Raw genomic sequence first — 208,808 nt, 5'->3', positions numbered from 1 at the left:
TTGCATAGCCCTTCGGGGTTTTTGTTTCCACCAGCACATAGCTTCCTACTGGTAAATATTCCAAACGGGTGGTTCCCTTCTCCGTATAGTAATACCTGCCCTGGTACGTGTTCGGAATGTCCTTAATATCATAATCATACTTCATGATGGGGGTGTCCCCTCCGGCATCCGTTTCCATCCGTCCAGTTGCCGCTACCTCCTGGCCGTCTTTATAGGTTGCGGCGCGGAAGGAGAATATTTTCCCTGATTCATCATATTGGGGGACTCCGTCCACCAGAGTCGGGGAGCCGGTTTGATCCAGTTTGGCATGATACAGCGTTAAGTAAGCCTCACTGTCATTACAAAGGGGTTCCTTGGTGTTTGCGTCATACTTCCATATATCCAGGGCAGTAAAATCATCCTCCATGGTAAAGCTTTGCACGTCTCCGGTTTCCTTTACCTTAACATTGACATCCGGGGAGGTTACATATCCTTTTTCAAAGGGAACCTTGGTTTCCTCCAGCACATAATAACCAACTGGTATATGGTCAATCCAATGGGGTTTTACAGTGGGAATGGCCGTTCCATCACCATCCAGCTTTAAGTTTCCGTTATCATCGTATTGATAGCCGCTGATCCAGGATGTATAAACATCCCCCTTAAGGTATGCTCCTTTATCATCGGCAAGGGGGAGCCCCTTTCCATCCAGTTTTGCTTTATAGAGCGTCAGCGTTGCTCCCTCAATCTCCTTCTGGGTTCTCACATCTACCTTTGCGATTTCAGTCTTGGTAAACTCATTTTGAAGGAAATATTTCTGCACCTCCTCTGTATCCTTCAATACCAGGCCCAGATACTCAGCCTGTATGTAACCCTGGTCATAAGGAACCGTTTCTTCCTGAAGGATATAGGCCCCAATAGGAAGCCTTGTGATGGCGTGGACGCCTCCAGAGGTTTCCGGTTTCCCATAGGAATCCGTACTGCTGTTTGTAATCCAGGTTTCCTCTTTTGTGACCACATTTCCTCCAGTATAGTAAATTGGCAGGCCGTTTTCATCGTCAACGGTTGTTTTGTTCTCGTAGATGGCAGCTGCCGTCCCATCCTCCAACACCTGGATCGAGCGCGCCAGCTCCTTCTTCCCTGTCTCATCCACCGTATAGGCCAGCATACGCTTGTAATCGTCATACACGTAAGCCATGCCGGTTTTAGAATCCGCATAGCAAAGCTTGTTTCCACGCCCGTCCAGCACAAACAGTTCGCCGGTGTCTGGATCTTTTTGGGTGTCCACCGTCTCCAAATCATAGAAGAACAGGTTTACAGGGGCATTGTCTGTCTCCTGGACATCCCATATATCCAGCCCGCCTGGAGCAGAATCCTTGCCAGTCTTTACGATTTCCTTGTGGGTTCCTGTATGAGTGTCAGTGATGCTTGTTACCTTTCCATTCTCCCAATAGGCCGTCACCCCTTTGTACTGGTTCTCCCCTGTCTTTTCAAGCTCAATGGCTTTATACAGAGACAGCCGGGCATTGGACACTGATACGGTAAAATCAATCCCCTTGCCGGTAAAGGTTCCGTCCCGCTTATAAAGGAGTTTCACATTTGGCATAGCTTTTAAGGCTTTTTCTGTCCCTTCTACAATCCGTTCCGAGTATTCTTCCAAACGCTTTGTTGTATAGCCGTACCAGTCTTTTGTCTTAGGGTTGTAGGCAATGCCTCTCACATCTCCCCGTGCCTCCAGCCTTTCTTTCCGTCCGTGTACCTTATAGGTCAGTAAATCTCCCGTATCATTCACAAGGATCGTTCCATCAAAGCCGCCGCTTAACTCAACCTCTCCCTGGGTATCCACCTTCTTAAGACCGTTGCGGTTGCCCACCAGGGAATCCCCGTCCTCCACCTTATGGATCTCGATCCGGGAAGGGTAATCCTGCACCTTGATCTGGCTGACTGTCTCTGTTTGGAACTTATTCGTCTCTCCGCTTACAGGGACTGCGTACTGGTATCTGGCCGCTGTTACTGGCTTCCATCCGGCTGTAGTCCCGTCTGTTCCCCTCTTGTCCTCATAGTAGGTGACAGCATCGGAATAGACCTCAAAAGCCACAGGCCGGCTCTTTGTATACCCTTCGGGGGCTTTCACCTCTACCAGGACATAGGCCCCGGCTCCCAGAGGCTTATAGGTTTCAATGTAGCCCACCATCTCCTGCTTTACCTGGCCGTCTTTAACCACCTCCCGGACGGTGGAATAGGCTTTGAATATGCCCGTCTCGTTCCCTTCCCTGTCCTCCTGGATGATCCGCTGGCTTTCGTCATACAAGGGGAGCCCGTCCTTATCCAGCCGGATCGGAAGGTCGGATCGGCCTGCGTTGTCCTGGCCCACCCTCGGATACAGCACAGGGGTTCCATTGGCGTCCGCCACCGGATTGCCGGCTTCATCCACCGCCTCCCCAAACAGAACCGCCCCGCTTCCGGCCGCGCTTCCTGTCCCGTTCTTTTGTACATCCCGTTTGGCTGCGTATAGCTTGAAGATTGCCCCATCCTGAAGGATGGTTTCCCCTGTTTCCGCATCCAGTTTTTCAATCCTAAGCTTCGAGCTGTAATACTTGTTTTCAAAATCCGCCTGTGCGAAGGCGCGGAAATTAAAATCCGCTCCGGCCCCCTTGGGGGTAAGGCCCCCTTCCGGCTCCCGGACGCTCCACGGCACCAGCATAGGGGCAAATTTCCCTTCAACGGCTGTCCGTACGCCTGCCATGGCAGGGACGTTGTCCCTCACCTCGATCTGGCCGCTGTCCGTCTCATAGCCTTCATACAGCACGCCGTCCCGGCTCTCCCCTCCTTCACTCTGGGAGGCGTAGCCTGGGTAATACCCCTTCACTCCTTCCTTTGCCCCATCCATGTAGGCTTCCTTATAGGGCTGCGCTGTGGTCAGGCTCCGCCCCGGACGCTCCTTTTTTGCCAGGCCGAATTTATACACCTCGAAATCCCCATCCTCATTGTGCGCCTTGATGACATGGGTTTCCTCATTGAAGCGGATATGGTACTTGCGCATTATCTCGTCCGGCGTATCCGTACTGTCATACCGGTAATAGGCGCTTCCCATCCCGTCATGAACCTCTTTTGCCCCCGTATTCCCGCCGGTATGGATCTCCGGCACAAAGGGGAGGGTGATCTCTTTGGGATAATCGGAGCGGTAATGGCGATTCGCCAGCTCCTTTGCGTTGTTCCCTGGGAACTGCTCCACGATCACATAGGTTCCATAGGGGAGTGGGATCGAATGGTTAAAATAATCATCCTGTCCCTGCCGGGTGTTGCACTGCAACGTTGTGGCGTCTTTGTCCGCCCCGCCATCCACGTCCCGATCCCAGCGGATCGCCAGCAGCTCGTCTAAACCTTTAAAAGGCCTTAAATAACTGGCTGCCTCCCCTGTGGCTCTCTCAACCGCTGTTTCATAGGCAAGATCCGGATTTAGATCCGGGTCGGCCCTTAACAGCTCTTCCTTGTACGCCTTTATATCATAATAGTCCAGGGCGAACTGGCGGGCCGCCGGATTCTCCCCAGCCTGGCCCGCATTGCTGTCCGGGGCAGCTGCCGCGTACATGGCCGCGAAGAACGTTTCGTAATCATAAGTCCCATCCGGCTTTGTCTCCAGCAGCCGCCTCGCCCCTTCCGGTTCGGAGGGAAGGTAAATGGGCCTGGCTTCCCCAAAAGCCCCTTTCTCATCCGCCCTCGGGGAAACGATGGCCCCCGTATCGTCCACGTAGATATTTTCAAGGTTGGCTTTCAGGTACAGCTTAAACTTAAACTGGTTTAACAGCTTCGTCCCCTGGGTCTGGCTCCCTCCGGTAAACAGCTTTAACAAAGCCGTTGCCGGATCGTTATGCAGGGCTCCATAGGTGTTCACTCCATCATAGGACGCCTGGGATATGTCCTTTGTGATCCTGATTGACTGCTTGATGGCCCGCTGCAGCACCGTGATCGGCCGCTCCTTTGTTCCCCCGTCCTGTGACGCCTCCCGTTGCCCTGGGTACAAAAGGACTGCCTCCTTGATGTAGCTTCCCGCCTCTCGCTTCGGGTGGGCTGCATAAGCGCTCACTCCGGCCCCTTGGATCTCGGTCAGGTACTGGTTATAGGGCATTTCCTGCCCCTCATGGGTTATGGCTTTCTCCTGGGTCACGGCCCGGTATGTCCTTTGCTTGGGCTCTGTGGCCGCTGTCCAGTCCGTGCCGTCCTCCTCATGGAAGATATACAGCCCCCTTTCCTCATCATAGGACGCCGTAATGGGAACCAGCCGTTCTTCCTCTGCTTCCTCCTCCCGCTGCGCGTATTTGTAGACGCGCTCCAGCTCCGGGATCGGCTTTCCCTGGTTGTCTAACAGGATTTCCCCTGGCGCGTAGGTTTCATACACCGGCTGGTATCGGGTTTGAATCATTGGCTCTATGGCCTTTGGGAATGGGATTGGACCGTCAATCTCTTTCTTTTCTTTGATGGCCGCGGTTCTGGCGTCCAGGCGATACCCGCCCTTCTCATAGCGGATCCAATAGCCTGCCTCATCCGATGGCCCGTTCGTTACCCTGACGGTTTTCCTCACGTATAAGGCTCCGCTGGCCGGATCGTACACCGCCGGATAGTCCGCCTGTGCCGCCGAATAGTCATACCGTATCCGGGCTGCGCAGCCCCCGTCTTTGGGGTAAACGGCCTCCACAACGGCGCAGTCAAAGAATGGGCGCTCCGTCAGCCAGTCCAGGATTTCCTGGGCCGCTTCCCCGTTGACGGCTTTCGTCAGCCTTACCTCCTTCCATGGGGAGGAAGGGGATATTTCCCGGTAGCCCAGCTGCTTTAGCATACCGTTTGCCTGGGCTTTCAGGTAATCCGGGGCAATCGCTTCCCCCCATTTGCTCATATCCTCTGGGGCTGCGGTTCCTCCGGGGAAGCCAGCTGCCCGGAACCGGTACGGCAGGGTTTCCCCATAAGGCACCGTCCCCGCGCCTGCCGCCACCATGGGATTCCCCTGGGCGTCCTTTTTATATTCCCCGCCCTTTGCCTTCTGGTAGACAGGCTGGCCCTTCTCATCCCTTTTAGGCTTTAGGCTGCTTCCCGTCACCTCCCGGACAGTCCTCTTTTTCGTTGTAAGCTCCACCCGGTAAAACCTTGTCCCCTTGGGATAGCCTGTCACCGTCACATCATAGCCCCGCTCCGTGCCAAAGTATTCCACCATAAAATCATTCCAGGAGCCGTCTGCATTCATGTTGTTGTAATCGGAAAGCCCTCCCGCTGCCTGGGCCCATCCGGCCCCCGGCATGGCAAAGGCCCCGCCCCCTTCCGTCCGGTTGCTGCCGGCCAGGTTGATCCCCTTCACTGACAGCTCGTAGCCCTCGGAACGGCTGATTTCCATTATGTAGTAGCTTCCCAGCAAAAGGGGGCGGCCAATCCATGGGCTCCCATTCTCACCTGCCAAATCCGGATAAGCAATGGTTCCAAAGCCCAGCGGGGCTGATTCTATGGTCCCCCCCTGGTAAAGGCTGGCCGGGAAGGCATCCCCTTGCGGATCTTTTATGGTTCCATCAGGGTTAAGCCGGGTTCCCGGCGCTTCGGTAAAGGTTAAAAAGGATGCGTCCCCCCGTTTATCCGTGGTGGCAATGGCTGCCAAATCGTCCTTGCGGTAAACCACACCGGTTTTCCCGTCCGGGTGCTGGATATCCTGGGCCGCAAACAGGCCGTATACCGCCCCTTCCAGCGTCGCGTCCCCCTGGGTTAATCCGTAGCTTTGATCCGGATCCTCCTGGTAACGCTCCAAATCCCTCTTATTGATGTGGAGCCTCCCCTCTGTCCGGTGGTTCCACACCTTAAACGTGTAAAGGAGCCGGCCGGCGTCCCCATAATCGTCCGTGGATATGGGCTCCTCGGAATCGTCCATAAAATCAGGAAGGGAAATGGCAATGCGATCCCCGTCCCCCTCGTCAGCGGAACGGGGCCGGCGGGATCGGGGCTTGCCCGCGGCTCCAGCCGGTTCCTCCCCCGCCTCCGCCTCCAAGGCTTCCGGCATCATTGTAATGGGCTCAAGCTCCGCCTCCAGGGCCGCTTTCCCCGCGCTCCTGACCGAATACTCATAGGAACTATAAGCCTCTATGGGCTGCTCCTGAGCCAAATCCTCTATCCGGCTCCCTTTGGGCGAGCCATTGGAAGGGGTCGCGTTGGAAGAAACCGTTTTAAATGCTTTCCTGGCTTCCGAAGCGGTAGAAAGGAATGCTTCCCCGGCTTCACTTTCCGTGGCGTTTGGAAGGCTCCGCCTCCTGCGCAGGGTGCGCCCGGTATCCTCCGTCACCGCCACTACGCTTCTTCGTTCCTCCAGCTCTGTATCCTCCTCATTGGGAAGCGCGTAGGTATAGGCTGCCCTGGCCGCCGCCCTCAACGGCTCCGCGAAGGCTGCCTCGTATGACAGCCTTCCGCCCTCCCTTACAATCGGATTTGAAGCCCTGGCCGTCCCTCCGGCTTGTGCCGCTACCACTAACACGGATTCTATGCCCGCGTCTTTCTTGTGGCCCCCATGGACAACATAGCCGGTTCTGGCCGTTTTTTCCTCCAGCTGGTAGCTATACTCCAGAGCGATAAAGGCCTCGTAGGTTTCATCCCGATCCCGAAGCATAGCTTCTAAGGCTTCCATGCTTTCGCTCTGGTTCCTTTCATCCTCATTCCCTATATGGAAATCGCAGGTGGCGGCGCAAAGCTCCTGCTCCGCGATCCACTGGCGGCGCAGGCGTTCATTCTCCGCCTCAACCGCCTGGATTTCATCCGCATTCGTCTGCTCCCCGGACTGCTCGTTATAAGCCGGTTCAGGGACTTCCAGAAAATCGGGAGCCGGATGCCCCATACAGTAGGTTTTGCTGTAATGGTACAGCCGTTCCGTGCGGTAAGCTCCACGCCCCGCCTGATCCGTTGTAATCTCCCCCGCGATATGGCTTGCCTGGGGCTTTGGGGACATACGGTTTACATAGACCTGCCCCGTCTTACCGTCCGGGCTCCCTTCCTCATAGTCATTGTGGTTGACCTGACCGGCGTCAAAGTCCTCCCATACATAGAACACGGTTCCCTCCAAAGGCTGGTTGGTTTCCGCGTCGTACTTTTCCATCTCTAGGTTGTAATGGCTGCGGAAGGTTTCACTGTGGCGGTAAAGCTTCGGTTGAAATTCATGAGGAATACGAGTAATCCCATTGACAATGACAGAAAAGGATACCGATGCCGGTTCATGGGAGGCGTCCGGCCTCCCCATCTGTTCCTGATATCCCCCTCCGGGGGTGAAAATATAGGCATAAAACCGCTGCTCCACTCCAGACAGCTCCCCGGAAGTCACGGTTCCGCTTGGCTTAGACGCGCCATTGTATTTAAACAGGATCTTGCTTCCATCCGGGGACAGCTGGTAAGACCAGTTCCCATCTGGAAAGCTCCAGGCTGTTTCCTTCAGCTGCGGGTACTGGCTGATATCCAGGGTTAAGGTATAGCTCCCCTCATTGGCTTCCATGATGAGCTGCTTCCCGTTCCATTCAGGAAGGCCGCTGTTTGCCCCGCTGTAATATTCCTCCATCCCCTTCAGGATGTATTCCTTCATTTCCTGGTAGTAAGCCATTGCCTGTCTTGTTTCAGGAACCCCTGCCAGCTTTTTCATGGCCGCCTCCTGGGCCGCCCAGTCCGTTTCATGGCCAGCCACGCAGCCCCAGTAATACACCTGGACAACCGCATACCGGACTTTATCGTTATAATCCCCCTCGCGGATCATCCACTCATAGGCAATGGTCATAGGCAGATACCGCTCAAAGGAGCCGATCACCGGAACGGTTTCTCCGGGTTTCGCCTCATATTTTTTATACCTGGTGGCCGTTCCTCCCGGAAGCTTCTTTCCGGGCGCGATACAGAAGGTTGGGGCGGCCTCGCTTCCAGGCCCCGCCTTGTAAAAGTTCATTGAGTTATGGTTTTTTCCGAATACATACAGGCTGCGCCCACTGAATACAACCCTAAATTTATCAAAGTTCGTTTCCCCTTCCTCTATGGGTTGGTTTGCCGCAGTGGAAAATGGCATAGACGACAGCAGCAGCACCAACGCCATAAACAAAGAAAGCGGCCTTTTTATTTTTTGCAAAATATTCAAGATATTACTCCTTTCCCAACAAACAAAAGAGCTATGACATTATTCCTGATTTCAGGTAATGCCATAGCTCCTTTAATTACACTTATTTGATTTAATTTTGAATAAATAACTGACACCCAACAAGAGAATTGCCAGATTTATAAACCCCAACTCCTATCTCATCACCTCTTGAAGTAAATATGTTGTGCCTGTGTCCGGCAGAATTTAACCATGCATCCATAAATAGCTGTGCTAGTTCCTCCTCTGTTTCCCCCATAAGAATCGGTACTGAAGCAAGATTCTCAGCTACTCCTCTGTTCTCTACTGTCACTGCTGTTTCTATATTGCTGCCGTCCGGTCGTCTATGAGCATAAAGCTCATCCCCTTCTTCCGCCCGAACCGCCGCATTTTCCATTAACTCATCATTGATGACTAATTCGTAATAACCTTTTGAAACTCGTTCCTCATTTACCATTTCGGCAATACGATAAGCCACCTTATCCACATCAATCGATTCAATCCAGGCAGCTTCTTCGGCCTTCTTCCGCTCCTTCTCGGCTTCCTTTTGTTCCTTTTCGGCTTCCTTTTGCTCCTTTTCGGCCTGAATCTTTGCATTTAGCTCATGGACAGATTCATCTGGGGTGAATACTAAATGAAATATTTTTCCATCATCTCCTGCCATACCGGGCAAGTAATCAGAACCGCCAGGAATCACATCCGTAGCGACTACTCCATTATGGAGCAAGGCACCGTTTTCATTTACAGTTACGCCTTGATCGGCTACATCATATGTTATATAGCCAGTTTTATAATCAAAACTATAACTTTCAGCTATCCCGTCATGGTTCCCGTCAATCCAGACCCAACAATGCCCCTTAAGATAACTCCCATCATCAAGCTGCCACCGCCAGCCAACACCATCCTGCACCCACTGCCCGGCATAGGCAGGGGTTGACACTGCTATCGTTACTGCCGCTGCTGCCGCTGCTAATCTTTTAAGCATACACTCTCCTCCTATTTATTTTCAAATATGTATTAACCCTTTTCCCATCCAGATCTCCATCCTCTACTTTTTTTAACACCCCCCTCTGTTATATCATAGCATATTTCTGTACTTTTGCATCCAAAATGTTAAAAATCACAGCCTTTTATTAAAAACTTTATCCCCACTGTCATTTTAAACACATTTTCTTCACTATGGCATTGTACTATTCGATTTTCAAGGTGCAAAGCTTTTTTTAATCTTTTGACTTTCTTCGAACTGAAATCTGATCAACAGACCTATCATGAAAAACCTGAAATACTAGACATTTATCATTAAAAACTCATCAACACGCTCCCAAAAGCAATATTCTTTATTCTCCAAACAACAAACAAACTGGATAAGCGGCTGATTCAGTCAATTCAATGCTGCCGAACAAGCAAATTGTAAAAATCTGCACTTCGATCTCTGTGCGATAACGAAAGCATATCATACCTATTACCAAGAAGTCAATAATTTTTTTATACTTTTTAAAACCTTTTAAATAACAAAAACAAAATAAAACGCTATTTCCGCTGCAAGAAAAAACCGGTCTCCCATGCTTTCCATAGCATTCGAAAACCGGCTTTCCCTATCCATATGATCCTAAAAATTATAAATCCCTCTTACCTATTTCCCCTTAAAAATTGATCGATGCCTCTGGCTCCCGCACGTCCTGCTTCCATAGCAAGTATAACAGTGGCTGCCCCTGTCACGGCATCTCCGCCTGCATACACACCTTCCTTCGTTGTCTTTCCATCGCTTTCATCCGCAACAATACATTTCCACTTATTCGTCTCCAGGCCTTCTGTAGTAGAGGAAATCAACGGATTGGGAGAAGTTCCCAAAGACATGATGACCGTATCCACATCAATGGTGTAGTCGGAACCGGGAACCTCCACTGGTCTTCTTCTTCCGGAGGCATCAGGCTCTCCCAGCTCCATCTTGCGGACTACCATACCTGTTACCCAATCCTTATCATCCGTAAGAATTTCCACTGGATTGGTCAGCAAATCGAAGATGATGCCCTCTTCCTTGGCGTGATGAATCTCCTCCGCACGGGCGGGAAGTTCTGCCTCGCTTCTTCTGTATACGATATGCACCTCGGCGCCCAGACGCAACGCAGTTCTTGCTGCATCCATAGCAACATTTCCTCCGCCTATTACCGCAACCTTTTTGCCAAGAAATATAGGCGTGTCATAGTCATCCCGGAAGGCTTTCATAAGGTTGCTTCTTGTAAGATATTCATTGGCAGAAAATACGCCGTTAGCATTTTCCCCCGGAATGCCCATAAACTTAGGAAGCCCTGCGCCGGAACCAATAAATACAGCCTTAAAGCCTTCCTCATCCATAAGCTCGTCAATGGTAATCGATTTTCCAACAATCACATTTGTCTCAATTATAACCCCCAGCTTCCTCACGTTCTCAATCTCAGGACGCACAACGCCATCCTTTGGGAGCCGGAACTCTGGAATGCCGTAAGTAAGAACGCCGCCCGGCTCATGGAGGGCCTCAAAAATAGTCACCACATAGCCCATTTTAGCCAAATCCCCTGCACAGGTAAGTCCCGCCGGGCCGGAGCCAATCACTGCCACCTTAATTCCGTTGGTATTTTCAGGCTTTGCAGGCACAATCCCGTTCTCACGGGACCAATCTGCTACGAAGCGCTCCAGCTTACCGATAGAAATAGGCTCTCCCTTAATACCCCGGATACACTTCCCCTCGCACTGGTTCTCCTGAGGGCATACACGGCCGCAGACTGCCGGAAGTGCGCTGGATTCCGCAATGGTACCTGCTGCCGCCTCAAATTCACCATTTTTTACTTCCTCGATAAACTTGGGGATATTGATGGATACCGGACATCCCTGGATACACTTCGCATTTTTACAGTTAATGCAGCGAGCGGCTTCCGCCTGAGCTTCCTCCTGACTGTACCCCAGGCAAACCTCCTTAAAGTTAGTTGCTCTCACCTTCGGCTCCTGCTCTTTTACTGGAATCTTCTTTAATACGTCCATTATTCCTCACCTCCGCAATTTCCGCATCCTCCGTGGTGGGTATTACCTTCCTTAAGCTTCAAAAAAGCACGGCCTTCTTCTGTCTTATACATCAGCTGACGCTTCATAGCCTGGTCAAAATCTACCTGATGGCCGTCAAACTCAGGCCCATCCACGCATGCGAACTTTATCTGGCCTCCCACGCTTACACGGCAGGCGCCGCACATACCGGTGCCATCCACCATAATCGGATTTAAGCTGACAATCGTAGGCAGCCCCAGCTCCTTTGTAAGCTTGCAGACAAATTTCATCATAATCATAGGGCCGATGGCTACACAGACATCATACTTCTTCCCCTCATTTACAACCAGATCCTTAATAACCTCTGTTACCATGCCTTTACGGCCATAGGAGCCATCATCAGTGGTCACATACAGATTTTGGGCAGCAGCCTTTAATTCCTCTTCCAGAATCAGCAGATCCTTCGTCTTAGAGCCTTCAATCACATCCACCTCCACACCGTGGGCTTTCATCCATTTAACCTGTGGATATACTGGAGCAGATCCAACGCCGCCTGCTACAAAGAGGTAACGGCGCTTTTTTACTTCTTCCAAATCATCCTCTACAAACTCGGAGGGCTTCCCCAGAGGACCCACAAAATCCTGGAAATAATCTCCCTCCTTTAGTCCTGCCATACGCTCGGTAGAAGCGCCTACGATCTGAAATACGATAGTAACCAGCCCCTTTTCCCTGTCATAATCGCAGATGGTCAGGGGAATCCGCTCTCCCGCCTCATCCATTTTTACAATTACAAATTCTCCTGGCTGGCAGGCCCTGGCAACCCTGGGCGCTTCCACATCCATCAGGTAAATCTTGTCTGCCAGACATTCCGCCTTAACAATCTTATACATGGCTCTCCTCCTCGTTATAAGCGCTCAGAAATCGTGCGCCGGTTTCTTACGTACGATACATATCACTGTAGCTTCGCAAGCTCCTCACAAATCCAGCGCAATCGCTGCTTGTAAAAAATAATACGTTATCCCACATGTATGGTATAGCTCTTATCCCATGACTTCCAAGGTCCCAGAGCAACCACCCCGGGTCTGTCTTTCAGCTCTCCTATATAGCCCTCAGGCGCGCAAAGGCCGGACCATGGCTCCAAACAGACAAAGGGATGGGTTGCCTCCTCAGACCACATTCCCAGATAGGGGAACTCCTCACATCCTACAGTTACATAAGGCTTCCCGTCCAGCAACAGGCTGACGCTGCTCACCTGGAACCCATCAAACATATAGGTGAGAACTGTGTCAAAAAACCCCTTAGTCAAAGGCGCCCGGCCTTCTGTCAGCTTCAGGGTTCCCTGAAGCTCTCTCGCCTCATAGCCTTTATCATTAGGCGCAAGATAATGGAGTCCATCCTGGTACTGCCCCTTCTTTCCGCCCTCTCTGTTGAACTCAAAGGTATAGTCATAGATGCTTCTGCCTTCCGGCACTACAAAGGCAGGATGCCCCCCCATCATAAACAGCAGCTCTTGGGAGTCAGGATTCGTAACCTTCCACATAACGGTAATGGTACGTCCCTCCAGCCTGTGTCCAATCTCTACCTCAAAGTGAAAGGGATAATTCTTAAAAGTCTCGTCTGTATCCTTTAGGCTGAACCAGCACTCATCTATATCACAGAGAACCGGCTGAAATTCCATATCCCTTGCAAACCCATGTATGGGCATTTCATATTCTGTTTCATTATGTAAATATTTTCCTTCATAACATTTCCCAATAAAAGGAAACAGAACAGGCGAATGGCGGTTCCACACAGCAGGATTCGCATCCCACAGCACGTCTCTTCCTGCCTTCTTATCATAAATTCTGGTCAGCTCTGCACCATGACGAGCAACGGTAACTAGCAGCTCATCATTTTCCAGCGTAAACAACGTTCCATCTTGCTTCATAGGCTGTTCCCCCAATCTCTCCGTACGATTATAGTATTGGCTTTGGAGCGCTTGCGGCCACGCTCTGTTTTTACAAACTATCTACCGCATAAACTTTATATTATCATTTTCTCTACTATGTTACAACTGGTTTATTACATTGTTCTGAAAGTTTTTAATTTTTATGCCTTACATATTTTATGGCTTTATCCGCACATACTTACGAAAGACATAGCAAAGATTAAAATAGGTCTGCTCCTCCCCCTCGTCAGCCAGAGCCCATGCCTCATCCTTGTCCAGATTTGGGAAAAATGTGTCTGCATCGTAGGTATAATCAATTACAGTCACACGGGCTGTTCTGCAGTAGGGCAGAAACTGCTCATAAATGCTCTGTCCACCGATAATATATACATCCTCAGGATCATATTCCCGAAGCATTTCCAAAGCCTCCTCCATGGAATGGCAGCTTGCAGCTCCCCTTTTTTTATAACTCCTGTCCCTTGTCAGAACCAGATTTACGCGGTTTCCCAGGGGCTGCCCCCCAGGAAGGCTCTCCAGGGTTTTCCGGCCCATTACCACAACCTTCCCGGTCGTTTCTCTCAGAAACATCTGCTGATCCGCAGGTATTGTCACAAGAAGCCTTCCATCCTTCCCAATGGCCCATCGCTTATCCACTGCCGCGATCAGATTCATGCCTCTTCCCTGCTTTCCTCTGCCGCTATAATCAGTTCCTTTCCATAAGGAAGGGCAGAAATCCAATCACAGAAGGTATGCCATTCTGCAAGCTTGTGGTTTCTTCTGGCATAATAAATATGGATTAGCGTTTCATAATTTAAGGTACAGGTCCGCATCTGATTATAGCTGGATGGAAGAAGCTGAATCAAATTATACCAGTCCTCCTTCTTCTTGCCCTGCTCCACATAGCGCAAACGAATTTCCTCTAATTTATTTACGATTGTTTCCATAAACGCATACCCGTCCTCCGTCAGATGATCATGGCTGAAATCATCCATGGAAAACGGTCTGCTGTGAATCTTATGCATAGTACTAGTAGAATTTGCCACAGTCGCCACTTTATAGGTATCATATTCCTTCCACCAGTACAGAGGCGCGGTAATATCCACTGAGACAAATATCTGGCGAATAAATTTTCTGTGGTCACTTCCCGCTTTTCTTAGCCGTTTTGCCAGATCCAAATCATTGGGGCCAAGAATGTATTCATGGTTCTCGTTATAGCCGCTGTCCATGCGTCCCCAGCTATTCATAGGGTTTCTGGCTCCTCTTACGGCATTTTCCAGGTTCATAACACTGGTTCTTTCTAATATAATCATCCTAACTCCTTTATTGCTGTTTAAAAATTCCGCTTACCATTATAGATGGCATTCCGAAAAAATGCAACACTGCAAAATACAAAAGCTTTGATCCTCTTTGCCACAAAGTCAAGTGATGAATTCAAAAAAAGCAAGCAACATTGAGAAATCTATCTTTGTACATTGCTTGCCTATTCTATTTAATTGTTTCTGAGATGCATTACATTAATCACCGCTTTGATTGTTCCAAACCGATTCATATCAATGCCTATGTAATTTTTGGACAATTTGTGTCAGTCTATATGAGTGTGTAGAAAAGCTAAAAAACACTTATCTCGTTTAAGACAACCTAAATTTTTGTAAAAATACAAGATAGTAATTATTAACAAAAAACATCTTGATAACGCTCCGCTTTTTAAATATAATTTTATTAAAATTAGAGCAAAAGCAGATGGGTAAGAGATAGAGAATCTGTAGCTTGAATTGTCGGAATGGTTTTGATGACAACACAGAAGGAGGTTATGAACAATATGATAGAAGAAAAAACAAAAATCATGGTGGTAGATGACGATCAGGAAATCAGGGAAGTTATCTCAATTTTATTATCAAATGAAGAGTTTAATGTTATTGAAGCGGAATCTGAAGAGGATGCACTGAAATTACTGACTGCAAATATGGATTTGATTATTTTGGATGTTATGATGCCAGGGCTGTCCGGCTATCAGACAAGCAGAATAATTCGTGAACGCTCGAATGTGCCAATTTTATTTTTAACCGCAAGAACTCAAAATTCTGACCTTTTACTGGGATATTCTTCTGGCGGAGATGACTATTTAGCAAAACCCTTTTCTTATCCAGAATTGGTTGCAAGAGTTAAGGGACTGTTACGGAGATATACTGTTTACCAAGGGAAACAAATCCCAAAACGAAAATCAGAATATATTGAATGGAATGGTTTACGTGTCGATTGCTGTCGTAACATGGTATGGAAATGTGGCAAGGAGTTAGAACTTACCTCAACAGAATATCGCATACTGCGATTATTATTGGCTCATCCAGGACAGATATTTTCAATTCAGAATATCTATGAAAGTGTCTGGGAAGAACCATTTTTTTCTACTGATAGCAATACTGTCATGGTATTTATCCGTAAATTAAGAGATAAAATTGAGGATAATCCCCAACATCCTATCAACCTTGTAACCGTATGGGGAAAGGGGTATCGTATTGAATAGGAAATTCAAACAATTTTCCCAGAAGTTAGGGGTAAAATTATTCGTTGTAGCAGTTTTTGCCCTTGCCTGTGCTTGGTTAGGGCATTATTTACTATCTGATGTAGTTGCAGAATGGTTTTTCTATGATCCAAGATTTGATACATATTGGGAATCTAAAAGTGATGATGCGGTACAGTCTTTTCAGATGTATGTAACAGATCATAACCTTTCTACACAAGATGCATTGACAGATACAGTATGGAACAAACAAAACTCAAACATTATTCTATTCACAGAACCAGCATTCCTGTATGAAGAAAAAAAGGCATCCTCAGATTTTAATGATGTGGACAAATACGAAGCAATATATTGTCCAGATGGTTTTATCTACGCCACATCCTATTTGCCAGGAAATACTTACTTCTTTTGGTGGGATGTTGTTGGTCTGCTGTTTGGGATTCTGTTGTTTCTAGGGATTACTATACCTTTTAATGCTTACACCGTACACCGTATCAATAAGCTCTATCAGCAAGTAGTACTTTCTTCCCAGTCTGGTAGGAGCAGCAGTATTGAAATTGGTGGCAGAGATGAGATTGCAAAACTAGGAAACGAGATTGAGTCTATGAGAATATCGTTACTGTCCTTATTGAAAAACGAGAAGAAAATAAGAATTGAAAGTGAACGAATGGTTGCATCACTCTCTCACGATCTTCGGACTCCTCTTACTAAACTTACCGGATATTTGGAAATATTAATTCATAAAAAGGACTTGACAGAAATTGAATATGAAATCTATCTTGCCAGAGCCGCTGAGAAGGCTAATCAGATGAAAGTTTTGACAGACACATTGTTTCAAAAATTTGTGATAGAGACAGAAAACACATCTGAATATCCACAAGAATTTATTGATGGTGGAGAATTCCTGAACCAGATACTGTACGAAGAGTGTAGCGAACTGGAGGACGATGGTTTTCTGGTAAAACAGCTCCCTATGTTTCATTCTGGATATTCTTGTCGCTTACATATTGGGGATATTCGCAGAGTATTTGACAATATTTTTTCTAATTTGCGGAAATATGCAGATCTAGAATTTCCGATTGTTATTACAGAAAATGAACAACATAATCAACTTTGTGTCATAATTAAAAACCATAAAAGTAAATATCCTTCTAAAAACGTAAGTCATAAAATCGGGTTAATGACTGTTCAAACATTAGTAGAACAGAATGGAGGTTTGGTGAACATAGAGCAGAACTCCACAATATTTTCCATTGAAATTTTTCTTCCAGTTTTGACATCATTCGAGCATGAAAATGATATTTAATATCAATTACCTTCTGTTCTGGATTCAAAAATAAGAATTGTTAAGAATTTTATATAGGGGAAAATAAGAAATAAGATTTATACTGTCCTCATATCAAATTATACTTTCGGCCGAAATAAAATTAGAAAATCTGATACCACAACATTATCCTGAATATCAGTATGTGAAAGGGGACAATTATGAAAAAATTAATTTCTAAAGGAGTATGCTATGCACTGGTACTTTCATTAGTATCTAGTATGACCGTTCCTGCTTTTGCCGCAGAACACAAAGATAACAGCAATTCGGGAATTATAGTTAATGATGTTTACTACACAGATGCCGAGTTCCAAGAATTGCTGACATATATTGAACCTTTAGAAGATGGCACGCCAACGGTAACTCCTCGTGTTGCTCCGGCAGTAGCTATTCCTGCATGGGCCATCGGAAAATGGGTTATACCTGCTATTGGCACAATAATAATTACTCCTGTTGCAATTTCAGTCGGTGGGAAAGTTATTGATAGTGCATCTCAAACTTTTTCAAATATCCTTAATGCCGTTAAAAAGGTAGTGAAATCAAAGGACAAAGGTAATGATGGATATAAGAAACCAAAATCCGGGAGCGGCAAAGATAAGGCAACAGATGTACCAAGTTGGGCCAAGGGAAAGCGTCCGAAGAAAAACGAAGATGGGAAAAAGTTTGCAAAAAGGCTTTGTGATGAGCGATATGGTCCTGGAAATTATGATAAAGGCCCTGGTTCTGAATACAATAAAATCAAAAAATGGGGAGAGCGTGGATTTGAGTAATTAAAACAATTACTCAATAAAATAATGTTAATCAAAGTATCTATTATCAACGGATCTATGTTTATTTATTATCCCTGTCTTTGAAAAGGCAGGGATAATAACAGTTGATTTTTTCAATATATTTATAAACTAAAAGGAGGTCATATATTATGTCGCATCTGCAACAAGTTGATACTCAATTTGATTGTCTTGAAGTCATATGTTTTATAATTGATGAATCTGAGTTTTATTGTATATGGTTTAGCGATGATAAAACGGATGGATTTTTACTTGATGGCTCAATATTAAAGGTATTTCAATCTAAAGATGCTGCTCTAACTTTTTTGAAATCTTTTTCTTCGTACAAAAAAATAATCAAAACTACAACATACAATGCAAATAAGATAGTCCAAATCGTTATGCGGACAATTCCTTTTGATTCGCACATTGTACTTGATTTCTGGAATATAGTAGGTGATTTATCAAATAGCATAGGTATCCCCTATGAGGGTAATAAAAAGGACAATCTAACAAACAGCATTTATGACAAATTGTTCTATGGTAATAATCTTCCCACAATTAATACATCTACTCGTATTTACACCCCACAATTCACTGGCGAAGAACAAGTTAGGCTTACTACGATTTTAAAAGACGGAATCTCTCTTGTGAGAAAAATGAATCTGTAAACAACCTATTCAAGAGAAAACTTTATGTACACCGCAGAATCGCACTTAATTGAGGAATTTTGAATACATTTCCAAAAATCATAATCAAGACCACCCGTCAAACGGGTGGTTTGCTCGCCCCTATAAGGTGGCAGTTACCGGCCAGTGCCTAAAGACGCTGGCTTTCACTCTGTTCAAGCCACTATGCCCTTGACTCGTCGCCGCCCTTTAAAGGGCGTTTGTAATACCGGCTACCCCTTAAAGGGGTCCTCATATTCCTTTACACTCAGTTTATCCATTGCTATATCATACTTCTCCTGTTCCTGAATGTACTTCCTGACTGTTGCCTCATTTAGACCTGCTGTACTGACATAATAACCTTCTGCCCAGAAGTGACGATTTCCGTATTTATACTTTAGATTTGCGTGCTTATCAAATATCATCAGCGCACGTTTTCCCTTTAAGTATCCCATAAAGCTGGATATACTGTATTTCGGTGAAATACTTACCAGCATATGAATAGGATCTGGCATTAAGTGACCCTCCATGATTTCCACTCCCTTATATCCGCATAACGTTTTAATATATCTCGTATGCTTTCTTTATATTGATTATAAATCATTTTTCGTCTATACTTAGGAGTGAACACAATGTGGTATTTGCACATCCACTTTGTATGTGCCATATCATGTTTCTTGTGTGCCATTAAAATCACCTTTCCTTTCTTAGATAGTAGCTTGAACAATTCTATTCTAACGGAAAGGTGATTTTTGTGCTATAAGCACTTGCTACACCACCCGCAAAGCAGGTGGTTTTCTGTTTCGCACGTCACCGTTCCTGGCCTCAGGAACGGTGACGCACTCAACTGGCTAAAGCCAGAATAAAAGAACCACCCGATAAGAGTGGTTCAAAACAGATATATGGTTTTTGCATTGCAGACATCTTACTGCTTCCTATATGGCAGATAGATTTCCAGCACAGAATCGCTAACCCCGTTTCGGTAAACTTTGCGAATATCTGTAATGGTTTCTGATGATGCCTGCTTTAGATAAATAAGAAGTTCTTTGCGACCATCAACAAAAAGACAATGCTGACCATCTAAGCGTTCAATACAGTATCTCATGGCAACTCCTTTCCGTACACCAGTTCCGAGAGAATGATTTCCTCCGCCCGGTAGCGTATGCTGTTCATAGACTGTACCCAACAGAGCCAGTTCCGGCACTTCAAGTCCTCGGTAATTCTTTCGGCTTCCTGCATCTGGCTAACAATGGTATCAAATCGCAACTGCGCCTGTTCGTCCAGATCAGCAAGATATGTCCACAGCTTGCCAGACAGGAGCAGGTCATTATACTGACCGGGACAATGCTCTTGCAGATATTCCCTGTGCATCCGTCCCCACCGCCCGATTGGGCAGCTTTCCTCTGGTAGATGTAAGTCTGGTATGTAGTAGTCCCCGACCAAAACATAGTCCAGACCGTTGCTGTCATCGTGGATATATTTTTTCAATTTCTCCATAGCGACCTCCTGTATTCGATTTTCTCCGAATCCAGTTGATCGTGACCCTGTTCATCGGTTATTCAAGGCAACTGAACTCGTCACCATGAATTATGGCATATCTCTTCCTGCCGCTGTACAGTTAAGCATAAGCGCAAACGCCTCTTAAAGCAGAGCCCTTACACTTCTATGCTCTGCTGCAATGCCATAGAGTAGATAATCCGTTCCTTTACCTTCTTCCCTGTAAGCTGGGTCAAAGCACGGGCATAGTAATCCAGCTGAATCCGATACCGGTCTGCCAGCAGCTTAGCTCCCCTAGGTAGGCCAGCAGGAACATGATCCGTTTTGTAATCAATCAGTACAAGGCCCTCCGGCTCCTCCAGGTAAGCGTCTATGATGCCCTGAATCAGTACCAGCTCCTCCGAATCTCCCTTTCCCACCTCCCTGGCCGGAACACCCATAATAAACTGCTGCTCCCTGCGGCATCTTCCTTCCGCCTGAGCCTTTGCCATCCTCCTTCCCAGAGGCCCCGATAAAAAGGTCCAGATATCAGATGGATTTATAAGCTCATAAGCCTTCTGATCCAGAAACCCTGCTTCCAAAAGCTGCCTAATAGCCTGTATCGTATCCTCCTGGCTGTGAATATCCGGGAAAAAAAGCCTCTCCAAGGCTGCGTGATAGGCTGTGCCTCTTAGCGCACCGCGGCTTGGTTCCTGACTTTCAGACGTTTTAGCATCCGCGTCTTTGTACCCCTCACGGCCCAGCTTCCAAAGCGCCTCCGGCCCAGCTCCTTCAAAGCGTTCTGCCTCGGTTCCAAGGGCTTCCTCCTCCAGCCCAATCTGGCTCTGCTTCTTAAGCTCCGAAACAGATACCATGGCATAAAGCCCCGTTTCCCACTGATAACGGTAGACATACTGGAAAGCCTTTTCTAAATCGCTGTGAAATTTCTGATCATATACCCTTTTCACATCCAGCTTCAGCAAATCCTCCTTTGTCATCTGCCTGAGCATCTGACGAGAAACCTCCTGCCCAATCAGATCCCTGACCTGAATCTGGCACAGCTTTATGTGGTCTTTAGGAATAGCCGAAGCTGCCATCAAAAGCCAATCCAGACAGGAGCCTGCCGAATTGAGAATCGTACAGGGAATCTGGCCATCAACCAGGGGAACTGTACCCCACTTCTCCAGCTTCTTCTCCAGAGATTTATCTGTTGCCGTCATAATCAGCTTCTCCTTAGCACGGGTCATAGCCACATAAAGAACTCTCAGCTCCTCCCCCAGCGTCTCTACCTCCAGACGCCGCTTCAGAGCCTGTTTTTTAAGAGTGGCCACTTTTACCCGTAGCTGTGAATCCAGATAATCTGCCGCCACTCCCAGTTCCCCATCCATAAGAATTTGCCCATAAGCATCCTGCTTATTCATGCGCTTTCCAAGTCCTGCCAGAAATACCACTGGAAACTCCAGACCCTTGCTCTTATGAATACTCATAATCCGCACCGTATTCTCCTGATCTCCTGCCACACTGGCCTCTCCAAAGTCCGTATCAAACTTCTTCAGCTTTTCAATATACCTTACAAAATGGAATAATCCCTTATAGCTGGTGGCCTCATAGGCCACCGCTTTTTCTACCAGCATATCCAGGTTACCCCGCCGCGTCTCACCAGCCGGCATCGCCGCCGCGAAGTCATAAAATCCCGTCTCTCTGTATATAAGATACAAAAGCTCATGGATAGGCAGACGCCGGGCCTCCATGCGAAGGGCTGTCCAGAGCCTATCCCACTTCTTAAGCTTCTCTATGATGGAAGCCGCTATCTCAGCCGGGATTTCAGACTTGCCAGGCAATTCCTGACCTGCCTCTTTCCACAGCATCCAGGCCCCGTACACACCTCTGTCCTGCCTCTTTCTTCCGCTGCGCTTAAAGACTGCCATCATCCAGGCCATTTCCTCGTCATTCATTCCCACAATGGGCGAATGTAAGACTGCAGTCAGGGGGATATCCTGCATAGGATTGTCAAGCACAGATAAAAGGCTTAAGATTGTCTCTACCTCAACTGTATTAAAGTACCCGGTTCTCGTCTGTGCTCTTGCAGAAATTCCTTCATTCATCAGCACATTTACAAAGACCTCAGACCATCCTGACATGCTGCGCAGGAGGATTACCATATCCCCTAGCCGCGCTCTCCGGTACTTGCCCAGTCCCTTGTCCCACACCAGCAGTCCCTTGTCCTCACTGACCAGCTCCCGGATACGCCCTGCTATCATTTTAGCCTCCAGCTCTCTGGCTGTATAATCCAGCGCTTCCTCATCCAGCTGCCTTAAGGCCTCCCCTCCTGTGTCAGCCACAAGCAGCTCCATAGGAGAGCCTGCCTCCAGTGAAATTCCTTCCCTCTTAAGGTCGATTCCACAAACAGTCTCTCCAGTTACCTCCTTAAAGCATGCGCCTGGATACAGGGCTGTCTCCTCTGTATAGCGAATGCCGCCCAGACCCTTAGTCATAATTTGGTAAAACACATCATTGATCCCTGAAAGCACTGTATCCCTGCTGCGGAAGTTCTGCTGAAGCTCTATCATCTGATAAAGGCTATCCTTCCTTGAGTAATTCTCATACTTTTCCATAAATAACTCAGGCCTTGCCTGACGGAACCGGTAGATGCTCTGCTTTACATCCCCCACCATAAACACATTAGGGCTCCCTGCCCTCTCCCTGGAAATGCTGGTAATCAAGGCTTCCTGAACATAGTTGCTGTCCTGATACTCATCCACCAGAATTTCCTCATACTGACGGCTAAGCTCATCAGCTACTGCTGAAGGCCTCCTTCTGGAAAGCCCTCCTTCCGGTTCTTTCTCTTCTTCCAGCAGCACCTCCAAAGCCAAATGCTCCAAATCATTGAAATCCAGTACATTCCTCTCTCTCTTTGCTGCCCCATATGCTTCATGAAACCGCTCCGCCAAGTCCAGCAGCGTCCCGATTACCTCTCTGGCTCCCTTAAGGCTCTTAGCCGCCGTCTCCGGGCTCTGGAGCCCGTACAGATCTCTGCATTTTCCCACTGTCTTTTTCACCCGGTCTCTGCAGCTGCTCACATAGGCCTTCTTCTCCCCTTCCACTTCCTTACTGCGGATCGCCGCCAGCCTATCAAAGGCCAGCCCCTGAAAACTGTCATACAAAGCACGAAAGCAGCCCGATCTGGCCCCACTCCTTATGGCTTCAAGCATTCCCTTATCACTCAGCAGCATAGGCTCGTAGGCCAGAGGACCATTCTCCTCACGGCACACCTCCAAGGCTTCCTCCACCTGCCTCGTCAGCTCCTCCATCTGAGCCTCTACATCCTTCAAAAGGAATTTCATCCAGGGGGTTCCATCCAGTTCTCCCAGTTCTTCCCTATCCAGCTCTCTGCGGCATTCCATAAGCCACTCCCCAGGCCATGGATGGCTCTGGGAAAATTCCCATAGCTGAACGATCACATCCTCAATTCCCTGATCCGATTTTCCTCTGCCAAATTGTTCCACAAATCGGATAAACTCCGGCTTATTTGACTCATAACAGGCCTCCAGCATCGTTGCCATCACATCATTGCGCAGGAGAGACAGCTCACCTTCATCGCCGATACGAAAAGCCGGATCAATATCCAAGCCGTTATAATGGCTCCGTATAAGATTGAGGCAAAAGCTGTCAATGGTGGTAATCTGAGCCTGGGGAATCAGGGCTGTCTGAAGCCACAGATGCTCATCCTCCGGGTGCTCCTTAAGCTTTTCTTCCACCGCCTCCCCAATTCGCTCACGCATCTCCGCAGCAGCCGCATTGGTGAAGGTCATTATCAACAACTGGTCAATATCCAGGGGATGATCTCCCTCGCTTATCATTCGAATGATACGTTCCACCAGTACGGCCGTCTTTCCGCTGCCAGCTGCTGCCGATACCAAAAGATTTCTGTTTCTGCTCTCAATCACCTTAAGCTGCCGCTCAGTCCATGTCACTGCCATCTGTCTCATCTTCCCTTTCCTGATCGATCTCCGCCCAGATTTCCTCCGGCTTCATCCCCTTTAATCTGCGATAGCCATAGCCGGCTGTTCTGGAATCAAAGCCGCATACTGCATGGTAAGGACAGAAATCGCAGGCTGTCTGGTTTCCCTGCTTATAAGGCTTAGTCCCCATCGTCCCCTTTAGAATCTCCTGTCCTGCGCTGCGCAGCTTCCTTTTCACAAATTTCCGCAGAGCCTCAAACTGCCTGGTGCTTGCTACAGAAGATCGGCTTTCCTGCACATATCCATCCTTTACAGCCACAGGAATCACATCCGATTCCCTCTCAATCTCCCGATCCAAATGGTGGATAATATCCAACCCACTGTTTACCAATCCATTCATCCTGAGCCGTTTTAATATCTGCTTCTCAATGTCCTCAGGGGTGATGCCTTCCTGACCCTCTGCCACCGGGTCCTGAATATGATAATAGAATATTCCCGCAGGCACCACTTCCTTTTCAGGATGCTTCTTTGCTTCTATCTCCATAGCCGCATCCATATACACTACCAGCTGAAGCTGAAGCCCATAGTAGAGAGCCCCTATATCAAAGGTGGTGGTTCCTGATTTATAGTCAATAATCTTCACATACACATGGCCTTCATCCTCGAAGAGATCCAGACGATCAATACGTCCCTTAAGCCACAAAGCCTCATCCTCCGACAGCCGGATACCCATGGCCTTCAGGTTATCAATGGCAGAAAAGGATAGTTCAAATTCCGCAGGTACAAAGTCCCCCTTCTTCACCTGCTCTGAAAGGGCCCATATGGTTCTGTCCGTAATACGCTCTACACGGCCTGACAGATAGCTGTTCCTGGCAGAGCTTCCCATAATAGTGTTGCCATATTCTTCTGTTACCTGAGTAACGCAGTCCCTCACCAACTTTCTTCTGGTTTCCTGACTCAGCTCTCTCCAATCCCGGCCCTCCTCCTTCATCACAGCGAAGCACCTGTCAATGGACTGGTGAAACAAATTTCCCATGTCCACCGCCTCCAGCTCGTATTCCTGCCGCTCCAAAAGCTCCAGCCCGTATTTCAGAAAATGTGCATAAGCGCAGGAGGCAAACTGCTCCAGACGAGTCACGCTGCCCTGAAGGTTCTGCCCGTAGAGGGCCCTGGCAGCAGCCCGGCCAATTCCCCTCTCTTCATAGGAATAAAACGCCCCCTCCACCAACATTCTCCCCTTCTCCTTACAGGACTCATGGCTTAAGAAGTAACGACACAGCTCTAAAAAGGCCGGCTCGGAAAGAGCTGCCTTAGGTCGGGCTTTATCTGTCTTTTCTCTGCTCTCCCTCATATGGTGAAGCTCTCTTATTAGCAGCTCCACTCCGTCTCTAAGCGTTCTCACTGGCCGCTCCACCTTTGTCTCATCCAAGGTTTCCATCTGGGGGAACAGCTTATGGATCTCTCCCAGAAGACTGGAAGGCCTCTGGCTCTTTCCGTCACAGGTCATGGCTGCATAGGTAAGAATCAAACGATGAGAGGGCTTTGCCATCATAAGATACAGATAGAACTTTTGAATGCAGCCGTCCTCTTTGGCCGTAGGAGCCAGTTCCAGATTCATGGACTTGAAAACAGCCCGATCCCTGTCTGTGAGCAAGCTGCCTTTACTCTTTCTCTGAGGCACCATTCCCTCGTTAACGCCAACAAAAAACAGCACCTTGACTGCCTCCAGCCGGCTCCTTGTAATATCTCCTACCATGACTTGGTCGATAGTAGCCGGGATCACTCCCACCTTAATTTCCTCAAAGCCTGCGTCCAGAATCTGAGCATAGTTCTTCATATCCGTCTTTTCATCACCCAAAAGCCCCTCCAAACGTTCAAAAAGTTCCATCACCCGATCATACACCTGACCGTACTCCTTTGCCAGATTTTCGTCCCCCGGCTCTTTACGTTGGAGAAAATATTCCTTATAATCTTCCATCTTTTCCTTAAGAGACAGCTCCTCCAGGTACGTTCTGAGCGCCTTTGTCACGGAAGCCACCGTTGCTCCCTCGGCCTTAAATGCCATTCTCAATGTTCTTAAAGGCTCCATGACCCACTGACGGTATCCATTGAGCTCCTTCAGATTCAGCCTCTCACTTCCCCTGCACCGCCGCTCCCAGGTGCAGTCCCAGTTTTTCCACCCTCGTATGCCCAAGGCTCTGATATAATTCTCCATCCGATTAGTCATCTGCTCCACCTGCTCCCTGGAGCCGTCAAAAACAGGCTCCTTGTGCGCTGACGCTCCCAAAACATCAGAATCACCAAAGCCCTCTGTGTTTGCCCTGATATTATCCCATTGATCTGTCCTGTCTTTCCGGTCATAAACCAAACCGGTTTTCAGATACCGGAATACGCCTTCATAAGACATATCCCTCACTGCCTCCAAGGCCGCTCTAATAAGCTCCACCAAAGGATTTTCCAAAATACTTTTTTTATCATCCAGAAAATAAGGAATCTCTGCCTGATCAAAGGCATGGGCCAGCTCCCGTCCATAAACCAAAAGGTCTCCGGTAATGACAGCCGCGTCTCGATAACGCAGGCCTTCCTCCCGCACCATTTTCTGAATCTGGCTGCATACATAGTCAGCCTCTTCAGAGGGCCTCCTTCCCTTGTAAACCTGCACACTGGCTGACGGTTTTTCCCACACAGCCCTTCCATACCGGTACAGATTCTGCTCTAAAAAGTCCAGCTCCGGGCTTTCCCTGAATCTCCAGGCAGGCCGGCTGTCGCAGACCACATCCTCTTTTTTCTCAACACCTTGGCGTCTTCCCAGCTCTGACAGTCTGCAGACTGTATGCTTGCTCATGTAAAAAAGGTGCTGGATTCCGCTTTCCCTATAGGGATTTACCCTGGTATCCACTGTCACCGAGCACAGCACATCCCTGGCATATATCATAAACAGCTCTACCAGTCTGTACTGTACCGGAGTAAACCCCGTAAACCCATCCAAAAGAATCACGCTGTCCTTTAATTTCTCCCACCTTGGCAGCTCCCTGCAGAGAATATCCAAAAGCTCCTCTGCCGTCACGTAGCGCTCCTGAATGTATTCCCCAAAGCTCCTGTAGATCACCTCCAAATCCAGAAGCTTTTGACTTAACAAAGGCTCCTTTACCTCCCGTGTCACATTCCCCAGCATATCTGGTGTAATACCGTACTGGTACAGCTCTGATATCTGGGATTTCAGCTGGCTAATAAATCCAGCCTGCTCCAGATGCCTCTTAAACATCCCCAGCTGCCCCTTCTTCATTCCGGCTACCTTCCGCAAAACCATGGATTTGCCCATATCATCAAGTATAACGGGAAGCCTGACTCCCACATCCTCAAAGACGCGATAGGCTAGCCTCTTAAAGCTGAGAATATCAATATTCATCACCCCATGCCTTGGATGAAGACGTATGATCTCCTTCTGGGTCTGCATAGTAAATTGCTCCGGCGCTATCACCAGATAGGACAGCTCCGGATGAGCCATAGACTCCTTTATCACCTGATCATAAAGATATCTCGTTTTCCCGGAGCCTGCTCCTCCAAGTATGAACTGTAATGCCACCTTTATCTCTCCTTTTATACCGCCCGATCTGCAGGACAGATGAAAACCTCTCATATTTACATCGCTTCTCACATAAGCTTTAACAAACTACCTTAGAGGTCCTGACAATGAGCTCTAAAACCAAAATTGTGGTCTTGCGGATGAAAGAAATTATCTACACCGCGATCTTCCTGGGTCTTGCCGTCCTGCTAATCATTCTATGCTTTATCATGTTTCGTCCTAAGAAAGATGCTGCTGCCGCCTCCGGAAAGCCTGCCGGCTATGTACCGGGCGTATACAGCGCGGCCCTGACTCTGGGCAATGAAAATGTCAACGTGGAGGTAACGGTGGACGCAAACCGGATCAGATCCATTGAACTAGTACCCTTAAGCGAAGCCGTCACCACGATGTATCCGCTGATGCAGCCCACACTGGATGATCTAGCCAGCCAGATTATAAGCGCTCAATCAACGGAAAACCTTACATATCCCAGTGCGTCCCGCTACACCTCCAGTGCGCTTCTTAAAGCCATCAACACAGCTCTAGATAAAGCAGACGTGAATTAGCCTGATTTGCTGGGTTCCCAGAAGTGGACGCAATAGGGAGCCGCAGCAGCAACGTCCTTTTTAAAAATCAGAAAAAGCTGCCGCCCCAAAAACTTCTGGGGCAGCAGCCCTCTTTTACTGTCACTGGTTCTTACGGAATTTTCTACTTTTAAATACATATCCATGGACAAAGAGAGTAGCCCCGATCAGCGCCAGCAATATCCATTTCGTTCTGGCAGTCAAGAATCCGCTTCCTATGCCAAGGCAGCAGACAGCGTCTACTATAAAAAGACACCGTTCAACCGAGTACACCTTCTCTAAATCATAATTATCCTTTTTAATATTACCTGTAAATATGAGGAAATCGCGGCCTGCAAACAGCGCCGCCGCCTCAGCCAGGCAAATACCGCCCATCAGCAAATATAACACATCCATGCCCTAGTCCCTATCCCTTTATCTGTTCTGCTCTCCCCTGCTCCACAAACCTGCGGATATTGGAAGCATTGGAGAATTTCTGAACTATGCCGTCCCTGACAATGACCAGAGTAGGCGCCTGCAAAATGCCGAACCGTTCAGCCAGCTCCGGCTGTTCCTCTGCATCAATCACCTGATAATTCAACCCTTTTAGAACTTCCTTGGCCGAATTGCAGTTAGGGCAGGTTCTGGTGGTAAAGAGATACAGCAGAGGAGAGGAAGTCGTTTTCTGCACCTCTCTCTGGCTGTTTTGGCCTTCCAAAGCCTTGCTCTCCACCCAGGTATCATGTTTGCAGCAGCCCTGAGCCTTAATTTCAGAGGTTCCATGCTTTAACACAGAATGCCCGACATCATAATTCGTGCGGTTCTTATACTCCTGTGTCTTGCCCTCGTTCCAGTTCTGCACCGGACGGTAGTAGCCCGTAATCCGGCTGTAAACCTCAGCCGCCTCACCGCACACCGGACAGGTAAAATGCTCGCCCGTCAGGTATCCATGGCTTCTGCAGATAGAATAGGTAGGAGACAGTGTATAGTAGGGAAGCTTGTAATTCTCAGCAATGGTTCTCACCAAATGGGCGGCAGACCTCCAGTCAGGCAGCTTTTCCCCCAAAAACGCATGAAAGACTGTACCTGAGGTGTATAAAGTCTGAAGGGGGTCCTGAATATCCAGGGCGTCAAAGACGTCCTCTGTGTAATCCACCGGCAGATGGGAGCTGTTTGTATAATAAGGAGTATCCCCCTGGGCACCGGCAGTAATAATATCCGGGTAGGCCTTCTTGTCATGCTTTGCCAGACGGTAGGTGGTGGACTCAGCAGGAGTAGCCTCCAGATTATACAAATCCCCATACGCTTCCTGATAGTCTGACAACCGTTCCCGCATGTGGTTTAACACATCCCTTGTGAAATTCTGGCACTCCTTATGGGTCATATCCTTTCTCACCCATCTCGCATTCAATCCTGCCTCATTCATGCCGATCAGCCCTATAGTGGAGAAATGGTTCTCAAAGGTTCCAAGGTATCTCTTTGTGTAAGGATATAGGCCTTGCTCCAAAAGCTTTGTGATAACCTCCCGCTTAGTCTTTAAGGAACGGGCGGAAATGTCCATCATCCGATCCAGCCTCTCATAAAAATCCGTCTCATTCTTAGACAGATACGCGATCCTGGGCATATTGATGGTGACAACACCTACCGAACCGGTGCTCTCCCCTGAACCGAAAAAGCCTCCGGTCTTTTTTCTCAGCTCACGCAGATCCAGGCGGAGACGGCAGCACATGCTCCGCACATCACTGGGCTGCATATCGCTGTTAATAAAATTAGAAAAATAAGGTGTGCCATATTTGGCAGTCATCTCAAATAGCAATTTATTATTCTCTGTCTCAGACCAGTCAAACTCCCTTGTAATCGAATAGGTAGGTATCGGATACTGAAAGCCTCTTCCATTGGCATCACCCTCGATCATCGTCTCGATAAAGGCTTTGTTGATCATATCCATTTCCGTCTTGCAATCCTTATACTTAAAATCCATCTCTTTTCCGCCTACGATGGCATTCAGCTCCGCCATATCATCAGGAACCGTCCAGTCCAGAGTAATATTAGAAAATGGCGCCTGGGTACCCCAGCGGCTGGGAGTATTCACTCCGTATATAAAAGATTCAATGCACTTTTTAACCTCAGGATAGGATAACTGATCCGCCTTCACAAAGGGGGCAAGATAGGTGTCAAAAGATGAAAATGCTTGAGCTCCCGCCCACTCATTTTGCATAATTCCTAAAAAGTTCACCATCTGGTTGCAGAGCACGGACAGATGCTTTGCTGGAGAGGAGGTGATTTTTCCAGGGATACCCCCCAGCCCTTCAAGCAAAAGCTGCTTTAAAGACCAGCCTGCACAATATCCGGTGAGCATGGAAAGATCATGAATATGTATGTCCGCATTGCGGTGGGCGTCTGCAATCTCCTGGTCGTAAATCTCGCTGAGCCAGTAATTGGCAGTAACCGCGCCGGAATTACTTAGAATAAGCCCCCCTACTGAATAGGTAACGGTCGAATTCTCCTTAACACGCCAGTCCTCCACCTTAACGTAGCTGTTCACCACATCTTTATAATCCAGGATAGTGTTTTTCATATTGCGGATTTTCTCTCTCTGTTTTCTATATAAAATATAAGCCTTAGCCACATCTGTATAGCCAGTCTGCTCTAATACGTGCTCTACGCTGTCCTGAATTTCCTCTACGGAAATACAGCCATCCTTCATCTTTCCCTGAAAATCCGCAGTTACTCTCAGGGACAGAAGCTCCAGAATCTCATTATTGTAATCCTTCTTTGTAGCCTTGAATGCTTTCTTAATCGCCTCTGTAATTTTGTTAAGGTTAAATTCCGCATTCTCCCCGTCCCTTTTTACTACCTGAATCATACCGCTTGCTCCTTTCAACCCATTTCACGCTAAATTATCATAGCTTCCTGCACGGCAGAGCTCTAAGAACCTGCCTGGCTCCCTCTTACCTCACCCATAGCTTTCACCGGGGAATATAAAAAGGAGCTACCTCATTATTATAGCAGGATGAAAAAGAAAACACAATATCTATGCATCATATTATATGATAAACTAGATATTGTGCTTTATCCTCTCTGCTACTACAAGTTCTATCAATACCGTCAATCCTTGTACAGACTGGCAAACAGCTCTGCCGGCACATAGGCCTCCACAGCCACCCCATCCTCCCGGTACTCTTCCTTAAGAAGCTGCCCGTACCTTCGTATCGTCTGGATGCGTCCAGACTGAGTATAAGGGAAAATCTTTTTCAGGTAAACTCTCCGGTTCCGAATAATGGTTTGAAGAATCCTCTCAAGCGCTCCAATTCCCTCTCCGGTCTTTGCAGATATCCGCACTTGATAATCTGCCCCAAAATCTCTTGGCAGTTGAATCAGATGCTCCTCTCCTGCCCTGTCCGGATCCTCCATGCGATCTACCTTATTAAATACGGTAATCATGGTTTTATCCACAATCCCCAGATCCTTTAAGGTCTCCTTCACCACATGCATCTGCATATCCATTTGCGGATTCGAGCAGTCTGCCACATGAAGTATAATATCACTGTACCTGGCTTCCTCCAGCGTACTTTTAAAGGCCTCAATCAGATGATGGGGCAGCTTCCTGATAAATCCTACGGTATCCGTCAGAAGAATCTGCTGTCCATCCTCCATGATATAGCTTCTGGTGGTTGGATCTAGGGTAGCAAACAGCTTATCCTCTGCCAGTATCCCAGCATCTGTAAGACGGTTTAAAAGGGTGGACTTTCCTGCATTAGTATAGCCCACAATCGCCCCTGAAAGGGCAAAATCCTTCCCCCTCTGCTGTCTGGTAAGCTCCCTGTGGCGTTTTACATCCTCCAGTTCACCCTTTAACTGTGAAATTCTCTGATGGATCAGACGACGATCCATCTCCAGCTTTTTTTCGCCTGGCCCTCTGGTTCCAATCCCACCGCCCAGCCGAGAAAGAGAATTTCCTATGCCCGCCAGCCGGACAGCCCTGTATCTAAGCTGTGCCAGCTCCACCTGAATCTTCCCCTCTCTGGTGCTGGCTCTGGAGGCAAAAATATCCAGAATAACCATGGTGCGATCCATCACCTTGGTTTCCAGAGCATCCTCCAGATTTCTCAGCTGAGCCGGCGAAAGCTCATCATCGCAGATAACCCCTGTTGCATCCAGCTCCCATATCAAATTCCTAACCTCTTCCAACTTTCCCTTACCCAGATAAGTGCCGGGATGAACCTTTTCTCTGCTCTGTATCACCCGGCCCACTGTCACAGCCCCCGCTGTGGAAGCCAGCTGGGAAAGCTCGTCCAGAGAAGCCAAGGTATCGTCTCCATCTCTGGTGCTTACCGCAATTAAAATAACCCGTTCTTCTAATTCCCTTAAATCGATCAAATCAGCCATCCTATTCTGCCTCTTTCCCCTACAGCAAAAGGGTGTCCTCCTTTTACCTGGAACGCAAAAAGCCTATCTCATGCTGCGCGTCCTCATCCTTTCCAAAGACGCTTACATATTCCTCAAGCAGCGCCAGGGCCTTATCGTACTGATGTAAGTATTCGTAGGCTACGGCCCGGTTATACGTCAGCTCCTTTAAAAGGCTGTAATCCGCGTCAGACTCCTCCTTCAAAGCCTGGGCTGCCTGGCTGGGCAGGACTCCGGAGCCCAGGTTATAATCTGTAACTAAGATCTCGTACCCCTGGTTAAACGAATCAAGAGCACCTTCGTAATCTGCTTCAGCCACCTGGCAAAGGCCCATCTGGTTATAAATCTGCCCATCTCCCATACCATCCTTTATTGCTTCACTATAAAATTTCATCGCTTTATCATATTCTTGGTTGTCCACACAGGCGCCTCCTGCTGCCATCAGCGCCTGCTCCTTCCCTGGGGCAAGTTCTCCCTTCGCTTCCAGCAACACGCCCTTTTGGTAGGCATCTATGGCCTGATCCGTTTTTCCCATTTGGGAATAGCACAGACTTTGAAGATACCTGTACTCCGGCGCTCTTGGTTCCATCTCCAAAAGCAGCTCATAGGAATAAACAGCGGCATCATAATCCTGAAGCCTGTATTCAGCCTCTGCCCGGTAGCTTAGCACGTCCACCTTAAACCCCGTCCGTTTTCCTGCCTTTTCCAAAGCCAAATCAAGGTCTTCAATGGCTTCGCTGTAATTTCCCCTCTCCAGCTTCTCCAGACCGCTGGCCCGGTACTGGCGTATCTTAGACGTAGTAAGATAACCAGCCAGATGGAAGGTCACTGCCGCTACAACCACCAACGCCACTACACACACAGCCCAGGCGATTACAGCCTTTATCACCCTCTTTTTTCTGCGCCTTCTGCGCCCGGCGCTGCTTCTCTTTCCACCTGCTCCTCTGTACGCTCCGCCGCTTCCCGGCCTCCCCCCATAAAATCTGCGTCCTCCATCGTATCCTCTCTGTCCACTGCCAGTCATTGCTTACCTCGCATCTGTGCTGCCAAATCCACCGTTGCGTGAATTGGTGCACTCATCGTCTGTTGTAATGCCAAAGGGGACGAAAATTCCCTGAGCAAAGCCGGTACCTGCCGCCAGTTCCACTACCTTGCCTTCCCTAGTGTCATTGATTACCTTGATAAACATATGACCTTCATTATCAGAGTAGAAATAATCACTGTCAATGATACCTACCGTATTATTCATCTGCAGACGGAACTTAAAGCCCAGACTGCTTCTGGGAAATATCTGAAGCACCCAGCCCTCCGCCATCTCCGCCCGGATTCCCGTAGGCATCTTAATCGATTCACCTGGCTTTAACACAAATGAAACCGGAGTGAAAAAGTCATAGCCTGCAGAGCCTGCCGTAGCCCTTGCAGGAATTTTAATGCTCTCATAAATTTCTTCTGCCTCAGATCGGCTGCTGTCAGGAAATGTATCCATCCAGTCCTTTGTAAACTGGTTTAACGTCACTTTATAGAATTTTGCGATTTTCTGCATAGTTTTCTCCCGCTTATTGCCATACTATTATTATCTCATCAGTCTGTCTCCTTTTGAAAAACAGCTTTATAGATCCTAATCAGTCTATCACAATCCCATGGATTTTTCCACTTTATTTTTCGTTCTTTCATTATTAGAAACCTTAGAACCCCTTGCTTTCATTACAATTAATGCAGCTTCATTTTTAGAAATATAATAAGACCATCAGAGGTGAATTTATGAAAATCTCATACAACTCAGAACCAAGAAAAAACCTTATCGGTCAGGATATATACCGGCTGCGCAAGAAGCAGCAGCTCTCTCAGAGGGCAATGGCCGCCAAGCTTCAAATTCTGGGATACGACTTCAGCGAGCTTACAATTCTGCGGATAGAAAAAGGAATCCGTCTGGTCACAGACATCGAATTAAAAATTCTCTGCGAATTCTTTCATGTTACGCCAAATCAGCTGTTAGGCTTTGATAATTGAGCCAAATGTCAGCTCCACCTCATATAGGTTAGCTATTGTGTATATGGATATTCATCTTTTAGTGCATACTTGCAACATTGTTTTTCAGCCTAATGTTTTTTCTGCCTCTGGGATACAATAATACAGAAGGTATCGAAAACTCGGATAGGTGGTGAAACTATGAGCTATGAGTTGGAACGCATTGAAGAGCTATGCAGGGAACGGGGCTGGAGCCACTACCGCCTTGCCAGGGAGATGGACACTTCCCCAAACAACATAGGCAATCTGTTCCGGCGCACGACCGTCCCCAGTATCCCTACCATACGGCGCATTTGTGAGGTTATGGGGATTACAATGGCTCAGTTTTACAGCACCGACGGCGAGCAGATAACGCTGAATCCCCAACAGCGCCGCATGCTGGAGCTATATGACCATCTGGATCAGACCAGCAAGCTTAGGGCTGAGGCTTATATGGAAGGACTATCGGCCAAAGGCCCGGCGGATCAAACATAATATAACAGACTGAGCAAAGCCGCTGGGGAGCATCTCCCCAACGGCTTTTTATGTTCCTTCACCAGTTTCCATTCACAGCCTTCATCAAAGCCAGAGCCATCAGCAGCGCACCGCTGATCCAAGACAAATCACAGCTCAACCTGTCTGCTGCCTTTCGCCCTATCCATAAGCCTGCATACATCATGCAAACACCCACAGCAAAGGACAGTATAAGGGTAGCTGCGAATGGGATTTCCAGAAATGCAGCCATCGTTCCCGCTGCCAGACTGTCGATGGACATAGCCAGAGCCAGAAATATCGTCTCCCTCCACCCCAATGACTGGGAACCGTCCGCATCAGCAGCCATAGGGTCTGCGTAAATACTGATAATCACCTTCAGACCGGAAAGAGAAAAGCTGAGATTTCTTCGCAGCCTGCAGTGACGGTTAATATATGCTTTCATACCATAATCCAGAAGTTTTACAAACCCCAGAAGAAATAAACTCACAAAACATACGATCCTGGTCAGCTCCGCAGGCGCCAGAGCCCGTATTATGCTTCCCACTCCTAATGTCAAAGCCAGACATCCGCTGCAAATACCGTTTAACAGCAGCACCTTTCCCCAGGTCACAAAAACCCGGTTGGCGCCGTAAGCCAGGCTTGCTACAAAAGCGTCCGTACACAGGGCTAATACTAAAACTAAGCTTCCAAGCATGGTTCTATCTTATTCTTTTTATTTTAGTATATTCCCCTTAGCCATGTTTGGGAATCAATCTGTCTGGAGAGAAGCTGCCGCTTCTGCATCGGCCAGATCCAGCTCTGTCCCTCCCTTATCAGGGTTTGGAGCCCCACTCTCTCCCTTTCCTTCTGCCTGCAGCTCCTCCAGCTTCAACTGTAGTTCTTTCTCCACCTGAGATTTAATCTCCTCTTCCTGCTCCGGTTTTATATCCGGCAGTTCTCCTACAGAGCCTACTCCGAACCTGCGCAAAAATTCTTCTGTAGTTGCAAAAAGGGCCGGCCGGCCAGGCGCGTCCAGACGGCCCACCTCATACACCAGATTATATTCCACCAGACGGTTTACTGCGTGATCCGATTTCACGCCGCGGATTTTCTCTATCTCCAGCTTAGTCACAGGCTGCTTATAGGCGATAATGGATAGTGTCTCCAGCGCCACTTCCGTAAGCATCTGCTTTTTAGGCGTAGCTGCCACCCGGATTAAATTTTCATAATACTCAGCCCTGGTGCACATCTGGTAACATTCCTCAAGCTGGGTAATCTCCATACCTCCCCCATATGTCCTGTACCGTTTCATAAGACGCTCCACTGCCTTTTTCGCTACCTCTTGGCTTTGGCCTATGGAAACAGCCAGCTGCCGCAGCTCAACGGAATGGCCCATAGTAAAGAGAACCGCCTCGATAATGGCCTCCTGCTCCCTCTCATCCTCCGTAGGAGGAAAGGTAAGCTCAATCTGCAGGGCTGTCTCCTGTTTCCTTCCGCCGTTTTCCCTATCCTTTACCGCTGCCAATGCTTTGCTGTCTGTACCTTCCTCCAGCTCTTTTACTTGTTCCTTCACACTCATATCCTGTTATCACTACCCTTCAAAATCCTCCAGCCCTTCCAGATCCAGGGCTTCCTCCTGTCCCTCCGGCTCCAGAGTCTCTATATCCATATCCCCAAAGATTTCCTCCTGGCTAAGGCGGATTTTACCTATCTTCATAAGCTCCAGCACGGCCAAAAACGTAACCACTACTTCCAGCCTGTCGGCCTGCCCCTCCAGAAGCTGGCGAAAGCTGAATTTCCGCCTTTGTCTGGCATAGAGCATGACGGTTCCAATTCTCTGCTCCAAACTTACAGGCTCCCGCTTAATGGTTCCAAAATTGCTCCGGATCGGGTCAATTTTATCTTCCTTACGCTTCATCACCTGCTCAAAAATCCGCTGAAGCTTAGCCAAAGTCAGACCGTCCAACAGGCTGTCCAAATCCACCGGAGGCACATAGCCTGCCACCTCCGGAGGCAGTGTGGACGGCTTATAGAGATGCTTGATGGCTCCGTCCTCACGTTCTGCCAGCTCCTCTCCCATCAGCTTGAACTTCTTATATTCCAGAAGCCGCCTCACCAGCTCCGCTCTTGGGTCAATCTCCTCCCCTTCCTCATCCACTTCCCTAGGAAGGAGCATTTTGGCCTTAATATCCAGAAGCGTGGCAGCCATAACCAGAAATTCACTGACCAGATTCAAGTCCTCCCGTTCCATATTCCGAACATACTCCAGATATTGAGCTGTGATTTCCACGATTGGGATGTCATATATATTTATTTTGTTTTTGTCAATCAGATGGAGCAGAAGATCCAAGGGTCCTTCAAAATGCTCCAGCTTGTAAGAAATCCGTTCCATAGTTCCACCGATCATAGCATGCCTGGAGTACTTTATATTCCATCCCAGGCTAGGCCTCTGCCTTTACTTCTGCAAGAGGCAATCTGCATTGCCTTTCATCTTATCACAGTTTTCTGCCTATTTCTACTTCTTTTTAAGCTGTATTACCACAAGCTGAGGCTTATTGTTGAACCGTATGTTAATGGAATGGGTTCCCAGTCCTCTGCTGACAATCATCCGGCTGCCCTTCATTTGAAAGTCCCCGGCACACCAGGGCAGAAAAAACTGGTATTGAGGAGTCATAACTCCTCCCAGCACAGGAAGCCGAACCGTCCCTCCGTGAAAATGTCCGGACAACGTCAGATCGGCACCCCAAGCAGCATAATTCTTAAAATACAGGGGAGAATGTGCCAGAAGAATATGAAACTTTCTCCTGTCTGTTCTTCCCAGCTTCTTGTACAGATAATCCTCCTCCATAGCCGGCGCTTTCTGAAAAAAAGCCTTTCTGTAGAAACGGGGCTCTAAATCTACGCCAGTTATCAGGATATCCTCTCCCAAAGCCGCTGTTTCATTCTCTAGGCATACAATACCCATAGCCTCCAGGGCAGCTTTAAACTCCTCATACTGGGTTCCATATACATGGCGCTGCCAGACCATACGATTCTCATGATTTCCATTTCCATAAAAAACGGGAATCCGGGAGGAAAGCGCTTTCATAAGGGACAGGGCAACTCTTGTATCTCCCTGTCCCTTTCCCTTTGTCACAATCATGTCCCCGCCTACCAGAACCGCATCTGGCTTAAGCCGGAAGATTGTCTCCACCAGCTTACCATTTTCAGACCCAAATTCATTATTATGTAAATCCGACAAAAAAACCAGGCATCTGTCCTGAATCAGCTTCCCAGAAGCCATCTGAACCGACTCCACTGAGAAATGCTTTCTCTCATATTCAGAGCGGGCCAAACAGGCGCATCCTGCCGCTGCCGTTAATATAACCGCTTCCTTCCACATATGTTTTATATTCCTCATCTGCTTTCCTGCGCAAATTCCAGGCTTCCGCCCTCAAACAGCTGGATTACATCCAAAAGGCTTTTGCAGCTGGCTGTGAGAAGCTCCTGAATCTCCTGGGTAGGCTCATCCTGATCAGGGATCATAACAGGAATAAATCCTCCCTTATAGGCTGCCCGGATTCCATTAAAGCTGTCCTCCAGCACCATACAGGCCCTTGGCTCCGTATCCAGCATACCAGCGGCCAGACAAAAGATAGCCGGGTTTGGCTTTGCCTCCTCCACCATATCTCCATATGCATAGGCGTCAAAATACCCATCAACTCCGGCTCCCTTTACATTTCCCTGCGTCCACTGGCGGCTGCTGGCAGTTGCGACTGCCAGCTTGCAGCCATGGGCCTTCAGGTAAACCAAAAGCTCCTTAAGCCCCGGCTTTACAGGCACCCCGTTTCTGGAAATCCAGTCATAGGAATACTGCCTTTTCTTCTCAAAAAAGCCCGGAAACTGATCCACAGGCCCAAAGCGCTCCTCAAACGCGGCTCTCACCCTGTCTGCCTTCTTACCTCTAAGCTCCCTTAAAAATGCCGCATCTGGCCTTATTCCGTATGGCTCTCCCGCTGCTTTCCAGCCCTCCAGGGCCAAACGCTCCGTATCAAACATCAGACCATCCTGGTCAAAGATAACTGCCTTCACTTTTTTACCCACGCCATCTGTCTCCTTCGCATCCTGCCGGCCATACCGTATCCTCTGTCCACGGCATCCGTTCGGAGGACGCACATGGTCTATCTCCTGCCTAAACATTGTACCATGTGCCTGAGCTTTTGTAAATCAGTCCGGCGCTTCCAGTTCTTTAGGCATACGGTCCTGTATAAACCCTAATGCCCTTACTGCGCTTTCAAGTGCCAGGGAGCCAGCTCAGAACTTGCAAAATTTCCCTGGTCATGATGGCATACAGGACAAAACTGAGGAGCAGACTTCCCTTCATATATATAACCGCAGTTTGTGCAAATCCAGACCGTTTTCTGCTCACGGGCATAAAGCTTTCCGTCCCCCAGCAAATCTGCCAGATGCTTAAAGCGGTTTCCATGGGTCTTTTCAATCTCTGCGATCATACGAAAAGCCGCCGCTATTTTAGGGAAGCCTTCCTTCTCTGCTACATCCCCGAAGGATTGATACACCACATCAGCCTCCTCATACTCGTTGTGGGCAGCAGCCCTTAACTGCGCCAGCGTATTTTCCTCCAAGTCCACCGGATAACCTCCGTCTATGAATATGGTTTCCTTATCCAGGGATTTTAAAAAATCATAGAATATCTCAGCATGCTCCTTCTCCTGATCAGCCGTATACTTGAAAATCTGCTCCAGGGCAGGCATTTTCTGCTTGTGTGCCAGCCCTGCCGCAAAGGTATAGCGGTTCCTTGCCTGGCTTTCTCCCGCAAAGGCACGCATCAAATTTTTTGCTGTCTCGCTTGTCTTAAAATCTATCATAGCAGCTCCTCCTTGAGATTTCAATTCATATTCTATTTTACTATTCCCTGGAATGGTTTCTTTTATTCCCATTGTTCCCATTCTTTCTTGTATTTCCAAGCCTCTCATGCTATAATCCAGTTATTGATAATGAGGACACTTATAACAAAGGAGGAAACCGCTCATGATCCGCTACGACCGCCTATGGGCTACGATGGCAGCCAAGGGCCTGACCCAATACCGTTTAATTAAGAAATACAACTTCAGCGCCGGCCAGATTGGACGTCTGAAAAAGAACATGCATGTCTCTACCCACACCCTGGACACTCTGTGCTCCATTCTGGGATGCGGCATCAGTGACATCCTCGAATACATCCCTGAGGGCCTTACCGAGGCAGAGGAGCTTCCCGGCAAAAAGCTCTCTAAGGGATCAGACGAGGCTCCTTCCAAGCAGAAAAAAAATGTCTCCTCCAAAGACAGCAAGTCCAAGAAAGCCTCCAAATCCAAGAAAAATAATAAAAAAGCTGCCAAGGAAAGCAAAAAAGGAAAGGACGGCAAGAAACATAAATAAATATCTGCATTTTGGAAGCACAGACAGTACGCAGCATAGGCGCCAGACCTAAGATTAATATCCATGACCTTTTCCTGTGCTGTGATAAGCTAAGAATACATTCACGGGAGATGGGGCAAGGTTATATCAAAAATAGCGGCTTTGTTCCTGCTGATTGTTAGAAATTCCTTCAGATTCTTTGTGAGCTAATTCTGTTTTCCCCAAGCGATCTGCGCTCAATTTTGCATACATAAAAGCCTATCCAATCAGTCCTTTGCCGAAGCTTCCAGCTACCAGAGCCTCCTCGGAAATATTAAGAAAATAGTATGGTATTTACACGGTATTTCGGGTATAATAAAGCCAGGGCCAGGAACGCATAAAGCCGGTTTGAGGAACGCATCTTCCAGACAAGCGCCTGTTCTGTGTGCCCCAGCTATAGCTGGATACTTAAGAACTACCGGGCATAAAGGAGGATTACCGATGAATAGGCCAATCATAAATGACACTGCAGCAGCTCCTCCCTTGGATGAGACAACGGCCCGTCTGCCCCGACTGAACGAACTATCCATATCCATGGGTATCCTGCATATGATTCTTGATGAAGCCTGCCAGGCACTATTTCTCAACGATTACCTTATTTCTGAATTGGGGTATGAGAGCTGGCATGATTTAACCTGCTCTACAGGAGGCTCATTCCTTTCCTGTATTCACCCGGAAGATGTAAATTTTTTCCAGAGCTATCTCACATCCTTAAGAAAGCTCCGCCATAAAAACAGCTGCACATGCCGGCTGCGCAGCAAAAGCGGTGAATTTCTATGGTTTGAAATCGTCGCCTCTCTTTCTGTCGATTATAATAAAGAATTTGCAACCTGCTTTTGTATCAACATTTCCCAATCTGTTAAGCAGCAGCAAGACGAAGAAAAAGCATTTGCCGTCTTACGTGAAGAACTGGAGACCATTATGAGCAGTATGCTGGGAGGCCTCCAGGCTTCCCGGAATACGAAAGAAAATCCTTTAGACTGCATGTCTGTATTAAAAGAAGCGGTTCAACTGTTTCAAATTGTTGTTGGGAGTACCAATAAGATCATTGCAAAGTACGATTTTAAAGAAGATCGGTTTATACCGGTTGGAAGCTCTTCCAAAGAATTTTTTTCAAAATTACCTGGCCCGCTGACTCTAAATAGACTTATGGAATCGAACATGATCTCCTCAGAAAGCATGAAAAAAATGCATGTCCTGTTAGACCAGATGAGCCGTGGAATTCCCAAAGGGGAAATGAATATTAGAGTGCTGAGCGCCCAGGGCCTGTGGCAATGGTATCACTGCGCCTATACAACCGTCTTTGATATTAACTATCTGCCTGTGTACTCTATAATTTTTTGCGAAAATATCACAACTATACACGAAAACGAACTTGCATCCCGGCGCTTCTTTGATTATATGAAGGTCGGAACCCGAAAAATTGTTATTAATCTGGAATATAATTTAACATTGGATACCTTCGAACGAAGCCATGGAGCAATTCCCAGCTGTTATGCAGACGCATTTACCAAATCCTACACAGAGGCCTTTGAACGGATGAGCCAGGACGTCCTTCCTAAATACAGAAACCGGTTCCGAAGCTGTTTTCTTCTTGACAATCTCCTGGAACGGTTTGAGAAAGGAATCAATTATGAAGTAAACGAATTTATGATAACCTTTGGAGGAGAACCCGTCTGGATACGTGTACTTTATCAGATTTTAAAAGACCCGCTTACTTCTTTTATGAACATCTGGATTTCCTGCCGGGACATTCAGGCAGAAAAGCAGACAGAGCTCAAGCTGGTAGAAATGGCAAGAATTGATGAAGTTACCGGAATTTCCAACCGCGCGGCCCTGATGGAACGAGTGATGAACCGGCCTGAGGCTTCTATCAGAGAAATGAGCTGGGCAATCGTGATGCTGGATGTAGATGGCTTTGGCCGGGTAAATGATATTCTTGGCCATGCTTACGGAGACAGTGTTCTAAAAGATATTGCCCAGACACTCAAGCTGGTCATTGCTCCTGAAGATCTTGTTGCCCGCATCGGGGGAGATGAATTTGTTATCTATGTCAATGATTTTTCCGATCTCGACGCCGCTAAAGAGCGGCTGAGAATCATCCTTGCCGCCGTATACAGAGAACTGAAAACAGGAATTAAGGTTTCTATCAGCGCTGGTGTCGCATTCTGTCCTTGTGACGGAAACAATTTTGAAACTCTGTATGAAAAAGCGGATATTGCTCTGTACCATGCAAAGCTGACTGGACGCAACAAATATGTAATATACAACAACAGTATGCAAAAGATAGACGGCAGCACAATGATTACCCCGATTGATGAAGCTATTTCACCAAATACAGGGGTATACATTCGCACCTTCGGCTATTTTGAGGTTTTCCTCAACGGAGAGGCGATACCTATTCAAAATGTAAAGGCCAAAGAGCTGCTCGCTCTGTTGGTGGATCGGCGCGGCGGCTTTGTGTCTCCTGGAGACATCATCTCCTGCCTGTGGGAAAATGAACCAGTGAATAAGGTTACGCTGGCTCGGTGCCGTAAAGTCATTATGCTTTTACGAAATGCCCTTAGCGAGTATAACCTTGAGGATTTAATCGAGTCCAAAAAGGGGTTGAGACGGCTCAATACCGGCATGGCGCATTGTGATTTGTATAATTATCTGTCCGGGAAGCCAGAGTATGCCCATTTATTTAATGGAGTGTATATGCTCAATTATAGTTGGGGAGAATTAATGCTTTCTGAATTAAAAACATGTCAATAAGTCTGCCGCAAAACAAGGGAGTGCTGCATAGTAATGCAGCACTCCTTTCTCCATATATAAATTTTTCTACCTCCTATCCGAAAAATTCCTTATGGAACGATTAAGGAACGTTGTGGAGAGGCAAATGGAACGCTGTTTATTTTATAATCAAAGTAAGTATTTGTAACTTCAAAATAGGCGTTTATACAGTTATATAATGGAGGGAGAAATCGCGTTGAAAACGCATACCATCGCCGGAATAGAGGCAGTGATCGATGACATAGCAACAAGAGATTTATACAGCTCCTATGTGGCAAAAGAAAGTGAGGAAGCGGGGCTTCTTAATTTTAGAAAAAACCTCCTGAGGCAGCACGCTCTTTTTGAAGAGTATTTTAAGCCCTTAGGGATTGATCCGAAAAAAGTCCAGAATATATCCGTGATTGAAATAGACCCTTTTGCGCAGCGAATTATGTATTACGGCGAATATCCTGTAATTGGCACAATTAGTGTGGAAAGTGAACGAATATTAAATGATCCGGATCTTTGCCAGTCAGAAAAAACCTCATTTGGATGCGAATTGAATTATACCATGGATACTCAAAAAAATGAGGAATGTCTTGCAATCAGCTTTTGTGTCTATTTTCCGTGGCTTTTTGATGATAAACCGATCCAGATACCAAAGTACATCAATCAGGTAGTTTTACCGGACATAAAGAACTCTAAAAATATTCAGGGAGGCAAAGAACCATGAAAAAAAGCAAAGCTGACAGAATTCTTAAAAAAATTGCAGCTCAAAACGGTGTCACCGTATCTGAAGTACGCCGCGAAATCGAGCTGGCGCTGAAGGCCGGAATGGATAATCCGGACCCTGCAGTGCGGGAAAAATGGAATTCTATCAGCACTGACGGGCAGCTTCCTTCTCCAGAAGAAGCCCTGAGCTACTTAGAAGATCAACTCCCTCTGTCCAGGCAGCATCTGCCATAAGCAAATGTACAGCAAAGAGCTGCCCAAACCTCAAAGCCAAGGGGCTTGCCGCAAGGCTTATTTATAATTTACTGGCATACCCCGTTCTCATCCACTCTATAACCGTCAGGCGTAGTTGTATTCACAAGCATGGCTCCGTCCGCTCCCAGGTAAAACCATTTTCCAGTCTGCTCCACCTGCTCCCACTGGTTTCTTGCCATGGCTCCATTGGAGCGCAGAAAATACCATATTCCGTCTATTTGACGCCAGCCTTTCGCCATGTAGGCATTGGAGTCAAACCAGTAACTGATGCCGTCTATGGTCTGCCACTCATTCGCTGCTTTCTCTCCGTTTTCCTTTATGTAATACCATCCATAGCTGTCCTGTACCCAGCCCTGATGGGCAGCTGCTCCTGGCCCTATATTGCCTAAAGCACCTAAGGAAGCGGAACCAAGGGAGCCTTCTGCCTTGATCGCTCCTGCCCTTACCAGCTCATATCCATAATCCAACAGCGCTTTTGTGTCTGTGTAGTGGGTGGATTTGCTCTTCATCACCACTGCTATCAACCTCACTCCGTCCCTCTCCGCCACAGTCACCAATGTATTTCCTGCCTTGGAGGTATATCCGGTTTTACCGCCTATGGCTCCCTCGTAATACCTGGAATCCTTAGGATTGAGCATTTTGTGGCTCATAGTTACCGTAAGTCCAGATGGATTTTTGATGGTTTTAGGTAAGGTGTAGCTCTGGGTGGAGGCTATGGTTCTTACAATATCATTATTAAAAGCCGCCCTGGCAATTAACGCCATATCCCGTGGGGTTGTATAATGGTTGGCATCGTTAAGGCCGTGAGGATTTGTGAAATGGGTATTGGTGCATCCCAAAGAGGCCGCCTTCTCATTCATCAGCTGGGCAAAGGCCTGGTTGCTTCCTGCCACAGCCTCTGCCAAAGCGTTTCCTACCTCATTGGCAGATTTCAGCAGCAGCGCATAAAGGCATTGGCGCACAGTCAGCTCATCTCCCGCTGTCATATTAATAGAGACTGCTCCTGCCTCCAGGTTCGTAGTAGCCTCAGCGGAAAAGGTCACGCTGGAATCCAGATTTAAACGTTCTGCCACCAGAAGGGCTGTCATCAGCTTAGTAATGCTGGCAGGGTAAAACTGCTTGTCCCCGTTTTTTGAAAAAAGGACAGTCCCTGTGGAAGCCTCCATGAGAACAGCCCCCTCCGACATAACAACAGGCTTTTGAACAGATACACCTGCGTCCAGATTGACAGATACACCTCTTTCAGCTGTATTGGTATATCGACTGACTGTACTTCCCTGATCCTTCTGGTACATCCCGTCTCCAGAAGGCGTCTGTGAAACCTTTGAACCGGGGACTGTATTTTTAGAGCTTCCGGGGCCTTGGGAGCGCTCTGCTTCAGTAAAATTAGAGCTTCCCGGCTGAAAGGATGCTACTTTGCTCTCATCCAGGGGAGTAATCGTGATTGGTTGACCATAAGCAATGGTATTTAACGCAAGAACGCTGCTGGTACATATACAAAGAAATGATTTCCATATTCTCAATCTCATACTATAATTTCTCCTGCCCTTATTCTTATGTTCTCATATATATATCCTCATAAGCTGCAGCACAATTCAACCGGCTGCATAAGCAGTATAAGTATAACACATAACCCCTCAGCAAACATCTTACAATTTTTATAAATTCTCTCTTTCTTTTCTCCTAAATCCCCCTTCCCTTTTCTTGCAAATAGCCTTTCACCAGCTCCAGCTCATCTACATACAGACAGTTAGGCAGAGTCCCCTCCTCTACTGCATCCATGCAGTCCTCAAGCCCCATCCATCTGACAGCCTCCACCTCCTCCGTCTGTAGTAAAAGCTTCTGAATATCCACCGGCTTACGGTATACATAAACCCTGCTGTACTCACTGTTCTTAAACATTCTGCCGTTAAATGCTTCTTCCATATAGCCTTTGTGTACTCCTACATACTCCAGCTCCTTCTCTGAAGCAATGATTCCAAGCTCCTCCTCCAGCTCTCTTAAGGCTGTAGGCAGAAAATCCTCTCCTGCCTGGACATGTCCTGCTGCGGATATATCATAGCAGCCCGGATACGCATCCTTACAGGATGCCCGTTTTTGAAGGAGAAGATCATAGGTTCCATCTTCCCTCTCCCGTACAATCCAGATGTGAGCTGTTCCATGGGTATCTCCATCCATATGAACCATCCCCCGTTCTCTCACCCTTCCGGTAATTTCCCCCGTTTCATCTCGGATATCCAAAAGCTCCATAGTCCTTCCCTCCAGAACCGCCTCTAACAGTCTGTCGCCCTGATAGGACAGCTTCAATGAGAAAAAAGGAACCTCCTCATTCATCAGCCGGAAAAAAATCTTGTCCCCCTCCCAGAGATTCAATTTCAGCACATCCTCCTTCTTCACCCATTCCAGCACGCCCTCATTGCAGGGAATCAGCTCTCCTTCATATTGGTCCGCAGTATACAGACACATATACTCTGTATTCCAGCCCTGGCACATAAAGGTAATCAATCCCCGGAACCTCCAGGAGGTCAGTGTAAGCCCCGTCTCCTCCTTTACCTCCCGTAGAAGACAATCCTCAGGGCTTTCATTTTCCTCAAAATGCCCTCCTATTCCGATCCATTTGTCCTTATTCACATCCATCTCCTTGCTGATCCGATGGAGCATCAGATAAGCTCCCTCCTTCTCTATGTAGCAGAGGGTAGTCATACAATGCTTCTTTTCCATATTTCCCGCTTCCTTTCTCCCATACCGCTGTCCCTCCTTTGGATTTACAGCGTCTGTCCTAAACCTATCTGCACAACCTGGCAAACGCTTTTTAAAACCTATTTGTCCTTGCCGTAATCATCTAAAAATACCCGCTAAACCTATCGTTCTGCGGGTACTATTATAAATCATTTGCTCTTATTCTTCAATTGAATAGTTGGGGGCCTCCTTTGTAATATGAATATCATGGGGATGGCTCTCCTTCAAAGATGCAGCCGAAATCTTTACAAACCGCCCGGTTTCCTGAAGAGTGGGTATATCCTTAGCTCCGCAGTATCCCATACCGGAACGGAGTCCCCCCAGGAACTGAAATACGGTATCCTCCACCATGCCCTTGTAAGCTACCCGGCCCTCTACGCCTTCCGGAACCAGCTTCTTCGCATCCGTCTGGAAATAGCGATCCTTGCTTCCGTTCTCCATAGCTGAGATGGAACCCATGCCGCGGTAGACCTTATACTTCCGTCCCTGGTACAGCTCAAATGTACCTGGGCTCTCGTCGCATCCCGCAAAAATGCTTCCCATCATACACACGCTTCCGCCTGCCGCGATAGCCTTGGTCACATCACCGGAATACTTAATGCCGCCATCCGCTATAATCGGCACTCCATACTCCTTTGCCACCTTATAGCAGTCCATAACTGCGGATATCTGGGGAACACCGATACCAGCAACCACACGGGTAGTGCAGATGGAACCAGGTCCGATACCAACCTTGACCGAATCAGCGCCAGCCTCAATCAAAGCCCTGGTAGCTTCGGCAGTAGCTACATTTCCCGCTACCACCTGCACCTCCGGAAATGCTTCCTTAATCATTCTTACGCAGCGGATCACATTCTCAGAATGACCATGGGCGGAATCCAGGACAATCACATCCACCTTGGCCTTTACCAGAGCCGCCACACGCTCCAGCACATTGGCTGTGATACCCACGGCCGCGCCGCAGAGCAGTCTTCCCTGTCCGTCCTTTGCGGACAGCGGGTACTTAATCTGCTTCTCAATATCCTTGATGGTAATGAGTCCTTTCAGGTTAAAATCGTTATCTACTATAGGCAGCTTCTCAACCCTGGCCTTTGCCAGAATCGCCTTCGCCTCCTTAAGGGTAACCCCCTCCTTGGCAGTAACCAGATTCCTGGTGGTCATACACTCTTTAATTGGCCTGTCAAAATCCTCCTCAAACTTCAAATCGCGGTTTGTGATGATGCCAACCAGCCTCTTACCTTCTGTAATAGGTACACCGGAGATACGGAACTTTGACATCAGCTCATTCGCATCCTTAAGGGTGTGCTCCGGTGAAAGGAAAAAGGGGTCTGTAATCACACCGTTCTCAGAGCGCTTTACCCTGTCCACCTCCTCTGCCTGGGCTTCAATGGACATATTCTTATGGATAATGCCAATCCCCCCCTGCCTTGCCATAGCGATAGCCATGCGATGCTCAGTAACCGTATCCATACCTGCGCTCATCAGCGGAATATTAAGCTTAATTTTCTTGGTAAGGTTCGTGGTAAGATCCACCTGATTCGGAATCACTTCCGAATAAGCTGGCACCAAAAGCACATCATCAAAGGTAATTCCTTCGCCGATAATTGTACCCATCAATATTTCCTCTCTTTCTGCGTGTCTGCCTGTGATTGGTTCGATAAACATATACTATAAAATACGAATATATAAGACAGGAATCAGACTTTCTGATTCTTATTAGTATCTTATACTAGCAAATTTTAACTTGCTTGTCAAATCAATTTAAACGGAAATATTCATTGTATTTACTTATGGCGTTTATCAGCTCTCCTAATAGTGAGGGTACTTTCTTTACTGGCTCAAAACCTTCCGGGGAAGGCTCCGTTTCATAGCCCCAAGCATCTTCTCGTTGGGCTCCAATATTACCTTAGTAGTATCCGGACCTTTTTGAAAAATAAGGGCGTATGGCCTGCTTCCCGGCCGGCAGGAGGAGCAATTTACTACCTTCATGCCAGCTTTTTCATAATCCTTAAGGCTATAGGAATCAGCAGGAGCTACCACCATTACCTCCTCCCTTTCACATTCCAGCACCTTTTTCCTTCTGGCCTTCCCCAAAATGCGATCCACAGACAATCCTCCGTCTGCAAAGAGGTACTCGTACTCCACATTCAGATTCAAAAACAAATAATAAGTAGCTCCAAATACCAGAATCACAATTATAATCCCAAACATTCCTAAAAAACCGGTAAATGCCGCCACAACTGATAGCATGCTTAAACAAAGCATGCCTATCTTAACAAAAAAACCATAGGCCGGTTCCTTCCGCTTAACAAGCCATTCTACATAATTACTTTCACCCATTGCTTTTCTCCTGTTCCCATCATCCTTAATTATACCAATCTATACCTTTATAACTATAACACAATTCCCTTTATTTTTCTACATCATTAATTTATACAGGCCTGCCTGGCACCTTTCACCGGCTGTCGCAATACAATATCAATAAGAACAAAAGATTCCTGTAACAGGAATTGCAGTAAGGAGCAGGCTTTATGAATGAAATCCGCTGTCTATGCGATATAGAACCGGGGCAGAAAGCCCGGATAAAAAAGCTCACCTCCAACGGCAGCATGCGCCGCCGCCTGCTGGACATTGGTCTGGTAGAAAACACGGAGGTGGTATGCCTTGGAAAAAGCCCTATGGGAGATCCCAAGGCTTATCTGATCCGGGGAGCCGTTATCGCCATACGTTCCGAGGATTGCCAGGGCATCCTGGTATATGAATAATCCCTCGGAAGGAAGCAATGCAGGAAAATCATCTGAAAAAGGAGCAGTATATGGGCCTGACAAAACAATCAGTAGGAATGGGCGCTGTCGATTCCGGGCTGGAAATAAAAAAATTAACACCTCAGGATAAAGTGATTGCTATCGCAGGAAATCCCAATGTAGGAAAAAGCACCCTGTTCAACAACCTGACAGGCATGAATCAGCACACAGGAAACTGGCCTGGAAAAACCGTGACCAACGCTCAGGGATATTGTAAAACGAAACAGCATAGTTACGTGCTGGTAGATATTCCAGGCACCTACTCCCTGATGGCCCACTCTGCGGAAGAGGAGGTTGCCCGCAACTTTATCTGCTTCGGTAAAAGCGACGGAGTGGTGGTAGTCTGCGACGCCACCTGCCTGGAGCGAAATTTAAATCTGGTTCTTCAAACTATGGAAATCTCCAGCCGCGTTCTGGTATGTATAAACCTTCTGGACGAGGCCGGCCGGAAGAACATTACCATCAATCTAAAGCAGTTGTCGGAAAGGCTGGGGGTTCCTGTTGTAGGAACAGTTGCCCGGAGCAGGAAAAGCCTGACCCATTTCCTAGATGAGTTAGATACGCTCACAGACACCCCTGTCCCTTCCGTCTCCTATCAGGTAAAATATCCCCCTCTCATCGAGTCTGCCATCGCTATGGCAGAGCCTGCCATCGCTCATAAGGTGGAGGATCGTATCAGCTCTAGATGGCTTACCTTAAAGCTTTTGGAAGGAGATCCCTCTCTCATAAAAGAACTGGTAGAATACCTGGGTGAGGACATCCTGGAAGCTCCTGATGTAGCCCGCTCACTAGATGATGCCAAAGCCTATCTGGAGGAGCAGGGGCTGCCAGAAGAGCAGCTTAAGGATCAGGTAGTTGCCGCATTAGTCTCTTCTGCCGAAACGCTGTGCAGGGATACGGTACATTTCTCCAAAGCCGGGTACAATGAAGGAGACAGAAAGCTGGATCGGTTCCTGACCAGCCGTTTTACCGGATATCCGGTGATGGTTGGCATGCTGGCCCTGGTGTTCTGGATTACCATTACAGGAGCCAACTATCCCTCCCAGATCCTCTCCCAACTTCTGTTTCAGTTCCAGGATATACTGACAGCTGCATTCACAGCAGCAGGAGCGCCTCCGTGGCTGCACGGCATGGTGGTTCTGGGCGTCTACCGGGTTTTGGCCTGGGTGGTATCCGTTATGCTGCCGCCAATGGCTATTTTCTTCCCCTTGTTTACCCTGTTGGAGGACTCCGGCTACCTGCCCCGAATTGCTTACAATCTGGATAAACCCTTTAAATGCTGCCACGCCTGCGGTAAGCAGGCCTTAACTATGTGTATGGGATTTGGATGCAATGCGGCCGGCATCGTAGGCTGCCGCATCATTGACTCACCCAGAGAACAGCTGATTGCAATGATAACCAATAATTTTGTACCATGTAATGGACGTTTTCCCACTCTAATTGCCATCATTTCCATGTTCTTTGTAGGAGCGGCCAAAGGCCCCCTTCATTCCATCATGTCATCTCTCCTATTGACTGCTTTTATTGTCCTTGGAGTGTGTATGACTTTCTTGGTATCGAGACTTTTGTCTCTGACTGTATTAAAGGGCATGCCCTCCTCCTTTACGCTGGAGCTTCCTCCCTACCGCCGTCCCCAGATCGGAAAGGTAATCCTACGTTCCATCTTTGACCGCACTCTGTTTGTGCTGGGAAGAGCCGTTGTGGTAGCCGCTCCTGCCGGACTTCTAATCTGGTCTATGGCAAATATCCAAGTGGAAGGGATTACGCTGCTTGCCCATTGCTCTAGCTTTTTAAATCCATTGGGAAAGCTTCTGGGCATGGACGGCGTTATTCTTATGGCCTTCATCCTCGGCCTCCCTGCCAATGAGATTGTAATCCCTATCGTTATTATGGCTTATATGGCACAGGGAAGCCTTGTAGAGCTTGAAAGCCTTCCCCAGCTAAAGGAACTGCTTATAAACAACGGGTGGACCTGGATAACCGCTGTCAGCACCATGCTCTTTTCCCTGATGCACTGGCCCTGTACAACCACGCTTCTAACCATCAGGAAAGAGTCAGGCAGTTTAAAGTGGACGGTTATATCCTTTTTAGTTCCTACTATCTGCGGAATTATCATCTGCTTTGCCTTTACCTGTGCAGCGCGTTTGATAATATGAAGTACCTTTTTACAGCTATCCTTTTGCAGTTCTTATATCTCCCATTTCCTAATGCTGCTTTTGCAAATTATCACAGGGACATTCGTTCTATCCCCGGGAATATCCACAGTCTATCTGAAAAAGGGCGGCCCCTGCCGGGAAACCGCCCTTTTCTATCATTCTTACATACAGTTATATTGGGGGGAATTAGTACATACCGCCCATATCAGGTGTTGCAGGCATAGCCGGAGCAGGCTCCTTAATGCTGGCAACTACAGACTCAGTTGTCAGAAGGGTGGACGCAACGCTGGTTGCGTTTTGCAAAGCGCTTCTGGTAACTTTAACTGGGTCGAGGATTCCCGCCTCAATCATGTCTACATATTCTTCCTTATAGGCATCATAGCCAACTCCAACGCTGGATTCCTTTACCTTGTTAACAATTACAGAACCCTCCAGACCTGCATTTGCAACGATATGGAACAGAGGAGCCTCCAATGCCTTCAAGATAATCTTAGCTCCAGTCTTTTCATCACCTTCCAGGCTGTCAACAACTGACTGTACCTTGCTGGCAGCGTGTACATAGGCGGAACCACCCCCTGCAATGATACCTTCCTCAACAGCTGCTCTGGTAGCATTCAAGGCATCCTCCATGCGAAGCTTTGCCTCTTTCATCTCAGTCTCAGTAGCAGCGCCTACACGGATAACGGCTACTCCGCCTGCCAGCTTAGCCAGACGCTCCTGCAATTTCTCTCTGTCGAAGTCAGATGTAGTTTCCTCGATCTGCTTGCGGATCTGAGCAACTCTTGCCGCAATGGTATCCTTATCTCCCATACCATCAACAATAATGGTATTTTCCTTCTGAACCTTTACAGATTTGGCGCGTCCTAACTGCTCAAGTGTCGCATCCTTCAGATCAAGTCCAACCTCCTCGGAGATGACGGTTCCGCCTGTAAGAATAGCAATATCCTGAAGCATTTCTTTTCTTCTGTCGCCGTAGCCCGGAGCCTTGACAGCTACTACATTGAAGGTTCCTCTCAGCTTGTTTACAATCAAAGTGGTAAGAGCCTCTCCCTCTACGTCCTCAGCAATAATGAGCAGTCTGGCGCCCATCTTGACAACCTGCTCTAAGAGAGGAAGGAGATCCTGAATATTGGAAATCTTCTTATCTGTGATGAGCACATACGGATCATCCAGATTAGCCTCCATTTTATCCATATCTGTACACATATAAGCGGACAGATAGCCTCTGTCAAACTGCATACCTTCTACCAAATCAAGCTCGGTAAGCATAGTCTTGGATTCCTCTATCGTGATAACGCCGTCCTTGGAAACCTTCTCCATAGCGTCTGCTACCATTGTTCCAACTTCGTCATCGGAAGCAGAAATTGCGGCTACTCTTGCAATCTGGGATTTACCGTTAATAGGCTTTGACATAGCTTTAATTGCGTCCACAGCAATATCTGTAGCCTTCTTCATACCCTTTCTCAAAACGATTGGGTTAGCCCCAGCAGCCAGGTTTTTCATTCCTTCATTTACCATAGCCTGTGCTAAAACGGTTGCGGTTGTGGTACCGTCGCCGGCTACATCGTTGGTTTTTGAGGCAACCTCCTTAATTAACTGAGCTCCCATGTTCTCATATGGATCCTGAAGCTCGATCTCCTTTGCGATGGTAACGCCATCATTGGTAATTAAAGGCGCTCCAAAGGATTTATCCAGAACTACGTTGCGACCCTTAGGTCCTAATGTTACACGTACAGTATCCGCCAACTGGTTTACACCTGCTTCCAATGCCTTGCGGGCATCCACGCCATATTTAATCTGCTTTGCCATGATAATCAACCTCCAAGTTTATATTCTATAATTTTTTTAATTACAACTTTATTTTACAACTGCTAAAATATCACTCTGCTTAACAATCACATACTTCTCGTCTTCAATCTCCACCTCTGTGCCAGAGTACTTGGAGTAGATAACGTTGTCGCCTTCTTTCACCTGCATGATGATTTCCTTGCCGTCCACCACGCCGCCGGGGCCTACGGCAATAACCTCTGCCTGCTGAGGCTTTTCCTTTGCCGCGCCTGGAAGAACGATACCAGACTTTGTAGTTTCCTCTGCTACTAACTGCTTCAATACTACCTTGTCAAATAATGGTGCTAACTTCATATTAATTCCTCCTTACAACCTGTTCTGTTTTTTCTTTCTTGAATTTTTTACTGGTTCTTTCGTTTGCTCACATACTATGTTATATCACCAGTTATTAGCACTGTCAATAGTTGAGTGCTAGCTTATTTTAATTTTATAATTTTTTTACAATTTGCTGTTTCTTTTTTTTACCATTCGTATTACAATAGTAGCAATAAGGCATACTGTTGGTAACAGGTATTGTGCCTGAAGAACTGTAAAGGAAAGGGGTTTTTAACATGGCTAAGAAGCATTGGGGCAGATTGGCAGTATTTGCTGCTGTAACAGGCGCCGTGGCCGCCGGCATTTCTTATGTACTTCAGTACAAGACATATCATAACGAGCTTGAAAAGGATTTCCGGGAGTTTGAAGATGGAGAGGACGATTCCGAGACTCCCCAGGATCACACCATCGATCCCCGTTCCTCAAACCGCAATTATATTGCCCTGTCTTCCAGCAAGGATGAATTTAAAGTAGCTGCCAAGGACATTGCTCACGCCACGAAGCATGTTTTAAAGGATGCCGGCAGCATCCTGACCGATACGGCTCATGAAGCAGTATCCGCTGCTGTGGATACCGCCCACATGGCCCTCCATAGTATGAAAGCGAAAAAAGCAGACTTCATGGAAGGCCGGGCCAGAGACGAGGAAAAAGATGAGGATATCTTCGAGGACGAGGGCTTTCTGGACGACGATTATGTGGACGAGGATGAGCTCTATGATTACAGCCCCATCAACACGTCCCATGATTCCCGGTTCCAAGAGGACTACGATGAACATGAGCCGGATAACCCCTCGGAAACGACCGGACATACGCCTAAAAAGGCGGATTCCGAAGCCTTAACAGCCGTTATCGAAGAAGATACCTTAGAATAGAAACGCAGCCTTTCTGCTGGCGAAATCAGAATCCTCAGGGCTGCCAAAGTATCAGAGCCAGAAATCTAATGCGCCATACGTCTACAAAAAGCCTGAGAAACTGGAGCAGGCAAAGGCTTTTCTCTGAATATCCGGGATAACTAAACTATGATTGACAGAACTGTTACAAACTAAAAATGCAATAGCAAATTAAATAAAAGTCAACTTCCCAAATAAAAAATACGGTTCCAGGCATCTATTTTAGCTGCTGAAACCGTGTTTTTTATGCAGCATTTCCAAAAAGTGCTATTTCGCAACAGCCCTTTTCTATATTTCTGTCTCCTCAAGCTCAAAAAAGTCCGGTGATCCATCATTCATCTACTTTAAAGCTAGGCCTTACACATCCGTTTTATTCTTCCCACTGCAATATATTTGCCCACATGGGCTGCCATGCCTGATCTTCCCCTAATACATAGGCATGGCTGTCATTATCTGTAGCCATAAGCTGATACCCCCTCCGATCCTCCAAATACGTCCAACGATCATCCAAAACCACCCCCCCATCCTTGACGGTTATATTCCAAACAGTAGCTTCCTTTTTATCATTTGTGGTTCTGTAAGTAATCTGCCCCTCCATAAGATTCCCGGAAAACTGTCCTTTCCTGCACACAGCCCTGGCCTCCTCCATAGGACCTCCCTGGTAATAGCAATATCCTGTGCTTCCTTCTCCCTCCATCACTCCATTCTGCCACAGGCCATCGGCATAATCATACCTGGGAGCCTCCAGATCCACCACCTGGAGGGCCAGGCACAGTCCATGAGGCCTTCCTCCCTGAAAGGAGCCATAGAATACAGTTCCGGCCTTAGTAAGCACCATCCCCTCTCCGTCGATCTCCTCCTTCAAGTTCTGGCCGTCAAAGAGGTAGCGCCGGCCATCCATTTTTTCGTAGAACAGTTCCACAAAAAGTTCCTCCTCCCTGTTCATTACTATGGCAGCCTCCTTTAGCTTTCTATTCTCCAAAGCAGAGAATAGCTCCCTTAATACAGCCGCCTCCTTCTCATTTAAAACAGGCAGTTTACTCTGCTGTATCAAATCCCTTTCCTCAGCCTGAGCCTTTGCCTGAAGATCCGCGGCTTTTTCTTTTGCTGTAGCCGCCCGCTCATGCGCTCCCCACCAGCTGCTAAGCGCCAGTACCAGAGCAAAGACTGCCGCTGCTGTCCAATCGATCCTTTTATCCTTCATGCCCCTTCTCTCCTTCCTTGTTTTATTTCCATTGTCAGGCCCGCAGTAGCTTCTTTTAGCATTTACCGCCAGGCTTCATTTAAGAGCCTGGCTCCCTGTTCAATACCTTTTTCATTCAGATTGGCATAGCCCAGCATCACAGTGGAGGGAAATATATGTTGGCTGGGATGGATAAATGCATCAGATATACCATACACTTTCACCCCGGCCCTTGCCGCCTGCTCCACCAAAAGCACCTCCTTGGCCCCCTTTTTGTGAGTCAGGAGCACATGAAGCCCGGCATACTCCCCTCTTATATCAAATCGATCCTCCAAAGCCCTAAGCCCAGTCAGAAGCACGTCATGCTTGCTCTTATAAATACCTCTCATCCGGTTCAGATGACGTTCATAAAAGCCCTGGTTTATAAACTGGCAAAGAATATTCTGATCGATTCTGGATACAGTGGAGGCGTAAAACCCGGCCTTTTCCCTGTAAATTCCCAAAAGCTGCTCCGGGAGCACCATAAACCCCACACGGATGGCCGGCGCAATGGACTTAGAAAAGGTTCCCATGTAAATCACTCGTCCACCCTGATCCATACCCTGAAGGGCTGGAATGGGCTTGCCTTTATAGCGGAATTCACTATCGTAATCATCTTCAATCAGATACCGGCGGGGCTGCCTGTAGGCCCAGGACAAAAGCTCCTGACGCCGCTTCACCGGCATCACAATCCCTGTAGGATACTGATGGGAAGGCATTACATAAGCCACATCTGCCTGGATACCTGAAAGCTGCTTCACATCCATGCCGTATCCATCCATTTCCACAGGGAGAATTTGGTGTCCTCCCCCCCTCAGTACCAGATAAGCCTGCTTGTAGGTAGGATTTTCCATGGCAAGCTTCGTATCATTTCCTAGAATCTGAGACAAGAGCATCAGCAAATACTCGCTTCCTGCTCCGATGATAATCTGCTCCGGGCTACAGTTCACTCCTCTGGCAGAATGAAGATAATCTCCAATGGCCCGCCGCAGCCCCTCCTCTCCCTGGGGATGACCTCCTGCAAACATTTCCTTATTGTCATTTACCAGAGTATTTCGGCTCAGCTTCCTCCAGGTATTAAAGGGAAAACGTTCCAGGTCAATGCCTCTGGGTGAAAAATCCACTTTATAGTCCCTGTCCACTTCCTGCCGCTCCTTTGCCGCAGTCTCCGGAAGCACCCGGCGCAGCTTTATCAGCGCCGCAGTCTCGCACACATAGTAGCCCTTACAGGGAAGGGCCTCAATATAGCCTTCCGACTGAAGCTGGTCGTAAGCCATCTGCGTCGTGCTGCGGCTCACCTTTAGATTCTGAGCCAACACTCGGGTAGAAGGCAGCCTGCTTCCGGCTGCCAGCCCTCCCTCCTGTACCTCCTCTTTTATATGCTGGTAGATCTGCTCATAAAGAGGACTGGGAGACTGGCTGTCAAGAGGTACTAAAAGTTCCATAAGTCATCCTTTCCACCTGTAACTGGCATTGTTTTATTGTGTGTAAATATCAGTTTTAATCATACCAATTTACTCCGGCACTGTCAACTGCCTGCTTTATGGAAAAAGCATAGAACGACAAAAAAGCGCCTGACTCAAAAACCGGTCTTTAGGAAAATACTGCACATAAAAAACACGGTTCCACATTGCCATTGAAGCCACTGGGTACCGTGTTTTCCCTTCTGAAAAGCCTAATTTTATTCAAGCTGCTATCGCATTTCTTTAATGGAAGAAGGATCGCCCTGCACAATGTTCAATCCGCTCTCTCTTTTCCAGACTATTTAAGCAGCCGGAAGGAGCTCTTAAGAGACACAATCCTGTTAAAGACCGGCTTCTCAGGAGTGCTGTCCTTGCAGTCAACACAGAAGAATCCGTTTCGTACAAACTGATAGCTGTCATAGGCATGTCCCTCTGCCAATGCCGGCTCCACATAGCAATCCTTGAGGATTGTCAGAGAATTGGGATTCAAATTCAGGCTGCCATCCTCCTTCAGCTTCCCCTTCTCCTCGTCCACAATATTTTCGTACAGCCGGCACTCCACCTTTTTTGCAGTCGGAACAGACACCCAATGGATGGTTCCCTTTACCTTACGTCCATCAAAGCCGGAACCGCTTTTCGTTTCCGGGTCATAAACACCGTGCACCACAGTCACATTGCCGCCGGCATCCTTCTCACAGCCAGTACAGGTTACAAAATAGGCTCCCATGAGACGTACTTCATTGCCAGGGAACATACGGAAATATTTCCTGGGAGGCTCCTCCATAAAATCCCCTCTCTCAATGTAAAGCTCTCTTCCAAAAGGCACCTTTCTTTCTCCCAGCTCTGGATTTTCCAGATTATTCGGCACATCAAGAAGCTCTGTCTTGCCCTCGGGATAATTATCAATCACCAGCTTAACCGGCTCCAGAACAGCCATCATGCGGGACTTCTTAAGCTTTAAGTCCTCCCGGATGCAGTATTCCAGCATAGCGTAGTCCACTGAACTGTTGGCCTTTGACACCCCCACCAGCTCTACGAACATCCGTATGGATTCAGGAGTATAGCCCCGCCTTCTTAGGGCTGCAATGGATACCAGGCGAGGATCATCCCAGCCGTCCACAATACCGTCCTCCACCAGCTTCTTAATATAGCGCTTGCCAGTGATGACATTGGTCAGGTAAAGCTTTGCAAACTCAATTTGACGGGGCGGATTCTGAAACTCGCACTCCTGAACCACCCAGTCATACAGAGGCCTGTGATCCTCAAACTCCAGGGTACAAATAGAATGAGTAATATGTTCAATGGCATCCTCAATAGGATGGGCAAAATCATACATAGGATAAATACACCATTTGTCGCCTGTATTGTGATGGGACATGCGGGCAACCCGGTAGATTACCGGATCTCTCATATTGATATTGGGGGAAGCCATATCGATCTTGGCTCTGAGCACCTTCTCGCCGTCCTGATACTTGCCTTCCTTCATTTCCTCAAAAAGCTTTAAATTCTCCTCAACCGTTCGATTCCGGTAGGGACTTACCCTCCCAGGAGTGGTAAAGTCTCCTCTGTATTCCCGAATCTCCTCTGCCGATAAATCACAGACGAAGGCTTTTCCCTTTTTTATCAGGAATATAGCGCACTCATACATTTTCTCAAAATAATTGGAAGCAAAAAAAAGCCTGTCCTCATAATCTGCCCCAAGCCATTTTACATCTTCTATTATAGACTCTACAAATTCAGTCCTTTCTTTAGTAGGGTTTGTATCGTCAAAGCGCAGGTTGAACTTGCCGCCATACTTCTGTGCAAGTCCATAGTTCAGCAAAATGGACTTGGCATGTCCAATGTGCAAATAACCGTTTGGCTCAGGTGGAAAACGGGTCTGGACATGCTTGTACACGCCTTCTGCCAGATCCCTGTCAATCTCCTGTTCAATAAAGTTCCGGGAGACTGACTCCTTTTCCTCAGTTTCCATTACGGTATCCTTCTCTGCCATAATTGTTCCTCCGTGATTGTTACTTTTCTGACTTATAAGTAATATAGCACATATCTTTCATCTGCGAAAGGGGAAACGGGAATAATTTTCTCCCGTAGAATTGCCAAATCTAGAATTTGGGGTAAAAGTTTGCTATACTTATACGAACTAGGCACAAAGCCCTGCGCAAATTACCGCAGCACCGCAGCGAAAAGGAGGCTTAAAAATGAAAAAAGCGGCTGAATATGCATTTATCAAAACCATTCCCATTTTACTGGGATATCTATTCCTGGGAGTTGCCTTTGGGCTTCTTTTGCAGAAGTCCGGACTGGGAGCCCTCTGGGCATTTCTCATCAGTTCTCTTGTCTATGCCGGTTCCATGCAGTTTGCGCTGGTGGGAATACTGACCGGAGGGCTGAGCTTTGTAACGACTGGGGTGATGACTTTATTCATTAACAGCAGGCATGCGTTTTACGGCCTAACCTTTATCAGGCGATTCAAGGAAATGAAGCTATTTTATCCCTATATGGTAGCTTCCCTTACAGATGAAACCTTCTCCCTGCTATGCTCTATGGCGAAACCCAAGGAGTTTTCAGAAAAAGAATGGAAGCTTACAACCTTTTTTGTAGCCTTCTTTGATCAATGCTATTGGGTCATAGGTTCTGTGCTGGGAGCGCTGATAGGCCAGCTGATCCCATTCAGCGCCGAGGGCATTGATTTTGCCATGACAGCTCTGTTTATAGTTATCTGTACAGACCAGTGGAAAGCTTCCAAAACTCATATTCCAGCTGTAATAGGATTTGTATGCGCCATTGTATTTCTGGCCCTTATCCGTTCCTCTGGCTTTATTCTGCCTGCTCTGGCAGCCACAACCGCTGTCCTTTTATTTTTGCGCAGTCCCATCGAAGCATATATGGAGGAGAGCTAACCCATGGAACAGAATACATATAGACTAATCACAATTTTAATCTGCGTGCTTTGCACCCAGGTTACCCGATGGCTTCCCTTTCTCTTATTTGGAAGAAAAAAGGAGGTTCCCAGACTCATCCGGTATCTTGGCTCTGTCCTGCCCACCGCTATTATGGCTGTTCTGGTCGTCTACTGTCTGAAGGGAATCACACTTTTTGCTTATCCTCACGGCCTACCTGAGCTGCTATCTGTAGCTATTGTGGCAGGCCTCCATCTTTGGAGGGGCAATATCCTGTTCAGCATTGCTTTTGGAACTTTATTTTATATGCTTTTGGTACAGGCCGTTTTCTGATCAGGTATAAAGCCGGCATTACCAGGCAGCTCATTTTCCCTTTCATGTAAATAAAAAACGCCGCCCTGCAAGGCATTTTAATCTTCCTCTTCGATTCTTCGGACAATCTTCTCCAGTTCATCGGGCGGCGGCGGCTGAACCACCTCATCTCTTACCGTTTTCTGTGCTAACTCATATTCTTTTAGTAACCTGATTTGACTAAATATGTCTTGTAAATATTTTTTTTTCATCTGTACCACCTTCTTATTTAGGTTCTAAAAATAGAACCTTTGGTTACACTAATTCTACCCCTATAATGTAATCATTACAAGCAGAAGGTGAAAAAATGTTCAATTATAATAAGCTATGGGAAACCATGGAAAAGAAGGGCATTACAAAGTACCGGTTGACTGTGGATCACAATATCAGCAAATCCCTGCTTCACCGGATGAGGAAGAACGAAAGCGTCAGCATGAATACGCTTGATAACCTCTGTAATATTCTGGATTGTGAAATTGAAGATGTCGTTACACACTATAAGGACAGTAGAGACTAATCCCTATCCTACCTGTTTCGGAAAAGAGATCCATAAAACTTTCGTAAATAATGATTGACAAACCCATATGCCTGTGATAATATATACAAGGTTCGCGCAAGTGGACACAACAGATAGGCTGCTGTGGCTCAGTCGGTAGAGCGTCGCATTGGTAGTGCGGAGGTCACGGGTCCGATTCCCGTCAGCAGCTGGATTTTAAAAACCTTGTAGATACGCATAACCGCAGCGTGTTTGCAAGGTTTTTTGCTTACCCCGCAAAGTGATTATCGGGCTTTGCAGGCATCCATGCAATCACATCCCTGATCCATGCATAGGCTTATCCTGCCATTCACAGATCCTGTTTGATTGGCATATGCTATTATAACGATAACTCTTACACCCAGAAGGCCCCTTTGCCGCTTCGGATGTTTTACCCAGCCCCCTGAAAGCAGTCAGCTAAGCAACTTCGAGGGCACTTCTTCCAAACGGCCGGCCCTTTGCAGGTGCGCTATCCGGCAAACTCCTGCTGGTACTGTACGGCACCTTCACCCCAAGCGTCCCACCCCAAACCACCTTAAATCACCTTCTGTCAGGGGCTCACACCTAACGCTTCGACCGTTTAACTTTCATTTTATTTATATCTCACAGTGCTATAATATAAAGAATTAACGTAAAAGAAACAGCGCGATTAACCAAGCTGCCTGTTCAGTTGATAACACGATTTACAGATAATGACGCAATCATAAATTGCAGCAGTATAAAAGTAAACATCTAAGCAAGCGTGTCATCCATAAGGCTATTTCTTTTGCGGTTAATCGTGCGGGAAAGGATTGCATTATGAGAGAACTAAAAACAGTCAGTCAAGTTCTGGATAGCCGTGAAGTAGCTAACATAGTAGAAAAACCGCACAGTGCATTATTGGAGGATATCCGAAGATACATCCAGCAGTTCAAAGAGAGCAATCTTTCACCTGACGGCTTTTTTCTGGAAAGCTCCTACCAAGACAGCAGAGGAGCAGCCTGTCCATGTTATCAAATCACTAAGAAAGGCTGTGAATTTATAGCTCATAAGCTCAACGGAATAAAGGGCTCTATTTTTACCTTCAGGTATATTGACTATTGCCACCAGGTACAGGATTGTCTTTTATACCAAAATCAAGAGCCTGCTTTGCCATGGTTCATTCGCCGGTTCCAAGGCAGCTATATTCTTTTGGAGCGTGATTTTATCGCGATAACAGGCGTTAATATTAAGAAACACAAATTATTTTACCATAGAGATTATTTTAAAAGAGGTTTCGATTATAACGGCTGGGGCTGGAAATGTGACAATGAAGCCTTCAGAAAACGCTATGGCTTTGATTATGGCTCTGACCCCTGCATGATATATTTCTATCCCAGAGGAGTCAGGGCAGCCCTTGCAATTCTGACTAAAGGAAACAAGACAATAATGACTTCCGGCGCGTATCATCTGCTTATGGACGGTCTTAACAGGATTCCGCCACAGGAAGAATTGTCACGATACGATTAAATTATTACCGTTTGGTAAGCTTCTGCATGAAACAATCCAAATTATTATTATGTGAGGTAAACCCTATGCAATCCTGTGAATTAGCCATTTCCATATCTACACTGGCATGCTGTATCGCTGACGGAAAAAGTTCTGAGGAAATTGCTCTTGTAAGCTCCATCTTTATGCAATTAGGCGATACTTTGGCTACAATTTCCGCCCATCAAGCTCTTTGCGCATCTAAGGATACTGAAAGCAAATGATTCAGTATCCTCCTAATTATAGTACAGCCATAGAGTGAATCTGTTGGGGGTGCCATTCATCTTATTATACTGCTTTACCCCCTTCTCAACGGTTTCTTTAATATTCCATGGTTTATAAGCGATAATTTACATCTTTGTTTCTCTGAAATCCGCGCAATCGCATAAAAATATCTTACATACTTTGTATTCTGAAACGAGAGCATAGCAGCCTGCTGAAATAAAGACCGCAAATAGAATGATCAGCGTAATAAACTCGTTTAATGCCCTTATGGTTTTCCTTCTTATATATAAAATGGCCAAGGCTATGATAATCCCCGCCCTTTTGTCAAAATATTTTTTGATTTATGAAAAAGCCACTGAAGCTATTACGAAAATTTTAAACATGCAGTCCAGGCCCAAAACAAGACTCTAGGTTAGGATTTTCATAATTACCCAAAAGCAATTCATCCCGTCCCGGTACTCCACTCCAATCCTAGCCTTGTGGCTGCGGGCGGCTTCAGCGGCAATGGCCAATCCCAGTCCGTAGCCGCTGCTGCGGCTTCTGGCGCTGTCATCCCGATAGAACCGGCGGAAGATCATACGGCGTTTATCCTCAGGAATGGGCTCTCCCTGGCTGTTTATCCACAATCTGGCTCTGCGCCGTCCTATCAGCTCCAGCTTTACCTCTGTTCTGCCTCTGGGCACAGAATATTTCACTGCATTGTCAATCAGTGCCTTCAGCATCTGTCCCATCTGATCGGGGTTTCCCATTATTTCCACACCCTCCTCGATCCTGTATTCCAGCCCCTTTTCTTCCTGATAAAAAACCGGTTCAAAGATCAGGAGCCTCTCCATAACCAGATCGCTGAAGCTGAAACGCCTGAAATCCTTCTTTTTTGAGATACCAGCATCGTTCTTCGCCAGCAGAAGAAGACTTTCCACCAGAGTACGCATCTCTCTGCACTCCTGGTTCACATGCTCCAGCCATTTATCTGCCTCCGAGGATATACCGGCGTACTGCTCCTGCAGCAGCTCTGCATTGGCTGTGATGATGGTAAGAGGTGTTTTCAGCTCATGAGAGGCATCTGCTACAAACTGCTTCTGCATGCGTATGGACTCCTCCACCGGCTTTACAGCCCACCCGGAGAAAACATAGGACAGGGCAAAGAAGCCCAGCCAGATAACTGCGCAGGCCAAACCGCCGCAGGTTATTACCCCGCTGCTAAGAGCATCCTCATAAGAGGTGTCGGCAAAGGCAATTATATGCCCTCCAGGCTGTGTGATCCGCAGATACCGCAAATGATAGCCGTCCAGAATTCCCATAGCCTCTTCCCTGGCCATACCCAGAGCAGCCATTCGCTCCAGAAACTCTTGTCCCAGATAGGAGGCGTACTCCACCTCCTTAGCCGTAACCATTCCGTCCTTACCTACTATAATAGAAAAATAGGGAAGCTGCGACGGAGTCAGCGTTCCAAATATCATCGGACGTTCCTTCCCGGCAGCTACCTGAGACAGAGCAAGACTGCTCTGTCTGCTGATTTTGTGCTTTACCACAAATGTTACGACACAAAAGGTAAGAGCAATGACTGCCGTCACCACCAGCATGTTGTACAGTATAAATTTAAGTCTAAGCCTGCTTATTTCCCGCATCCCCGCTCACCTCCTCCATTCCCTTCCACCATGCGGTATCCCAGCTTGCGTATGGTGAGAATCGATACATCCACTTTGAGAAACTCCAGTTTTTTTCTCAGAAAGGAAATGTAAATTTCCACATTATTCTCCACTGCCTCCCCATCATTTCCCCAGACCTTTGACAAAAGAGTTTCCTTAGATACCACCATATCCCGGTTAATCATAAGAATCCGCATAATATCATATTCCTTCTTCCCAAGCTGGATGCTCTTTTCCGGCCCTCTAAGGGTATAATCCCCTTGATTCAGGGACAGATTTCCAAACTCCAGACAGTCAGGAAGAATCGCTCCTCTGCGCCTGATAATGGTCTTCATCACTGCCAGCAGCTCCTGCATGTCAAATGGCTTTGTAAGATAATAGTCAGCACCGCTCTCCAGCCCCAAAACACGATCCTCGATCTCGCTCTTTGCCGTCAGAATCACTACCGGAACGGAACAACCCTTTCTTCGTACTGCCTTCAAAAGGGTGATCCCATCCATTCCCGGCAGCATCAAATCCAGAACCGCTGCATCGTAGCTGCCCTCTGCCAGCAGGCAGCAGCCGGTATCTCCATCCCCGCAGATATCGCAATCATACCGGTGCTTCAATATATCACGAATGGATTCTGCCAGCCGTCTGTTGTCTTCCACGATCAAAACCCGCATGTTCCCCTTCTCCCCTCTGTCATTGCCTGCAAACAAATAATCCACCTGTATTCTCTCTCAATTCCCCAGGAAACGCAAGAGAAGTCAGGTGGATTTAACACTTAATTCACAAAAGGATTCACTCCCCCTTACGGCTGCATTGTCTCTCCCTTTATTTGCTCCGTATCTCTCGTCTCATAAAGCTGATATAAGAAACCGCAAACACCACAGCCGTCAGAGCCAAAAGCCCTGTAAGGTGGGGCCAGACCAGCAGCAAGCTCTGCCCCAGAGACAGATATCCGTTTACAGCCCCGGAAAGCTGTTGGGGCAATACGATATTCGTGGAACGCACAGAGGGATTCATGATGGTTGACACTGCCTCGCTGTACAGATAATAAGGCGAGAGCCTGTTTAAGCTCAGCTGGCAGTTATAATTGTCCATGAGCTCCTTGGCTGTAGACATCCGGCCCACAGGGCAGACCGTATTTGCCACAATACTGACAACCAGCGTCATAAACAGAGAAAAGAAAATCCACAAAGCAATTCCAAGCATAGCTGAGGTGGCTGCATGGCGGCACAGAACAGAAAACAAAATGGAAAGCGCCAGCCAGAAGCATATATACACAGAGGTAAAGAGCAAAAATACAAAGATCCGTCCTACCTCCTGGCTCTCTGGGGGTATCCCCGCCGCCAAAAGTCCTGCGGCCCCGGCCATAAGACCCATAGCAAATACCATAATGAAGATGATAGAAGCGCCTGCAAGGAATTTGCCGTTGATGACCGTATCTCTGTAAATAGGCTGGGCTACCAGCCGGTTAAGGGTTCCTTCTAAACGTTCACTGTTAATTGCGTCAAACCCCAGTGTAAGGCCCACAAAGGGTCCAAGCAGGGCAATAAAGGTGGTAAAGGAAGGGATAGAACTGCCTCCCAGAGTAAAAAGCTTCAGGAACACATAGCCCGGATCGGAAGCCACTGAGTCTGAAAGGCTGGATAAGGCCCCATAAATACTGGCGCAGCTTGTCAAAAGGATAAGCCCCAGCACAATCAAAAACCGCTTGCTGTGAATCTGATCTGACATTTCCTTCCGGTATAACGCCTCCAAGCCTCCCATTCCCTGCCAAGTGCAGCTTCCTGCCTGTTCCTTATCCCCTTTTGAAGGAAAGAAAGCCTTTATTTTTTCTATCTGTAAGGCTGCCATCTCCCTGCTCCCCTTTCTCAAAATATCTGCGGTAGATTTCATCCAGATCATTTTCCTTCTGCCTTAAGTGACAGAGTGTATATCCCCTGTCCAGGGCCTTCCGATTCAGCTCCCTGCACAGATCTGAACGAGAATATACCACATAATGCTCACCCTTGCGCTCCACCCTGTCTACATTTCCAAGGCTTCTTAACAGGGCTTCAAAGCCGCCATCATCAGGCGCCGCCCCGGCCTCCAGCACATAATGCCCTTCCTGGCGAAGCTGAGCTGCCAGCTCCTCGATCCTTCCGCAGGCCATAAGCCTTCCTTCCACGAACAGTCCTACACGATCGCATACCTGCTGAATCTGGTATAGCTGATGGGAGGAAATAAGGATGGTTCTTTTATCCTTCTCTGCCAGGCTGCGAATCAGAACCATCAGCTCTCTCATCCCTTCCGGATCGATTCCCAGCGTCGGCTCATCCATAATCACCACCTTGGGTTCCTTCATCAGCACATCAGCAACCCCCAATCTCTGCCGCATTCCTCTGGAGTAAGTGCCTGTCTTTTGATCTCCTGCACCTGACAATCCTACCTTTTCCAGAAGCGCTTCTATCCGGGACTCGATTATATCGCCGGGAAGGCCATTGAGCTGTCCTGTAAAGCGCAGATTCTCCCTTCCTGTCATATCAGAGTAGAAGCCCACGTTATCCGGCAGATAACCTACTATCCGCTTTACCTCTATGGCATTTCTCGTACAGTCTTTCCCGTTGATCCAAGCCTTGCCGCTGTCCGGCTCCGTCAAGCCCAAAAGCATCAGGGTGGTGGTCGTTTTCCCGGCTCCATTGGGGCCCAGAAGGCCAAAGACCTCGCCGCAGCCTATGGATAAAGTCAAATCGGAAACCGCCCGTTTTTTGCCGTAGCTTTTTGTCAGATTTTCTATCTTTATTATCACATCATCATCCATTTTCTGCTCCATGGCAATTCCCCCTTTCCGGCATCATATGATATAGCTACCTTCTGCCATATTTGCGGAACACATAACCCAGTCCTCCCGCAGTGCACAGAATAATCACCACTGCCACGATACCCCAGACAGTCTTTGTCTTTACAGAAACCCGGAAATCTGCACTGCCCTGGGTCTGATCACACTGGGCTGTAAATGAATTCACATAGTCTCCAGTAATGGACTCTGAACCAGGCTTCACATGGGCAACCACATCTACGCTTCCTCCGGCAGGAATAGAAGGAATCAGATTATTCTCCATATTGTAGCTTACAGTCCATCCGGCAGGCAAAGAAGAATTTAAGGTAATGTTTTCCAAATCCACATTTCCCGTGTTCTTCACAGTTAGGGTCACATCAGAGGTACGGCCTGCATAAGCGTCAAAGCTGAGACGATCGTCAGGGGTTCCCACTGTAAGCCCGTAGCTGCCTGTAATCACTACCTTAAGATCGGTGCTCAGAGTTTCCTCAGCCGAAACAGCGCTGCAGGAAATATTGTATTCCCCTGCGGGTACGCCCTCCGGCGGTGTCACCGACACAGTCATGCCTTTACTGACTCCCGATTCCACCTCTATGGCCGCTACCTTTGTACTTTCACCGGTTGGCGTAAAGCTCACACTCCAGCCTGCAGGGGCATTGGACGAAAGGCTATAAGAGGCTTGTTTAAGCCCATTGTTAATCAATGTGGCACTAAAGCTGAAATTAGTACCTGCCGTTCCCTCCTGCTGGGGATATTCTGAGGTAAAGCTTCCCTTTCCTGCATTGGCTTCATTCACCATAAAGGTAATGGGCAGGGTATCTGCAATCCCTTCACCTGCAAAGGCGCTCACCTCCACAGTATAGCTTCCCTCTGTCAGTTCCTTGGGGACTGTAACATGAAGGGTCATCTCTCCCCCCTCGTTGCCGTTCTTCACATGAATACGGCTTATCTGATAGCTTCCTCCCTGGAGATACCCTTCCCAGCCTTCAGGCATGGAGGAGACCTTCACATCAGCATTCAGACTGCTTCCTGTACCGTTCTCCAGCATCACAGGAATGTTCAGATTATCCCCCGGCTTAACCGATATTCCCGGATAATCCGTATTCAGAGCCAAGCCTCCGGCCCCGTAGGCTGTATGTGCCTTCATAAGCATCAGAAAAGCCGCTGCGCCAAGGGCTATTAGAGCCCCCAGTCTTTTCACTGTACGGTTTCCCCTAATCGCTACTACATCCTCCATAATTTCCTCCTTTTTCCATAGCTATAGCATTTTTATTGAAGATGCACCAAATGCTTCCATCTCCTTTATAAAATAATCATATAAGAGAAACCTTTAATCAACCTTTAATTTTTTTGAACATACTGTGAATCCTGGGAAACCCATCCACTGGAGCAAGGCTTCATCCATACAAAAAACCGCCCCGGAAACATCCCTTTCCGAAGCGGTTCCTTCCCCGTTCCATCTGTTTCATCCTCGCGCCCACGGCTTAGCGCCTGTGATCCCCTTAGAAAATCCCTTCAAAGCTCTCCCTTAGAGTATCACAGGATTTTCCCAGCTTTTCCAGTTCTTCCTCTGTCAGTGACAAAGGTAAAACTCTCTGAATCCCATTCTGGTTGATAATACAGGGAACACCTACAAACACATCTCTCTGCCCATAATCACCCCGAAGCATTGCCGACACAGTCAGTACGCTGTGCTCATCCCCCAAAATCGCCTTGGTTATTCTGGTAAGAGCCATACCAATCCCATAGTAGGTGGCATTCTTCGCCTCAATAATCTTATAGGCAGCTGTTCTTACCTCTTCCTCAATCTCCTGGAACCGTTCACGGCACTGGGTGTCTAAGGACTCGCCGCAAAGCTCCAGAATTGGCTTGGTAGCCAGCAGGGCCTGACTCCAGGGTACAAATTCGCTGTCCCCGTGCTCCCCCATCACGTAGGCATGAACATTTCTCGGATCTGCCTTTAAATATTCTCCCAGCAGATAGCGGAGCCTGGCTGTATCCAGAGCCGTTCCGCTTCCCAGCACCCTCCTTGGGTTAAAGCCTGAAAGGGTGCAGGTAATCCGTGTCATAATATCTACCGGGTTAGTCGCTACCAGGAAAATCCCGTTAAAGCCAGAGGATGTTACAGGCTCTATAATAGAGCGGAATACCTCCGCATTGCGCTTAAGCAAATCCAGCCTGGTTTCTCCCGGCTTCTGCGCCACACCTGCGCAGATAACCACAATATCAGCATCTGTGCAGTCCCCGTACTCCCCTCCATAGATGGTCATACTAGAATTAGCAAAGGCCAGCCCGTGGTTTAAATCCATGGCCTCCCCTTCTGCCCGCTTCTTATTCACATCAATCAGAACCAGCTCATCACACACCGACTGATTCAGCAGGCTGTAGGCGTAGCTCATTCCCACCATTCCTGTTCCCACAATGACAACCTTGCGCTTATCTATCTTCATAAAGCCTGCTCCTTTCCTGAACATGTTATGTCCGGCGTCAAAATGCCTGACCTTAGTATATCAGAAATCCCATCTCCCTATTCCTTCAAAGCAAAACCGGTGTCTGGATACCATCCCCAGTTCCATAGCCTGCTTATCCCTCCATTCTCTGCCGCACAATTTCATAAGCCAGAACACCGGCCGCTACTGACGCATTCAAAGAGCCAATTTCTCCCTTCATGGGAATAGATGCAATCATATCGCAATGCTCCCGAACAAGCTTACTGACTCCCTCTCCCTCGTTGCCGATTACAAGCCCGATGGAGCCCTTTAAATTTACCTTATACATTACCTCTGCACCCATATCCCCGCAGACAAACCACATTCCCTGTTTCTTTAAGCTTTCTATAGCCGCCACCAGATTGGTCACCTTGGCTACAGGCGTGTAATTTAAGGCTCCCGCAGAGGTTCTTGCCACAGCAGCTGTCAGGCCAGCCGCTCTGCGCTTAGGGATAATAACTCCATGAGCCCCTGCCAGGTTAGCTGTACGGATAATAGCGCCCAGATTGTATGGATCCTCAATACCATCCAGCAGAATCAGAAACGGTGCCTCCCCCTTCTCCCTGGCGGCGGCCAGCATATCCTCCACCTCTGCATACTCGTAAGCAGCCCCATAGGCAATCACTCCCTGATGCTTACCGGTGATAGACAGCTGATCCAGACGCTCCCTGGTTACATAGCTTATAATGGTATCGTATTTTCTGGCCTCCCTGATAATGGTTCGCACCGGACCGTCCTGACAGCCGTCCAGCACGAACAGCTTGTCTATAGTCCTGCCGGAACGAAATGCTTCCAGAACCGCGTTACGGCCTTCAATGGTCAGTTCTTCATATCTCATGGCTGTTCTCCTGCTTTTTCCAATCATTCATCATAACTGCCGGGTTCCCCTGCTGTGCGGCTTCGGATCGGCTCTCAGGCAGGCCAGAATCATTGCCCAGCTTCTCCGCCTCCTGAAATACCCCCATCCTCTCCAGACCCTGACTTACCAGATCCACCAGCCTGCCATACTCCTCCCGGAGAAACAGCCAGCCCACCAGGGCCTCCAGACCGGTGGCCCTGCGGTAATCTATCATAGACGCATTTTTTGCTGAGGTGCCGGATTTGGCGTTGCGGCCCCGTTTATAAACCGCATGCTCCTCCTGCGTAAGCATCCCCTCAATCAGCCTTATAAGCCTGGCCTGGGAACCTGCCCTTACCAGCTCTGAGCTGCGCCTGTGAAGCTTGCTGACCTGGAGAGATCCATGGTTAATCATCCTGGTACGTATGATGATCTCATAAACCGCATCCCCAACATAAGCCAGCACTAAGGGAGAGTAAATCCCTGCGTCAACCGGCTTAAGCCTCATGCATTGTCTGTAATATGCAAGAAATTCACTGATCGTTACACTCGTTTCCACTTTACACCCTCTCTGGTATCCTCCAGTACAATTCCCATATCCAGAAGCTTACCTCGAATTTCATCTGCCAGAGCGAAATTCTTATCCTTCCTGGCCCGCTGTCTGGCTTCAATCATTTCCTCCACATCCTTTTCCAGAGCCTCTGCCTGCTTTTCAGTAATGATGCCCAGTACATCGCAGAGCTCCTCAATGGCCCTTTTTAAGGAAACCACATAGGTTTTTACGCTTGCTCCGTCCGCTGTGGAATTTGCCAGCTTCACCAGCTCAAATACTGCGGCAATGGCATCCGCCGTATTGAAATCATCCTCCATAGCCGCCTCGAACTTACCCCTGAGCTTTTCCGCCTCCTTAAGATTGCGGCAGGCTGCCTCATCTGGAGCCCCCGCGGGAGCCTTAGCCTCCAGATCCTTTAATTTATCCACACAGGTGAGAATACGCTCCAAACCGTTCTTGGAAGCCTCCATCAGATCTGCGCTGAAATTTAAGGGACTGCGGTAATGAGCGCTGAGCATAAAGAACCGCAGTACCTGCAAATCATATACTTCGCTGATTTCCCGAACTGTAAAGAAGTTCCCCAGGGATTTTGACATTTTCCTGTTGTCAATATTTAAAAATCCATTGTGCATCCAGTAGGTAGCAAAATGTTTGCCATTGGCACATTCACTCTGGGCGATCTCGTTTTCATGGTGAGGAAAGATTAAATCCTCGCCGCCTGCATGGATATCAATCTGATCCCCAAGGTAGCGCTTTGACATAACCGAGCACTCAATGTGCCAGCCGGGACGGCCATCGCACCATGGAGACTCCCAGTAAGGCTCCCCCTCCTTCTTAGGCTTCCAAAGAACGAAATCCTCCGGCTCCTCTTTTCCCTCTTCCCCTGTAACCTTAAGCTCCCGGAAACCGGACTGCAGATTCTCCAGGTTTTTATGGGACAGCTTACCATACTCCTTAAAGGAGGAGGTTCTGAAATATACGGTGCCGTCCTTGGCCGCATAAGCGTGGCCGCTGTCGATAAGGGTCTGAATCATTTCCAGCATGCCGCTGATCTCCTGGGTTGCCTGGGGATGTACGGTAGCAGCCTTTACATTCATGGCTTCCATATCCTTTTTACATTCATCAATGTAACGCCGGGAAACCGTATCCGCATCCACGCCCTCCTCAATGGCTTTTTTGATTATCTTGTCATCTACATCTGTGAAGTTGGATACATACTTCACATGAAAACCCTTATACTCAAAATAACGGCGTACCGTATCGAACACAATCATCGGTCTGGCATTGCCGATGTGAATCAGGTTGTATACAGTGGGACCGCAGACATACATTTTAACCTCTCCCGGCGTCAGCGGCACAAATTCCTCTTTTTTCCTGCTCAATGTATTAAATATCTTCATACTCTCATTCTCCTAAATGAAATTAATTTTCTGCGGCTGCCTCATGCTGATTCGAAGCTTTCTTTATCCCCGTCCACAGCCAGAACAGCCCTGACAGCCTCCCCCCATTATTTTATTATCATAGCAGTAATCAGCGGCTTCCGTCAATAAGGTAATTGCCTGGGCGGAAATTCCCTCTCCCCGTCCTGTAAAGCCAAGCCCCTCCTCTGTAGTGGCCTTGACGCTGACTCTGGAGCTGTCCAGTCCCAGGGCTAAGGCTATGTTCCCTGCCATTTGAACCCGATAGGGAGCCAGCCTGGGATGCTGGGCAACGACAGTTGAATCTATATTTTCGATTATATATCCCCTTTCGTCTAAAAGCCCCCCAACCTTCTTTAACAGCTCTATGCTGGAAATTCCTTTATATGCAGGGTCCGCATCCGGAAAATGCTGCCCGATGTCTCCTAAAGCCGCAGCTCCCAAAAGAGCGTCCATCACCGCATGAACCAGCACGTCCGCGTCAGAATGGCCCAGAAGCCCTTTTTCATAAGGGATGGCCACACCCCCCAAAACCAGCGGTCGATTTTCTGCTAATTTATGCACATCATACCCTTGTCCGATTCTCATAGTAACTCCTTATATATTGTAGTTTGTCTTTACGGCACAGTCACACCATCATACGCACCTTTCTGGCAACACAGCCTACCTGAATATCATTCTGAAGGCCACAGCTTTCTCCATCTGTATGGACAGGAAGAGCTGCCTCCGTATGAATGGAGATCTCTCTGCACTCATAGCTGCGGATTCCTCTTGTCCTGCTCCCCCTGCGGCCTGTAAAGGCCGAAAGCAGAATGGGAATCAGCTTGATTCTGGCTCTATGGCTTACTACGCAGATATTCAGCTTCCCGTCACTTCCATCCGCTCTGGGGGCAAAATGGAAACCTCCCCCTTCTGAAGGCTGTATGTGGCAGGAAATGAACAGAATATTGTTAAATTCTACTTTTTTAACTCCGTCCAGCAGGATATATCCCTTGGAGGAGCTTAGTTTGAAAAACTGGCGTATACCCAGCGCCATATAGGAAAGCCTGCCCAATCCCAGACGGCTTAAACGGCTGCGGCACCGGGAGGTAAGGGCCTCCTGACAGACGGCTGCGTCATATCCAATACCGGCGCTGACTAAAAAGCGCCGGTGGCAGGGCTCCTGGGCTCCATAGGAAAGGACTCCATAATCTATCATGGTAAAATGCCCGGGAGTTAGCTGCTTTTTCAGGCATTTGACGGCGCTTTTGGGCAATCCAAGTCCTCTGGCCAGATCGTTGCCGGAGCCAGCCGGGATATAGCCCAGGCTTAAGGGCGCGTGGAACGATACCCCATCCAGGACTTCGTTCATGGTGCCGTCGCCGCCTACCGTAATGATATATCCCGGCTCCCCCACGGCCTCTGTCAGCCTGGCTGCCGCCCGCTTTGCGTCTCCGGGGCCCTCTGTGAGAACCACTTCGTATTCTATGCTGTGACTCACCAGATAGCGAGCTATGGCTTTCCAAATCTTCATGCCTTTTCCGCATCCGGCGTATGGGTTTACGATGAAGCTGTACATGCTAGCGCACTTGATCCTTTCTGTGGATTTATAATTAATTACCTGAAAGCGCATGGCTCGGTTTGGCGCTTTGCCCCTCCTTTGCGTGTTACCCAACCAGCGCAGTATAATATCTGGCGATATTATACCATATTCCTATATAAAACACTAAGAAAATTTCTATAAAAAATTAATATAAAAAGTCTTGACAATTACCACAATTTATCATATACTGTACAGGCAGTCGCGGTAAAGCAGCTTCGGCAGCAGGAAAATGTGGGGTCTTAGCTCAGCTGGGAGAGCATCTGCCTTACAAGCAGAGGGTCACAGGTTCGAGCCCTGTAGGCCCCACTACCTTTCAATATTATACTATGGCGGAATAGCTCAGCTGGCTAGAGCACGCGGTTCATACCCGCGGTGTCGAAGGTTCAAGTCCTTTTTCCGCTACTTTAAAGGTTTTGTATAGGCAAGACCTCAGACAAGCAGGCAGTGTCTGGACTTCAAGTCCAGGTGCTGTTTTGTTTGTATTGATTCTCATACTTAATATTGATGCAATTCAAAAATCCCCCTCTATTCGCTTACGTCGTGGAGTTCAAATTGCAGCGCCTTATTCAATTCCTTTAAAGTAGTTTCTATCTGATACCCAATCTTTCCGGCGCTGAAGAATATCCTATCATGCTGCTCTGCGCTGGAATCAATCACCGTCCTGAGCTGTTTTTTCATGCCAATAGGGGAGCAGCCTCCATGTATATAGCCGGTAAGAGGCAAAAGCTCCCTGGAGGCCACCATATCCACCCTCTTTTCTCCCACGCTTTTGGCTGCCTTCTTCAAATCCAGCTCCTTGCTTACAGGAACCATAAATACATAGTGAGCCGAGGATTTTCCCACTGTAACCAGCGTTTTAAAAACCGTATCTGGATTCTCCTTCAAAACCCTGGCTACTTCCAATCCACTTACAGCTCCCGTATCTCCATAAGTATGGGCCTGATAGCATACTTTCCCCTTATCCAACGCCCGCATAACATTCGTTTTTTCTTCCATCCCTTTTATACCACCTTTATTTTCTCATGCTCCCTACATTATACCATCCATCGCCGGAAACTTCCATTCCCTTGTCAACTATAAATACCACCTTCTCTGTAAAACCCGTTTTTCAGCAGAATTTAAGACACTACGAACATGGAAAGAGCTTTATAAACAGGCATAAGGGTTTCCTTTCATTTACAAATATGTTTCGGAAAGCTGCTCCAGCAATGTCAGCGCCTGAGCCGTATTTGCCCTCTCTGCTTCTTCAAATGCCTCAGACTCTGCATCGATTTGCTTAAGTACATCCGAAGGCAGCATGCGCTTGGCAAAGGTGTACACAGCATTGTTTTCTTTCTCTATATGACGCTGCAGCAGATTTGCCCAGCCGGCAGCATGCGTCAGAATTTCCAGCTTATCCATGGTGCTTCCGGTTGCCTTGTACCGCTCCAGCGCACTTTCCAGCTCAGCAATATGGAATCTTCCCATATCGTGCTCCACCAGCATGCCGTGCTGAATCAGATGTTCGGCCGTCTGCCCCAGCCGGGCCCTCATCTCCCGAAATAATATCTGCTCTTCCTTCCCATGGTGATGGTGATCTGCATAAGTTCGGGCGAAGGTAAGCATCCTTTGAAAATCATCCGCATCTACGGGAAAGCCATCCAGAACCCGACAGCAGGCGCTTCGTATAATGTCCACAAATTTTAAAATATGCTCATGCTCCTGCACCATCAAATCAATACCGCTCATTGCCTTTTCTCCTTCCTCTAATAGAAAACTGCTCTCCGGATCGTTCAAACACAAGTCCGCTGCCCTCCAGCATGCCAGAGATCCACTCATCTCTCAGAACATAATAATTTTTAGCGTCTCCTCCTGCCTGCTCCCAATAGGATTTATGAAGATCCGTTCTTTGCCTCCAAAGGATATGGCTGTCATCCTGCTCCAGCACCTCATTGACGCGGTCGCAGGGCATCCCATCCAGCAGCACATCGTTCAGCTTTTGGTACGCTTCCTGGGGGCTTTTAACATCAGCCAGGGGGGCTCTCTGACCAATCTGCCTGGCCTTCTGCTTCAAAGCCTCCAGCTGGCATAAGCTGTCTCTTTGCAGCTCTGTAACAGCTATAGCAAACCGTGCTTCTGCTACGGCGATTTGGCCCTGCAGCCAGCCATGGATATTACCGGAGTCAATGACCTCCTCCAGAGGGCGGTTCTCCACAGCCCCGCAGGTATCCGCCAGGCGTGCGGTAAGGGCTTTTTCTTTCTCTGACGGCAGCACAGCTATAAGCGCCCCTGTCAGACTCTCCTGAAGCTGGATCTTGTGATAGAGCCAATAATGTATAGGACCTAAACATGCACTCATTGATTATTTCCTTTCTTAATCTTAAGTAAAGTGGGGCCATGGAGCTTTCCCTTTCCCGCTCTATGGCCCCATTCATTTGGTTATCCCTCTAGCTTATGGTTGACAGCCTTCAGCACATCTTCTACCTTTAGTCCATGAACCATGCAGGCGTCTTCCAGAGACTCCATCTGGGAGGAAGGGCAGCCCAGACAGTGCATGCCGCATTCCATCAGGACAGAGGCAGCCTCCGGGTGCTTCCTGAGGATTTCTCCAACAAGCATCTCTCCTGTGACAGCTGGCTTAGTTTTTTCCTCTCCAAAGAACAGCCTCATGTCGTCCTCTACTGTTCCGATTCCGGCAATTCCAAAGCTTTCAACCAACACCTTAGCCACATTCGGGCTGAGGAAAGCAGGAAGCGTAGGACCCAGATGGATATTTTTCACACCTAAATGCAGCAGAGCCAGCAGCACAATAACCGCCTTCTGCTCGTACCAGGCAATATTGTAAACAATGGGCAGGTCGTTTACATCCTCCAGCCCAAATATTTCCTTGAGCTTAAGAGCAATAACCGCAAGGGAGTAGGAGTCGTTGCACTGGCCTGCGTCCAGTACGCGGGGAATCCCCCCAATATCACCCAGCTCCAGCTTATTGTACTTATATTTAGCACAGCCCGCAGTAAGGATAACCGTATCCTTTGGCAGAGCCTTCGCAAATTCCGTATAGTAATCACGGCTCTTTGCCCGTCCGTCACAGCCGGCCATCACCACAAATTTCTTGATTGCCCCGGATTTCACCGCATCTACAACCTTGTCTGCCAAAGCAAATACCTGTTCATGGGCAAAGCCGCCTATAATCGTTCCTGTCTCGATCTCTGCAGGCGCAGCGCAGCGTTTCGCATGCTCGATGATTTCAGAGAAATCCTTCTTCTCCCCAATACCGCCGGGAATATGTCTGCAGCCCGGAAAGCCTGCGGCTCCTGTTGTGTACAGGCGATCCTTGTAGCTGTCCTTGGGAGGCACGATGCAATTCGTAGTCATCAGGATCGGTCCATGGAAGGACTGGAACTCCTCCTTCTGCTTCCACCAGGCGTTGCCATAGTTGCCCACAAAATTAGGATACTTCTTAAAAGCAGGGTAGTAATGGGCAGGAAGCATTTCCGAATGCGTATAAACGTCCACGCCTGTGCCCTGGGTCTGCTCCAGAAGCATTTCCAAATCACGCAGGTCATGGCCGGAAACCAAAATGCCGGGATTCTCCCTTACGCCAATGTTTACCTTGGTCACTTCAGGATTGCCATAGGCTCCGGTATTGGCCTTGTCCAAAAGCGCCATTCCGGCAACTCCGTATTTGCCGGTCTCCAGCGTCAGAGCCACAAGGTCGTCTACAGTCAGACTTTCGTCAAGCGTAGCGGCAAGAGCACGCTGAAGGAAGGCGTCCAGTTCTCCGTCCTCCTGCAGCAAAGCGTTGGCATGCTTAGAGTAAGCAGACAGCCCCTTGAGCCCATAGGTAATGAGTTCCCGCAAAGACCGGATATCCTCGTTTTTCGTTGACAGGACTCCTACCACGGCCGCCTTAGCCTCATAATCCGCTTCCCCGCCGTCCCAGAGAGCCGCTTCCGGCAGAGCTTCAGGCCGCTTTACCTTTGCAGCTAAATTTCTTTTAACATCTAGCGTTGCTTTGATAAGAGCTGCGATGGCGTCTTTATCGAAATTTGCGTTGGTAATGGTTGTAAACAGGTTCAGTATTATCAGGTGATTTACCTCAGCGTCAGCTTCTTCCCCTTCCCCACGAAGCTGAGTAGTCACAGCAGACAACCCCTTGGTCACATAAACCAGGAGATCCTGCATTGCGGCCACATCCGGCTTTTTCCCACATACACCTACCTGAGTGCAGCCGGTACAACCCGCAGTTTCTTGACATTGAAAGCAGAACATTTTATTTTCCATTCGTTTCTCCTCCTCTTTCTGTTCGATATCTTCTGTTCCTTGTAAATCAAATTCCCATTTGCCATACCTGAATTTATTTGTTTCACGAGCCTAGTATACGATAAATACAATAAGAAATATGTTGTTACAACAACAAACTAAAAAAATTAGGGGAAGAAAGCAAAACCCTTACTATAAAATTTTAAAGAAAGACTGTAAAGAAACGGATGCTAAAAAGGACGCCGTTTCGTAGGCGTCCTTTCTAAATGCTGTTGATTCTCAATGACTTTTCAGGGTGACTTGTACCCCGCATTAGGTAAGTCTATTTAACCATAGACGAAGCCTTCTCCGTTTTCTTGAGAAATCCCAATATTACGCAGCCTGCCACTGCTCCGGCAATCACGGCTGCCAGAAACATAAGCGGATTTCCGATGGTAGGCAGTACAAAGATGCCTCCGTGTGGCGCACGGAGCGTGCAGCCAAAAGCCATGGAGAGCCCCCCTGCCAATGCGGAGCCTATGATACAGGAAGGCAGCACACGCAGGGGGTCCTGAGCCGCAAAGGGAATGGCTCCCTCTGTTATAAAGGATAATCCCATAACATAGTTTACAATACCGGACTGGCGCTCCTTCCTCGTAAATTTCTTTTTAAAAAATGTGGTGCACAGCGCGATTGCGATGGGGGGAACCATACCTCCGGCCATCACAGCTGCCATCACCTCAAAGTTACCCTCTGCAAGCTGGGCTGTTCCGAATACATAAGCAGCCTTGTTAAAGGGGCCGCCCATATCAATGGACATCATTCCTCCCAGAACCATCCCCAGCGCCACCCTGCTTATCCCACCCATACCATTTAGAGAATCGGTCAGGCCATCGTTAATCATTCCTATATAGGGGTTAATAAAGGTGGTTGCCGCTGCCGCCAGAAAAATACCTGCAACAGGGTACAAAAGCACCGGTTTAATCCCCTCGAGAGCTTTGGGCAGCCTAGAAAACAGCCTGCGCAGCCCCTCTACAATATAGCCTCCCACAAAACCGGCAAATAAGGCTCCTAAAAATCCTGCGTTTACATCCCCTCCCGCCGGATTCCCGAACGTAGAGCCCATCTTTGCTATCAATCCGGCCACCAGTCCGGCTGCCAGTCCGGGGCGATCCGCTATACTCATGGCAATAAATCCTGCCAGTATGGGAAGCATCATGCCAAAGGCCTGTTCACCAATGGTTTTCAGATAGGCTGCCAGAGGTGTATTCTTACCAAAGTTGGAAGGGTCTATGGTATAATCATCCAAGAGAAATGCCAATGCAATCAGAATACCGCCGCCGATTACAAAGGGCAGCATGTGGGAGACACCGTTCATAAGGTGCCTGTAGATCGTCCGTCCTATGCTGTCGTTTCCCTGGCTGGAGGCGGCTTCCCCACTGCCTCCTGTATGGCGATATACAGGAACCTCTCCGCTGACAGCCAGGTTGACCAACTCCTCTGCCTTGTGGATTCCGTCAGATACAGAAGCCATTATAACCGGCTTCCCGTCGAACCTTGCCATCTCCACATTTTTATCTGCCGCTATGATAATGGCATCTGCCTGCTCAATCTCATCTTTTGTAAGGACATTCTGGGCTCCTGAGGAGCCGTTCGTCTCTGCCTTCAGGGGGATTTCCAGCTTCCTTCCGGTATTTACCAAATTCTCAGCCGCCATGTAAGTATGGGCGATGCCTGTGGGGCAGGCCGTCACTGCCAGTACTCGGTAGCCGGACTGACCGGTCATCTTCCCCCCAGAGCTTACATTCTCTGTACCCTCTGTATCTGCCCCTTCTTCTTTGCTTCCTTCTATAGCAGCTCCAAAACGTGCGGTCTCTGCCTCATCGATTCGTTTCAGAAACTCAGCCTTGGACTGAGCAGCTATAAGAGCCTCCCGAAAGCCTGGATTCATAAGCAGAGCAGACAGGCGGGACAATGTCTCCAAATGAACATCTCCTCCCTCTGAGGGCGCTGCTATCATAAACAGCAGTCTTGCCCGGGAGCCGTCGAAGGCCTCATAGTCTACTCCTTCAGGAGCTACCATAGCCGCCAGTCCAGGCTCTCGTACAGCCTCCGTCTTAGCATGAGGAATTGCAATGCCCTCTCCAATAGCAGTGCTACCCAGGGCTTCTCTTGCGAAAATTTCCTCCTTATACCCTTCTTTGTCCTTTAAACGTCCTCCAGCTGCCATCAGAGAAACAAGCCGGTCGATGGCCTCCTTCTTAGAGGTAACTGCTGCTCCCAGCTCAATGCTTTCTTTTTTTAATAGCTCTGTGATCCGCATCACCTTCACCCCTCCTAATCTCACGCCATCTTTTAAAAGGTTTTAAATAACCTGAGGACTTCTTCTCTAGTTCCAATACCCTCTGAAAATGCCGTAGCGCATCCGCAGGCTGCCCCCAGCTTTAAGGCATATCCATAGTCTCCCTTTTCCAGATAACCAGCCAGAAAGCCGGCTACCATGGAGTCTCCTGATCCTACGGAATTTTTAACAATCCCCTTTGCAGCCTTCTGCTTATAAACCCTGCCGTCCTCTGCTATCAGTATCGCACCGTCCCCTGCCATCGATACCAGAACATTCAAAGCCCCCCTCTTCTGAAGTGTTACGGCATAGGCGACAATTTCCTCCTCTCCATCCAGCTTAACTCCGAACATCTGGCCCAGCTCGTGTTTATTGGGCTTAATTAGGAAGGGATGGTACTGCAGCACGTTTAAAAGCAGCTCCTTCTCAGCATCCACAGCAATCCGTATCTCCTTTTTATCCAGCCTCTCCATGATCCTCTCATAGATATCATTCTGAATCATAGCTGGAATACTGCCGGAAAGCACCAGCACATCGCCCGGCTTCAGCCCTGAAAGCCTATGAAACAGCTTCTCTAAGTCTTTCTCTGTAATCTCCGGTCCTATCCCGTTAATTTCACTCTCCTGGTCGGATTTCAATTTTACATTAATTCGGGATATACCCTTTTCTACCTTAATAAAATCGGAATGAAAGCCCAAGGTTCTTACTCCCCGCTCAATCTCATCTCCCGTAAAGCCTGCCACAAACCCCAGCGCCGTGCTTTCATGCCCTAGGTTGGCCAGCATCGCCGAAACATTGATGCCCTTTCCCCCATAGAAGATGTTTTCCCTGACCGTTCGGTTGACCATCCCCAGTGTGAACTGATTTACAGCTATTACATAGTCCAGCGCTGGATTAAAGGTTACTGTGTAAATCATATATCCTCATTTTTCCTTTCATGAACATTTTCTTTTATTATCTTAGGCATTTTACCGGCCAGGCCAGTTCTCCTACCGTCACATCCATCACTGCCGCCTTGTGCTCCATCCTAAAAGCTTCCCAGTGTACTTTGCTTTAAAATGCGTTAAGATATTAATAAAAAAGTTGTTTTTTATCATATATTATAACGGTTTATGAAACTTTATTAACTTTTCCTTATCCCCCTTGAATTTCCAATTTAACTATGCTATAATCTCAAAACGCTAACAAATTCTTAACATTTTATTTACATTTGGTAATACGTTCATGGAGTCGAGAAAGAGGCTGATACTATGAGGCAAATATTATCGTTTTTCCGTAAATATAAACATATGTGGGTGCTGTCCTATGGCTTTATTTACCTTCCATGGTTCTGTTACCTTGAAAAAACTGTCACCCGTAACTACCACGTTATGCACGTAGCGCTGGACGACTACATTCCCTTCAATGAATATTTTATTATTCCCTATATGCTCTGGTTTTTATACGTAGCAGGGGCGATCTTCTATTTTATGTTTACCTCCAGGGAGGACTATTACAAGCTGTGCATTTTCCTGTTTTCAGGCATGACCATCAGCCTGATTGTATGTACATTTTTCCGCAACGGCACAGATTTCCGCCCTGTCCTCGATCCGGGTAAAAATATATTTACCGGTATGGTAGCGGCTCTCTATAAGACCGACACCCCAACCAACGTGTTTCCCAGCATCCATGTGTACAATTCCATCGGAACCCACATTGCGATTATGAAAAGTGAAGCTTTGAGGAAACATACCGGCGTCCGAATTGGCTCTGCAGTCCTGATGGTTTCCATCTGTCTTGCTACCGTTTTCCTGAAGCAGCACTCCGTCATTGACGTGATTGGCGCTGTCATCATGTCCTATGTAATATACGGTGTTGTGTACGGTTACAACTGGTCCGCCCAGGATAAAAAGGTTACGGAAAAGGCTCTGGGCTAGTACAGGATTCCGAATGGCCGGAGATATTGCAAAACAGAAACGCTATAGCAAATAAGATAGAAACCAACCTCTCTAAAACAAAAAAGCACGGTTCTTAAGTGGCTTTTATAGCTTCTGGAACCGTGTTTTTTCATGCGCATTTTCGTGAAGGCCAGTTATTACATCCCTTTGATTTTTTAATTAAAGCCATAGAACTTCTGAGTTATCTTGTAGCCCAGCAGCAGCAGCTTTCTTCCCCCTTTTCCCGGAAGATTACAGCCCTGGCCCAAAAAGCCCAGCCGGAGCTTCAGGTACAGACGCAGATTCAGCTTTTTTAAATACTGCCACAGCTCTGCCTTCTTCTCCAAGTTTTCCTTAGTTTCCGATTTTATAGCGAGAACAGAGCTGACCGTCATCATAATTTCCAAATACTGGGTCATATAGCTGCGTAGCTTTCTGCTGCTGATTTTGGTCACATCATAATACCCCAGCATCAGCTTTGTCACTCTCAGCTGCTGATCAATACGCCCAATCATCACAGCCTCATTCACCGACTGATCCTCCCTGCCTATGTAATAACGATAGAAATTCACATCCAGATAGTAAATGTTTTTTACATAAGGGAGAGGCTGGAACACGAAAATGTTGTCCACATAAAAGGTATGCTTGGGCAGCTCCAGCCCGCACTGGCGCAGCAGCTCTGTGCGGTAAATCACGGAATGCATCAGAAGATACTGGCCTGTCATAAAAAATTTTACATCATCCCATCCAAACACTCTGTCCTTTGGAAAGGCCGTGTGATATTTCATCACCTTCTTGCGCCTGGCTCCTTCCTTCTCATAAACAAAGTTGCTTACCAGCATATCCAGAGTTTCCTTGCCATAAACAAACCTGCGCAGCGTTTCCAGCACCTTAAGCAAGGCGTCCTCATTCACCCAGTCGTCGCTGTCCACCACTTTAAAAAAAATTCCGGAGGCATTTCTAAGTCCTGTATTCACCGCTTCCCCATGGCCCCCATTTTCCTGATGCACAGCCTTGCAGATCGTTGGATACCGCCTGGCGTACTCATCTGCAATCTCCGGTGTCCTGTCCTTGACAGAACCGTCGTCTACAATGATAATCTCCATCTCCTCCCCGCCGGACAGAAGAGTCTGTATGCAATGCTCCATATATGCCTCTGAATTGTAGCAGGGAATTGCCACTGATAATAGCTTCATTATTTATCCTCCTCGCTGTGAGTACTTAAAGCCCCTTCTTTGCAATCAAAGCGCTCCGCGGAGTCCAGCCGTTCAATCTCAGCAAAGCAGCTCTTATCCAAATATAACCAACACGGCCAGATTTGCCGCTCCATGCATAATAACCGCCATCCGGTACTTACCATACGCGCTGGACTCATAGCCCCAGGCCAGTATAACCCCCAGGAAGAAACCATACACACCCTGAATCCAGTTCCCATGATAAAGTCCGAAGGACAGAGATGACAAAACAGCCGCCCCCCAAAAGCCCAGCCGTTCTCTAAAAAGCCATCCAAACAAAAACAGCCGGAATACCCCTTCCTCCACTGCAGGAGCCAGCAAAAGGGTCATAAACAGATACCGGCCCTCCTCCGCCTGATCCATAGCAGCAGCGCTTTCATAAGAGGTGCGTATCCAATCCGGCCAGGGAACCACTCTCAAAAGAAGATTTCCTGCCAAGGCTGCTCCTGCTATTACCAGCACACGCGGCAGCCACCCCTCTGGAAGCAGCTTCTTACCACTCTTCATATCAACAGCCGCCCTCACTTTTGTGTGTCTCTGAACCTTGAACATATGTTTTGCAGGCCCTTTTATTCTATTGACAGTATAGCATGACAGGAAAGCTTTTACCACTACCTTTTTTCTCTTTCCATTGCAATTTCTTCCAATTTACCCTATAATAAGCTTAATTTAATGGACACGTTCCAGAAGAATTATAAAAACGAGCGAGGTATGGATTATGGCGAAAAAACGCATTGTCATGGCCGTGGGCCATAAGGATATGGGAACCAATCTTCCAGAACAGAAAGCGGCGGTTGTAAAAACTGCCAAGGTAATTTCCGATTTTATCCAGGAGGGCTGGCAGGTAGCCATTGTACACAGTAATGCTCCCCAGGTTGGCATGATTCACACTGCCATGAATGAATTTGGAAAACAGCATGACGGCTACAGTCATGCCCCCATGTCTGTCTGCTCCGCTATGAGCCAAGGCTATATCGGTTACGATTTACAGAACGGCATCCGGGCCGAACTGATTAAACGAGGCATTTACAAACCTGTGAGTACGATTCTTACACAGGTAACTGTAGATCCATATGACGAGGCGTTTTATACCCCTGTGAAGATCATCGGCCGTGTCATGACCAGAGAGGAGGCTGACGAGGAGGAGGCCAGAGGGAATCACGTAAAAGAGGTTGACGGAGGATACCGGAGGATCGTAGCAGCTCCCCATCCAGTAGCCATCGTTGAGATCGATGCCATCAAGGCATTGCTGAACGCAGACCAGATTGTGATTGCCTGCGGGGGGGGAGGTATTCCTGTAATGGAGCAGGGCTATAACCTGCGCGGCGCCAGCGCTATTATTGAAAAAGACTTGGCTACCGGACTTCTAGCCAAGGAGATCGACGCAGATGTAATGATGATTCTCACCAGCGTGGAAAATGTAACTCTCAACTACGGAACGCCTTATGAGCAGCCTATCAAACGCATGACCATCAGCCAGGCCAAAGATTATATTAAACAGGGACAATTTGAGTTCGCCTCCATGCTGCCTAAGATTTCTGCATCCATTGATTTTCTGGAAAACGGCAAGGGACGGCAGGCCATTATCACCACCCTAGACAGGGCCAAAGACAGTTTAAAGGGCAATGGAGGAACCATTATTGAATAAGCGGAGCATAACTGTAAAAGGGAATGCAACAAAGGCCCTCCCTTTTACAGTCCGTTTCCGATGGACGTACTAAGGAAGCGCTCCTGTTAACCCTTTCACTCTGTTCCATTACCCGTTTTATAATATATTCCACTATTTTATCTCTGGGAATACCAAGGGATAAGGCCAGCTATATCAAAAAATTCGCGTTTCCATCATCGGAGATAAGCTGATATTGCACGACATCTAACATTTTCGCTATTTTAAAAAGCTGTTTTTACTGTGACACAAAAACGCCAGAGTCTTAAAGGCATTGGATGACCCAAAAAGCTCAGGCGTTTTCTTTTTTTATGCGTTTTTTACCGTTGCCACATCAATGAGCGTCAGTTCTCTTGCCCGGTTCTCCAGACTGGTCACCAGGGCTTTGGCTGTATCCAGGGAGGTGAGCACATGTACGCCGGTCTCTATGGCATTTCTTCGGATAACAAAGCCATCATGGCTGTGCTCCGCGCCCTGAGCTGGAATATCGATGATCAAGTCGATCTGATGACCAAGGACCAAATCCAGAATGTTGGGAGATTCCTGCTCAAGCTTACGGATTTCGTATGCCTTTACACCGTTATGATTCAGCGTCCTTGCAGTACCTCTTGTTGCGAATATCTGGTATCCTACTGCCGCAAACCTGCGGGCAATATCCACCGCCTCCTCCTGGTCGCTGTGGCGGATGGTCATAATCATCTTCTTATACTTCGGAAGCCGGACACCGGCTCCCTCAAATGCTTTGTAGAGGGCTTCATTAAAGGTTTTCGCAATTCCCAGGCACTCTCCGGTAGACTTCATCTCAGGGCCAAGGCTTATATCTGCTCCAAGGATTTTCTCAAAGGAAAATACCGGCATCTTAACAGCAATGTAGTCAGCCGCAGGCTGTAGCCCCGGCTGATACCCTAGCTCCCGGATAGTGTGGCCGCAGATGATCTGGGTAGCCAGAGGTACAATAGGAATGCCTGTTACCTTGCTGATATAGGGCACCGTACGCGAGGATCTCGGATTCACCTCGATAATATACACGTCATTCCCATCTACAATAAACTGGATATTGAGCATACCCTTTACATGAAGCGCCCTTGCCAGCTTCTCTGTGTATTCCACAATGGTATCAATATTGCTCTGAGTAATATCCTGGGCCGGATATATGGAAATGCTGTCCCCTGAATGGATTCCGGTGCGCTCAATATGCTGCATAATGCCGGGAATCAAAATATCGCTGCCGTCACAGATAGCGTCTACCTCAAGCTCCTTGCCCATAATATATTTATCCACAAGGATCGGATGCTCCTGGGCAATCTGGTTAATGATTCCTATAAATTCATCAATATCCTCGTCGCAGATTGCTATCTGCATTCCCTGTCCCCCTAATACATAGGAAGGTCTTACAAGCACCGGATAACCTAAATTCCTGGCAGCCTCCTTGGCTTCCTCCGCGGTGAATACCGTGAGTCCAGCCGGTCTGGGAATCCTGCACGCCTCCAAAATTGCGTCAAAGCGCTGCCTGTCCTCTGCCGCGTCCACATCCTCTGCTGCTGTTCCCAGAATCGGAACCCCCATCTTCATCAGGGACTCTGTCAGCTTGATGGCTGTCTGTCCACCAAACTGCACCACAGCCCCGTCAGGCTTCTCCACATCCACAATGCTTTCCACATCCTCAGGGGTCAATGGTTCAAAATACAATTTATCTGCTATATCAAAATCCGTACTTACAGTTTCCGGGTTATTATTAACGATGATGGTTTCGTAGCCTTCCCTACGGAATGCCCATGTGCTGTGCACAGAGCAGAAGTCAAACTCAATTCCCTGCCCGATACGGATAGGGCCAGAGCCAAGCACCAGCACCTTTTTTCTCCCACTGGTCTTAACTGCCTCATTGGAGCTTCCAAAGCAGGAGTAGTAGTAGGGAGTCTCCGCTTCAAATTCCGCCGCACAGGTATCCACCATTTTATAGGCTGCCCGGATGTTATGCGCCCAGCGCAGCTTTTTCACCTCTGCCTGTGGTATTCCTGTAAGCCTTGCAATTACATTGTCCGGGAACTCAATTCTCTTAGCCTCAGCCAGGAGCTCCGGAGTCAACGCAGCCTTGCCCTCTCCCACTGCCTTCAGCTCACCCTCCATCTCTACCAGAATTGCCAGCTTGTCGATAAACCAGCGGTCAATAAGGGTAATCTTATGAATAAGCTCATAGGAAATTCCACGGCGAAGGGCCTCTGCGATTCTCCAAATTCTCATATCATCCACTTGTTCCAGCTGCTCCATAAGCTGGCTGTCGGACAGGTATGTAAAATCATAAGACATAAGGCAGTCCACATGCTGCTCCAGGGAACGGATGGCCTTCATCAGACCGCCCTCAAAATTAGTGCAAATGCTCATAACCTCGCCTGTAGCCTTCATCTGAGTTCCAAGAGTTCGCTTAGCACTGATAAATTTATCAAAGGGAAGCCTTGGCATCTTAACCACACAATAATCAAGCATAGGTTCAAAGCTTGCGTATGTTTTCTTTGTTACTGCATTCTTAATTTCATCCAAGGTGTAGCCCAGGGCAATCTTGGCCGCAACCTTGGCGATTGGGTAGCCTGTCGCCTTGGAGGCAAGGGCTGAGGAACGGCTTACACGGGGATTCACCTCTATAACGCAGTACTCAAAGCTCTCCGGGTGCAGGGCATACTGTACATTGCAGCCGCCGGTAATGCCCAGCTCGCTGATGATATTCAGCGCAGAGGTGCGCAGCATCTGATACTCCTTGTCTCCCAGGGTCTGGGAGGGAGCCACTACAATACTGTCTCCTGTGTGAACGCCTACCGGGTCAATGTTTTCCATATTGCATACGGTTATAACATTTCCCGCCCCGTCCCGCATAACCTCATACTCGATTTCTTTCCAGCCCGCGATACACCGTTCTACCAGCACCTGCCCCACACGGGAAAGACGCAGGCCGTTCTCCAGAATCTCAGCACACTCCTGGGGATTTCGGGCAATCCCTCCGCCGGAACCGCCCAATGTGTAGGCAGGCCGGAGAACCACAGGATAGCCAATTTTATCTGCAATCTCAAGACCATGCTCTACAGCCTCCACAATATCGGAGGGAGCCACCGGCTCGCCGATTTTCTCCATGGTTTCCTTAAACAGCTCCCGATCCTCTGCCTTCTTGATGGTCAGAGCGGTTGTACCGATCAGGCGCACTTCGTGCTCCTGCAAAAAGCCTGCGTCCTCCAGCTCCATAGCCAGATTAAGTCCGGCCTGTCCCCCCAGAGTAGGCAGCACGCTGTCCGGCTTTTCTTTTAGAATCAGCTGCTTGACCACCTCTACAGTCAGAGGCTCGATATATACTCTGTCCGCTATATCCTTATCCGTCATAATAGTGGCGGGATTGGAGTTTAGGAGAACCACCTCAACCCCTTCCTCCTTTAAGGAACGACAGGCTTGAGTGCCTGCATAGTCAAACTCGGCAGCTTGTCCAATGACGATTGGGCCGGAGCCAAGCACCAGCACTTTCTTAATATCAGGATATTTTGGCATCAGTCATTCACCTCCATCATTTTCAGAAAACGGTCAAACAGGTATCTGGAATCCTGGGGCCCCGGACAGGACTCAGGGTGGTACTGCACAGTGAAAATGTTCTTTCCTTTATATTTAAGCCCCTCGTTGGTGCCATCATTCACATTGACAAAAGCAGGCTCTGCAATTTCTGGATCTACTTTGGCCATATCTACCACATAGCCATGGTTCTGGGAGGTAATATACACCCTTCCGGTTTCCAGATCCTTCACCGGATGGTTGCCGCCTCTATGTCCATATTTTAACTTGTATGTATCCATGCCGTTAGCCAGAGCCATCAGCTGATGGCCCAGACAGATTGCAAAAATAGGGACATCAGAAGCATAGAGTTTTTTGATTTCTTCTATAATAGCTGTGTTCTCCTTAGGATCTCCGGGTCCGTTGCTGAGCATAATCCCGTCCGGCTTCCCGGCCAGCACCTCCTCTGCCGGGGTGTCAGCTGGATATACAGTAACCTGGCAGCCTCTTTCATTTAAGGAACGGGCAATATTCATTTTTGCTCCGTAATCCATAAGAGCCACTCTTTTGCCTGCTCCTGGCAGTACAAATTTCTTCTTTGTGGTTGTCCTTAATACAACTCCTGCCACAGAGTAGGATTTCATACGGTTCACAGGCTCCCTCAAATCTGTATATTCCCTCGTGGTAATCATACCGTTCATGGTGCCTTTTTCTCTTAAAATTTTAGTCAGGGCTCTTGTATCGATACCACAGATACCGGGAATGTTGTGCTTTTTTAAGAAGTTCTGGATGGTATCCTCGCTGCGGAAGTTGCTGGGGATTCTTGATAATTCTCTGACAATATAGCCGTCGGGCCAGGGCTTTGCAGATTCCATATCCTCATGGCAGATTCCATAGTTGCCGATAAGGGGATATGTCATCACAACTGCCTGTCCCGCATAGGAGGGGTCGGTCAACACTTCCAGATAACCGGTCATTGATGTGTTAAACACGATTTCACTGACTACTTCACGCTCTGAGCCTATGCTTGTCCCGGTGAATACAGTTCCATCTTCCAGTATGAGGTATGCTTTCATGTGGGGGTACCTGTCCTTTCTCATGTATGATCCATGGGGCGTCTTGCTGTCTTAAATCTAACCTACAGATTTCAGCCCAAATTGTAAAGATTATACTTTATTTCACCTTATTATTCAATAGCTTTAGTAACTAAATATTTTTGTTTTATTCTAATTTTTTTTAATATGTCGCTTCTCTTTTTTAATCGGAGCAGCCGTTTCTTTTTACAAGCATTTTTTCACAAGCCACAGGAGTCCTTTAAGCTAAAAAGCTCCCTCCCCCAGCATCATTGGGGAGGGGGGGTGAGCTGTGACATAATTTCAAGCACATACCTCTTCTCTGGAAAAGCATATATGTTTTTTCTGGTTGATCCTGTTATACTAATTCCGCAATCCTGGAAATTCCCACATAAATATGGGAAATTTTATACCATGTAGCAAAATCCACCACTCCGGTCTGAGGCAGGCCAAAAATAGACTGAAATTCTCTTACTGCATCGGCTGTCCGCTGCCCGTAGATTCCATCAGGAGTCACCCTTGGAATCGCAGTATAAACCGTAGCAATCATATCCAGCTGCTCCTGCATCTGCCGGACTTTGTCCCCGGTGCTTCCCACCGTCAGATCGTTGCCAGGCCAGGAAGCGGGAATACCAGATATTTGTTCTGCCGTATTTACATAAATACTGTCCCCATAGAAATTGCGGAGGATTTCAATGGGGCTGTAGCCCTGCTCTCCTAGATTGCAGGAGCCCCACTGAGTCATCCAGTTTGGGCACTGCACCTGCCTGCCATCGCAGTACTGAGTCAGAATCGGCTGGCGGACGCCGGGGCGGGACAAGTAATTATCAAATATCTCATCTACCACCTGTGAAATACTCTCATATATATTTCGCCCATAAATCCACTTATGATCAAAGGCAGTGGATGAGGTAATGGTGAAATCATACCCTTGATTCCTGTACCACTCCGTATAAACCCGGTTCAGAGTAAAAGACATGATCGCCAGCACATTGGCTGTGATAGAGGATCGGGGCCAGGTAGAGTAAATTTCACTGGAGGCCACATTTTTAATGTAATCTCTATAGGGCACATAGTAATCATTGGCAGTCCGGTCGGTAGGTGCGCCGTCGTGAACCACCACGGTTTGAGGCACAACCACACGGCTGAGGACAATCTCACCGCTTTCATTTACCGGCTTAATCTCGGACTCAGCAATCTTTGGCGGATAATTTCCATAAAGCGTGTGATCCGGAATCACCACAGGGTCTTCTACCGGCCGTCCGCCCCCCTCAGGTGTCATGGCTACCGGCTGGATGGCCGTAGAGTCCGCCAGTATCTCTGTTCCCGATATCTCCATAGGCTGAAAGCCCTCTGCCTCAACAGTCAGATTATACTCTGAATACGGCTGAATGACACTTGGTTCCAGGCTGTACTCTACCGGAGGAGCCGGCAAGGTTACCTGTTGCGTCTGCCCTGAGCTGTTCGTCTGTACCTGCTCGATGGGCCTTGTAGGTTCTCCCTTATAGCTAATTGTAATTCTGGCATTTTCAATGGGGAAGTTGTTCTGTATGTTGATTACATTTATCTGCAGCAGTCCACTGGATGTCCGTTCTGGATTAGTTGCCATATGATACCTCATATTTTCTTATCACTAATAATATAATCCCTGTTCCTCCTTTCTATGTCAGTCCAATCAAAAAACTATATGCTCCGTCTATTCATAAAGCTTCCTGGACACCGCCTGCCCTGCGGCCAGAGACGCTTTCACATCAATCACTCTCTGATTGGATGAGCCTCGGAAGGGAAGGCTTATGTCTTTAAGCTCCTCTACGAACTTCCCATCTACCAGCACATCGATCCTAGCCAAAAGCTCATCCGTCACCTGGCATCTGGCTCTGCTTTTCTCCAAAAGACGCTCCAACGTATATCCCGTATAGCACCATATATCCTTTCCGGGATACCGCTCCTTCACCCGTCTTACAAGCTTTACCAATTCCTTCTGATTTTCCGGTTCAAAGGGCTCCCCTCCCAAAAGGGAGAGGCCGCTAATAAAGTCCGGGGCCAAGGCCTGGAGAATTTCCTCCTCCGTCTCCTTTGTAAAAGGCAGTCCATATCCGAAATCCCAGGCCTCCTGATTAAAGCAGTTCCTGCACCTGTGGGTACAGCCTGACACAAACAGGGAGACCCTTATGCCCTCGCCGTTTGCAATATCATATTTCTTAATCGCCCCGTAATTCATTTTATAAATGAAGCACCCTTTCCTTAATCTCCTGGGTTCTGCCCTGATTCCAGAACTGAGTCCCGATGTAGCCGCAGGTCCGGCGGGCCACATTCAGCTTGTTCTCATCCCTGTTGCCGCACTTGGGGCACTCCCATACCAGCTTGCCGCCTTCGCCGGTTACAATCTTAATTTCTCCGTCAAAGCCGCACTCCTGACAGTAGTCGCTTTTTGTATTCAGTTCCGCATACATAATGTTGTCGTAGATATACCGGATAATCTGTAGCACCGCAGGCAGATTTCCCTGCATATTCGGCACCTCCACATAGCTGATGGCGCCGCCTGTGGACAGAGCCTGGAACTGGGACTCAAATTTCAGCTTAGTGAAGGCGTCTATTTCCTCCGATACATTCACATGATAACTGTTTGTAATATAGCTTCTGTCTGTCACGCCCTTGATAATTCCAAACCGCTTCTGAAGGCATTTCGCAAACTTGTAGGTAGTGCTTTCGATGGGTGAACCGTAGATACTAAATCCAATATTTGTCTCCTCCTTCCACCGGTTGCATGCCTTGTTCATATACTCCATCACCTCCAGCGCAAAGGGAGTTGCTTTCGGATCTGTATGGGAGCTGCCCGTCATGTATTTCACGCACTCATAAAGCCCCGCATATCCCAGAGAAATGGTGGAGTATCCTCCATAAAGAAGCTTATCGATGGTTTCTCCCTTCTTAAGCCGTGCCAATGCACCGTTCTGCCAGAGAATCGGCGCAGCGTCGGAGAGCGTTCCCAGAAGGCGGTTATGCCTGCACATCAGAGCTCTGTAGCACAGCTCCAGACGCTCGTCAAATATCTTCCAGAAGGTGTCCTTATCTCCACCGGAGGATAAAGCCACATCCACCAGGTTGATTGTAACCACACCCTGGTTAAACCGGCCATAAAACTTATAGGTTCCGTTCTCATCCTTCCACGGACTCAAAGCGCTGCGGCATCCCATTACAGGAAAGCAATTCCCCTCCTTCAGCTCCTTCATCTTTTTCTCGGAAATATAATCGGGAACCAGACGTTTGGCCGTACACTTAGCAGCCAACTCCGTCAAATAATAATACTCTGTACCCTCATCTATGTTGTCCTCCTCCAGCACATAAATGAGCTTTGGAAATGCCGGTGTAATCCACACTCCCGCTTCATTTTTCACTCCCTGGTAACGCTGCTTTAAGGTTTCCTCCACAATCATGGCCAGATCCCTTTTCTCCTGCTGGTTCTTTGCCTCATTGAGGTACATAAATACTGTGAGGAAGGGAGCCTGTCCATTGGTGGTCATCAGGGTAATCACCTGATACTGAATGGTTTGAACGCCCTTAATAACCTCCTTGCGCAGCCTGTTTTCCACTACCTGGTTGATTATCTCCTGGGAAGGAGTACAGCCAAATGCCTTAATTTCCTCCAGCACCTCACCCCGGATTTTTTTTCTGGACACCTCCACAAAGGGAGCCAGATGAGCCAGGCTGATGCTCTGTCCTCCGTATTGGTTACTGGCCACCTGAGCAATGATCTGGGTGGCAATGTTGCAGGCCGTGGAAAAGCTGTGGGGCTTTTCAATTCTGGTTTCGCTGATAACCGTCCCATTTTGCAGCATATCCTCCAGATTAACCAAATCACAGTTATGCATATGCTGGGCATAGTAATCGGAGTCATGGAAATGAATGATGCCCTCACGATCCGCCTCCACTATATCCTGCGGCAGCAAAAGACGCTTAGTCAAATCCTTGCTCACCTCTCCTGCCATATAGTCGCGCTGCACACTATTCACCGTAGGATTCTTGTTGGAATTCTCCTGCTTTACATCCTCATTGTTGCACTCAATCAGCGAAAGAATACGGTTGTCTGTAGTATTTGCCTTGCGAACCAGAGAACGCTGGTAACGGTAGCGTACATAATCCTTTGCCAGCTCAAAGGCTCCTGTCGCCATAATCTGATTCTCTACCATATCCTGAATTTCCTCCACGGATACAGCCCTCTTTAATTTGTCGCACTTATACTCCACATAATCCGCAATCTCCTGAATCTGCTCTAAGGTCAGCTTATTCTTGTCAGCCGCCTGGTTTGCCTTAGATACGGCAACTATGATTTTCTGGATGTCAAAGGCTTCCTCCGCACCATTTCTCTTAATAATTCTCATTACCCGCATTCTCCTTCTATATATGTTTGTTTATTTAATTAATATACCCGCTTTAAGCATATCATAAAAACAAGAAAATACTGTTGCTTGTGCACTAATATAGGATTTTACCACTAAATGTAGTGGTTTGCAATAAAAAAATACATGATAAAGTATTGTATTGCAAAGTAGTCACAAGCAACAAATACGCCTTAAACGCGCAAGACGCTGGCAGAATATGCATTGATTAAATATTATGAGCGAAAAAAAAGAACACCGTTCCATAACAGGTGTCCCTTTTCGTTTATTTTACTCATAACCCCGTTTAGCCGTCTTCCATTAAGCTTTTTGCTTATTCTGCCAATTTCCTGAGAACGTCCCCTTTATTCCCTAAGCAAAGCCTGTTTCTTTCTTAATAAATAGCCGGCTCCCGGACTAAAACCGTAGGATATCCCAGATTGCGCAGAGTCCGTTCCATCTGAATACCATTATCCATATTTAAAAATGCTCCTACCCGAACTTTATACAGACCGTCGTCATAAACGATAAATGCAGGCAGGCCCTTGGCCTGAAGCTCATTTAACAGCCGATCGGCAGGCATCCTGTTTCGGAAGGCTCCTACCTGTACCTGATAGTACGCCGGACGCTGTGCTTCCTGCTGGCGTATCGTAGTGAGAACTCCCTCCGCGATAGCCTGGGCGATGGCCTGGAAGTTCTGGTCAAAAAAACGGTTGTCTGCCGGATTGTCAATAAACCCTGCCTCTACCAGCACAGCAGGCATCTGAGTTCTCCGCAGGACAATCAGCCCAGGACGTTCCTGTATCCCTAGATCCGCGAATCCCACATTCGCCAGATTTCTCTGTATATTCTCTGCCAGCATGGCCGAAACGCCCGTATTCTCATATACCAGGGTGGTCGCTCCGCTTCCTGTACCTGGTATGGGCATAGCGTTGCGATGAATTGACACAAAATAATCCGCCCCCGACTGGTTAGCTATCTGGGCCTTTTCAACAGGCGTATCAAACACATCGGTGGTTCTTGTGTAAGCTACGTCTACCCCGTTATTTTCCAATATCTGTCCCACTGCAAGGGCCAGACGCAGCGTATCATCTTTCTCCCGGCGTCCATCAAACATAGCCCCAGGTTCGTCACCGCCATGTCCGGCATCTATGATTACTCGTTTAAGGTCTGCCATATCAGACCCTCCTTTACATATGTCTCTACCTTATACCATATGTATAGAAAAGGAGAAAGTTTCCATTTTGTATCCTTAACTTTCGTCCATATCCGCCCTTCTTATCCTCTGCGCTGCCCTGGCTGACACCTTTGAGATTATCCTGCAGACGGCTCCGCCCCTATGGCGCTCTGAGACGTCAATCTGGGACTATTTCTTTCGCTTCAGAGCTTTCATACGCATCACAGCCTTCACCGTGTTCTCATAGGTTCCAAAACCTGTAAGGCGGAAATATCCCTCTCCGCTGGGGCCAAAACCGCTTCCTGGAGTTCCCACCACGCGGGCGTTCTCCAGAAGATAATCGAAAAATTCCCAGCTGTTCATCCCGTCATCTGTTTTCAGCCATACGTAAGGGGAATTCACCCCTCCAAATACGGTGTAGCCAGCCTCCTTCAGCCCGTCATAGATAACCCTTGTATTTTTCTTATAATAGGCTACCTGCTCCATTACCTGCTTGTGACCCTCCTGTGAATATACTGCTTCTGCTGCCCTCTGCTCAATGTAAGGAGCGCCGTTAAACTTGGTACCGTGACGGCGGGCCCACAGTGCATGAAGCATTACATTCCCACATTTCAAATCCTTAGGCACCACGGTAAAGCCCAGGCGTACGCCGGTAAAGCCGGCTTTCTTGGAAAAGGAACGAAATTCAATGGCACAGGTTCTGGCCCCCTCAATCTCGTAAATAGAATGAGGCACATCCTCCTCGGATATATAAGCCTCGTAAGCTCCGTCATAGAGAATGACGGCTCCCACCCGGTTGGCGTAATCCACCCACACTTTAAGCTGCTTTCTGGTCAGAGTAGTTCCAGTGGGATTATTAGGAATGCACAGGTAAATCAAGTCCGGAGTCTCCTTTGGAAGCTCCGGCACAAAGCAGTTATCAGCTGTACAGGGCATGTAAATCACATTGCTCCATATTCCGGCCTCTGTATCGTACTCCCCGGTACGTCCTGCCATAACATTAGAATCCACGTAAACGGGATACACAGGGTCGCACACCGCGATCCGGTTGTCATGACTGAATATCTCCTGTATATTTCCACAGTCGCTCTTAGAGCCGTCAGATACAAATATCTCATCTGCCTCAATCCGGCATCCCCGATCTTTATAATCCCGCTGTGCTATGGTTTCCCGCAAGAAGGCATAGCCCATATCCGGCGCATAGCCGTGAAAGGTTTCTGCACGTCCCATATCATCCGCTGCCTTATGGATGGCCTCTACAATCGCCGGAGCAATGGGGAGGGTCACATCCCCAATTCCCAAGCGTATCATGTCTTCTGCCTTGTCCGGGTTAGCCTCCTGGTATGCGGCTATCTTTTTTGCTATCGTAGAGAAAAGATAGCTTCCGGGCAGCTTCAGGTAGTTCTCATTAATTTTAACCATGTACGATTCCTCCTCTTTTTGCGGCCCTGCCATATGCAAAGCCGCCTTAAACGTAAACGCTCCCAGGGAACCCTGCACATCTTCGTGCTTCCTGCTCCCTGAGAGTGTTTGTTTGCCTTATTTTATTAAGTCTGCTGTAGATTGACGCAGAATTTTTAATGTGTCAATCATAGTATATTTCTTCCGGGATGTCAATAGCTCCACTATAAACCTCTACCCCAGGCCCTGTCATAAAGAGATGGCCTGTGGCCCTATCCAGGCGGATACGAAGGCTTCCGCCTCTGAGAAACACCTTTACCTCATCCTCCACATATCCCATGAGAATGGATGCCATGACACTGGCTGCCGCTCCTGTACCGCAGGCCAGCGTTTCTCCGCTTCCCCTCTCCCAAACCCGCATCCTTAGATGTCGCCTGTCCAGCACCTGGATGAACTCCGTGTTCACACGCTCCGGACAAAACCGTTCATGGAGCTCAAAGCCGGGGCCTATCCGTTCCAGATCCAGGCTGTCAATTTCTTCCATAAAATAGACTGCATGGGGATTTCCCACGCTGATACCAACGAATTGATAATCCTGTCCATTAACCTGTATATCCTCTGGAAGCCCGGAGGTAAGCGCAGCCTCTCCCATGTCCACTGTGACGGACACAACCTTTCCCTCTTGGATTTCCAAATCCAGAGTTTTAATTCCTCCCAACGTTTCCACTGTAACCTGGCGTCTGTCTCCAGGCACCAGTCCATGGTCATAGACATATTTTCCCACACAGCGGACTCCGTTGCCGCACATAATTCCCTGAGAGCCGTCCGCATTGTACATCTCCATCCGGCAGTCAGCCGCATCCGACGGGCAAATCAGTATCAATCCGTCAGAGCCGATACCGAAATGACGGTTGCTAACAAACCGGGCCACCCTTCCAGGCTCCCTTACGGTTTCTTCAAAGCAGTTCACATATACATAATCGTTGCCGATTCCTTGCATTTTCGTAAATTTCATAGACACCTCACACATGTATCAAGCTAATTACCATCTGAGCCGTCTCCACCAGGTTCGTTCCGCTGTCCATACTGCACTTTTGTATATACCGGTGGGCTTCCGGCTCTGTCATATTGTTGCGCTCCATGAGAAGCGCCTTTGCCTGTTCGATTAAATCCTGCTCCTTAAGGCTTCGTTTTCTTGGTCCGCATCGCAGCTTTCTGCGGATACGAATCTGACGCTGAACCATCATCTCCAGGGTGCTTACCAGATCGTTTACCTTCAGGGGCATGGGCAGGCAGATTACATCGCTCATAGCCTGGCCGCCCCACCTGCCGGGAGAGGAAATCAAAAGCATACCGAATACCGACGGCAAATACTGGCGCAGCTCGTTATAAAGCATATCCTCAAACCGGTAGCCGCTGACTACAATACCGCTGCTTAAGCCTTCTGCAGCCGTAATTGTCTGAGCTCCTGACGTGCAGACAGCAGCTACCTGAAAACCATTTCTCACCAGAATCCCCTTTATATTCCTGCCGTCCTCGGGCCTGGAAAACGCAACAATAATATTCGCCACATATCTCACCTCCCAGTAAGCCTCTGTATTGCAGCTCTAGTATTTATACAGATACTCACTTACTTCCCAATCTGTTATCTGAGCCTTGAAAGCCCTCCATTCCTTTTTCTTGGCCTCCAGATACTTGGTGTAAATATGCTCCCCCAACACTTCAACTATAAATTCACTTCCCTCATAAGCCTCAACGGCCTCACCTAAGGTTTCTGGTATACGCTCTATATTCCTTCTCCTTAACTCCTCCAGCTCCATAGCAAACATATTGCCCTCCACGCAGGCAGGCAGCGCCATCCTCTTCTCAATTCCGTCCAGACCTGCATTAAGACAGGCGGCCAGCGCCAAATAGGGATTCATGGCAGAGTCCGGGCAGCGCAGCTCAATTCTTGTATTTTCCCCCCTTGGAGAAGGGATTCGGATCAAGGAGCTGCGGTTGGAGGTAGAGGACCATGCAATGTAGATAGGCGCGTCATAGCCCGGTACCAGGCGTTTATAGGAATTAACCAGAGGATTTGTAAGTATGGTCATGGCCTTCATATGGTGAAGAATACCCGCCATAAACCAGTACGCCTCCTGGCTCAGCTTCAACGGATCACTCTCCTTCGCAAACAAATTTCTGCCCTTTCTGTCTGAGAGAGACATATTGATATGCATGCCTGAGCCGTTAACGCCCTCCTTGGGCTTTGGCATAAATGTAGCATGAAGGCCGTGGCGCTTTGCAATGGTCTTGGCTGCCATCTTAAAGGTCATAATATTATCGGCCGCCTTCAGGGCGTCTGTATAACGGAAATCAATTTCATGCTGAGCAGGGGCCAGTTCATGGTGACTGGCCTCCACCTCAAGGCCCATTTCCTCCAGATTCATCACAATATCCCTGCGTACATTCTCTGCCAGATCAATCGGAGAAACATCAAAATACCCGGCCATCTCATGAGTTCTGGTGGTGGGTCTACCTTCCTCATCTGTATGAAACAGGAAAAATTCGCACTCCGGCCCTACATTGAACACATAGCCTCTGTCAGCAGCTTTTTTTACAGCACGCTTTAAAACATACCTAGGATCACCTAAAAACTGAGTGCCGTCCGGGTTGTGTACGTCACAGATCAGCCTTGCCACCTTTCCCTGCTGGGGTCTCCATGGCAGAATTTCAAAGGTATCCAAATCTGGAAACAGGTACATGTCAGACTCATCAATCCTCACAAAGCCCTCTATGGCAGAGCCATCAAACATACAGCGGTTATCCAGCGCCCTGTCCAGCTGGCTGGAGGTGACAGCCACATTCTTAAGCATGCCGAAGATATCCGTAAACTGGAGGCGTATAAATTCTACATCCTCCTCCTCTGCCATACGCATTATATCATCTTTACTGTATTTTCTCATATGCAGCCTCCTCTCTTGGAAATAGCTTTATTTTACAGGTAAATGCTAAAAAGCGGGGACGTTTCGCGACGCTCCCGCTTCAATTTGAAAATAGCAGGCCCGATAAGACCCCGTTAACTATCGTTCGCACATCCCGCGTCAGAGCCTACGAGACAGGCTCCAAGTGCTTGAAGCTACCCAAAATATAGCACAAACATTTTTCCTTTGTCAATGCGTAAGAATCATTTTATAGATTGAATCACTTCAATGTGCGAAGCTGTTGGGTGAAATGGGTTCCCAGCTTAATGGTTCCCACATAGCCCACATCTCCTGTCATATGAACAACACCGTCCTCGGCAATCTCCACCTCCAAAGCGCCTCCTGGCATCCGAACCTCCATCTTGGGATCTGTCAGTCCCAGACGGTAAGCCGCCGCACCGGCCGCACAGCAGCCGCTGCCGGAGGCCAGGGTATAGCCTGCTCCCCGCTCGTATACCTCAGTCTGGATATGTGTCCTGTCCAGCACCTTGATAATCTGGGTATTGATTTTCTCCGGGAATTGCTTTGCGCTCTCAGAATACTTCCCGATACGGCATACCAGATCCTTTGAAATCTCATCCATGAGGATTACGCAATGAGGATTACCCACAGAAAGACAGGTTACAGGGTAGGGAATCCTGCCGAATACCATAGTTTCGTTGATAATTTCACGGCGGGGCCCCTCCACCGGTACCGCATCACTCCAGAAGGTAGCCTTTCCCATTGAGGCCTTAAGCCTGGTTCCCTCCTCGTTCAGATAGTGAATGGCAGACTCTCCCCCCTGGGAGGTGATAGTAAAATCCTTCTTCTGAACATATCCTGCATCCTTTAAATATTTAGCAAATATACGAACTCCATTACCGCTTTTTTGAGCAATGCTTCCATCTGGATTCCAGACAATCATGGCTATTCGGTCATGTTCCATGACAGGGCCCTCCAGAATACCGTCTGAGCCTATTCCGAAATTGCGATTACACATTAGCTGAACATTGGCCGGATTCAGCTTCATTTTGTTTTTATTCGGATCGTAAACCAGATAGTCATTGCCTAAACCATGATATTTTTCTACCACCAATCTCACAATCTTATACCTCCGTCCCCTTTGGTTATTCTTTATTTATGATTTTATCAGGCATTATTTTAAAATAAAATCAAATTTATGCTATAATTTATTGCAAATAATGCTATTATATTTTATAATATGCTACATATATAAAAGCTTGAGGAAGGAACGAAAAATTATGAAGCAGGAGAGCGTACCTGTTACAGGCAGACCCTCGGCAGAAGGATCTGACCCTGTCTGTAAAAAGCAGGGATACCTAAAGGAAGATTTCCGCCTCTTCCATTTAAAGGACAAGAAGAAACGCATTTACGAACCTCACTATCACGACTTTCTGAAAATAACTCTTCTTCTGGAGGGAAACGTAAGCTATGTAGTGGAGGGCCGCTCCTATCAGCTTTGCCCTTATGACATAGTACTTGTCAATCGGGGGCAGATCCATCGGCCAGAGGTGGAGGATACCCTTCCCTATGAAAGGATATTACTATATTTATCGCCAGCTTTCTTAAACCGATTCAGCCAGGAAGGAGCAGCATTAGACCATTGCTTTAAGGCCGCCTCCTACCGCCATTCCCAGGTGCTGCGCCTAAAGGAGGATGCCAAACACGCTCTCCTGTCCCTTCTTAAAAGACTGGAGCACTCCCAAAACTGGCAGGATCAGGAATTTGCCGGCTCTCTTTACAGCCGTATTCTATGCCTGGAATTTTTGATCCAGCTAAACCGGTTTTCCTCGGATTCCAATGCCCAGTATCTGCCTACCAGCACTCTGGATTACCGGGTCTCAGGACTTATCTCCTATATCAATGAGCATTTGGAGGAAGAGCTGAAAATAGATCGCCTGTCCTCTCTTATTTCCATGAGCCCCTACCATATGATGCGCACCTTTAAGGAAGAAACAGGACGCACCATTGGAAGCTATATCACAGAAAAACGCCTGCTCAAGGCCAGAGAGCTTCTGGAGGGAGGGACTAAAGCCACTGAAGCCTGCTATATCTGCGGTTTTAATAACTATTCCACATTTCTCAGAGCCTACAAGCAGCATTTTGGTTATCTTCCTAAACGCCAGAAATTCATGAAGAAAGAGGAGCTCTCTATCACAGAAGCGGAACCAACCAAAGCCTTTTTTAACGGTTGATTCTTCCCTACTCCCCTTATGGCACGGCTATCGTTATTCTATTAAGAACGACTAATAAGCAGGGCAAAAAAGCCCGGAGTACCCATGCATCGGGGATTCCGGGCTTTTTCATCTCTTGCGGGATGTTCTGTCCTTTCCTTACTAACTGATCTTACTGCTTTCAATCCTGATTACTCTGGCTTTTGCCCGCTTCCTGCTGGGACCAGGAAGGCGCCCCGGCGGCATCTTTTGCAGCCGTCAGCTCCGCCTGTTTCCCCGTCTCAAGGCTCTCAGGCCCTTCCCCGCCCTCTTCCTGTTTGGCCTCGGGCTCAGGCAATCCCTTCACTTGGCGGAAAATCTGCATAAACTCCTTACCTGTGATGGTCTCCTTCTCAATGAGGAAATCTGCGATCTGATCCATAGCGTCACGGTTATCCTTCAAAAGACGGATAGCCTCATCATAGGAATCCTTTAGTATTTTCATTACCTCCTGATCGATCTCAGCCGCAGTCGCATCTCCGCAGTTTAAGACCGACCGGCCGCTCAGATACTGATTCTCCTTGGATTCCAGCCCCATAAGGCCAAACTTCTCAGACATACCGTATTGGGTGACCATGGCTCTGGCCAGGTTGGTAGCCTGCTGTATGTCGTTAGCCGCACCTGTGGTTACAGTATCAAAAACTATCTCCTCAGCCGCACGGCCTCCCATCATCTCTACAAGCCTGGCCTCCAGCTCCTTCTTGGTATTCAGGTACTTCTCCTCCTCAGGAACATTCATCACATAGCCCAAGGCCCCCATGGTTCTTGGCACAATCGTGATCTTCTGCACAGGTTCGGAATGCTTTTGCAGAGCGCTCACCAGCGCATGTCCCACCTCGTGATAGGATACAATGCGGCGCTCCTCCTTGCTCATAATCCGATCCTTTTTCTCCTTGCCCACAAGCACCACTTCCACTGCCTCAAACAGATCCTTCTGGGACACAGCGCCGCGTCCATGCTTTACCGCAGTTATAGCTGCCTCATTCATCATATTGGCAAGATCCGCACCCACTGCACCGGAGGTGGCCAGAGCTATCTCCTTAAAGTCCACTGAATCATCCAGCAGCACATCCTTTGAATGTACCTTCAGAATATTAATACGGCCATTTAGATCGGGCTTATCCACGATTACACGACGGTCAAAACGTCCTGGACGGAGAAGAGCCGGATCTAGAATCTCAGGCCGGTTGGTAGCGCCTAGAACCAGAAGTCCCTTGGTAGAGTCAAAGCCATCCATCTCACTTAAAAGCTGGTTTAAGGTCTGCTCCCGCTCGTCATTCCCCCCCATGCGGCTGTCACGGCTACGGCCGATGGCGTCGATCTCGTCAATGAAAATAATGCAGGGAGCGTTCTCTGTAGCATTTTTGAACAAATCACGTACACGGGACGCGCCTACTCCCACAAACATCTCTACAAAGTCTGAGCCTGACAGAGAATAAAAGGGCACATGGGCCTCTCCCGCCACTGCCTTTGCAAGAAGTGTTTTACCGGTTCCCGGAGGACCTACCAGCAGAGCTCCCTTAGGAAGCTTAGCTCCTATTTTAGTATACTTGCCTGGGTTGTGGAGGAAATCCACAATCTCCGTCAGGGATTCCTTAGCCTCATCCTCTCCTGCTACATCTTTAAAGGTAATGCCCGTCTCCTTCTGGACGTACATCTTGGCATTGCTCTTACCTACACCCATGATTCCGCTGCCGCCCATTCGCTTCATGGTAAAGTTCATAAGGAGCAGAAAGAACAAAAAGGGAAGCGCATAGTTTGCAAGTATCAGCAGTATGGTGCTTGGATCCTTATTTTCCCGGTTGGTAACTACGCCATTCTCCAGGACGCGGTCCACAAACTTGTAATCTCCCTCCAAACGCACTACATAATAATCCAAATCCTGAGAATATTTGGTATTTCCTTTTTTCGGAGTGACCTTGATCTCTGTATTTCCTATACTGATAGCCTCCACCTCACCTGCGTCTATCATCTTCACGAATTCATTGTAGGATAATTCATGGCGCCGTTTGGAATTCAGATAGGAATTCATGCCGCTGACTACGCTGAATGTAAGTATGGCCGCAATCACCAGCATCGCGATGGTTTGCCAATTACTTCTGCTGTTTGGATCTTGCTTGTTATTATTATCCATATTGTACAAATTCTCCCTCTGAATGAGTCATTAATACATTCCAACAAAAACCCATTCTCTACCATTATAGTGTCAGTCTCCCCATAAATCAAGAAAAGAACAGTTAATTTTCTTAAATTTTTGCAAAAAACCTCTGGATTTATTTTTAGTCTGGATGTATAATGTATCAGTTATTTTTCAGACACTCTATACAGTATATCACACACTACAGAAACGGAGGTTATCCCCACCATGCCAGTCAAATACGTTTTTGTAACCGGAGGCGTTGTATCCGGTCTTGGCAAAGGAATTACTGCGGCAAGCCTTGGCCGGCTTTTAAAAGCCAGAGGCTATAAGATAACCATGCAGAAATTTGACCCTTACATCAACATTGACCCCGGAACTATGAACCCGGTGCAGCACGGAGAGGTATTCGTGACCGATGACGGCGCTGAGACGGACCTGGATCTGGGCCACTACGAGCGCTTCATTGATGAAAGTCTTACACGCAATTCCAATGTCACCACCGGCAAGGTCTACTGGAGCGTCCTTCAAAAGGAGCGCCGGGGCGGCTTCGGAGGCGGCACCGTTCAGGTAATTCCCCACATTACCAACGAAATCAAAAGCCGCTTTCACCGCAATTTCTCAGATTCGGAAACAGAAATCGCCATCATCGAAGTAGGAGGCACTGTGGGCGACATTGAAAGCCAGCCCTTCCTGGAGGCTATCCGCCAATTCCAGCACGATGCCGGACCAGGAAACACCTGTATTATCCACGTAACCCTCATTCCCTATCTGAAGGCTTCTCAGGAGCTTAAAACAAAGCCGACCCAAGCCAGCGTAAAGGATCTTCAAGGTATGGGAATCCAGCCTGATATTCTTGTATGCCGCTCCGAAAAGCCGCTGGATGAAAGCATTAAGAACAAAATTGCCCAATTTTGTAATGTCTCTCCCAGCCATGTGCTCCAAAATCTGGATGTAGAAGTGCTCTATGAGGTTCCTCTGGTAATGGAACAGGAGCGTCTGGCTCAGTCCGCCTGCGAATGTCTCAATCTTCCCTGTCCGGAACCAGATCTCACCGGCTGGGCCAGCATGATTGATACCTGGAAGCATCCTAAAAGAGAAGTCACCGTAGCCCTGGTAGGCAAGTATATACAGCTTCACGACGCTTATATCTCTGTAGTAGAAGCTTTAAAGCACGGCGGAGTAGCAAATCACGCCCGAGTACACATCAAGTGGGTAGATTCCGAAACTGTAACTCCTGAAAATGTATCTGAGATTTTCTCAGACGTAACAGGTATTCTGGTTCCCGGCGGCTTCGGAGACCGTGGCATTGGCGGAAAGGTATATGCCATCCAGTATGCCCGGGAAAACAAAATTCCATTCCTGGGCCTCTGCCTGGGCATGCAGCTTTCCATTGTGGAATTCGCCAGAAATGTCATCGGCCTCCATGACGCTCACAGCGTAGAATTAAACCCATCTACTACCCATCCTGTCATACATCTGATGCCTGAGCAGGACGGTATCGAGGATATCGGAGGCACCTTAAGGCTCGGCTCTTATCCCTGCGTGCTGGACAAGTCCTCCAGGGCCTATGAGATCTATGGGCAGGAAACCATCCACGAACGCCACAGGCACCGCTACGAGGTAAATAATGACTATCGCAGCAGCCTGACAGAGCACGGCATGAAGCTATCTGGCATCTCTCCCGACGGTCGTATTATAGAGATGATAGAGCTTCCGGATCACCCCTGGTTTTTAGCTACCCAGGCCCATCCTGAATTGAAATCACGTCCCAACCGTCCCCATCCTCTGTTCCGAGGATTTATTGAGGCGGCAATGAATACGAACTAAGTATAAAAAAATTCACCTTCACACACACTAACTATGACACACAACAGCAAATGGAGGTGAATTTATTATGGAACCAGATCATCACAATGACCCCTTCGATATTGATATCCAATCCTGTTCCGCTACTGACTGCACCGGGCTGATTCCTTCTCTCCCCCAATCAAAGGAAGAGCTGGAAGCCTATGAGGATCTATATCCCTATATTACCAAAGCGAACACAGGCGATAAATGCCAGGGCTGAATCCCGGCGCAAAAAGAGCAGAGAGTGCTAATCTCTGCTCTTTTTCATGAACCGGCAAAGCTTCAGCCGTACAAGCCAATCCCTCCTTCAGCCATTCCCCGCACACCTCATCCATGCATAAATCTGCTGAGGAACTCCTGAGTCTGCCTTTCCCTGGGCGAACCGAAGATAGACTTCGGAGGGCCTTCCTCTACAATGACTCCCCCGGCCATAAAAACTACATGACTGGAAACATCCCTTGCAAATGCCATCTCATGGGTAACGATAATCATAGTCAGCCCTTCCTCAGCCAGCTTTCTCATAACCTCCAAAACCTCGCCGACCATCTGCGGATCCAGAGCTGAGGTAGGCTCGTCAAACAGCAATACCTCAGGCTCCATAGCCAGGGCTCTTGCAATCGCAACTCTCTGCTTCTGACCTCCCGAAAGCTGTCTCGGCTTTGCATTGATATAAGGGGCCATTCCCACCTTTTCCAAATAGTACATGGCATTTTTCTGAGCCGCTCCCTTATTTTTCTTGAGAACACGGATCTGTCCAATCATACAGTTTTCCAAAACTGTCATATTGTTAAACAGGTTAAAGCTCTGAAACACCATGCCCACTCTGGAACGGTACTGGGGAGCATTCACCTTTCTGTCCGCAATGTCTGTGCCATGGTACATAATCTCACCGGTAGTAGGGGTCTCCAAAAGGTTCAGGCATCTAAGAAGGGTAGACTTTCCGGAGCCTGACGCGCCGATAATACAGGTAACATCCTGACTGCTTACTGAAAAATCAATATCCTTAAGCACCAGATTTGTACCAAAGGTTTTGCTCAAATGACGGATTTCTAATATCCTATCTCCCTTCATCTTCCTTCCTCCTTCGCAGACTTATCTGCCTGGTAGCTGTACATGCCGCTGGTATGAGCCAGAGTATCCGTAGTAGCCAAATCAAAATTGTCCGCTCCGTCCATACGATCCTCCCACCAGCGAAGAATCCTCGAGCAGGTAAAGGTCATAATGAAGTACATAATCATAGTAATGGTGTAGGTCTCAAAGTTCATATACAAGGCCCCTGCCGCCGCTTTTGTTTTATAAAGCAGCTCCACCACACCGATTACAGAAAGGACGCAGCTGTCCTTAATATTGATAATCAGGTTGTTGCCGATCTGAGGCATAATATTTCTCAGGGCCTGAGGCAGGATTACATACATCATGGTCTGAACATGGGTCATACCAATGGCCTTGGCTCCCTCAGTCTGACCGGAATCAATGGAAAGTATACCGCCCCGGACTGTTTCCGCCATATATGCCCCGGTATTGATGGACAAAATAAAATAGGCCGCCTGTATGCTGGTCATATTAATCTTCAACAGAGGCAGAAGCCCGTAATAAATAAACATGGCCTGAGCCATCATTGGAGTGCCTCTGAAAAACTCCACATAAGCGTTTAAAACTGCCTTAACGATCCATAGCAGCCCTCTCTTTGCCGGATTATCACCCCGCTGTGCAGGTATCGTCTGAACAATACCTGCTGCAAAACCGATGACGCATCCTGCCAGGGTTCCCACCAGGGCAATCTTAAGGCTGGTGCCTGCGCCCTGCAGCATTGACATACCATACCGGTTAAATACAAGCATTACACGGCTGAAAAAATCTGTTGGCATATCCCTTCTCCTTACTTTTCCATACGTACTTAATTCCCCAGGCAGCCAGCCCGGCGAACAATCCATGTCCTGCTGCCGGCTGCTGCGGTTTTTGTAAATCCTGTTAGTTTGCCATAGGCTGAACAGAAATTGCCTCGTCCATCATGGCGGAGAAATCGTCCTTCGTCATAGTTGTAAGAACGCTGTTGATGGCATCCTTTAATTCAGTATTCCCCTTCTTTAAAGAAATTCCGATATTAACATCCTCATCTGTTACCTGAAAGGCGCCCTCGCCCTCAAACTCAAGCATCTTGAAATTAGGATAGGCAACCAAAGCTCCCTTTCCTGTAGGCTGGTCTGTTACAACCAAATCACACTTTCCTGCATTAAGTGACATCAGCATGTCTGGCGCGCTGGCAGTAGCCGCCAGAATATTGGCCCCCTCTATCTGGGGCAAACAGGTATTGTACCAGATCGTACTCTGCTGAGAAGTGCAGGTAGCTCCTGCAAGATCAGCCACGCTGGCAGCATGTTCATACTTGCTTCCTTCCTTAACCAGGGTGACAATCGTTGCATAGTAATAAGGCTCTGTAAAATCTACTGCTTGAAGGCGCTCAGCAGTAATGGACTGTCCCGCAATCACGCAGTCAACCTGTCCGGTTGTAACAGCAGGAATCAGGGAATCCCAGTCCAGACGCACAATCTCCAGGTCATACCCTAAGGTATCAGCAATCTTCTTTGCCATCATAACATCATATCCATAGGCAAACTCATTGCTGTCCGCAATGGGAACCGCCCCATTGGCGTCATCAGGCTGCGTCCAATTATAAGGCGCATATGCGCACTCCATAGCAACACGCAGGGTCTTCCTCTCCCCGCCGGCCGCAGAGCTGTCTGCTGTGACAGCAGCCGAAGAAGTGTCCCCGCTGCCGCTGCAGGCAGTCAGTGAACCAACTGCAAGTACAGCCGCCAGGCCCAAACCTAAAACTTTTTTCGTGTTCATTTTCATAATAATCTCTCCCTTAAACATACTTATTCCAGCCTGACCATTTAAGAAAAAAGCCACACCTATCACACAGGTATGACTTATTGTCATCTGATGCCTCACTATCTTAAACAGCTGGGCTCTGCCCTCTATCCTGCGGCGCGCTTCATTTTCCTGAAACATGCGCTTAACGTCGTAAGTATAGCATAAGTTATTCTGTTTTCCAATACCTATTTATGTTTTTTTATGCGAAAAAACAGTGTAAATCACTGTAAAAACAGCCACAAATACACCAATATTGTGTTGCCGGATGTATATTGATTCATGCCGCCAGAAACTCGTGAGCGAGAACTAAGGATGCTGCGCATGGTATCCGATCTGACTACTACCAAAGAACCCTATTGTCAATGGATAGAAACTATATCAATTCTTATGACGGGATCAAATCTCTGAGTTTGATTGATCAGCTTCTATCCCAAAACACAGTTCCCTCTGATTCACTGCCTCATGTATCAGGAGCAGTATTTCCAGAAAACTCCGAAAGCTTACCTGAATGCGCTTCTCCCTCCAGCCGATGGTTCCCTGCCAGGTTCCATTGCGCTTAAACAGTACTCGAACTATAAAGGTTTCAAATTCCACGCCTTCTGCTGCCACCTGGAGTGTAATGGGTATCATATGATTCATCTCTCCTTTTAAAAAAGGCATAGCCATGCTCTCTATCACTTCCTTAATCTGATATCCATTTACAAAAACAGGGAGGCCCTCCACTGCCGGACTGGCTGGGTTCCCCTCTATAACATACCTGCCATCGCACAGACCGGACGAAGAGCCCACCTGCCTGCCGCAGCCTGCCCCTCTCTCCCTGTCAATTCCACCCAGCCTTTCGCCCAGATAATCCATTAATTCAATTAAGCTTGCAAAGGAGATGCCAGATCCATCGCTCAGATCTGTAACCTCCCCCTGCCAGCTTGCGTAAAACCGGTATTTCACCTGAAGAAGGAAATTACTCAAGGTTCCTTTTCTGTCCTTACCTGTATTCCTGATCTCGTGGGGTATTTCACCTGGAAAAGCTTCGGTAAGCTTTCTGTTAAAGCTTCTCTGCTGAACACTTTTCATGGGATACTGCAGCTTATCAAACAGGCGCTCCAACGTCACTACCAGCTCTGTAAGGCAGCTAAAAGCTGCTGCTTCCTCCATACTTTCATGAAACATCCTTCCCTTTAGCAACCGATTCTCAAAGCTGTCCACAGCTATAAAAAAATGTTTGTATGAATTTATTAAAGCTCCTCTTGTTGAAATCGCCATCCCTATACCTGCTTTCCCACTGACTTTATAGTTACGTTCTGTTTTCAACCAATTATATCACAGCATTACAATCTGATTACAATTCTTCCAGTCAATCAGGAATCCCTTTTAAAGCATCCTCTTTTTCTGGACAATCTCCCTCTAAATTAGTATACTAATTTGTATCATTACAGTTTGCAAAGGAGGCAAAGCATGGATGCAATGGGAGAAAAGCATGTTATCTACGTGAGAACCTTAGGAGGGTTTACTATCAAGGCCGGGACCAGAGCAATTACAGATAGCAGCAACCAATCTAAAAAGCCCTGGCTCCTTCTGGAATATCTTGTGATTTTCCAGAAGAAACCTATCAGCCCAAGCGAACTGATTCGCATTATATGGGCTGATGACCCAGGAATAAATCCCAACAGCTCTTTAAAAACGCTGATATTCCGTACCAGAAAGCTGCTGGGTCCATTAGGAATTTCTCCTCAGAAGCTGTTAGTTCAGAAGGGGGGCTCTTATGCCTGGACCCAGGAATACACCACTGTCATAGACATCGACGAATTCGAGGATATTTGCAATAAAGTCTTAGGCCAGCCTTTGGAGGACGAGGAGGCCCTTTCCTTGTGTTACCAGGGATTGTCCCTCTATAAGGGCGACTTTCTTCCAAAATCTGAATATGAACCATGGGTTATTCCGATTGCCGCTTATTATCACTCCCAGTATCAGAAGCTGGTACATAAAACCATTGAGCTTTTGGTCAAAAAGCAGGCCTATGCTAAAATCACCTCTATCTGTGAAGGTGCAGTGAGAATCGAGCCTTTTGATGAAACCCTCCGTTACCACCTGGTTCATTCTCTTTTTAAGGATGGGCATACCAGTCAGGCACTGGAAGAGTACAAGCACACCATGAACCTGTTTTACAATGAATTTTCCATCTCCCCATCCAACGATTTTAAAAACCTTTACCGGATCATCTGGAACGAGGCTCAAGGTATCAATATTAATCTGGACTCCATTCAGGACGCCCTTCAGGAGGAAGGCTCAAAGGGTGCATTTTATTGTGAATATTCAGTGTTCCATGACCTGTTCCAGCTGGGGCGCAGAGCGATTGAACGCACCGGGGACTCCATCTATCTATGCCTTCTGACAATAACTGATACGGAAAAAGCCACGCCCAAGCTTCCCTTCCTTACCAAGGCTATGAAGCATTTGAACACGGCTGTCAGCACCTCCCTGCGATGCAGCGACGCTTATACCCGCTACAGTGTATGCCAGTATCTTATTCTTCTTCCCACCATCACATCCGAGCAGGCAGAAACGGTGCTGAACCGGATTTGCGTCAGCTTCCGAAAGCTTTATAACCGGAAGGATCTCATGGTTAACTATTCCCTGCAGCCTGTGCTTCCCAGGAAGCGTTCATCTTAGCAAAATGTCCCCTCACTCCTGTCAAACAGGTAGAGGGGACGTTCCTGTATTTGAAGCTGCTTCTTTTAGTCTGATTGCCCTACACAGGACATAAGGCCTGTTAATCCGTTTACGCTCCATGACAGATAACCGGAATCCCCTTATAAACCATCTCGTAAAGAGCCGGAACCGATGCGGGAGGAAGATTGATGCAGCCGTGGCTTCCGCTTTTCTGATAAATGACTCCGCCGAATTTTCCCCGCCAGCTGGCGTCATGAAGGCCGATGCCTCCGTTAAAAGGCATCCAGTAGGACACAGGGCTTTCATATTCATAGCTGCCGTCCGCCAGCTTTTTTCCTCGCAGAACCCGATCCTTCTCCTTATAGGCAAGGCTGTAGATACCGGCTGGAGTCGTGTAATTCTTGGAAGCATTTCCGGTTACACAGGGAGCTTCCCACACTAGCTTCCCTTCCTTGAACATATAAACATGCTGTCCTGTCAGATCCACCTCCACATAGGTTGTTCCCCAATCAGGGGCTGTTCGGCTTGCAGCAGTGGCTGCATAAACCGGCTCCCGCTCTACAGGCTCTGCAGCCGGGCCAGCCTGAAGCAAAGAGATAAGAGCCGCGGTTTCTCCAGCTACGTCAATTTTCCAGCCATAAGGACCTGTCAGGGCTACTTCAGTACCTGTGGCAGTCAGAAAGTTCCTGACTGTACCTACCGTATCATATCTGGCCGCCAGCCCGCTTACAAAGGCAGCCACTGCGTCTTTATCCACCTCTGTCATCCCATTGACCGTTCCTCTGAGCCAGGAACATATAGTTTCTCCTGTAACCGTCTCTGTCTCCCCGCCGAAGCTGTAGTGAATCTCCATCTGACGGTACTGGTTCATTCTGTCGCATAAGGCTGCCAGGGACGGATCGTTCTCCCACAAACTGACCTGAGTATAGCAGCCTGCCTCATCCACATCCACAGAAGTCTGCCCTGCATGAACTGCTTCAAGGATCAGAGAGGTTGTTTTCTCCACATCTACGCTGTTACCCTGAACAGCGGGAATGATTGTATAAGGCTTCCCTTCCTCATAGGCAGATATGAAGGCGTCCCTGGTTGTAACAATGCCGGAACCGCCGATGAGTGTAAGTCTTCCAATTCTTTCCAGCAATGCTTCCTGGCTGAAGGCTGTCGTCAGAGCCATGGTATGTTCATTATCCTCGTTAGGGCCTGCGTTACGCCCTGCGGCGTTCTGAGCGTCTAAAATGGCCTGCAATCCTTCTGGAGAAATTCCCACACGGTAAGCAATATCCGTTCCTTTAATGGTTTCTACGGCTCCCCCTCGTTCCTTGATTGTAAGTGTATATTCACCTGCGTAAAAGCCTTCAATCCTCTCCCTAGCCTCTGCTACCGTAAGAACTCCGATTCTCACTCCGTTCACCTTTGTGCCAGAAACAAAACGGGAGGCATCTGCTGTCTGAGCCGCAAGTACCGTCATAGCTGAAAGCACGATACAAGCCGCCGCTATTACGGCTAGCTTCGCTATTTTATCCATTGTCCGATCTTTTACACTGCTTTTTAATATCATTAAAATCTCCTTATTCATCTACTACCGTTATGCTTTCGATTACCGGCTGGTTCTCCTTTGCCACCGTGCCGTTTCCGTCCTCTGTCTGGACGGCCTCACAAATCGCGTCCACGACCTCCATCCCATCGGTTACATAGCCAAAGCATGCATAATCTCCATCCAGAAAGGCGCTGTCCTGATGAACAATAAAGAACTGGGAGCTGGCGCTGTCCATTAATGCAGAGCGAGCCATAGAGATGGCTCCTCTTGTATGGGACAGAGGATTGTCCACACCGTTATTGGCAAATTCTCCCTTAATCTCCTCACCTGAGCCTCCCATGCCTGTACCTGTTGGATCTCCTCCCTGAATCATAAAACCGTTTATAATCCGGTGAAAGGTAAGTCCGTCATAGAAGCCTTCTTTTGCAAGCTTTAAAAAATTGGCTACCGTTATGGGCGCTGCATCTCCATCCAGCTCAACCTGTATGGTTCCGTAGTCCTTTATATTGATCGTTACATAGTGCTTTCCGGCTGCCGCCTTTAGAGCCTCTGAATCATCTGCCGCTGTATCCTCTGCTGCTTTCTCCACATTTGTTTTCTCTGCTGCCGCTGTCCCGTCAGCCTGGGTCTTATCCTCTGACTGAATCTTGGTTTCAGCTGCCGGTGTCTTTGTTTCCCCTTTGCTCTGGCAGCCGGCCAGCATAGCCAATGCCAATGCTGACGCACATACGCACATCCATTTTTTCATTGTTATGACTCCTCTTTATATATAAACCTTTTAGACAGAGCTGTTTTTACACAACAGCTTTGCTGACTCATATTGTAACACTGAACGGATGCCTGCGTAAAGTAGTTTATAGAATTATTATATTCTTCTTGCATGTTAGGAATTATTTATTTCCTATTGCATATAACGCTCTTTTGTGATATAAATAATATAAATTAACATTTCTTTTGGCATGTTACTGTTGAGTCAGGCAATACCAAGAAGCTTCTTAGTAATAAGGAGTTTTTTGGTATTTTTTATTTTAGCGGGGTATAATATGAGGGTAGAAAAAATCTGGAATAATAACATAGTATCAGCCCTAAACGAGTTAAACGAAGAATTAATATTGATCGGAAAAGGAATTGGGTGGAACGTTAAGCCTGGCAGCGAGATTGAGCCTGGACATGTGGAGAAGATATTCAGACCCGACAAGTCTGTATCCGCTAAGAAAATGGACCAGATTTTAGCGGAAATACCTATTGATATCATTGAAGTAACCTATGAAATCATTGATATAGCAAAGGAAGCTCTTAATACTGATTTGTGCGCTAGCGTTTATCTGGCCATAGCCGATCATATTCATTTTGCCGTTATACGTTACCGTCAAAATTTGCCTATCCAGAATCCACTATACTGGGAGGTAAAAAGACTTTATAAAAAAGAATATGAAATTGGCTGCAGAGCCCTAAAGCTTATCCAACAAAAGCTAAATCTTTCACTTCCTGAGACAGAAGCGGCCTCAATCGCAATTCATTTAGCCAATGCACAGATGAATACTGATATTGAAGGCATCATTCATATTGCGCAGATCGTCCAAAATTGTCTGAATATTGTAAAGAAGGACTTTTCTATAGAATATGATGAGGATTCATTGGACTATCAAAGGTTTATAAGGCATTTAATGTTTTTTGCGGAAAGGATTCTTTCAAACAAGACCTTAAACGGAGATGATTTTCTATATAAAATAGTAGTCCGCAAATACCAGAGGGAAGCAAAAACAGCCAAAAAAATAGGCAAATATATAAAACAGGATTTTTCATATGTGCTGGGAAATGATGAATTCGCCTTTTTAGTTGTACACATCCATAGGGTACTAGAAGCGAATTCTAAAAAAATATAAAAAGGAGAAGAAAAAATATGTTTAAACAATTACAAAAACTTGGGAAAGCATTTATGCTTCCCATCGCAATCCTGCCTGCGGCAGGCCTGCTACTTGGAATCGGAGGCTCCCTGTCCAATCCAACTACTATCGCTGCTTATCCTATTTTAAATGTAGCATGGCTGCAGGCAATATTTCAGATTATGAGTGCAGCCGGCAACATTATTTTTTCGAATTTGTTTTTACTGTTATGCATCGGCCTTTGCGTCGGTCTGGCAAAAAAGGACAAGGGAACTGCGGCTTTAGCAGGCGTAGTAGGCTATTTAGTCATGAATGCTACAACAGCGGCAATGCTGAGTATTTTTAAGCCTGACGGCAATGCGATCGATACCGGCGCCGTGGGCGCAATCGTAGTTGGATGCATCACCGTCTATTTGCATAATCGCTATCGGAATATCCAGCTTCCCTCTGCCCTGGGCTTCTTTGGAGGATCTAGGTTTGTTCCTATTGTTACCGCATTTGCTTCTATCTTTATAGGCGGCGTCTTTTTCCTTATATGGCCGGCATTTCAGGCATTACTGATTTCCAGCGGTGAATTCATTTCAAAGTCAGGCCCCATAGGCACCTTCTTTTACGGATTTTTAATGCGCCTGTGCGGGGCAGTGGGACTCCACCATATGATCTATCCCATGTTCTGGTACACTGAATTAGGAGGAGTTGAATCAGTGGCAGGGCAGATGGTTTCAGGAGCCCAGAAGATATTCTTCGCGCAGCTGGCCGATCCTTCCCACCAGGGTCTGTTTACAGAAGGAACCCGTTTCTTTGCAGGCAGATTTGCAACTATGATGTTTGGACTTCCTGGAGCGGCCCTTGCTATGTACCATAGTGTGGATAAACGTAAAAGAAAAGCTCTGGGAGGCCTCTTCTTAAGCGCGGCTCTCACTTCTTTTATTACTGGAATTACAGAGCCTTTGGAATTTATGTTTTTATTTGCAGCTCCCTTGCTGTATGTTTTCCATTCGTTTTTAGACGGCGTTTCCTTCTTTTTGGCAGATATTTTAAATATCTCCATAGGAAATACCTTTTCAGGCGGTGTAATTGATTTCCTGCTGTTTGGTATTTTACCAGGAAATGATAAAACACATTGGCTATTCGTTCCTGTAATAGGTATCATTTGGTTTTTCCTATACTACGTTAGCTTCCGGTTCTTTATACAAAAATTCAATATTATGACGCCTGGACGTGGAGAGGAAGCAGAGGGAGCGGCAGAAACAGTTACTACAAAAGAATCATTAAAGAAGGATGCGGTTACAATTATAGAGGCATTAGGAACAGCAGATAACATTGAAGATGTGGATGCTTGTATTACCCGCTTAAGAGTAGCAGTAAAAGACAGTTCCAAGGTAGACAAGCAAACCTTAAAACAGCTTGGCGCCATAGACGTATTAGAGGTAAAAGGCGGAATTCAGGCTATATACGGAGCAAAAGCAATCTTATATAAAAATATTATTAATGATTTATTAAATATAGATGACTAATTGTTCTTTGCCCTTTAGAAAGTGCTAATATACTATTGCAATTTTTATAAACGGCCTGCTGAAGAAGTAAATACCAAATTTCTAAATCAATTCTAAACAAAACAGCAAGATCGTCTGTATTGAAATTCAAACGACCCTGCTGTTTTTGTTTTCCTCACTAAGAGTTCCCACTTTGATGAATATGAATCAGACGTATCTTTAAGTCTTACATCAATGACAGATACAGCTTCTTGATGTCCTCCAGAGACGGCTCCTTTGGATTGCCCGGGCGGCAGGCGTCATCCATTGCAGACTGGGACAGGAAATCCACGTCCTCGGGCTTTACTATTTCTTTTAAATTGGCAGGGATGCCTACATCCGCAGACAGCTGCCTTACTGCCTCAACGGCTGCCCTGCGGTACTCCTCCTGGCTCATGGTCTCCACGCCTTTTACGCCCATTGCAACTGCAATGTCCCTAAACTTGGTTCCTGTGCAGGGCGCATTGTATTCCATCACAGTAGGAAGAATAATTGCGTTGGCCACACCGTGAGGTGTATCATAAAGAGCGCCCAGTCCGTGAGCCATAGAGTGAACTATGCCCAGACCACAATTAGAAAAGCCCATACCGGTCAGATACTGACCCAGGGCCATGCCTTCCCTTCCCTCCGGCTCGTTCTCCACTGCCCCCCGCAGGCTGCGTGCAATCACCTCAATGGCCTTTAGGTTGAACATATCGGTCATTTCCCATGCCCCCTTGGTGGTGTAGCCTTCGATTGCGTGGGTAAGGGCGTCCATACCGGTAGCTGCTGTCAGCCCTTTGGGCATGGTGTCCATCATCTCCGGATCTACCACTGCCACTACCGGAATATCATGGGTATCTACACAGACAAACTTACGTTTTTTCTCTACATCCGTAATTACATAATTAATTGTAACTTCGGCAGCAGTACCTGCTGTGGTGGGAACTGCGATAATAGGCACTGACGGATGCTTGGTAGGAGCCACTCCCTCCAGGCTTCTTACATCTTCAAATTCGGGATTGGTAATAATAATGCCGATGGCTTTGGCTGTATCCATAGAAGAGCCGCCGCCGATGGCAATGATATAGTCTGCGCCTGCCGCCTTAAATGCGGCTACTCCTGTCTGCACATTCTCAATGGTCGGGTTCGGCTTAATGTCGGAATAAATTTCATAAGCCAGCCCTGCCTCATCCAGCACACTTGTGACTTTACTGGTCACGTTAAACTTGATCAAATCAGGGTCGGAGCACACAAAGGCTTTCTTAAAGCCTCTGGCCCTTGCCTCATTCGCAATCTCGGCAATGGCCCCAGCGCCATGATAGGATGTCTCATTTAATACGATTCTGTTTGCCATACGATTCTCTCCTTTTCTTATTTATCTTCCCGGACGGCCGGTACTTTAGGTTTTTTCTTTGTTAATATCATAACAACCATAAGGGTAAAATAAAAGTGACAAACATCTGAGTCTGTCACTTTTTATATTTTTTGTGAATATTCACCATTCCAATTGTTTACTATATACAAAACAATCACAGCAGCCTCAGACCTTCAAAGACCTCTGCCAGCTTCGGCGGCATCGCCTCCACTAGCTTGGCTGACATAGCTGACGGGGAATCTCTCATACCTCCCAGCACCCATTTTACTGTCATGTAAACAGAACCCTGACAGTACATCTCAAGGAGGAACCGGATCTCAGAGCTTAAGGGCTGGCTGGTCTTTCTGGCAATCAAATCTGTGTAAAACTGAAGAATCAGTTCAAAATCATGCTCCTTTAAGGAGTTCTGGGCGTCGCAGCGAAAGGCGCCTGTGAAAAACACCTTTTCATTCACCAGAAATTCAAACTTCTGAGCAAGACTCTCTCCAACCGTATGTCCCATGCCAATCTGTTCAAAGGATTGGAGCACCAGCTTGTCAAAATACCAGTTGATTAAATCATATTTGTCCAGAAAGTTCCTGTAAAAGGTCTGCCTTGTAACGCCGCAGCCCTCCACAATCTGTTTCACCGTAATCTTTTCCACCGGCTCTGTCTTCATACACTCCTTCATAGAATCAGCCAGCCTATATTTTGTTTTCTCCTGCCTGCTTATCTCTGCCATGGAATCCCTTCCTTCCTATGGCTTCCATTATACTAAAAATTCAAGACGGCCGCTACCTGTTTTTAAAAATGCTTACCATTGCCCTCCACAGTTTTACAAGCACATTCCACATACGCCTGAGAGGACTTACCTGGGCTTTGGCAGCCTCTGCGTCCGCTGTCTTGGCCGTATCGTCATCCAGGCTGATCTCATCGGTTCTCAGCACAATCTGGAGTGTCTTGGGCGCCCTATTCTTCTCGGATGTAAAGGAAATCTTTTCCGCAGACGGTTCCATAAAAAGAAAGCGGTTCTCTGTGTCGAATTTATCCAGCTCATTGTCCATGGTATCCTTCATGGTACGGCCTGCATGGCGCATGGAGGCCGTGCTGTCCAGAACATTCAGACTTTTATCCAGCAGCTCCATACTTCCCCTCAGGCTGTCTCTAGCTGCCGCATCAAAATCATTGCTGGTATCCTTTAACGTATTCTGCACAATCGTCAGAGTGCTGACGCTGCTATTTAAAGCGTCCGTGGTGCAAGTGACCAGCTCCTTTGTATCGTCCAAGCAGGCCTGAAAATCCGGATAATATACGTCTAAAGAGTCATTTAAGGCGGTAACATCCTCAATGAGCATATCCAGGTTATCTACCAGCTGGCTGCTGTACTTGGCAGCGTCGGAGGTATCAGCCATAAGGCTGGACATAGCCTCTGCCAGCTTTTTGCTTTGACCTGCAATGACCGCTAAAGACTTCCCTTTACCGGTAAGTCCGCTGATAATATCCGCCGCGCTGCCTGCTCCCAGCAGCACAGTCTCTCTCTTTTCTTTTGAAAGAGAGGCCTTTCCCAGCGTCTGGGACGAAGAGGGGATGCTGGCATTCTCGTTGGAGGTATCTGGCACTACATTGCTTTCAGCGCTATCCGAGCTGCTGATCGAGCTCTCATTCGCCGTCTCATTCTCGCTCTTTGCCGGCTCCTGTGCGTCTTTTTCTTCCTCCCTGCTGTTAACGCTGTCTGCTGCCGGTTCCTCCTGCTTCTTTACAGCTTCGTCAGAGACGCCGCCGGTCTCCCGTTCCGAGGTTTCTTCAGCCCCCTTTGAAGTATCCTGGGCCTTACCCTCGATTCCCAGATAATCATCGCTCCAATATACCTCCTCATCCTCATTTGCATCCTCATCCTCCATCTCATCAGCATAATAGAGGCTGTTTGCGCGGAGGCTGGAATTTCTTGCTGATTTTAGGTTCATCATAAATTGATCTTCATTCTGCCGCAGCTTAAAATCCAGCAGTATCAGCTGTTCCATAGCAGACTGAAGCTCAGGCAGAGTTTTGCTTATATCCTCTGAACTGCTCTTAATATTCATGAGCCTGTTATACAGCTTCTGGAGAGGCTCCTGCATGTCTCCCAGCGTATTTACGATGTTGTTCATACTTTCATGAACGACATCGGCGGCATCCTTGGCTGTCTGGAGGTATGGCACCATAGCGCCCATCTGATTGGACATAGCAGTCAGAGCCGCCAGCGCCTGGTCATTACCTGCCAGAATGCTGTCCTTTCCTGCGCTCCATTTCTGACGGGCACGTTCCGCAGAATCCATCCCTGCCTGCACCTGGTTTACGCCCTCTCTCATTCCTTCCACTGATAATGCCATCTGCTCCATACTGTCATAGAGCTGATCCCCTGCTTCCTTCCAGGTATCCTTCGATTCCTTTAGATCCTTAATATGCTCTAGATCCTCTATGGTGCCAGGAACCATAGACAGGATAACACCGGTGGTCTCAAAGCTGTCAGTTCCAATGCGAACGGTAAAGTCCCCCTCCTCTCCAGGAAGGGCGGAAAATATCACTGTTGTCATTGCTCCCAGATTCTGGGTCTGGGACCCATCTGCTTCCACACTATAGCATTTTGACATATCCACAGGAATGGCTGCCATCAGGAGCATATTATTTTGGTAGTAGGGCTTTGCCTTGTCATTGGGCTTTGCCTTAATATTGATTTCCACCAGACCGGAGGCTCCTGCCAGCTTATCCGCATCTGTGGGAACCCCATTTAACTTGTAGGAAACGTCAAACTTCCAGGGAAGCTCCACCTGATCCATATCCATGGTGCACTGGTAGTAAAAGCGTCCCCTCTGATCCTCTGGCATCGTCCATTTTACCAATCCCTCCTCCAGAACAGGCACTGCGTCATTGGTCATATTTTTTACATCCAGGTAGTTTCCGTAATCGATAAATTCTGTCCTTCCGTTGAAATTGCAGCTTTTTACCACATTTACCTTTGTAGCGGCTCCATAGAAGTCCAGGTTCACATACATAGTTTCATCCACATCCACAGCCGCCTCAGCGCCGTATACAGACAGATCTCCTCCTATTCCTGAACAGAGCATCAGAACTGACAGGCTGCCTGCTATGATACGTTTCCATTTATACCTCAATCTATATTTCATCACTGCTCACCTCCGCTGATTCTTTATGTTCCTTTGCAGTTTTTGTGCCGGACATTTTCCTTGCTATCGTTTCCCTGGCTGTCCGCGTCAGAACACGGCGGCGCTCTCTCCGGCGCTTGACATGCCTTTGCAGGCGCTCCCACTCATTGCTGGTAATCATCCGGTCAAAGAGAACCAGAAGCGCCGGAAGCACAGTCAGCACCAGAAGCACGCTAAGCAGCGCACCTCTCCCAATCAAATGGCCCAGATCTCCGATAGCTGCCGTAGAAGATATAAAATGAATGATATACCCTGCCAGAATGATGATGGCGCCCGATGTAAAGATGGACGGGCAGGACAGCATCAATGCCCGAACGCAGGCCTCCTTTCTGGAAAGGCTCCTGCGGCTTGACACATAATTGTTCGTCAGCAAAATGGAATAATCCACCGTCGCTCCCAGTTGAATGCTGCTGACAATAATGTATCCCATAAACACCATGGTCTCCCCCATCAGATAAGGAATGGCCATATTAAGGAAAATTGCCACCTCAATGGGTATCATAACAATCACAGGTATGATAAGGGAGCGGAAACTGAACATAACTACCAGAAATACGCCTGCCAAAGACAGCATATTCACGCGGGCGTTATCCGCCGTAATGGTCGTCTTAATGTCCTGGGTAGAAGGTGTCTCCCCTACCAGAAAGGACTGATCCGGGTAGTATTTTCTTACAATCCCTTCCAACTCATCTGCGCAGCGGAAAGCCTGATCGCTCTCTGTCTTAGTTCGTATGTAAATCAGCATCCTGCAATATTCCTCTGTGTGAAGCTGGCTGGTAACGGAATAAGGAAGAAAGTCTTCCGGTATCCCCTGGGGAAGGGTATCTGAAAGGGATGTAACGCTTTTGACATAGGGCAGCCCATCAATCTCTTCTGACATTGCTTTTTCTGCAACTGGGGAAGTATTAGGATACAACGCCAGCAGCATGTTGCTGCGGCCGAATTTCTCCGCAATCGCCTCATCATCTTCATAGACCTGGGTGCCCTCGCTTGCTCCTACTGCGCTGTTTCCAAAAAGGAAATCGTTCATTCCCTGAGCTACATAGGCAGGGGGAGCCAGAAGCGCTAGGATAATCAGTGACGCATAGCGCATCCTGTAAACCCATTGACTGAATTTGCGAAAGCTGGGCAGGAAAGGACGGTGCCGGGTTTTGGTGTTCCATTTCTCAAATTTCAAAATCATGGCAGGCATAAAGAACACGACGGTAATCAGACTGAAAACAATTCCCTTGGCCAGCACCAATCCCATATCAAAGCCGATGGTAAAGTTCATAAATACAAGAGCCATAAAGCCCACCACCGTAGTCAGGCTGCTAGCAAAAATGGAGTTTATAGCCGCGTCGATCGCTCCAACCATTGCTTCCTCGTCAGGCAGCCCCTTCTGCTTTTCCCTGGAATATGCATCCAGCAAAAAAATGGAATAGTCCATAGAGGTAGCCAGCTGGAGAACCATAGCCACATTGTTGGTCAGAAAGGACACTGTACCGATAAAAATATTGGTTCCCCTATTTAAAAGGATCGCCACACCCATAACCAAAAGAAATAGGACAGGCTCTGACCAGGCGTTTGTGGTAATGCACAGCACCACAAATATCATAATAACCGCAACCGTGAGAATCAGGTGCATCTCACTTTCCACATTTTCTGTCAGAGACTTGTTCTGTACAGCCATACCCACATAGCTGCCCTTGTCTCCTGTTATTGCTTTCATCTCGTCAATAGCCTGAGATGTTTTCTGCGATGTATCCCCTTCCTCAAAGGTGACATCCATCACTGCGCATCCATCCTTATAATAGTCCTCAATATCCTTTTCATTGATAAAATCCTCGCCAGAGTAGATATTTACTATATTGTCACACCAAAGAACCTGATCCACTCCGTCTACGGCCTCCAGCTTATCCTTATATTGCTTGGCCTCATAAAGAGTTACATCCTTTAACATCACTCTGGCCGTACCCGGATATCCAAACTCCTTTTCCATTAAATCCAGACCAATACAGGATTGAGCCGTCTCCGGCAGATACTCCGTCAGGTCATAGTTGACATTGACAAACAGCATTGCGAACAGTGAAAAAAGGCATCCGGCCGCAAATACACCTTCTATCCAGCCCTTCTTATGTATAATAAATCTTGCCAGGCGGCAGGAGATTTTTTCCTTCCTTACTCCTTCCTGCTCATTTACCCTGTCTTTTCTCCCTTTTAACTTGCTTAAGAGTTTCTGTCCCATATCTCATGCTCCTTATGCGGCTGCTTTTCTTTAAAATTCGCTGTTTTTCCCCATACGCTGTACAGATGCTTTAACGCATGAGAATTACCATAAAATAATGCTTTCCCTCCAGCTCCCTGTGCGCCATTCCCAGCTGCCGGTAATATTCCAATGAATAGGCACGGTTGCTTTTGGAAGCGGACCTGCGTCCAGCTTTATCCATTATCTTGTCAAATGCTTCCGATTCATCCTCACAGGCTCTGACGTAGAGCTCCAGCAACGTCCTATTGCGGTAAATTGAGTTGATTCCGGAAAGATACTCCTTTAAATCTCCCTCTCCCGGTATCAGATTGGCTGTGTATCCTTGCTGGATTGCTCCGTCCAGACGGCAAGCCGCCAGCTTGTTCAGATCCATATTCATAGTAAAGCCTGCATAGCGGTCATAGGGGCGGTGCATATCACCATCATATTCATCCTCATCATCCGGATGTGCGTCGAAATACTGTTCCTTCTTTTCCTCGTTCAAACGATCCAGAAGGCCCTGAGCTGTCTCGTCATAGCAACCTGCGTCATAAGCGCCTCCTCCGGTATTCGGCACCCAGAAGGCAGACGCCAGGGCGCCATCAGACGTGAATTGGTAACATCCTGTATCCAGATTCAGCTCTCCCAGGTTCATAGCCCCGTCCTGATGAAAATAGTACCAATCTCCATCAATCTCTCTCCACCCAGTAACCATTAAACCGTTATCATCCATGTAATAGGTTCTTCCGCCATCTGTAAGCCAGCCATGATGAAGAGAGCCGTCCCTTTCCTGCCAGTACCAGCCACTGCTGCTTTGATGCCAGCCCGGATTACATGAAGCCTGTGTGCCAAAACTTTGAGTACAGCTAGGGAAGTCCCGCTGATCCCTCTGAGGTTTGTTGCTTTCCACCCCACTAGCCCCAGGCTGAAAACCGGCGCTCTGCTCTGCAGCCCACGCAGCCCCAGCTTCCATATTCCCCAGTCCTTCGACGACAGACAGGATAACTGCAGCTACCATTGCTTTCATTTTTTTATTGACCATTCTTTCATCTCCCGACAGTTTATAGTCTATTAGTTATATTTTGTGCATTTATATTGCTCGTATTTATTAATTGACATTTGTTGATTTATTGACTATAATGGATTATACTAAGAGAAAGCCAAAGATACAATGATTAATTTTGCGACAAATGATTATTAATATACATTTTTTATTTTTTTGTTTATTATATAATTATTAAAAAAATGTAAAATCAATAAGATGAACGGGCCAATGGCCCCCTATGTCCTGTCTGAAATTTGCGTTCTCAGAAAGTAAATGATAGATTGCAGGAGGTAATTTTCAGGCATGCCATAGCCTTATATCAAAAACAAAGGAGGCACATCAGATGAGCGCAGAGGCAGTAGACCGCAGAGTACGAAAAACCAGAAAGCAGCTTAGGGAATGTCTTATATCGCTGTTAAAGCAAAAGAAGGTACAGGATATAACCGTCCGTGAGCTGACTGACATGGCAGATTTAAACCGAGGAACCTTTTATCTTCATTATAAGGATGTCTATGACCTGCTGGAAAAGACAGAGACGGAGCTCCAGACAGATTTTTATGAGCTTTTGCAAAAGCACGACGCCAAGGATTTACAGCAGCGTCCGGCTGTCCTCTTTGAAGAAATCTATACCTTAGTTTATAACAATGCCGATCTCATTGAAATACTTTTGGGGGAAAACGGAGATTTAAATTTTGTGAATCGCCTGAAACAGCTGATTCAGGAAAAATGCATCCACGACTGGATGGAGATATTCCGCACAGACAATCCCCTTGTATTTGACGCTTTCTGTTCCTTTATTGTATCCGGCTGCGTAGGTTTGGTTCAACATTGGCTCAAATCAGGCTTAAAAGAAGCTCCTGGGGAAATGGCAGGACTAACCGAGGTATTTATCACAAAAGGAATTAATGTACTGGAAGGTAAGCCTAACCTGTGATAAAATGTCTATGCAGGCAAGGGCAGCATAAGAAGCACTATCCCTGTAAGCACCACATGAAACGCCCGTAAGGAGGGCGCTGGAAAGGCAGAGGTACATAAATGGAATTTCAAACTACTAAGACTCAACTGTCGCAGAGAGCTACGGTTCGCATAAAAAAGGGGATGGGCCGTTCCTTAAAGGCAGGAGGGGCCTGGATATACGATAATGAAATCGATATCATCACCGGGTCTTTTACGAACGGAGATCTGGCACTTATAGAAGATTATGACGGCTTTCCTCTGGGTACAGGCTTTATTAACACCTGCTCAAAGCTCACCGTACGAATGATGTCCAGAAAAAAGGATGCGGTAATAGACGAGGCATTTATCGAAATGCGGGTACGCAATGCCTGGGAATACAGAAAGGCAGTGACGGACACCTCCAGCTGCCGCCTTATCTTCGCAGAAGCTGATTTTCTTCCTGGCATGATCGTTGACAAGTTTTCCGATGTGCTGGTGGTGGAATCTCTGGCGCTGGGCATTGACCGGTTTAAGCAAATGATTGTGGAAAAGCTGAAGAAGGTTCTTGCGGAGGACGGCGTTATCATACGGGGTGTGTATGAACGCAGTGATGCTAAGGTACGGCTTCAGGAGGGGATGGAGCGTTATAAGGGCTTTATCGGAGAGCCCTTCGTAACCAAGGTGGAGATTATGGAAAACGGCGTCCGCTATCTGGTAGATGTGGAGGACGGTCAGAAAACAGGTTTCTTTCTAGATCAGAAGTATAACCGGCTGGCTGTCCAAAATCTCTGCCGGCGCATCCGTCCGGATCGGGTGCTGGACTGCTTTACCCACACCGGCTCCTTTGCGTTAAATGCAGGGCTGGCAGGCTCCAGGGAGGTTCTAGGTATAGATGCCTCCCGTCTGGCTGTAGACCAGGCTGCTGAAAATGCCGCATTAAACGATCTCCAGAACCGGGTACATTTTCAATGCGCCGATGTCTTTGACCTCCTTCCCGGTCTGGAGCAGAAGGGAGAGACATTTGACGTAGTGATATTAGATCCGCCGGCATTTACCAAATCCCGGAATTCCGTCAGAAATGCTATAAAGGGCTACCGTGAGATAAACCGCCGGGGAATGAAGCTTGTAAAGGACGGCGGCTATCTTGCCACCTGCTCCTGCTCCCATTTCCTAACTCCGGATCTATTTTCGAAAACCATTCGGGAAGCCGCCGGCAATGCGCACAAAAGGCTTCGCCAGATCGAATACCGTACTCAGGCCAGTGACCATCCAATCCTTTGGTCTGCGGACGAAAGCTATTATCTGAAGTTCTTCATTTTCCAGGTATGTGAGGAACCATAAACCTTAAATATGCAGGAACAACATGATTTTATGCAGATTGTATACTGACCCGGATCGGTTGGCAACATGCCGCCCAGAAAAATATAACATTAACGGCTTTAACTATTAACAAAAAGCAGGAAATCTTTGATAGGCTTCCTGCTTCATAACGTTATTTGAGAAAATACCACTTAATTTCTTTGGGATAATAAATATCAGATTCAATTATCATTATACTTCACATTTAATCCGATATACAAACCTATACTTATCTAAAATTGTTAAGCCCGTAACGTCCCCTTCCCAAAGCCCTTTCATTAAAGCAGAACATACTTAAGCACAAACAGTACAGCCAGAATATACATCAAAAGGCTTATCTTCTTCTCCTTGGCGCGCCCTGACAGAAGATTAATCACTACATAAGAAATAACTCCCATAGCGATCCCCTCGGAAATACTGTACATAAACGGCATTGCAATAATACAGATATAGGATGGCAAAGCTTCCGTCAGGCCTGAAAAGTCAATCTTCGTAATCGACGTAATCATCAGAAAGCCTACGATGATCAAAGCTGGAGCTGTCGCAAAGGAAGGAATTGCAAGGAAAATAGGCGACAGAAACAGGGACAGACCGAACAAAACGGCTGCTACCACTGCCGTAAGCCCTGTTCTTCCTCCTTCCGCCACGCCGGAAGCGCTCTCTACAAAGGTTGTGGTCGTAGAGGTGCCGAATACAGCTCCCACCGTGGTTCCTATGGCATCAGAGAGCAGGGCGCCTCTAAGCTTCGGAAGCTTTCCGTCCTTATCCAGCATATCTGCCTTGGAGGCAACTCCAATCAGGGTTCCCAGCGTGTCAAACATATCCACAAATAAAAAGGCAAACATAATCATCAAAAAATCCAGGGACAAAAGACCGCTAAAATCCATCTTAAAGAGAGTAGGAGACATGCTTGGAATATGCAGACCCCCTGAGAAGTCAGGCAGTACACTGAACATTCCCAACTCCGCATTGGGCTGATACAGTCCTGTCAGTTCACAAATAATTCCTAAAAGCCAGGTAATAAGGATACCCCACAAAATATTTCCCTTTACCTCCTTCACGACTAAAATGGAAGTAATCAGAACTCCAAGCAAGGCTAATATTACGGTAATTCCTATGGAATTGAAGGTCCCTGCCTCTATTGCGCCCTTAAAGGAAAACATAGATACCAGCGTTGTGCTTCCAACTACGATCTTCGCATTCTGAAGACCGATAAAGGCGATAAAAAGACCGATTCCAGCCGACACTGCATGCTTTAAATTCATGGGGATCGCATTGAAAACCGCTTCACGCACATTGGTCAGCGAAAGCGCGATGAATACGATACCCTCCACAAATACGGCTGCCAAAGCCATCTGCCATGTATAGCCCATCTGAAGAACTACCGTATATGCAAAGTAAGCATTCAATCCCATACCAGGCGCAAGAACAAAGGGATAGTTTGCTAATGCAGCCATCAGCAGGGTTGCAGCTAGGGACGCCAGGGCTGTGGCTGTAAAAACCGCTCCCCTGTCCATTCCAGTTTCACTTAAAATATTGGGATTTACTGCCAGAATATACGCCATAGTCATAAACGTGGTAATACCGGCAATTACTTCCGTTCTCACGTCCGTCCTGTTCTCCGACAGATGAAATATCTTCTCTAAAAATCCCTGATTTGCTTTATTCTCCATACTTCGTGCCTCCTTGGTTTCATACTACGGTTTCTACTTGCATAGAAAGAACCCGGCCCCCCTTACCGCTCTTTCATCATGCTCCCTGCCCAATTTTAAAATACCTTCTTTCCCGCCACATACTTGGCTTCTATATGGCGCTCGTCTGCCAGGTAGATGAACCGCTCCAAACGCTCCTGCAGGCTCAAAGGCTGGGGATGCCTAAGACCGCTGTCATTTAGCACCAGCGCGTCAAACTCATAATCCGCCTCAAAGCTTCCCACCTTTCCGAAGAAGGAGCCGCCTCCTTTCGTACCAAGGTAAAATGCCTCCGTAAAAGTAAGGGGCTTTAAGCTCTCATCCTGCAGCCTCCATCTTAGCTTTGACACCTGAATGGCATCGGCCATGGCACGAAAAACAGAAGCGCTGCTTCCTCCTGCCACATCAGTCCCAAGCCCCACCTTAAGCCCCTGATCCAGATACCGCCTTACGGGAGCAATCCCTGAGGAAAGGTTGGTGTTGGACTGGGGACAATGAGCCACATATACCCCTCTCTCTCTCAGCCGCTCCGTCTCCTCTTCACCGGACCACACACAGTGCGCCATGATGGTTTTTACATCACCGCCGAACAGACCGAAGTGATCGTAGACATCGCCGTAGCATTCCGACCAGGGACAAAGCTCTTTCACCCAGGCGATTTCTCCCATATTCTCTGAAAGATGGGACTGAACCGGAAGTCCGTACTGCTCCTGAATCCCCTTTAGTTTCTCCATCAGCTCATCGGTGCAGGTGGGAATAAATCTGGGTGTAAGGATAGGCCGGGTATTCCTGTATCTGCCCTTTATCTCCTCCAGCCAGAGCCGGGTCTCCTTAATGGATGCCTCAGCACTCTCCTCCACCAGAAAGTCAGGACAATTCCGATCCATATTCACCTTTCCCACCATGGTCTTAAGGCCTGTAGCCTCCATTAAATCCATCAGCTTCACCGTAGCCTCCCTGTGAAGGGTTCCGAAAATACAGGCTCTCGTGGTTCCGCCACGTTTTATGTCATCTGCAAAAATCCTATATGCTTTTCCTGCATACTCCCTGTCGCTATACCTGGCTTCTTCAGGAAAGGTTCGAGTGTTCAGCCAGTCCAGAAGCTCCAGATCCATGCCAAGACCTCTAAAGGGATACTGGGGGGCATGGATATGAAGGTCTGTAAGACCTGGAACAATCATTCTGTCTCCATAATCCATCAATGGAAACCCGGCATATATCTGCGGAAGCTCTTTATATACCCCTGCCGATCTGCCGTCCTCACAAACCAAATATCCCTGCTCCATACACTCCAGCCTATCGGCGTTATGACTGTAACAGATATTGCCCTTCAGCACAAATTTTTCTTCCATATGCTCCTCCTGTCTTTATATTTCCTCGGACAGCGACAAGCCTGAGCTTTTATGCGCAAAATCTTAGCACACAAAAAACCACCGCTGTTCACAAGGCCTCACATGCCTGCCCCCGGAACCCCGAAGCGGCATAAAAAGTGAAAACTTATAGTCAACTATTACGGTAGTTGGTAGAAACGCCCAACCTATTTTGAGCATATACAAGTTTTGTATCCTTATACGTTTATTCAGCTGCTTCATCTTCTGACACATTGAGTCTATCATATTTTACAATTATATGTCAATGAAATTGGTATTTTTTTGTGCATTTTCTATATTTTGTATAGGATATTTAATAAAACATTCGATTTTATCTAGTATGAATGTAAAAAACCGATATTCTTTTTTAAGAATATCGGTTCAGTCTGTAGATAATTTACAGATGTGAGTTTGCAAAAAACCGGGCATTATAGCGTGATGGAAAAAAGGCGGTATTAAAATTATATTTTGCTATCTTCCCAGCGCGTCAGCAAGCCTTTTTATCTTTTCCCTCTCTCCTATCACCACCAGAGTATCTCCCTCATGAAACACATAGTCAGGCGTAATATCCGTAGTCAGCCAGTCCCCGCGGCTGATCGCAATAATATTCACTCCGTACCGGTTTCTGAGCTGAGCTTCCAGAACCGTCTTTCCCGATAGGCTGGCATTCAGCTTCAGCTCTGAAATATCCACAGCTTCATTAAGCTCAAAGAGATTGAACACCCGCTTTGATATCAAGCCTTTGGCCAGCCGCACCGCCATATCCCTCTCCGGATATACGACCTGTGCTCCGATCTTTTCAAGAATTTCTCCCTGCTCCGGGCTGTTGGCCTTAGATACCACTTGAGGCACTCCCAGATTGATGACATTTAAGGTGGTAAGAATACTTACGTCCACCTTATCTCCAATGCACACCACTACTACGTCACAATTCTGAATGCCAGTATCACGCAGCGTCTCCTTTTGTAAATCCCTTACCACATAGGCGTGCTCTGTAAGCTGCCTCATCTTCCTGACCTTTTCCTCATTACAGTCCAGTACCATAATCTCCTTTCCTCCCTCTGCCAGGGTGGAAGCCAGGGCGCTTCCAAAGCGTCCCAGACCAATAATTCCGTATGACATTGCCTCTGTCTGTTTCCGTGTCATGTTCTATTCCTCCTATGCCATTGCAGTTTCTTTGCCTCTTACAGCTCTCATAGCCCGTTTCTCTATCCGATGCTGATGCTTCCTTCTGGAAACGATACTGACGTATCTGGTTTAAAAACCCATAGAGTAGCAATCGTTAAGGGCCCCAGCCTCCCAATGTACATAATCCCAATTTCCAACAGCTTACTCCAAGGCGACAGGCTGGGAGTAATGCCGGTAGATAGGCCCACTGTGCCGAAAGCCGAGGTTATCTCCAGCAAAATATCCTCAAAAGGAAGCTCAGGCTCCAGGATGCACATTAAAAAAATTCCCAGGCACACTGCCAAGCCTGATAAGGCTGTCACAATAGCCGCCTTATAGAAGGCTGCCTGAGGAATCCGGTAATGAAACGCATGGGGTTCCTCATTCATAGCCGCACCCTTTATAGTATGAAACAAGGTAAACAACGTACTAGTTTTAATACCTCCTCCGGTGGAGCCTGGCGACGCGCCGATAAACATCAGTACAGATACCGTTAAAATGCCTGCGGTTGTAAAATCTCCCAGAGGGAAGGTGGAAAATCCTGCCGTTCTGGCGGATACACTGGTAAAAAACGCGCCCAGCCAGGTAATATCCTCTGTAAACCGGATCAAAACCGTACCCAAAGCCAAAAGGATAAGGGATGTTACAATTACAGCCTTGGAGTGCAAGGTCAGCCTCTTAAAGGAACGCTTTCTGGCTATATCCATAATTACAAGAAAGCCCAGACCTCCGAAGATGATAAGGCCTGCCGTTGTCAGATTCAAAAGAACGTCGTCCTGGTAGGGAATCAGATTGCGAAGGCCGCCCAGAATATCAAAGCCGGAGTTGTTAAAAGCTGCCACTGAATGAAACAGGCTGATTCCCAGGGCTTTTAAAGGCGGATAATCACGGCTGAACACCAGGAAGCTTAGGAATGCACCTGCTCCCTCGAATATGAGCGTCGTCTTAAGCACATTCTTTACCAAACATACAATGCCTTTTCCTGAGTCCAGATTCATGGCTTCCTTTATCAGCAGACGCTCTTTCAGGTTCACCCGGCGGCCCAGAGCCAGTATCACTCCTACTCCAACAGAGGTCACCCCCAGACCCCCTATCTGGATCAGAAACGCTACCACTGTCTGCCCCGCCACTGTATATGTATCTGCCGTATCCACTGCGATAAGCCCCGTAACGCAGACTGCGCTGGTAGATGTAAACAGCGCGTCCACATAATGAAGCTCTACCCCGGGCTTCACACAAAAAGGCGCCATCAGCAGGACAGAGCCAGCCAGGATAACTGCCAGAAAGCCAAGAGCTATAATTCTGGCAGGGGATTGTTTTTCTATGGATTTCATACGTTTATTCCTCCTGTATAGAGACAGTTTACCACCAATCATATAAAACAGGTGTAACGGAAACAGCCAAGGTGTAAAGATTATGTAAAGATAAAGAGGATTCTCTGTAGAATTTGGATTAGTTATGGTATACTTTGCTTATAGAACAAGGGAAAAATGTTTTATTACAGGCCATATATCCACTGGAGGTTTCTATCTATGAATAAAGCTGGAATTTTAGTAGTTGAGGATGACAAGGCAATTAAAAATCTCATAGCAACTACTTTGGAATTGCACGGCTACCGCTACATCTGCTGCGATAAGGGGGAGCTGGGTATTCTGACTGCGGCATCTCAAAGGCCGGACATTATTCTTCTGGATCTGGGATTGCCTGATATGGACGGAGTGGAGGTAATAAAAAAAGTCCGCTCATGGTCCAGCGCTCCTATTATCGTAATCAGCGCCAGAAGCGAGGATAATGATAAAATCGAAGCTTTGGATGCAGGTGCGGATGACTATCTTACCAAGCCCTTTTCTGTAGATGAGCTGCTGGCCAGACTGCGCTCTACTCAACGGAGGTTAAGCTATATGCAGACTCAGGCAGAGCGTCAGTCCCCTGTCTTTACCAACGGAGAACTGTCCATTGATTTTGCAGCCGGTTATGCCACTCTGGAGGGCAAGGAGCTTCACCTTACTCCTTATGAATATAAGCTTTTGAGCCTTCTGGCCCAAAATATGGGCAAGGTACTGACTCATTCCTTTATCGTCCGTGAGATATGGGGGACGACCTGGGACGGAGAGGTAGCTTCCCTCCGTGTCTTTATGGCCTCTCTCCGAAAAAAAATCGAAAAAAATCCTTCCCATCCACAGTACATCCAGACCCATGTAGGCGTGGGATACAGGATGCTGCGGAGGGAAGAGTAGGGATGTCTCCTGGCGGAAGCTTCTATCGTATCAATCCTTTTACAGCCCATTCATAGGTTTCCATAGCCTGCTGAAAATTCACATCTGCCTGACCCTTGGCTGCAACTGCTTCCAGATAAGCAGCCCTGGCTTCCAGATATTCCTGATTTGAAAGCATACCCAGCTCCATCTTGCGGGAGTCAGCTTTCCACTTGGCATCAGCCGCAGCCATAGCCGAGACTGCGGCATTCCAGGCTGTACGGCTTGACAGCACAGACTGGTACAATGCTTCTATCTGTGCATACATCGTTTCTTCATTCTGTTCAATTCTTCTCTGTCTGGAGTGCAGCTCTTTGTTCGTTCCCCTAAAGGAGGCTCCCCGTTCAGCTCTCAGCTCGTAGTTATTGCCAAGGGCTCTCCATTTATCCACCTCCAGTTTGATATCATCCGTCCGCGCACTGTCCGGCATAGGCATGGAGGCAAGTTCTATCTCTGCTCCAGTTTCGAATCCAAGAAGCATTGCCAGCTCTCCTTTGACCCGCTCCATCTCATCAAGCAGTGACTGGGAACGGCTGGCTGAAGCTGCTGCTGCCTGTGCTGCCTCCTCTGTCTCCCTCCAAGAAACGCCCCCGGTATCAAACTGCCGCCGGGCCTTTTCATACAGGCTCTGCTTTAGCTCTGCCTGTGCTGCCGCTCCCACCTGCTCCAGCTTAAGGCTGTGGTAGGTTCCCATCAGGCTCTGGGCTGTCCAGATCATGGTATCCTCCATCTGTCTTAAAGCCATGGAGCTGGCGCTGCCTTTTGCAGAACGGATCTGCTTATCCATGTCTTTGGCTGCTTTCTCCAGAGTTTTGGCCTGTGCCCGGTAGCTTTCTGCTCCTTCGTTATCTCCTTCTTTCTCCAAGGAATCGGCCTCTTCTTTCAAACGGCGCCTGGTTTCCATAATATCCTCCCTGGCGCTCTCATACCTGCCCAGACGGCTGTCAAATTGAGCACGTTCCATCTGAACCTGAGGAGAGAACTCCTTAACCAGAGCTTCCAGATCGGCGTACTGAACCAGCTTTGGCCCGGCTGCCTCCTCTGCGCGGGAGTTCAGCATGCCTCCCCCATAAAAGGCAGTAACGGCAGCCAGAGCCAATGTCAGAAGGATTCGTCCAGTACAGTGCAAAACAGCGTTCTTCCTTAAGACTCTCTTTCTGAATCGTTCTCCCTGCCTCATACTATTCCCCCTCCGCCTGTGCCAGACCCTTCACCGCCCAACGGTAATTCTCCATAGCCTGACCGAACTTCAGTGCCGCCACATCCCTGGCTGACTGAGCTCCTGCCAGACTCCCCTGGCTTTTTAGCAGCCCATTCCGGGAAAGGGCTCCCAAGCTATAGCGGAGCTGGGCGGACTGTTGATCCTTCACTGCCAGCTGGTATTGTCCGTCTGCCAGCGCATAGTCTGACTGCGCCTGTTTTAAAAGCTTATATTTTGACTCTACATCAGCGGCGATCTGCTGACGGCCGGTTTCCACCTTTTTCTCCAGAACATCATACTGAGCGCCTTTATTCGTGTGCTTAAGCCGGCGCTCATTGGCATTTTGCGTATAATTTTGCTTAAGAGCCAGCTCTTTATCAGCCTCCAGGTCAATGACATCCGCCTCATCTAAGGAGGGAATCGGTATTTCCCGGATATCCGGCTGGGCATCGTAGCTCCATCCGGTCATGACGCAAAGCTCCCTTTTCAGAGCGTCCATCTCCTTCTGATTAGCCTCCACAGCAGCCTGAGCCGACTCCGTCTTTTCTCTGGCTGCCAGAAGCTCCGCCTGGGTAATCATTCCCCCTTCAGCTTTCACAGCCATAACCTCGTACTCCGTCTTTGCGGAAAGAACAGCCTCATTGAGAGACGGTACATTCTTTTCCTTCTGCCAGTAAGAATTCATCTTGGTCTGAGCCGACTGGATAAGAGCAGCCTCTGCCCGATCATACTCCAGCTTTTTTATATAGCCATCCTCATTCTGGGCATCTGCCAGCTCCTGATTTTGTTCTGCCTGAACTCTTGCAAGGGCTGCGGAGGCCATGGCGCTATCATAGCCTGCCTCTCCCTCCACAGCGGAATCCACCAGCTTATCGCTGGAGGAATAAAGGCTGTCGGCCATATCCTGATATGCGTTTTTCAAGTCATCATGGCTCTTTCCCCTGTATTTATCGTACTCTAGGCGATTGTTGATTACAGTTGCGTTATACTCATGAATCAGATCCGCCAGCTCATGATATTCCATTACATTATCCCGCAGAGTTTCCCACTTCTCCGCGGAATAGGCAAACTCCGGTCCGGCCCATACAGTGCAGGAAAGAGCTGTACTGACAGCCAGGCCTATGGACAGGGCGAACGTAAACCGCCTAAGGCAGTCCGAAGAACCGCATCTTCTTTCCAAATCCCAAAAGGCCTTTTCTCCTGCCCCCTTTTCCTTGTGCTTTATCATTTATGCCTCCTTCCTCTTGACTGTGTCTGAATGTTATCTAAAACTCTCTGCTCCTAATCAGGAGCCTTATCTTCTTCCTGCTTCTTTCTCTCTTACTCATAGCGCAGAGCGTCAATGGGATCTGCCTTAGCTGCCTTGGAGGCTGGGTACAGTCCGAAAAAAATACCCACCACAGCAGAAAAGGTCACCGCCACCAATATTACCCCCGGCTTTATCACCACAGATAAGCCGAAGGCCATGCCTCCCAGAGATACCAGCCCCACACCCAGCAGAATTCCTATGATCCCTCCGCAGGCGGATAAAATAGCCGACTCTGTCAGAAACTGTATGAGGACATCCTTTGTTCTGGCTCCCAGGGCCTTTCGGATGCCAATCTCCCTGGTTCGCTCTGTTACAGACACCAGCATAATGTTCATAATGCCAATCCCTCCAACCAAAAGCGAAATTGCCGCTATGCCTCCTACCGCCATAGAAAGAGCGCCCATAACAGAGTCCACGGAATTCATCTCCTCCATAGCTGTATAGATGCGCATATCCTTTGGCTCCCTGTTGTGAAGCTTCGCCATATATGCTTTAAATTTAGAAAAAAACTCATCCAGATTTATATCATCTGCCGCAAACACACGGACGTTGAAAAAGGAATCATTTGGACGGGTAAGGAGCGTATAGGGAAGAAAAGCAGATCCTTTATCCTGGCTTTTTCCCATCATCAGCTTCTGAAAAGGGCTTATGTCCTTCCTGTACACTCCCACAACCGTGTAATCCTCCGTAGCTCCGGCGATAGTCGTCCGAAATGTCTTTCCCACCGCATTTTCCACTCCAAACAACAGCTTCGCGCTTTCCACGTCCATTACCACATTTCTTTTTCTTCCCAGAATATCCCCTTTATTGATGTAACGTCCGTAAATCACATTTACCGGCTGTACATCCTGATAGTTATAATCAATGCCCTGGTATTCAAAGCTGACCTTAGTCCGCTTATAGGAAGCGTCGCTGCTGGCATATGAATTGCTGTCGATATATGCAATATCATGCCCAAAGGCGGCCTTAGCCTGCTCTATTTCTTCCAGCGTAAAATAATCGCTCTCTCTCACATCCTCCACCCAATAGCCGATGGAGACGTATGCCTGTGTAATTCCCACATCCTTATATAGATCGGCAAACATACTTCTCATGGTATCACCGATGGAAACAATAGCAATAACAGAACCAATCCCAATGATAATACCCAGCATGGTAAGGACTGAACGCATCTTATTGGAACGGATGGCCGAAAAAGCCATATACATATTTTCAATGAGCATCTGCCGTCTCCTTTCCCTGACTGTGGTCGTTTAGGGTATCGCTTAGAAGCTGGCCGTCGCTGAACCGGAGCACGCGGTCTGTAAATGCCGCAATGTCCTCCTCATGAGTTACCACTACCACAGTAGCTCCTTCCTTGTGAAGCTGTGAAAACAGCTCCATAATTTCCACAGAAGAGGCCGTATCCAGATTGCCCGTAGGCTCATCTGCCAGAATCAAAGGCGGTTGGTTAGCCAAGGCCCTGGCTATGGCAACTCTCTGTCTTTGTCCGCCGGAAAGCTCATTGGGCATATGCTCCCTCCTGCCTCCCAGACCCACCCGATCCAAAAGCGCCTTAGCCCGCTCCGTGCGTTTGGATCGGGAAACCCTTGCATAGGTCATGGGCAGCTCTACATTTTTTAAAGCCGAGGTTCTGGATATCAGGTTAAATGACTGAAAAACAAATCCTATCTTGCGGTTTCGGATGTCCGAAAGCTGATCAGGCGTCATATCTGCCGTATCAATACCGTCCAGATAATAGTGGCCCAGCGTTGGCCGATCCAGGCAGCCCAGAATGTTCATAAGAGTGGATTTGCCAGAACCGGAATGGCCCATAATAGCTACAAATTCTCCCCGCTCAATGGTCAGGTTGATTTTCTTAAGACCAAGTACCTTGATGGCTCCTGTATCGTATATTTTTACAAGGTTTTCCAGTTTTATCAATGGCCCATCATAAGGCTCCTGGTAAAGAGGCGTTTTTCTGCGCAGGCGTTCCCTCAAAGATATTCCCAGACCGCCAGCCGTTGACCCGCCCTTTTGTGCAGCGTCCTGCTTCTTAGTCCATTTTTTCATAAAAGCCTCCCACTACTTCGGCATCACCATAACTGCCGCCCCATCTGTAAGCTGGGGACCCGCATTGGTGATCAGCTGCATACCTTCCTCCAAAACCGTACCATCGGTAGGGATAACCTCTGCGTTTATGTCGCTCTCAACGCCCAGCTTCACAGGAATCCGCTTCACCTGCATATCCTGCACAATGGCGATATATGTAGCGTCTCCCTCGTCAAAAAGTGCCGAGGAAGGAACTACAAAGGTATCCTCCGCCTCCTGTATCAGCAGCTCCGCTTTGGCTGTAATACCTGCAATGAGCTTTGTATTGCCTCCCTGCACCCGTATGGTAATAGGGATTACACGCTCTGTGGAACCGCCGCCCTTTTCTTCTCCTGTAGGGGATATCTTAACAACCTCTCCGTTCACAGTCTCCCCATCCAGAATATCGGCGCTGATAACAGCCGTCTGCCCTACCTTCACCTTTCCGATGGAAAACTCACTGACCTTAATCTCCAGCTCCAGCTCCTCCAAATTCTCAATGCTGAACATGGGCTTATCATCCTCCACCTTGTCGGCAAACTGGCCTACCTTGGAATTGACACGGACTACCGTGCCGTCGATGGAGCTCTTTATCTGTGCGTTCTCCAGCTCCTCCTTTTTCTTTTCCAGCTCGAAGGCTGCGTTTTGAATCTGCAGCTCGTAGGATTTGTCTGCAACGCCTCTGCCATTTACCACCGTGTAGCCTTCCATCTGGCGCTTTGCATCATTTAAGGCATTGGCGCTGGCTTCCAGATCCATCTGAGAAATATCTCCGTTTGCAAAAAGAAGGCTGTTTCTGTTATGATCCATGGAGGCCTTCTGGAAATCCTGGACTGCCTTTTCATAACCCAGAGCCGCCTCCTTATCCTTCTCCTTCTTATTATTCACTGCCAGGTCATAGGCGTTCTGGGCAATCTGAACCGCTCTCTCTAAATCGGTTCTATCCAGCACTGCCAGAATCTGGCCCTTTTCAACCTGGTCACCCTCCTTAACATGCATTTCCTTTATTTCCGCATGGAGATTGGATACCACATCTACGCTGTCAGTGCCTGTCACCGGGCCGTTTAAGGAAAGCTTCTCCTGAATACTCTGTTTTGACAGAGGTATCACGGTTACGGGAATTCCCATATCCTTATTCCCTCCAGAAGCCTTCAATCCCAGAAACACCATTACGGCCAAAAAGCATACAGCCGTAAGTATTTTGCGCTTTCTGCTCCAGCCCCTGACGCGCTGTATAAAGGCCGGCTTCTTTCCAGTAGGTTTCTCTTTTTCCCCGGCAGGACTCTTCTTTCTTTTTTTCTTCTTTTTCCTACCCGTTCCTTCCTCAGACGGTTCCACAAGCATAAGAGCTTCCATCTGGCGGTCTATCTCTTCCGACTCCTCATTGCGTCTCCGATCTATCTCGCATGCGTTCGGAGCCGGACTCTGAGCCTCTTCCTCCCTAGCTGCTCCAAGTCTCTCACCCTCTGCCCCGTCCAAGGCGTCCATCTTTTCTGTCATCCTCTCACTACTCATCCTATCCTCCTGAAAGCTATTACTGTACTATTTGAATTAGTACAATCATACCACATATTACCTTGTGATACAACAAAAATAAACAAATTTATGTAATTGTTCATTTCATAAGACTATTATAGATGGTTTGCTTAAATATTTCATCTATATCTTTTCTAACAATTTATAAATGAAAACGAAAGAATTGCTTAAGAGATCATTACATATAGTAGGCCTCTGCTCTAAAAAGCAAATGGCACAGCCTGACGGCCATGCCATTTTTATAAACAATCGGTAATATGCTTTAGATACGGAACGGCTCCCTCTTCCAGGGGCCATATTTTGGAGCTTTTTTCTTATTTCTGTTTTTCGGTGTGGTTTATTGCAGCCTTCAGTCTTTTTATCATCTCATCTACATGGCATTTCTCAATTACCAGAGGAGGTACAAGGCGTATAATATTGGCGCCCGCGCTGATTAGCACCAGCTTCTGATCCAGCAGGGCACTGGTCACAATAGGAGCTACTGGCCTTGTGAATTCCAGTCCCTGCATCAGCCCCATTCCCCGGCAGTCGCAGATAATATCACATTCCGAAACCAGCTTTTCCAGCTCCTGGCCCAGATAAGCTCCTACCTCTTTCACATGATCTGTGATTTTCCGCTGCTCAAGAATATCCAGCACTGCCTTTGCTCCCGCCGTCACCAGTGGATTGCCGCCATAGGTAGTGCCATGGTCGCCGGGAGCCATGGCCGAGGCTGCTTTTCCCCAGGCAAGAAACGCTCCCACAGGCAGACCGTTTCCCAACGCCTTGGCAACCGTCATCACATCCGGCTTTACACCGTAATGCTGCCATGCAAACATTTCTCCGGAACGTCCCAGCCCACACTGGATTTCATCCAGTATCAGCAGCATATCGCCCTCGTCACAAAGGGCTCTCACCCCCTTTATAAACTCAGGATTCGCAGGATAGATACCGCCTTCTCCCTGAATGGTTTCCATAATCACAGCGCAGGTCTTATCATTCATCAACTCCTTAACGCTGTCCAGATTGTTAAATTCCGCAAACCGGATACCGGGAATCAACGGCTGAAAGGGCCTCTGATACTGTGCATTGCCTGTTACAGAGAGGGCCCCCAGGCTTCTTCCATGAAAGGAATGCTTCATGGCGATTATTTCTCCCATCATAGCCGGCTCCTTCTCCTGACAGCCGTCAGCTCCCGCCGCTTCACAGCTCTTGTTATAATAATACCGCCTTGCAATCTTGAGCGCTCCCTCGATCGCCTCGGTTCCGCTATTTGTAAAAAAGACACGTTCCATACCGGACAGCTTAAGCAGCCCTTCTCCCGCTTCAATGGACGGCTGGTTATAAAACAGGTTGGAGCTATGGGTCAGCTTGTGAAGCTGCTTCTCCACCGCCTTTGTATACTCCTCATCCCCATAGCCTAACGCCATCACTGCTATGCCTGCTCCGAAGTCCAGGTATTCATTGCCCTGATTATCATAAAGATTCACTCCCTCGCCATGGTCAAACACCACAGGAAGCCGGTTGTAGGTTTTATAAAAGGCATGTTCAGCCCGGTCTATCCATCCATAATCAGCCATGATAATACCTCTCATCTTCCTTGGAATTATAGATTGCGGTTCCGATTCCCTTATCAGTAAAGATTTCCAGCAGCAGACAGTGAGGAATCCGACCATCCAGAATATGGACTCTGGAAACTCCGCTTTCAATGGCGTTTATACAGTTCTGAATCTTTGGAAGCATGCCTCCCCCCAGCGTCCCGCTGGCAACAAAGGACTGAGCTTCCTCCACATCCATCTCGGAAATAAGGGACTCCTTATCTTCCACGTTCTTGTATACACCCTCCACATCTGTAAGAAAAGCCAGCTTCTCTGCCTGAACCGCTGTTGCAATGGCACAGGCAGCGTCATCCGCATTGATATTGTAGCTTAGGAAATCCTCGTCAAAGCCAATGGGGCAGATAATCGGAAGAAAGTCCTTTTCCAGCAGGTCATAGATTAGCTTTGGATTTACCTCAGACACTTCCCCCACAAAGCCAATATCTTCGCCGCCTGAGTATTTCTTACGGCATTTTAAAATCATACCGTCCTTGCCACTGATGCCTACTGCCTGGATTCCCAGCTCGTTGACCAGCTGAACCAAGCTTTTGTTCACCTTATTAAGAACCATCTCGGCAATTTCCATGGTAGGCTCGTCTGTAACTCTCAGCCCATTTTTAAATCGGGACTCCATACCTGCCTTGTTCGCCCAGCGACTGATATCCTTGCCGCCTCCATGAACAATGATAGGCTTAAATCCAACCAGCTTAAGAAGGGCCACATCCTGAATTACCTTCCGTTTCAGTTCCTCATCCACCATAGCGCTGCCACCGTATTTAACAACTACAATCTTCCGGTTAAAGCGCTGAATATAAGGCAGCGCTTCTATGAGCACAGCCGCTTTTTGCATCGGTTCTAAATTCATTTCACTCGTTTCCTCCCTGCTTTTTATTACCCGCTTTCCGGCCCTTAACCGCCGGATATTGCCATCCACCTTAGGAGCGGTAATCTGCATTAATCTTCACATAATCAAAGGTCAGATCACATCCCCAGGCAGTGGCCTTAGCCTCCCCCATCTTAATGTTTGCCACAGCCGTAACCTCAGGCTGGGAGAGAATCTCCGTAGCCTTTTCCTCACTGTAAGCTACGGCAACGCCATCCTTTATAATCTGCAGCCTGCCAGCCGCGCTTTCAAAGAACAAATCCACCCTCTCCGGATCAAACTGAGCGCCCGAATACCCCATAGCGCAGAGAATTCTGCCCCAGTTGGCGTCGTGACCAAAGATAGCTGCCTTTGTAAGGTTGGATGTAATGACCGACTTAGCCAGAACTCTGGCCTGCTCTTTTGTCTCAGCCCCTACAATTTTCACCTCAAAGAGAGCCGTACAGCCCTCTCCATCTCCCGCCATCTTTTTCGCCAGCGTTTCATTTACGTAATTTAATGCCCTGCAAAATGTTTCGTAATCCTCATTCTTTTCTGTAATCTCAGGATTTCCCGCCAGTCCGTTAGCCAGGAGAAGGACCGTATCATTGGTTGAGGTATCCCCGTCTACAGATATCATATGATAGGTATCCTGGATGTCTGTTTTCAGCGCTTCACAAAGCAGCTCCTTGCTGATAGCTGCATCCGTCGTTACAAAGCTCAACATGGTGCACATATCAGGATGAATCATGCCAGAGCCCTTACACATACCGCCGATTGTGACTGGGACACCTCCCAGGTAAACCTCCACAGCCACCTCCTTATTCTTTGTATCTGTGGTCATAATAGCCCTGGAAGCATTGGCGCCGCTCTCCAGGCTGCTGTTCAAACGAGGAGCCATCGCCCTGACGCCTGCCTCTATCCGCTCCATTGGAAGCTGCATGCCGATCACCCCGGTAGAAGCCACCAAGACGCTGCCTGCCGCCACCCCCAAAGCATTTGCAGCAGCCTCTGCCGTCCGTCTGCAATAGTCCATACCCTCCTGCCCGGTACATGCATTCGCAATTCCCGCATTGATAACCACAGCATGAGCCGGCGCTCCTCCATAGACTTGCTTCTGATCCCATTTAACAGGAGCAGCCTTTACTATGTTGGTAGTAAAAACGCCTGCCTGCCTGCAGGGAGCTTCACTGTAGATTAAGGCCATATCCTGCCGGCCCTTATATTTGATTCCCGCTTCTGCGGCCGCTGCCTGAAAGCCTTTGGCAGCTGTCACTCCCCCTTGAATCTTCTTCAATTCTACCTTTGCTTTAGCCATATTGCCGTTCCTCCCATTTAACTGTATCATCTGACAAACTGCGTAATGTTTTCCTCATTCAACACAAGCTCATAGCTGTTTATATCTTCCCGCTTCGTCCACCCGATTCCCTTCCAGAAAGCGTTTCCTACCTGATTTTCTTTCAACGCAATCAGGCTTATCTTGCTGACGCCCTCCTTTTGCAGCGCCTCCATAGCAGCCCTCGCCATCCGGCAGCCAATCCCGTGCTTCCGGTAGTCCGCAGCTACGCATACATGGTAAAAGCAGCCGGTTCTGCCGTCATGACCGCAAAGAATGTTTCCCAAAATCCGTCCATTCCTAACTGCCACCACGCTGGTAGTAGGATTACGTCTCAAAAAACGCTCCACTCCCTCCCTGGAATCATCCACGCTCCTGATACCGAAGCCCTTAATCTGTGTCCAAAGCCGGTAAACCTGGTCGTAATCCTCTGCCTCCATCTTGCGGATAAGAATATCCGTTGTTTCCTCCATGTTCTATCATCCTTTCCTTCCAAGTTCACGGATACTTCTATTAATAAATACTATATAAGAGCCAGCCCTTTTATGGAAATACAGGAATCTGCTTAAGACCCGTCTGCTCCGGCAGGCCAAACATTATATTCATATTCTGTATAGCCTGCCCTGCGGCTCCCTTAATCATATTATCAATAGCCCCCATCATCACAATCCGCCTGGTTCTGGGATCAATTTTAAAATTCACATCCGCAAAATTACTTCCCTCCACCCATCGGGTCTGGGGCGCCACGTCCTTCTCCAGAACTCTCACGAAATACTCATCCCGATAGCATGCTTCATAGGCAGCCTTTACCTCCCCATATGTCACCTCCCTTGTCAGGGAAGCATACCCAGTCACCAGAATCCCCCGGTTCATAGGTACCAGATGAGGCGTGAAGCTGACGGTCACTGGCTTTCCTGCCACATACCCCAGCTGCTCCTCAATCTCCGGCGTATGCCTGTGCGTGGCTACTCCGTAGGCTTTGATGTTCTCATTTACCTCGCAGTAGAGGCTGTCCGCCTTTACCCCCCTTCCCGCTCCGGAAACTCCCGATTTCGCATCAATAATAAGGGTATCCGTATCAATAAGCCCGGCCTTTACCAAAGGGTAGACAGACAGGAAGGAGCAGGTAGGAAAGCATCCAGGATTGGCAACCATCCTTGCCCGTTTCACCTTTTCCCTGTTGATCTCCGGCATCCCATACACCGCCTCCTCTATCAACTGGGAAGCTCCATGCTTAAGCTTATACCACTGCTCATAGACAGACACATCCTTAATTCTGAAATCAGCGCTGAGGTCAATGATCCTCACTCTGGACAAAATATCCTCATCTACCATAGAGGCGCAAAGTCCTTGGGGGGTAGCGGTAAAGATCACATCTACCTTCTCTGCCAGCTCCTTCATATTATCATCCATACATTTGCCATCCGTCAGCTTATACATATTCGGATATATAGATGAATAGCTCTGATCAATATAGCTTTTAGATCCATACCACAGAATTTCCGTATCCTCTCTCTGAAGAAGCAGCCTCGCCAGCTCTCCTCCTGCATATCCTGTAGAACCAATGATACCCACTTTAATCATAGCCATTTTCTCCTCCCATGTTTTATTTCGCACATATATTCATTTTGACATATACATTTAATACTAAAGATTTTACATCTACAGACGGCCCTTCCCTTGACTAATCCTTATCCCTTTTTGAGAGCCGCTCCAAAACAGAGTCCTCCAGCCTCATCCCTCCTTATTTGCATTTTAATAATTATACATTATTATCGAATAATATGCAATATTTTTTATAAAATTAATTTTTCACTTGCATTTATCTAAATAATGTTGTATATTTATGAAAGTTCAAACAGTTCAATCTCAGGAGGATATGATCATGCAAGAAAAAGTTATTTTAGCTTATTCCGGCGGACTTGATACTACCGCTATCATTCCCTGGCTACAGGAAAATTTTGGTTACGATGTTGTATGCTGCTGTATCGACTGCGGACAGGGCAATGAATTAGACGGACTTGAGGAGAGGGCCAAATTATCCGGCGCTTCCAAGTTATATATTGAAGACTTGGTAGACGACTTCTGCGACAACTACATCATGCCATGTGTAAAGGCTAATGCTGTATATGAAAACAAGTATCTTCTGGGTACCTCCATGGCCCGTCCTGCTATCGCAAAGCGTCTGGTGGAAATCGCAAGGAAGGAAGGGGCTACCGCCATTTGCCACGGAGCAACCGGCAAAGGCAATGACCAGATTCGTTTTGAGCTGGGCATCAAGGCTCTGGCTCCGGACTTGAAAATCATCGCTCCATGGCGCATGACGGATGTGTGGACCATGCAGTCCCGTGAAGATGAAATTGAATACTGCAAGCAGCACGGCATCCATCTCCCCTTTTCTGCTGACAACAGCTACAGCCGTGACAGAAACCTATGGCACATCAGCCACGAAGGACTGGAGCTGGAAGATCCGGCTCAGGAGCCCAACTATGATCACCTTCTGGTACTGGGTGTAAGACCTGAGAAGGCTCCCGACGAGGGCGAATATGTAACGATGACCTTTGAAAAAGGTATTCCTACCAGTGTAAACGGAGAAGCCATGAAGGTCTCCGATGTGATCCGTAAGCTGAACGAGCTGGGCGGCAGGCACGGCATCGGTATCGTAGACATTGTGGAGAACCGGGTGGTTGGCATGAAGTCCCGGGGCGTATATGAAACTCCGGGGGGAACCATTCTAATGGAAGCACACCAGCAGCTGGAGGAGCTGGTATTAGACCGGGCTACCATGGAAGTTAAGAGGGATATGGCAGGCAAGCTTGCCCAGATTGTTTATGAGGGAAAATGGTTCACTCCTCTGCGAGAAGCCATCGGGGCCTTTATCGATTCCACCCAGGAATACGTGACAGGAGAGGTAAAATTCAAGCTCTACAAAGGCAATATCATAAAGGCGGGAACTACCTCCCCTTACTCCCTGTACAGCGAGTCTCTGGCCTCCTTCACAACCGGTGATCTGTACGATCACCACGATGCGGACGGCTTTATCACTCTATTCGGACTGCCCTTAAAGGTTCGGGCTATGAAGATGGCGGAATTAGAAGCCGCTGAAACAGAGAAATAGCCGTTTCATGAGAATATAGCAGAATCAAAAGCGGACACCTTCTTTAGGGGTTCGCTTTTTGCTGCTTCCTGGACATAGGCTTCAAGCGAGCTGGAAAAAACCGCAAAAGCCGGAGCCAGCGCATACCATGCGCCAGTTCCGGCCAAATGTCCTATATTTCTATCCTGATTACAGATAATTACAGCGACTTTACGGCAGCCACTACATTCTCAACTGTAAATCCAAACTTCTTAAACAGCAGACCTGCCGGAGCGCTGGCTCCGAAGCCCTTCATTGTCACGGTCGTCCCATCTAAGCCAACATACTTGCCCCATCCGAACTCACCTAAGGCCTCCACAGCCACTCTCCTGCGCACAGCCTTCGGAAGAACCTTTTCCTTGTATTCTTCTGTCTGCTCCTCAAATACATCCATAGACGGCATGCTTACCACACGCACATCCATTCCTTCCTTTGCCAGCTCTGCCTTTGCCCCAACTGCCAGTTCCACCTCAGAGCCGGTAGCGATAATGATTGCGTCAGGAACCGCCTTTACAGAATCCTCCAGAATATAGGCGCCTTTTAAGGCTTCTTTGCTGGAGCCTGCCAGCTGAGGCAGATTCTGTCTGGTCAGCACCAAAGCCGTAGGCGTATTCTGAGAGCTAACCGCACTGTACCATGCGGCTGCGGTCTCCGTAGCGTCGGCCGGACGGAATACATGAAAGTTGGGCATAGAACGGAGCATAGCCAACTGTTCAATGGGCTCATGGGTTGGCCCGTCCTCTCCTACACCAATGCTGTCATGGGTAAATACAAAGGTCAAAGGCAGCCCCATCAGAGCTGAAAGCCTGGCCATTGGCTTTGTATAATCACTGAACACAAAGAACGTGGACACAAAGGCACGAAGTCCTCCATGGAGAGCCAGGCCATTGCCAATAGCGGCCATTGCCAGCTCACGCACGCCAAAGTGAAGATTACGGCCCCTATAATTCTCTTTTGAAAAGTCACCCATATCTGTCATATATGTCTTGGTGGAAGGAGCCAGGTCAGCCGCACCCCCAATCAGATTCGGAATAAGGTTCTTAAGCTTCTGAAGCTGCTTGCCGGATAAGCTTCTGGTAGCATCCGGCTTCTCATCATAAGCCCAATATTCCTCACTGTCATATACAGACTCAGCCAGTTCCGGATTATAAAACTTGTCCCATAATTCCTTCATATCGGGATACTTCTGACAGTATTCCGCAAACAAGGAATTCCACTTCTCCTCCGCTGCCGCTCCAGCCTCTCCGTATGCTCTGTAATTGGTATACACCTCATCCGGCACATAGAAAGGCTCCATAGAAGGCCAGTTCAGATTTTCCTTCATAGCAGTAACATTCTCCGCTCCCAAGGGCTCGCCGTGAGCGCTGGCCTTACCCTGCTTTGCCGGGCAGCCGTAGCCGATTTGAGTCTTAACCGTAATAAAGGACGGTCGAGAGGTATCTGCCTTGGCCGCCTCAATCGCCTTACCGATAGCGTCCAGATCATTGCCGTCCTCTACCGTAAGAAGCTGAAACCCAAAGGCCTCCATACGCTTTTGCACATTCTCTGTAAAGGCTATATCAGTGCTTCCCTCTATGGAGATCCTGTTAGAGTCATAGAGCACGATAAGCTTGCCAAGCCCCAGTGTTCCTGCCAGTGAAAAGGCCTCAGAGGAAATCCCCTCCATCATACAGCCGTCACCGCCTAACACAAAGGTAAAATGATCCACGACGGGGTAATTCTCCTTATTAAATACAGCAGCCAGGTGAGCTTCCGCCATAGCCATTCCCACAGCCATACCCATGCCTGCTCCTAAGGGGCCTGTAGTTGCCTCTACCCCTACCGTATGGCCGTACTCAGGATGTCCCGGAGTCAGAGAATCTTCCTGCCGGAAATTCATCAGATCCTCCTTGGTAAGTCCATAGCCAAAAAGATGCAGCAACGAGTACAGCAGAGTTGAACCATGGCCTCCTGAAAGGATAAAACGATCCCTGTTCTTCCACTGGGGGTTCTTAGGATTATGGTTCATATGCTTTGCCCAAAGCTCGTAAGCCATAGCAGCCGAGCCTAAGGGAAGGCCCGGATGTCCTGAATTGGCCTTCTGGACAGCATCTGCCGCCAAAACCCGTATTGCATTTACTGACATTGTATCAATCTGATTCATAGTTTCCTCCGTTCTGGTGTCTGGTGAGACACCCTGTACATTTTTCTTCCGTTATTTTGTTCCTAACTGCTTTTCATTATAGCAATTTACAGTTCACAGGGCAATACTTTTTCATATTGGATTTTGTTTGGGCTTCATAGAAGGAGATACGGCAAAATCCGTCCGGTTAGTCGCCAATACCGGCTCCTTTGACAGCCGTCACTATGATGCGACAGCCAAAGCAGCTCCCATAACGGATGCCAGGGAAGCTCCTTTAGGGCCTGCACAGTAGAATCCCAAGGGCTCGGCCCCCGTCCTGTTTCATGTATCGTATCAAAACAGCGCCGGCTCCACAGGAACCGGCCTCTATCACATACTCATATGCTGTTTCATCGCATTATTCCTAAGCGCCCTCTCTCTGGGCCGCGTCATAGCTGTCATGGAGGATAAAATGGTTCTTCTGGAAATCCAAAATCCCCTCCGCCTTCATCTTACTGAGCTCATTAGACATAGCGCTGCGATCCACGCAGAGGTACTCTGCCAGCTCCTGACGGTTGTGAGGTATGTCAAAGTCCCGCCTTCCCTGTGCTAAAGCATGCTTGGACAAATAGGAAAGCAGCTTCTCCCTGGTGCTCTTTTTACAAACATGCTCCAGCTTATTCTCCAGCTTCACATTATGCTCAGACACCAGGCGGAGCATATTATGAATAAAACGGGTATGGAAATCACAGGCCAGAGAACAGAAGGTTATCATTCTCTGGTAATCAAGAAACAATACCTGGCAGGCTCCATCTGTCACCACACTCACCGGAAGTATCGGCGTTCTGGCACAGGAGTAGGACTCCCCGAACATCTCTCCTTCTTTAATCTGGTATATCTGCTCCTGGCGTCCCCAGAAGTTCTCCTGAAGGACCCACGCCCTTCCCCGCAGTAAAATCATAACCTTATTCACCGATTCGCCCATACGAAAGATATACTCCCCATTCTCGTAGGGTACAAGCTCAGCCCCGCAGCATTTTAGCAGGGTATAGAGCTCCTCATCATTTATCCCATAAAACAGGGGAGATTTTTTTATAAGGTGCAGAAATTCTTCCATTCAGCTTCTCTTTCCGTTGTATTTACAACATTTACGCTGTGAATATTATATAATTTAATCGTTTGTCCGTCAAGCCGTAATCACAACAAGCTTTCAGCCTCCAGCTGCTTTCTATAAATCTCAATCACAGACTTCATGGCAGCCTCCCCCGGCCCGCCCACAGTCACTCGCTTCTCCACGCAGGTCTTCATGCTGATAGCCTCGTACACATCCTCCTCAAATACAGGGCTGATTTTCTTATACTCCTCCAGAGAAAGGTCATCCAGCGCAATTCCCTTCTTAATGCACAGAAGCACTAGCTGACCCACAATGCCATGGGCGTCCCGGAAAGCCACACCCTTATTTACCAGATAATCAGCCGCGTCTGTTGCATTGGTAAAGCCCTTCTTTGCACTGGTTTCCATCATATCCTTGCGAAAGCTCATGGAGGAAATCATTCCTGTAAACAGAGCCAGACAGCCCTTCACTGTATCAATTACGTCAAAGGTCAGTTCCTTGTCCTCCTGCATATCCTTATTGTAAGCCAGAGGAATCCCCTTCATAGTCGTCAGCAAAGATACCAGCCCTCCATATACACGTCCGCTCTTTCCCCGAATCAGTTCTGCAATGTCTGGATTCTTCTTCTGAGGCATAATAGAGCTGCCCGTGCTGTAGGAATCATCCAGCTCCACAAACTGATATTCATTGGTGTTCCAAATAATAATTTCCTCACAAAACCGGCTCAGATGCATGGAGATAATAGATAAAGCGCTTAAAAGCTCGATCAGGTAATCCCTGTCTGACACAGCGTCCATGGAGTTCAGGGTAGGCCCTGAAAAGCCCAGAAGCTCTGCCGTGTACGCTCTGTCCAAAGGATACGTAGTTCCTGCCAAAGCACCTGAACCCAGAGGGCAGTAATTCATCCTTCTGCGGATATCAGACAGCCGGGAGCGATCTCTGGAGAACATTTCAAAATAAGCCCCCATATGATGCGCCAGCGTGATTGGCTGAGCCTTCTGCAAATGGGTAAAGCCCGGCATAAAGGTATCCGTATTGGCCTCCATAATAGTCAGCAGCTCCTGCAAAAGATTTTTTACCAGCCCCTCTATCTCATCAATCTCATCCCTGGCATATAGCTTCATATCCAGCGCCACTTGATCGTTGCGGCTGCGGCCGGTATGAAGACGCTTGCCTGCTTCACCGATACGTTCTGTAAGAGTTCCCTCTACAAAGGAGTGGATATCCTCATATCCAGAATCGGATGATATTACCAATTTACCGCTATCAAGCTCCTTTCGAATATCCTCCAGCCCCTTTACAATATCCTCCCTATCTTTATCCGAAAGAATCCCCTGCTTAGCCAGCATTTTCACATGGGCGATGCTGCCCTCTATGTCCTGACGATAAAATTTCTGATCAAAGGTGAGGGATTCATTAAAGTTGTGCACCAGCTGATTTGTCTCCTTCGTAAATCGTCCGCCCCATAATTTCATGGCTTCCACTTCCTCCTTTTTGAGCAACTGTTCGCTTTCTTTTTCTTTTTTCCATAACCTGCAAGACCTATGATTCCCAGAGCAGCTACGGATACTCCCGTTATCCAGGCTCCCGCCCGAAGCCCTTCCGGCTCGTATGACATATCAATCTCATGAACACCAGCAGTCAAATCAATTCCCAGAAAGGTATCAAACAACTTTCTGGGTGACACCTCGCTGCCATCCACCGTGATTCTCCAGCCTTTGTCGTAAGGAATACTGGTATACATCACTCCGTTTTCATCCGCAGTTATGGTACCCTTCAGCCCAGTATCTGTCCAGCTTGTTAATACAATGGGATTTTGGTTCATCTTATTATAAACGGATATCATTGCCTCCGGGTTGAACCTCCACACTTCTGCATTCATAACAGGCGCATCCTCCCCTGTGGCTTCCAGTGAAACCTCCTGCCCTCTGGCCAGATACCCCAGCTCCAGGAAAAACCCTCTGTCTACATTGTCAAAGCTTTCTGTCCTCTGGCCTATAACAGCTGTAACCTCCTTTACCCTTTTGTTTGTCACATACACATAGTAATCGCCGGAAATCTCAGGCGTAAAGGTAAGCTTCGTTCCTTCCCAATGACTTTCATTGGAGGTAAGCACAGGTGCCGTTCCCAGCAAAGCGCAGAGGTCATTCTGAACATAGGCCGGATTACCAGAATCCAGAATCCAGTTATTTTCCACGTCAGAAGGAAGCATAAAGGCCACCGGAAGCGTATATAAATTCTCATAGAGCAGCGTACCTCCTGACCGTCCGCTCAGCTCCATCAGGCTGCTGGCAGGAGGCTCCTGGCTGTAAAGGCCGTATTTTACCGCAAACAAACTATCCACCAGAGGCGTGCTGCCTGTAATGCTGTATGCGTTCGTAGAGCTTTCGCAGCCCAGCTCCGTAAAGAAACGCGAAAGAGCCGCATCGGCTGTGGAAGAAAAGAGGGAAACGGAAGGAAAATTCATCCACGCACCGTCATTTTTAGTCTTTCTGTCCACCTTTTCCACACGATAAAAGGTATTGCTCCGAATCTTGCTGGTCAGCTCCTCTACCTCCTGATTGTCCTGAACATAAGCGGTACGGCTGGTAGTCGGAATACTGGTCACTGCCATATTCACCGCAGATTCGATGGAAACCACAGCCAGAGCTGTTAGGAGAACTGCATCCAAGCTCCATTTTCTCTTTTTATACAGCAAAATAAGCCCTCCGTAGACAGCTAACAGTAAAATCGCCACATAAAATACAGAAAAATGGAACTGCTCCGGATTATCCACCAGCTTCTCTGCCAGAAGGACAAAGCTCACCGCTCCCCAGAAAGCCAAGGTGACATATTTAACCGGTGTTTCCAACAGCTTTATATAAGCCTCATAGCACATATAAAGAATGAGAGCAATATAGATAAAGGACTGGCGGCAGGGCAAGCTGTTTGGAAAATGAAAGCCATGCCATATAAAATTCAGCACATTGGTGGAAAAGCTGGCGTAGAACAGCAGCAGCATGGCGCAGTAAACAATCTTTTCCTTGAGAGCAATCCCTCTGCTTCCAAGGTATAAAAGAAAGAACATAAGAACCGCCACTCCGCAGTATACATTCGGCCAGTGATCCAGCCCGATTTCCGTTCCTACATTTCCAATGTGTCTGGCTATCATATCGAAAATGGAAAAGTAGGAGTTTATATCCTTGGGAAAATCGAAATTTCCTGATGCTGTAGCCTGAAGCGCAAATATCTCCGGCAAAAGCACCACAGCCGACAGCGCCCCTGCCAGAAGGGAATACAAAGCAAATCGGCCGCAGGTCTTTAAAAAGGCTCCGAACCCTTCAGACGGATACAGGAGCATTTGCGCAATCACATAGATCATCATAAAAATGCAAATCATGATGGAAATATAGTAATTAGAAAGAATGGAAATCCCCAGCGCAATACAGTAGAGCATTCCCTTTCCTTCCTTGACCAGCCGCTCCAGGCCCAAAAGTATCACCGGAAAAAGAAGAATACAGTCAAGCCACATGATATTCCAGCTGTAGGCGGCCATATATCCGCTTAAGGCATAAAAGATTCCAAACAATCCAACGCCAAAATCCATGGTTTTAAAATGCCTGCGCAGATACCAGGAAAAGCTTAACCCTGACAGGCCCGTCTTTAAGACAATCAGGATTGTCATAAATTCAATAATATACGGTTTCGGACATAAAATCAGAAGCCAGTTCATAGGGCTGGCCAGATAGTAGGCATAAAGAGCCGAGAAGTTTACGCCCATTCCAATGTCCCAGCTATAGAACAGGCTCCCACCATTCGTCAGCTTATGCTGAAATTCTGAAAAGAAGGGGGCATACTGATGGTACATATCTGTCCTTAGAAAACTTTCCTCCCCGAATGGGAATATGCCTCTCTGAGAAAATATGATAATCAGAACCACCACAGGAATGAAAAACGCTACTGCAAGACCATCGGAAGGCTTTAATAGCTTTAAGCCTCCAGCCTTAGCTTTTCTCCTGAATCTCCGGGCTTTCTCTTCGGCTTCAGGCAGATATTCCTGTTCAGGCCAGCTCCCAGCCTCATCCTTTCCCTCATCATCGCAGCTATATGCGCTGCTTTCCTCATATAAGCCATCCTTTGCCTCCAATTCGTCCTCCCCATCACCAGGCTCCTGACTGGCGGCTGTTTCCTTTACAGCCCCCAACCCCCGGAATGCTTTCTCCTGAGTATCAGTTTCAGCTGAACCTTCCTTCTTCGCCTCATCAGGGCGCCCATCCGCAGAAACGTCCTTTGCGGCAGGCGCCTCTGGAAGGACAAGCTTTAAAATGGCGTCCAGCTCCTGCTCAACCCGCTTTATCTCATCACGTTCCATGACACAGTCACCTTTCTTTACTCAGGCTTTTTCTTAAATATCCACAGCTTACTGAACACATAATTCAGAACCATATTTATAACTGAGACTGTGAATTTACAAAACATCTCATAGATAAACCCTCTGTCTCCGCCCAGCTTCACCATAGCCACCATAAGAATCCAGGTGGCTGCCCCGGAAAGGACTCTGGCTGCCACAAAGGCTCCCGCCTCCTTTGCCAGATACAAGGGGCGCATATTAAAATTGCGGAATACAACCAGCTTATTGACCACATAAGCAAATAGCACCGCTCCCAGCCAGGACATAGCCTGAGCCAGTTCTACGCTAAGCCCCGTTTCCCGCAGCAGTCCATAGATTCCAAAATCCACAGCTGTAGTGAGAAAGCCACATATGAGATAGCTTATGGTTTCATAGTTAATACATTTTTCCCATAGTTTACGCATCACTTTATGCTCCTGACTTCCCTGAAAATTGCAATATCCTTTTTATTATATGACAGCATTACCAAAAAGTAAAGACAAAACACCAGATGCTCCACGACTATTATGTGTCATTTAAATAACCTTTGGATATAGCCCTGGAGAGATGTCAGCAGTCCTAGTTTATTGACCAAATATCGCCAGCTGCGCGTATATATAGCAATTTAATTAATAAGGATACGGGAATATACCAATGCAAAGCAGGACATCTGACAATACAGAAAGCAAAAGACAGTAAAAATCTGAAATCCAAGGGGCATTTATGGAAACCATCACCCATGACAGCCATATAACAGGCACAGTTCTAGGAAACGAAATCGTTTAAAAGCAAACGGACGTAAGCGCTCTGGCTCATACCCCAGGCCTGCCATATAAAAATGACTCCGCTCCCTCTGTAAAATGCAGCTTTCCGTCCTCAGTGATAAAGATCCCATAAGTATTGTCCATAGATTCAATCAGCCTTTTGCCCTTCTCCAATCCAAGAGCAAAGCATGCAGTGCTGAGGCCGTCTCCATCCACCGACTTCTCAGAAATAATGGAAACCTGAGTCAGTCCGTTTGCATACGGATAGCCTGTCCTTGGATCCAATATATGGTGGTAATTTACTCCGTCCTTAATAAAATGCCGCTCATAAACACCGGAGGAAACCACAGACAAATCTCTCACCTTTAGGGAAGCCGCTGTATCAGCATAGGAAGCGTAAGGCTTCTGAATCCCCACCTTAAAGGGTGCTCCTCCCGGCTCGCCGCCTATACACAAAAGATTGCCCCCCAGATTTATGAGTGCGCTTGTAACACCGCGCTCCTCCAAATAGGTTTTCATCTCATCCGCGATAAAGCCTTTGGCTATGGCCCCCAAATCGATAGCTGTCTCATCATTAAGAAATGTAACGGTGTTGCCCTCCAGGATCACATTTTTATAACCAACCTTTTGAATATTCCCATCAATGTCAGCTTGAGAGGGTATCTGAGGCTCCTGGGCTGTAAAATCCCAAAGAGAGCTTAAGGGCTCAATGGTAATGTCAAAAGCACCGTCCGAAAGACGGCAATACTCCAGCCCCTTTGCCAGCACCTGGGCAGTCTTGTCAGACACGGTAAAGGTTCGCTCTCCCTTTGCTCTGTGATTCATCTTATAGATTTCGCTGCTTTCCATAGTTTTGCTGAGAAGCTTTTCATAATCGGCACAAAGCTGGATGCAGCCGTCCAGAGCGGTTTCGTCTGAGTACTCATAAAGAGTGACTGTCACAAAGGTATTCAACAAAAAAGACGACCGCCTGACAGGAGCAACTTCCTTCCTGCTGCATCCTGCCAGCCAAGCCGTACCTATTGCTATTATCACCGCTAATATAATTGTATGGAATCCTTTTCGTTTCATGCCTTTCATTCTATCACTGCGCTGTGCAAAAGTCAATTACCAAACTTTTTAAGTCTCCCATTAATGCATATATCCAGATGCACGAAACCATCCTTCACAGTCACATACACTGCGCTTAGATCAACCGAAAACTTTTAACCCCTTCTTTGACATTATCAGTTTTATCCTGAGCTTCACTTAAAAGCTTTCTAGTTTCAGGCTCTGAATTGGGCAACCGACAGTATGAGCCATTATGACTTTATAGAAAGCTTCTGTTTTGTCTCTATTGAGAACTAGGAATGTTTTTTGCTTGTGAAAAATACTTTTATAAGTTTTCAGGATTTTGTAAAACCTTACCTGCATCCATTGATTATCGTTTCTATAAAATGATTCATAAAGCGTTTCCCCTCAACGGAGCATGCAATCCTTACATTTTTATGTTCGCGTTCCGGATATTTATTGATTTGATATCCAACAAATGCAATCGTCTGACCTCTTGTCAACCTTCCACCCAGCTCAACATCAACATGCAGTTCTTCTGTATATCTGCATAAGCTTTCGTCCAAAGCTATGGCTGCTGTAATCACGTCATCCATGGGAAAACCACCTAATTGAAAATATTCTCTCCACATATCAATATAGATAGGAAATTTATTTACAATATAATCAATCACTTCTCCTTTTCCGCCATACTGCATGTCAGAAAGATGATCTCTTGTCAACATTCCGTCAGCAAATATATTATTTTCACACACATCTAATGGTACAAGTGTAATTTTCATATCTGAATTTAATACCATTTTCGCCGCTTCGGGATCCGCAGATATATTATACTCTGTTACCGGAGAAATATTTCCATAAATTTTAAAGGCTCCACCAAGAACATATGCCTCTTTTATTTTCTTCCCAATGGATGGATCTTTTTGAAGCGCCAGAGCTACATTCGTCAGCGGTCCTGTTGTGATTAGTGTGATTTCGCCCGGCTCTTTATTAAAAGCATGAATCAAATAGTCTACCGCATGCTGCTTTTGAATTAAACCCTTTGGTTTTTTTGCAGGTGTATTGAACATTCTTAGCCGATCCCCGAATTTCCACCTTAATTCTTCATAGAAATTTACAGGATCTCCTGAATTGTCTGGCGCCATGTCAGATATTGGATGATCTGCTCCTGCATATATTGAAATTTCACGTTTGGCCAGTTCCACAGTATTTCTAGCAACCCACGCTGCCTGCTGAATATCTCCTGCCGCCCCTGTTACAGTTGTTATTCCAAGCAGTTCCGCTCTCTCATTCAACGCCATATATAAAACAGCCAGTATATCATCCCCTACGGAATCTATATCCATTATGATCTTCTTTTTCATATGTCACCTCAGCATTCAAATTATCCTCTATCGTCCTGCTATCCAATTACTTTATCCACAATCCTATGAACGAAAGGTCGCACAAACTGGACAGACGGGCCTGTCATAAAGGCAGCTACAACCGTTCCGATTCCTACTGTTCCTCCAAGGAGAAAACCAATTACAACAAAACTTATATCTCCTGCAATTCTCACCAATCTGTACTGAAGCTTTCCTTTCCGGCTGATAATTTCCGAAATTAAATCAATTGCTCCTACGCCAAGATCCGCTCTGATATATGTAGCAATTCCAACCGCCATAATCAAAAGACCAGCTAAAATCATTGCCATTTTAATAATTATATTTAATTCTCCTAGCCTGAGCAAATTTAACAGCAGTTTTACAAAATCCGCCGTATACCCAATACCAAATATAGCAATCATAGAAGATATATTAATATAGGATTTGTCAATTATAAATACAATCACCAGGATTACCACATTAATTAATGCAGAGGAGGTTCCATAACTGATATGAAATACATTCGCAATGCCAAGCTCAAACACACTGGCAGGATCTACTCCAAGCCCGGTATATAAAAACAACGCAACACCTATTCCACAGAAAATTAACCCTATCAGAGAGATTAACGTTCTTTTAACCAAATGATTCTTCATAATAATATGTGCCTCCAGTTTTAATTTAGCTTCTTCATTGCCTCAAGGAAATACTCCACAAATTTTTCTCTGTCTACACCACATAGGAATTTTGTATTGTGATTTACTTCTTTTCCGAATAGTTTTTTCTGATAATCAATTGTATCAACAACCGTCATACCAGTTGTCAGCTCGCCATTTAGCTCAACATCTACATGACACTGCTTACTATCGAATATTTCCGGATGAACCAAAACAGCAACCGCACACGGATCATGAAGCGTACATCCCGGAAAGCCCTCTACTTCATAATGGTATTTACTGAAATAATCAATCAATTCTGCGGCAAATACCGACAGTTCATTTCCCTGTCCTCTAAGCCGTTCATTCTCTTCTCTCGTGACATAAGCCTTTTGCGTCACATCTAATCCAGACATAATGACAGGAAGTCCACAGTTAAACACAACCTTTGCCGCCTCAGGATCTGCAAAAATATTGTACTCGGCTGCCGGTGTCCAGTTTCCAACCGTCCCTCCTCCCATGATCGAAATCTCATTTATTTTAGTCTTTAAATCAGGGCGGGTAATTAAAAGCTCTGCAACATTAGTCAAAGGGCCAATTCCTACAATTGTTACCTTTTCCTGAGATTCTTCCAGTACCTTTACCATTAGTTCAAGTGCTCTCAGCTCTGAAACAGTAAATCCGCATTCGGGCAGCTTAGGTCCTTCCAAGCCAGAATCTCCGTGCACAAGCGCTCCTCCAACTACCAGCTTTCTTACCATCGGTTCTTGCGCACCCCTAGCAACCGGAATATTTAACTTTCTTGCTTTTGTCAAAACACGAATCGCATTGTTTGTAACCTTCTCAATGGTCTGATTTCCTGCTACTGTTGTCACTGCTTTAATTTCCAGCTCCTCTGATGCAAGTGCCCATAAGATGGCCATAGCATCATCATGTCCCGGATCACAATCAATTATAATAGGTGTTTTTTTCATATTCTTTCTCCTCTCATACATTTTGTTTCATAATGTGGATTTGCACATCACAGCTTACTTATCTAGCTTTTCTATAAAGTCTAACTTTATTTACACATTCTTCTTTGCATACACTTCTCTTGCCTTGCTATCCTTGGACTTTCTCTTTACGGAATAAACAATCAGCCCTATTATAGTTACAAGATATGGCAACATCTGTACTAATTCTGGCGGAATTGTAGTTACCTGCAAAGAATACGACAAAGCTTCTGCAATCGCAAACAGCAAGGAAGAAAGCGTTGCTCCCAGAGGAGTGGAATTTCCCATTGCATCAGCAGCTAATGCAATAAATCCTCGTCCTGCAGTCATATTTTTAGAAAACCAGGTTACATATCCCATAGACATAAACGCTCCTGCCATGCCTCCTAAGATGCCGCTAATTCCCAAGGCAATATAACGTGTTTTTATCAAGCTAACTCCCACGGAAGACAGTGCCTTTGGAGATTTTCCTGCCGAGCGGATTCGTAGTCCCAATGGAGTTTTATATAGCAATACATAAACTACAAATATCATCACAAATGCTGCATAAGATATTACGTTATGATTCGAAATAACATCTCCTACGAGGGGAATATTTTGGATGAAGGGGATATGAATACTAGGAAGTTTTCCAGAGGAAAGCGCAAGCGTCGTCCCTTTATCTTTCACTACCGCATACATAAAATACACGGTCCCCCCTAATGCCATCGTATTAAAAGCGATGCAGGTCAGCACGCTGTCCGCTTTTAAGGTCATTGAAACATACCCAATAGCAAGCGAACAAACAACACCTGTCAAAATAGCAATCAATAATCCAAACCACGGACCAAAGCCAAATGCGCTTGCAAATACTCCTGCAAGTGCCGAAATCAGCATGACCCCCTCAATACCGATATTGGTAATTCCTGCATTTGACGTAATAACAGCACCCAGAGAAGCCAAAATTAAAGGAGTCGCTACCCGAATAATGGAGTATAAAAATGATGGAGTCATAACAGAATTTAAGATCGCTGACATTATTTGTTCCCTCCTTCTGTAGAAAGCTTTGTAATCATCTTGTGCTGATATTTAGAAAGAAATGCATTAGCTGCTACCAATACAATTACAAGTGCTTCAATAATTGAAACGATCTCCGCAGCCACATCCGACTGCTTATACATATAATCCGCTCCAACTCTAAGATAGGCAACCGCAAATGCCGCTACTGGCACATACGCAGGATTTCCCTTGGCGAGAATATTCAGCACAACTCCATCGAATCCATATCCTGGAAGGGCTGACCATTGAAAGCGAGTATACATCCCAAGCATTTCCGTCGCTCCACCCACACCGGCAATAAATCCTCCAATAAGCTGAGCCATCATTATCACTCCGGCTGTCCCTATTCCAACGTACTGCCCAAACTTTAAATTACTCCCTACCACTCTAAGCTTATATCCCCATTTTGTTTTGAACATAAAGATATAAGTCAAAAAAACGAACACAAGAACAATAAAAACTCCACCATGAAGCCTCGTTTTTGGAATAATCGTTCCGAGACTGACGCCTTTTTGAAATGGGAGCGAGGCTTTATATGCAGAGCTAGGATCTTTTGCAAACTGATTAAAAATAAAGGTTCCAAAATAAAGCGCCACATAATTAAGCATCAACGATATAACAAGCTCACTGCAGTTCCATCTGACTTTCAAAAAACCTGGAATTGCACAAACGAATGCTCCAATTACACCGGCAGTCAACATTGCTGCTAAAATTACAATTACAGGCGGAGCTGGCATGTAAATTGCAATCATTGCCGCTCCAAGCGCTCCCAAAAAAAAGCCGCCCTCTGCCGCCATATTAAATTGATTTGCCTTAAACATGACACAGATCGAAAGACCTGCAAACGTTAGAGGAATCGCCGTTTCTAAAACTGTACTGAAACGTCTTACTGTTGTTAGGGGACCAATGAACAAGTTTTTTATTGCGCCTAGCGAATTACTTGACGAAAAGCTCATAATAATAAAAGAAATAGTGAATGCGATTAATACCGCAATAGTGAATCGCAGGATAGCAAAATATGTATTAAAAACATCAACGTTTGATTTTTTACCGCCTTTTATCATAGGAGCGCCCTCACTTCCTCTTCACTCTGTTTCTTAACACCGAGCATATAGTAGCCGAGTTCTTCTTCTGTCAGATTTGTCGTATCCTTGAAATACGCATTGATTTTTCCATTATACATAACAATACAGCTATCGCTTAATTCAAGTATTTCATTCAAATCTGCCGAAATCAACAGTACAGCTACGCCTCTGTCCCTAAGCTCAACAAGCTTCGTTCGAATCAGTTCAGATGCTCCTGCATCAATACCTCTAGTGGGCTGTTCTGCAACAACAATCCCTACATTTTCCGTCAGTTCTCTCGCAGCGACCACCTTTTGTATATTGCCACCTGACAGCATATTAACATCCTGCTCTGCCGATGTACACAACACGTTAAAATCCTTAACCCACTCTTTAGCTTTTGCATCCATTCTTTTCCGATCCAAAAAAATATTCCTTATCAGATACCTCTGTATCTTGTCCGCAAACATATTTTCAGAAATTGTCATATCCGCAGCACAGCCGACTGCCATTCTATCCTCTGGAATATATACCACCTGTTTTCTTCGAAATTCTGCTGGTGAATAATCCAACACTTCCATACCAGAAATTTTAACTTGGCCCAGCATCGGCTTTTTCATCCCGGTAAGAACTTCCGCAAGTTCCGACTGCCCATTTCCTTCTACACCCGCAACGCTCAAAATTTCTCCTGCACGGAGCTTTAAGCTAACATTATCAAGCATTTTCTTACCGATAGAATTCACATAAGTGAGGTTCTCTGCTTCAAGGCAAACCGCCCCAACCTCAGCAGGTTTTTTATCAATATGAAGCACAATCTCTCTGCCTACCATTTTGTTTGAAATATCCTGTGGGCTCGTATCCTTTACATACGTTGTTTCAATCGTTGTCCCATGGCGCATAATTGTGACCCTATCACATATTTCCATAATTTCATTTAATTTATGAGAAATAAATATAATCGTATGTCCCTGTTTCTTCAGTGAGTTTAATTCCTCAAATAACAGTTTTGTTTCCTGCGGCGTCAAAACAGCCGTCGGTTCGTCCAGAATTAAAATTTTAGCGCCACGAACCAAGGCTTTTAAAATCTCTGTTTCCTGCTTTATTCCAACACTGGCATTTTCTACCTTTTCGTTTACATTAATTTTAAAATTATACTTGTCCGCACAAGCTTTGGAGATACGAATCATTTCCTTTGTATCCATCAACATTCCATATTTACTAGGTTCTGAACCCAGTACAATATTTTCTGCAATTGTCAGAGAATCCACCAACATAAAGTGCTGATGAACCATACCAATCCCCAGACTAATAGCCTTTTTGGGGCTATCAATTTTCACCTCTTCTCCATTTAAGAAAATGTGTCCGCCTTCTGGCGTTTCCATCCCAAACAGAATTTTCATTAGTGTTGATTTCCCAGCCCCGTTTTCACCAATCAGCGCATGAATCTCACCTTCATATATCTCTAAATTAACATTTTTATTGGCTACCACACCATTGGGGTAAACCTTGAGAATATCCCTAGCCTTTAAAACAATTTTATCCTTTTTCTTTTCCATCAGCTACACCTCCCATCAATAGGAATTGCCTGAAAGAAATCCTCCAGGCAATACAATGATCGTGTATCAATCAAGGCTTAACCGCATTTCTGATGCTATCAAGCGCCTCTGTTGACATACCTATCGCCGAATCAACTTTTATTTCCCCCGCCACTACTTTTTCTTGGATTTCTTCCATTTTCGCTTGCTGTTCCTCTGTAAATGCAGCTTTATAAACATTATTTTTGGCAAGACCTACTCCATTCTCCGCAATTCCAAGGCTTTCCGTCGTTCCCCATTCCAGTTCACCCTTCACGTCTTTTTCTATCGCTCTAAAAATAACATCCCCAACATTTTTAACCATTGAAGTTACAATATGATCCGCTGTTTTAGTATCTCCATTTTCTGCATATGCTGCCGACTGATCCGAGTCCACTCCTATTATTTTTTTATTTTGCTCTGTCGCCGCTTCAATTACACCAAGCCCTGCCGGTCCTGCCGCTGCAAAGATAACCTCCGCGCCTTGATTAAACTGTACGATTCCATGCTCTTTTCCCTTGGCCGGATCATAATAGTCACCTGTATAGGTACTGATTACCTTTATATCAGGGTTCACACTCTGCGCACCTTCAATATAGCCTACCAGAAAATCATTAATCGGAGGGATATCCATTCCTCCTACAAAGCCAATCTTACCTCCCTGCTTAGCCAGAAGGCCCGCTGCAGCCCCTGCAAGAAAAGAACCCTCGTTCTGTTTAAACGTAGCGCAGTAAACATTGCTCAAATCAGCTGCTTCAAAATCAACTGTATTATCAATCAAAAGAAACTTTTTTTCTGGATAATCTGGAGCCAGCTTCTGAATTGGCTCAACCATAGAAGGAGAAACCGCTATGATCCAGTCAGCATCTTCATCTGCCGCATCAGCCAGAGCTGGTTCCCATTTTGCTTCGTCATCGCCAGTCTCGATAACCTGAATACCAACGCCAAGTTCACTTTTTATACGTTCCATTCCCCTGTTTGCAGAATCAAAAAATCCTAAATCCCCCAGATTCCCATTTACAATCAGAATTGCTTTTCCTCCCGCTTTCTCTGCTGTTTCTCCGCCCACTGATGAAGCTTCTGTTATTGCGGCTTCTGTTCCCTTACCCGAATCACCACATGCCACAAGACCAAAACACATTGTCGTTGCCAATACCATTGCAAATCCTTTTTTCAACTTCATTTTATAACCTCCCTTATTGTTTTAATAGCCATCCAAATTTATAGTAACAATCAGCTCCTGTTGGTATAATTAAGTTGTCAAAATCAATATTCCAGAAAGGAGCTGATTGCTATCTACCATCAAGAAATTATTTTTCATATTTCTTCAACTGACAGACAAAACAAATCTTTAACTCAATGAATTTTGCTCATCTCGACTTTTAAAATTTTACAGCTTCGCTACTTTTTGTTCTTCTGGAAATTTTGTACTTCCTGTTTTGTTGGTATACTCTGCGCCGCCCCCCTTCTGCTTACTGCAATCGCACTGGCAGCACTTGCATTTTTAAGGCTTTCCTGAACAGTCAGACCCTCCGCAAGACCTCCCAGAAAATAACCACAGAACGTATCCCCAGCACCGGTTGTATCAACTGCCTTCACTTTGAAAATATCCTGATATATAGTTTCTGACTGATTAAAAAAATAGGAACCCTTCTCTCCCAGTGTTAAAACTATGAAAGCATCTGGAAATTTGATCTTAAGCCCTTCCATAATATCTGATATTTTCTCCGAATTAACCTCTGCCAGTTCTTTACCTTCTACCTCATTTACAATCAAATAGTCAACCTGATTTAAATGATAGCTTTTTAATTCAGCACTCATCGGAGACGGATTCAACGCGACTGTCATTCCCCGTTTTTTCGCCTCTGTGATTACAAAATCGACATTTGAAATCTCATTCTGCAAAAGAACAATGTCGCCTGCCAAAAACCGATCCAGAACTGACACAATATACGCTTTACTGACACTGTCATTAGCTCCCCCACAGATGATAATATTATTCTGCCCATTTTCATCAACCTGAATAACCGCATGCCCACTTACCACATCCATTTCCTGAATATAATCTGTATGAACACCAGCGGTTTTTAAAATATCTGTCAGTATTGTCCCATCCTTTCCAACTGCACCTGCATGATAAACCTCCGCTCCCGCCTTTGCAAGAGCCACTGACTGGTTAAGCCCTTTGCCCCCGCAAAACTCTTCGTACCTGAGCGCTTTTATTGTTTCTTTCGGTTGGACAAACTCCTTTACAGAATATGTCTTATCGATATTAAGTGAACCGATATTCAATACTCTCATAAAACTCCCCTTCCATTTGCAGCATTTATAATAAGAAAATGATTTCCAAAAACTTTTTCTTAATAAGAAAATAACATAATTCCATTTGATTGTCAATATTAAATCGTCATTTTTCATAACTATTTTTCGTTTACTTTTTATGCATTTAGTGTATAATTGTAGAAAGAGGCGGTATTAATCAATAGAACGCTTAAATATTTGTAAAGGATTTATTTACTATGACAATTAAAGAAATTGCTCAGATTGCTGGAGTATCTGTTTCAACAGTCTCTAAAATTATGAATAACAAAGATCAAAGCATCCGTTCCGAAACAAGGGAGCATGTGCTTAAAATCGCAAAGGAATACAATTATAAGCCCTACTCCTCTATCATTACTTCCAGCAGCGGGAAAACCCTGTGTCTCGGAATTATTTTCCGAAACGCTTCAGCTGTTCATAATTCTATTTCCGGCATGATTGCCGCTGCCAGCAGCTGCGGATATTCGATTCTTACCAGGGAAAGCAATAATTCCGTAGAACAAGAGCTAAAAAATATTCTGGCTTTGCTCAACATGCATGTTGACGGCATTATCTGGGAGCCAGTCTCTCCAGACAGCCTTGATTCTGCCAGGCATATCAGACACGCAAATATTCCTTATTTTATTATCAACTCAGATATTGAACATGCGCTAAACATTGATTTTCAGCAAATGGGCTATTTGGCAACCGAAGCTCTCATAAAAGCCAGGCACTCTGAGATCGCCTGTATGTTACGCAACGGCACCCGAACAAAAAGCTTTTTTCAGGGCTATCGTCAGTGCCTGTTTGACCATAATATAGCCTTTGATGAAAGACTTGTCTTTTACGAAACAGACGGACTGCCAATCAGCAAAATCACCAATCATATTTTTAGCGGAATCGTTGTATCGCATTATGCCGCAGCTATCCAGCTGTACAAAGCGATTGATACTCTGCATTACGCGATCCCCCATGACCTTTCCCTGGTTTCCTTAAAGGACAGCCTAAGGATAAAAACTGATTATCCACCGATTTCAACCTTGCCCATTCCATACTATGATTTTGGAACATATGTGGTTGATTATTTGATTCATATAATTGAAAAGAAAGACGGTATACCTAAACTAGCTCTTTCCTTCAAGCTGGAGCATCATTTATCCATTGATATCCCATATAATTCACGTTTGAAAAAAGTTATTTCTCTTGGCAGCATCAACATTGACAACTATATGAATTTCGATCAGCTCCCACATACGGGCAAAACCGTAACCTCACCAGCCGCATCTATTTATCCAGGAGGAAAATGTATAAACGAGGCCATTGGCATCGCAAAGCTGGGACACCAGGTTTCAGCCATCGGACGGGTGGGTGATGACGCTGACGCTGATTTCCTATACGAATATATTAAGGATTATCCTGTTGACACCTTTGGTATAAGGCGAAGCAAAGGTCTAAAAACCGGGCAAGCTTATATCTTTGTCCAGAAGGACGGCGATTCTATGATTTCCATTATGTCAGGAGCCAATAATGCAGTAAGTTCAAAGGATATTATCGAAAACGAACGGCTTTTCGTAAATGCCAGCTATTGTCTAATACAGACAGAAATTCCAATGGAAGCAATTATAAAGGCAAGCCATATGGCAAAGAAATATAATCTGATTACTGTTCTTAAGCCCAGCGCATGTTCATCACTGCCCTTAGAGTTGCTGCAAAATATTGATATTATTTCTCCAAACTTAGATGAACTCGGCGAAATATGTCCAGGAGGCCAAAGCTTAGAAGAAAAAGCCGGACAGCTTCTATCCTATGGGATTAAAACTGTGATTGTCACAATGGGCGCGCAGGGCTGTTACTTACGTGAAAAAAATCTTGAATGTAGAATTCCCTCAGGAAATTTTACTTCAGTAGACAGCTCTGGCGCAGGTGACGCATTTATCAGTGCCCTCGTATCCTATCTTTTATATGGTTATGAAATAGTTACTGCCGCCAAAATCGCTACCTATGCTGCCGGACTCAGCACAACCAGACAGGGCACCACTCCTGCTTTGATTGACAAGGACACTTTAGAGTCCTTTATCCGCCAGAAAGAACCAGAGCTTTTACATGCCTCAAAGCAATAAGGAATAAAGCTATTTTCATTCCAGACGGCATAGAGCCACCGCCAAAGAATGTTATCGCTTCTCCCAAATTGTAGATTTATGTTGACTGTTTCGCTACATTAGAAGATGACTATGGATTAGTTGCAGAAGTAGCAGGAAAAATGCCGGCGCCGTCTAGGTTCGGGTTATGAATGATTACAGGCACATTGGTAATAACACCCCCACCCCTGCAATTTCTCTGTATAAAGACTATCGGGGACACGGGATAAGAACCAGTATGATGAAAGCAATGCTGTCCTTGTTAAAAGCATATTCCTATGAACGTGTTTCGCTTTCCGTTCAAAAGGCTAACTATGCGGTTAAAATGTATCAAAAAATCGGTTTTGAAATGGTAAGTGAAAATAAGGAAGACTGAACAGTTATCTAACTGTCCCGATTGATAAGCGGAGGGAGACATTCCGGCAAGCTCAGCGGTTAGTTCCTGAATTAACCTGCGCCTTTTATCCGCTTGATATGTTCAAGCGGATAGTGTCAGAAAGCATTTGGAAGGAGCCTAATAAGATTTGTATCTTTCAAATTTGTGAAAGCATTCCCCTTGCCATCAAGGAGTTGCAACATTTGTTGTAGTATCCAGAACAGAAGCAAAGCTTGCTATGGTGCGGCTTTTGAATGAATTGTTTTCTTTCCTTCCTCCGGGATGGCGGTATATACATTTTTAATCTCCTTTAGAACAAAATGTGTCCTGGTGGCCGATACCCCGGTCATGCTTTTAATCGTCCTATGTATGCGCTCCAACTCGTCGGAGGAGGAGCAGGTTATTTTCAGCACAAAATCATAGTCCCCGGTGAGATAGTAGCAATCTACAATATTGGGGTGATCGATAATCATCTCTGTAAATGAATCATGAAATCTGGGGTGCTCTAAACTAATTTCCATCAGAGCCGTTACGTCATTTCCAAGGGCTTTTGTATCCACCATGACCGTATAGCCCTTAATGATACCTGATTCCTCCATCTTCTTAATCCGATCCAGCACAGCCGACACAGACAGATGGATCTCCTTGCTGATGTCCGAAGCTTTCTCCCGGCCCTTTTCCTTTAATATGTTCAGTATTTTGTAATCAATTTTGTCCATTTTTCCCCCTGCTGTTTTGCTTTTCAAAATGTCCAACCTGTTATATACTGGTAGATAAGTATCCTAAGTATATCATAAAATGCATCGGAGTTGTACCATGAATCTTTCTTACCTAAAATACGCTGTGGAAGTGGAGAAAACCGGCTCCATCACCAAGGCGGCGCAAAATTTTTATATGAACCAGCCTCATTTGAGCAAAATCATCCGGGAACTGGAACGAGATCTGGGAAGCCCTATCTTCGACAGAACCAGCAGAGGAATGGTTCCCACCAAACGGGGGGAAGAATTTCTGCGCTATGCAAAAGCGATTCTGGTTCAGGAGGAACAGATAGAATCCCTGTGCACAAAGAACAGCAGGCAAATTCTGGAGGTGACTCTAAGCGTTCCCAGGGCCACCTATATTTCCTATGCATTTACATCCTACCTGAAAGCCCTGGGCAATCCTCCCTCTGTGAACCTTCACTATCGAGAAACAAACTCCAAGGACACAATCCGCAGCATTGCTGACAAAACCTTTGACTTAGGCATTATCCGAAGCCAAACCCTTTATGAATCATACTATCTGAAAATGCTCCAGAATGAAAATCTGGAACACAAGGAGCTGTGGGAATTTTCCTGTAATGTCCTCATCTCTCCCAACCATCCCCTGGCATTAAAAGAAAACCTGACTTATCTGGATTTCGCCGGCTATACGGAAATTGTCCAGGGGGATATCCAAACCCCTTCCTTTACCTTTGAAGCCCAGGATGCCTCCGCCACAGCGGGAAATTCCAGGAGAACCATTTCCATCTATGACAGAGGCAGTCAGTTTGAACTTTTGAGGGAGCTCCCCTCCTCTTATATGTGGACTTCACCTGTGCCAGGAGATTGTCTCACCAAACAGGGCCTGCTTCAAAGAGCCTGCAGCTGTCCCGGCAACCGCTATAAAGATTTGCTGGTGTACAGAAACGGATACCGGCTTTCCGAAGATGAGAAAGCCTTTCTCTCCTACTTAATCCAAACCCTGTCCTCTCTGAAAGGGGACTGAGCACAGCCCCCACAGCAGCGGTGCCCCTCCTGCTGCCATCTACTCTACTCCAGACAGAACCTTTGCAAGCTCGCTGTCCTGATTGAGAATAATCGTTTTATTATTCCCCTTCAGGGAAGCCTTTAATGCATCCAGAGAGCGGACAAAATTATAAAAATCCGCTTTTGACGCATCATTATATGCACTGCTGAGAATCTGCATGTACTTCGCTTCACCTTCAGCCCTAATCTTTTCAGCCTCGGCCTCGGCCTTGGCAATGGTTTCCTTCACTGTTTTGTCTGTCTCATTTTTAATCAGAGAGGACTGGTACTCGCCGTCTGCCGTATACTGGGCCGCAATGTTATTACGCTCGGAAATCATACGCTGGTACACCGACTCCTTATTGGAGTCAGGCAAATCCAACTTTTTTGTTTCTACCGAATAGATATGGATACCATAGGAATCCATAGCGCTGCCGATATTCTCCGTTATGGTTTTGGCCAGTTCACCATCCCTTCCAGAAATAATATCTGCCTGGTTTGTAGAAGAAAGCACATTTTTAATGGAATTGTATACAACATTTCCAAGGCGCACCTCTGCCTTTTCCTTGCTGGCATTTAAGGAGGACAGATATTTTACAGGGTCCTTAATATCCCAAATAACAAAGGAATCTACTGTCATAACCTTCTTATCCTTTGTAGTTACATCGCTTGGATACAGATCGGAAATCATCCTGTATTTGGGTATTCTCTGGACAGACTGCAAAAACGGTACTCTTAAGGAGGGCCCTGCCGTATCCTCCACCCGCACAACCTTTCCGAACTGGATAATCAGAGAATATTCGTTGGCTCTTGTAACTACCAGGGGATTACAGATCAAAATCACCAAAAGAACCACGATGACGATTGCTGCATTTTTTATTGATTTAACCATTGATTTCATTGCTGGTCACCTCCCTGTTCCGGGCTGCTGACAAAGGAGTCCAAAGGCAGCACCGTCTGAGTGCCATCGGAACCATTGATAATTACCTTCAGGCCGGGCAGCACCTCCTCCATCGTCTCATAGAACATACGCTTCTTTGTTATCAGAGGATATTTAACATACTCCCCGTACATTTCGTTGAATCTGGACACCTGTCCCTCTGCCTCGCTGATACGCTGCTGACGGTAGGCCTCCGCATCTCTGGCAGCCTTATCCGCCCTGGCGTTAGCTGCCGGGATCTGTTCGGACTGATACTTCTTGGCCTCGTTCAGCTTCGTATCCATACCCTGCTTAGCGTCCTCTACTGCCTTAAACGCATTGTTCACCTCCTCTGTCGGCGGCTCTGCGTCCTGAATGGTAACGTTATAGATACCGATTCCGATATCCTCCTGTTCCAGACGTTCCGACAGCAGCGTTTTTACCTTACTCTGAATCTCAGACTTTCCTGTAGTGATAACCTCATCCACACTGTAGGAGCCTACTGTATCTCTGATATAGGACTGAGCCAGGTTTTTCAGAATATCCGTGGAGGATTCACTGTTTATGTATGCTTTAATCGGATCTACAATCTGATATTCGATATAAAAATCCACGTTCACAAAATTAAAATCCTTTGTTATCATCTCTGATTCCGCGGAAACCGGTACAGGATTATTCTCACTATTGGCGGGATTCTGTGTGTCGTAGGTGCTATCATAGCCAATAGCCATACCCTTTATCTCTTTGGACATCTTATAAACCTTCTGAATAAAGGGGTACTTAAACTTAGGGCCGGAGGTCATAACGCTGGAAGGATGCCCAAAGGTGGTAACTACAGCCATCTCATTCTCAGACAAGGTGTAAAAGGAATCCATAGCTGCTATAGCCAGAACTGCCACTGCAAGGATGATCTTCACAGAAAGAAGCACCCGTTTTACACCCTTTCCTCCATCGTTTCCATGATTGTACAAATTCTGGGTATCCTGACCCTTGACCTCGCTTCCATCGGAGCGCGCAAAGCCTTTTCCCATAAACAGGTTCATACAATTCTCCTTTCTCCTTTTTATAGTAATTAAAATTATATCATATAATATTCATTCTGAACAGAGGAGCTTAATGGCAGAGGGATGTCCTTATAGGAATACCTGTATGCCTAATTGGTATCTACACCCGAAAAACAAGTTATGTTAAAATAAATTTAACAAAAGCGCATTCCAAATGCCATCAGGAATTATTGCTTTTGTAAGTTAACAGCATATTAAGCGGCCTGACACCTCTTAGTTGTACAAGTGCATTGTATATCCCTTATTTGAGGGCCGCTTCTATTATGCGTATTTGTTGTTTAACCCCTTATGTGTTGATACACTCCATATAAACGGTTTGTTTTTACTGCCCGAAAGGAGGCGGAAAGATGATGCTTTCCGTCTCCTTTTCATTTTCACAAAGCTTCAGTAGCTTTCCAGGAATACTGGTATTCCTTTTTAGTATCTACCCTATAGCAGAAAATCATGGTAAAATTTAATATTGAAAAAAATAACATTTCAATTTCTACATATACATAAGGAGGCTTCATCATGAGATTTACATTACCTAGAGATTTGTACCACGGCAAAAACGCACTGGAAGCTTTAAAGACATTGGACGGAAAGAAAGCCATGATCGTAGTAGGCGGAGGCTCGATGAAGCGCTTCGGCTTTCTGGAAAAGGTAGAGACATATTTGAAGGAAGCAGGCCTTGAGGTTCAGCTTTTTGAAGGCGTAGAGCCTGACCCGTCTGTAGAGACAGTTATGAAGGGCGCAAAGGCTATGGAGGAATTCGAGCCTGACTGGATCGTGGCCATCGGGGGAGGCTCTCCCATTGACGCGGCAAAGGCTATGTGGGTATTTTACGAATATCCCCACACCTCCTTTGAAGATCTCATCACACCTTTCAGCTTCCCCACCTTGCGTACAAAAGCCAGATTCTGCGCCATTCCATCGACCTCCGGAACTGCTACAGAGGTTACTGCTTTCTCTGTGATTACAGATTATGGAAAAGGAATCAAATATCCCCTGGCTGACTTTAATATTACCCCGGACATTGCTATTGTAGATCCGGCTCTGGCAGAAACCATGCCTAAAAAGCTGACCGCACATACAGGTATGGACGCTATGACCCATGCCATTGAGGCCTATGTCTCCACTCTCCACTGCGAATACACCGACCCACTGGCCCTCCACGCCATTGAGATGATCCATGAATACCTGATTCCTTCCTATAATGGAGATATGGCCGCACGAGACAAAATGCATGACGCACAGTGTCTGGCAGGAATGGCCTTTTCCAACGCACTGCTGGGAATTGTTCACTCCATGGCCCACAAGACCGGAGCTGCTTACTCAGGCGGTCATATCGTACATGGCTGTGCTAACGCTATGTATCTGCCAAAGGTTATCCGATTTAATGCCAAAGAGCCTGAAGCAGCCGCAAGATACGCAAATATTGCCAGATTTATCCACCTGGAAGGCTCCACTGACGAGGAGCTTGTCAACGCTCTCATCGCACGTATCCGGGAAATGAACCAGGCATTAGATATTCCTTCCTGCATCAGAGAATACGAAGGCGGAATCATTGATGAAAAGGAATTTTTTGAAAAGCTTCCTTCTGTAGCGGAATTGGCTGTAGGCGATGCCTGTACCGGCTCCAATCCAAGAACCATCACTCCGGCCCAGATGGAAAGGCTGCTTACATGCTGCTTTCGGGATGAGGAGGTTGATTTCTAATCAGCTGATCAGAAGCCGCTCCATATACCGCAGATAACCGCAAAGCCCGATGACTGTGAACAGCTCCAGAAGGCTCGTAATAAAACCTGCTCTGATAAAAAGCAAGCAGGCACATGCGGTTAAAATCCACATAATTTCCCAGGCCCTGCGAAAGCGGGGCCTGTTTTTATTGCTGAGAAACCTAAGAAACGCAATCATGCCGGATGTAAAAAGAATGGGCGAGAAAAATGCCAAAAGCACATGAAGCCGGGACTTAAAGGGATATTGCTCCGGCATATAGGGAATGATAACTGCTGTAAAAAGAAAAGCCGCAGCTGTGCATATAATGCTCTTCACAGCCTTATTCCTGTATCTTCCTATATTAAATAAATAGAAGCTGTACATGCAATAATAAGTTCCGGTCGTAAAGCCCCAAAGCGTAAAAAGAGCCTGATTGCCTGCAGTATTTCCGAGAACAGACAGATTTGTATCGGTAAAACTGTCATGGGAAGCCAGCAGCACAGTGATTCCCGGTATGAAATAGATAGTAAAGAAATCATATTTCCCTTTAAATCTCCCAGAACTTCCTGTCACAACCTGCCGCCTCCTTATCAAATAACCACCCCTGCGCTCCTTGGGGCATAGACCCGGCAAGCTGCGATAGGAAGCGGTTTTTTACTCCAAACCGCTCCCTATCATTATCTGATAAAGCTATTTTTTTTACACTTGAATCATTTTCCTTTTAATCCATTTCCTTTAAAAGCTTTTCTACGCTGGTAAGCTTAACGCACAGCGCAAACAGCTCCGTTGCTGTGATTAAATCTCCCAAAGGCGGATAGGTAGGAGCAATACGGATGTTGCTGTCATGGGGGTCCCTTCCATAAGGATAGGTAGCGCCTGCCGGAGTCATAACAACGCCGGATTTTTTACATTTGGCAACGATCTCCTTGGCGCAGCCCTCCAAGGAGTCAAAGGAGATAAAGTAGCCGCCCCTTGGCGTACTCCACTGGCCGATACCAAGACCTGACAGCTCACGGTCCAGAATAGATTCCACCGCCTCAAACTTGGGACGAAGGATATCGGCGTGCTTTCTCATGTGCTCTACCATTCCATGAATGTCCCTGAAAAAACGGGCATGGCGAAGCTGGTTTACCTTGTCGTGCCCAATGGTCTGATTCTTTAACTGGGTCTTGATGTCCTCCAGATTATTGGGCGAGGTTGCCAGGGCCGCAATACCGGAGCCTGGAAAGCTGATCTTGGAGGTGGAGGCAAATTTATAAACCAGGTCAGGACTTCCGGCCCGCTTGCACTCTGCCAAAATTTCAATCAGGTGATCCTGCTCATGGTCATACAGGTGGTGAACTCCATATGCGTTATCCCAGAAGATGCGGAAATCAGAAGCTGCCGGTTCCAGCCTGGCAAAACGGCGGACAGTTTCATCTGAATAAGAATATCCCTGGGGATTGGAGTACTTGGGCACACACCAGATTCCCTTGACGGAAGCGTCGGAAGCTACCAGCTCCTCTACCATATCCATATCCGGGCCCTGGGGAGTCATAGGCACATTCACCATCTCGATACCGAAATATTCCGTAATGGCGAAGTGGCGGTCATAGCCAGGAACAGGACAAAGAAATTTTACCTTTTCCAGCTTTGCCCAGGGAATACCTCCCATAATTCCATGGGTCATGGCTCTGGACACTGTGTCGTACATAACATTCAGACTGGAATTTCCATAAAGAATGACTGTGGACGGGTTCACCTCCATCATATCGGCAATAAGCTCCTTTGCCTCGTCAATACCAGTGAGGACACCATAGTTACGGCAGTCGGTTCCATCCTCGCAGGTCAGGTCGTCATTGCTGCTGAGCACATCCATAAGGCCCATAGAAAGATCCAGCTGCTCCACACAAGGCTTGCCTCTAGACATATCCAGCTTCAGATCTTTTCCCTGAAGCTCCCGGTATTGGGCCTTTAACTCCTTGCGAAGTGCAAGCAGCTCTTCTTTCGTCATTTCCGCATATGGCTTCATAATATCCTCCTTCATCTAGGCACTGGGGCTGCAAAAACCCCCAGGCGTAATCCTTATGTTTCATTCACGCTGGCAGCGGGCCTGGATAACATACCCCTATATTCAGGCGGCATTTCTTACAGAGTTCAGACACCCTTTATAGGGCTGCCGCGGCTTCGGCTTGTATCTGTACTACACACATCTGTCAGTCATGGATTTACATTTGTAGTCAAGCATACACCAACAACGTTCTTACGTCAATACAAATTTTTCTTATATTTTCATAATTTTTTCTTATATTCTTACTTTCTGCCAATAGCGTAGCTTATCTTTCTTATCTGTCTGAATATGGTCCATAGCCCTCAGGGATTCGGCTCATGTGAATATACGGAAGCAACTTAAAAAGCGTATCTGTATTGACTTCCAAAATTATATACGGTACAATAATTTTCGTGTATATTTCGAATGAGAAAGGATGTCGTTACATGTCACAAGAGAATAAGATGGGCACCATGCCTGTGAAACGGCTGCTTATTTCTATGTCGCTGCCTATGATTCTATCTATGCTGGTTCAAGCTATGTATAATATTGTAGACAGCGTGTTTGTATCCATGATTAACCAGGCCGCTCTTACCGCCGTGTCTATGGCCTTTCCTGTTCAGAACCTGCTGATTGCAGTTTCCGCAGGTACCTGCGTTGGCGTCAACGCCCTTCTATCCCGCTCTCTGGGGGAAAAAAATCAGAAAGCTGCCAATCTGGCGGCAACCAACGGTATTTTTCTCGCATTTTTAAGTTCCATTGCCTTTGCCCTATTCGGCCTGTTCGGAGCCAGAATGTTTTTTGAAAGCCAGACCAGCAATCCCCAGATTATCCAGTATGGCGTTCAGTATCTTCAAATCGTTTGTATTTTCAGCTTCGGTATCTTCGGAGAAATGATGTACGAACGCATTTTACAGTCCACAGGCAGAACCATTTACTGCATGGTTACCCAGGGTACAGGAGCTATTATTAATATCATCCTAGACCCCATTCTTATTTTCGGCCTGTTTGGCCTGCCGGAAATGGGAATACAGGGAGCAGCAGCAGCCACCGTTTTCGGACAGATCGTGGCCATGTTTCTGGCTATGTACTTTAACCACGCAAAAAACAAGGATGTTTCCCTGGCCTTTAGGGGCTTTAAGCCTAACAAGCGAACCATTGCTATTATCTACGAGGTAGGAATTCCTTCCATTATCATGCAGTCCATCAGCTCTGTGATGACCTTTGGAATGAACAAAATTCTCATCTCCTTTTCAGAGACAGCCGTCGCAGTTTTTGGCGTGTACTTTAAGCTTCAAAGCTTTATCTTTATGCCCATCTTCGGCCTGAACAACGGCATGATTCCCATAGTAGCCTATAACTACGGCTCCCGCAGCAAAAAAAGGATTATGGAAACCGTGCGGCTCAGCATCGGTATTTCCATGGGAATTATGCTTATAGGTTTGATTATATTCCAGGTATTTACGCCCGGGCTTTTGTTCATGTTCCAGGCTGACAGCGATATGCTTTCCATCGGTATTCCTGCCCTTCGTATTATCAGCCTGAGCTTTCTCTTTGCAGGCTACTGTATCATCCTGGCCTCGGTTTTCCAGGCTCTGGGCAACGGCATATACAGCCTGATTATATCCGTGGCAAGGCAGCTAATCTGTATCCTGCCGCTGGCCTACTTCTTTGCACGAACCTTTGGGCTTAACATGGTTTGGTATTCCATTCCCATCGCGGAAATTACCTCTGTGGCGTTAAGCTCCATCCTGTTTAGAAAGATTTATCTGGAAAAAATACGTGTCTTAAGCTAGTAAGCCCGGCGTGCCTGCCTCAATAAAACTCGATTAGATATTTAGACGACTTTTTCTCTCTTATTCCGCAGGACATTGCAATTCATCTCTTGCTATGCTAAACTTAAAAGCCAAGAAAAAAGAGAGGATTGTAATATGATGAAACTGACAAAAGCCCTCCCTGAGGATACCAGTGAAATTTATAATATTATGGCAACGGCCCAGTCCCTTCTTGCAGATAAGGGATGGTACTGCGTCGATACGGAAATCTACATACGGGAGCATATTCAAGATCCCTTAAAGGGTACTATATTTAAGGCGGTGGAGAACGGAGAAATCGGAGCCTTTCTCCTGATTCACCTTCCCGAAATGGACGCCAATCATCTGGGACATTACGCAGGACTAAAGCAAGAGGCTCTTTCAAAGTGCGCCTACATAGATTCTCTGGCTGTAAAGCCCGCCTTCAGAGGCCGTCATCTTCAATGCCGTCTTATGGCCTACGGGGAGGCATATCTATCTGCCACAGGCTGCTGCCATCTGTTTGGAACGGTTCATCCTGAAAACAAATACAGCCTGAATAACTTTCTTAAGCTGGGCTACCAAACTCTTACTACAGCCCAGAAATACGGCTCTCTTCCCAGGCATATATTATATAAATACAGTTCCCCGTCTCAGGAATGATACGGCTCCTTTCTTAATATATTTAAAGTAATATCAGCTTTGAAATGGAATCTCCCTTCATGAAAAACAGACTTAGTCAACTCCCCTTTAAGAACCTGCTTCAGACTACCCTGCTGTTGATCCTGGCCTTTTTGGCAGGGCGGCTGGCTGCACAGGCCATGGAATACAGCCACGGGCCGGAGGCTGTACCCATCTCAGCAGAGGGCAACTGGGGCCTCAGCTTTCCAGAGGAGGGGCAAATGCCTGTGGGAAATGCCTCCGCCGATTATTTGAAGCAGTACAATGCCTACTATGCCCAGAACACTCAGGAGCCAGTGATCTATCTAACCTTCGATGCAGGCTTTGAAAACGGCAACACTTCCGCCATTCTGGATGCTCTGAAAAAGCACAAGGCGCCGGCAACCTTCTTCCTGGTAGGCAATTATCTTCAGACCAGTCCGGATTTGGTTAAGCGGATGGTTGAGGAAGGCCACACCGTAGGCAACCACACCTTCCATCACCCGGATATGTCAAAAATTTCCACCAAGGAAGCCTTTGAAAAAGAATTGAATGATTTGGAAACGCTCTATCAGCAGACCACCGGCCAGCCTATGAAAAAATACTACCGCCCTCCCCAGGGCAAATACAGCGAAAGCAACCTTAGGATGGCAAAGGATATGGGATATCACACCTTTTTCTGGAGTCTGGCCTATGTGGATTGGTATGAGGATAAGCAGCCAACCAAGGAAGAGGCCTTCAAAAAGCTTCTTGGCCGCATCCATCCCGGCGCTATCGTTCTGCTCCACAGTACCTCTAAAACCAATGGGCAGATCTTAGATGAGCTTCTGACCAAATGGGAGGAGATGGGGTATCGCTTCGCCTCCCTGGACGATCTAACGGCAGCAGGCGGCCAGCAAGCAAAACAAAGCCTGTAGGCCGGGACGTTTTACCAAAGCAGGCACATGTCCGGGACAAAACGTCCAGGGCAGCCTTGTCTACCATCTGAGCAGCCATTGGAGCTGCTCTTTTTTATTAACAAAAAAATTTTTTGCGCTATTACATGATTAATAAAAATTTCTTTTATATATAATATTTACAAATTAAAAAGAATATGTTACTATCCTTTTGTAACAAATACAGCTGTACAGACCTAGAATGGTTTGTATAGTAGTAAAAGTGTTATAAATATTGAAAGGAGAAAATGTATTTTATGAGGACAAGGAAGCTGACAACGGTGAGAAGGTTATCTGCAGCTGCTCTTGCAGTGGCAATCGCAGCCAGTATGCCATCTGCTCCGGTACTTGCGTCTCAGGAAGGCGCCGCCACTCAGGGACATGCGCTGGCGGAGGAAGAGAATGACAATCTGGACGTTTCAACAGCTACTCCGTCAGAGGCACAGGAGCGTCATGCAAAGGATGAGGAAGATACTACTGTGGTAGAGATTACAAAAACAGCTACATTCAGTGAATCTACAAAAAGAAACGCAGAGGAGATTGCCGAAGCCCCATTTGATCAAAGCGTTAGGATCGATAATACAGAAATCCGTGTAAAAGCAGATAAGGGAGTATTTCCCGAAGATGCAAGCCTGTTCGTCCAAAAGGTAACAGATGCCGCGAAAACAAGAAAGATTCGCTCTGTTATTGAAAACGGGCAGGAAAAGAATCAGAGCCAAGGCGAATGTATATCCTTTGATATTATAGTTCGTGACTTGGCAGGAAAGGAACTGAATCCAGATACCTCCAGGGGCAGGGCGGAGGTCATCTTTTATCAGATAGAATCAGAAGCTTGGGGCGGGACTCCCATGGGATACGAAGTATTCCATTTTAACGACAGCTTAAGTAAGGCGGAGAAGCTGGACGCAACGGTGGATATGGATGAGGGAAGCATACAGGTGGAAGCAAAGCATTTTTCTGTTTATACCGTACAGGCGAACACCCTTCCTAAGATCACCATAGCAGCAAAGCCTGAAAATGGCACAACGAAAAAAAATCCATACCCGGCCAACACCGGCGGAAGCAAATTCTTCCGAATCCCTTCCATGGTCCGGCTGAATAACGGCACTTTAGTAACAGCCATTGACGCCCGCTGGGAAACAAAGGGAGACGGAGGCGGCCTGGATACACTGGTATCATGGTCCGAGGATAACGGTGAAAACTGGACCTACACCTTCGCCAATCATTTAGGAGATAATGGAAACAAATTCAGCAACCAATCTTCTACCTTTATTGATCCGTCACTGGCTACAGACGGCGAAACATTATGGCTTTTGGTAGATCTTTTTCCATATGGAGCTGCAACTGCATCAACCCAAAATCGCTCAAGACCCTTAATTGCGGAAACCGGGTTTACAGATGACGGAAAGCTGCTTTTAAAACGGTACGGGGAAGCTACATACGATTTTTATTTAGATAATGGCGTGATTAAGCATCAGAATGGAACAGAGGTAGATGGATATGAGGTAGACGAATGGTTCAACATTACAGGAGAGGGCGTGAATACCAACCTGTTTTTCTCAAACTCACCCTTTCAGGTACAGCCAGTTACCTTTTTGTATTTAACAGAATCAACAGATGGAGGCAAAAACTGGTCTGCCCCCAAGCTCCTAAACTTAAAGGAAAAGGGTGAATTAGCTTTAATCGCAGCTCCCACAAGGGGACACATCACAGAGGATGGCGCCATTGTATTTACCGCATACCAAGCAAATGCGAGAAAAAACGATCCCACCCTTCTGGATTCAAATAGCCAGAGATTAAATATTATTTATTCTGAGGATGGAGGAGAGAACTGGGAGCGCGTGAAATGGGAGCCTGAGGGTTGGGAAGAACAGAAGAAATGGAGCTCCGAAAGCGTTTTAGTGGAATTGGAAAGCGGAATCTGGAGAATTTTCTATCGAAATGGAACAGGAAAGCTTTGCTATGTTGACTATGATCCAAAAGCACAAACCTGGAAGGAAACAGTAACCGATATTGCCATTAATTCCAATAATAACTTATCCGCAATTAAACACTCCAGAACCATTAACGGACATGAAGTCATCATCCTATCCTGTGCAACAAGATATGTGCCTGGCAAATGGCCGGATCGATATGATGGAAAAATATTTATTTTTGAAGTATTGGAAGATGGAACCCTAAAAAAGAATAACCAGTATACAATGCAAAAGGGACCATTTTTATACTCGGCTTTAGCAGAAATGGATAATGGGGATGTTGCCATGCTTTATGAAAACGGAGATGGTACGGTAGCATTTACCACAAGAGAGCTTTTATCAAATCCTGTTTTCAAGTTTGACCCCCTCCCCATCCACGAGCCTGAGCCGGCAGACAATCCTTACGATATACCTTCTGATCCTGTTGATATATCTTCTGATCTTGTTGATATATCTTCTGATCCTGTTATGGAAGGAGAAGAGTCCCAAACAAATGAAGAACCACACAAAGCTGCCAACCATATGCCAGAAGCAGTACCAAACGCCTCTTATGAAGATGAGCAGGATGCAATTTGGTCAGAAGCTTATGTAGATCATACGCCTGTAGATGACGGTCAATGGAAGCAAGCCTCTGATGGCAGCTGGAATGTAACCCTTCCCTCTGGAGAAAAAGCAGAGGAGCAATGGCTGTATCTGGATTGGAATGGCGAAAAAGGATGGTATTACTTCGATGAAACAGGCACAATGAAGCAGGGCTGGATGGAAGACTCCCATGGCAACACCTACTATTTAAGCAATGGCGCCCATGGACTTTCCGGCAAAATGGCTACAGGATGGCAATGGATTATGGACGAAGATGGTCATTTAAGACGATACTATTTCAGCGAACAACCAGATAAAAGCAAAGGAAAGCTGCTTAAGAACGTGACCACACCTGATGGATACATGGTAAACGAAAAGGGACAGTGGATTATGGGAGGCATTGTACAGGAAAGGTAATATAACACTTTAAGGGAATGGGGTGTGTCCTGATTATAGACGCACCCCTTCCTGATGGAAACGCTTTTTTATCTCCATAGGCCGTTTGCTTTACACAATATGCAGCCCTTAATCAAAGGACTAGATTGTGTTTACAAATTCTCCTGCCCCAGCTTCTCCTTCCACTCTGACTCTTTAAACCCAGTAAGCACAACCCCCTCGCCCACAACCAGAGGACGCTTTACCAGCATTCCATCTGTAGCTAAAAGAGCGAACTGCTCCTCCTGGCTCATATGAGGAAGCTTGTCCTTTAATGCCAGCTCCTTATATAAATTGCCGCTGGTGTTAAAAAAGCGTTTTAAGGGCAGACCGCTTTTTTCAAACCATTCCTTCAGTTCTTCAGCCGTTGGATTTTTCTCCTTTATGGGGCGCTCTGTGTACTTAATTCCGTTTTCATCCAGCCACTTCAACGCCTTCTGGCAGGTGGTGCATTTCTTGTAGCATAATACGGTAAGACTCATTTTTTACCTCCTGTAAGTGTGTATTATGTTTCTTTTCTTCTCTGTCATATCTATTGCCCAAAAACCGCCGATACCCAGCAATCAGCTTCTGGTTTTACGGGGCGCTATCTGTTCGTGTTCCTCTGCCTCCGGGTATCCTGCTTCCGCCTGAAGGCCAAGCCTCCCAGCTCTCTTTCACTGGCTTACAAAGCCTGTCCCTCGGCGTCAGCCGCCAGACTTCCCTCCCCCGATAGCCATAGTCCTTATAAATGCCTGTTCCCTTTTTAAGCGTATGCAATTCCGGCTGCCCGGCGTTCATTTCAGATTGAAGCCAGATAATTTCCGATACCGGCTATGGCTGTACATATCAGAATGACAAGCACAATAAACATTATAGCCCGAAGGGTTCTGCCAACAAATTCCTTTGATATCCTTTGCATCTCTCATACTCCCTGTTTCCTTAAGATTTCATTTATCTTAATAGAACCTGGCAATTTCTTCCAGACTCCTTCTTGCTGGCATATCTGAATCCAGCTCCCGCTCTCCAACGGCTATGACCGACACAATCTCCTGATTCTCATCAATGTGCAGACGCCGTCTCAATTCCTCTCCATCCCGGATTCCCATAATCAGGGTATCCAATCCCAGCTCTGCTCCTTTCAGAATCAGATTGCCGCCTTGCAGTCCCAGATCGTAGGCTCCCCACCCATTACCTACCTCGTTGCAGGGCCTTCCCTCCTGATCAAAGCCGGAACGGTTCTTCACATACGCTGTGATAATGAGCACCGGGGCGTTGGCGCTGTTTTTCCGGTTAAACTCCGGAAGGCAGCTTTCCCTTATCTCCTCTACCAGCTCTGGCGACATAACCACATAGTATCTGGCTGTCTGCGAATTTTTCCAGGATGGGGCCAAAGCAGCCGCCTTGAGCATTTCCTCTATCTGCTCCCGGCATACCTGGCTGTCTGAGCGGAATTTGCGTATGCTCCTTCTTGTCTGTAACGCTGTGTCTAGATCCATCTTAACTTCCTTTCCTCCTACCCTGGCTCCCAGCTTCCCTATAAAACCTGGATGCCGCCTGCCAGCATAAAGCCTCGGATATAGTTTCTTTCTCTTCTATTATAAGGGATGATCCCCTCTCCATGTCAATATCATTTTTGACGATCCCCACCGCTTGTTACTATGCTTCATCTGTATTTGATACGCCATACTACATGGTATTTGCAAGAACAGACTACATTGTGATTTGATTGATACATTGTGCTCATACTTGTATTATGCATCTATTTATGTCTAATACCAACTTTTTTCAAAAAAGAAAAGCCCTTATATCCCCATAGCCAAAGCTAGGGATCTTACGGGCATTTCTGATAAAAGATAAGCTGTCATCGGATGTGACAATACGAAAACAAACCTCCGAGCAGTCCCTTTCCGAAACCAGCTATATGCAGAGTACCGGGCACAATACGCCTTAGGCACCGATCTGCCTGCCTTTCTTATGATCCGGAGGCAGGCAATAGCGGTAGCTCCTTCTCAGCACTCCCATCTCCTCCAGCGTATTCACCATTCGGTACACAGTAGCCCTGCCAATGGAAGGGTCCAGCTTGGAAGCCTCATAATATATCTCCTTACAGCAGGTCCATTTTCCATTCAGTATCACATCCAACAGGATTCTTCTCTGCTGAGTTACTCTCCTGCCATTTTTTTGCAGCTCCTTAATAATCTGGTCTTTGCGCGGCATCCGGCGCTCCTCCTTTCAGTTGTCCCTTTTAACCTTTTGTTAGTTTTTGCTAACTTTTTACCCTGAAAAATGGAAGCTCAGGCACACTTCCATTTTATGTATTCTGATCGTATCGTATCATCCGTTTGCTTACAAACAGCTGCACACGCTTCCTTAAACCTGCGCTCACATTGCCATCCTTAAAGAAGCTGCCTCCAACGAGGTTTCAGGGGCAACCCAGGTTCTCCAGATGACGCTTCACCGCCGCTTGACCGCTTACTCTATACTTCATACGGACTCTCCTGCTTTAATTATTGTCCAAAACGCTGTGGTCACTTCCTTGTCAACAAGTAATTGCCAGCCTGGCGCTTCCCATCATACAGGCACATAATTAGCATTAGCTAACTATGTTTATAGGTTATCATTACCCAACTGATTTGTCAAGATTTTTTTAACCCTCTGTACAGCTGCAAGCATATGTACTGCAAGCCTTAACCCAGGCTCCCCTTAAAGAAGCGCTTGGTTTCCCTGACTACCACTCCGCTCAGCGCAAACAGGGCAATCATGTTCGGCAGAGCCATAAGCCCGTTAAAGATATCCGCAATGGTCCAGACCGCCTTCACCGTCATATAAGGCCCTATAAACACGGCAAAGATATACAGCCACCGGTAAACTCCGACGATCTTCATCTTACCCCCTGTAAGGTATTCCAGACACCGCTCTGAATAATAATCCCAACCCAAAATAGTGGTAAAGGCAAAAAAGACCAGACACAGCATCAAAAGGAAGGAAGACACCGCTACAGGTATGGGAAGCCCTGAGTTAAAGGCATAGGCTGTAATCTGCACACCCTCCAGCCCCTCTATCTGCCAGGCTCCGGTGAGAATGATCGACAGACCGGTCATCGTACAGATAAGGATTGTATCAATAAAGGTTCCTGTCATAGACACCAGCCCCTGGCGCACCGGCTCCTTTGTCTGGGCTGCGGCTGCCGCGATGGGAGCCGATCCAAGACCTGCCTCATTGGAAAAAATACCTCTTGCGATTCCCTTCTGCATTGCCACTATCATGGTTCCAACCACGCCTCCAGTCACTGCCTCCGGACAAAAAGCTCCCTTTACAATGAGCGCAATGGCCTGGGGAATAGCCCTTGCATTGCAGATAAGAAGGACGGCGGATAGCGCCACATAAAGTACGGCCATAAAGGGCACTATCACCTGTGAAACGCTGGCAATGCGCTTGATTCCTCCAATCAGCACCAATGCTACGCAGACACTTAAGATAAGGGACGCTATAACCACAGTCCAGGAATATGTACCGATACCGGGAATCACAACCGCCCACCTGCCTTCAGGATCGAAGAAATTGTTTACAGCTGAGGAAATACCGTTGACCTGCGAAAATGTGCCAATGCCAAAAAGCCCCACGCACACGCCAAAGAAGGCGAACATCCGGGCCATCCACCGAAACCCCTTTCCCATGCCCCGCTCTATATAGTAAAAGGGACCGCCCAGCGCATGATTCTCCTTGTCTACCACCCGGTATTTCACTGCCAGAAGGCCTTCTGCATATTTGGTGGCCATTCCGAAAAACGCCGCGATCTCCATCCAGAACAGGGCGCCCGGCCCTCCGGCGGTAATCGCCGTAGCTACCCCCACAATGTTTCCTGTACCAATAGTAGCAGAAAGAGCGGTGCACAGAGCGCCAAAGGAAGTAACCTCTCCCTCTCCGCCCTCCTCATTTTTTACCATCCATTTTAAAGCCAGGGGAAGCCTGCGAAGCTGCAAAAGTCCCAGACGGGCCGTAAGAAGAATACCTCCCGAAAGGATCAGCGCCATCAGGGGAACTCCCCACACAACATTATCAATCCATTCCAGCCCTTGATTCAATCTTTGCCACATACCTTAATTCCTCTCTGTTTGAATTGTCCACGTAAAAACAGCATAAAAAATGAGACTGCTCCAATTTTGAACCCGGAGCAATCTCACACATTATAACAAGGAATAAAAGAACCCATACTGGCTCTCGTCATTTGGTTCTTTCTCTGTCCTTTTGCCTGAGAGATTCGTACGTCGCCGCACGTTGCACCTTCGGCCCCCGCATCACGCGGGCTTCTCCAGAGTCACATCCGTTTATAGTCTTTCCCTGAGTCTCAGGGGCCTGAGAGTGTTACTCCTTCGGCAAGCCTTCTGGCTTTTTCCTACAAACATCATCTGTTGTTTTTCGTTGACAAAAAAAAGTTATCACAATTAGAAGCATATGTCAACTATTTCTTTGCTATCTTATTGGTCAACTGTAGGACTCAGAAACCTTTTTACCTCCTGGATCGCTTGCTTCCCGTCCCGGTATCCCAGCTCATACATCTGGCGGATCTTTTCAGGACTGCGTTCTGTCCGCCTGACTTTCATGTAGCAGCTAGGTTTAATAACCAAAATTTCTCCGGCCTGCTGCTGCCGCCTGATCTCATCCAGCTCCCGGTTATATTCCAGATGCCTCCACCTGGCAGCTTCCAGAAATTCAGGGTACTCCCGAAACACCTTTCTCATAAGGAGCATCAAGCTGTTAGGCTTCTTGCGGTAGCCCTCGGGACGGGTGAGAATCACCACGCTTCTCTTAAAGCCCAGCCTCCGAAAGGCCCCTACGGGAATGGAATCCCCCACGCCTCCGTCCATCAGCTTTTGCCCCTCTATCTCCACCATCCTGGAAGCAAGAGGCATGGAGGCGGAGGCCCGTATCCAGTCAATCATCTCTCCCCTTAAGGTGGGACACCGGTGATACACCGGCTTTCCTGTTTCCACATCTGTACAGGTCACATAAAATTCAGTGCCGGAGGCCTCAAATGCGTCGTTATCAAAGGGCTCCAGATTTTCCGGAAGCTCTCTGTAGCAAAAATCAACGTCAAATATATCCCCATTTTTAATCCAGGATTTAAGACTCATATACCGGGGATCACGGCAGTATTTCAGGCTGCACCGGAGGGAACGGCCCTTCTGTCCCGATACAAAGCTGCAGCCGTGAATGGCTCCCGCAGATACTCCAATTACTCCGTCCACATGTATATCCTGTTCCATAAATACATCCAGCACTCCTGCCGCATAGATTGCGCGCATGCCTCCGCCTTCCACAACGATTCCCGTCCTTGCCTTTTCCATCCGAATCTGCCACCCCTCTAGCTGACGCATCTGGACTGTTCGATTGTTTCATAGTCCCTTCATTCCGCGTCTTTCTTTCTATTTTTAATAAATACGGATTTAATTATACACATTCTTTTTATTTTATGCAATGCGGACTACCCCAATGAGCTTCCATCTCCATCAGACTCCCCAAAATCCACGCTGATATTCCCACCCCACCTGGAGGAAAAAACCAGCGCAGACATCCAGATATTAAATTTCACATATCAGGCTTCACACAGCAGCAAATATCGGCATTTATACACAATAAAACGATAATTTTTCTCTATATAATAGTGTATTAATAATTTATTTTTAAATGCGGACACCAGTCATTTATTAAAAAATGCATATATGTTTTAATATATACAACAGCTCTTATGGTAATTTTTATTATATTCAGAGGCAGTGGAACGCAATTTATGAACAATTAAATTTTCTATCCTCCCGATCCTTATATTGATTCTTCAAAAAACCCTGTAAATCCTGAATTTGCCGGACCTTCTGGAGTAAAGACCGGACAATTCCCAGGCAGCACAGCCAGCTTGAATTCTATACCGGACCAGATCGAATGGCTTGACAGAGATTTAACAGCAAAAGAATCAGGCATCCAGAGGATGAAAGAGAAGATATGGGCCTTGCATGTCTGACTATAATTTATATTTACCACAAAAAATACTTATTTATGGAGGAAAACGACATGAAAAAAGCTGTTCTAAGTATGGTCTTAGTATTAACAGTGGCATTCCCAGTTATTGGATGTGCACAAAAGCCAGCGTCAAGCACGAATTTGGAGCATCAGCAGAAAGCGGCAGAGACGGCACAGGCAGAAGAGCCGGAGGAGCATACAGGCGACGTGGTAAATATCCAGATTTTGGGAACCAGCGATACACATGGTAAATTTGTTCCCTATGATTATGCCTTGAACGAGGAAAGCATGACGGGAAGCATGGCTCAGATTGCTACGGCTGTCAAGGAGCTGCGCAATGAAAATACCCTTGTAATCGACGCGGGAGATGTAATTCAGGATAATTCAGCTGATTTATTTATTAACGACGATCTACATCCGATGATACTGGCCATCAACAAAATCGGCTATGATGTATGCGTAACAGGCAATCATGAATACAATTATGGAATGGATGTATTAGAACGGGCTCTTTCCCAATATAACGCCAAGGTTCTTACAGGCAATGTATATGATAAGGAGGGAAAAGCCATTGCAGACCCATATACCATCATTGAAAAGGGAGGGGTTAAAATCGGTCTCATCGGCGTGGTAACTCCTAATATCACCAGATGGGACTCTGTCAATCTACAGGGCTGTACCGTTACTAATCCGGTGGACGAGACTAAAAAGGCCATTTCACAGCTGGACGGCCAGGTTGATCTTTTAATCGGAGTTGCTCACATGGGAGAACATAATGAATATGATATTCCAGATTCCGGAGTCACAGATCTTGCCAATAAGTGCCCTGAGTTAGATGTAATTCTGTCTGCCCATGAGCATAAGTTGATCGAAGGCAAGCTGATAAATGATGTACTTGTGGTGCAGAACCTGAACAGCGCCCAGACCATGGCGCAGATTAACATTACGCTGACCAAAGAGGCGGACGGTCATTATAAAGTTACGGATCGAACTTCAAAAAGCATCCAAATCAGCGGATACACGCCCGATCCGGATCTGACAGCTGAACTGGAGCCCTATGACAAGCGAGCCAAGGATGTGGCCAATACAGTGATCGGAAGACTGGAGGGAGGCGATTTGGCACCGGAAAATGAAATCCCAGGAATCCCACAGGCAACTCTTGAGGATACCGCTATGCTGGATCTGATTAACAGGGTTCAGATGCACTACACAGACGCAGACGTATCAGCCGCGGCCCTGTTTCAGGCAGATTCAAATCTGAAGGCCGGAGATATTAAAAAGTCTGACGTTTCCCTGATCTATAAATTTACAAATACCTTATACAAGCTGAGGATGAACGGCAGGCAGCTAAAGTCCTACATGGAATGGAGCGCCAATTACTATAATACCTACAAGGATGGGGATTTAACCATCTCATTTAACCCGGATATCCGCATGTATAATTATGATATGTTTGCTGGCGTCAATTATGAGATCAATCTATCTAAGGAGCCAGGTAGCCGGATAGAAAATCTGACTAAACGGGACGGGACACCGGTTCTGGATGAGGATGTATTCATCGTTGCAGTAAATAATTACAGGGCCGGAACCAATCTTTTAAATTATGGCACCGTATACCAGGAGGGCGAGGAGCTTCCAGAGCTTCTGGAGATGGATGTAAAGGGAAATATTGGAGGCGTCAGAGAGCTGATCGCAGATTACATTGTGAATGTCAAAGGCGGCGTGATCGTTCCTGAAACGGATCATAACTGGAGTCTTACAGGCATCTCCTGGAACGAGGAGGATCATAAGAAAGCCGCAAGGTTGGTAAAGGAAGGAAAGCTTTCCATACCCACATCCGAGGATCAGAGGACCCCGAATGTGAAGTCGATTAGGCTAGAAGATCTGAAGGATCTATAAGCTTAAAGAGCTGGGCTGCTTTTTCAATGGAAGGAAACTCAATATAGGCTGTATGAAAAAAATACTGCCTCCCATTAAAAAGATACTCAATGGGAGGCAGCATTTTTATTTCTTGAAGCCGGAACCCCCCGGCATTCTTCAATTCTGCCTATCAGCCCTTCAGCTGGTTTGATTGTGAATGATTGCTTTGAGTCATTCTATCTGGAGGTTAAAAATCCTTCGCCGCTATTAAGGCGTTCTGATGAAACGGTACAGCTCCACTATCTCCTTTGCCAGATCTTTAAAAGCAATTCCTGTCATCAAATGATCCTGCCCATGTACCATAAGCAGGGAAACCTCAGAGGAATTGCCATTGGCTTCCTGAGAAAGCATATCGGTTTGAGCGTGATGTGCGCGGAGAAGTGACTTTTCCGCCTCCGAAAGTTTATAATCCGCCAGGTCAAAATCACCCTGCTTGGCTGCCTGAATCGCTTCTATTGCGTAGCTTTTCCCTCCGCCGCCATACATTACCAGCTCCATAATCTCCTGCAATTTTTTCTCGTCCATCATTGACCTCGCACCAAATTTTCCGCAAAGTCCAGAACCTTTGCGCCATTCATCATTCCATAATCCATCATAGGAATTACGCCCACCGGAATCCCTTTCGACTCCAGCTTTTTCTTAAATTCAGCTTCCATATACATCACCTGAGGCCCCAGCAGCAAAACGTCCACTGGCTCCTGTTCAATCCGGCTCCGGGCTTCCGAAGCCGGCACGGCAAAAATTTCCGTATCAAGTCCCTTCTCTTGCGCTGCTTTTTGCATTCTTGCCACCAGCATGCTAGTACTCATACCGGCCGCGCAGGCAAGCATAATCCTTTTCATTCCCATCAATAAGGCTCCTTTCTTATCTATTGATAGACCGTGCAATTACAGACACTGTATGGCGGACACCCCGCAATGCCTTGCTCATTGCCAAAATATTTTCCACTGGAGCAACGCCGCCGTACCCCGCATCTCCAATATGCTGAATATCAACACCACAAATTTTATTGCTGATTGCAATATTTCTGATGGTATCAATATCAGAGCTTTCCTGGCTTGTGCCAATAGCAGACATAACCAGACCGTTGCATCGGTGAACAGCTTTTACCACTGCTTTTAATTCATCCTCATCAAAGCCAGGAACCGTTCCCACGGCAGGAACCAGGATAATGTCCGCACCTGCTTCAACAAAGGTTTCAGCAGTTTTCAGATCCGCAACAGGCTCGTTAGAGCCGGCTCCATGCATTTTTCCGGCAATTATGAGTCCTGAAAAATGCTCCTTAGTCAACCTAACCGCTTCTGCGATCTGCTCGTTTGTCACTCCTGTTCCGGGGTTTCCGGTCAGGCATACAAAATCAAATCCAACCTCCTCCAGGCGTTTAGCCGTTTCCAGATTCAACTGACGTCCTCTGGGAATTTCCAGCCTGTCTTCCAGCATTTCCGCCTGACTGTCCACAGGCTCCAAATTCACACCAATGGGTCTTCCCACCAGGCGGCGCAGCTCTGATACAAAATTATCCCTATCATGCTTAAGGCCAAAGATTTCAGGCTTTAAAACATCCACACAGTTCAGCAGGATTAGATCCGCTCCAAAGGCACGGGCAATCTCCGCATTTGTAATATCACCTACAAAGGACTCCCGCACAGCAACATTTTCCGAAAGAATCACCCGCCCCTCGCTGGCTTTAATGCTCTGCTTTAATTCTGCCGCGCTCATCTCCAGGATTTCAGATGTATTTGCGCTAATCAAACGTTTCATATTATGTATTTCCTCCTGCTTTTACTACTTTCAAATATTTTCTGCCTCTTCCTGAGCTTTGAAGCGCTTCTCTACATTAGACACAAAGGGCAGATACAAAAGGATATCTAAAACGACTAAAACAAGCTGAAGCAAGGAAGCCCGCAGGCTGCCGGTAGACAGAAAGCCGCTGATAATTGGAGGAGTCGTCCAGCCCGGCGCAGCATAGGTTCTGGGTACAAGGCCTGCAGCCATGGTCAAATAGGCAAGTATCAGGTTCATAATAGGCGCCAGCACAAAGGGGACAACCAGGAAAATGTTGAGTACAACAGGCATTCCAAACATGGTAGGTTCGTTAATGTTAAAGAATCCAGGCACTACGGTCAGAGGAGTCAGGGCTTTTGCCTGCTTACTTGCGTTCCTTCTGCGGGCCAGCCATCCCAAAGCTAAGACCAGGCCGATTGTGGCTCCAGATCCTCCGATATAAACAAAGTTATCCATAAAGGGAGCGGTAAATATATGCTTCAAGGATTCGCCAGCCTGGTATGCAGCTGCATTTTCGCCCAGATTAGCCAGCCAAATCGGAGACATAATCTGGTTTACAATACTCCCTCCATGTAAGCCCACAAACCAGAACATGCTGTTGCATAATACCAGGATTACCACTCCCACAACATTATTTCCCAACAGCCCTAAGGGAACTCCCAGAACCGTCTTGGCAATCTGATGCAGGTTAGGAAGGCCAAAGGCGTTTAATACGCCATATACAATCAGCCAGCCGCTTATAAGCACAGCGCCGGGAAGAATTGCGCTGAAGCTCTCAGACACAGCAGGAGGCACGCTGTCCGGCAGTTTGATCCGAATATTATGGTTAATAAACCACTGATACACGTATCCGTTAATCAAGCCCAAAATAATCGCCACAAACAGTCCCTGGGCGGCCATCAGAGCAGTCGGAATACCCGCTCCACCGTCTCCCGACACAAAAGGCGTAATAACAATAAAAGAGGACAGGGATACGATTCCTGCTGGAATACCATCCACGTTAGATTGCTTTGTCAGGCTATAGGCAATGCCGAAGCTTGCAACCAAACCGATTAAACCAAAGCTGCTGTCCGTCCCCTTCCACAGATAATCTGCAATTCCTGCTTCACCCAGCCAGGCTTCAAGAGGAGGAATGGCAAAACCCGTTGCAATAATCATGAAAAGGGAACCAATAATAATAAGAGGCATTGCTAAGGTGATACCATCACGGATCGCAATTAAAAACTTATTGTTGCCCATTTTCGCAGCTACAGGAAGCAGCTTTTCTGATAAAAATTTGTTCATAATCTGTCTCCTTTTCTTAAAATTATGCTGAATCAGAATCAGCATTTAAAAATCATATCTCTCCAAAGCCATCATACCAAAGTTTTCCTTGAAAGTATATATTTATTTTCAAAATATAATCAATTATATCAATATTGCATAAAATTTGAGCGGGTTTTTTATATATATTTACATATTCATCCAGAAGATATGGTAAACCTGCCCTTGATCTCAGAGTTTCCAAAGTGATTGGTTTTATTTTATAACTATCTCTTAATTGTCATATTTTACTTTCTACATGAAATTTGTATGATATAATATCGCTAGATATAATACCGCGCTGGTTCGGTGACACGCGAAAGCATGACAAAACACCGGTCCGAACCATGCGCATCCCCCGGAGGGATACCATAGCCGGAGGATATGGTATAATATCGCCAGATATTATACCGCGCTGGTTCGGTGACACGCGAAAGCGGGTCAAAACACCGCTCCGAACCATGCGCATCCCCCCGGAGGGATACCATAGCCGGAGGATATGGTATAATATCGCCAGATATTATACCGCGCTGGTTCGGTGACACGCGAAAGCGGGTCAAAACACCGCTCCGAACCATGCGCATCCCCCCCGGAGGGATACCATAGCCGGAGGATATGGTATAATGAGAATCAAATAATAGAACAAATTGTTTCAGGAGGATATGCAATGTCAATGAAGCAGACAAAAAAACAGCTCCTGCTGTACTCGACCATATTACACAAGATCTATACCAAACATACTATTTCAAGAATTGACATAGCCAAAGAAACAGGAATCACTCCCTCTACCGTCAGTTTGATTACAGCGGAAATGCTATCCGAAAAGCTGATTCAGGAGGCAGGCACGAAAATCAGTCTGCAGGATAAGGCTGGACGTAAAAAAATTTTGCTTTCAGTCTGTCCCTCCCATTCCTACTACATCGGAGCAGAGATATCCGAAAAGTTTTGTTCATTTGTTTTAACAGACAACGCTGGCAATGTCATACAAAAGGATCATATTTTTTATGATGCTCCAAGCCAGATGAGCACAGCTTTTTTTATAGAGCATCTGCTGTCTTTCATGAAGCAGCTGAATTATAAAGTGAGTGCGGTAGGCATAGCAATTCCCGGCCACTACTCTGAATCCAAGAAGGGCCGAATACTGACCAATAATCCTTATTGGGAAAATTTTGATCTTGACGAGATTTCCGCCAGGCTTCCTGTTCCTGCCTATTATTCCAACAATGTCCATTGCATGGCTAGGGCTGAAGCTCTTTTCTATTCCAGCCCGGCAGATAGCGATAAAAATTTTATTTTTTTTCATGTAGGCAGGGGAATCCATTGTACTCACATGTACCGCAATGAGCTGTATGGCAATCATAATATTAAAATTGGCGAGGTGGGGCATATAACCGTCCATCCAGATGGAGAGCTGTGCGAATGCGGACGGCGGGGCTGCCTGCAAACCTATGCCAGTGAAGCATGGCTGATAAAAAAAGCCAGATTTTTATATCAGACATCTCCCAGCACCTATCTGAGACATCTGGTTTCCCATTCAGGTGATATTAACCTAAGCATTATCATGAACGCCTATCATTTAGGGGATACCTCTATTATTAAGCTGGTGGATTTAGCTATCAAAGGCATTGGGATGACCATTACAAACCTGAATATGCTGATGGATGCCTCACGTGTTTTTATTCATGGAGAAATATTTAATGATTCAAGAATTGTTTCATTGTTGAAGAAGCAGCTCTCCTATGAGCCTAATTTATTCATGCAGCCGTGTCACCAGCAGCTTATCGTAAAGCCCTACTCTCCCTACACCGGGGCGATTGGCGCAGCAGCCTTTTGTGTATACCGTCATTTGATTGTCACATGCTCTCACCGCCTGTTCTGACCCACGGTGTTGAGAGCTATTTATTGCTTGGAGCATATGCAGGAAGTTGAGGCATACGTTTATCCGCAGGCAGCTTCACCTACTTGTTCCAGCATCTCCTTCACTGTAATTCCTGTAATTGGATGGCGCTTATAGGGAGCAATTTCACAAAGAGGCCTCAGCACAAAGTCTCGCCTGTGCATGTCCACATGAGGGATGCAAAGGTTCTCCGACTCCCATACCAGATCATCGTAAAAAATAATATCCAGATCCAGAGTTCTGGGCCCCCAGCGAAGGGTTCGCTCCCTTCCCGCCTCCTTCTCAATCCGGTGAAGAGCCTCCAAAAGCTCCTCCGGTTCCAAAAGTGTCTTAAGCTCCAGACACCCATTGAGAAAATCCGGCTGCTCCGTCATGCCGTAGGGAGGCGTCACCAGCCAGGAGGAAACGCTTACCACGCTGCATCCTCCGGCCTCATCCAAGGCCTTAACCCCGGCGTCCAGGTATTGCTTGCGTTCCCCCAGATTGGACCCCAAAGCAATATAGGCTCTGTGCCACTGCCGGGCAATTTTCACGGAAACATACTCCACCGGGAGCCCTACAGGCGCCCAGGGTTTCTTTATCTCCAGCTCCAGCTTTTCCAAATGAGGGATTGTAAGAAGCAGTTCCTGAGCCAGCATTTCCGCAGCCCTTTCTATCAGCCGGAAGGTGTGCTCCCGCATATATCTGTCCATAAAATGACATACTTCTCCATAATGTATGGATTCCTTCAAATCATCTGTCTGTCCGGCCCTTCGGGTATCCGTGTGCAAGCAAGCTGATATAAGAAACTTCTGACCCAGCACATTTTCCTCAGGAAACACTCCATGCTTGGCAAATACCTCAAGATTTTCTATTTTTATCTGATCCATCTTCACACCTCATGTTCTCTCATAACAGCCTCTGCCATCCTTATAGCCCTCCTGTTGCTCCTTACATCATGAACCCGTACAAAGGAGCAGCCGCTCAACACCGCCAATACGGTAGTCGCAAGGGTTCCTTCCTCCCGCTGATCCACAGGCAGATCAAGGGTAAGTCCAATTACCGACTTCCTGGAAGCGCCCAAAAGCAGGGGATAGCCCAAGGTCTTAAGACTGCCCAGGTGCTTTATGGCCTCCAGGTTCATCTCATACGTCTTTCCAAATCCCACTCCCGGATCCAGGATAATTCTGTCCTTCTCAATTCCTGCGTCCAAAGCCAGCTTTAGGCTTCGCTCCAAATCTCGTCTCATATCTCCCAGAAAATCCTTATACTCCGCCTTCTCCCGGTTGTGCATCAGGCAGCAGGCGGCCTTTGCCTCTGCAATTACTGCTGCCAGCTCACAGTCATACGTAAGGCCCCAGATATCATTGACCAAATCAGCCCCTGCCTTCAAGGCCTCCTTCGCCACCCTGCTTTTATAGGTATCTACCGAGATTGGAACATCAAATTCAGCTCTCAGGCATTCAATCACAGGAACCACTCTCTGTATCTCTTCCTCCTCTGATATCTGCTGGTGGCCCGGCCGGGTGGATTCCCCTCCTACATCCAGTATATCAGCCCCTGCCTCTATCATTTCCTGCCCATGTCTTAAGGCTGCTTCCGGTTTCTCATACTTTCCCCCGTCAGAAAAGGAATCCGGTGTGACATTCAGGATTCCCATAATGTATGTGTGATTGTCTGTGTCAAATTCCCTCTTTCCGATTCGCATGCTCTGTTTTCCTTCCTGTAAGTCAAAATTTCCGTTAATATCTGATACGCATATTCTTTTTCTCTTGGTTCCAGTTACACCGGCCCTCTGCTTTGCATCCATAACAGGCCCTGGACAGCTTATCTGCCTGATACAAAATCCGGCCCAGAGGGCTCATATGCTCTGTCTGCCTTCTGTGCTCCAGGATTGCTTCCAGGATCATATTCTCCTCCTTCTCAGAAAAGATGGAGATGTCCGACAAAAGTTTCTCTGCAAGCTCCCTTCCTGCAAGCTCATGAGGCGTGCCGTCCTCATACTGCCTGAATTTGCCGATATCATGAAGCAGGGCAGCCCCGTAGATAACCTCCTTTTTCAAAGCCAGCCCCTTCTCCAGATTAAGGATATAGGCGATTCTGGCTACATCCAGCAGATGCTCCAGCCCGTGCCTGCAAAACGCTCTGTTTTTCTCAGCCTCCTCCAGTTTACGGCAGCATTCCTGAAACAAAGGATGGCATCTGATTCTATCCAGGCTTTCCATCTCTGTTCTTCCCCCTCCTTCTATCACGTCCATCCCGACAGTCCCATCCTTCTTATTCCTGCCTTATCATCTGAAGAAACAGGCTCATAAGCTCCTGCTTATTGAGAAAGGCGCCTCTCTTAGCTACGGTTATGGTTTTGCTTCCCGGCTTTTTGACGCCTCTCATGGTCATGCAAAGGTGCTCCGCCTCAATGATCACTGCGGCTCCCTCCGGGCTTAAATGCTCCATCAGTGCATCTGCAATCTGCCCTGTTAGCTGCTCCTGCAGCTGCAGCCGTCTGGCAAACACCTCCACAGTCCTGGCCAGCTTACTCAATCCCACTACCTTTCCACAGGGAATGTAGGCAATGTGAACCTTTCCATAAAAGGGAAGCATATGGTGTTCACAGACGGAGTAGAAGGTAATGTCCTTTTCCACCACAAGCTCGCTGCTATCCACATGAAAGAGCGTTTTCAGGTGCATGGCTCCATCCTCCTCCATTCCACAAAACAGCTCCCTGTACATTCTTGCAATGCGATCCGGCGTCTCCCGTAATCCCTCCCGGCTTATATCCTCTCCGATTCCTTCCAACAGAAGCCGTATTCCTTCTTTTATTTTTTCCTGATCCATCCTATTCTTTCCTCCCTCTTTTTACGGCAGTGGGGCCTTCTTCATTGATGGGCCCGTTTGTTGCAAAGCAGAAGGGCTCTGCCGCTCCCTCCACTGCTCCGGCAGCCACCAGTTCCATAACCTGCCCCAGATAGGACAGGGAGCCAAAGGCTACCGCCACCCCATCCTGACTCACTGCACCCAGGGCTTTCTCCACCGCCTCAGGAACTGTATCCGCGGCCTCTGTGAGGCGGCAATAGGGCCGCAGCTCTTCCTTCAAAGCGTCAGCCTTCAGGGTTCGTTTCTGATCCGGCAGGCTGACCGTATAGATCCGTTCTGCCAGAGGTCCCATAATCTCTGCAATCCTTTTATATTCTTTATCCTTAAATACTCCCATGACAAAGACGAGCTGCTTTCCGGGAAAATACTCCAAAAGTGATTCTCTAAGCCTTAAGGCCGCTGCCTCATTATGGGCCCCGTCTACAATAAACAGGGGGCTTTTGCTGATACAGGTGAATCTTCCCAGCCACACGGTTTTGGAAAAGCCCCTTCTCACCGCTGCCTCACTAATTCCATATCCGGCATCCTTCAGCGCCTCCACCGTCTCAAGAGCCGTCACGCTGTTGATGATCTGGAAGCTTCCTGCCAAGGGTATTTCTATATTCTTCCATCTTCCAAAGGAAAGCCTTAATCCTTCAAATCCCTCTGCCTCCACCTCTGCCTGCCGGATGTCCGCCACATACAACGGGCAGTCCAGCCTCTGGGCTTTCTCCTTCAGAACCGTCATAGCCTCCGGCTGCTGCTCCGCAGTTACAGCCACGCAGCCCTTTTTCATAATCCCCGCCTTCTGCCTGGCAATTTCCTCCAGGGTATCCCCCAGAAATTCCATATGATCCCGGCTGATGGAAGTAAATACAGCGGCTACTGTGCGCTCCACTACATTAGTAGCATCCAGGCAGCCACCTAGTCCGGTCTCCAGCACTACAATATCACATTCCCTTTTTTTAAAATACAAAAAAGCCGCTGCCGTTTCCGCTTCAAACACAGTGGGGCCTGCCTCACCGTCAGCTTCCATGCTTACAGCCGCTTTTCGAACTTCTCCTATCACTTCCGCAAATTCCTGCTCTTCTATCCATCTGCCGTCCACCTGAATCCGCTCCAGATAAGACAGCACTGTGGGAGAGATATACCTTCCGGTTCTATAGCCAGCCTCACTTAATATATTGGAAATATACGCCAGCACAGAGCCCTTTCCGTTGGTTCCTGCGATATGTATAAAGCTAAGATCCCTCTCGGGATTTCCCAGCCTCTTAAGCAGATTTCGGATTGTATCCAAGCCAAGTACACTTCCGTATTTGGAAACCTTCTCCAAATATACCCTTGCTTCTTTATAGGTCACTTTCTTGTTTCCTTTCCTATATTCATTTGTCTGATCGGCCTGTAGAGAATCCGTCTCTTCTGACCGTACCTGTAATCCATCATAGCACTAAACCAGTCCTGCCACAAGTGGATATCTTAAAAAAGCAGGCTGATAGCTTCAAAACGCCATCAGCCGGAATACTGCTTCGTAAATTTTGTTAGCAATATAAGGACGATTCATAGTATACAGATGGATTCCCTCCACCCCATGAGCAGTCAGATCCACGATCTGATCCACTGCATAGGCAATCCCCGCATCACGCATAGCCTCTGAGTTATCTCCATATCGCTCCATCATGGATGTGAACTTGCTGGGCAGGTGTACGCTGCAGAGGGAAACCATCCGTTCGATCTGTTTTTTATTTACAACCGGCATAATCCCGGCCTCTACCGGCACCCGGATGCCTGCCAGCTCCATCCGCTCCCGAAACCGGTAAAAATACTCATTGTCAAAGAAAAGCTGGGTAATCAGCTGGCTTACCCCTGCGTCCACCTTTTCTCTCAGATAATGAATATCCTTCACAAGACTTCCTGACTCCTGGTGTCCTTCTGGATAGCATGCTCCTATTACATTAAAATCTCCATGGGCCCTGATGAACCGAATCAGATCAGCGGCATACTGAAACTCGCCCGCCGGTTCTATCCCCGGCACAAGATCCCCCCGCAAAGCGAGAATATTTTCAATCCCCTCTTTCTTTAACCGTTCCAAAATCAGCAGCACATCCTCCCTTGTCAGATTTAAGCATGGGATGTGGGCTACGCTCTCTATGCCGTACCGGTTCTTGATGGAGGAGGCGATCTCCAGCGTTGCGCCGCTGTTCTCACTTCCTCCTGCTCCATATGTAACACTGATAAAATCCGGTGTGATGCCTTTAAGTTCATCTAATGTCTCATAAATGGTTCCTACCGGAGCTGTCCTCTTTGGCGGGAACACCTCCAAGGACAGCACTGTCTTTTGCCTGAATAAATCTACTGTCTTCATTCTATTCTCTTAAGCTCCTCCTGGCCAAGCAAGCGGCCTCCGCCATATGCTTTAGACTAATCCAGGACTCCTTCTCTTCTCTTGTCTTTAAGCCGCAGTCTGGATTCACCCACAGCTTTTCGGCAGGAAGCTTCTCCAGCATTTTTTCCAAAGCTATAAGAAGTTCCTCAACGGAAGGAATTCTGGGAGAATGTATATCATAGACGCCGGGCCCCACCTGGGTTCTGAATCCGCAAGCCTTCAAATCATCCAGAATGGTCAGATCTGAACGGGAAGCCTCAAATGTGATCACATCTGCGTCCATGTCATCTATGTCTTTTATAATGGCTCCAAATTCGCTGTAGCACATGTGGGTATGTATCTGCGTTTCCGGCCTTACACCGCTGTGTACCAGGCGGAATGCGGGAATCGCCCAGTCCAGATACTCCTCATGCCAGTCCTGCCTTCTCAAGGGAAGCTTTTCCCGCAGAGCCGCCTCATCAATCTGGATCATCCTGATTCCGTTGGCCTCCAGCTCCAGCACCTCATCCCGTATAGCAAGGCCAATCTGGAAGGCGCATTCCTTCAGGGAAATATCCTCTCTTGGGAAGGACCAGTTCAAAATAGTGACAGGGCCTGTGAGCATCCCCTTTACCGGCCTGTCCGTAAGGCTCTGAGCATATACGGAATATTCCACTGTCATAGGCCGGCTTCTGGATATATCCCCCCAAACGATAGGCGGCTTCACGCATCTGGTTCCATAGGACTGTACCCAGGCCTTATCTGTAAACAGGAAACCATCCAGGCATTCTCCAAAATACTCTACCATATCATTGCGCTCATATTCTCCGTGAACCAAAACGTCCAGACCGGTTTGCTCCTGCAGGCGAATACACTCCTTGATCTTTTTCCGGTTATATTCTTTATATTGCTCCTCTCCAATCTCTCCCTTTTTGAAGGCAAAACGGTTGGCTCTCACCTCCTTTGTCTGGGGAAAGGAGCCGATGGTGGTAATCGGCAGCAGCGGCAGATGAAAGGCCTGCTTTTGTATCTTCTCTCTTTCTTCGAATGCAGGAAGGCGGGTAAAATCCTTATCAGTCAGGCTTTCCAGCCTGCTGCGCACCTCTTCCTTGCATCCACATCGTTCCTGACGGAACAAAGCCGTATTCTCCTGATATGCATCATGAAGCAGCGGGGAATCTGACCCAAGAACCGCCTTTAAATCCCGAAGCTCCCAAAGCTTCTCCTCCGCAAATGCCAGATAACCTTTATAGCTCTGTGTCAGCCTTGTCTCATTGCGCAGCGTGCAGGGTACGTGAAGAAGGGAGCAGGAGGAGCTAAGAACCACATTTTTTGCAGCTTTTAAAATCCTGTCCACTGCAGTAAGGGTTTTCTCATAGTTATTTTTCCAGATATTCTTACCGTTAACCAGGCCCGCAAACAGAAGCTTATCCTCCGGGAAGCCGTATGCTTCCAGCAAATCAAGGGAACGTCTCCCTTCCACAAAATCCAGTCCGATTCCATCAAAGGGGAGGGCTGCAAGCCGTTGGTAGCAGTCCCTCACATCTCCGTAATAGGTCTGCAACAGAACCTTCAGACTGTCTTTCTCTCTTAAAATCTCCCTGTATAGCTCTTCGAAAAGCCAGATGTCCTCTTCACTCATGTCCTGAACCAGCGCCGGTTCCTCCAACTGAATCCATACTGCCCCCAGCTCCTTAAACTGCTTCAATATCTCTTTGTAGGCCTCTGCCACACAGCCCTTCACATCCTCCGCTCTCTTACGTCCGGTAAATCTTGCCAGCTTAAGAAGGGTATAGGCTCCGATTATCACAGGCTTTGTCTCAATCCCCAACTCCCTGGCCTCTAAAAATTCCTCAAAAGGCTTCCGTCCTTTTAGCGCGATACAGCAGGAATCGTCAATTTCCGGTACCATATAATGATAATTGGTATTAAACCACTTCTTCATCCCCAGAGCCTTCACATCTCCAGACTCTCCCTGATAGCCTCTAGCCATGGAAAAATATGTATCCAATGGGGAAAGCCCCAGTTCCTGATACCGTTTCGGGACAATCCCCAGCATATAGGCAGTGTCAAGGAGGTTATCATAAAATGAAAAATCATTGCTGGGAATCAAATCTATCCCTGCCTGCTTCTGCAGCTCCCAGTTGTGGCGGCGCAGCTTTTTTGCTGTTGCTTCCAGCTCTCCCAAGGGCAATTCCTTTCTGAAATATGCTTCCAGGGCAAACTTTAATTCCCTTAAGTCTCCAATTCTCGGATATCCGATCACTGATGTTTTCATAGCTTTTATCCCTTTCACTGATTGTATTCTGATTGGTGTAATCATAGCACAGATAGAAAAAGGAGTATAATTTTTAGTTTTTATATGAATCCATAGTTTTAAGCTATGTCTGTATATGGTATAATATCGCCAGATATTGTACCGCCCTCATCCCATTAAGAAAAGGAGGACTTTTTATGACCTTACAGCAACTGCGCTACATTGTAGCTGTCGTCACCTGCGGCTCCATATCCGAAGCTGCCAAGCAGCTCTTTATCACCCAGCCCAGCTTGTCCAACTCCATTAAGGAGCTGGAAAAGGAAATGGGTATTTCTATTTTCAACCGCAGCCCTAAGGGAATCGCCCTTTCCTCAGATGGACGGGAGTTTCTCTCCTACGCCAGGCAGGTTCTGGAGCAGGCGCAGCTGCTGGAGCAGCACTATACAGGCAGGCCTCCGGCGAAACGGATTTGCTCCATCTCTACACAGCACTATGCCTTTGCGGTAAATGCCTTTGCCAATGTTGTATCGCGGCAGAATATTGACGAATATGAATTTACCCTTCGGGAAACACGCACCTATGAAATTATCGATGATGTGAAAAACTGCCGCAGCGAGCTGGGGATTTTGTATATGAATCATTTTAACCGGAAGGTTCTAAAAAAGCTGTTCACGGAAAACGGTCTGGTATTTCACACCCTGTTTCACGCAGATCCTCATATATTTATAAGCTGCTTCCACCCCCTGTCACATAAAAAATCTGTGTCCATTGAGGATTTGGAGCCCTATCCCTTTCTGGCCTTTGAACAGGGCGAGAATAACTCCTTCTATTTTTCAGAGGAAATCCTCAGTACCGTTCCCAGAAAAAAGGTTATCTATGTCAGCGATCGGGCAACCCTCTTTAACCTGCTCATTGGCTTAAATGGCTATACGATTTGCAGCGGTATCCTGAACCGCAACTTAAACGGGGATACCATTACAGCAGTTCCCTTAAACACAGAGGAATCCATGGAAATTGGCTGGCTCTCCAATCCAAAGCTTCATTTGAGCCAGTTCGCTCTGAAATATTTAGATGAGCTGAAACGCTTGATCCAGTAATGGATTTGACAAAAACTAAGATAGCTTATCCATTTACAGCCTAATACAAGAAAGTGCCAATGTCGATCGTTCCTATAAAATCAAAAAGAACCGGGGCCCAGTCTGTTTCCCTCGGCCTGTACCCGGTTCCTTTTCCTTTTCAAAATTTAATTCTCCTTATATTTTACCAGCGGCTTCCTCCAGAAGCTGAGTTACTTCCTCCAAGCTCTTTTTACCAAAGTATACCTGATCGTCGTTGATAACCATACAGGGAACGCTCATAATTTTATATTTCTTCTTTAAATCAGGGAAATGCATCAAATCAATCATTTCTCCTTTTACCTTATCAGACAGTGACGCAGCTCTGTGGGCTGCCATCACCACCTCCGGACACATTGTGCAGGACAGAGAAACCATCACCTTAACGTTAATGTCCTTCTTTATGGATAAAAGGCGCTGCTTAAGGCTCTCGTCAATGGCCTGTCCAGGCCCCGCCATGTTATAAAGGGCAATAATAAAGGAATTAAACTCATGCCCTCCCGGTACGCCATGAAACAGGATATTACCGCCGCTTCCATCCTCCCGCTCTATGCAGAAGGCAGGAAGCAGTTCTCCCTTCGCCTCTCTTGCCGCTTTCTCCTCCTGGCTAACCGTAACTCTTACACAGGCCAGCTTGTCGGTAAGCCCCTCCAGTTCCCCTAAAAAGCCGCTCATCTCTCCAGCCAGAGGGCTGTCATCCAGCTCTGCCCTTATGATAACCTTTCCAGCAAATTTAGGGAACAAGCCTTCCAACTGCTGCTTGATTTCATCAGAAAGGAAGCCCTGACCTGATTGTCCTTCGCCCTTGGCCTGTTCTGCGTTCCTCTCTCCACCCTGGGCTTTCCCGTCCTTCGGCTGTTTGCCTGCTCCGTGCCTCAGCCGCTCCATATGAGCCTTTTCCCTCTGAAACTCTGGCAGGCCCAGCTTCTCATGGATAAGGGACACATGCTTTTCCAGAGAGGTAGCCGCCACAGCTCCGTCGGATACTGCCGTAACTACCTGCCGGAGATTCTTTATGCATACATCTCCGGCTCCATAGACTCCGTCCACATTCGTTTTCTGGTTTCCGTCAGTAATGATATAGCCCCGCTCATCACAGGCTACCTTACCGCCTAACCAGGCTGTGTTAGGTACATAGCCTGCAAACACAAAGATCCCAAAGCTGCCGTCCTCCCCAGCCTCATAGACCCATTGACGGCCGGTTTTATTATTCCTGAATCTGGCAAAGGTAAGCATATTGTCTCCGCCTGCCTCTACAATCTCCGTATTAAACTCAACGGATATCTTCTCCTCATTCTTCACCTGATCCGCTACGGTTTTTGCACAGGTAAAATCATCCTCCCGCACAATCAGCGTAACCTTCTTTGCGTATTTCGTCAGGAAAATGCCTTCCTCCACCGCGGCAAAGCCGCCGCCGATAACAAATACCTCCAGCCCTGTGAAAAATTCTCCGTCACAAGTAGCACAGTAAGCTACGCCTCTGCCCTGAAATTCTTTTTCGCCCTTAAAGCCCAGCTTTCTGGGATTAGCTCCTGTGGCCAGCACCACACCCAGAGCCTTATACTCTCCTGCTGTGGTATGGAGCACCTTTATATCCTGATCCAGATCCAGATCCAGAACCTCCGCCATAGCAAATTCTGCTCCAAAGGCCTCCGCCTGCTCCTTCATAGAATGAGTCAGATCTTTTCCACTGGACTGCTCCACCCCCGGATAATTGACAATCTCCGATGTAATGGTAATCTGGCCTCCTATTTTCTCCTTCTCCATCACCAAAACCTTATATCTGGCTCTGGCCATATAGATTGCAGCGGACAGACCTGCCGGTCCGCCGCCTACAATTATTACATCATATAAATGCTGTTTATCCTGCATATGCGCTCCTTAAAGTAAGCCTACTAAATCCAGGCTGGGCTTCAAGGTCTCTGCTCCTGGCTGCCACTTAGCCGGGCACACCTGATCCCCATGCTCTGCCACAAACTGGGAAGCCTGCACCCGGCGGAATAGCTCGTCCGCATTTCTTCCCACATTTCCTGCAATCACTTCATAAGCTACGATCTTGCCCTCAGGATTTACAATAAAGCTGCCTCTCTCTGCCATTCCATCAGACTCAATCATTACTTCGAAATCTCTGGCTAAAGCGCCTGTTGGGTCCGCAAGCATAGGGTACTGAATTTTCTGAATGGTCTTGGATGCATCATGCCATGCCTTGTGTACAAAGTGACTGTCGCAGGACACACTGTAGATCTCACAGCCGATCCCCTTAAACTCCTCATACTTGTTAGCCAAATCCTCCAGCTCCGTCGGGCACACAAAGGTAAAATCAGCAGGGTAGAAGAAAAATACGCCCCACTTGCCTAATACATCTGACTTTTTTACCTCCTTAAATTCTCCGCCTACAAAAGCCTGCACTTTAAAATCACTGATTTCTTTTCCGATTAATGACATAATAAATTCCTCCTGCTCATGTTTATTAGTTGATTTAAATATTCTATAGCTATGGCCTTTTATCTATCTGGACTGCTTCAGCATCCAGATGGCCTTGCTATACTCTGCTATCATGGAATCGGCCATAGAGGATACCTCGTACACATTTTCCTCGTCCGCCTTTTCCTTAATGGCCTTCAAAGCTTCCTTACAGTAGCCAAAATCCTCCAGCACGCTGTTTACAACGTCTGCCGCATGTATCCTCTCGTTGGAGGCCTCCTTGATTTTACCAATATCCAGGTAGTCCTTCATTCTTCCAAGAGGCTGTCCATCCAGCATAAGGATCTGCTCCGCTATCTGGTCAATTTCCTCATTTACTCCATCATAGTACTCTTCCAGCTTACTGTGGAGAACAAAAAATTCTTTCCCCTGAATATTCCAATGATAGTTTTGCAGCTTTCTGTATAAAATACTCAGATCCGCCAGCAGTTGGTTCAACTTTCCAATTAATTCACTCATATAATTTCCTCCTTTCCCACTTTATAAGTAACCATTATGTAAAACCCATTCATTAGTTCAAGCTAACTAACTTGACATTATCTTACCAGTTTTTTTCAAATTTGTCAACAAATAATATTGATAACTATTATCATTTTTTTAAATTTCTTCGCGGCACTGGAAGAGGAGAGCGGCCACAAGGACAGCAAAACGGCATAGCCAAAGCGACTATGCCGTTTGCTGTATAAATACGTTTTTATCGGGGTTTGCCTAATGTAGCCCTCTCTCTGCCTTTGGGAGTTCTGGTCAGCGTTTTACAAAATATCCTTCCTTCATGATTACGTTCATGTTCTCAACAGAGATTGCACGGATATTCTCTAATGGATTTCCATTAATAACCAGCAGGTCTGCACTTTTACCCTCTGTCAAAGAACCTGTCACATTGTCCACCTTTAGCATCTCAGCTCCCACCTTGGTTGCTGCCACGATGGTATCCATTTCGCTGATGCCTGCCTTCTCCACAAAGGAATACATCTCTCCTATGGCTGTGGTTCCATAGGGTGTCAGGCTGGAGCAGAAGGAATCTGAGCCAATGGTCAAGCCGATTCCTTTGGCTTTTGCTTTCCTTAAATTAGCATATACACGGTTTAACTCCTTCTCCGCCACGGTATCGCCAGGATACTGGTCATGAACCTCAGGAATGTACGGCGGAGCATAGGTCTTGAACCATTCATTTAAGAATTGAATGGTAGGACAGAAGTAAATCCCTTTCTCAGCCATAATATCCAGACACTCGTCGTTTAGGGTCTGTCCGTGGATGATCAGGTGCACGCCGGCTCTTGCTGAATCCAGAGCGCCGCCGTATCCCTCTGCATGGGACCATACCGGGATTCCTACCATGTTGCATTCATCAACTACTGCCTGAATTTCCTCCAGCGTGTAATGCTGATCCAGCTTCTGATCCCATCGCCAGATACCGCCTCCTGTGGACCAAATCTTGATAGCATCCGGGCTTTGGCGCAGCCTTCTTCTTACTGCCTTTCTCAGATCCCAAGGGCCGTCCACCCGCTCAGCCCAGGGATGGGATTCGTCATTATAGTAGCTGGGAAGCCTGTGGGAATCACCGTGTCCGCAGGTGCGGCAGAATCCAAGTCCGGTCGCAACCACTCTTGGCCCCTTCATAACGCCTGCCTCCACCATGTTTCGGATCTGGATACCGGATCGGGAGATCTCTCCTACCGTTGTAAGTCCGTTCTCCAGACATTCATGAGCCTGCTGAACTGCCACCACCGTCTTTTGCACCACATCCTCCAGCACCCAGTCGCTGTCATCGTCTGTCAGGTTGCCTGAGAAATGAAGATGGGAGTCAATCAGCCCCGGCATAATCGTCTTTCCTGTAATATCCAGAACCTCGTAGTCAGGGCCTATTTCCCTGTCCGCACCGGCATAGGCAATCTTATCGTCCTCTACCAGTACCAGACTATTATTTACTGGCTCCATACCGGTACCGTCAATCAAAAACCCATGTTTAAACGCTACTTTCTTCATATAAATCCTCCTCGCCTTCCTTTAAATGTTAGTTTATGAATGAATTTATGTGTCACTCAGGCACGGTCAGCGTCTGTACTGTGCTTGTGTCTGCCCTTCGTTGCTGCGCTTAACGCAAGGCCTACTGCCAGCCAGGCCAGCACAATCCCCCACTCCACAGGTGTAAGAGCCGCAGGACTGAAGGGAACTACCATAAGCCCTACTATAATGGCGCCTGCCCCACATGCCAGTCCAATTCCCACCTTTCCTCCTGGAACCCTGTAAGGCCTTGGAAGCTCCGGCTCTGTATCACGCATTTTCAGGCATGCAAAGCTTACCATCATGCAGGAGAAAATAAAGGCCAGGGCAGATACATTAGTCAGAGATACGAGCATTTTCTTGCCTAAGAAGGGGCCCACGATTGTAAGTGCTGCCAGAACCCTGTTGGCCATCCTGGGCGCGCCGCTCTTCTCATCCAAAACCGCAAAACATTCGGGAAGCTGTCCCTTGCGTACCATAGCCAGCATAATACGGCTGGTCGCTCCGTAAAAGGAATTCATAGGGCCCATGGGCCCTAAGGTTGCTATCAACAGCATAGCTACATAAAGAACCATGTTGATGCTCTTTAGGCATGCCAGAGCCGGCACCGTGCCCTTTACAAATTCGGTCCAGGGAATGATGGTTCCGAAGGAGTAGATACACACCATATAAAATCCTCCAGCTGCCAGCAGAGCCATACTGATAACCTTGCCAAATTTATTCCAGTCCAATCCCTCGGCCGCTTCCTCCGCCTGCTGGGGTATGGTATCAAATCCTGCATAGAAAAAAGGCGTCATGACCAGAACGGAAATAATTCCCGCAAACATATTGCTTGCGCCGGTTACGGTAGCTGCTCCCTCTGCCCTTGCAAATACAGGCAGTATATTGGATGGCCCTCCTCTTACAAAGGAGATAGCCATGGCAAGCAGCATCCCAGCCAGGAGCGCCTTTGTCAGAAAGGCCTGAAGCTTAGCCGCTGCTTTGGCTCCCCTGAAATTCAAAAGGATAACATAGACAGCAAAGCCCAAAGCAATTACTGTGGGAAACAGGTACACATCTGCCCCCATGATATTATAAAGCTTCACAGACCGCAGGATCGGAAACAGATCCCCGAACATATCAGACACCAGTGTAGAGATAGCAATGGCCTCCCATGGACAAAGAATACCATTGCCCAGAGCCAGAAACCATCCTGTTATGTAAGAAACTTTCCGCCCATAGGTGCGGTCCACATATTCAATAATTCCCCCTGATATAGGGATGGCTGCTGTCAGCTCCCCAAACACAGCCCCGATGGGAAGCAAAAACACGGCTCCTATGGCAAAGGCAATCATTGCTGCCACAGGCCCTCCTCCAATTACCATCCAATCGCCTACCAGCAGTACCCAGCCAGTGCCGATGATAGCCCCGAATCCAATGGTAAAAAAATTCCATATAGACAGGGTCTTTTTCATTCCTCCCGTATCATTACCACTTGATCCAGACATACACGCTTGCGCCCCCTTTTGCGTTTTTATTTATATTCCCTTTGACTCGTAGCTTCATTTTACACCCGTCTTTTTTATATGCAATACCTTGTGCATAATCGATACTTTTATTGTCATAATTGGGATTCAATCTATTTTTTATA

General features: G+C 47.1%; 170 protein-coding genes, 3 tRNA genes, 2 pseudogenes and 2 riboswitches. Of the genes and pseudogenes, 46 read left to right on the top strand and 129 right to left on the bottom strand.

Going from position 1 to position 208,808, the window contains the following annotated elements:
- The 7 genes from FYJ39_RS07755 to FYJ39_RS07725 form a co-directional block, all read right to left on the bottom strand.
- Positions 1–8,110 (bottom strand): prealbumin-like fold domain-containing protein (locus tag FYJ39_RS07755; protein ID WP_235919769.1); only part of this gene is annotated, 8,110 nt, incomplete at its 3' end.
- A 91-nt stretch (positions 8,111–8,201) separates the two neighbouring features.
- Positions 8,202–9,092, bottom strand: a complete 891-nt coding sequence (locus FYJ39_RS07750; RefSeq protein WP_154471880.1) for a CAP domain-containing protein — start codon at positions 9,090–9,092, stop codon at positions 8,202–8,204.
- Between the two features lie 644 nt (positions 9,093–9,736).
- Entirely contained in the window at positions 9,737–11,125 is a 1,389-nt protein-coding gene (gene gltA, locus FYJ39_RS07745; RefSeq protein ID WP_154471879.1) for an NADPH-dependent glutamate synthase, read from the bottom strand.
- A complete protein-coding gene (locus FYJ39_RS07740; RefSeq protein ID WP_154471878.1) occupies positions 11,125–12,015 on the bottom strand; it encodes a sulfide/dihydroorotate dehydrogenase-like FAD/NAD-binding protein in 891 nt (296 codons plus the stop codon). Before FYJ39_RS07740 ends, gltA begins: the two co-directional genes overlap by 1 nt.
- Positions 12,016–12,140: 125 nt before the next feature.
- Positions 12,141–13,052 carry an aldose 1-epimerase family protein gene (locus FYJ39_RS07735; RefSeq protein ID WP_154471877.1) on the bottom strand — a complete coding sequence of 304 codons (912 nt, stop codon included), beginning with the start codon at positions 13,050–13,052 and terminating at the stop codon, positions 12,141–12,143.
- Positions 13,053–13,229: 177 nt separating this feature from the next.
- Complete coding sequence (locus tag FYJ39_RS07730) at positions 13,230–13,724, bottom strand: dihydrofolate reductase (RefSeq protein ID WP_154471876.1); 495 nt, start codon at positions 13,722–13,724, stop codon at positions 13,230–13,232.
- Positions 13,721–14,362, bottom strand: a complete 642-nt coding sequence (locus tag FYJ39_RS07725) for a hypothetical protein (RefSeq protein WP_154471875.1) — start codon at positions 14,360–14,362, stop codon at positions 13,721–13,723. Before FYJ39_RS07725 ends, FYJ39_RS07730 begins: the two co-directional genes overlap by 4 nt.
- Before the next feature lie 509 nt (positions 14,363–14,871).
- Here FYJ39_RS07725 and FYJ39_RS07720 point away from each other — a divergent pair.
- The 4 genes from FYJ39_RS07720 (at position 14,872) to FYJ39_RS07705 (ending at position 18,335) form a co-directional block, all read left to right on the top strand.
- Entirely contained in the window at positions 14,872–15,576 is a 705-nt protein-coding gene (locus FYJ39_RS07720; RefSeq protein WP_235919768.1) for a response regulator transcription factor, read from the top strand.
- Positions 15,569–16,879, top strand: a complete 1,311-nt coding sequence (locus FYJ39_RS07715; RefSeq protein WP_154471873.1) for a sensor histidine kinase — start codon at positions 15,569–15,571, stop codon at positions 16,877–16,879. Before FYJ39_RS07720 ends, FYJ39_RS07715 begins: the two co-directional genes overlap by 8 nt.
- Before the next feature lie 179 nt (positions 16,880–17,058).
- A complete protein-coding gene (locus FYJ39_RS07710; protein ID WP_154471872.1) occupies positions 17,059–17,667 on the top strand; it encodes a hypothetical protein in 609 nt (202 codons plus the stop codon).
- 149 nt (positions 17,668–17,816) lie between these two features.
- Complete coding sequence (locus FYJ39_RS07705; RefSeq protein WP_154471871.1) at positions 17,817–18,335, top strand: hypothetical protein; 519 nt, start codon at positions 17,817–17,819, stop codon at positions 18,333–18,335.
- 230 nt (positions 18,336–18,565) lie between these two features.
- On the opposite strand, the pseudogene tnpA reads toward FYJ39_RS07705, so the two are convergent.
- The 5 genes and pseudogenes from tnpA to FYJ39_RS07680 form a co-directional block, all read right to left on the bottom strand.
- A pseudogene (gene tnpA / locus FYJ39_RS07700) lies at positions 18,566–19,020 on the bottom strand (IS200/IS605 family transposase).
- A 237-nt stretch (positions 19,021–19,257) separates the two neighbouring features.
- Entirely contained in the window at positions 19,258–19,437 is a 180-nt protein-coding gene (locus FYJ39_RS07695; RefSeq protein ID WP_154471870.1) for a hypothetical protein, read from the bottom strand.
- Positions 19,434–19,829, bottom strand: coding sequence for a TnpV protein (locus FYJ39_RS07690; protein ID WP_154471869.1), 396 nt, complete (start codon positions 19,827–19,829; stop codon positions 19,434–19,436). The genes FYJ39_RS07695 and FYJ39_RS07690 overlap by 4 nt, the downstream gene beginning before the upstream one ends.
- 158 nt (positions 19,830–19,987) lie before the next feature.
- Complete coding sequence (gene addA / locus FYJ39_RS07685) at positions 19,988–23,797, bottom strand: helicase-exonuclease AddAB subunit AddA (RefSeq protein WP_353847306.1); 3,810 nt, start codon at positions 23,795–23,797, stop codon at positions 19,988–19,990.
- A complete protein-coding gene (locus FYJ39_RS07680; RefSeq protein WP_353954594.1) occupies positions 23,769–27,356 on the bottom strand; it encodes a PD-(D/E)XK nuclease family protein in 3,588 nt (1,195 codons plus the stop codon). Before FYJ39_RS07680 ends, addA begins: the two co-directional genes overlap by 29 nt.
- A gap of 107 nt (positions 27,357–27,463) precedes the next feature.
- Between FYJ39_RS07680 and FYJ39_RS07675 the strand changes: the two genes are divergently transcribed.
- The gene (locus FYJ39_RS07675; protein WP_154471867.1) at positions 27,464–27,901 is read left to right on the top strand and encodes an FMN-binding protein; all 438 of its coding nucleotides are present in this window, start codon (positions 27,464–27,466) and stop codon (positions 27,899–27,901) included.
- 120 nt (positions 27,902–28,021) lie between these two features.
- On the opposite strand, the gene FYJ39_RS07670 is transcribed toward FYJ39_RS07675, so the two are convergent.
- The 5 genes from FYJ39_RS07670 to FYJ39_RS07650 all read right to left on the bottom strand — a co-directional run bounded on the left by FYJ39_RS07670 (position 28,022) and on the right by FYJ39_RS07650 (position 33,848).
- Positions 28,022–28,315, bottom strand: a complete 294-nt coding sequence (locus tag FYJ39_RS07670) for a hypothetical protein (protein ID WP_154471866.1) — start codon at positions 28,313–28,315, stop codon at positions 28,022–28,024.
- A 10-nt stretch (positions 28,316–28,325) separates the two neighbouring features.
- Positions 28,326–30,764 (bottom strand): ribonucleoside triphosphate reductase, encoded by a 2,439-nt coding sequence (locus FYJ39_RS07665; protein WP_154471865.1) that lies wholly within the window; start codon positions 30,762–30,764, stop codon positions 28,326–28,328.
- 242 nt (positions 30,765–31,006) lie between these two features.
- Complete coding sequence (hflX, locus tag FYJ39_RS07660; protein WP_154471864.1) at positions 31,007–32,287, bottom strand: GTPase HflX; 1,281 nt, start codon at positions 32,285–32,287, stop codon at positions 31,007–31,009.
- Positions 32,288–32,330: 43 nt separating this feature from the next.
- On the bottom strand, positions 32,331–33,329 hold the full coding sequence (locus FYJ39_RS07655) for a tetratricopeptide repeat protein (RefSeq protein WP_154471863.1): 999 nt from the start codon (positions 33,327–33,329) through the stop codon (positions 32,331–32,333).
- A gap of 3 nt (positions 33,330–33,332) precedes the next feature.
- A complete protein-coding gene (locus FYJ39_RS07650; protein WP_154471862.1) occupies positions 33,333–33,848 on the bottom strand; it encodes a dCTP deaminase/dUTPase family protein in 516 nt (171 codons plus the stop codon).
- A gap of 218 nt (positions 33,849–34,066) precedes the next feature.
- Here FYJ39_RS07650 and FYJ39_RS07645 point away from each other — a divergent pair, with 218 nt between their 5' ends.
- Both FYJ39_RS07645 and FYJ39_RS07640 read left to right on the top strand, forming a co-directional pair.
- Positions 34,067–34,315, top strand: coding sequence for a helix-turn-helix domain-containing protein (locus tag FYJ39_RS07645; protein ID WP_154471861.1), 249 nt, complete (start codon positions 34,067–34,069; stop codon positions 34,313–34,315).
- A 159-nt stretch (positions 34,316–34,474) separates the two neighbouring features.
- Positions 34,475–34,807 (top strand): helix-turn-helix domain-containing protein, encoded by a 333-nt coding sequence (locus FYJ39_RS07640; RefSeq protein ID WP_154471860.1) that lies wholly within the window; start codon positions 34,475–34,477, stop codon positions 34,805–34,807.
- A 58-nt stretch (positions 34,808–34,865) separates the two neighbouring features.
- Here FYJ39_RS07640 and FYJ39_RS07635 read toward each other — a convergent pair whose 3' ends face one another.
- The 6 genes from FYJ39_RS07635 to rbr form a co-directional block, all read right to left on the bottom strand.
- Positions 34,866–35,501: a manganese efflux pump gene (locus FYJ39_RS07635; RefSeq protein ID WP_154471859.1), complete on the bottom strand. Its 636-nt coding sequence runs from the start codon at positions 35,499–35,501 to the stop codon at positions 34,866–34,868.
- A 54-nt stretch (positions 35,502–35,555) separates the two neighbouring features.
- Entirely contained in the window at positions 35,556–36,359 is an 804-nt protein-coding gene (scpB, locus tag FYJ39_RS07630; protein WP_353847304.1) for an SMC-Scp complex subunit ScpB, read from the bottom strand.
- Between the two features lie 18 nt (positions 36,360–36,377).
- Positions 36,378–37,178: a segregation and condensation protein A gene (locus FYJ39_RS07625; protein WP_154471857.1), complete on the bottom strand. Its 801-nt coding sequence runs from the start codon at positions 37,176–37,178 to the stop codon at positions 36,378–36,380.
- A gap of 123 nt (positions 37,179–37,301) precedes the next feature.
- Positions 37,302–38,186, bottom strand: a complete 885-nt coding sequence (locus tag FYJ39_RS07620; protein WP_353847302.1) for a metallophosphoesterase — start codon at positions 38,184–38,186, stop codon at positions 37,302–37,304.
- Positions 38,183–38,941, bottom strand: coding sequence for an HAD family hydrolase (locus tag FYJ39_RS07615; protein WP_288215602.1), 759 nt, complete (start codon positions 38,939–38,941; stop codon positions 38,183–38,185). The genes FYJ39_RS07620 and FYJ39_RS07615 overlap by 4 nt, the downstream gene beginning before the upstream one ends.
- A gap of 107 nt (positions 38,942–39,048) precedes the next feature.
- Positions 39,049–39,651, bottom strand: coding sequence for a rubrerythrin (rbr, locus tag FYJ39_RS07610; RefSeq protein WP_154471855.1), 603 nt, complete (start codon positions 39,649–39,651; stop codon positions 39,049–39,051).
- A 163-nt stretch (positions 39,652–39,814) separates the two neighbouring features.
- On the opposite strand from rbr, the gene FYJ39_RS07605 reads away from it, so the two are divergent.
- The 4 genes from FYJ39_RS07605 to FYJ39_RS07590 all read left to right on the top strand — a co-directional run bounded on the left by FYJ39_RS07605 (position 39,815) and on the right by FYJ39_RS07590 (position 43,939).
- The gene (locus FYJ39_RS07605) at positions 39,815–40,201 is read left to right on the top strand and encodes a helix-turn-helix domain-containing protein (protein WP_154471854.1); all 387 of its coding nucleotides are present in this window, start codon (positions 39,815–39,817) and stop codon (positions 40,199–40,201) included.
- A 459-nt stretch (positions 40,202–40,660) separates the two neighbouring features.
- Positions 40,661–42,976, top strand: coding sequence for a diguanylate cyclase domain-containing protein (locus FYJ39_RS07600; RefSeq protein WP_154471853.1), 2,316 nt, complete (start codon positions 40,661–40,663; stop codon positions 42,974–42,976).
- A 214-nt stretch (positions 42,977–43,190) separates the two neighbouring features.
- Positions 43,191–43,706: a hypothetical protein gene (locus FYJ39_RS07595; RefSeq protein ID WP_154471852.1), complete on the top strand. Its 516-nt coding sequence runs from the start codon at positions 43,191–43,193 to the stop codon at positions 43,704–43,706.
- Positions 43,703–43,939, top strand: coding sequence for a hypothetical protein (locus tag FYJ39_RS07590; protein WP_154471851.1), 237 nt, complete (start codon positions 43,703–43,705; stop codon positions 43,937–43,939). Before FYJ39_RS07595 ends, FYJ39_RS07590 begins: the two co-directional genes overlap by 4 nt.
- A 68-nt stretch (positions 43,940–44,007) precedes the next feature.
- Here FYJ39_RS07590 and FYJ39_RS07585 read toward each other — a convergent pair whose 3' ends face one another.
- From FYJ39_RS07585 to FYJ39_RS07570, 4 genes are all read right to left on the bottom strand, one after another.
- Positions 44,008–45,489 (bottom strand): serine hydrolase, encoded by a 1,482-nt coding sequence (locus tag FYJ39_RS07585; RefSeq protein WP_154471850.1) that lies wholly within the window; start codon positions 45,487–45,489, stop codon positions 44,008–44,010.
- A 154-nt stretch (positions 45,490–45,643) separates the two neighbouring features.
- Positions 45,644–46,681 carry an NUDIX domain-containing protein gene (locus FYJ39_RS07580; RefSeq protein ID WP_195840395.1) on the bottom strand — a complete coding sequence of 346 codons (1,038 nt, stop codon included), beginning with the start codon at positions 46,679–46,681 and terminating at the stop codon, positions 45,644–45,646.
- A 177-nt stretch (positions 46,682–46,858) separates the two neighbouring features.
- On the bottom strand, positions 46,859–48,313 hold the full coding sequence (gene guaB, locus FYJ39_RS07575; protein ID WP_154471849.1) for an IMP dehydrogenase: 1,455 nt from the start codon (positions 48,311–48,313) through the stop codon (positions 46,859–46,861).
- A gap of 216 nt (positions 48,314–48,529) precedes the next feature.
- Positions 48,530–49,039 carry a DUF6106 family protein gene (locus tag FYJ39_RS07570; RefSeq protein WP_154471848.1) on the bottom strand — a complete coding sequence of 170 codons (510 nt, stop codon included), beginning with the start codon at positions 49,037–49,039 and terminating at the stop codon, positions 48,530–48,532.
- Positions 49,040–49,230: 191 nt separating this feature from the next.
- On the opposite strand from FYJ39_RS07570, the gene FYJ39_RS07565 reads away from it, so the two are divergent.
- Together FYJ39_RS07565 and feoB are read left to right on the top strand one after the other, a co-directional pair.
- Positions 49,231–49,464, top strand: a complete 234-nt coding sequence (locus tag FYJ39_RS07565; RefSeq protein ID WP_154471847.1) for a FeoA family protein — start codon at positions 49,231–49,233, stop codon at positions 49,462–49,464.
- A gap of 50 nt (positions 49,465–49,514) precedes the next feature.
- A complete protein-coding gene (feoB, locus tag FYJ39_RS07560) occupies positions 49,515–51,659 on the top strand; it encodes a ferrous iron transport protein B (RefSeq protein WP_154471902.1) in 2,145 nt (714 codons plus the stop codon).
- 186 nt (positions 51,660–51,845) lie between these two features.
- On the opposite strand, the gene groL is transcribed toward feoB, so the two are convergent.
- Entirely contained in the window at positions 51,846–53,468 is a 1,623-nt protein-coding gene (gene groL, locus FYJ39_RS07555) for a chaperonin GroEL (RefSeq protein ID WP_154471846.1), read from the bottom strand.
- Positions 53,469–53,516: 48 nt separating this feature from the next.
- Entirely contained in the window at positions 53,517–53,801 is a 285-nt protein-coding gene (locus tag FYJ39_RS07550; RefSeq protein WP_154471845.1) for a co-chaperone GroES, read from the bottom strand.
- A 257-nt stretch (positions 53,802–54,058) separates the two neighbouring features.
- Here FYJ39_RS07550 and FYJ39_RS07545 point away from each other — a divergent pair, with 257 nt between their 5' ends.
- Positions 54,059–54,694, top strand: coding sequence for a hypothetical protein (locus tag FYJ39_RS07545; RefSeq protein ID WP_154471844.1), 636 nt, complete (start codon positions 54,059–54,061; stop codon positions 54,692–54,694).
- A gap of 388 nt (positions 54,695–55,082) precedes the next feature.
- Here FYJ39_RS07545 and FYJ39_RS07540 read toward each other — a convergent pair whose 3' ends face one another.
- The 3 genes from FYJ39_RS07540 to FYJ39_RS07530 form a co-directional block, all read right to left on the bottom strand.
- Positions 55,083–55,916, bottom strand: coding sequence for an MORN repeat-containing protein (locus FYJ39_RS07540; RefSeq protein ID WP_154471843.1), 834 nt, complete (start codon positions 55,914–55,916; stop codon positions 55,083–55,085).
- A 62-nt stretch (positions 55,917–55,978) separates the two neighbouring features.
- Positions 55,979–57,379 carry a MocR-like pyridoxine biosynthesis transcription factor PdxR gene (gene pdxR / locus FYJ39_RS07535; RefSeq protein ID WP_154471842.1) on the bottom strand — a complete coding sequence of 467 codons (1,401 nt, stop codon included), beginning with the start codon at positions 57,377–57,379 and terminating at the stop codon, positions 55,979–55,981.
- Between the two features lie 316 nt (positions 57,380–57,695).
- Complete coding sequence (locus tag FYJ39_RS07530; RefSeq protein ID WP_154471841.1) at positions 57,696–59,390, bottom strand: glutamine--tRNA ligase/YqeY domain fusion protein; 1,695 nt, start codon at positions 59,388–59,390, stop codon at positions 57,696–57,698.
- 205 nt (positions 59,391–59,595) lie between these two features.
- Here FYJ39_RS07530 and FYJ39_RS07525 point away from each other — a divergent pair, with 205 nt between their 5' ends.
- Positions 59,596–60,297 (top strand): AzlC family ABC transporter permease, encoded by a 702-nt coding sequence (locus FYJ39_RS07525; RefSeq protein WP_154471840.1) that lies wholly within the window; start codon positions 59,596–59,598, stop codon positions 60,295–60,297.
- Positions 60,298–60,300: 3 nt separating this feature from the next.
- Positions 60,301–60,630 carry a branched-chain amino acid transporter permease gene (locus tag FYJ39_RS07520; protein ID WP_154471839.1) on the top strand — a complete coding sequence of 110 codons (330 nt, stop codon included), beginning with the start codon at positions 60,301–60,303 and terminating at the stop codon, positions 60,628–60,630.
- A 77-nt stretch (positions 60,631–60,707) separates the two neighbouring features.
- Here FYJ39_RS07520 and FYJ39_RS07515 read toward each other — a convergent pair whose 3' ends face one another.
- Positions 60,708–60,860, bottom strand: a complete 153-nt coding sequence (locus tag FYJ39_RS07515) for a hypothetical protein (protein WP_154471838.1) — start codon at positions 60,858–60,860, stop codon at positions 60,708–60,710.
- Between the two features lie 95 nt (positions 60,861–60,955).
- Here FYJ39_RS07515 and FYJ39_RS07510 point away from each other — a divergent pair, with 95 nt between their 5' ends.
- From FYJ39_RS07510 to FYJ39_RS21380, 4 genes are all read left to right on the top strand, one after another.
- Positions 60,956–61,165 carry a helix-turn-helix domain-containing protein gene (locus FYJ39_RS07510; protein WP_154471837.1) on the top strand — a complete coding sequence of 70 codons (210 nt, stop codon included), beginning with the start codon at positions 60,956–60,958 and terminating at the stop codon, positions 61,163–61,165.
- A gap of 117 nt (positions 61,166–61,282) precedes the next feature.
- A tRNA-Thr gene (locus FYJ39_RS07505) sits at positions 61,283–61,355 on the top strand.
- Positions 61,356–61,981: 626 nt separating this feature from the next.
- On the top strand, positions 61,982–62,671 hold the full coding sequence (locus tag FYJ39_RS07500; RefSeq protein WP_154471836.1) for a Rha family transcriptional regulator: 690 nt from the start codon (positions 61,982–61,984) through the stop codon (positions 62,669–62,671).
- A 26-nt stretch (positions 62,672–62,697) separates the two neighbouring features.
- The gene (locus FYJ39_RS21380; RefSeq protein WP_154471835.1) at positions 62,698–62,913 is read left to right on the top strand and encodes a DUF6774 domain-containing protein; all 216 of its coding nucleotides are present in this window, start codon (positions 62,698–62,700) and stop codon (positions 62,911–62,913) included.
- 408 nt (positions 62,914–63,321) lie between these two features.
- Here the strand turns inward: FYJ39_RS21380 and FYJ39_RS07490 are convergent, their stop codons facing one another.
- The 11 genes from FYJ39_RS07490 to FYJ39_RS07440 form a co-directional block, all read right to left on the bottom strand.
- Positions 63,322–64,542 (bottom strand): sensor histidine kinase, encoded by a 1,221-nt coding sequence (locus tag FYJ39_RS07490; RefSeq protein ID WP_154471834.1) that lies wholly within the window; start codon positions 64,540–64,542, stop codon positions 63,322–63,324.
- Positions 64,530–65,273 (bottom strand): response regulator transcription factor, encoded by a 744-nt coding sequence (locus FYJ39_RS07485; RefSeq protein WP_287847950.1) that lies wholly within the window; start codon positions 65,271–65,273, stop codon positions 64,530–64,532. Before FYJ39_RS07485 ends, FYJ39_RS07490 begins: the two co-directional genes overlap by 13 nt.
- A 106-nt stretch (positions 65,274–65,379) precedes the next feature.
- Positions 65,380–66,447 carry an ABC transporter permease gene (locus tag FYJ39_RS07480; protein ID WP_235919767.1) on the bottom strand — a complete coding sequence of 356 codons (1,068 nt, stop codon included), beginning with the start codon at positions 66,445–66,447 and terminating at the stop codon, positions 65,380–65,382.
- Positions 66,350–67,363, bottom strand: a complete 1,014-nt coding sequence (locus FYJ39_RS07475; RefSeq protein ID WP_154471832.1) for an ABC transporter ATP-binding protein — start codon at positions 67,361–67,363, stop codon at positions 66,350–66,352. The genes FYJ39_RS07480 and FYJ39_RS07475 overlap by 98 nt, the downstream gene beginning before the upstream one ends.
- 34 nt (positions 67,364–67,397) lie before the next feature.
- The gene (locus FYJ39_RS07470) at positions 67,398–68,606 is read right to left on the bottom strand and encodes a COG1470 family protein (RefSeq protein ID WP_154471831.1); all 1,209 of its coding nucleotides are present in this window, start codon (positions 68,604–68,606) and stop codon (positions 67,398–67,400) included.
- A 265-nt stretch (positions 68,607–68,871) separates the two neighbouring features.
- On the bottom strand, positions 68,872–69,819 hold the full coding sequence (locus tag FYJ39_RS07465; RefSeq protein ID WP_154471830.1) for an L-lactate dehydrogenase: 948 nt from the start codon (positions 69,817–69,819) through the stop codon (positions 68,872–68,874).
- Between the two features lie 133 nt (positions 69,820–69,952).
- Entirely contained in the window at positions 69,953–70,696 is a 744-nt protein-coding gene (gene rlmB, locus FYJ39_RS07460; RefSeq protein WP_154471829.1) for a 23S rRNA (guanosine(2251)-2'-O)-methyltransferase RlmB, read from the bottom strand.
- Positions 70,686–71,255, bottom strand: a complete 570-nt coding sequence (locus tag FYJ39_RS07455) for a Mini-ribonuclease 3 (protein WP_178258724.1) — start codon at positions 71,253–71,255, stop codon at positions 70,686–70,688. Before FYJ39_RS07455 ends, rlmB begins: the two co-directional genes overlap by 11 nt.
- Positions 71,240–72,649 (bottom strand): cysteine--tRNA ligase, encoded by a 1,410-nt coding sequence (gene cysS / locus FYJ39_RS07450; protein ID WP_154471828.1) that lies wholly within the window; start codon positions 72,647–72,649, stop codon positions 71,240–71,242. Before cysS ends, FYJ39_RS07455 begins: the two co-directional genes overlap by 16 nt.
- Before the next feature lie 63 nt (positions 72,650–72,712).
- Positions 72,713–73,255, bottom strand: coding sequence for a 2-C-methyl-D-erythritol 2,4-cyclodiphosphate synthase (ispF, locus tag FYJ39_RS07445; protein WP_154471827.1), 543 nt, complete (start codon positions 73,253–73,255; stop codon positions 72,713–72,715).
- A gap of 40 nt (positions 73,256–73,295) precedes the next feature.
- Entirely contained in the window at positions 73,296–74,225 is a 930-nt protein-coding gene (locus tag FYJ39_RS07440; RefSeq protein ID WP_154471826.1) for a diacylglycerol/lipid kinase family protein, read from the bottom strand.
- Between the two features lie 257 nt (positions 74,226–74,482).
- Between FYJ39_RS07440 and FYJ39_RS07435 the strand changes: the two genes are divergently transcribed.
- Both FYJ39_RS07435 and FYJ39_RS07430 read left to right on the top strand, forming a co-directional pair.
- Positions 74,483–74,555, top strand: a tRNA-Val gene (locus tag FYJ39_RS07435).
- 22 nt (positions 74,556–74,577) lie between these two features.
- Positions 74,578–74,651 (top strand) — tRNA-Met (locus tag FYJ39_RS07430).
- A gap of 123 nt (positions 74,652–74,774) precedes the next feature.
- On the opposite strand, the gene ybaK is transcribed toward FYJ39_RS07430, so the two are convergent.
- From ybaK to pfkB, 6 genes are all read right to left on the bottom strand, one after another.
- Complete coding sequence (gene ybaK, locus FYJ39_RS07425; protein WP_154471825.1) at positions 74,775–75,245, bottom strand: Cys-tRNA(Pro) deacylase; 471 nt, start codon at positions 75,243–75,245, stop codon at positions 74,775–74,777.
- Positions 75,246–75,425: 180 nt separating this feature from the next.
- Positions 75,426–75,977, bottom strand: a complete 552-nt coding sequence (locus FYJ39_RS07420; RefSeq protein ID WP_154471824.1) for a hemerythrin domain-containing protein — start codon at positions 75,975–75,977, stop codon at positions 75,426–75,428.
- Positions 75,964–76,587 (bottom strand): hypothetical protein, encoded by a 624-nt coding sequence (locus tag FYJ39_RS07415; protein WP_154471823.1) that lies wholly within the window; start codon positions 76,585–76,587, stop codon positions 75,964–75,966. Before FYJ39_RS07415 ends, FYJ39_RS07420 begins: the two co-directional genes overlap by 14 nt.
- Before the next feature lie 80 nt (positions 76,588–76,667).
- On the bottom strand, positions 76,668–78,512 hold the full coding sequence (hcp, locus tag FYJ39_RS07410) for a hydroxylamine reductase (RefSeq protein ID WP_154471822.1): 1,845 nt from the start codon (positions 78,510–78,512) through the stop codon (positions 76,668–76,670).
- A 301-nt stretch (positions 78,513–78,813) separates the two neighbouring features.
- Complete coding sequence (locus FYJ39_RS07405) at positions 78,814–80,793, bottom strand: PTS fructose transporter subunit IIABC (RefSeq protein WP_154471899.1); 1,980 nt, start codon at positions 80,791–80,793, stop codon at positions 78,814–78,816.
- 32 nt (positions 80,794–80,825) lie between these two features.
- On the bottom strand, positions 80,826–81,728 hold the full coding sequence (gene pfkB / locus FYJ39_RS07400) for a 1-phosphofructokinase (RefSeq protein WP_154471821.1): 903 nt from the start codon (positions 81,726–81,728) through the stop codon (positions 80,826–80,828).
- A gap of 333 nt (positions 81,729–82,061) precedes the next feature.
- On the opposite strand from pfkB, the gene FYJ39_RS07395 reads away from it, so the two are divergent.
- The gene (locus tag FYJ39_RS07395) at positions 82,062–82,727 is read left to right on the top strand and encodes a phosphatase PAP2 family protein (protein ID WP_154471820.1); all 666 of its coding nucleotides are present in this window, start codon (positions 82,062–82,064) and stop codon (positions 82,725–82,727) included.
- A gap of 176 nt (positions 82,728–82,903) precedes the next feature.
- On the opposite strand, the gene FYJ39_RS07390 is transcribed toward FYJ39_RS07395, so the two are convergent.
- Together FYJ39_RS07390 and FYJ39_RS07385 are read right to left on the bottom strand one after the other, a co-directional pair.
- Positions 82,904–83,923, bottom strand: coding sequence for a glycosyltransferase family 2 protein (locus FYJ39_RS07390; protein WP_154471819.1), 1,020 nt, complete (start codon positions 83,921–83,923; stop codon positions 82,904–82,906).
- Between the two features lie 93 nt (positions 83,924–84,016).
- Entirely contained in the window at positions 84,017–84,469 is a 453-nt protein-coding gene (locus FYJ39_RS07385) for a CPBP family intramembrane glutamic endopeptidase (protein WP_154471818.1), read from the bottom strand.
- Positions 84,470–84,680: 211 nt separating this feature from the next.
- On the opposite strand from FYJ39_RS07385, the gene arcC reads away from it, so the two are divergent.
- Positions 84,681–85,610 carry a carbamate kinase gene (gene arcC, locus FYJ39_RS07380; RefSeq protein ID WP_154471817.1) on the top strand — a complete coding sequence of 310 codons (930 nt, stop codon included), beginning with the start codon at positions 84,681–84,683 and terminating at the stop codon, positions 85,608–85,610.
- 327 nt (positions 85,611–85,937) lie between these two features.
- Here arcC and carB read toward each other — a convergent pair whose 3' ends face one another.
- The 11 genes from carB to dapF (FYJ39_RS07325) form a co-directional block, all read right to left on the bottom strand.
- The gene (carB, locus tag FYJ39_RS07375; RefSeq protein ID WP_154471816.1) at positions 85,938–89,156 is read right to left on the bottom strand and encodes a carbamoyl-phosphate synthase large subunit; all 3,219 of its coding nucleotides are present in this window, start codon (positions 89,154–89,156) and stop codon (positions 85,938–85,940) included.
- Entirely contained in the window at positions 89,156–90,229 is a 1,074-nt protein-coding gene (locus FYJ39_RS07370; protein ID WP_154471815.1) for a carbamoyl phosphate synthase small subunit, read from the bottom strand. Before FYJ39_RS07370 ends, carB begins: the two co-directional genes overlap by 1 nt.
- Positions 90,230–90,584: 355 nt before the next feature.
- On the bottom strand, positions 90,585–91,835 hold the full coding sequence (locus tag FYJ39_RS07365) for a peptidoglycan-binding protein (protein WP_154471814.1): 1,251 nt from the start codon (positions 91,833–91,835) through the stop codon (positions 90,585–90,587).
- Between the two features lie 87 nt (positions 91,836–91,922).
- Entirely contained in the window at positions 91,923–92,447 is a 525-nt protein-coding gene (gene nrdG / locus FYJ39_RS07360) for an anaerobic ribonucleoside-triphosphate reductase activating protein (protein ID WP_154471813.1), read from the bottom strand.
- 1 nt (position 92,448) lies between these two features.
- The gene (gene nrdD, locus FYJ39_RS07355) at positions 92,449–94,608 is read right to left on the bottom strand and encodes an anaerobic ribonucleoside-triphosphate reductase (RefSeq protein ID WP_154471812.1); all 2,160 of its coding nucleotides are present in this window, start codon (positions 94,606–94,608) and stop codon (positions 92,449–92,451) included.
- 391 nt (positions 94,609–94,999) lie between these two features.
- Positions 95,000–95,782, bottom strand: a complete 783-nt coding sequence (locus FYJ39_RS07350) for an N-acetylmuramoyl-L-alanine amidase (RefSeq protein ID WP_154471811.1) — start codon at positions 95,780–95,782, stop codon at positions 95,000–95,002.
- A gap of 189 nt (positions 95,783–95,971) precedes the next feature.
- Positions 95,972–97,204: an LL-diaminopimelate aminotransferase gene (locus FYJ39_RS07345; protein WP_154471810.1), complete on the bottom strand. Its 1,233-nt coding sequence runs from the start codon at positions 97,202–97,204 to the stop codon at positions 95,972–95,974.
- A gap of 163 nt (positions 97,205–97,367) precedes the next feature.
- Positions 97,368–98,198, bottom strand: a complete 831-nt coding sequence (dapF, locus tag FYJ39_RS07340) for a diaminopimelate epimerase (RefSeq protein WP_154471809.1) — start codon at positions 98,196–98,198, stop codon at positions 97,368–97,370.
- 7 nt (positions 98,199–98,205) lie between these two features.
- Positions 98,206–98,754 carry an ANTAR domain-containing response regulator gene (locus FYJ39_RS07335; protein WP_287848010.1) on the bottom strand — a complete coding sequence of 183 codons (549 nt, stop codon included), beginning with the start codon at positions 98,752–98,754 and terminating at the stop codon, positions 98,206–98,208.
- Between the two features lie 36 nt (positions 98,755–98,790).
- Entirely contained in the window at positions 98,791–100,128 is a 1,338-nt protein-coding gene (gene glnA, locus FYJ39_RS07330) for a type I glutamate--ammonia ligase (protein WP_154471808.1), read from the bottom strand.
- 238 nt (positions 100,129–100,366) lie between these two features.
- On the bottom strand, positions 100,367–101,227 hold the full coding sequence (gene dapF, locus FYJ39_RS07325) for a diaminopimelate epimerase (RefSeq protein WP_287848008.1): 861 nt from the start codon (positions 101,225–101,227) through the stop codon (positions 100,367–100,369).
- A gap of 160 nt (positions 101,228–101,387) precedes the next feature.
- Here dapF (FYJ39_RS07325) and FYJ39_RS07320 point away from each other — a divergent pair, with 160 nt between their 5' ends.
- Positions 101,388–102,341, top strand: a complete 954-nt coding sequence (locus FYJ39_RS07320; RefSeq protein ID WP_154471807.1) for an AraC family transcriptional regulator — start codon at positions 101,388–101,390, stop codon at positions 102,339–102,341.
- A 160-nt stretch (positions 102,342–102,501) separates the two neighbouring features.
- Here FYJ39_RS07320 and ftsH read toward each other — a convergent pair whose 3' ends face one another.
- The gene (gene ftsH / locus FYJ39_RS07315; RefSeq protein ID WP_235919766.1) at positions 102,502–104,493 is read right to left on the bottom strand and encodes an ATP-dependent zinc metalloprotease FtsH; all 1,992 of its coding nucleotides are present in this window, start codon (positions 104,491–104,493) and stop codon (positions 102,502–102,504) included.
- Between the two features lie 231 nt (positions 104,494–104,724).
- On the opposite strand from ftsH, the gene FYJ39_RS07310 reads away from it, so the two are divergent.
- Positions 104,725–106,326 (top strand): CTP synthase, encoded by a 1,602-nt coding sequence (locus FYJ39_RS07310; protein ID WP_154471806.1) that lies wholly within the window; start codon positions 104,725–104,727, stop codon positions 106,324–106,326.
- A gap of 67 nt (positions 106,327–106,393) precedes the next feature.
- On the top strand, positions 106,394–106,567 hold the full coding sequence (locus FYJ39_RS20465; protein ID WP_178258484.1) for a hypothetical protein: 174 nt from the start codon (positions 106,394–106,396) through the stop codon (positions 106,565–106,567).
- A 107-nt stretch (positions 106,568–106,674) separates the two neighbouring features.
- On the opposite strand, the gene FYJ39_RS07305 is transcribed toward FYJ39_RS20465, so the two are convergent.
- The 4 genes from FYJ39_RS07305 to FYJ39_RS07290 all read right to left on the bottom strand — a co-directional run bounded on the left by FYJ39_RS07305 (position 106,675) and on the right by FYJ39_RS07290 (position 110,484).
- Entirely contained in the window at positions 106,675–107,418 is a 744-nt protein-coding gene (locus tag FYJ39_RS07305) for an amino acid ABC transporter ATP-binding protein (protein ID WP_154471805.1), read from the bottom strand.
- Positions 107,415–108,215: an amino acid ABC transporter permease gene (locus FYJ39_RS07300; protein ID WP_154471804.1), complete on the bottom strand. Its 801-nt coding sequence runs from the start codon at positions 108,213–108,215 to the stop codon at positions 107,415–107,417. The genes FYJ39_RS07305 and FYJ39_RS07300 overlap by 4 nt, the downstream gene beginning before the upstream one ends.
- 103 nt (positions 108,216–108,318) lie before the next feature.
- Positions 108,319–109,290, bottom strand: coding sequence for a transporter substrate-binding domain-containing protein (locus FYJ39_RS07295; RefSeq protein ID WP_353847324.1), 972 nt, complete (start codon positions 109,288–109,290; stop codon positions 108,319–108,321).
- Positions 109,291–109,620: 330 nt separating this feature from the next.
- Positions 109,621–110,484, bottom strand: coding sequence for a hypothetical protein (locus FYJ39_RS07290; RefSeq protein WP_154471803.1), 864 nt, complete (start codon positions 110,482–110,484; stop codon positions 109,621–109,623).
- A 192-nt stretch (positions 110,485–110,676) separates the two neighbouring features.
- Between FYJ39_RS07290 and FYJ39_RS07285 the strand changes: the two genes are divergently transcribed.
- A complete protein-coding gene (locus FYJ39_RS07285) occupies positions 110,677–111,891 on the top strand; it encodes an AfsR/SARP family transcriptional regulator (RefSeq protein WP_154471802.1) in 1,215 nt (404 codons plus the stop codon).
- Positions 111,892–112,000: 109 nt separating this feature from the next.
- On the opposite strand, the gene FYJ39_RS07280 is transcribed toward FYJ39_RS07285, so the two are convergent.
- Positions 112,001–113,449 (bottom strand): L,D-transpeptidase family protein, encoded by a 1,449-nt coding sequence (locus tag FYJ39_RS07280; RefSeq protein WP_235919765.1) that lies wholly within the window; start codon positions 113,447–113,449, stop codon positions 112,001–112,003.
- A 10-nt stretch (positions 113,450–113,459) separates the two neighbouring features.
- Entirely contained in the window at positions 113,460–114,176 is a 717-nt protein-coding gene (locus tag FYJ39_RS07275) for a peptidylprolyl isomerase (protein ID WP_154471801.1), read from the bottom strand.
- A 295-nt stretch (positions 114,177–114,471) separates the two neighbouring features.
- Here FYJ39_RS07275 and licT point away from each other — a divergent pair, with 295 nt between their 5' ends.
- Both licT and FYJ39_RS07265 read left to right on the top strand, forming a co-directional pair.
- Positions 114,472–115,314 carry a BglG family transcription antiterminator LicT gene (gene licT, locus FYJ39_RS07270; RefSeq protein WP_195840394.1) on the top strand — a complete coding sequence of 281 codons (843 nt, stop codon included), beginning with the start codon at positions 114,472–114,474 and terminating at the stop codon, positions 115,312–115,314.
- A 17-nt stretch (positions 115,315–115,331) separates the two neighbouring features.
- On the top strand, positions 115,332–116,831 hold the full coding sequence (locus tag FYJ39_RS07265) for a PTS transporter subunit EIIC (protein ID WP_154471799.1): 1,500 nt from the start codon (positions 115,332–115,334) through the stop codon (positions 116,829–116,831).
- A 205-nt stretch (positions 116,832–117,036) separates the two neighbouring features.
- Here FYJ39_RS07265 and fucO read toward each other — a convergent pair whose 3' ends face one another.
- From fucO to FYJ39_RS07240, 5 genes are all read right to left on the bottom strand, one after another.
- Positions 117,037–118,185 carry a lactaldehyde reductase gene (gene fucO, locus FYJ39_RS07260; RefSeq protein ID WP_154471798.1) on the bottom strand — a complete coding sequence of 383 codons (1,149 nt, stop codon included), beginning with the start codon at positions 118,183–118,185 and terminating at the stop codon, positions 117,037–117,039.
- A gap of 175 nt (positions 118,186–118,360) precedes the next feature.
- Entirely contained in the window at positions 118,361–118,927 is a 567-nt protein-coding gene (locus tag FYJ39_RS07255) for a TetR/AcrR family transcriptional regulator C-terminal domain-containing protein (protein ID WP_154471797.1), read from the bottom strand.
- Positions 118,928–118,979: 52 nt separating this feature from the next.
- On the bottom strand, positions 118,980–121,349 hold the full coding sequence (locus tag FYJ39_RS07250) for a methyl-accepting chemotaxis protein (RefSeq protein ID WP_407923832.1): 2,370 nt from the start codon (positions 121,347–121,349) through the stop codon (positions 118,980–118,982).
- A complete protein-coding gene (locus tag FYJ39_RS07245; RefSeq protein ID WP_154471796.1) occupies positions 121,339–123,615 on the bottom strand; it encodes an efflux RND transporter permease subunit in 2,277 nt (758 codons plus the stop codon). The genes FYJ39_RS07250 and FYJ39_RS07245 overlap by 11 nt, the downstream gene beginning before the upstream one ends.
- A 70-nt stretch (positions 123,616–123,685) precedes the next feature.
- Positions 123,686–124,657, bottom strand: coding sequence for a hypothetical protein (locus FYJ39_RS07240; protein ID WP_235919764.1), 972 nt, complete (start codon positions 124,655–124,657; stop codon positions 123,686–123,688).
- A gap of 346 nt (positions 124,658–125,003) precedes the next feature.
- Here FYJ39_RS07240 and FYJ39_RS07235 point away from each other — a divergent pair, with 346 nt between their 5' ends.
- A complete protein-coding gene (locus FYJ39_RS07235; RefSeq protein ID WP_154471795.1) occupies positions 125,004–125,594 on the top strand; it encodes a TetR/AcrR family transcriptional regulator in 591 nt (196 codons plus the stop codon).
- A 101-nt stretch (positions 125,595–125,695) separates the two neighbouring features.
- Positions 125,696–126,937 (top strand): class I SAM-dependent rRNA methyltransferase, encoded by a 1,242-nt coding sequence (locus FYJ39_RS07230; protein WP_154471794.1) that lies wholly within the window; start codon positions 125,696–125,698, stop codon positions 126,935–126,937.
- 296 nt (positions 126,938–127,233) lie between these two features.
- Here the strand turns inward: FYJ39_RS07230 and FYJ39_RS07225 are convergent, their stop codons facing one another.
- The 4 genes from FYJ39_RS07225 to FYJ39_RS07210 all read right to left on the bottom strand — a co-directional run bounded on the left by FYJ39_RS07225 (position 127,234) and on the right by FYJ39_RS07210 (position 132,559).
- Complete coding sequence (locus FYJ39_RS07225) at positions 127,234–128,628, bottom strand: NCS2 family permease (RefSeq protein ID WP_154471793.1); 1,395 nt, start codon at positions 128,626–128,628, stop codon at positions 127,234–127,236.
- 95 nt (positions 128,629–128,723) lie between these two features.
- Positions 128,724–129,998: an amidohydrolase family protein gene (locus FYJ39_RS07220; protein ID WP_154471792.1), complete on the bottom strand. Its 1,275-nt coding sequence runs from the start codon at positions 129,996–129,998 to the stop codon at positions 128,724–128,726.
- Positions 129,999–130,126: 128 nt separating this feature from the next.
- Positions 130,127–130,222: riboswitch (purine riboswitch) on the bottom strand.
- 265 nt (positions 130,223–130,487) lie between these two features.
- Positions 130,488–131,162 (bottom strand): potassium channel family protein, encoded by a 675-nt coding sequence (locus tag FYJ39_RS07215; RefSeq protein ID WP_154471791.1) that lies wholly within the window; start codon positions 131,160–131,162, stop codon positions 130,488–130,490.
- A gap of 62 nt (positions 131,163–131,224) precedes the next feature.
- Positions 131,225–132,559, bottom strand: coding sequence for a TrkH family potassium uptake protein (locus tag FYJ39_RS07210; protein WP_154471790.1), 1,335 nt, complete (start codon positions 132,557–132,559; stop codon positions 131,225–131,227).
- Positions 132,560–132,715: 156 nt separating this feature from the next.
- Between FYJ39_RS07210 and FYJ39_RS07205 the strand changes: the two genes are divergently transcribed.
- Entirely contained in the window at positions 132,716–133,420 is a 705-nt protein-coding gene (locus FYJ39_RS07205) for a response regulator (RefSeq protein WP_154471789.1), read from the top strand.
- Between the two features lie 22 nt (positions 133,421–133,442).
- On the opposite strand, the gene FYJ39_RS07200 is transcribed toward FYJ39_RS07205, so the two are convergent.
- The 10 genes from FYJ39_RS07200 to argC all read right to left on the bottom strand — a co-directional run bounded on the left by FYJ39_RS07200 (position 133,443) and on the right by argC (position 144,913).
- A complete protein-coding gene (locus tag FYJ39_RS07200) occupies positions 133,443–134,618 on the bottom strand; it encodes a hypothetical protein (protein ID WP_235919762.1) in 1,176 nt (391 codons plus the stop codon).
- 1 nt (position 134,619) lies between these two features.
- Positions 134,620–135,867 carry a hypothetical protein gene (locus tag FYJ39_RS07195; RefSeq protein WP_154471788.1) on the bottom strand — a complete coding sequence of 416 codons (1,248 nt, stop codon included), beginning with the start codon at positions 135,865–135,867 and terminating at the stop codon, positions 134,620–134,622.
- A gap of 92 nt (positions 135,868–135,959) precedes the next feature.
- A complete protein-coding gene (locus FYJ39_RS07190) occupies positions 135,960–137,171 on the bottom strand; it encodes an ABC transporter permease (protein WP_154471787.1) in 1,212 nt (403 codons plus the stop codon).
- Entirely contained in the window at positions 137,161–137,916 is a 756-nt protein-coding gene (locus FYJ39_RS07185) for an ABC transporter ATP-binding protein (protein WP_235919771.1), read from the bottom strand. The genes FYJ39_RS07190 and FYJ39_RS07185 overlap by 11 nt, the downstream gene beginning before the upstream one ends.
- 96 nt (positions 137,917–138,012) lie before the next feature.
- Complete coding sequence (locus tag FYJ39_RS07180) at positions 138,013–139,533, bottom strand: efflux RND transporter periplasmic adaptor subunit (RefSeq protein WP_235919761.1); 1,521 nt, start codon at positions 139,531–139,533, stop codon at positions 138,013–138,015.
- A 335-nt stretch (positions 139,534–139,868) separates the two neighbouring features.
- Positions 139,869–141,113 carry an aspartate aminotransferase family protein gene (locus FYJ39_RS07175; protein WP_154471785.1) on the bottom strand — a complete coding sequence of 415 codons (1,245 nt, stop codon included), beginning with the start codon at positions 141,111–141,113 and terminating at the stop codon, positions 139,869–139,871.
- Complete coding sequence (gene argB, locus FYJ39_RS07170) at positions 141,106–141,996, bottom strand: acetylglutamate kinase (protein ID WP_154471784.1); 891 nt, start codon at positions 141,994–141,996, stop codon at positions 141,106–141,108. Before argB ends, FYJ39_RS07175 begins: the two co-directional genes overlap by 8 nt.
- 70 nt (positions 141,997–142,066) lie before the next feature.
- Positions 142,067–143,311: a bifunctional glutamate N-acetyltransferase/amino-acid acetyltransferase ArgJ gene (gene argJ / locus FYJ39_RS07165; RefSeq protein WP_154471783.1), complete on the bottom strand. Its 1,245-nt coding sequence runs from the start codon at positions 143,309–143,311 to the stop codon at positions 142,067–142,069.
- 26 nt (positions 143,312–143,337) lie between these two features.
- Entirely contained in the window at positions 143,338–143,802 is a 465-nt protein-coding gene (locus FYJ39_RS07160; RefSeq protein WP_154471782.1) for a GNAT family N-acetyltransferase, read from the bottom strand.
- Between the two features lie 70 nt (positions 143,803–143,872).
- Complete coding sequence (gene argC, locus FYJ39_RS07155) at positions 143,873–144,913, bottom strand: N-acetyl-gamma-glutamyl-phosphate reductase (protein ID WP_154471781.1); 1,041 nt, start codon at positions 144,911–144,913, stop codon at positions 143,873–143,875.
- A 301-nt stretch (positions 144,914–145,214) separates the two neighbouring features.
- On the opposite strand from argC, the gene FYJ39_RS07150 reads away from it, so the two are divergent.
- Positions 145,215–146,447 carry an argininosuccinate synthase gene (locus FYJ39_RS07150; RefSeq protein WP_154471780.1) on the top strand — a complete coding sequence of 411 codons (1,233 nt, stop codon included), beginning with the start codon at positions 145,215–145,217 and terminating at the stop codon, positions 146,445–146,447.
- Positions 146,448–146,625: 178 nt separating this feature from the next.
- Here the strand turns inward: FYJ39_RS07150 and tkt are convergent, their stop codons facing one another.
- Positions 146,626–148,608, bottom strand: a complete 1,983-nt coding sequence (tkt, locus tag FYJ39_RS07145; RefSeq protein WP_154471779.1) for a transketolase — start codon at positions 148,606–148,608, stop codon at positions 146,626–146,628.
- A 295-nt stretch (positions 148,609–148,903) separates the two neighbouring features.
- On the opposite strand from tkt, the pseudogene FYJ39_RS21485 reads away from it, so the two are divergent.
- Positions 148,904–148,999: pseudogene (locus FYJ39_RS21485) on the top strand (hypothetical protein); the annotation flags it as partial.
- On the opposite strand, the gene FYJ39_RS07130 reads toward FYJ39_RS21485, so the two are convergent.
- From FYJ39_RS07130 to FYJ39_RS07070, 13 genes are all read right to left on the bottom strand, one after another.
- Positions 148,991–149,683, bottom strand: a complete 693-nt coding sequence (locus tag FYJ39_RS07130) for a Crp/Fnr family transcriptional regulator (protein WP_154471777.1) — start codon at positions 149,681–149,683, stop codon at positions 148,991–148,993. The pseudogene FYJ39_RS21485 and the gene FYJ39_RS07130 sit on opposite strands and share 9 nt — an antisense overlap.
- Positions 149,684–149,763: 80 nt before the next feature.
- Positions 149,764–151,155, bottom strand: a complete 1,392-nt coding sequence (gene argH / locus FYJ39_RS07125; protein WP_154471776.1) for an argininosuccinate lyase — start codon at positions 151,153–151,155, stop codon at positions 149,764–149,766.
- Positions 151,152–154,031, bottom strand: coding sequence for a YfhO family protein (locus FYJ39_RS07120; RefSeq protein WP_154471775.1), 2,880 nt, complete (start codon positions 154,029–154,031; stop codon positions 151,152–151,154). The genes argH and FYJ39_RS07120 overlap by 4 nt, the downstream gene beginning before the upstream one ends.
- Before the next feature lie 17 nt (positions 154,032–154,048).
- Complete coding sequence (locus FYJ39_RS07115) at positions 154,049–154,474, bottom strand: GtrA family protein (protein ID WP_154471774.1); 426 nt, start codon at positions 154,472–154,474, stop codon at positions 154,049–154,051.
- A gap of 387 nt (positions 154,475–154,861) precedes the next feature.
- Entirely contained in the window at positions 154,862–155,884 is a 1,023-nt protein-coding gene (locus FYJ39_RS07110; protein WP_154471773.1) for an FAD:protein FMN transferase, read from the bottom strand.
- 332 nt (positions 155,885–156,216) lie between these two features.
- Complete coding sequence (locus FYJ39_RS07105; RefSeq protein WP_154471772.1) at positions 156,217–157,227, bottom strand: nucleoside hydrolase; 1,011 nt, start codon at positions 157,225–157,227, stop codon at positions 156,217–156,219.
- 38 nt (positions 157,228–157,265) lie between these two features.
- A complete protein-coding gene (locus tag FYJ39_RS07100) occupies positions 157,266–157,883 on the bottom strand; it encodes a YczE/YyaS/YitT family protein (protein ID WP_154471771.1) in 618 nt (205 codons plus the stop codon).
- A 20-nt stretch (positions 157,884–157,903) separates the two neighbouring features.
- Complete coding sequence (locus FYJ39_RS07095; protein WP_154471770.1) at positions 157,904–158,857, bottom strand: nucleoside hydrolase; 954 nt, start codon at positions 158,855–158,857, stop codon at positions 157,904–157,906.
- 90 nt (positions 158,858–158,947) lie between these two features.
- Complete coding sequence (locus FYJ39_RS07090; RefSeq protein ID WP_207708694.1) at positions 158,948–159,892, bottom strand: ABC transporter permease; 945 nt, start codon at positions 159,890–159,892, stop codon at positions 158,948–158,950.
- Positions 159,892–160,977 carry an ABC transporter permease gene (locus FYJ39_RS07085; protein WP_154471769.1) on the bottom strand — a complete coding sequence of 362 codons (1,086 nt, stop codon included), beginning with the start codon at positions 160,975–160,977 and terminating at the stop codon, positions 159,892–159,894. Before FYJ39_RS07085 ends, FYJ39_RS07090 begins: the two co-directional genes overlap by 1 nt.
- Positions 160,974–162,533 (bottom strand): ABC transporter ATP-binding protein, encoded by a 1,560-nt coding sequence (locus tag FYJ39_RS07080; RefSeq protein WP_154471768.1) that lies wholly within the window; start codon positions 162,531–162,533, stop codon positions 160,974–160,976. Before FYJ39_RS07080 ends, FYJ39_RS07085 begins: the two co-directional genes overlap by 4 nt.
- A 70-nt stretch (positions 162,534–162,603) precedes the next feature.
- Positions 162,604–163,734, bottom strand: coding sequence for a BMP family ABC transporter substrate-binding protein (locus FYJ39_RS07075; protein WP_154471767.1), 1,131 nt, complete (start codon positions 163,732–163,734; stop codon positions 162,604–162,606).
- A gap of 218 nt (positions 163,735–163,952) precedes the next feature.
- Positions 163,953–164,852 carry a ribokinase gene (locus FYJ39_RS07070; RefSeq protein ID WP_154471766.1) on the bottom strand — a complete coding sequence of 300 codons (900 nt, stop codon included), beginning with the start codon at positions 164,850–164,852 and terminating at the stop codon, positions 163,953–163,955.
- Between the two features lie 218 nt (positions 164,853–165,070).
- On the opposite strand from FYJ39_RS07070, the gene FYJ39_RS07065 reads away from it, so the two are divergent.
- Together FYJ39_RS07065 and FYJ39_RS20860 are read left to right on the top strand one after the other, a co-directional pair.
- On the top strand, positions 165,071–166,969 hold the full coding sequence (locus FYJ39_RS07065; RefSeq protein ID WP_154471765.1) for a PfkB family carbohydrate kinase: 1,899 nt from the start codon (positions 165,071–165,073) through the stop codon (positions 166,967–166,969).
- 256 nt (positions 166,970–167,225) lie between these two features.
- Positions 167,226–167,363 (top strand): GNAT family N-acetyltransferase, encoded by a 138-nt coding sequence (locus FYJ39_RS20860; RefSeq protein WP_235919760.1) that lies wholly within the window; start codon positions 167,226–167,228, stop codon positions 167,361–167,363.
- A 236-nt stretch (positions 167,364–167,599) separates the two neighbouring features.
- Here the strand turns inward: FYJ39_RS20860 and FYJ39_RS07055 are convergent, their stop codons facing one another.
- Positions 167,600–168,082: an Lrp/AsnC family transcriptional regulator gene (locus tag FYJ39_RS07055; protein WP_154471764.1), complete on the bottom strand. Its 483-nt coding sequence runs from the start codon at positions 168,080–168,082 to the stop codon at positions 167,600–167,602.
- A 97-nt stretch (positions 168,083–168,179) separates the two neighbouring features.
- Between FYJ39_RS07055 and FYJ39_RS07050 the strand changes: the two genes are divergently transcribed.
- Positions 168,180–169,109: a LysR family transcriptional regulator gene (locus FYJ39_RS07050; protein WP_154471763.1), complete on the top strand. Its 930-nt coding sequence runs from the start codon at positions 168,180–168,182 to the stop codon at positions 169,107–169,109.
- Positions 169,110–169,148: 39 nt separating this feature from the next.
- Here FYJ39_RS07050 and hflC read toward each other — a convergent pair whose 3' ends face one another.
- Positions 169,149–170,030, bottom strand: a complete 882-nt coding sequence (gene hflC / locus FYJ39_RS07045; protein ID WP_154471762.1) for a protease modulator HflC — start codon at positions 170,028–170,030, stop codon at positions 169,149–169,151.
- Positions 170,027–171,091 (bottom strand): FtsH protease activity modulator HflK, encoded by a 1,065-nt coding sequence (gene hflK, locus FYJ39_RS07040; protein ID WP_154471761.1) that lies wholly within the window; start codon positions 171,089–171,091, stop codon positions 170,027–170,029. The genes hflC and hflK overlap by 4 nt, the downstream gene beginning before the upstream one ends.
- 528 nt (positions 171,092–171,619) lie before the next feature.
- On the opposite strand from hflK, the gene FYJ39_RS07035 reads away from it, so the two are divergent.
- Positions 171,620–172,810, top strand: coding sequence for an iron-containing alcohol dehydrogenase (locus FYJ39_RS07035; RefSeq protein ID WP_353847351.1), 1,191 nt, complete (start codon positions 171,620–171,622; stop codon positions 172,808–172,810).
- Here FYJ39_RS07035 and FYJ39_RS07030 read toward each other — a convergent pair whose 3' ends face one another.
- Positions 172,811–173,383 carry a DUF998 domain-containing protein gene (locus tag FYJ39_RS07030; RefSeq protein ID WP_287848440.1) on the bottom strand — a complete coding sequence of 191 codons (573 nt, stop codon included), beginning with the start codon at positions 173,381–173,383 and terminating at the stop codon, positions 172,811–172,813.
- Between the two features lie 148 nt (positions 173,384–173,531).
- Positions 173,532–174,821 (bottom strand): PLP-dependent aminotransferase family protein, encoded by a 1,290-nt coding sequence (locus FYJ39_RS07025; protein WP_154471758.1) that lies wholly within the window; start codon positions 174,819–174,821, stop codon positions 173,532–173,534.
- A gap of 464 nt (positions 174,822–175,285) precedes the next feature.
- On the opposite strand from FYJ39_RS07025, the gene FYJ39_RS07020 reads away from it, so the two are divergent.
- From FYJ39_RS07020 to FYJ39_RS07005, 4 genes are all read left to right on the top strand, one after another.
- The gene (locus tag FYJ39_RS07020) at positions 175,286–176,635 is read left to right on the top strand and encodes an MATE family efflux transporter (RefSeq protein ID WP_154471757.1); all 1,350 of its coding nucleotides are present in this window, start codon (positions 175,286–175,288) and stop codon (positions 176,633–176,635) included.
- A 135-nt stretch (positions 176,636–176,770) separates the two neighbouring features.
- On the top strand, positions 176,771–177,295 hold the full coding sequence (locus FYJ39_RS07015) for a GNAT family N-acetyltransferase (protein WP_235919759.1): 525 nt from the start codon (positions 176,771–176,773) through the stop codon (positions 177,293–177,295).
- 59 nt (positions 177,296–177,354) lie between these two features.
- Complete coding sequence (locus FYJ39_RS07010) at positions 177,355–178,209, top strand: polysaccharide deacetylase family protein (RefSeq protein ID WP_154471756.1); 855 nt, start codon at positions 177,355–177,357, stop codon at positions 178,207–178,209.
- Between the two features lie 275 nt (positions 178,210–178,484).
- Positions 178,485–181,202, top strand: a complete 2,718-nt coding sequence (locus tag FYJ39_RS07005) for an exo-alpha-sialidase (protein ID WP_195840393.1) — start codon at positions 178,485–178,487, stop codon at positions 181,200–181,202.
- A gap of 131 nt (positions 181,203–181,333) precedes the next feature.
- Here the strand turns inward: FYJ39_RS07005 and FYJ39_RS07000 are convergent, their stop codons facing one another.
- The 5 genes from FYJ39_RS07000 to FYJ39_RS06980 form a co-directional block, all read right to left on the bottom strand.
- The gene (locus FYJ39_RS07000) at positions 181,334–181,702 is read right to left on the bottom strand and encodes an arsenate reductase family protein (protein WP_154471754.1); all 369 of its coding nucleotides are present in this window, start codon (positions 181,700–181,702) and stop codon (positions 181,334–181,336) included.
- A 456-nt stretch (positions 181,703–182,158) separates the two neighbouring features.
- A complete protein-coding gene (locus FYJ39_RS06995; RefSeq protein WP_154471753.1) occupies positions 182,159–182,698 on the bottom strand; it encodes a nitroreductase family protein in 540 nt (179 codons plus the stop codon).
- Positions 182,699–183,149: 451 nt separating this feature from the next.
- Positions 183,150–183,419 (bottom strand): Fur family transcriptional regulator, encoded by a 270-nt coding sequence (locus FYJ39_RS06990; RefSeq protein WP_154471752.1) that lies wholly within the window; start codon positions 183,417–183,419, stop codon positions 183,150–183,152.
- 470 nt (positions 183,420–183,889) lie between these two features.
- On the bottom strand, positions 183,890–185,299 hold the full coding sequence (locus tag FYJ39_RS06985; RefSeq protein ID WP_154471751.1) for an alanine/glycine:cation symporter family protein: 1,410 nt from the start codon (positions 185,297–185,299) through the stop codon (positions 183,890–183,892).
- Between the two features lie 133 nt (positions 185,300–185,432).
- Positions 185,433–185,528: riboswitch (glycine riboswitch) on the bottom strand.
- 152 nt (positions 185,529–185,680) lie between these two features.
- Positions 185,681–186,550, bottom strand: a complete 870-nt coding sequence (locus tag FYJ39_RS06980) for a patatin-like phospholipase family protein (protein ID WP_154471750.1) — start codon at positions 186,548–186,550, stop codon at positions 185,681–185,683.
- Between the two features lie 721 nt (positions 186,551–187,271).
- On the opposite strand from FYJ39_RS06980, the gene FYJ39_RS06975 reads away from it, so the two are divergent.
- Positions 187,272–189,119 carry a 5'-nucleotidase C-terminal domain-containing protein gene (locus tag FYJ39_RS06975; RefSeq protein WP_154471749.1) on the top strand — a complete coding sequence of 616 codons (1,848 nt, stop codon included), beginning with the start codon at positions 187,272–187,274 and terminating at the stop codon, positions 189,117–189,119.
- A gap of 228 nt (positions 189,120–189,347) precedes the next feature.
- On the opposite strand, the gene FYJ39_RS06970 is transcribed toward FYJ39_RS06975, so the two are convergent.
- From FYJ39_RS06970 to FYJ39_RS06955, 4 genes are read right to left on the bottom strand one after another with little or no spacing between them, the layout of a single operon-like run.
- A complete protein-coding gene (locus FYJ39_RS06970) occupies positions 189,348–189,668 on the bottom strand; it encodes a PTS lactose/cellobiose transporter subunit IIA (protein WP_154471748.1) in 321 nt (106 codons plus the stop codon).
- Positions 189,665–189,982 (bottom strand): PTS sugar transporter subunit IIB, encoded by a 318-nt coding sequence (locus tag FYJ39_RS06965; RefSeq protein ID WP_328597529.1) that lies wholly within the window; start codon positions 189,980–189,982, stop codon positions 189,665–189,667. Before FYJ39_RS06965 ends, FYJ39_RS06970 begins: the two co-directional genes overlap by 4 nt.
- A 22-nt stretch (positions 189,983–190,004) precedes the next feature.
- A complete protein-coding gene (locus FYJ39_RS06960; protein WP_154471746.1) occupies positions 190,005–190,901 on the bottom strand; it encodes a DUF7916 family protein in 897 nt (298 codons plus the stop codon).
- A 30-nt stretch (positions 190,902–190,931) separates the two neighbouring features.
- Positions 190,932–192,209 (bottom strand): PTS sugar transporter subunit IIC, encoded by a 1,278-nt coding sequence (locus FYJ39_RS06955; protein ID WP_154471745.1) that lies wholly within the window; start codon positions 192,207–192,209, stop codon positions 190,932–190,934.
- A gap of 685 nt (positions 192,210–192,894) precedes the next feature.
- Here FYJ39_RS06955 and FYJ39_RS06950 point away from each other — a divergent pair.
- A complete protein-coding gene (locus tag FYJ39_RS06950) occupies positions 192,895–194,106 on the top strand; it encodes an ROK family protein (RefSeq protein ID WP_235919758.1) in 1,212 nt (403 codons plus the stop codon).
- 59 nt (positions 194,107–194,165) lie between these two features.
- Here FYJ39_RS06950 and folK read toward each other — a convergent pair whose 3' ends face one another.
- The 7 genes from folK to metE all read right to left on the bottom strand — a co-directional run bounded on the left by folK (position 194,166) and on the right by metE (position 201,596).
- Positions 194,166–194,993 (bottom strand): 2-amino-4-hydroxy-6-hydroxymethyldihydropteridine diphosphokinase, encoded by an 828-nt coding sequence (gene folK / locus FYJ39_RS06945; RefSeq protein ID WP_154471744.1) that lies wholly within the window; start codon positions 194,991–194,993, stop codon positions 194,166–194,168.
- A gap of 2 nt (positions 194,994–194,995) precedes the next feature.
- A complete protein-coding gene (gene folP / locus FYJ39_RS06940; RefSeq protein ID WP_154471743.1) occupies positions 194,996–195,811 on the bottom strand; it encodes a dihydropteroate synthase in 816 nt (271 codons plus the stop codon).
- 34 nt (positions 195,812–195,845) lie between these two features.
- A complete protein-coding gene (locus FYJ39_RS06935) occupies positions 195,846–196,361 on the bottom strand; it encodes an HD domain-containing protein (RefSeq protein ID WP_328597527.1) in 516 nt (171 codons plus the stop codon).
- Positions 196,362–196,380: 19 nt separating this feature from the next.
- The gene (gene folE, locus FYJ39_RS06930) at positions 196,381–196,938 is read right to left on the bottom strand and encodes a GTP cyclohydrolase I FolE (protein WP_154471742.1); all 558 of its coding nucleotides are present in this window, start codon (positions 196,936–196,938) and stop codon (positions 196,381–196,383) included.
- Position 196,939: 1 nt separating this feature from the next.
- Complete coding sequence (locus tag FYJ39_RS06925; protein WP_178258529.1) at positions 196,940–198,316, bottom strand: bifunctional folylpolyglutamate synthase/dihydrofolate synthase; 1,377 nt, start codon at positions 198,314–198,316, stop codon at positions 196,940–196,942.
- Positions 198,317–198,454: 138 nt separating this feature from the next.
- Positions 198,455–199,318: a methylenetetrahydrofolate reductase [NAD(P)H] gene (metF, locus tag FYJ39_RS06920; protein WP_154471741.1), complete on the bottom strand. Its 864-nt coding sequence runs from the start codon at positions 199,316–199,318 to the stop codon at positions 198,455–198,457.
- A 1-nt stretch (position 199,319) separates the two neighbouring features.
- Positions 199,320–201,596: a 5-methyltetrahydropteroyltriglutamate--homocysteine S-methyltransferase gene (metE, locus tag FYJ39_RS06915; protein WP_154471740.1), complete on the bottom strand. Its 2,277-nt coding sequence runs from the start codon at positions 201,594–201,596 to the stop codon at positions 199,320–199,322.
- A gap of 176 nt (positions 201,597–201,772) precedes the next feature.
- Between metE and FYJ39_RS06910 the strand changes: the two genes are divergently transcribed.
- The gene (locus FYJ39_RS06910; RefSeq protein ID WP_154471739.1) at positions 201,773–202,672 is read left to right on the top strand and encodes a LysR family transcriptional regulator; all 900 of its coding nucleotides are present in this window, start codon (positions 201,773–201,775) and stop codon (positions 202,670–202,672) included.
- Between the two features lie 156 nt (positions 202,673–202,828).
- Here FYJ39_RS06910 and FYJ39_RS06905 read toward each other — a convergent pair whose 3' ends face one another.
- The 5 genes from FYJ39_RS06905 to FYJ39_RS06885 all read right to left on the bottom strand — a co-directional run bounded on the left by FYJ39_RS06905 (position 202,829) and on the right by FYJ39_RS06885 (position 208,665).
- Positions 202,829–204,562: an FAD-dependent oxidoreductase gene (locus FYJ39_RS06905; protein ID WP_154471738.1), complete on the bottom strand. Its 1,734-nt coding sequence runs from the start codon at positions 204,560–204,562 to the stop codon at positions 202,829–202,831.
- Positions 204,563–204,571: 9 nt separating this feature from the next.
- The gene (ahpC, locus tag FYJ39_RS06900) at positions 204,572–205,135 is read right to left on the bottom strand and encodes an alkyl hydroperoxide reductase subunit C (protein ID WP_154471737.1); all 564 of its coding nucleotides are present in this window, start codon (positions 205,133–205,135) and stop codon (positions 204,572–204,574) included.
- A 63-nt stretch (positions 205,136–205,198) separates the two neighbouring features.
- Positions 205,199–205,633: a Dps family protein gene (locus tag FYJ39_RS06895; RefSeq protein WP_154471736.1), complete on the bottom strand. Its 435-nt coding sequence runs from the start codon at positions 205,631–205,633 to the stop codon at positions 205,199–205,201.
- A gap of 285 nt (positions 205,634–205,918) precedes the next feature.
- Positions 205,919–207,160 carry a metal-dependent hydrolase family protein gene (locus FYJ39_RS06890; protein ID WP_154471735.1) on the bottom strand — a complete coding sequence of 414 codons (1,242 nt, stop codon included), beginning with the start codon at positions 207,158–207,160 and terminating at the stop codon, positions 205,919–205,921.
- A 56-nt stretch (positions 207,161–207,216) separates the two neighbouring features.
- Positions 207,217–208,665 carry an APC family permease gene (locus FYJ39_RS06885; RefSeq protein WP_154471734.1) on the bottom strand — a complete coding sequence of 483 codons (1,449 nt, stop codon included), beginning with the start codon at positions 208,663–208,665 and terminating at the stop codon, positions 207,217–207,219.
- Between the last annotated feature and the right edge of the window lie 143 nt (positions 208,666–208,808).

Origin of the sequence: Clostridium porci, from assembly GCF_009696375.1 — a bacterium.
In the GTDB taxonomy this organism is placed as follows: Bacteria; Bacillota; Clostridia; order Lachnospirales; family Lachnospiraceae; genus Enterocloster; species Enterocloster porci.
Note: the sequence above shows the minus strand (reverse complement) of the source record. Positions and strands in the feature narration are given on the sequence as shown.

Coding starts and splice junctions, on each gene's coding strand:
- FYJ39_RS07750 (WP_154471880.1), bottom strand. CDS start 9,092: ATGCTTAAAAGATTAGCAGCGGCAGCAGCGGCAGTAACGATAGCAGTG.
- gltA (WP_154471879.1), bottom strand. CDS start 11,125: ATGGACGTATTAAAGAAGATTCCAGTAAAAGAGCAGGAGCCGAAGGTG.
- FYJ39_RS07740 (WP_154471878.1), bottom strand. CDS start 12,015: ATGTATAAGATTGTTAAGGCGGAATGTCTGGCAGACAAGATTTACCTG.
- FYJ39_RS07735 (WP_154471877.1), bottom strand. CDS start 13,052: ATGAAGCAAGATGGAACGTTGTTTACGCTGGAAAATGATGAGCTGCTA.
- FYJ39_RS07730 (WP_154471876.1), bottom strand. CDS start 13,724: ATGAATCTGATCGCGGCAGTGGATAAGCGATGGGCCATTGGGAAGGAT.
- FYJ39_RS07725 (WP_154471875.1), bottom strand. CDS start 14,362: ATGATTATATTAGAAAGAACCAGTGTTATGAACCTGGAAAATGCCGTA.
- FYJ39_RS07720 (WP_235919768.1), top strand. CDS start 14,872: ATGATAGAAGAAAAAACAAAAATCATGGTGGTAGATGACGATCAGGAA.
- FYJ39_RS07710 (WP_154471872.1), top strand. CDS start 17,059: ATGAAAAAATTAATTTCTAAAGGAGTATGCTATGCACTGGTACTTTCA.
- FYJ39_RS07705 (WP_154471871.1), top strand. CDS start 17,817: ATGTCGCATCTGCAACAAGTTGATACTCAATTTGATTGTCTTGAAGTC.
- FYJ39_RS07695 (WP_154471870.1), bottom strand. CDS start 19,437: ATGAGATACTGTATTGAACGCTTAGATGGTCAGCATTGTCTTTTTGTT.
- FYJ39_RS07690 (WP_154471869.1), bottom strand. CDS start 19,829: ATGGAGAAATTGAAAAAATATATCCACGATGACAGCAACGGTCTGGAC.
- addA (WP_353847306.1), bottom strand. CDS start 23,797: ATGAGACAGATGGCAGTGACATGGACTGAGCGGCAGCTTAAGGTGATT.
- FYJ39_RS07675 (WP_154471867.1), top strand. CDS start 27,464: ATGAGCTCTAAAACCAAAATTGTGGTCTTGCGGATGAAAGAAATTATC.
- FYJ39_RS07670 (WP_154471866.1), bottom strand. CDS start 28,315: ATGGATGTGTTATATTTGCTGATGGGCGGTATTTGCCTGGCTGAGGCG.
- FYJ39_RS07665 (WP_154471865.1), bottom strand. CDS start 30,764: ATGATTCAGGTAGTAAAAAGGGACGGGGAGAATGCGGAATTTAACCTT.
- hflX (WP_154471864.1), bottom strand. CDS start 32,287: ATGGCTGATTTGATCGATTTAAGGGAATTAGAAGAACGGGTTATTTTA.
- FYJ39_RS07655 (WP_154471863.1), bottom strand. CDS start 33,329: ATGACTGGCAGTGGACAGAGAGGATACGATGGAGGACGCAGATTTTAT.
- FYJ39_RS07650 (WP_154471862.1), bottom strand. CDS start 33,848: ATGCAGAAAATCGCAAAATTCTATAAAGTGACGTTAAACCAGTTTACA.
- FYJ39_RS07645 (WP_154471861.1), top strand. CDS start 34,067: ATGAAAATCTCATACAACTCAGAACCAAGAAAAAACCTTATCGGTCAG.
- FYJ39_RS07640 (WP_154471860.1), top strand. CDS start 34,475: ATGAGCTATGAGTTGGAACGCATTGAAGAGCTATGCAGGGAACGGGGC.
- FYJ39_RS07635 (WP_154471859.1), bottom strand. CDS start 35,501: ATGCTTGGAAGCTTAGTTTTAGTATTAGCCCTGTGTACGGACGCTTTT.
- FYJ39_RS07625 (WP_154471857.1), bottom strand. CDS start 37,178: ATGGAACGGATTTCTTACAAGCTGGAGCATTTTGAAGGACCCTTGGAT.
- FYJ39_RS07620 (WP_353847302.1), bottom strand. CDS start 38,186: ATGAGGAATATAAAACATATGTGGAAGGAAGCGGTTATATTAACGGCA.
- rbr (WP_154471855.1), bottom strand. CDS start 39,651: ATGATAGATTTTAAGACAAGCGAGACAGCAAAAAATTTGATGCGTGCC.
- FYJ39_RS07605 (WP_154471854.1), top strand. CDS start 39,815: ATGATCCGCTACGACCGCCTATGGGCTACGATGGCAGCCAAGGGCCTG.
- FYJ39_RS07600 (WP_154471853.1), top strand. CDS start 40,661: ATGAATAGGCCAATCATAAATGACACTGCAGCAGCTCCTCCCTTGGAT.
- FYJ39_RS07590 (WP_154471851.1), top strand. CDS start 43,703: ATGAAAAAAAGCAAAGCTGACAGAATTCTTAAAAAAATTGCAGCTCAA.
- FYJ39_RS07585 (WP_154471850.1), bottom strand. CDS start 45,489: ATGAGATTGAGAATATGGAAATCATTTCTTTGTATATGTACCAGCAGC.
- FYJ39_RS07580 (WP_195840395.1), bottom strand. CDS start 46,681: ATGGAAAAGAAGCATTGTATGACTACCCTCTGCTACATAGAGAAGGAG.
- guaB (WP_154471849.1), bottom strand. CDS start 48,313: ATGGGTACAATTATCGGCGAAGGAATTACCTTTGATGATGTGCTTTTG.
- FYJ39_RS07570 (WP_154471848.1), bottom strand. CDS start 49,039: ATGGGTGAAAGTAATTATGTAGAATGGCTTGTTAAGCGGAAGGAACCG.
- FYJ39_RS07565 (WP_154471847.1), top strand. CDS start 49,231: ATGAATGAAATCCGCTGTCTATGCGATATAGAACCGGGGCAGAAAGCC.
- feoB (WP_154471902.1), top strand. CDS start 49,515: ATGGGCCTGACAAAACAATCAGTAGGAATGGGCGCTGTCGATTCCGGG.
- groL (WP_154471846.1), bottom strand. CDS start 53,468: ATGGCAAAGCAGATTAAATATGGCGTGGATGCCCGCAAGGCATTGGAA.
- FYJ39_RS07550 (WP_154471845.1), bottom strand. CDS start 53,801: ATGAAGTTAGCACCATTATTTGACAAGGTAGTATTGAAGCAGTTAGTA.
- FYJ39_RS07545 (WP_154471844.1), top strand. CDS start 54,059: ATGGCTAAGAAGCATTGGGGCAGATTGGCAGTATTTGCTGCTGTAACA.
- FYJ39_RS07540 (WP_154471843.1), bottom strand. CDS start 55,916: ATGAAGGATAAAAGGATCGATTGGACAGCAGCGGCAGTCTTTGCTCTG.
- pdxR (WP_154471842.1), bottom strand. CDS start 57,379: ATGGAACTTTTAGTACCTCTTGACAGCCAGTCTCCCAGTCCTCTTTAT.
- FYJ39_RS07530 (WP_154471841.1), bottom strand. CDS start 59,390: ATGGCAGAGAAGGATACCGTAATGGAAACTGAGGAAAAGGAGTCAGTC.
- FYJ39_RS07525 (WP_154471840.1), top strand. CDS start 59,596: ATGAAAAAAGCGGCTGAATATGCATTTATCAAAACCATTCCCATTTTA.
- FYJ39_RS07520 (WP_154471839.1), top strand. CDS start 60,301: ATGGAACAGAATACATATAGACTAATCACAATTTTAATCTGCGTGCTT.
- FYJ39_RS07515 (WP_154471838.1), bottom strand. CDS start 60,860: ATGAAAAAAAAATATTTACAAGACATATTTAGTCAAATCAGGTTACTA.
- FYJ39_RS07510 (WP_154471837.1), top strand. CDS start 60,956: ATGTTCAATTATAATAAGCTATGGGAAACCATGGAAAAGAAGGGCATT.
- FYJ39_RS07500 (WP_154471836.1), top strand. CDS start 61,982: ATGAGAGAACTAAAAACAGTCAGTCAAGTTCTGGATAGCCGTGAAGTA.
- FYJ39_RS21380 (WP_154471835.1), top strand. CDS start 62,698: ATGAAACAATCCAAATTATTATTATGTGAGGTAAACCCTATGCAATCC.
- FYJ39_RS07490 (WP_154471834.1), bottom strand. CDS start 64,542: ATGCGGGAAATAAGCAGGCTTAGACTTAAATTTATACTGTACAACATG.
- FYJ39_RS07480 (WP_235919767.1), bottom strand. CDS start 66,447: ATGAAATCTACCGCAGATATTTTGAGAAAGGGGAGCAGGGAGATGGCA.
- FYJ39_RS07475 (WP_154471832.1), bottom strand. CDS start 67,363: ATGGAGCAGAAAATGGATGATGATGTGATAATAAAGATAGAAAATCTG.
- FYJ39_RS07470 (WP_154471831.1), bottom strand. CDS start 68,606: ATGGAGGATGTAGTAGCGATTAGGGGAAACCGTACAGTGAAAAGACTG.
- FYJ39_RS07465 (WP_154471830.1), bottom strand. CDS start 69,819: ATGAAGATAGATAAGCGCAAGGTTGTCATTGTGGGAACAGGAATGGTG.
- rlmB (WP_154471829.1), bottom strand. CDS start 70,696: ATGAGATATGAAGAACTGACCATTGAAGGCCGTAACGCGGTTCTGGAA.
- cysS (WP_154471828.1), bottom strand. CDS start 72,649: ATGAAGATATTTAATACATTGAGCAGGAAAAAAGAGGAATTTGTGCCG.
- ispF (WP_154471827.1), bottom strand. CDS start 73,255: ATGAGAATCGGACAAGGGTATGATGTGCATAAATTAGCAGAAAATCGA.
- FYJ39_RS07440 (WP_154471826.1), bottom strand. CDS start 74,225: ATGTACAGCTTCATCGTAAACCCATACGCCGGATGCGGAAAAGGCATG.
- ybaK (WP_154471825.1), bottom strand. CDS start 75,245: ATGGAAGAAAAAACGAATGTTATGCGGGCGTTGGATAAGGGGAAAGTA.
- FYJ39_RS07420 (WP_154471824.1), bottom strand. CDS start 75,977: ATGAGCGGTATTGATTTGATGGTGCAGGAGCATGAGCATATTTTAAAA.
- FYJ39_RS07415 (WP_154471823.1), bottom strand. CDS start 76,587: ATGAGTGCATGTTTAGGTCCTATACATTATTGGCTCTATCACAAGATC.
- hcp (WP_154471822.1), bottom strand. CDS start 78,512: ATGGAAAATAAAATGTTCTGCTTTCAATGTCAAGAAACTGCGGGTTGT.
- FYJ39_RS07405 (WP_154471899.1), bottom strand. CDS start 80,793: ATGCGGATCACAGAGCTATTAAAAAAAGAAAGCATTGAGCTGGGAGCA.
- pfkB (WP_154471821.1), bottom strand. CDS start 81,728: ATGATTTACACAGTAACCTTTAATCCAGCGCTGGACTATGTAATAGCT.
- FYJ39_RS07395 (WP_154471820.1), top strand. CDS start 82,062: ATGAGGCAAATATTATCGTTTTTCCGTAAATATAAACATATGTGGGTG.
- FYJ39_RS07390 (WP_154471819.1), bottom strand. CDS start 83,923: ATGAAGCTATTATCAGTGGCAATTCCCTGCTACAATTCAGAGGCATAT.
- FYJ39_RS07385 (WP_154471818.1), bottom strand. CDS start 84,469: ATGAAGAGTGGTAAGAAGCTGCTTCCAGAGGGGTGGCTGCCGCGTGTG.
- arcC (WP_154471817.1), top strand. CDS start 84,681: ATGGCGAAAAAACGCATTGTCATGGCCGTGGGCCATAAGGATATGGGA.
- carB (WP_154471816.1), bottom strand. CDS start 89,156: ATGCCAAAATATCCTGATATTAAGAAAGTGCTGGTGCTTGGCTCCGGC.
- FYJ39_RS07370 (WP_154471815.1), bottom strand. CDS start 90,229: ATGAAAGCATACCTCATACTGGAAGATGGAACTGTATTCACCGGGACA.
- FYJ39_RS07365 (WP_154471814.1), bottom strand. CDS start 91,835: ATGGCAACTAATCCAGAACGGACATCCAGTGGACTGCTGCAGATAAAT.
- nrdG (WP_154471813.1), bottom strand. CDS start 92,447: ATGAATTACGGGGCGATTAAGAAATATGATATTGCAAACGGCGAGGGC.
- nrdD (WP_154471812.1), bottom strand. CDS start 94,608: ATGAGAATTATTAAGAGAAATGGTGCGGAGGAAGCCTTTGACATCCAG.
- FYJ39_RS07350 (WP_154471811.1), bottom strand. CDS start 95,782: ATGGCAGACCTTAAACGAGTAATCATAGATGCCGGACATGGCGGTGAC.
- FYJ39_RS07345 (WP_154471810.1), bottom strand. CDS start 97,204: ATGGTTAAAATTAATGAGAACTACCTGAAGCTGCCCGGAAGCTATCTT.
- dapF (WP_154471809.1), bottom strand. CDS start 98,198: ATGAAATTTACGAAAATGCAAGGAATCGGCAACGATTATGTATATGTG.
- glnA (WP_154471808.1), bottom strand. CDS start 100,128: ATGAGAAAATACAGTAAAGATGATATAATGCGTATGGCAGAGGAGGAG.
- FYJ39_RS07320 (WP_154471807.1), top strand. CDS start 101,388: ATGAAGCAGGAGAGCGTACCTGTTACAGGCAGACCCTCGGCAGAAGGA.
- ftsH (WP_235919766.1), bottom strand. CDS start 104,493: ATGGATAATAATAACAAGCAAGATCCAAACAGCAGAAGTAATTGGCAA.
- FYJ39_RS07310 (WP_154471806.1), top strand. CDS start 104,725: ATGCCAGTCAAATACGTTTTTGTAACCGGAGGCGTTGTATCCGGTCTT.
- FYJ39_RS20465 (WP_178258484.1), top strand. CDS start 106,394: ATGGAACCAGATCATCACAATGACCCCTTCGATATTGATATCCAATCC.
- FYJ39_RS07305 (WP_154471805.1), bottom strand. CDS start 107,418: ATGAAGGGAGATAGGATATTAGAAATCCGTCATTTGAGCAAAACCTTT.
- FYJ39_RS07300 (WP_154471804.1), bottom strand. CDS start 108,215: ATGCCAACAGATTTTTTCAGCCGTGTAATGCTTGTATTTAACCGGTAT.
- FYJ39_RS07295 (WP_353847324.1), bottom strand. CDS start 109,290: ATGACAATAAGTCATACCTGTGTGATAGGTGTGGCTTTTTTCTTAAAT.
- FYJ39_RS07290 (WP_154471803.1), bottom strand. CDS start 110,484: ATGGCGATTTCAACAAGAGGAGCTTTAATAAATTCATACAAACATTTT.
- FYJ39_RS07285 (WP_154471802.1), top strand. CDS start 110,677: ATGGATGCAATGGGAGAAAAGCATGTTATCTACGTGAGAACCTTAGGA.
- FYJ39_RS07280 (WP_235919765.1), bottom strand. CDS start 113,449: ATGATATTAAAAAGCAGTGTAAAAGATCGGACAATGGATAAAATAGCG.
- FYJ39_RS07275 (WP_154471801.1), bottom strand. CDS start 114,176: ATGAAAAAATGGATGTGCGTATGTGCGTCAGCATTGGCATTGGCTATG.
- licT (WP_195840394.1), top strand. CDS start 114,472: ATGAGGGTAGAAAAAATCTGGAATAATAACATAGTATCAGCCCTAAAC.
- FYJ39_RS07265 (WP_154471799.1), top strand. CDS start 115,332: ATGTTTAAACAATTACAAAAACTTGGGAAAGCATTTATGCTTCCCATC.
- fucO (WP_154471798.1), bottom strand. CDS start 118,185: ATGGCAAACAGAATCGTATTAAATGAGACATCCTATCATGGCGCTGGG.
- FYJ39_RS07255 (WP_154471797.1), bottom strand. CDS start 118,927: ATGGCAGAGATAAGCAGGCAGGAGAAAACAAAATATAGGCTGGCTGAT.
- FYJ39_RS07250 (WP_407923832.1), bottom strand. CDS start 121,349: ATGAAATATAGATTGAGGTATAAATGGAAACGTATCATAGCAGGCAGC.
- FYJ39_RS07245 (WP_154471796.1), bottom strand. CDS start 123,615: ATGGGACAGAAACTCTTAAGCAAGTTAAAAGGGAGAAAAGACAGGGTA.
- FYJ39_RS07240 (WP_235919764.1), bottom strand. CDS start 124,657: ATGGTCAATAAAAAAATGAAAGCAATGGTAGCTGCAGTTATCCTGTCT.
- FYJ39_RS07235 (WP_154471795.1), top strand. CDS start 125,004: ATGAGCGCAGAGGCAGTAGACCGCAGAGTACGAAAAACCAGAAAGCAG.
- FYJ39_RS07230 (WP_154471794.1), top strand. CDS start 125,696: ATGGAATTTCAAACTACTAAGACTCAACTGTCGCAGAGAGCTACGGTT.
- FYJ39_RS07225 (WP_154471793.1), bottom strand. CDS start 128,628: ATGGAGAATAAAGCAAATCAGGGATTTTTAGAGAAGATATTTCATCTG.
- FYJ39_RS07220 (WP_154471792.1), bottom strand. CDS start 129,998: ATGGAAGAAAAATTTGTGCTGAAGGGCAATATCTGTTACAGTCATAAC.
- FYJ39_RS07215 (WP_154471791.1), bottom strand. CDS start 131,162: ATGACACGGAAACAGACAGAGGCAATGTCATACGGAATTATTGGTCTG.
- FYJ39_RS07210 (WP_154471790.1), bottom strand. CDS start 132,559: ATGATTGGTGGTAAACTGTCTCTATACAGGAGGAATAAACGTATGAAA.
- FYJ39_RS07205 (WP_154471789.1), top strand. CDS start 132,716: ATGAATAAAGCTGGAATTTTAGTAGTTGAGGATGACAAGGCAATTAAA.
- FYJ39_RS07200 (WP_235919762.1), bottom strand. CDS start 134,618: ATGAGGCAGGGAGAACGATTCAGAAAGAGAGTCTTAAGGAAGAACGCT.
- FYJ39_RS07195 (WP_154471788.1), bottom strand. CDS start 135,867: ATGATAAAGCACAAGGAAAAGGGGGCAGGAGAAAAGGCCTTTTGGGAT.
- FYJ39_RS07190 (WP_154471787.1), bottom strand. CDS start 137,171: ATGCTCATTGAAAATATGTATATGGCTTTTTCGGCCATCCGTTCCAAT.
- FYJ39_RS07180 (WP_235919761.1), bottom strand. CDS start 139,533: ATGAGTAGTGAGAGGATGACAGAAAAGATGGACGCCTTGGACGGGGCA.
- FYJ39_RS07175 (WP_154471785.1), bottom strand. CDS start 141,113: ATGGCTGATTATGGATGGATAGACCGGGCTGAACATGCCTTTTATAAA.
- argB (WP_154471784.1), bottom strand. CDS start 141,996: ATGAATTTAGAACCGATGCAAAAAGCGGCTGTGCTCATAGAAGCGCTG.
- argJ (WP_154471783.1), bottom strand. CDS start 143,311: ATGGCTAAAGCAAAGGTAGAATTGAAGAAGATTCAAGGGGGAGTGACA.
- FYJ39_RS07160 (WP_154471782.1), bottom strand. CDS start 143,802: ATGGAGGAAACAACGGATATTCTTATCCGCAAGATGGAGGCAGAGGAT.
- argC (WP_154471781.1), bottom strand. CDS start 144,913: ATGATTAAAGTGGGTATCATTGGTTCTACAGGATATGCAGGAGGAGAG.
- FYJ39_RS07150 (WP_154471780.1), top strand. CDS start 145,215: ATGCAAGAAAAAGTTATTTTAGCTTATTCCGGCGGACTTGATACTACC.
- tkt (WP_154471779.1), bottom strand. CDS start 148,608: ATGAATCAGATTGATACAATGTCAGTAAATGCAATACGGGTTTTGGCG.
- FYJ39_RS07130 (WP_154471777.1), bottom strand. CDS start 149,683: ATGGAAGAATTTCTGCACCTTATAAAAAAATCTCCCCTGTTTTATGGG.
- argH (WP_154471776.1), bottom strand. CDS start 151,155: ATGAAATTATGGGGCGGACGATTTACGAAGGAGACAAATCAGCTGGTG.
- FYJ39_RS07120 (WP_154471775.1), bottom strand. CDS start 154,031: ATGGAACGTGATGAGATAAAGCGGGTTGAGCAGGAGCTGGACGCCATT.
- FYJ39_RS07115 (WP_154471774.1), bottom strand. CDS start 154,474: ATGCGTAAACTATGGGAAAAATGTATTAACTATGAAACCATAAGCTAT.
- FYJ39_RS07110 (WP_154471773.1), bottom strand. CDS start 155,884: ATGAAACGAAAAGGATTCCATACAATTATATTAGCGGTGATAATAGCA.
- FYJ39_RS07105 (WP_154471772.1), bottom strand. CDS start 157,227: ATGAAAAAGAAGATCATAATGGATATAGATTCCGTAGGGGATGATATA.
- FYJ39_RS07100 (WP_154471771.1), bottom strand. CDS start 157,883: ATGAAGAATCATTTGGTTAAAAGAACGTTAATCTCTCTGATAGGGTTA.
- FYJ39_RS07095 (WP_154471770.1), bottom strand. CDS start 158,857: ATGAAAAAAACACCTATTATAATTGATTGTGATCCGGGACATGATGAT.
- FYJ39_RS07090 (WP_207708694.1), bottom strand. CDS start 159,892: ATGTCAGCGATCTTAAATTCTGTTATGACTCCATCATTTTTATACTCC.
- FYJ39_RS07085 (WP_154471769.1), bottom strand. CDS start 160,977: ATGATAAAAGGCGGTAAAAAATCAAACGTTGATGTTTTTAATACATAT.
- FYJ39_RS07080 (WP_154471768.1), bottom strand. CDS start 162,533: ATGGAAAAGAAAAAGGATAAAATTGTTTTAAAGGCTAGGGATATTCTC.
- FYJ39_RS07075 (WP_154471767.1), bottom strand. CDS start 163,734: ATGAAGTTGAAAAAAGGATTTGCAATGGTATTGGCAACGACAATGTGT.
- FYJ39_RS07070 (WP_154471766.1), bottom strand. CDS start 164,852: ATGAGAGTATTGAATATCGGTTCACTTAATATCGATAAGACATATTCT.
- FYJ39_RS07065 (WP_154471765.1), top strand. CDS start 165,071: ATGACAATTAAAGAAATTGCTCAGATTGCTGGAGTATCTGTTTCAACA.
- FYJ39_RS20860 (WP_235919760.1), top strand. CDS start 167,226: ATGATGAAAGCAATGCTGTCCTTGTTAAAAGCATATTCCTATGAACGT.
- FYJ39_RS07055 (WP_154471764.1), bottom strand. CDS start 168,082: ATGGACAAAATTGATTACAAAATACTGAACATATTAAAGGAAAAGGGC.
- FYJ39_RS07050 (WP_154471763.1), top strand. CDS start 168,180: ATGAATCTTTCTTACCTAAAATACGCTGTGGAAGTGGAGAAAACCGGC.
- hflC (WP_154471762.1), bottom strand. CDS start 170,030: ATGAAATCAATGGTTAAATCAATAAAAAATGCAGCAATCGTCATCGTG.
- hflK (WP_154471761.1), bottom strand. CDS start 171,091: ATGAACCTGTTTATGGGAAAAGGCTTTGCGCGCTCCGATGGAAGCGAG.
- FYJ39_RS07025 (WP_154471758.1), bottom strand. CDS start 174,821: ATGAAGCCATATGCGGAAATGACGAAAGAAGAGCTGCTTGCACTTCGC.
- FYJ39_RS07020 (WP_154471757.1), top strand. CDS start 175,286: ATGTCACAAGAGAATAAGATGGGCACCATGCCTGTGAAACGGCTGCTT.
- FYJ39_RS07015 (WP_235919759.1), top strand. CDS start 176,771: ATGATGAAACTGACAAAAGCCCTCCCTGAGGATACCAGTGAAATTTAT.
- FYJ39_RS07010 (WP_154471756.1), top strand. CDS start 177,355: ATGAAAAACAGACTTAGTCAACTCCCCTTTAAGAACCTGCTTCAGACT.
- FYJ39_RS07005 (WP_195840393.1), top strand. CDS start 178,485: ATGAGGACAAGGAAGCTGACAACGGTGAGAAGGTTATCTGCAGCTGCT.
- FYJ39_RS07000 (WP_154471754.1), bottom strand. CDS start 181,702: ATGAGTCTTACCGTATTATGCTACAAGAAATGCACCACCTGCCAGAAG.
- FYJ39_RS06995 (WP_154471753.1), bottom strand. CDS start 182,698: ATGGATCTAGACACAGCGTTACAGACAAGAAGGAGCATACGCAAATTC.
- FYJ39_RS06990 (WP_154471752.1), bottom strand. CDS start 183,419: ATGCCGCGCAAAGACCAGATTATTAAGGAGCTGCAAAAAAATGGCAGG.
- FYJ39_RS06985 (WP_154471751.1), bottom strand. CDS start 185,299: ATGTGGCAAAGATTGAATCAAGGGCTGGAATGGATTGATAATGTTGTG.
- FYJ39_RS06980 (WP_154471750.1), bottom strand. CDS start 186,550: ATGGAAAAGGCAAGGACGGGAATCGTTGTGGAAGGCGGAGGCATGCGC.
- FYJ39_RS06975 (WP_154471749.1), top strand. CDS start 187,272: ATGAAAAAAGCTGTTCTAAGTATGGTCTTAGTATTAACAGTGGCATTC.
- FYJ39_RS06970 (WP_154471748.1), bottom strand. CDS start 189,668: ATGATGGACGAGAAAAAATTGCAGGAGATTATGGAGCTGGTAATGTAT.
- FYJ39_RS06965 (WP_328597529.1), bottom strand. CDS start 189,982: ATGAAAAGGATTATGCTTGCCTGCGCGGCCGGTATGAGTACTAGCATG.
- FYJ39_RS06960 (WP_154471746.1), bottom strand. CDS start 190,901: ATGAAACGTTTGATTAGCGCAAATACATCTGAAATCCTGGAGATGAGC.
- FYJ39_RS06955 (WP_154471745.1), bottom strand. CDS start 192,209: ATGAACAAATTTTTATCAGAAAAGCTGCTTCCTGTAGCTGCGAAAATG.
- FYJ39_RS06950 (WP_235919758.1), top strand. CDS start 192,895: ATGTCAATGAAGCAGACAAAAAAACAGCTCCTGCTGTACTCGACCATA.
- folK (WP_154471744.1), bottom strand. CDS start 194,993: ATGGATCAGATAAAAATAGAAAATCTTGAGGTATTTGCCAAGCATGGA.
- folP (WP_154471743.1), bottom strand. CDS start 195,811: ATGCGAATCGGAAAGAGGGAATTTGACACAGACAATCACACATACATT.
- FYJ39_RS06935 (WP_328597527.1), bottom strand. CDS start 196,361: ATGGACGTGATAGAAGGAGGGGGAAGAACAGAGATGGAAAGCCTGGAT.
- folE (WP_154471742.1), bottom strand. CDS start 196,938: ATGGATCAGGAAAAAATAAAAGAAGGAATACGGCTTCTGTTGGAAGGA.
- metF (WP_154471741.1), bottom strand. CDS start 199,318: ATGAAGACAGTAGATTTATTCAGGCAAAAGACAGTGCTGTCCTTGGAG.
- metE (WP_154471740.1), bottom strand. CDS start 201,596: ATGAAAACATCAGTGATCGGATATCCGAGAATTGGAGACTTAAGGGAA.
- FYJ39_RS06910 (WP_154471739.1), top strand. CDS start 201,773: ATGACCTTACAGCAACTGCGCTACATTGTAGCTGTCGTCACCTGCGGC.
- FYJ39_RS06905 (WP_154471738.1), bottom strand. CDS start 204,562: ATGCAGGATAAACAGCATTTATATGATGTAATAATTGTAGGCGGCGGA.
- ahpC (WP_154471737.1), bottom strand. CDS start 205,135: ATGTCATTAATCGGAAAAGAAATCAGTGATTTTAAAGTGCAGGCTTTT.
- FYJ39_RS06895 (WP_154471736.1), bottom strand. CDS start 205,633: ATGAGTGAATTAATTGGAAAGTTGAACCAACTGCTGGCGGATCTGAGT.
- FYJ39_RS06890 (WP_154471735.1), bottom strand. CDS start 207,160: ATGAAGAAAGTAGCGTTTAAACATGGGTTTTTGATTGACGGTACCGGT.
- FYJ39_RS06885 (WP_154471734.1), bottom strand. CDS start 208,665: ATGTCTGGATCAAGTGGTAATGATACGGGAGGAATGAAAAAGACCCTG.